This window comes from Limnohabitans sp. 2KL-27, assembly GCF_001269345.1.
Classification (GTDB): Bacteria; Pseudomonadota; Gammaproteobacteria; order Burkholderiales; family Burkholderiaceae_C; genus Limnohabitans_A.
Genome location: NZ_CXOP01000002.1, coordinates 1906672 through 2129317 on the forward strand (window position 1 = coordinate 1906672; position 222646 = coordinate 2129317).

Here is a 222646-nt window from a genome sequence, read left to right on the forward strand (position 1 = left end):
GCAAAAAGGCCCCAGACACCTGCCCCGTGGGTCGGTCCTTGCGGGCAAACAACCAGAGCAACACAAACAGCAGCAAGCCTTCCAGCGCGATCTGGTAAAGCTGCGAGGGGTGACGCGGCAAATCGCCCGCCCCCCGAAAGACCATGCCCCAAGGCAACGAAGGATCGGCCACGCGGCCCCAAAGCTCGCCATTGAGGAAATTGCCCACCCGACCGGCGGCCAGCCCCGTGGGCACACAGGGCGCCACAAAATCCATGACCTGCAAAAACGGCCGCTGGCGGGTGCGGGCAAACCAGACCATGGCCAACATCACCCCCAGCAAACCGCCATGAAAACTCATGCCGCCTTGCCAGATGGCGAAGATTTCGAGCGGGTTAGACAGGTAATAAGCCGGTTTGTAAAACAGGCAGTAACCCACACGCCCGCCCAAGATGACGCCGAGCACGCCCAAAAACAGGATGTCCTCGACGTCGCGCTGTTGCCATTGCGGCAGGTTTTTGAAGGGCAAATGACCCAGACGCCGCATGCCCAGCCAGAAAAAAAGACCAAAAGCGGCCAGATAGGTCAGGCCATACCAATGGATGGCCAAGGGGCCCAACTGCAGGGCGACGGGGTCAATTTGAGGATGGATCAGCATGACCGGATTGTGCACCGGAGATGCGCACCAACAGACTCAAAAGCCTGACCAGCGCCCGTTAGAATGTGGCGACCTTCTTTTGGGCTTCTACAGAGACACCACCATGAGCGACAAAATCATCAAAATCACCCCCATCAACAGCCGCAGCGCCAACATCACCGAGGGCAAATCCCGAGCCCCCAACCGTTCGATGTACTACGCCATGGGCTACGAAGAAGGCGATTTCGTCAAACCCATGGTCGGTGTGGCCAACGGCCACAGCACCATCACCCCCTGCAACAGCGGTTTGCAAAAGCTGGCCGATGCCGCCATTGAGGGCATCGAAGCCGCCGGTGGCAACGCCCAAGTGTTCGGTACCCCCACCATCTCGGACGGCATGGCCATGGGCACCGAGGGCATGAAGTACTCGCTGGTGTCCCGCGAGGTGATTGCTGACTGCGTGGAGACTTGCGTGCAAGGCCAGTGGATGGACGGCGTCTTGGTCGTTGGCGGTTGCGACAAGAACATGCCCGGGGGCCTGATGGGCATGTTGCGCGCCAACGTCCCTGCCATTTACGTTTATGGCGGCACCATTTTGCCGGGCCGCTACCAAGGCAAAGACCTGAACATCGTGAGCGTGTTTGAAGCCGTGGGCGAAAACGCCGCGGGCAAGATGAGCGACTTTGACCTGAAAGAAATCGAAAAACGCGCCATCCCCGGCACAGGTTCTTGCGGCGGCATGTACACCGCCAACACCATGTCCTCGGCTTTTGAGGCGCTGGGCATTTCCTTGCCCTACTCCTCCACCATGGCCAACGTGCATGACGAAAAAGTCGAGTCGGCCAAGGAGTCAGCCCGCGTTCTGGTGGAGGCCATCCGCAAAGGCATCAAGCCGCGCGACATCGTGACCCGCAAGTCCATTGAAAATGCTGTGGCCGTGATCATGGCCACCGGCGGTTCGACCAATGCGGTGCTGCACTTTTTGGCGATTGCTCACTGCGCAGGCGTGGAATGGACCATCGACGACTTCGAGCGCATCCGCCAACGCACGCCTGTTTTGTGCGACCTGAAACCCAGCGGCAAAGCTTTGGCTGTGGACCTGCATGTGGCCGGTGGCATTCCGCAAGTCATGAAGATTTTGCTCAATGCGGGCTTGTTGCACGGCGACTGCATCACCATCACCGGCCAGACCATTGCCGAGGTGCTCAAGGATGTGCCCGACTCCCCACCCGAGCAAAGCGTCATCCACACCATCGACAACGCCATGTACAAGCAAGGCCACCTGGCCATCTTGAAGGGCAACCTGTCGCCCGAAGGTGCCGTGGCCAAGATCACCGGCCTGAAAAACCCGGTCATCACCGGCCCGGCTCGCGTGTTCGACGACGAACAATCGGCCCTGGAAGCCATTTTGGCCGGCAAGATCAAGGCCGGTGACGTGATGGTTTTGCGCTACCTCGGCCCCAAAGGCGGCCCTGGCATGCCCGAGATGCTGGCGCCCACGGGTGCGCTGATTGGCGCGGGTCTGGGTGAAAGCGTTGGCTTGATCACCGACGGCCGTTTCTCGGGGGGCACCTGGGGCATGGTGGTAGGACACGTTGCCCCTGAAGCTGCAGCCGGCGGCACCATTGCGTTTGTGAATGAAGGTGACAGCATCACCATCGATGCACACAAGCTGATTTTGGAGTTGAACGTGCCCGAAGCCGAACTGGCCAAACGCCGCGAAGGCTGGAAAGCCCCAGAGCCCCGCTACACCCGTGGCGTGCAAGCCAAGTTTGCCTTCAACGCTTCGAGCGCCAGCAAAGGCGCGGTGCTCGACTTGTATTGACAGCACGCTATCGACAGAAAAAAAGCCCGCTGAATTCAGCGGGCTTTTTTTTCGTCCCGGCGGCTGCCAAGCAGCCACGGGTCGGGGGGGGTTAAAGGCCGATGGCTGCGATACCCGCTTTGGCGATCTGCGCGTCTTCGATCGACTTGACGCCGCTCACGCCCACGGCTCCGAGGCAAAAGCCGTCTTTCATGATCGGGACGCCACCTTCGAGCATGCCCTGGACGGTGGGGGCCGACAAAAACGAGGTGCGACCGCCGTTGATGATGTCTTCGTAGGCCTTTGTTTCCCTGCGACCCAGCGCAGCCGTGTGCGCCTTGGCAGGCGCGATGTGGGCTGACAGGGGGGCTGCACCATCCAGGCGTGCAAAGTGGAGCAAATGGCCACCGGCATCCACAATGGCGATGCTCACCACCCAGTTGTTTTTGAGGGCTTCGGCTTCGGCCGCAGCGGCAATGGCTTTGACATCGGACAGTTCAAGGCTGGCTTGTGTTTTCATGGTGGTTAGAAAGCAGTTGGAAAATGTCAAGGATACACGGGCCGACTGGCACGATTGCACACCCCTGCGCAAAACTGATTCACCCAGATAACCCCATGGCAGAGCGGATATTGACTGAGGCACCCAGCCTCACCCTACAATGCAAATGCCCTGAAATCAGGGTTTGAACAGGAGACCCACATGAGCGACCTTCGCACACTGAACACCACGGACTGGGGCCATGGCACCGACCTGGCCACACGCAACCGCGTTTTGCGCAACACCTATTGGCTGCTGGCCCTGAGCCTGCTGCCCACCGTTTTGGGCGCCTGGCTGGGCGTGACCACCGGCATTACCCGTTCTTTGTCAGGCGGCGTCGGTTTGATGGTGTTTTTCGCCGGCGCTTTCGGCTTCATGTTTGCCATTGAGAAAACCAAAAATTCTGCTGCCGGTGTGCCTGTGCTGCTGGCCTTCACTTTTTTCATGGGCCTGATGCTCTCTCGCATGATCGCCATGGTGCTGGGTTTCAAAAACGGCGCTGACCTGATCATGACCGCCTTTGCCGGCACTGCTGGCGTGTTCTTTGTCATGGCCAGCCTGGCCAGCACCATCAAGCGTGACCTGTCGGGCATGTCCAAGTGGTTGTTTGTGGGGGCCTTGGCCATCATGATTGGCGGCGTCATCAACGTCTTTGTCGGCTCGACCGTCGGCATGATGGTGATCTCGGTCATGGCCATCGGCATTTTCAGCGCTTACATGCTGTATGACCTCAAGCAGATCATCGACGGCGGTGAAACCAACTACATCAGCGCCACCCTGGCCTTGTACATGGACATCTTCAATGTGTTCCAAAGTTTGCTGGCCTTGCTGGGCATCATGGGTGGTGAACGCGACTGATTCAGTCCTTTGTCCTCTGAAAAAAGGCTCCCTCGGGAGTCTTTTTTTTGTGGGTACAGCTTCGGTTCTGCGGCCTGTTCAGTGGGCTCAGGCCAGCTCAAAGACGGCCATGCTCTCCACATGGGCCGTGTGCGCGAACATGTTGATCACGCCAGCGGCCACGCAGCGGTAGCCCGCGCGGTGCACCAAAATGCCCGCGTCCCGGGCCAAAGTGGCGGGGTTGCAGCTCACATACACAATGCGCTGAGGCGGAGTCCAACCCTGGCGCAGGTCTTGGTTTTCATGCAACTCGGCCAAAGCCTTGCTCAGGGCAAAGGCGCCTTCGCGGGGCGGGTCGACCAGCCATTTGTCGGCCGTGCCGTCGGCCACCAGCATCTCGGGTGTCATCTCGAACAAATTGCGGGCCACAAACTGGGTCGGGGCCAATGCCTGCCCTTCGGACCTTGTGGCCTGGTTGCGGGCAAGGTTGTCGCGTGAACGGGCCACCAAGGTCTCAGCCCCCTCGATGCCCAGCACATCGCCAGCTTGGGTCGCCAGTGGCAAGGTGAAATTGCCCAAGCCGCAAAACCAGTCGATCACCCGCTCGGTCTTTTGCGCTTGCAGCAAGCGCAGCGCTCGGGCCACCAGCACCCGGTTGATGAAAGGGTTGACCTGGGTGAAATCGGTGGGCCTGAAGGGCATGTTGATGCCAAAGTCAGGCAGACCGTAACTGAGCTGCGCCCCACCCTCGTCCAGCAAATGCACCGTGTCCGGACCTTTGGGCTGCAGCCACCATTGCACCAGGTGTTCGGCCGCGAAAGCCCGCAACAAGGCTTTGTCTCCCTCGCTCAAGGGTTCCAGGTGGCGCAGCACCAAAGCCGTGACTTCGTCGCCACAGGCCAGCTCGAGCTGGGGCAAGGTTTCGCGGGCCTCCATCTGACCAATCAGCGCACGCAAAGGCATCAACATGCGGCTGACGTGGGGAGGCAGGACCGGACACACCTTCATGTCCGCGATGTAGCGGCTCTTGCGTTCGTGAAAGCCGATCAGCACTTCGCCTTTTTTGATCACATAGCGCACCGACAGCCGGGCGCGGTAGCGGTAGCCCCATGTCGGTCCTTCGATGGGGCGCAGCATGGTTTCGGCTTTGACTTTGCCCAGGTGCCAAAGGTTGTCTTCGAGCACGCGTTGCTTGACGGCCACTTGGGCCGAAGCCTCCAAGTGCTGCATTTTGCAGCCGCCGCAAGCGCCGGCATGCAAGCCAAAATGAGGGCAGCCTGGCCGCACACGCTGGGACGACTGGTGGTGAATTTGGGTGACGGTGCCCTGCTCCCAGTTGTTCTTTTTGCGGTGCACATTGACCGACACCAGCTCGAAAGGCAATGCGCCTTCGATGAACACGACTTTGCCGTCAGGGCGTCGGGCGATGCCTTGGGCATCCATGTCCAAGGAGCCGACACGCAGCCAGCCCTCGGGCAGGTCGGCGCTGGAGTGGCTGGGTTCGTCGGCGTGGGCTTGGGATAAGGAAATGTCTGGATCGCTCATGCCCCGATTGTCTCAGGATGTGAGCCCTGCCTTGAGGGGGCAGCGCACAGTTTCACAGGGAAACATCAGGTCCAAGCTTGCAGGTATTCCTGCCAGTGAGGCTCTTGCGGGGCCAAATTGCCCAGCTGCTCTTGGACAAAGGCAATTTCCTGCGCATATTCGGCCTCGGTGAAGCCGCCGCGCATTTTCTGAAAGCGGCAGTACAGCAAATAGGTGTTCATCACATCGGTTTCGCAGTAGCGCCGGATGTCTTCGGTCTGCCCAGCCTGAAACTGCGCATAAACCTGCGAGCCGTCCATGCCCAGCTTGCCCGGAAAGCCGCACAGCTTGGCCAGGGCATCCATGGGGGCGTTGTTTTTTGGGGTGTATTTCGCCAGCAGGTCCATCAGGTCCAAGTGGCGCATGTGGTAGCGCGAGATGTAGTTGTTCCACTTGAACTCGCGGTCATCGTCGCCCAGGTCCCAGTATTTGTCGGCCACCACACCGTGCATCAAGCCCCGGTAATGCAACACAGGCAAATCGAAGCCGCTGCCGTTCCAGCTGACCAACTGCGGTGCGTGCTTTTCAATGGCCTGAAAAAAAGTCTGAACGACCTTGGCTTCGCTTTGGCCATCGCGATCCACGAAGGAGTGCACGCGCAAACCCTCGGCATTGCGAAACACGCAGCTGATGCACAGGATGCGCTGCAGGTACAAAGGCATGAAGTCGCTTTTGCCTTCTGCGGCCCGCTCGGCCTGCCACTGCGCATGCACTTGTGCGTCTGTTAACTGGGGGTCCGTTGGGTTGAGCCGACGCCAGCCCGCCATGTCCGGGATGGTTTCGATGTCAAAAACCAGGACGGGCCACGCCATGGACAAGTCGCTCAGCGCGCAGGCAAGAGCTTGGCCGGGTCCACTGGCTTGCCTTGTCGGCGCACTTCAAAGTGCAGTTTCACCCGATCGGTATCGGACTTGCCCATCTCGGCAATTTTCTGACCCTTGCGCACTTTTTGGTCTTCTTTCACAAGCAAGGCCTGGTTGTGTGCGTAGGCTGTCAGAAAAGTGTTGTTGTGCTTGAGGATGATCAGATTGCCGTAACCGCGCAAACCGGAGCCGGCGTACACAACTTGGCCATCGGCGGCGGCCATGACGGGATCACCCGCTTTGCCACCGATGTCCAAACCTTTGTTTTTGGCTTCGTCAAATCCGGCAATCAGCACCCCATTGGCGGGCCAAATGAACCCCAAGCCTTCGTCGTTGAGCGCGTTGTTTGGGGGAGCAGCAGCTGGCTCGGGCTTGGGAGGAGCGGCAGTGGCCGAAGCGTTGCCCGAAGGCGAGATCGGGCGGACCACCACCCCCGAGGTTTCAACCGAGGCACCTGGCGGCGTCACGCGCAAGACTTGCCCGACTTCGATCACATTGGGGTTGGTCAAATTGTTCCAGCGGGCCAAATCTCGCCAGCCTTGGCCGTTGTCCAGACCGATGCGGGTCAGGGTGTCACCTCGCTGGACGGTGTGATAGCCGGGCTTGCCCGCATTTTCGCTGCCGGGCAGGGGCTTGGCCACCTCCGCTGAAGTCGTTGTGACAGGGGCAGACGTTGTTTGGGGCGCACGGACCATCCCCGATCTGTCTTCCACAGGCGCAGGCACCCGAACCGACGACGTGCAGGCGCTGAGCAAAGCCACGGCCAAAGTGGTCACAACCAGGGGACGAAAAGGGAGGAGTGAAGTCATCGGGTTTGAAGTGATCAGGCGATGCCCGATTTTAGAGGGACAAAATGCACCGGCTCGAGCACCTGGCGTTCATAGCCTTGCGCTGTTTTAGAGATCACCACCAGCGCCTGATGGCCTGCCGGTGTGATGGTCGGCGCGATCAAGCGCCCCCCCGGTGCCAACTGATCGAGCCAAGCATCGGGGACCGTTTCGCCGCCTGCGGCCGAAATGATGCCGGCATAAGGTGCACCTTTGGGATAACCCAGCATCCCGTCACCAAAAATCAGATGCACATTGTGCAAGCTGAAAGGTCGCAAGTTCGTTCGGGCTTTTTCGTGCAGGCCGCGCAAGCGCTCAATGCTGTAAACCTCTGAGGCCACATGGCTGAGCACCGCAGCCTGATAACCACAGCCCGTGCCAATTTCCAGAATTCGGCCCAATTTGCCTGTCAAGCCCTGACACAGCAATTCGACCATGCGGGCGACCACATTGGGTTTGGAGATGGTCTGCCCCAGTCCAATGGGCAAACTGGTGTCTTCGTAGGCCTGATTGACCAGCGCGCTTTCCACAAAGCGGTGCCGCTCCACCCGGCCCATGGCCTCCAGGACCCGGGCGTCTTGCACACCTTGTTCGGCCAGTTTGCGCACCATCCGTGCCCGCACGGCACCAGAATCCAAGCCCAGCCCCGAGACTTGTGAAGCCGTGCGTGACCTTGCGCCGCTCGCGCCTTGACTTGCAGCCACAACCGGATTCGACTTTGCGGCTGGACGGGCAGGCACAGCTGCAGGGACTTTGCGAGCAGGCCCCGTAGCCCCTGTTTGCGACAGCTTGACCGGAAAACCTGGACGCTGACTCATGCACGGCCCTGAGGAAACAGGTGGCCCAAGGTCTGGGACCAATGGTCCAGGTGGTCATGTTCGGTCAAGTCCACTTTGAGCGGGGTCACCACCACATGACCCAGGCCAGCCGCATGGAAGTCGGTGCCCTCGCTGTCGTCCATGGCCGGTCCGGCATTGCCAATCCAGTACATGGTCTGGCCACGGGGATCCACTTGGGTGATGACCGGTTCAGCCGCGTGGCGACGCCCCAGGCGGCACAGTTTCGGCGGTTTGATCTGTGCCAAGGGCAGGTTGGGAATGTTCACATTCAGCAGCCAGGGCTGGGCGCCCATCAAATGACCAGATCGCATGTGCTGAACCATTAACTTGACTTGCTCGGCCGCGGCATCCAGGTGCGCCCAGCCTTTGTCGATTTGTGACACCGCCATAGCTGGGATGCCAAAAAGATAGCCTTCCATGGCTGCCCCGACGGTGCCTGAATACAGCGTGTCGTCGCCCATATTGGCCCCATTGTTGATGCCAGAAATCACCAGATCGGGGCGATAACCCAGCAATCCCGTGAGCGCAATGTGCACGCAATCGGCAGGCGTGCCATTGACGTAGCGAAAACCGTTGTCGGCGCGGTGCACATACAGGGGCGTGTGCAAAGTCAGCGCATTGGATTTGGCACTGTTGTTGTGCTCGGGAGCGACCACTTCCACCGCCACATCGGCGATGCTCAGGAGTGCCTTGTGCAGGGCCACGAGGCCCTCGGCGCGAAAGCCATCGTCGTTGGAAATGAGAATTTTCATGCAGCGTCCTGTGAGTGGGTCCATTGTAGGCGGCAGCCTCGGCCGACCCGCCGCTTTGAAGAGGCATGAATTGGTCGCTAGGGGGACATGAATTGCCCACCTGGCCTGCCTAAGATGCAGCCCACTCATCACCTGCACCCAATAAGGAGAACCAGATGCACGCATGGCTTTGCGAGAACCCCACCGGGGTGGACGCACTCACCTGGAAAGAACTGCCCACGCCCACGCCCGGCCCAGGCCAGGTGCTCATTGAGATACAGGCGGCCAGCCTGAACTTCCCCGACCTGCTGATCGTTCAGAACAAATACCAGATGAAGCCCGAACTGCCCTTCGTCCCAGGCTCTGAATATGCAGGGCTGGTTCAAGCCGTGGGCGAAGGCGTCACGCACCTGAAAGTGGGACAAACCGTGGCCTGCCTGTCAGGCACCGGGGGATTTGGCACGCACACCTTGGCACCTGCCAAACTGTGTATGCCTTTGCCAGCCGGTTTTTCGGCCATCGATGGCGCGGCATTCATCATGACTTATGCCACCTCGCACCATGCGTTGGTGGACCGTGCGGCCTTGAAATCCGGAGAGACCGTGCTGGTTTTAGGTGCTGCGGGTGGCGTAGGCACAGCGGCCATTCAAATTGCCAAGGCCATGGGGGCCAAGGTGATCGCGGCCGCGTCCACCGATGAAAAATGCGCCTTGTGCACCGCATTGGGCGCCGATGCCACCCTCAATTACAGCCGCGAGAACCTGCGCGAAGCCCTGAAAACGCTGACCGAAGGCCGAGGCCCGGATGTGGTTTACGACCCCGTGGGGGGCGATTTGGCCGAACCCGCTTTCCGATCCATCGCCTGGCGCGGACGTTATTTGGTGGTCGGTTTTGCAGGCGGGCCCATTCCTGCCCTGCCTTTGAATCTGCCTTTGCTCAAGGGCGCATCCTTGGTGGGCGTGTTTTGGGGCGACTTTGCCAAACGGGAACCCCAAGCCAATGCCGCCATGATGGGCGAATTGGCCCAGTGGTACAGCCAAGGCAAGATCAAACCGGTGATTGACCGAACGCTGCCCATGAACGAGTTGAAGGCGGCTTACACATTGATGGGCTCGCGCAGCGTCAAAGGCAAACTGGTCATGGTGAACTGAGCCTGCCAAAAAGTCGCTGATTTTCACGCATCACAAAAAAAGGAGGCCAGAACAGGCCTCCTTTTTTCATGGGTCAAAGCCAAAGCCTCAGCTGGCTGTAGCTTCTTCGGGCTCGGCAGGCTCCGAACGCGAAGCGCGACTTTCTTTCTTCGGATTGGGTGTGATGTCCAACTGCACTTCGTCCTTGTCGTCGATGTCCACCGTGAGACGACCCCCTTCGGTCAGGCGACCAAACAGCAATTCGTCGGCCAATGCCTTTCGGATGGTGTCCTGGATCAGGCGCTGCATCGGGCGAGCGCCCATGAGCGGATCGAACCCTTTTTTGCCCAAGAATGTGCGCAAGGCGTCGGTGAAGGTGACATCGACCTTTTTCTCGCCCAGCTGGGTTTCCAGTTGCAGCAGGAACTTGTCGACGACCCGCAGGATGATCTGCTCATCCAGCGGCTTGAAGCTGACCATGGCATCGAGGCGGTTGCGGAACTCGGGCGTGAACAAGCGCTTGATGTCGCCCATTTCGTCCCCAGCTTGACGCGGGTTGGTGAAACCAATCGTGGCTTTGTTCATGGTCTCGGCCCCCGCGTTGGTGGTCATGATGATGATCACGTTGCGGAAATCGGCCTTGCGCCCGTTGTTATCGGTGAGCGTGCCGTGGTCCATCACCTGCAACAGCACATTGAAGATGTCAGGGTGGGCTTTTTCGATCTCGTCGAGCAAGAGGACGCAGTGCGGCTTTTTGGTCACGGCTTCGGTCAACAGACCGCCTTGGTCAAAGCCCACATAGCCCGGCGGTGCACCGATCAGACGGCTGACCGCGTGGCGCTCCATGTACTCGGACATGTCAAAACGGATCAAGTCGATGCCCAAAATATAGGCCAACTGTTTGGCTGCCTCGGTCTTGCCCACACCTGTAGGACCGGAGAACAGGAATGAACCAATCGGCTTGTCGGTCTTGCCCAGGCCCGAGCGCGCCATCTTGACGGCCGAGGCCAACACTTCGAGCGCTTTGTCTTGGCCAAACACCACAGATTTCAGGTCACGCTCAATGGTCTGCAGTTTGCTGCGGTCGTCGTTGGAGACGTTGGCAGGCGGGATGCGCGCAATCTTGGCCACGATGTCTTCGATCTCGGTCTTGCCAATCGTTTTCTTGCGTTTGGATGCCACTTGGATGCGCTGGGCCGCACCGGCTTCGTCGATCACGTCAATCGCCTTGTCAGGCAACTGGCGGTCATTGATGAACTTGGCCGACAACTCGGCCGCAGCTTGCAGCGCAGCGATGGTGTACTTGACGCTGTGGTGGTCCTCAAAGCGGCTCTTGAGGCCTTTGAGGATGTCCACAGTCTCTGACACGGTCGGCTCGACCACGTCCACTTTCTGGAAGCGCCGGCTCAAAGCCGCGTCTTTTTCAAAAATGCCCCGGTACTCGGTGAAGGTGGTGGCGCCGATGCACTTGAGCTGACCACTGGACAGCGCAGGCTTGAGCAGGTTGGAGGCATCCAAAGTACCGCCCGAAGCCGCTCCGGCACCGATCAGGGTGTGGATTTCGTCAATGAACAAAATGCCATGGGGTTTGTCTTTGAGCGACTTGAGCACGCCTTTGAGTCGTTGCTCGAAATCACCCCGGTACTTGGTGCCTGCGAGCAGAGCGCCCATGTCCAGCGAGTAGACCGTGGCTTCGGCCAGGATGTCGGGGACAGTGCCTTGTGTGATGCGCCAGGCCAGACCCTCGGCAATCGCCGTCTTGCCCACGCCCGCCTCACCCACCAGCAGCGGATTGTTCTTGCGGCGTCGGCACAGAATCTGGATCGTGCGCTCAACCTCGTACTCGCGGCCGATCAGCGGATCGATCTTGCCTTCTTTGGCCGCCTGGTTCAGGTTGTTGGTGTACTGCTCCAGTGGCGAGGCTTTTTCGTTGCGTTCTCCGCCACTGCCGCCCTCCTCGCCCTCGGAACTCGAAGGGTTTTCGGCTGATTTTGCGGCTTCCGGCGGATCACTTTTGCGGATGCCGTGGGCGATGAAATTCACCACGTCCAGACGGGTGATGCCTTGCTGGTGAAGGTAGTACACGGCATGCGAGTCTTTTTCGCCAAAGATGGCCACGAGCACGTTGGCGCCGGTCACCTCTTTTTTTCCACTGCCGGTGGACTGCACGTGCATGATGGCGCGCTGAATGACTCGCTGAAAACCCAAGGTAGGTTGGGTGTCCACTTCTTCGGTACCAGCCACTTGAGGGGTGTTGTCCTTGATGAAGTTGCTCAGGGCTTTGCGCAGGTCATCGATGTTGGCTGCGCAAGCGCGCAACACTTCGGCAGCGCTGGGATTGTCCAGCAATGCCAAAAGCAAATGCTCAACCGTGATGAACTCGTGGCGCTGCTGGCGGGCCTCAACAAAGGCCATGTGCAAACTGACTTCCAATTCCTGGGCAATCATGTGATTTCCTTTTTGCCTTGCTGAGAGAGATAAAGTAGATGTGGGGGGGAAACCACACTATTCAATGGGTTCGCTGACACATTGCAGTGGGTGGCCGGCCTGCTTGGCAGCATCGAGCACCTGGTCCACCTTGGTGGCGGCGACATCGCGGGAATAAACCCCGCACACACCTTTGCCGTCCAGATGGATCTTGAGCATGATTTGTGTAGCTGCCTCGCGGTCCTTGCTGAAAAACTCCTGGATCACCATGACCACGAATTCCATGGGAGTGTAGTCATCGTTCAGCATGGCCACCTGGTACATCTGGGGCGGTTCGATTTTTTGGGCTAGGCGTTCCAGAACCACCGAATCACCGCCATCGGGCACTCGGGGGGTCACGGTCGGCAGCGTGGGATTTGCAGGTTTTTTCGTTGCCATGAATTCATTCTATAGACGCTTTGGGCCAACTTGAGACGCAGCATCACAAAAGTCTTGGATGGAAATGGTCATCGAGACAGACATCGGGGAAAACCTCACATTGACAAAATTGATAATCGCGAATCACACTGAGCGGAACAATATGGAGACATCCCATGCCCAGTGGTACGGTCAAATGGTTCAACGATGCCAAAGGCTTTGGGTTCATTCAGCCCGATGGCGGTGGTCCTGACGCTTTTGCCCACTTTTCGGCCATTCAGTCCGAGGGTTACAAAAGCCTCAAGGAAGGCGCCCGTGTCAGCTTTGAGCTGAGCGAAGGCAGCAAAGGGCTGATGGCCGGTAACATCCGGACCGAATCGGACGCTCCTGGGGCCGCCCAGCCCGATACAACACCGAGCCCGGTCCCCATCAATTGAGAATTGTGGTCATGCGAGACCGAACAGCCCTTGAAAGCCTTGGACCGGCTTTATCCTATGGCTTTTAGCCTTGGCTCTATGGCCTCAGACCATGAACTTTTACGCATCCTTGCACCGACCGATGACCCGCAAATGGCGACTTTGGAGCGCTTTGGCCCTCATGTGGCTGAGCTTCAATGCCCTTTCCCAAACCGGGCCGCAGCTCAATTTAGCCAGAACCCAGTTGCAAGCGGGCATGCACAGACTGGATGTGCAACTGGCCCAGACCCCCGAGCAAAGACAAATCGGTCTGATGTGGCGCAAGGACATGCCGCAACATGAGGGCATGCTGTTCGTGTTCGAACAAGCGACGACCCAGTGCTTTTGGATGCGCAACACCCTGATTCCTTTGACCGCCGCTTTCGTCGAGGACGATGGCACCATCGTCAACTTGGCAGACATGCAGCCGCAAAAGGACGATTCGCACTGCTCCAGCAAACCCGTGCGCTTTGTGCTGGAGATGAACCAAGGCTGGTTTGCCAAGCGTCAAATCAAGGCCGGCTACAAACTCAGTGGCGCTGTGTTCATCCAACGGCCTGTTTGAAGCTCAAACACCCCAGACCAGGTCAGACGGATCGGCCACGCAGTGCTTGAGCAACTTGAGCATGGGGCTGGCCCGTTGGGCCAGACGTACCGGATCCAAGGCCTCGCCCATGGCATCCTGCGGTGGATCTGATGGCATTGGCACTTTTTGCGCATCTTGGCTGCGCTTCAAACGAGCAGCCTCGTCTTGCGCCACAGCCGACTCCAGCTTGGCAATGGCCGATGGCAGGTCGTTCACCAAAATGATGCCTTTGTCAGAGTCATGACCCAACATGATCTGAAGCAGCCTGCGGGCATCGGCCTCCAGCATGATCAGGTCGCTGGTGACTTGGGATTTGAACTTGAACAACATGGGCACTCCAATCAGGATTGATTCAGCGGCCCACCGTCTCCACACCTTCGTCGTCCACGGCATCACCCTGAATCAAGGCCTTGAGTTTATGGCTGGCATGAAAGGTCGCGACACGACGTGCATCAATAGGGATCAATTCTCCGGTGCGCGGGTTACGCCCGGGACGCGCGGCCTTGGTTCGAATCTGGAAATTGCCGAAACCGGAAATTTTCACATCGTCACCTGCAATCAGGCTGTCCACCACCAGGTCAAAGAACGCATCGACCATGTCCTTGGACTCGCGCTTGTTCAAGCCGATCTGCTCGAACAGCAAATCGGCCAAGTGCGCCTTGGTCAGGGCTGGGGTTTCCAGGGATTCAAAGCTGATTTGCATGGCACGCTCTCAACCGCGCAGCCTGGCAGCCACTTGCGCTGACAGGCTGGCCATGATGGCGCTCATGGCGGATTCGATCTGGGCATCGGTCAAAGTGGCATCGTCGCTGTGCAAACTCAAACGCACCGCCAGGCTTTTTTCACCGACCGCCAAACCGCCAGCGGCTTCGGCTTTTGGTCGATAAACATCGAACAGCACCGCATGGCGCAACAAACCCTGGGTAGGGGCACTGTGGATGGCTTGCATCAACTGGGCGTGCGTGACCTGCTCGCGCACGATGACGGCGATGTCGCGCTCCACCGCTTGCAACTTGGCCACAGGCTGGGCCACAGGCACGCTGCGCTGGGTGACCGCATTCAAGTCCAGCTCGAACACGACTGGCGCGTGCGGCAAGTCCCAGATCTGCCGCCAGCGTGGGTGCAACTCCCCCACATGCCCGATCACCTGACCATGGAGCAACACTTGGGCCGAGCGACCAGGGTGCAAAGCGGGGTGCTCGGCAGCCACGAATTCGGCCTGAGCCGGCGCCAGCAAGCGCTCGACATCGGCTTTGACATCGAAGAAATCCACCATGCGCGACTTGCCGGTCCAATTCAATGGCTCCAAGGGCCCCCAGGCGATGCCGGAGACTTTCATAGGCTGATCGAAACCTTGCACCGTGGCGTCGCTGTCAGCCACACTTGCATCGCGCAGAAACACCCGCCCCAGCTCGAACACACGGACCCGATCGGCCTTGCGATCGGCATTGAATTTGACGACTTGCAGCAGCGAGCCGATCAGGCTCGAGCGCATCACGCTCATCTGGCTGGCGATCGGGTTGAGCAGGCGGATCGGTTGGGCGTTGCCTGCCAGATCACGCTCCCAGCTGTCTTCGACAAAGCTGTAGTTGATGGTTTCTTGGTAACCCAAGGCCGCGATGGCGCGGCGCACGGCAGAGGGGCTGCGCTCGGTTTCACGGCGCACCTTGGCGGTGATCGGGGCCAAAGGTGGGTTGGTGGGTAAATTGTTGTAGCCCACCATGCGGGCCACTTCCTCGATCAGATCTTCCTGGATCTGCAGGTCAAAACGGAAGCTGGGCGGCGTGACCGTGATGGTGCCCTCGCCCTCCGACACTTGCAATCCCAAGCCGCGCAACGCATCAGCGCATTGCTGCTGGCTCAAGGGCATGCCAATCACTTTGACAGCACGCGCCACGCGCAACGTCACCGGCCGGATGGCAGGCACGTTCACGGTCTGGTCGTCGATGGGGCCGACCTTCGTTTCGGGTGTGCCGCAAATGTCGAGCACCAACTGGGTGATGCGCTCGATGTGCTCCACGGTCAATTGCGGGTCAACACCGCGCTCAAAACGGTGTCCGGCATCGGTTGAGAAGTTGTAACGGCGCGAACGGCCAGCGATGGCTGTGGGCCACCAAAACGCCGCTTCGATGTAGATGTTTTGGGTCTCATCCGACACGGCGGTGGCATCGCCCCCCATGATGCCCGCGAGCGACTCGACTTGGCTGTCGTCGGCAATCACGCCCACTTGCCCGTCGACCGTCACGGTGTTGCCGTTGAGCAGCTTGAGCGTTTCACCGGGCTGGCCCCAGCGCACCTGCAGGCCGCCATGGATCTTGTCGAGGTCAAAAATGTGCGAGGGGCGACCGAACTCGAACATCACGTAGTTGGAGATGTCCACCAGCGGACTGACACTGCGCTGGCCGCAACGGGCCAGGCGGTCAACCATCCATTGCGGGGTTTGGGCTTTGGTGTTCACGCCCTTGACCACACGGCCGCTGAAGCGACCACACAGCTCGGGGGCCAATACCTTCACGGCCAACTTGTCGCTGACTTGCGTGGCCACGGCCGGGAAAGACGGGGCCTTCAAAGGCGCGCCCGTCAGGGCCGACACCTCGCGGGCGATGCCATAGACACTCAAGCAATGCGCCAGATTGGGCGTGAGCTTGAGCGTCATCAGGGTATCGTCCAGATTCAGAAACTGGCGAATGTCTTGACCCAGTGGGGCGTCAGCGGGCAACTCCAGCAAACCGCCGTGGTCATCGGCGACCTGCAACTCTTTGGCCGAACACAACATGCCCTGGCTTTCAACGCCGCGCAATTTGCCGACCTTGATGACGAAAGGCTTGCCGTCTTCACCCGGGGGCAATTGAGCCCCCACCATGGCGCACGGCACACGGATGCCAACACGGGCGTTGGGCGCGCCACAAACAATATTGAGCAAACTGCCCTGCCCCACGTCCACCTGGCACACGCGCAGGCGGTCGGCATTGGGGTGTTGCACGGCCTCCTTGATTTCACCGACCACGATGTGGGTGAATGGTGGGGCCACAGGCTCGAGTTCTTCCACTTCGAGGCCGGCCATGGTCAGGGTGTCGGCCAGTTGCTGGGTTGTCAGGGGCGGGTTGCAGAACTCGCGCAACCAGGATTCGGGAAATTGCATGGCTCGTGTCTCGGGTATCGGACTTGGGATGGAATTACTGGAATTGACTCAGAAAGCGCACATCGCCGTCAAAGAACAAGCGCAGGTCGTTCACACCGTAGCGCAGCATGGTGAAACGGTCCATGCCCATGCCAAAGGCAAAGCCGATGAAGTGTTCAGGGTCCAGACCCATGTTGCGCACCACGTTGGGGTGCACTTGGCCGGAGCCGCCCACTTCGAGCCAACGACCGGCCAACGGGCCGCTTTGGAACTGGATGTCGATCTCGGCGCTGGGTTCGGTGAACGGGAAAAAGCTGGGACGGAAACGCAGCACCAAGTCGTCGCTTTCAAAGAAAGTGCGGCAAAAATCAGTGACCACGACCTTGAGGTCCTTGAAACTCACGTTCTCACCAATCCACAAGCCTTCGCACTGGTGGAACATGGGGGAATGGGTGGCATCGGAGTCGACGCGGTAGGTGCGACCAGGCGCAATGACACGGATTTCGGGCATGCCCTGACCCGCTTCGAGTTGGTTTTTGTAGCGTTTGACGTGCTGCACCGCATGGCGGATCTGCATCGGGCTGGTGTGCGTGCGCAGCAAATGACCGCCTTCGACATAAAAGGTGTCGTGCATGGATCGCGCGGGATGGTCTTCGGGCGTGTTGAGCGCGGTGAAGTTGAACCAGTCGGTCTCGATCTCGGGACCCTGGGCCACTTCAAAACCCATGGAGCCAAAAATGTTCTCAACCCGCTCCAGCGTGAGCGAGACGGGGTGCAAACCACCTGTGTTGGTGCTGCGTCCAGGCAGCGTCACGTCCAGCGCTTCGGCTTTGAGTTGCGCTTGCAACTCGGCGTCGGCCAAAGCCCGGCGACGGTCATTCAGGGCAGCCTCGATCGCCTGCTTGGCGGTATTGATGGCTGCGCCTTGGTTTTTCTTGTCTTCCACGCTCAGAGCGGCCATGCCCTTCATCAACTCGGTGATGCGACCGGCTTTGCCCAGAAACTGGGCTTTGGCGTTTTCGAGGTCGGCAGGTGTCAGTGCCTGCACAAAACTCTGGCGGGCGGATTCAACCAGGGTGTCCAACTCGTTCATGGTGTGGGAGATCGTGCGTTGATCTGTGAGTGAGGGAATAAAAAAGGGATTGAAGCTTTTGCGAGCCCCAATCCCTTTGATCGAGTGCGTGGCACAGGCCCGAGAGCCCGTGTCACTCATGGACTCAAGCTGCGGCCAGTTTGGCTTTGACTTGGTTCACGATGCCAGCAAAAGCGGCCTTGTCGTGCACGGCGATGTCCGCCAGCATCTTACGGTCGATTTCAATGGCAGCCTTCTTCAGGCCGTTGGCGAACTGGCTGTAGGTCAGACCGCATTCACGCGCAGCGGCGTTGATACGGGCAATCCACAACTGACGGAACACACGCTTTTTGGTGCGGCGGTCACGGTAGGCGTATTGGCCAGCCTTCATCACCGCCTGTTTGGCGATACGGAAGACATTGCCGCGGCGACCGCGGAAACCTTTTGCAAGGGCCAGGACTTTCTTGTGACGGGCGCGTGCCGTTACACCACGTTTAACGCGAGGCATAGTTTTTCTCCTTGTTCGTCAGTGATTACAGGCCAGCCATGGGCAGCATTTGCGCGATGTGACCCATATTGGTCTCATGCACAGCCACTGCACCGCGAAGGTGACGCTTGTTTTTGGTGGTCTTCTTGGTCAGGATGTGACGTTTGAAGGCTTGGCCGCGTTTAACGGTTCCACCGGGACGAACACGGAAGCGCTTTTTAGCACTGCTTTTGGTCTTCATCTTGGGCATGTCAATGCTCCTTTAATTGTGCTCGTGAGGCGTCTGCAAAATCTTTGCAGCCTTGTTGGCCCCGAGCCACTTTTAACAAAAGCTACCCGAGGGCAGCTTTTGATTCAACCAGCCCGAAAGCCGGTCAAATTCTTTCTCAAGCCGGTTCAGCAGGTGCAGACGCGTCTGCACCTTTGCCGCCACTGGCAGGTTTTTTGCGACCTGGCGCGATCATCATGATCATCTGACGGCCTTCCAGTTTTGGAAATTGCTCGACGATGATGGAATCGGCCAATTCGTCACGAATCCGGTTCAGCAAGGCCATACCCAATTCTTGGTGGGTGATCTCGCGGCCCCGGAATCGCAAAGTGATCTTGCATTTGTCGCCATCGGCCAAAAAGCGGCGGATGTTGCGCATCTTGATGTTGTAGTCACCATCGTCGGTACCCGGACGGAACTTGACTTCCTTGATGTCAATGACCGTTTGCTTGGCTTTGGCTTCTGCCGCACGCTTTTGCTCCTGGTATTTGAACTTGCCGTAGTCCATCAAACGGCAAACCGGAGGGGTGGCGGTGGCGGCAATTTCAACCAAGTCCACATCCATCTCACCCGCCAAGCGCAAAGCTTCGGCGAGAGACAAGATGCCCATAGGCTCATTGTCAGGACCGGACACCCTGACTTCAGGGGCCATGATTTCACGGTTCAAACGGTGTTTACGTTCTTCGCGGTGGCGACGATCACGAAATTCGGTAGCGATGACTCAATCCTTTACGGAACAAAACTGCAACATGCAGCCTATCCATCTTTGTGCCCGCGGGCCAAAGCTTGTGGCGAAACTCACCTTCAGGCTTTAGAAGCGATGTCGGCAGCAATGAGTTCAATGAACGCATCGATCGACATCACACCGAGGTCTTTGTTGCCTCGGGCGCGCACTGCGACGGTACCTGCCGCCTTTTCCTTGTCGCCAGCGACGAGGATATAAGGCAGCTTTTGCAACGAATGCTCACGTATTTTATACGTGATTTTCTCGTTGCGCAGATCAAGGTCGACCCTAAGGCCTTGATTTGACATCGATTTTTGCAGTTTTGCGGCGATTTCGCGACAGTAATCGGACTGTGCGTCGGTGATGTTGAGCACAGACACTTGCAAAGGGGCCAACCATGTGGGCAATGCACCCGCATGCTGCTCGATCAAAATACCGATGAAGCGCTCCATGCTGCCCACGATGGCGCGGTGCAAGATCACAGGGCGCTGGCGGCTGCCGTCTTCGGCGGTGTATTCCGCGTCCAAACGCTCGGACAGGTTGAAATCGACCTGAATGGTGCCGCACTGCCATTCACGGCCAATGGCGTCTTTCAGGGTGTATTCGATCTTGGGTCCGTAAAAAGCACCGTCGCCTTCCGAAATCACGAAATCACAGCCTGAGGCACGAAGGCTGTCCATCAAGGCTTTTTCAGCCTTGTCCCACAGTTCATCCGAGCCAATGCGGGCGGCCGGACGGGTCGATACCTTGTACAGGATGTCGCTGAAGCCGAAGTCGGCGTAAACCTTTTTAAGTACTTTGGTGAAGGTGCCGCACTCGGGCAGGATCTGGTCCTCGGTGCAAAAGATGTGACCATCGTCTTGGGTGAAACCGCGCACCCGCATGATGCCGTGTAAACCACCCGAAGGCTCGTTGCGGTGGCACTGGCCGAATTCGCCGTAGCGCAGTGGCAGGTCGCGGTAGCTCTTGATGCCCTGCTTGAAAATCAGGATGTGCCCCGGGCAATTCATCGGTTTGAGGGCGTAATCGCGCTTTTCTGACTCGGTCGTGAACATGTTGTCACGGTACTTGTCCCAGTGACCCGTCTTTTCCCACAGGCTCTTGTCGATGATCTGCGGACCTTTGACCTCTTGATAACCATTGTCGCGGTAGACCTGACGCATGTACTGCTCGATGGTTTGCCAGACGGTCCAGCCTTTGGGGTGCCAAAACACCAAACCCGGAGCGTGTTCGTCAATGTGGAACAAATCCAACTCGCGCCCGAGTTTGCGGTGGTCGCGTTTCTCGGCTTCTTCCAGGCGCACCAAGTACTGCTGCAAGTCTTCCTTGCTGGCCCAAGCCGTACCGTACACACGCTGCAACATCTCGTTTTTACTGTCGCCACGCCAATAAGCGCCAGCCACTTTCATCAGTTTGAAATGCTTGAGCTTGCCCGTAGTGGGGACGTGGGGACCTCGGCAAAGGTCTTCAAAGTTGCCTTCACGGTAAAGGCTAACCTCTTGATCGGCCGGGATGCTGCCAATGATTTCAGCCTTGTAGTGCTCGCCCAAACCCTTGAAATAGGCCACGGCTTCATCACGTGGCAGGACACGGCGCACCACAGGCTCATCCTTGTTGGCCAGCTCGGTCATGCGTTTTTCAATGGTGGCCAGATCGTCTGGCGTGAAGGGACGCGAATAAGAGAAGTCGTAATAGAAACCGTTGTCGATCACGGGACCGATGGTGACTTGTGCCTCTGGGAACAAATCCTTGACGGCATAAGCCAGCAGGTGGGCCGTTGAGTGGCGGATCAACTCCAACCCTTCAGGATCCTTGGCGGTGACGATGGCCAGTTGCGAATTGCTCGCCATGCTGAAGCTGGTGTCCACCAATTGACCGTTGACCTTGCCCCCCAAAGCGGCCTTGGCCAAGCCTGCGCCAATCGAAGCGGCCACCTCGGCGACCGTGACCGGGCCTGGAAACTCGCGCAATGAACCGTCGGGAAGAGTGATCTGAACCATGTGTGTACAAGTAAAAAAGCGCGGCAAAGGCCGTGCTTGAAAGAAATGCCTAAACGCTGAAGGCAGATTTTAGCCGCCCTCGCCTTCGGCCTCTTGGCAAGTCGATCAGTGGAACTGCTCTTCTTCGGTCGAACCGGTCAGGGCTTTCACAGACGACGAACCGCCTTGGATCACGGTGGTCACGTCGTCGAAGTAGCCTGCGCCGACTTCTTGCTGGTGCGACACGAAGGTGTAACCCTTGTCGCGGGCTGCGAATTCAGGCTCTCGCACCATCTCGGAGTAGTGCTTCATGCCTTCGCCGCGAGCTTAAGCGTGGGCGAACTGGAAGGAGTTGAATCTGTGAATCCTCTGGAAAAACATAAAGTTTTATCAGGTTAGTGTTGGAAAAGTCCATCCACTTCTGCACAACCCACCGACCTTCCAAACACTATTGCGGAGAGAAAATTCAGTCAAGCAAGTGAAAAATCAGTCGTCAATTCCGTAACGTCTACGCAAATAGCCGACATGATCTAAATCAGTCTGATCGGTGATTGCAAGACGCGCCGTTTCAAGTCGGCCAACACAAAACTGCAGGCGATTGATCGTCATAACTTCTTCACTGTAGCTGCGAAGGTGATCAAGCATTTCCGCGACACTGAACACGCCAGTTGGTTTGACCGTCTTAAACTCGGCCTCGCCAGCGAAGACCACCAAAGGGTGAAACGCATCTGAGGGTAAAAAATCGAGAAGCTCTTCCACAGCCTTCAAATGAAGCCTGTTCTGAACAAGAGGATTTTGAAATTTAAACTTTGCTTTGAAGAGCACTTGTGTCCACTGTGCGTGTTGAGAATTTGCAAAGATCCATCCTTTGTAATCCTTTGTCTCAATCACAAAGACACCAAACCGCGAAATCAAGATGTGATCAACCTGCGTAGTCCCATCCCTCAATTTGAGCGTGATGTGATTCAACAGGTGGTAATCTGACGATCCGAATTTCGCTTGTATTGCATGAGAAACAAGTGACTCCCCAAGATTCTGAAATGAATGCGATCGGTAACGGGCAAACCCATATCCAAGCAAACATCCAATTGCCAGCGAACCAAGAATGAATGAGTAGTTGATCACAGTTGAAACATTTTACCGATCTGCTGAAGAGTCGAATCACGCTTCGCCACCCCACCCGGATCCGACCACACTTCAAGAAAAAAAGCCACCTTACGCTCTCGCATCTGATGGCTTTTCTACCCATCGGACACCCATAAAAGGGTACCCAATGACAGTCTATAAATGGAATTGCTCTTCTTCAGTGGAACCGGTCAGGGCTTTCACAGACGACGAACCGCCTTGGATCACGGTGGTCACGTCGTCGAAGTAGCCTGCGCCGACTTCTTGCTGGTGCGACACGAAGGTGTAACCCTTGTCGCGGGCTGCGAATTCAGGCTCTCGCACCATCTCGGAGTAGTGCTTCATGCCTTCGCCGCGGGCGTCAGCATGGGCGAACTGGAAGGTGTTGAATCTTCGGAAGCTTTTGAGAAGTTGATTGGTAACAACGAGTTAGTGGTGTTTTAAGGCAGCATCATTGTGGCCACCCACCGCCTTCCCAACTGCAGTAACAAGTTGAAGTGAAGTCACCACTTTACAAATCACCCATTCCAGCCCCACGAAATTTCATTGAGCAGCTATCGAATCAACCCAGGAAACAATTTGTTCAAGTCCATCAATTGGTGTCCGGAAGTGGTTACTACCAATCTCGACATACTTACTTTTAGGGTTCTGCGGCAACGAATCAAATACATACCCTTTACCAAGCTTGACCAATGAGTCATTGAGTCCAATGATCCACAGCACGGCCGTATGTGGCGGTAGTTTCTTAGCAACAACCGACATTTCTGCATCCCCCGTTGGATCGAAGTAGCTCATGAACTCGTTAGCAGTTGCAAAGTTAGCGACTCTCGAACCTTGGTTGATATCTGTAAAACGGCCCTTTTCGTCTCCCTTGCCTGCCGCGATCATTGATCTAGCCTCACCTAGCGAGTCTTTGACAGCACACAGTGAAATTGGTGCAATCCGCGTCAAACATTCACTGTAAAGAAGAGGTACATGGCCTGGTGCCATCATGGCAACACCGTCAACATCTTTATTTTGGGCTGCATACGACAATGCTGCTGGACTACCGATGCTGTGCCCAGCAATCACAATTTTCTTAGCCCCCTTAGCTCTCAACTGATCAACGGCAGTCTTAATCTCTGTCATGGCTTGCTGCCAGTTACCTTCCAGATACCTTTTGCGAGACCATGGCATCTCAGGTCTGCTCACCAAATACCCCCTAGACGTTAATGCATCAAAGAGCTTATTTATCGGGCTGAACGACCCTTCCGGCGTACCTTGCTTTCCATGCAGTATCAAGACCCCAACTTCTGGCGGGGAAGCGCACGCCGCTGAAAAAGACCCAAGCAAAGTAAAAAATGCAATGACAAACATTAGGATTTTTTTCATGCGTCAAGGGACTCCAGTTGAAATCAAATTATCAAAACAAATACATTTTACAAAGTAAGTGCACAAACCAATAGGGGTAAATGAGCCCCTCCCAGCCGCCAAGCTAGGAGGGAATCCCAGTAGATCCCCAGAGCTTGTGCAGCCATCTCTGCAGCATCCAACAAAGTCTCCTGGTTTGGTGGAATGCCAGTAAGCGACTGTCTTCCCAACGGCTTCCTAGTCAAACCCCGACAAAAAAGCCACCTGACACCGAAGCATCAGATGGCTGGTATTGAAAGCACCTCTTCAGGCGCTCTCAAAAAAGATCAGTGGAACTGCTCTTCTTCGGTCGAACCTGTCAGGGCTTTCACAGAAGACGAACCGCCTTGGATCACGGTGGTCACGTCGTCGAAGTAGCCTGCGCCGACTTCTTGCTGGTGCGACACGAAGGTGTAACCCTTGTCGCGGGCAGCAAATTCAGGCTCTTGCACCATCTCGGTGTAGTGCTTCATGCCTTCGCCGCGGGCGTAAGCGTGGGCAAATTGGAAGGTGTTGAACCAGTTGATGTGAATACCGGCCAAAGTGATGAATTGGTACTTGTAACCCAATGCCGACAGATCGTCTTGGAACGAAGCGATCTGGCTGTCGTTGAGGTTTTTCTTCCAGTTGAACGATGGCGAGCAGTTGTAGGACAGAAGCTTGCCAGGGCATGCAGCATGCACAGCTTGGGCGAATTCACGGGCAAAACCGATGTCTGGCACGCCAGTTTCGCACCACACCAAGTCGGCGTAAGGGGCATAAGCCACGCCACGGCTGATGGCTTGTTCCAGACCGTTTTTGACGCGGTAAAAACCTTCTTGTGTGCGCTCGCCCGTCAGGAAAGGCTTGTCGTTGGCGTCGTGGTCAGAGGTGATCAGGTTGGCAGCTTCTGCGTCGGTGCGGGCCAACACGATGGTGGATACGCCCATGACGTCAGCAGCAAAACGTGCAGAGATCAACTTCTCGCATGCTTCTTGTGTGGGGACCAAGACTTTGCCGCCCATGTGACCGCATTTCTTGACAGCCGCCAATTGGTCTTCAAAGTGCACACCAGCAGCGCCGGATGCAATCATGTTCTTCATCAACTCAAATGCGTTCAACACGCCACCGAAACCAGCTTCTGCATCGGCGACGACGGGGAGGAAGTAATCGATGAAGTCTTTGGAGCCTGGCTCGATGCCGCGGCCCCACTGAATTTCGTCCGCGCGTTTGAAGGTGTTGTTGATGCGGCGAACCATGGTCGGCACCGAGTCGTACGCGTAAAGGGACTGGTCGGGGTACATGGTCTCGGAGGTGTTGCCGTCGGCAGCCACTTGCCAGCCCGACAGGTAAACGGCTTCCAAGCCTGCTTTGGCTTGTTGCATGGCTTGACCAGCAGAGATCGCGCCGAATGCGTTGACGTAGCCTTTCTTGGCGCCGCCGTTGACCTTTTCCCAGAGCTTTTCTGCGCCGCGCTTGGCCAGGGTGTGCTCGATGGGCATGCTGCCGCGCAGACGAACCACATCGGCTGCAGAGTAGCCGCGCTTAACGCCTTTCCAGCGTGGGTTCGTAGCCCAGTCTTTTTCGAGGGCGGCGATTTGCTGTTCACGGCTCAATTGTTGAATGAGGTTGGCTGGCATGATGGACTCCTAAAGTCAAGTTGAAATCGGGCGATGTGGGCAGCGGATTCTGCTTTGTCGGTGCTGTGATCTTAACTCTTATAGAAGACCAGTTAATATTCTTATGTCTTATACAAGACATATATTTATTTGTTTAAAATCAATGCCTTACCAAATTTATTTCGCAATGTGATTTTAATTTTTCCATATTGAGAAATATTGCGGCACTGCAACAACAGAATTTCTCATATTATGAAAATCTCAGACGATCTATGAAATGTGCAGAGGATCACGACTGAGCACCATGCCGTCGGCATCGGCATAAAGCCAATCACCGGTGTGAACGCGGGTGCCTTGAACCATGACGGCCACGCCCGTTTGACCCTGCTTGGCACGGATGGTGGGCATGGGGTTCAAGGCCAAAGCACGAATACCAATGGGCACAAGGGCTATCTCAGAAACATCGCGCACGCAACCATTGACCACCACGCCCGCCCAACCCTGCCGAGCGGCAACAGCAGCCAAGTTCCCCCCCAGCAAGGCTCGCTGCAAACAAGCAGTGCCATCCACCACCAAAACACGACCTCGGCCCTCTGACTCCACAGCACTTTTGACATGGCTGTTGTCTTGGTAGCACTTCACAGTCAGCACCTGGCCATAAAAAGAGGTGAGACCACCAAAGTCTTTGAAAACAGGCAAGAGAACCCGGAAGTCGCCCGAGTCGACTGCTTTGTGCGCATCACAAAAATCACAGGTCGAAAAGGAAATCGCAGTGCCCATCGTTGCCTCCATCAGGTAAAACTCCAGTGGAATGGATGTGTCTTACACGGTGCATACGCACTGTGGCGGTGCGTATGGCGCATCGACATGGGAAAAAGCGTGAATCTGCCTGCAAATCAGGAACAACCCCTATAGAAAAATCTGAATTCGACTTGGAAAGTCGCTGTTTCTCCAGTAGCATGCAGTCAGCTGGAAACAAACTGTTACTCAGCTTCGAACCAACTTCCGTTCAAAGGAATTCAATCATGGCAACTGCGAAGAAAACTCCGGCAAAAGCTGCTCCCGCTAAAAAAGCAGCACCGGCCAAGAAAGCTGCTCCAGCGAAAAAAGCTGCAGCCCCCGCTAAAAAAGTAGCGGCCAAAGCACCCGCTAAAAAAGCGGCCCCTGCAAAAAAGCGCACACCCAATCCTGCTTTCATGAAAGCCTTGACGCCTAGCGCTGCTCTGGCTGCTGTGGTGGGTGCAACCCCACTGCCGCGCACCGAAGTGGTCAGCAAGATGTGGGTTTACATCAAGAAGCACAACCTGCAAGACAGCGTGAACCGCCGTGCGATCAATGCCGACGACAAGCTCAAGGCTGTGTTTGGCAAGGCACAAGTCACCATGTTCGAAATGGCTGGCTTGATTGGCAAGCACCTGAAGTAATTCAGTCGCTCTTGCGAGCTCTCCTATTGAAAAAACCCGCCAAGGCGGGTTTTTTTATGGGCCAAAGAACTTCATCCTTGGCCTTGGCACCATGGCTGGTGCGCCTTGTCCAAAACGCGTTCGATCAATCGGATGATTGGCGGGCCAAAGCAGCACGGGTGATGGCGCTCAGAGTACCGCGTGTGGTGATCACCTCTGGGTCCAGCATGACCTCGATCAGCGTGCCTTGTGGACGGGCCAGCGCCTCCAGCAAGGCCGGTTCAAAGGCTTGGGTGTGCTCAATGCGAACGCCGACATAACCATAAGCCGCAGCCAAAGCAGCAAAGTCTGGGTTTTGCAGTTTGGAGCCCGTCACGTGTTCGGGATACTCGCGTTCTTGGTGCATGCGGATGGTGCCGTACATGCCGTTGTTCAGCAGCACGATGATGCTCTTGCCACCATGCTGCACTGCTGTGGCCAGTTCCTGGCCGTTCATCAAAAAATCGCCATCCCCTGCGATGGTGAAGGCCACACGCCCCGTCAGCAAATTGGCCGCAATGCCGGCAGGCACGCCGTAACCCATGGCACCCACAGTAGGGGCCAGTTGGGTTTTGTGGCCTTTGACCAAGCCGTGGTGCTTGTAAAAACGGTGCATCCAGCTGGCGAAATTGCCAGCGCCATTGGTCAGCACAGCATCGGCAGGCAAATGCTTTTGCAGCGTGGCCACGATGGCGGGCATGTCGATGTCGCCCGGCAAGGCCTGTGGCGTGAGGTTGTTCAGGTAGTCGGCGTGCGCTGCTTGCGTCCAATCGGCCCAGGGCAGCTCGGTGGGTGCGCTCAAGACCTCTAGGCTGCGGGCGGCTGCGTTCATGGTGGCGTGGATGGCCAAATCGGCTTGGTAAACACGGTTGAGCTCTTCGGCGCTGGCATGGATGTGCACCAGCTTCTGTCGGGTTTTGGGCGCTTGCAGCAAGGTGTAGCCCCCGGTGGTCATTTCCCCCAGGCGCGGGCCGATGGCCACAATCAGATCGGCATCGCGCACGCGCTGGGCCAGTGCTGGTCCGATCCCGATGCCCACATCCCCGGCGTACAAGGGGTGGTGGTTGTCGAAAGTGTCCTGAAAACGGAATGCATTGGTGACGGGCAGCTGCCAGTTTTCGGCAAAACGCTGCAAAGCTTGGGCGGCTTGAGGCGTCCATCCGCCGCCGCCGGCAATCACCAAGGGCTGGCGTGCCGCCAAGAGCATGTCGCGCAGCGTGCGCAAGGCACCCGGATCGCTCCAGGCCTGAACCGGCTCCACGCGCCCCAGGGCCTGGGCGTTGACGGGGCGGGTCAGCATGTCTTCGGGCAACACCAACACCACTGGGCCGGGGCGGCCGTTCATGGCGGTGGCAAAAGCGCGGGCCACATACTCTGGCAAACGCTCGGGATCGTCCACCCGCTCCACGCGTTTGGCCATGCCTTTGGTAGAGGGGCCAAAAAAGTGGGTGTAATCCATTTCCTGGAAGGCCTCGCGGTCGCGGGTGTCGCTGGCCACATCGCCGACAAACAGCACCATGGGTGTGGAGTCCTGAAATGCGGTGTGCACGCCAATCGAGGCGTTGGTGGCCCCTGGGCCACGGGTGACAAAGCAAACGCCGGGGCGACCCGTGAGCTTGCCTTGGGCCTCGGCCATGAAGGCGGCCCCACCCTCTTGTCGACAGGTCACAAAAGTGAGTTGATCGCGGTAGAGGTGAAAGCCATCGAGCACGGCCAGATAACTCTCCCCCGGTACCCCAAAAGCATGGGTGACACCTTGGGCCAGAAGGCATTCAACAAGCAGATGGCCAGCAATTTTTGAAGTCATGCGCCATTGTGCCCAAGGCGCCTGAAGCCGTCTGTCACAGCCGTGCAAACAGCGCTTGCCAGCCTGCTGCGTCAGGACACGTGTTCGACCACCTGAAAATCAAACAGGCCCGGGGCACGCACCGGGTCGACCGAAACCTCGATGCTGCACTTGGGCGGAAAACGACCTTCCAGCAGCAATTTGGACAGCGGGTTTTCCAGCCTTTGCTGAATCGCTCTTTTCAAAGGCCTTGCACCGAACACCGGGTCAAAACCCACTTTGGCCAATTCGGACAGTGCCGCTGGGCTGACCTTCAAAGTCAGGTCCATGCGGGCCAGGCGGGCTTGCAAAACCTGCAACTGGATCTGCGCAATCGAGGCGATGTGCTGGGCATCCAGGCCGTGGAAAACCACGGTCTCATCGATGCGGTTCAAAAACTCGGGGCGGAAGTGGGTCTTGAGTTCGTCCCAAACCGCGTCCTTGATGTCTTCAGCAGGCTGGCCCACCATGGCTTGTATCAGGTGCGAGCCCAAATTGGAGGTCATCACGATCACGGTGTTTTTGAAGTCCACGGTACGGCCCTGACCATCGGTCAAGCGGCCATCGTCCAGCACCTGCAGCAAGATGTTGAAGACATCCGGGTGGGCTTTTTCCACCTCATCGAGCAGCAGCACGCTGTAAGGCTTGCGCCGCACAGCCTCGGTCAGGTAACCGCCCTCTTCGTAGCCCACATAGCCGGGCGGCGCACCGATCAGGCGGGCCACAGAGTGCTTTTCCATGAACTCGCTCATGTCCATGCGGATCAGGTGGTCTTCGCTGTCGAACAAAAAACCTGCCAAGGCCTTGCACAACTCGGTTTTGCCCACGCCTGTAGGACCCAAAAAGAGGAATGAGCCCGTGGGGCGGTTCGGATCGGACAGGCCCGAGCGCGAGCGGCGAATGGCGTTGGCCACGGCCGCAATGGCTTCGTCCTGGCCGACCACGCGCTGGTGCAGTTTGTCTTCCATTTGCAGCAGCTTTTCACGCTCGCCCTGCATCATCTTGGACACCGGAATGCCGGTGGCGCGAGAGACCACCTCGGCAATCTCTTCGGCACCCACCTGAGTGCGCAGCAAGCGGTGGACCGGTTTTTCGCCGGGAGCGGCTTCCTTGGCCTGCACTTCCTTGAGGGTTTTTTCAAGCGCAGGCAACTTGCCGTACTGCAACTCGGCCACCTTGTTGAAATCACCCTTGCGCGTCAGCTCCTCGATTTGCTGCTTGAGTTGGTCGATTTGCTCACGCACCTGCTGGCCGCCTTGGGCTTGGGCCTTCTCAGCCCGCCAGATTTCTTCCAGATCGGCCGCCTCTTTTTTGAGCTTGACAATCTCTTCCTCGATCAGGGCAAACCGTTTTTGCGAGGCTTCGTCATGTTCTTTGCGCACGGCCTCTCGCTCGATCTGCAGCTGGATCAAACGGCGGTCGAGTTTGTCCATCACCTCGGGCTTGGAGTCGATCTCGATTTTGATCTTGGCCGCCGCCTCATCGATCAGGTCAATCGCCTTGTCGGGCAGGAAACGGTCGGTGATGTAGCGGTGGCTGAGCTCGGCCGCAGCCACAATGGCCGGGTCGGTGATGTCCACGCCGTGGTGAATTTCGTATTTTTCCTGCAAACCTCGCAAGATGGCGATGGTGGCCTCGACCGTGGGTTCGTTGACCAGGATTTTCTGGAATCGGCGCTCCAAGGCCGCATCTTTTTCGATGTATTTGCGGTACTCGTCCAAGGTGGTCGCGCCCACGCAATGCAATTCACCCCGTGCCAGTGCGGGCTTGAGCATGTTGCCGGCGTCCATGGCCCCTTCGGCCTTGCCGGCACCCACCATGGTGTGCAGCTCATCAATGAACACAATGGTCTGGCCTTCGTCCTTGGCCAATTCGCTGAGCACGGTTTTCAGGCGTTCTTCAAACTCGCCACGGAACTTGGCCCCGGCCAGCAAAGCGGCCATGTCGAGCGACAGCACGCGCTTGCCCTTGAGCGAATCGGGTACCTCACCGGCCACAATGCGCTGCGCCAAGCCTTCCACAATCGCTGTTTTGCCCACACCCGGCTCACCGATCAACACGGGGTTGTTTTTGGTGCGGCGCTGCAAGACCTGGATGGCGCGGCGGATTTCATCGTCCCGGCCAATCACCGGGTCCAGCTTGCCGATGCGGGCACGCTCTGTCAGGTCGATGCAATACTTTTTGAGCGCCTCGCGCTGGCCTTCGGCATCGGCATTGCCCACACTTTGGCCGCCGCGCACCGCCTCGATGGCGGTTTCCAGGCTCTTGCGGTTCAAGCCATGCTCTTTGGCAAGGCGACCGATCTCGGACTTGCTCTCGGTCAACGCCAGCAAAAACAATTCGCCTGCGACGAAAGCATCGCCGCGCTTGATGGCTTCTTTTTCCGCCGCCTGCAAGAGCTTGACCAGATCTGGCCCCACCGTCACCTGGTCTTGCCCGCTGACCTGGGGCAAACGCGAGACGGCCGCTTCGGTGGCCTGCAGCAAAGCGGGCACCTGAACGCCTGCTCGCAACAAAATGGCTTTGGGACCGTCGTCCTGCTTGAGCATGGTCACCAGCACATGCTGGGGTTCGATGTAAGCATGGTCTTTGCCAAGGGCCAAGGACTGGGCGTCCGACAAGGCTTCCTGAAACTTGGTGGTCAGTTTGTCAATTCGCATGTATGGATCTCCAATGCCTGTCAATTTGTGCTGAAAGTGGCATTTTCAAGGGTCACGTCGGTTCACGCTATTGCCTAAAATCAAAACATGAACATTCATCAACTGTCTGTGCACCACGATGAGCGGCAAGACCGCTTGTTATTGCGTCTGAACACCCAAGACCAGCAAGAATTTCGTTTCTGGTTGACACGGCGCATGACGCTGCGCCTAATGCCAGCCATCCAACAATCGGCCGTGCGCTTGGAGGCAGCGCAACCTGGCGTGGCGGCCACCGATGCACCAGCGCAACACCTGCTGAGCGAACTCAAGCGCGATGCATTTTTGAAAAAGGCCGACTTTGCCACCCCTTTCGACAACCACGCCACCCAATGGCCGCTGGGGGCTGAACCCCTGCTCATCACCGATGCCCATCTGAGCATTCAAACCAACGGGTCTTTGGAAATCTCTTTTGAGGACAAGTCAGACCCGGCCCAAGCCCGTGCTTGCCAGTTGCACCTGCAAGTCAGCTTGGTGCACGGCATGGTGCATCTGATCGAGCAAGCCAGCGAAAAAGCCGAATGGGGAACTGTGGGCAGTGCCAATAAAGTGACCGACAAGAGCCCAGTGGCCCCCTCCGAGCCGCCTCGCTACGCCCACTGAGGCTGTCCCGCGCCCAGGGCGGGCCAAAACTCAAGCGTTGTGGGCCTGTATGCCCCATCGCGCCAAAGCCGCATCGTCAGACACGCGGGCATCCACCCAATGCGCCCCCTCTCGGGTTTGCTCTTTTTTCCAGAACGGGGCTTGTGTTTTCAGGTAATCCATCAAAAATTCGCAGGCTTTGAAGCTCTCGCCCCGGTGAGCAGAAGTCACAGCCACCAGCACGATCTGGTCTGCAGGCAGCAAGCGCCCCACGCGGTGCACCACACGCGCCGCATAAAAATCAAAACGCCGGTGGGCTTCATCGATCATGGCTTCGATCGATTTTTCGGTCATGCCTGGGTAGTGCTCCAACTCCATTGCCTGCACCTCATCACTGGCCTGACCGGTCAGCGCTCGGGTGTCGCGCACCGTGCCGACAAAGCTGCACACTGCACCGACCCGCAAGTCCTGGCCCTGAAGGGCGGCCAATTCGGTGGACACGTCAAAGTTGTCAGTCTGGATGCTGACTCGCGGCATCATGGCATCAACCTCCGGTCACGGGTGGGAAAAAGCCGACTTCGCAGCCCTCGGTCAGGGCAGCGTTGCCCTGCACCATGAGCTGATTCAAGGCCATGCGCACTGGACGCTCCGGCGATAGACAAGCTCGGTAGTGCTCGCCCCGCGCCATCAATTCACTGCGCAAGGCGGCCACATCGGCTGTCTGTGTCTCCACGGTCTCATGCGACAAACCAATGCTCTCACGCAAAGAGGCGAAATAGCGAACTTGCACTTTCATGCCAGGCACTCCGAAAAAGGCCAAAAATCAAGCAACTGACCCGGCTCGATCGTTTGTCCACCGGGGTTGTCGACCACCCCGTCGGCCCACACCACCGAATTCAAAACCCCCGAACTTTGATTGGGAAACAGGTCCAACCCACCTTGCGCATTGCGGCGCACGCGCAAGAATTCGCGGCGCTTGTCGGCCTTGGGCCACGCAAAATGCGCAGGCAAACGCTGACTGGGGGGCGCAGTCGTGGCCATGCCTTGAAGCTGACGCAGCAAGGGTCTGACCAAAAGCAAAAAAGTCATGAAACTGGACACAGGGTTGCCCGGTAAGCCCACAAAGTGGGCCACGCCAGCGGCGGTCTGACGGCGCACCTGGCCGTAAGCAAAGGGTTTGCCCGGCTTCATGGCGATTTGCCACAGGTTCAACTCACCCAAAGATTGCACAGCGGGTTTGACATGGTCTTCTTCGCCCACCGACACCCCGCCGCTGGTCAGGATCAGGTCGTGGTGGTCGGCCGCTGTTTTGAGTGCGGCCACGGTGGCCTCGCGCCGGTCGGGCACGATGCCCAGGTCGCTCACCTCGCAACCCATGCGGTGCAACAAGGTGCGAAGAAAAAAGCGGTTGGAGTTGTAAATGCTGCCTGGGGACATGTCCTGAGGGGCCACATCACCGGGCATGACCAGCTCGTCGCCCGTTGAAAACAAGGCCACTCGGGGGCGACGCAAAACAGGCAGGTGTGCCCGACCCAGGCTCGCGGCCAAACCCAGCTCAGCAGGCCCCAGTTTTTGACCACGGTGCAAAGCCGTCTGGCCTTGCCGGATGTCTTCACCGCTGCGGCGAATCCACTGCCCGGGTTCAGGCACCACCGAAAAGCGCACGGCATCTGGCTCTCCAGGCACAGGCTCGGCTTGTTCCTGCATGACGATGGCGTCAGCACCTTCGGGCACGGGGGCCCCAGTGAAGATGCGAGCAGCTTGCCCGGCTTGCAAGGGCTGCCCGGTGTGACCAGCCGCAATGCGCTGGGTCACCCGCAGTGCGACGCCAGGCTGCAACAAGTCGGCGCGGCGAACCGCATAGCCATCCATCGAGGAATTGTCAAAGGCCGGCACCTGCAAGGCGGAAACCAGGTCTTCGGCCAGCACACGCCCATCGGCATCGAAGGTGGCCACCGACTCAGCGTCGGTCAAGGGGCTGATGCGCGCAAGCAGCGCCTGCAGCGCATCGTCCAAAGACATCAAAGGGGCGCGTGGGGCTGTGCTCATGGGCTGTCAGTCGCAGTGCTGCTGAATATAGGCCTTGAGCAAATTCACATCGGCTTTCATGACCTGCACACGTTTAGGCAAGGCTTCGATGCCTTCAAACTGCGGCGGGCGCTCGGGCTGGCGACCCAAAGCCTCCACGATGGTGGCCGCGAACTTGATGGGCAAAGCGGTTTCGAGCACGATCATGGGCACATGCGGGTTCAGGTGCTCTTTGGCCACCTTCACCCCGTCGGCGGTGTGGGTGTCGATCATCACGGCATAAGTGGCAAAGACCTGCTGGATGGTCTTCAAGCGGTCCACGTGGGTGCTGCGGCCGCTGTCAAAACCGTAGGTGGTGGCAGCTTGCGCAAAACAGGGGTCGCCCGACAAATCGAAGAAGCCCGCACGGCTCAAACCTTCGCCAAAAATGGCTTTGGTTTTGGCGGCATCACGGCCGAGCAGGTCAAACACAAAGCGCTCGAAGTTACTGGCTTTGGAGATGTCCATCGAGGGGCTGGACGTTTCGTGCGTGTCTGCCGTGCCACGCACACGGTAAATGCCGGTGCGGAAAAATTCATCCAGCACATCGTTTTCGTTGGTGGCCACGACCAAGCGGTCAATCGGCAAGCCCATCATGCGGGCCACATGGCCTGCGCAAACATTGCCAAAGTTGCCACTGGGCACCGTGAAGCTGACCTTTTGATCGTTGCTCTGCGTTGCCTGGAAGTAACCGGCAAAGTAGTACACCACCTGGGCCAGCAAACGCGCCCAGTTGATGGAATTGACGGTCCCTATTTTGTATTGGCGCTTGAACTCCAAATCGTTGGAGACCGCCTTGACAATGTCCTGGCAGTCGTCGAACACGCCTTCGATGGCGATGTTGTGGATGTTCTCATCGAGCAAGCTGAACATCTGCGCTTGCTGAAACGGGCTCATGCGGCCGTTCGGGCTGGTCATGAAAACACGCACACCCTTTTTGCCTCGCATGGCGTATTCGGCCGCACTGCCCGTGTCGCCCGAGGTGGCGCCAAAAATGTTCAGGGATTCACCGCGCCGCGCCAACTCGTACTCAAACAAGTTGCCCAACAACTGCATGGCCATGTCTTTGAAGGCCAAAGTGGGGCCGTTCGACAAGGCTTCAAGGAACATCTCGGGCTGGGCATGGCCAGCGGCCAGCAAGGGCTTGAGCGGCACGATGTCTTGCGTACCGAAGACTTCAGCCGTGTAGGTCTTGCGGCACAGGGCCAGCAAGTCATCACTTGGAATGTCGTCGATGTAGAGCGACAGCACTTCAAAAGCCAAAGCCGCATAGCCTTGACTTTGCCAGACTGCGCGCAAGCGTGTCAGCGCCGCTGCGTCAAGCTTCGGATAGCTTTCGGGCAGGTACAAGCCGCCGTCGGGCGCCAAGCCTTCGAGCAAGATCTCACAAAATTGTTTGCGGTCAGCGTGACCGCGGGTGGACAGGTAGCGCATCAGTTCAACTCTTCCTTGCGAATGCGCACGATGGGGGCCATCACCGTGGGCAGGGCCTGCATTTGGGCCAGCACTTCGTTCAAAGTGCCTTCGCGGGTGTCGTGGGTCAAGATGATCACGTCGGTCTGGTTTTCTCCTGCTTGGCTGACCTGGTCGGCCTCGCGCTGCAAAACCGCATCGATGCTGATGTCGGCCTGGGCCAACAAGCCGGTCAGTTTGGCGAGCACGCCCGCTTGGTCGGCCACGCGCAAACGCAGGTAATAGCTGGTCACCACCTCGGACATGGGCAAGACGCTCAAATCGCTCATGGCGCCTGGCTGGAAGGCCAAATGCGGCACCCGGTTGAGGGGGTCCGCGGTGTGCAGACGGGTGATGTCCACCAAATCGGCGATCACCGCGCTGGCGGTGGGCTCGGAGCCTGCACCCTTGCCGTAATACAAAGTGGTGCCGACGGCGTCGCCCTGCACCATCACGGCGTTCATGGCGCCTTCGACATTGGCAATCAGGCGCTGGGTCGGCACCAGGCTGGGGTGCACGCGCAACTCAATGCCCTGCGCGGTGCGCTTGGTGATGCCAAGCAGCTTGATGCGGTAGCCCAGTTGCTCGGCGTACTTGATGTCGGCTGCGCCCAGTTTGGTGATGCCTTCGACATAAGCCTTGTCAAACTGCACGGGAATGCCAAACGCGATCGCGCTCATCAAGGTCACTTTGTGTGCGGCGTCCACGCCCTCGATGTCAAACGTCGGATCGGCTTCGGCATAACCCAGGCGCTGGGCTTCCTTGAGGACCACGTCAAAGTCCAGACCCTTGTCGCGCATCTCGGAGAGGATAAAGTTGGTCGTGCCATTGATGATGCCCGCCACCCACTGGATGCTGTTGGCGGTGAGGCCCTCGCGCAAAGCCTTGATGATGGGGATGCCCCCGGCCACGGCGGCTTCGAAGGCCACCATCACACCTTGGGCCTGTGCAGCGGCAAAAATCTCGGTGCCGTGAACCGCGAGCAAAGCCTTGTTGGCCGTGACCACATGCTTGCCAGCGGCAATGGCTTCCATCACCAGCGCTTTGGCAATGCCGTAGCCACCGATCAACTCGATCACGATGTCGATTTCGGGATTGGCAATCACGGCACGTGCATCGGCCACCACCTGAACGCCCTCACCCACCAGGCCCTGGGCGCGAGCCACGTCCAGATCGGCCACCATGGCGATTTCAATACCACGGCCTGCACGTCGCTGGATTTCTTGCTGGTTGCGCTGGAGCACGTTGAACGTGCCGCTGCCCACAGTCCCAATGCCCAACAGGCCCACTTTGATCGGTTTCATTCACTTCTCTTAAACGTTGCGCCCGGCCACACCGGGCATTTCTTGAAAAAATCAGGCCACGAGCCTGTCGGTGCCAAAGCGCTTGCGGGCCCCTTCTAGGAAGCGCGCCACGCGGCCAATCGCCTCGCGCAAATCGTCCTCGTGCGGCAAAAACACAATCCTGAAATGGTCGGATTCAGGCCAATTGAAACCCGTACCCTGCACCAGCATGACTTTGGTTTCTTCCAGCAACTGCAAGAAAAACTCTTGGTCGTCCTGCACCGGATAGATCTTCTGATCGAGTTTGGGGAACATGTACAAAGCTGCGCGGGGTTTGACGCAGCTGACGCCGGGGATGGCCGTGATCAGTTGGTGCGCAAGGTCGCGCTGCTTGCGCAGACGTCCGCCCTCGCCGACCAGTTCGTTGATGCTTTGGTGGCCCCCCAGAGCGGTCTGAATGGCCCATTGGCCGGGCACATTGGCACACAACCGCATGTTGGAAAGCATGTTCAAACCTTCGATGTAGTCGCGGGCTATTTTTTTGTCGCCCGAAATCACCATCCAGCCCGCACGGTAACCGCATGAGCGGTAGCTTTTGGACAAGGAGTTGAAGGTCAAGGTCAGCACATCCTGCGACAAACTGGCCAGGGGCGTGTGTTTGGCGCCGTCGTACAAGACCTTGTCGTACACCTCATCGGCAAAGATCACCAAGCCATGCTCGCGGGCGATGGCCACGATACCTGTGAGCAACTCGTCCGAATACAAAGCACCCGTGGGGTTGTTGGGGTTGATGACCACAATACCCTTGGTGCGTGGCGTGACTTTTGCACGGATATCGTCCAAATCGGGCATCCAACCATTGGCCTCGTCACAGCGGTAATGCACGGGCGTTCCACCCGACAAACTGGCCGCAGCCGTCCACAGCGGGTAATCGGGTGAGGGCAACAGCAACTCATCACCATCGTCCAGCAAGCCATTGGTGGCCATCACGATCAATTCGCTGGCGCCATTGCCCAAATAAATATCGTCCAGCGTGACACCCAAAATGCCTTGTTTTTGGGTCTCGTGCATCACGGCTTTGCGTGCTGCAAAAATACCTTTGCTGTCCGAATAACCCGCCGAATTGGGCAGGTTGCGGATCATGTCCTGCTGGATCTCTTCGGGCGCATCAAAACCAAAAACCGCCAGGTTGCCGATGTTGAGTTTGATGATCTTGTGGCCATCCTCTTCCATCTGACGCGCTCGGTCCATGATGGGCCCCCGGATGTCATAACAAACGTTGGCGAGCTTGGCAGATTTATGAATGGTCTTCAAAGTGCCTCCAAAGGCAGTGTGGATGAGGGAAAACCTATAATTTGACCACATTTCAAGGGCATTTCTGCCCTGCAACCCCGAGCGATCTCTCTAATGACGTTGGGAGGCTCTTCGCCTGGCCCACAAGACCCCATGAAACTACAACCCGACAAATCCAGCAGCCTCACCATCCATGCTTACGGCCCGGGCTGGATTGAAGTCAACGGTGAAAAATTTTCGCACTCCTTGACCGTCAGCAGTTTGGCGGGCGCTGTGCCCGAAAAATGGGCGGTGAGCCAGTTTGGCGCACTGAAAGCCGAGGATTTCGAGCCATTGGCCAACAGCGGTGCCGAGCTGGTCATCTTCGGCAGCGGCCAGCGCCTTCGCTTTCCTCAACCGATCTGGCTCGCACCCTTGATAGCGCGCGGCATTGGCTTGGAAACCATGGACACAGCTGCGGCTTGCCGCACTTACAACATCCTGGCCAGTGAAGGGCGAAAAGTCGTGGTCGCTTTGTTGCTGGAAACTTAAAGCATGCATTTGCATGCCGCCCTTGTAACAAGTACCTGCTCGCTTGCAGTCATGTATTCGGAGTAAAATATAAGGTTGCCGAGGCCATTGGCCTATAGCGAATCTGCCGCCATCCGATGGCGGCAAGCGCTCAACCTGTCAAGCGAGATCAAAGTTTTATGGCGATCGTTCTTAACAAGCCCCTCCCCGAATTTGAAGCGAACGCTACCAGCGGCCTGAAAGTTTCCAACATCTCCCACCTCGGCCAGCCCGTGGTTTTGTTTTTTTACCCCAAAGACAATACCCCAGGCTGCACAACCGAGGCCATGCAGTTTCGCGATAAATACAAAGATTTCGTCAAGGCTGGTGCCTTGGTCCTGGGTGTTTCGCGTGACAACATGAAATCGCACGATGACTTCAAATCCAAATTGGAGTTGCCATTTGAACTGATCGCCGACACCGAAGAAAAAATGTGCCACATGTTTGGCGTGGTCAAAAACAAGATCATGTACGGCAAAAAAGTCAAAGGCATCGAGCGCAGCACCTTCCTGATCGGTGCAGACGGCACACTCAAGCAAGAGTGGCGCGGACTGAAAGTGCCAGGCCATGTAGAAGAAGTGCTCAAGGCGGTCAAGGACCTGAAAAAAGCCGCTACGGTGGCTTGATGCCCTTGGGCTGGTTTTGTCATTTGGCTCATGCATAATGAATTCATGCCGCTGACATTCAGCCCCCCTTTTCCCCCCAACCAAAGCCGCCTTGGCCTCCAGGCGGCTTTTTCTTTTTCAGCGTTCGAATTTTTCACCCCTCAAGAGGCCTTCGTTCATGCCACTGCCACCCGCCCCTTCCCAACGCGCCAGCCGCTTGACCCACAACGCATTCGAGTCCTCTGCCATTGAAGACGATGCCCCCAGTGGCTTGATCCAAGTCGAAACCAAGGTCCAGGCAGCACCTGCCGAGCAAGTACCGGTCATGGAAACCAAGCGCGGCCTCCGTGGACGCAAGAGCGCCACCGCGACGACCAGACCAGCGCCGTCCGTGGTAGAGGCCACCGCCCCAGCGACCGCCACAAACCGCGCAACCACCCCGGCCCGGCCCAAACGCAAGACGGGCCCCAGCAAACTCTTTGTGCTCGATACCAATGTGTTGATGCACGACCCAATGAGCCTGTTCCGTTTTGAGGAGCACGATGTCTTTTTGCCCATGATCGTGCTGGAAGAGCTCGACGGCCACAAAAAAGGCATGACGGAGGTCGCCCGCAATGCACGCCAGGCCAGCCGTTCTCTCGACACCCTGGCTTCCGCCCAAGGTGCCGATCTGGGCAAAGGCTCACCCCTGAACGCCACAGGCCACACCGATGCAATGGGGCAATTGTTTTTCCAGACCCAGGCACTGGACCTGAGCCTGCCTCTGGCGCTGCCCCAAGGCAAGGCTGACAACCAGATCTTGGGCGTGGTCAAGGCGCTGGGCCAGTTGCATGCGCCACGTGATGTGGTGCTGGTCTCCAAAGACATCAACATGCGTGTCAAGGCCCGCGCACTGGGGCTGCAGGCCGAGGATTACCAAAACGACAAGACCCTGGAAGACGGAGACCTGTTGTACCCAGGCTCCATGGCATTGCCCCCGGACTTTTGGCTCAAGAATGGCAAAACGGTGGAAAGCTGGCAGCAAGGCACCCACACCTTCTACCGCATCAGTGGCCCCATCGTGCCCAGCTTGTTCATGAACCAGTTTGTGTATTTCGAGGCCCCCGGGGAACCCAGCCTGTATGCCCGCGTGACCGAAATCCGAGGCAAAACAGCGGTGCTTCGCACCCTCAAGGACTTCAACCACCAAAAAAATGCGGTTTGGGGCGTCACCACACGCAACCGGGAGCAAAACTTCGCGATGAACTTGCTGACCGATCCGGATGTCGACTTTGTGACCCTGGCCGGCACGGCGGGCACAGGCAAAACGCTGATGGCACTGGCCGCTGGCCTGACGCAGGTGCTGGATGACCGCCGCTACACCGAGATCATCATGACCCGCGCCACCGTCAGCGTGGGCGAAGACATTGGCTTTTTGCCAGGCACCGAAGAAGAAAAAATGGGCCCCTGGATGGGCGCTCTGGACGACAACCTGGAGTTTTTGGCCAAGGGCGATGGGGGCAACGCCGGTGAATGGGGCCGCGCTGCCACCAACGAGTTGATCAAGAGCCGCATCAAGATCAAAAGCATGAATTTCATGCGCGGGCGCACCTTCATGAACAAGTACGTGATCATCGACGAAGCGCAAAACCTGACGCCCAAGCAGATGAAAACGCTGATCACCCGCGCAGGCCCGGGCACCAAGATCATTTGCATGGGCAACCTGGCCCAGATCGACACCCCCTATCTGACCGAAGGCTCTTCCGGCCTGACCTACGCGGTCGACCGCTTCAAAGGCTGGGCCCATGGGGGCCACATCACGCTGGCACGCGGTGAGCGTTCGCGACTGGCCGACTTTGCCAGCGAAGCGCTCTAAGCACTCACCAATTCCCCCCCCGGGCCTCAGTAATCGTCACTGAGGCCGGAGGCGAGGCTTTCAAAGCGGGTCAGGTTCTTGAGGAAAGTGAGGCGGACCGTGCCTGTCGGGCCGTTGCGCTGCTTGCCGATGATGATTTCGGCCACGCCCGGATCTTTGGAATCCTTGTTGTAATAGTCATCGCGGTAAATGAACATGATGATGTCGGCATCTTGCTCAATCGCGCCCGACTCTCGCAAATCACTCATCATGGGGCGTTTGTCAGTGCGTTGCTCGACGCTTCGGTTGAGCTGCGACAAGGCAATCACCGGGCATTGCAATTCCTTGGCCAGCATTTTGAGGCCGCGCGAAATTTCGCCCAACTCGGTGGCCCGGTTGTCGCCGCCAGAGCCGCCCGAACCACTCATCAGCTGCAAATAGTCCACCACAATCAAGCCCAGCTTGCCACACTGGCGTGCCAAGCGGCGGGCATTGGCGCGCAATTCAGAAGGTGTGAGGCCTGGTGTTTCATCGATGTGCAAGGACACCGTGCGCAACTTTTCGATGGCCTCGGTCAGGCGTGGCCATTCGTCGTCACTGAGCTTGCCGGTGCGCAAATGGCCCTGGTCGATGCGGCCAATCGAGCCCACCACGCGCACTGCCAACTGGGATGCGCCCATTTCCATCGAAAATACAGCCACCGGCAAGCCCTCGTTCAGAGCCACATGCTCCGCGATGTTGATGGCAAAAGCGGTTTTACCCATGGAAGGACGCGCCGCCAAAACCACCAGGTCGCCCGACTGCAGGCCAGAGGTCATGCGATCCAGGTCATAAAAGCCTGTGGGCACACCCGTGATGTCGTTCGGGTTGTCGGCCATCTCCTGCACCCGGTCGAGCAGCGCCACCACCAGCGTGTCCATCGACTGAAAGCCCTGCTTCATGCGCGAGCCTTCTTCACCGATGTTGAAAATCTTTTGCTCGGCTTCGTCCAGGATGCGGTCAATGGCCTTGCCCTGGGGGTTGAAGGCATTGGTTGCAATTTCGTCGCTGGCAGACACCAGTTTGCGCAGGATGGAGCGCTCTCGCACGATCTCGGCATACCGGCGAATGTTGCTGGCGCTGGGCACGTATTGGGCCAAAGAATTGAGGTAAGCCAGACCGCCCATTTCTGCGGTTTTGCCCTGGTTTTGCAACTGCTCACTGACGGTGATGACGTCAGCCGGCTTGGACGCATTGATCAAGGCGCCAATCGCGGCGTAAATCAACTTGTGTTCATGCCGATAGAAATCCGAATCCACCAACAAATCGCCCACCCGGTCCCAGGCCCCGTTGTCCAGCAACAGGCCACCGAGCACGCTCGACTCGGCCTCAATCGAATGAGGAGGAACACGCAACTTGGCAATTTGGCTGTCTGAGGACAGGTCTGAGGGAAATTCACTCAGGTGGGGAGAAAAAACAGCAGACATGGCGTACCGGTAAATCAAATAACAATGGTAGCCCTCGAAGGGGCTGACGTCACGGGATAACCCTGTGGATAAACATGGGGTATCCCGTGTTCAAACGGGGACAACTCAGGGGCACAAACAAAGTGATGCACAAATGAAAAGGCCCTTTCGTTGCCGAAAGGGCCTTGGAGACTTTGGGGTGGCTGATGGGGCTCGAACCCACGACAACAGGAATCACAATCCTGGACTCTACCAACTGAGCTACAGCCACCGTAGAGCACTATTATAGCCGGAAGCTCAGCGTTTTTCTGGCTCTGAACCGTCCGACTTTTTGGGTTTTTCAGCCACCATTTCAACCTTGAATTGCGACTTCAGACTAGACAGGTAGGCTTGAGACTCAGCCTGCCCCCAAAGACGGGCAAATTGTTGACGACTCTGCTCAGATTGTTGAGCTGTAGCCTCAGGCCGCTGCACAATTTTGTTCACCCTCACAACGGCAAAACCCTGCAGGCCCAAATCCACACCGATCAAAGCTGGCATTTTGGAAGGATCGGCGCGCAAAGCGGCATCGATCACGGCTTGGGGTAACGCGGGGGCTTGATCACGCGAAATGGTCACAGCAGGACCCAATGCGGTCTGGGCAGCTTCGCTGGTCCAACCGGCCAAACGGGCTTGCCCCTCTGCCTTGGCCAGTTCCGCCGATTTGGCTTGAATCAAGCGTTGACGAACATCCGCCTTGACCTCTTCGAAAGGACGCGCGGCCGCTGGGCGGTGATTGACCACACGGGCTGAAACCAGGGTGTTGGGCGCCACCTCGACTGCCGCTGTGTTGCGGCGCTTGGCAATGGCATCTTCCGAGAAAATGGCTTGCAGCAATTTGGGGTTGCTCAAAACACCTTGCACCCCTGGCATGGGTGTTCGGCTCAAGCCCTGCGCTTTTTGCACCGACAATTTCAAACGCTCTGCCACGGGCGTCAAACTGTCCGACTGCTCGTACACGCTGTTGCTGAAGGTTTCGGCCAACTCAGCAAACTGGCGCTGTGCCTGTTGTTTGCGCAAATCCGCTTCCAATTGGGGGCGCATCGACTCGAAGGATGGCGCGCTGGCCTTCTTCACGTCGGTCAAAAAAATGATGTGATACCCGAAATCGGACTCCACAATCTCACTGATGTCACCCTTTTGAAGGGCAAAGGCCGCATCCTCAAAAGGCTTGACCATGGCACCTCGTGCGAAAAAGTCCAAGTCGCCACCGCGCTCGGCCGAGCCTGTATCGTCCGAATTTTGGCGCGCCACTTGGGCAAAAGTCTTGGGTGACTTGCGAACGGTGGCCAACAGGTTTTCGGCCTTGGCACGGGCTTTTTGTTTGTCTGCAGCAGGCAGGTCTTTCGCTGCATTGACCAAGATGTGGCTGGCGCGGCGTTGTTCTTGTCCAGCGATTCGCTGCAGGTTTTGTTCGTAGTAGGTTTTCAGGTCCTGCTCAGGCAATTCAATCCGGCTTTGCAAGGCCGCCACGTCCAAGACGAGGTATTCCACATCCACATTTTCGACCGAGCGAAAGCGCTCCGAATTGTCCTTGTAGAAACGCGCCAAATCGGCATCCGACACATCCACCTTGGCGGCAAAGTCCGCCGGAGTCCAGCGCTTGACCTGAATTTCGCGGCGCTGCAAATACGCATCTAATGCCGCGTCCGTTTGGCGTTGGGTCGCAAAAATCGAGGCCTGCAAACCCGCCAGCACTTGCTGGTTGGACAGGTCACGGCGCACACTGGCTTCGAGCATCTCGGGCGTCATGCCTTGGCTGGCCGCCAATTGGCGATAACGCGCCATGTCCAGCTTACCGTCTGCACCGCGCAAGCCCGCAATGGAGGGGTCTTGCTGTAAATAACGTGCCAGGCGCTGGTCACTGGTGACCAGCAATTGTTTTTCAGAAGCACGGGCAATCAGTCGGTCATTGACCATTTTGTCGAGGGTGGCGTAACGCGCTTCTGCCGAATCGAGCAGTTTCGGATCCAGGTTGGGCACCGACGCGCGAATCCGGTCCACCTCTTGCTGGTGCGCAGCATCCCACTCAGACTGGGTGATTTTTTGTCCGTCGACCCGGGCGACTATGGCCCCTTTGTCTTCAAACTGGCTGTAGCCCTCCATGCCAAACAGCACAAAGGACGGAATCACCAACAAAAACAACAACCCCATCAAGATTTTTGAATTGTTGCGAATGGAATCAAACATGTCTGAAGTCTCGGGTTGTCCAGAAAAAAGGCGAACACCGGGTTCGCCTTTACTTTGAGGGGTGGTGGGCGCTGACGGTCTCGAACCGCCGACCTACTCCGTGTAAAGGAGCCGCTCTACCAACTGAGCTAAGCGCCCCACCTGAAAAGAGATGTCAGTTCAAAGCGTCCTTCAAGGCCTTGCCCGGACGGAACTTTGGAACTTTGGCTGATTTGATTCTAATCGCTGCGCCTGTGCGTGGATTGCGGCCTGTACGCGCGGCGCGTTTGCCCACGGCAAACGTGCCAAAACCCACCAAGGACACGGTCCCGCCTTTTTTGAGGGTGGTGCGCACAGCGCCCATGGTCGCTTCCAGTGCGCGGCCTGCAGCAGCCTTGGACAAGTCTGCTTGTTTTGCAATGTGTTCGATCAGCTCTGTTTTGTTCACAAGAAACCTCTTGAAATGACAGACCGGTGCAACCGGCAGTGGACTGAAAAATGGGGCCACAGACACCGCTGTGAGCTTTGAATTTTAGCCGTTAAAAGTTCAAAAGAATGCCATGAAAGGCCCTTTTTCAATGCCAGACCGAACGCCTGTGCTCGGTTGCAGGGCACTCAAAGTGCATCGACAATGGCTCGGCCCACATCGGCCGTCTTGGCTGTGCCACCCAAATCCGGGGTTCGCGGTGCATCGGCACCCGCCGCCAGCACCTTTTCAATGGCCCCCAAAACCGCATCGTGGGCGTCTTTGTGGCCCAAAAACTCCAGCATCATCGCGCCGCACCAAATTTGACCGATGGGGTTGGCAATGCCTTGGCCCGCGATGTCGGGAGCGCTGCCGTGCACAGGTTCAAACAGCGATGGGAACTTGCGATCCGGGTTCAGGTTGGCACTGGGCGCAATGCCGATGGTGCCCGTGCAAGCAGGCCCAAGATCACTCAGGATGTCACCGAACAAATTGCTGGCCACCACCACGTCAAAAAAATCAGGGCGCTGCACAAAGTGGGCCGTCAGGATGTCGATGTGGAACTTGTCCACATTGAGGCCCGGATAACCCTTGGCCATCTCGGCCACGCGCTCATCCCAATACGGCATGGTGATGGCAATGCCGTTCGATTTGGTGGCGCTGGTCAGGTGTTTTTTGGGACGCGACTGCGCCAACTCAAAGGCAAATTTCAGCACCCGGTCAACGCCGATCCGGGTCATGATGGACTCCTGCATGACGATTTCCCGATCGGTACCGGGGAACATACGCCCTCCCACGCTGGAGTACTCGCCCTCGGTGTTTTCACGCACGATGTACATGTCGATCTCACCGGGCTGTCTCGCGCTACCGTCGCGCCGAACCACGGGGGCGATGATACCGGGCATCAGGCGCGCGGGGCGCAGGTTGATGTACTGGTCGAACTCTCGGCGGAACAGCAGCAAGGAACCCCACAGCGACACATGGTCGGCAATTTTTTCGGGCCAGCCCACCGCACCAAAATACAAGGCATCGTGGCCACCGATCTGGTCTTTCCAGTTGTCGGGCAACATCTGGCCGTGTTTTTCGCAGTAGTCCCAGCTGGAAAAATCAAAGTGATCAAAGTGCAGATCAATGCCAAATTTGCGGGCTGCGGCGTCCATCACGCGCAAGCCCTCGGGCATCACTTCTTTGCCAATGCCGTCTCCTGGAATCACGGCTATCCGGTGCTGGGTCATGGGAATCACTTTCTGCTTCAAAAATTAACGGCTGGCATCGCCAAAACGGTGCGCAGCCTTGCACGGGTGTGCAGCTTAACCAAAAAGGAGTGGGAGTGCTTTCACCAACGTGACGTCCGCACCACAAGGCTCACGCCCAAGGCCGTGAGCGCCGTCCCGACCAAAGTGGCGGCCGTGATGCTTTCACCAAACAACATCCAAGCCAAGATCGCCGTGGTTGGCGGCACCATGTACATGAGGCTGGTCACTGCCGCGGCAGCGCCGCGCTGAATCAGCACATAAAACAACGAACTGCCCCCGACCGTGAGGCCCAGCACCGACCACGCCAAGGCGCCAGCCAGCTCCACGTTCCAATCCATGGGCTGCGTTTCGACCAAAGCCAGGGGCACCGTGATGGCCAGGGCCGCCATGATCTGCACCGTGTTGGCCGAGCGCACATCACAAGGCTTTACAAAACGCTTTTGGTAAAGGGTGCCGATGGTGATACTCAACAAGGCCCCCACGGCAAAGGCCATGTTGAAGGAGGACACATGGTCCATGGGTGAATCCAGCGTGAGTTTTCGCCAAACCACCATCAACAAGCCCGCAAAGCCAAGCAATAGACCCAGCCACTGTTGGCGCGTCACCCCGGGTTGGTCCGATCCTCTGAGGCTGTAGGAAAGCCAGATGGCCGTCAGCACAGGTTGAAAGCCCACGATCAGTGATGTCAGGCCCGAACCCATCCCCGCCTTGACCGCCACCCACACGCCCCCCAGATAGCCGCCGTGCATGAGCATGCCCGAGACCGACAAATGGAGCCACTGTGGGGTGGTTTTGGGCCAAGGCACCTTGGCCCAAAAAATCCAGGGCAAAAAGCAAGCGATCGACAGCAGGTACCGCAGCACCAAAAAGGAAAAAGGCGGTGAATGGGGCATGCCGTAGCGGGCGACAATGAAACCGGTGCTCCAAATCAGCACAAACACGGCAGGTGTCGCCCGGACCCAGGCGTCGGAAGCACGCCCACTGCTCATTTCACGTGGGCTCGGATTTCAGGCAAGGCCTTTTGCATGTAGTACACCATGGACCAGACCGTCAAAACGGCGGCCACCACGATCAGCACAGCGCCCCAGGCCCGGGTGTCGATCACGCCGAACAAGTTGCCGTTGTAGAGCAAGAAAGGAATGGCCACCATTTGCACCGTGGTCTTGAGCTTGCCCACCATGTGCACCGCCACGCTTTTGCTGGCCCCGATCTGGGCCATCCACTCGCGCAAGGAAGAGATGGCGATCTCACGGCCAATGATGATGAGCGCCACCAACACATTGACACGGTCCATTTGCACCAGCATCAGCAAAGCCGCACACACCAGGAATTTATCCGCCACGGGGTCCAGGAAAGCCCCAAACGCCGAGGTCTGGTTGAGCTTGCGGGCCAAAAAGCCGTCCAGCCAATCGGTGAAAGCGAACAACACGAACATGACCGTGGCGATCAGGTTTTGCATCTCGACCTTCAGGCTGTCGAGGTAGTAAACGCCAATGATCAACGGGATCGCGACGATGCGCGTCCAGGTCATGAGGGTGGGGATCGTGAAAAACATGCTGCTGATTGTGGCACGCCCAGCCAACAGCGCGATGACAGACGGGACCGGGCTCAGTGCAAGGCGTTGTAAATCGTCTCGGCCAGCTCCCGCGAGATGCCCTCCACCCCCAGCAAGTCCTCCACACTGGCACTTTCCACACCGCGCACGCCGCCAAAACGCTGCAACAGCTTGGCACGTTTGCGTGGCCCAATGCCAGGAATTTCCTCGATCTTGCTGCCGCCCATGCGCACCTTGGCCCGCTGCGCCCGCATGCCGGTGATGGCAAAGCGGTGCGCCTCGTCGCGGATTTGCGCCACCAGCATGAGCGCAGCCGAGTCCTTGCCCAGGTAGACCTTCTCGCGGCCATCGGCAAAGACCAACTCTTCCAGGCCCACCTTGCGGCCCTCGCCTTTTTCGACGCCCACGATGCGCGACAGGTCCAGCCCCAAATCCGTGAATACCTCACGCGCCATGCTCACTTGGCCTTTGCCACCATCGATCAGCACCAGATCGGGCAGCCGGGCCGTGCCTTCGCCTGAGCGCAAGGCTTCTGCCAGCTTGCCGTAACGGCGCATCAGCACCTGGCGCATGGCGGCGTAATCGTCACCCGGCGTAATGCCTTCTATGTTGTAGCGGCGGTAGTCGCCGCTTTGCATCTTGTGCTGACGGAACACCACGCACGAGGCTTGTGTGTTCTCGCCCGCTGTGTGCGAAATGTCAAAGCATTCGATGTGCAACTGGTCCAGATCGTCGGGGGCCAGTTCAAGCGACTCGGCCAATGCACGGGTGCGGGCCTGCTGCGAGCCTTCTTCGGCCAGCAGGCGGGCCAACTGCAATTCGGCGTTTTTTTCGGCCATCTCCAGCCACACGCGGCGGTGCTCCCGCGGCTGAGTCACGGTGCTGATCTTCACGCCAGACTGGGCCGACAAAGCCGAGATCAGCGCCTTGTCGACCGCCGCGCTCAAAATCAACAGCGGCGGCACAGGCACGCCGATGTAGTGCTGCGCCAAAAAGGCTTCGAGCACCTGCACCTCGACGGGCCGCGGAGCATCGCCCTCCTCCAGTCCCAACAGGTCCTGCGCGTCCTGGACATGGACCGGAAAGTAAGGCCGATCGCCCAAATGCCGCCCCCCGCGCACCATGGCCAGGTTCACACAGGCGCGGCCTCCTTGCACCTTGACCACCAGGATGTCGGCATCGGTGTCTACCGCCGTGTCCACCGACTGCTGGTGCAAGACCCGCGACAGCGCCGTCAACTGGTTGCGCACCTCGGCGGCCTGCTCAAATGCCAGGCGCTCGGCGTGCGCCATCATCCTCGCCTCCATCTCGTGCATCAGTGCCTGGGTCTCACCGCGCAGAAACTGCTCGGCATGCTGCACATCGGCCTGGTAGTCCTCGGGGCTGATCAGGTTCACGCAAGGGCCCGAGCAACGCTTGATCTGGTAAAGCAGACAAGGCCGCGTGCGGTTGGCAAACACGGTGTCCTCGCAGGTGCGCAGCCTGAACACCTTCTGAATCAGCTGGATCGACTCCTTGACCGCCCAAGCACTGGGGAAGGGCCCGAAGTAGCGGTGCTTCTTTTCTACAGCACCCCGGTAATACGCCACACGTGGGTAATGCTGCGCCTCGGGCGTCTTGACCACAGCGGGCAGCGCCACGCGGCCATTGCCTGTGAGCTTGAGGTAGGGGTAACTTTTGTCGTCCCGAAACAGGATGTTGAAGCGCGGGTGGAGCGTCTTGATGAGGTTGTTTTCCAGCAACAGCGCCTCGGCCTCGGATCGCACCACGGTGGTCTCCATGCGGGTGATCTTGCTGACCATGTGGCCAATGCGGGTGCCGCCATGGTCCTTCTGGAAATAGCTTGACACCCGGCGCTTGAGGTTCAGCGCCTTGCCCACATACAGCAGCTGCTCCTGCGCATCAAAGTAGCGGTACACCCCCGGCAAGGCGGGCAGCGCGGCAACTTGCGCGAGCAGGGCTTCATCATGGGTGTTCGACATGGCGGCTATTGTCTGTGAAAAGATGTGTGTGAATTCTCCAGCGACAATCGCCGCATGCAATCTGGCCACCTCTGGGACATCTTCTGCACCGTCATCGACAACCACGGCGACCTGGGCGTGTGCTGGCGCCTGACACGCCAGTTGCGCGACGCGGGCCAGCGCGTGCGCCTGTGGGTGGATGACGCCTCAGCCCTGAGCTGGATGGCGCCCACCGCACACCAAGAGCCGGGCATCGAGGTGCGCCCGTGGTCCGATGCCAGCCAAATCAGCACCCTGCAAGCGCTGCCCCCGGCGGATGTCTGGGTCGAAGCCTTTGGCTGCGACATCCCTGAAGCCTTTGTGGCGCACGGTGTAGCCACCCGAGCGCAACAACCCAAATGGATCAACCTCGAATACCTGAGCGCCGAAGACTGGGTGCCCCGCATGCACGGGCTGCCTTCACCCGTGATGAGCGGCCCGGCAAAGGGTTGGACCAAGGCCTTCTTTTACCCCGGCTTCACGCTTGGCACGGGTGGCCTGCTGCGCGAAACCGACCTGCTGGAGCGCCAGCAAAACTTTGACCTTGTCAAACGTTCGGCCTGGCGAGAACAACATGCCCCCAACCTGGCCCCGAATGGCCTGCTGATCAGCCTGTTCTGCTACGAGCCCGCTGCCCTGCCCCAACTGCTGGCCCAACTGGTGGGCACACCCCACCACCTGCTCGTGCCCCCCGGCCGCCCTCTGGCGGCGGTGCAGCAAGCACTGGCGGGCATGGCCGTGCAACCGAACTGGAGCGCCCTGCCCTACACCGACCAAAACGGCTTTGACGAGATGCTCTGGGCCTGTGACTTGAATTTTGTGCGCGGCGAAGACTCCTTGGTGCGCGCCTTGTGGACCGGCCAGCCCTTTGTCTGGCACATCTATCCACAAGACGACAACGCCCACCATACCAAGCTGGAGGCATTTTTGGTGTGGATGCACGCACCACAAAGCCTGCAGCGATTTCATCGGGTGTGGAACGGCCTTCATGAGGGTGAATTGCCTGCACCCGATCCCCAGCAATTGGCCGATTGGCGAGCCTGTGCGCTCAGGGCGAAGCAAGCGTTGGTGAACCAGCAGGATTTACTGCAACAATTACTGATGCACACCGAGTCCGCCACCCGAGCAACTTGACCCTGTTCATGGCCAACAACACGACGCCCTCACAACGTGGACTGCTTCTGCCCTCACAACAAGCCATCATCCACTATCGGATAATCACCCACCATGAATTTGATTGACACCCTCTTCCCCCTCGGCTGGCAGCAGTACCTGCTGGGCGGCCTGACCATTGGCGCGGGCGTTGCGCTGCTTTATTTGTTCAACGGCTGGGTCGGCGGCATGAGCTCCGTCTTTTCCAGCAGTTGGTCCTTTGTGTCCAAACGGGCGTTTTTTCAGCAAGCCCGCTTTGTCAGCACCCGCAACTGGCGGCTGGTTTACGCGCTGGGCGTGGTGCTGGGGGCGCTGGTTTGGCGGTTCACGCTGGCGGGCGGTGAAGCGCAGCACACCAGCGTGCCCGCCTGGCAGCTGCTGGTGGGCGGCTTTTTGGTCGGCTACGGTGCGCGCTTGGGCAATGGCTGCACATCCGGTCACGGCATTTGTGGCCTCGGCTCATTGCAACTGCCTTCGCTGGGCGCGGTGCTCACCTTCATGGCCACCGCCTTCATGACCGCCAACCTGATGGCCTGGAGCCTCGCATGAATAATCTGAATCCTCACACACTGTCCCTGCCCAAAGCGTTGGTCACCCTGTTCGCCGGGGCCTTGTTTGGCTTTGGCCTGTCGCTGGCCACCATGGTTAAGCCCGACGTCGTTTTGAGCTTTTTGCGCTTTCAGGACTGGGGTCTGATGCTGGTCATGGGCGGTGCCGCAGGCCTGGCCATGCTGGCTTACAAAGGTTTTCCGCGCTGGCTGAGCCGCCCCTTGCTGGGCGGGCAGTTCCTGACGCAACCGGCCAGCTGGAACCGCCAAACCGTCATCGGCTCGGCCATTTTTGGCGTGGGCTGGGGTTTGAGTGGCGTCTGTCCGGGTCCGGCCATTGCGGCCTTGGGCACCGGGAACACCGACATCCTGTGGGCCTTGGGTGGCATTGTGCTGGGCGCTTTGGCGCATGGCCTGACGGCGCAGGACTGAGCGACTGCAGCCCTCATCGGCCGAAAAGCCAACCCCACAGGTTAGAATGATGGGCTTGGCTTCAAGCCACCCTCTTTCATTTCAGACTCAATTCCTATGAAAACCGCTCAAGAAATCCGCGTCGGCAACGTCATCATGCACGGCAAAGACCCCATGGTCGTCCTGCGCACCGAATACCAACGCGGTGGCCGTGGTTCGTCCACCGTGCGCATGAAGCTCAAAAGCCTGATCGCCAACTTTGGCACCGAAGTCGTGTTCCGCGCCGACGACAAGATGGATCAGGTCATTCTGGACAAAAAAGACTGCACCTACTCTTACTTCGCTGACCCCATGTACGTCTGTATGGACACCGATTTCAACCAGTACGAAGTCGAAGCCACCAACATGGGCGACGCCCTGAACTACCTCGAAGACGGCATGGAACTCGAAGTGGTGTTCTACAACGAGAAAGCCATCTCGGTCGAATTGCCCACCAGCGTGGTGCGCGAGATCACCTGGACCGAGCCTGCCGTCAAGGGCGACACCTCCGGCAAAGTGCTCAAGCCCGCCAAGATCGCCACCGGCATGGAAGTGCCCGTGCCTTTGTTCGTGAGCCAAGGCGACAAGATCGAAATCGACACCCGCACGGGCGAATACCGCAAGCGCGTCTGATCTTTTATCAAGTCTCCCAGGAAAGCCCCGCAAGGGGCTTTTTTCATGCTCCAAACGGTTTTCTGGAACTTTTTTGCCTTGCCTGCAGGTCTCACGCATGCACAATGCCGCCATGCAATCCCGACAAGACCTCCTGACGCCCTCTCTGCCCCATGCTTGGGCCGATCTGCAAGCCGAACCCAACACCGCCGACTGGCTGGAGCCAGAAGCCCATCGCCTGGCCTTTGCCGACCCCGAATTTCTGCTGCGCCGCGAGACCCGGGGCATCCGTTTCCAGTTGGAGATGCTGAAACCCGACCTGGCGCAAACCGAGGCCAAGATCGAACACACCGTGGTGGTCTTTGGCAGTGCACGGTTCATGGACATGGCCAGCGCCCAAGCGCGGCTCAAGGCAGCATTGAAAAGTGGACAGTCACAAGACATCGCCCTTGCCGAGACCGCTGTGCGCAATACCCAGCATTACGAAAATGCCCGCGTTTTTGCGCAGCTGGTGGGCAGGTCTTGCTCATGCCTGCCGGACGAAGAAAAGCTGTTCATTTGCACGGGTGGCGGGCCCGGCATCATGGAGGCGGCCAACCGGGGCGCGCAAGAAGCGGGGGCACCTTCGGTCGCCCTGAACATCGCCTTGCCCCATGAGCAAAAGCCCAACCCTTACGTCACGCCCGAGTTGAGTTTCAAGTTCCACTACTTCGCGCTGCGCAAAATGCACTTCATGATGCGGGCCAAGGCATTGGTCGCATTTCCGGGTGGTTTTGGCACATTGGACGAGTTGTTCGAAGTGATGACGCTGGTGCAAACGCGAAAATCACGCGCCGTGCCGATTTTGTTATTCGGGACGGAATTTTGGAAACGACTGATCAATATGGACATGCTGGTTCAAGAGGGCACCGTTTCCAGAGAAGACCTGAAACTGTTCCGATATGTAGACACACCCGAGGATGCTTGGAAGACGATCTGCGAGTTCTACCAACTGAAGGTGGCTTAAGCGGCCCGCAAGCGCCATGCTGCGCGAGCTCCCAAGCCCACAGCAGTGCCCACCACCCAAAAAACCGGGGCCACCCCGGCAACGGCACCCGCAGCGCCAAACACCATCGGCATCAGCACGCTTGAAGCATTGATGCTCATCAGGCGCAAACCCAGCGCCTCCCCCTGACGGTGCTGGGGGGTGATCTGGTGCAAAGTGCTCATGATCATGGGCTGCACCGTGCCCAGCACAAGTCCCAACAACACCGAGCACAAGCCCATGCTCCAGGCCGTGGGCATGAATGGATACAGACCAAACAGCAGCGCGGTGCACACCATGGCCCCGGTGATGATCTGGTGCTCCTGGACATGCCGCGAAATAAAGGGCAAACACACCCGGATGAACGCCGCTGCAACGGCAAACGCACCCAAAATGGTGCCCACCACCGAAGCACTGAAACCCCGCTCGTGCCCCAGCACCGGTACCACAAAAGTGTGGACATCCCAGCACGAAGACAGCAGCCAGTTGACCCCCAGCAAACGCCGCATCATGGGCTCGGCCAACAAATCCATGGCGCGACGCGGTGCAGCGCTTTCAAGCGATGGCGGGCTGTGACGCTCGGGCACCTTGCGCACCCAAAACCAGGTGCTCAGGGGCAACACTGCCATCAGCAAAAAGGCCCAGCGAAAACCGGTGACATCGGCCGGCTCGGGACCGGCGTAATCGATCAGCAAACCGGCCAGGACCGGACCCAAAAAGTTAGAAATCGCCGGGCCAATGGACAACCAGCTGAAAGCGACCTTGAGCTCTTGCGGGTCTTTCGCCAGTCGGCCCACGTGCCGCTGCAAGGCGATCACCGCCATGCCGGTGGCGCCTCCCGTGGCCAAGGCGCTCAGGCACATCACGGGAAAAATGGGCCATAACACCGACAACCCTGCCCCCACCGACGACATGGCCACGCTGATCAGCAGCGGTTTTTTGAGGCCTTTGCGGTCGGCATAACGCCCTGCGGGGAGTGCCAAAAAAACCTGGGTCAGGGCAAACAAAGCCAACAGTGCCCCGACGGCCATGGCGCTGAAGCCCTGTTTGAGTGCGAGCAAGGGAATGGCCATGCGCATGCCCGCCATGCACGCATGCAAAAAAATCTGGCCTGCGATCAAACGGGGCAGTGTGGTCATCCCAATGCCAGCCCGGGCCGATGGGCCATCACGGGTCTACACCGGGCAGCAGCGCTTGCGCCTCAGTCTCTGGCAAGGCATCGACTTGACGCAGCGCCCGGTTCATGACGTTGCTGCGCGTCTGGGCCTGGTCCAGCGTGTTGAGCACGGTTTGCGTCTGGTTGCGAACTTTGTCCAGCACATCGCCAAACTTGCCAAACTCGGTTTTGACCGCACCCAGCACCTGCCAGACTTCGCTGGAGCGCTTTTCCAGCGCCAAGGTTCTGAAACCCATTTGCAAGGCATTGAGCATGGCCATCAGGTTGGTCGGGCCCGCCAGCGTCACGCGGTGGTCGCGCTGCAGCGTTTCCATCAAACCCGGGCGGCGCAAGACCTCGGCGTACAGCCCTTCTGTGGGCAAAAACATCACTGCAAAGTCGGTGGTGTGCGGCGGCTCCAGGTATTTTTCGGCAATGGACTTGGCTTCGAGCTTGATGCGTGTCTCCAGGGCCTTGGCACACAACTCGGCTTGCACCGGGTCGGCTCGGCCTTGGGCCTCGAGCAGGCGCTCGTAGTCTTCGTTGGGAAACTTCGCGTCGATCGGCAGCCACACGGGTTGGCCGCTGTCGGAGCGGCCCGGCAGGCGAATCGCAAAGTCCACCCGGTTTTTGTCACCGGGGCGCGTGGCCACTTGCACCGCATATTGCTCTGGCGTGAGCACTTGTTCGAGCAGCGAGGCCAGTTGCGCCTCGCCGAACATGCCGCGGGTTTTGACGTTGGTCAGCAGGTGCTTGAGGTCGCCCACGCCTTGCGCCAGGTTGTGCATTTCGCCCAGGCCTTTGTGCACCTGCTCCAGGCGCTCGGCCACTTGTTTGAAGCTCTCGCCCAAGCGGGCTTGCAAAGTGGCTTGCAACTTTTCGTCCACTGTCTGGCGCATCTCGTCCAGTTTGGCGGCATTGCTTTGCTGCAGCTGCGACAACTGGGTTTCCATGGTGCCGCGCATCTCGGTCAGGCGACGGGCATTGGCCTCAGACAGCGCATTGACTTGCTGCGCCAGGCTGTCGGTCAGGCTTTTTTGCAGCAAGGCCAGTTGCTGGGCCAGGGCGTCAATTTGCTGGTTTTGGGTACGGGTGGCCTCGGCACTTTGCTGCAGCAACGACTGCTGAAAGAGCGTGAGGGTCTGCATCGCCTCTTGTCGGCCTTGCACGCCGGACTGGGCGATCTCGGTGCGCAGCTCGCGCTCAAGGCGCTCGGTCTGGGCTTGCAGGGCTGCAAACTGCTGTTGCAGCCAGGCCGCTTGCTCGGCCAACTTATCTTCTTGAGCCAGCGGTGCAGCTTTGGCGCGAAACAACAGGACCAAAAGCCCGAGCAGGTTCAACCCACCCAGCGCCAGCCACACCCATTCACTCATAGGGCGTTGCCCGGCACGGTGTTCAGCGGCGTGAGGGCCTGGCCACGGGTCAGGTAAGCCACCAAGTTGTCCGCAGCGAGTTGCGCCATGGCCATCCGAGTTTTGACCGTGCTGCTGGCGATGTGGGGCGTGAGCACCACGTTCGGTACTTTCAGCAAGTCGGGGTGCACAGAGGGCTCGCCCTCGAAGACATCGATACCCGCTGCAGCAATTTGTTGTGCTGCCAGCGCTTTGGCCAAGGCCGCGTCGTCCACAATGCCGCCGCGCGCAATATTGACCAAAGTGGCCGTGGGCTTCATCTGCGCCAACTCGGCCGCGCCGATGGTGTGGTGAGATTCTGCGCTGTACGGCACCACCAGCATCACATGGTCAGCGGTCTGCAGCAGCTCCAGCTTGCCCACATAAGTGGCCTTGCACTCCGCTTCCAACTCGGCGCTCAGGCGACTGCGGTTGTGATAGATGACATTCATGCCAAAACCATGCGCGGCACGGCGGGCAATGCCCTGTCCGATCCGCCCCATGCCGATGATGCCGATGGTCGATCCATGCACCTCGGCTCCGGCAAACATGTCGTAGCTCCACTTGGTCCACAAACCAGCACGCAGGTAATGCTCGCTCTCGGTCACGCGGCGGGCCGTGGCCATGAGCAAGGCAAAGCCAAAATCGGCCGTGGTTTCGGTCAGCACATCGGGCGTGTTGCTGGCCTGTACACCTGCGGCGGTCATGGCGGGCACATCGAAGTTGTTGTAACCCACCGCCATGTTGGCCACGATGCGCAGCTGGGGGTTGGCCTGCAGGAGCGCTGCGTCGATGCGCTCACTGCCTGTGGTCAGGGCTCCCACTTTGCCTTGCATGCGGCGCGTGAGTTCGGCGGCAGACCAGACCTCGTCGGCCTGGTTGCTCTCAACGTCAAACACCTGCGCCAATGACTGCAGGACCTCGGGGAAGATGGCGCGGGCCACCAAAATAGAAGGTTTGGACATCACTTGAACCAGATAAAACTCATGACCACGAACAAAGGAATCAGGACAGCGCCTGACCACAACATGTAACCAAAGAAGCTGGGCATTTTCACGCCACGGTCTTCCGCGATGGCCTTGACCATCAAATTGGGCGCATTGCCAATGTAGGTGTTGGCGCCCATGAACACGGCACCGGCCGAAATCGCGGCCAGCGTTGGGGCCAAAGTGGTCATCAGAACCTGGGGGTCCCCGCCAGCCGTGTTGAAGAACACCAAATAGGTGGGCGCGTTGTCAAGGAATGAACTCAAGGCGCCCGTGATCCAGAAGTACATCATCACATTGGGGCTGCCATCGGGCTGGGTCACCGCTTGAACCACTGCGCCGAAAGGGCCATTGACACCCGCCTTGAGCATGGCGATGACCGGAATGATGGTCAGGAAAATACCTGCAAACAACTTGGCCACTTCGGCCATGGGGGCCCAACCGAATTGGTTGTCGGCGTGCACCTTGGCGGGGGTGATTTTGAGCGACAAGAACGTCACGGCGATCAAACCCAGATCCCGCACAACGCCGGGAAGCCCCACTTCGGTGCCGTAGATGTTGAAAGACACGGGCGACTTCCAGAAACCGCTCATCAGCACCAAGCCCACCACCGCACCGAGCAGCCAGAAGTTGATGGCCCCATCAAAACCAATCGCTTTGGAGTCGGGGGTCGGGTCTTGCGGCAACAACGCTTCACGGCGGTAAAACCAGGAATCCAGGACAAAAAAGATGGTGAGCAAACTGCCCACCAAGAACAAGGTCTCGGGGAAGATGGTTTTGATGGTCCAGAAGAAGTCAACGCCCTTCAAGAAACCCAAAAACAAGGGCGGATCGCCCAATGGCGTCAAGGAGCCGCCCGCGTTGGAGACAATGAAGATGAAAAACACCACCACATGCGCCACATGCTTGCGGTTGTCGTTGGCGCGGATGAGCGGACGAATCAGCAGCATGGAGGCACCCGTGGTGCCCATGAAGCTGGCCAAAAACGCACCAATCGCCAAAATGGCTGTGTTCAAACCCGGGCTGCCGTGCAAATTGCCACGGATGAAAATGCCGCCCGACACGGTGAACAAAGCCGTGAGCAAAATGATGAAAGGGATGTATTCGGCAAACAGGGCGTGCACCATGTTCGCGCCAGCCGCTGCAGGACCAAACATCAGGGCAAAAGGCACGAGGAACGCCAAGCCCCAGGCAGCCGCCACTTTGCCGTAATGGTGGTGCCAGAAATGGGGTACCAGCAAAGGCATCAAGGCAATCGACAACAAAATGCCGGCAAACGGCACCCCCCAGAGGACAGACAGCTGAGCGCCATCAAAATCGGCGGCCCAAGCCCCCCCTGACAAAGCCATCAACACCGGCAAAGCCAGCCAAGCGGTCCATCGTGTCCCTAATAACTTCATGGTGCACATCTCCAATTGAATGATTCTGATAGTAGCGGTGAATGGTCCCGATTCAGGTGCCGGGTGAAACTTCAAACACTTGGCGCAGATAAGCCAGATATTTTTCGTCATCGCACATGCCCTTGCCCGGCGAGTCCGACAACTTGGCCACTGGCTGGCCGTTGCAACGGGTCATCTTGATGACGATTTGCAGCGGCTCGTAACCCAGGTCGTTGGTCAGGTTGGTGCCCACGCCAAAGGCCAGCTGGCAGCGGTCGTGGAACTGTTGGTAAAGCTCAATCGTGCGCGGGATCGTCAGGCCGTCACTGAAAATCAGCGTCTTGGTTTTGGGGTCGACCCGGTTGTGCTGGTAGTGCGCGATCATGCGCTCGCCCCAGCTGAACGGGTCGCCACTGTCGTGGCGGGCACCATCAAACAGTTTGCAGAAATACAGGTCAAAGTCGCGCAAAAAAGCGTTGAAGCCATAAACATCGCTCAGCGCAATGCCCAGGTCGCCCCGGTACTCCTTGGCCCACGACTCAAAGGCAAACACCTGGCTGTCGCGCAAACGCGGGCCCAAGGCCTGACAGGCCTGCAGGTATTCGTGCGCCATGGTGCCCAAGGGCGTCAGGCCCAGCAGATAGGCGTAGTACACATTGCTGGTGCCTGCAAACTGGCCACTGGGGCCAGTGCCCAGACGGGCCGACAGCACGCGCAGCACCTCTTCGTGCCAAGCGCGGGAAAAACGGCGGCGCGTGCCGTAGTCGGCGATTTTGAGGGTTTCGAGGCCAGGCGCCTGCAGCTGGGCGATTTTGGTGTCCAGGCGTCGGCGGCCCTCCAAGAGATCAGGCACTTTTTGGGTGTTGCGGAAGTACACCTCATTGACGATGGCCAGCACCGGAATCTCGAACAAAATCGTGTGCAGCCAAGGTCCCTGGATGGTGATGTCGATCTCACCGGAGGGCAACGCTGTGACCGCAACGGACTTTTCATTGAGCTTGAAAAGCCCCAGGAAATCGACAAAGTCACTCTTGATGAACCTCATGGAACGCAGGTACTGCAACTCGCCCTCCTTGAAGGTCAAGCTGCACAAAGAGCGAATTTCTTCCCGAATTTCTTTGACAAACGGTGCCAAAGGCACGCCAGGGTTGCGGCACTTGAATTTGTATTCAACCTGCGCCCCCGGAAACTGGTGCAGCACGACCTGCATCATGGTGAATTTGTACAGGTCGGTGTCGAGCAGGCTGGTGATGATCATGGTGTTTTGTCTCTGGCGGCTGGTGCCGCTCGTTGTTGGGGGGCAGTGTAAGGGATGCCCACCCTCGTCGAGCAGGGATCATGCTGTCGACTCAAGGCGCCCGCTGGTCAGCACCAGCACCCGCTGGGCGTGCCGGGACAGGATGTTGTTTTGCTCGGCCACCAGCATGGCCACGCCTTCTCGGGCCAGTTGCAGCAGCGCGTCGCGCATGGCTGCCACCAACAAGGGGGCAATGCCCTCGCAAGGCTCGTCCAGCAGCAGCAGGCGCGGGCCGGTCATGAGGGTGCGGGCCAGGGCCAGCATTTGCTGCTCGCCACCGCTCATTTGGCTGGCTGGGCGGTTGAGCATGGTTTGCAGCTGGGGAAACAAGGCCATCACCTGGTCAAAGCGCTGCGCGGGGGTGGCCTGTCCACGGCGTGCGGCACCGGAGGCTGCGATCCACAGGTTTTCTTGGACCGACAAAGCCGTGAACAAACGCCGGTCTTCGGCAACAAAGCCCAAGCCCGCTTGGGCACGGCGGTGGGCAGGCCATGTGTGCAGGGGTTCGCCTTGCCAAAGGATTTGGCCCTGCGCCCGGGGGCCGATGCCGATCAGGCTTTGCAGCAGTGTGGATTTCCCCGCGCCGTTCAGCCCCTGGATGACGACCAACTCGCCCTCGCCCACGGACAGGCTGACATCGAACAAGGCCTGGGCTTGGCCATACCAGGCGTTCAGGCGTTCAACTTTGAGCATCGCGCAAGCCTTTCATGTCGAAGTCCAGGCCCAGGTAGCGCTCGCGCACCTGAGGGTCTTGCGCCACCACTTCGGGCAGCCCGTCGGCCACCAAGCGGCCTTGCATCAGCACCAACACCCGGTCGGCCACGCCGAACACGGCGTCCATGTTGTGCTCGGTGTAGAGCACCGTCACGCCTTGCAAGGCCACCTGGCGCACCAGCGCCATCATGTCGGCCCGCTCTGCAAGAGCCAGCCCAGCGGCGGGTTCATCCAGCAAGAGCAATGACGGCACCCCTTGGTCAGTCTTGTCGGCTTTGGCATCAGGCAATCCTGCCAGCGCCATGGCCAACTCCAGACGTTTTTTGGCGCCGTAAGGCAAATCGGCCACCGTGGCATGCGCTTGGCCTTGCAAACCCGCTTGTGCAGCCAGCCGCATCGCCCGCTCAGGCTGGCGACGGTCCAGCCGGTCCCACCAGGCCAGCGGCTGGGCATCGCGCAGCACCAGCTGGATGTTTTGCAGCACGCTCAGCGCATCAAAGGTTTGCGCCACCTGAAAGGTACGGGCGACGCCCAAGCGCTGGCGCTCGGCTGGCGGTTTGCCCAAGAGCGACTGGCCTTGCCACTGCACCTTGCCCGCCGTGGGCACCTGCTGGCCGGCCAAGCAGGCAAAACAGGTCGTCTTGCCCGCGCCGTTGGGACCGATCAGGGCCACGCACTGGCCAGAGGGCACACAGAAGTCCACGCCGTCCAGCGCCCGCACACCGCCAAAATGCTTGGCCAAACCGCTGACCTGCAAGACTGCGCCCAGGCTCATGCGCGGCTCCCTTTGGACGAAGCGAAATGGGGCATCCACATCTGCAGCCCACCCAGCACGCCACTGGGCGTCAAAACCATCACGAGCATGATCACCAAGCCCAAAACACCACGCCAATAATCCAGACCCTGCCCCAATTCAGCCCCACCCCACACCAGCAAGGCACTGCCCACGGCCGAACCCCACAGTTGGTGCACCCCGCCCAACAAAATCACCAACAAGGCGTCCACCGACATGGCGACCGAGGCCACCGAGGGGAACACCGCGCCTTTGAATGCAGCCCACAAGCCCCCGGCCAGCCCTGCCAAGGTGGCGCTGCCCACAAACACCTGGTAGCGCAAGGCCTGCACCGGCAAACCGCTGGCCTCCGCGCGCAGCGGCGCATCGCGCACCGCCTGCAAAGCCGCGCCCCGACTCGAGCGGGCCACGCGGGCCATGCCCACCAAGGCGAAAAGCATGAAAACGGCCAGCGCGGCGTCCCACAGCGCACGCGACTCGGGTGCGATCAAACGCAGACCGATCAGCCCGTTGTCGCCCCCCGTGAGCCCCACCCACTGCGTAGCCCCCGCCCAAATCATTTGCGCCAGCGCCAGCGACAGCATGGCCAGGTACACCCCGCTGCTGCGCACCACCAAAGCACCAAACGCCACAGCCACGGCCAGCGCCAGCGCCATGCCCGCGGCCAATGCCGCTGGCAAACCCGCACCCCAGTGCAGGTGCGACAGCGCCGCGCCATAAGCGCCCAGCGCAAAAAACGCCGCATGGCCAAAGCTGACCAAGCCACCCAAAGCCATCATCCACTGCAAGCTTAGACCAAACAGCATCATCACCATCACGTCTTCTGCCAGGCTTCGGCCGTAATCGCCCTGCCCCCAGGCCAGCAGCGTCAAGCCCACAAAGACGGATACAAACAGCGCACGGCCCAAGCCTGCCACCGGCCACAGGGCAAAAACCGGCACGCTTTCGCGTTGCTCGGCATGTGCGGCCGACCCGGCCAGGCCCTGCGGCCGCCAGACCAGCACCACAGCCATGGTCAAAAACACCAGAACCAAAGTCGCTTGCGGGAAAAAGCTCAGACCCAAGGCGTGGATCACGCCAATCAGCACCGCCGCCACAAAAGCCCCGCCAATGCTGCCCAGCCCGCCCGTGACCACCACCACAAAGGTCTCGACCACCACGTTCACGTCCATCTGCAAGTGCGCAGGCTCGCGTGGCAACTGCAGCGCCCCGGCCAGTCCCGCCAAGCCGCAGCCCAGCATGACCACCCCGAGCATGAGGGGCTTAGGATTCACACCCAGCGCATCGAGCATTTCGCGGTCTTGTGTGGCGGCTTTCACACGCTGGCCCCACAGCGTGCGCGTGAGCAAGAGGTGCAGGCCCAGCCAGACCAAGGGGCCCAGCACCAAGGTGAACAATTGCCAGGTCGGAAAATACGACTCTCCCAGTGGGATGGCGCCTTTGAGGCCTGGAAAGCGCGGTGCGAACACCTCTTCAGGGCCAAAAAACCAGCGCATCGCGTCATGCAGCGCCAGCGTCAGGCCAAAGGTGGCCACCAGTTGGTAGAGCTGCGGCGCGTGGCGCATGCGCTTGAGCAGCAAGACTTCGGTCACGGCCCCCAGCAAGGCAGCCACACCCGCGCCCATCAAGATCACCGTGCCATAGCCCCAAGCGGTGTCCGCCATGCCGGGCCACCAGTTTGTCACCGCGTGCGCCGACCACAGCGCGCCCAACATAAAGAAGCTGCCATGCGCGAAGTTGACGATCCGGGTGACGCCAAAAATCAGCGTCAGCCCAGAGGCCATCAAAAACAAGGTGGTGGCGTGGCTCAGGCCATTGAGCAATTGCAGCGCCAGTGCTTCGAATCCCAAACCAGGCCCTTGTCTTTAAAAAAAAGCGCGTTGAGATAAAAGGTCAGTCCACCCAGTGGGTGAAGTCTTGCGCTGGCACGCGGGTGGTCTGGAAGGTGTTGACCAAGGCCGACTCGTCGGCATAGCCCAGCGACATGCCGCAGACCACCATTTCGTTGTCACCCGCACCGACCAGCGGCAAGATGATTTTGGAAAAGCCGTTCCACGCCGCTTGCGGGCAGGTGTGCAGGCCCCGCGAGCGAGCGGCCACCATGATGCTTTGCAAGAACATGCCGTAGTCCAGCAAGCTGCCCCGGCCCATGACTTTGTCGATGGTGAAGATCAGCCCCACGGGCGCGTCAAAAAAGCGGAAATTCTTTTGGTGCTGCGCGTGCATCATGGCCTTGTCGCCCTTGCCAATGCCCAGCACGCCGTAGAGGCCAAAGCCGCACTCACGGCGGCGGTCGATGTAGGGGCTGACCCATTTTTCGGGGTAATAGTCGTAGGCCTCGGCGTATTCAGAAGCCAGGGCCGGGTTGGCGCTGATGGCATCGTGCGCGGCGCAGGTCTTGGCCACCAGCTCGTCGCGCTTGGCGCCTTGGAGCACATAGACCTTCCAGGGCTGGGTGTTCGTGCCGCTGGGCGAGCGTGCCGCAACGCTCAGCACCTCTTGCAAAATGCTGCGCTCCACCGCTTGGGGCAGGTAGGCGCGAGCCGAAAAGCGGCTCAGAATGGCGGCATCCACACTCGCGGGATCGTTCACGCGGGTGCTGACTTGGGGGCCAATGGGGGAAATGCTCATGTCAATGTCTCCAAAAATGCTTTGAGTGCCGTGGGCAGGGGCACGGGGCGGCGGGTCTCGCGGTCCACGTACACATGGACAAAATGGCCCCGAGCGGCGGTGAGGTCTTCGCCTTGCGCGAACAGGCCCACTTCGTAGCGCACGCTGGAGGTGCCCAACTTGGCCACGCGTATGCCTGCGTCAACGGTTTGCGGAAAGGCCAGTGGCGCGAAATAAAAACACTGGGTTTCCACCACCAAGCCGATGGTGGTGCCAGCGTGAATGTCCAGCACGCCCTGCTCGATCAGGGTGGCGTTCACGGCGGTGTCGAACCAGCTGTAATACACCACGTTGTTCACATGGCCGTAGACGTCGTTGTCCATCCAGCGCGTGCTGATGGGGCGAAACGCCTTGTAGCTGCTGCGGGCGTCGGCTTGAGGTTTGGCAGGCGTGTTCATCGCCCGAGATTGTGCCAGCGTTGCCAATAGCCCAAAGCCACAGACCAGGTCTGCATTTGCACCTCTACCGTGGTCTCGATGTCATGGCCATAGCCCCCGCCCATGCACAGCACCACCGGCAGTCGGCGCTGCCAGGCCCAGTCCATCACCGCCCGGTCGCGGGCCTGCATGCCGTCGGCTGACAATTTGAGCCGCCCGAGCCGGTCGCCCTCATGCGGATCGGCTCCGGCCAGGTAAATCACCAGTTGTGGGTCAAAACGGTCCTGCAGGGTCTGCAGCGCTTGGTGCAGGGCCGCCAAATAGGGCTCGTCGGTGCAGCCGTCCGGCAGGCCCACATCCAGATCGCTCGGCTCCTTGCGGAAGGGGAAGTTTTTCTCACCGTGCAAAGACAGCGTGAACACGCTAGGGTCGTTCGCAAAAATGTGCGCCGTGCCATTGCCCTGGTGCACGTCCAGATCGATCACCGCCACCTTCAATGTTCGCCTGTGGTGGCGCCAGGCCTCGGCCTGCATCAGGCGGGCTGTCACGGCGATGTCATTGAACACACAAAAGCCTGCGCCCTTGTGGGCATAGGCGTGGTGCGTGCCGCCAGCCAGATTGCCCGCGACCCCTTGCGCCAATGCATCGCGGGCAGCCGCCACCGTGGCCCCGACCGAGCGACGCGCCCGCTCGGCCATGGCCTCGCTCCAAGGAAAACCGATTTCTCGTTGCAAAGCCGCCTCCAAGCTGCCCGCGGCCACGCCCTGGATGTAATCGGGTGTGTGCACCAAGGCCAGTTCCCCGTTGCTCGCAGCCGGGGCCTCGCACATGAGCACGCCGGGCAACTCCTGTGTCAGGCGGTCGCGCAGACGGCTGTATTTGCGCATCGGAAAGCGGTGGCCTTCGGGCAGGGGCAGGACAAAGTGGTCGGCGTAATAAGCGTGCATGGATTGATTCAGAGCAAGGCGATTCTAGAAAACCCTCTCTAAACTGAGCCAGGACCGGGCCCATCCCCTTGTAATACACAGTAGAAACCCTAAAATTCAAAACATGCTGCACTGCAACAAAGTTGTACGGCCCCGGCCAGTTACGGCGCAGTCTTCTTGAAACCAAACTTATCTCTGGAGCCCCTCATGATGACACCCGAACAAATCGTCGCATCGCACAAAGCCAATGTGGAAACCCTGTTTGGTTTGACCGCCAAAGCCTTTGAAGGCGTGGAAAAAATGGTTGAACTGAACCTGAGCGTGGCCAAGGCCGCATTGGACGAATCGGCCAACAACACCCAAGCCGCTCTGAGCGTGAAAGACGCCCAAGAGTTGCTGGCCATGCAAGCCAACCTGTTCCAGCCCTTGGCTGAAAAAACCGCCGCTTACAGCCGCCACTTGTACGACATCGCTTCGGGTACCCAAAGTGAGTTTTCCAAGGCCTTGGAAGCCCAAACCGCCGCCGCGCAAAAGCAATTCGCCAATCTGGTCGACAGCGCCGCTCAAAACGCCCCTGCCGGTTCCGAGCAGGCTGTGGCCATGATGAAGGGTGCCGTCACGGCCGCCAACACCGCTTTCGAGTCCGTGCAAAAAGCCGTCAAGCAAGCCACCGACCTGGCCGAGACCAACCTGGCTGCCGTGACCCAAACCGCTGCCCCCAAGGCCGCCAAGAAGAAGTGATTTTTCAGGCAGGTCGGTTGTGCAAATGCCGGCCTGTCGTTTTGCAAGTTGTCTCCTCGGATCTCTTTGAATTTCATCTGGGAAACAGGGATCCCTTCCAGGGCTGATCGCAAGATCAGCCCTTTTTTTTTGGGTACGCACCGTGATCGCTGGGTCTTTTTACGGGTGTTGATCGGGGGCAAGGGGCCCATCAACGACCCTCTTGAAACTGGGCCATGCGCGCTTTCAGAGCAGGCAAAGCCGCCCGCATTGCCATCCGCCCGGCTTCAATCGCGCGCAGACGGGCGCTGAAATCGGCACTTTTGACACCTGACAAAGCTGGACGGATCACCACATCGGCCTCTTTAAGTGCCAAGGAGTTGATGCTTTTGCCCATGATGGCGAAGGTCTGCATCAAGATCTGGAAGGTGTCGCCATACGGGTTGCCCTCCGGATCGCTGGAAATGTCCACCGCAATCACAAAGTTGGCCCCCATCTCACGCGTCTGACGCACCGGCACTGGAGAGACCAAGCCCCCGTCCACATACTCACGGTCGCCCAGACGCACCGGCTGGAACACCGCAGGCACCGCGCTCGAAGCCCGCACTGCTGCGCCCGTGTTGCCGCGCCGGAAAGTGATGGCCTGGCCGCTGCCCAAATCGGTGGCGACGATGCCCAAGGCGATAGGCATCTGCTCCATCGTTTTACCGCCGACCTGGGTGTTCACGTACTTGGCCAAGGCCTCGCCTCGCAAAGCGCCACGGTTCAAAATCGGCAGCATCCAGTCGGTGATCTCGGCCTCCTGCATGGACTCGGCCACGCGCACCAACTCCGCCGGGTTTTTGCCACTGGCGTACAAGGCCGCCACCAAACTCCCCGCCGACGTTCCTGCGACATGGCTGGGCCGCAGTCCGGCCTCTTCCAGCACCTGGATCACGCCCACATGGGCAAAACCGCGCGCCGCCCCGCCACCGAGCGCCAGCCCCAAGCGGACTTCACGCCGCTCGGCCATGGGCAGCGGGCCAGGTTCTGCAGGCTTGGTGGACTGCAAGCTGCCGCAGGCCGTCAAGACCAACCCCATCAGCAGGCCAAGCAAGCACTGACCTGCTCGCTTGAGCCCGCCACCCGCCATGGCTCGTCCTGCCGACTGACTCCCCACCTGATGACCAATCCCTTGCACTTTAGGCATGTACTCCTCAAATCTTATTGATAACCATTCTCATTTAGTTTAAACTTGGCTTCACACATCGCACCCAACAACCTAAGCATGACACCAAACCAAACCCTGTTGAGCATCGTCTGCCTCCTGAGCGCCGCATCGGCCATGGCACAAGACAAAGTGCTGAACATCTACTCAGCCCGCCACTACCCGACCGACGAAGTCATGTACAGCGACTTCAGCAAAGCCACCGGCATCAAGATCAACCGGGTCGATGCCGACGATGCCGGTATTCTCGCCCGTCTCAAGGCCGAAGGTGCAGCCTCCCCTGCCGATGTGATTTTGTTGGTGGACGCGGCCCGACTGTGGCGTGCCGAAGTCGATGGCCTGTTCTTGCCGATCAAATCGGCCAAACTTGAAGATGCCATCCCAGCCAACCTGCGGGCCAAACCCGCCGACAACGGCGGCACGGCCTGGTTTGGTCTGTCCACAAGAGCACGTGTGATCGTGTACGACAAGCTCAAATTCAGCAAAACCGATGTGGACAGCTACGAAAAGCTGGCCGATTCGAAACTCAAAGGCAGCCTGTGCATCCGCAGTGGTTCGCACCCCTACAACCTGAGCCTGTTTGGGGCCATGTCCGAGCACCTGGGCCCGCAAAAAACCGAAGTTTGGCTCAAAGGTCTGGTCGACAACATGGCCCGCAGCCCCAAAGGCGGTGACACCGACCAGATCAAAGGCGTGGCCTCCGGTGAATGCGGCGTGGCCGTCACCAACACCTACTACCTGGCCCGCTTGATGCGGTCCAGCAACCCAGCCGACAAAGCCGTGACTGAAAAAATCGGCGTGGTCTTCCCTAACCAAAGCAGCTGGGGCACCCACATGAACGTGGCCGGCGGCGCCATCGCCCGCCATGCCAAAAACACCGACAACGCGGTCAAATTCTTGGAATACCTGGCCAGCCCGTCTGCACAAAACCATTTTGCCAATGGCAACAACGAGTGGCCAGCAGCCAAAGGGGTGAGCTTTGACAACCCGGCCTTGAAAGCCATGACCGGCGGCAGCTTCAAAAGCGAATGGATCCCGATCAGCGCCGTGGGCATGAACCAAATCAAGGTGCAGCAAATGCTGGACCGCGTGGGCTTCAAGTAAGCCGACACGGTAGACGGGTCAAGACAAAAACTTGACCCGCCCCTGCAAGGCTTGCAGCGTGACTTTTGGGGAAGACTCCCCAACCCCCACCACCACGCCCATGCCCGCCACCGGGGCCAGGCTGTCGAGTTGAAAACGGCCCATGCCCGGGGTCTGGCGGATGAAGCATTTTTCGTCGAAAAACAAACGGTCACCACTTGCATCGATTTCGTCGCTGTCGATGGTTTCAAAACCGATCAGCTGCCGGATCTCATCCAGACCACCGTCCCAAGGAAGGGAGGTGATGGTTTTGGCGTTGGGGTCGATCACAAAACACGTCATCACAGGACTCCTGTCAGTTTAAAAAACGGCCAGCTCAAACCGCTTCGGCGTGCGCGGGTGTGGGGGCTTCATTCACCGACAAGGCAGGCATGCGGATCAGGTGGTCAAAAGCGCTCAAGGCGGCTTTGGCACCCTCGCCTGCGGCGATCACGATCTGTTTGTAAGGCACGGTGGTGCAGTCACCGGCAGCAAATACGCCGGGCACATTGGTGTGGCCTTTGGCGTCCACCACGATCTCGCCGAATTTGCTCAGCTCCAGAGTGCCTTTGAGGAACTCGGTGTTGGGCACCAAGCCTATTTGCACGAACACCCCTTCCAGCTCAATCCAGTGGTCTTCGCTGGTGGTGCGGTCCTTGTAGCGGATGCCGTTGACTTTGCCGTCCGCGCCGGTGATTTCAGTGGTCTGCGCGTGGGTGTGGATGGTGACGTTGGGCAAGCTCTTGAGCTTGCTGACCAAGACCGCGTCGGCCTTGAGCTGGTCGGCAAATTCAAACACCGTGACGTGGGCCACGATGCCGGCCAGGTCAATCGCCGCTTCGATGCCGGAGTTGCCCCCGCCAATCACGGCGGTGCGCTTTCCCTTGAACAAGGGACCGTCGCAGTGCGGGCAGTAAGCCACGCCTTTGTTCTTGTACTCGGCTTCGCCGGGCACGTTGACATTGCGCCAGCGGGCGCCGGTCGACAAAATCACCGAGCGGGCCTTGAGGCTGGCACCATTGGCCATCTGCACTTCGATCAGCCCACCGGGCTGGCTGGCAGGGATGATTTTGTCGGCGCGTTGCAGGTTCATGATGTCCACCTCGTAGTGGCGCACTTGCGCTTCCAGAGCTGCCGCAAACTTGGGGCCATCGGTCTCGAGCACCGAGATGTAGTTCTCGATGGCCATGGTGTCGTTGGTCTGGCCACCAAAACGCTCGGCGGCCACGCCCACGCGAATGCCTTTGCGCGCGGCGTAAACGGCAGCGGCTGCACCGGCCGGGCCACCCCCCACAATCAACACATCAAACGGATCTTTCGCGCTGAGCTTGGCCGCGTCGCGCTCACCCGCGTTGGAGTCCAGCTTGGCCACGATTTCTTCCACCGACATGCGGCCCGAACCGAACACCTGACCGTTCAAAAAGACCATGGGCACGGCCATGATCTGGCGCGCTTCGACTTCGGCCTGGAAGGCACCGCCTTCAATGACCACGGTCTTCACATTCGGGTTCACGATGGACATGAGCGACAGGGCCTGCACCACGTCGGGGCAGTTGTGGCAGCTCAGCGACATGTAGACCTCGAAATTGAAGTTGCCTTCCAGCGCTTTGATGCTGTCGATCACGTCTGGTTCGACCTTCGGGGGATGGCCACCGGTCCAGAGCAAGGCCAACACCAACGAAGTGAACTCGTGGCCCAGCGGCAAACCGGCAAAACGCACACCGGTGCTTTGGCCATCACGTGCCACCACAAAACTGGGCTTGCGGGCATCGTCACCCGTGGTGTCCAGAGTCACCTTGTCGGACAGGCCCACAATGGTTTCGAGCAGGTTTTTCATGTCGACACCGGTCTCGCTGTCGTCGAGCGAAGCGATCAAACGAATGGGTTGGCGCAACAGGGCCAGGTATTGCTGCAATTGGGCTTTGAGGGTGTCGTCGAGCATGGTGTTCTCCTTGGGGGCTGCACACATTCCTGACCCTCGCTTGTGGCGAGGACCGGAACAAAAGGTTGGGGGAAAGTCTTTGGGCGCAGCACACGCCAGCTTGTGGCCGGCATGCGCTGAACCCAAAGCCCTGCATGGCAGGGCATGGGGGATTTAGATCTTGCCGACCAGATCGATGGAAGGCGCCAAAGTCTTGGCGCCCTCTTTCCACTTGGCAGGGCACACTTGGCCGGGGTTGGCAGCGGTGTACTGAGCGGCTTTGAGCTTGCGCAGGGTCTCGGACACGTCGCGGGCGATCTCGTTGGAGTGCACTTCGGCGGTCTTGATCATGCCTTCGGGGTTGATGATGAAGGTGCCGCGCAGCGCCAGGCCTTCTTCTTCAATGTGCACGCCAAATGCGCGTGTCAGGGTATGTGTAGGGTCGCCGACCAATGGGAACTTGGCCTTGCCCACAGCAGGCGAAGTCTCGTGCCAGACCTTGTGCGAGAAGTGGGTGTCGGTGGTCACGATGTAAACCTCGGCACCGGCTTTCTGGAACTCGGCATAGTTGTCAGCCGCGTCTTCGATTTCGGTGGGGCAGTTGAAGGTGAAGGCCGCGGGCATGAAGATCAGCACGGACCACTCGCCCTTGAGGGTTTCGTTGGACACTTGCACGAACTTGCCGTTGTGGAAAGCCTGGGTCTTGAAAGGCTGGACTTGGGTATTGATCAAAGAGGACATGGTGTTTCCTGATGGTGGTTTAAAAAAACTATTAAATGAGATAACTCATTGGTCGCAATCATAATGCAACCTAGGGTTTCTACTGATTAGTTGTTTCTATCAACCTCATAGGAAAAAGCTTTCACCTCAAGCCTGCCGATTGGTTCTTCCGCTGCCTTGTAGCAAACCCACAAGCAAAACCAGCCAAGCCAATATCCAAGCCGCGCCGCCCCACGGCACCAGAGCGCGCAAGGCGTCCCAAGCCAGCACATGGCGGGCATAAAGGTTGAAGCTGAACAAGAACAAGCCCACCAGCATGAGCCAGCCCGCCGCCTGCAACCCACGCGATGCCCCGCAAACCCTGAGCGCCAAGCCCGTGAACAACAAACCCAGCGAATGAAATTGCTGCTGGGTCAAAGCAGTTTGCACCGCCGTGGGCACGCCCCCGGCAAACACAGGCAAATGCGCAAAGGCGGCGCTGAACACTACGCTGGTGCAGGCGCTGATCGCCCCCAAGGCCAAAAACCAGCGGGCCGACAGGGGCCAGATTGGGGATGTAGAAAAAGACGCGTGATCGGAAGAATCGGTGGACATTTGGGCTGGGCGCAAGGCGAACAATGGAACCAGCGCATTGGAGCACGACTTTGTGAGGTCCCTCAAAGCAAAGGCCTGCGGTAGCCCCCCGCCTGCCCGCTGGGCGACAGCACCACCTGCCACAACTGGTTGTCACGGGCCCTGAAAGTGCCTGCGCAGCACAACAGGTAATAGCGCCACATCCGGTAAAAGCGCTCGCTGTAGCGGTCTTTCAGCTCGGGCCAGGCCGCCTCGAAACGCTCGTGCCAAGCCATCAGGGTCTTGTCGTAGTCCAGGCCCAAGTTGTGCCAGTCCTCCATGACGAATTGGTCCTCGCTGTAAAACGCGATCTCCGAAGCCGAGGGCAGCGCACCGTTGGGAAAAATGTATTTTTCGATCCACGGATCGATCCCCGCCCCTGACCTGTTTTTGCCGATGGTGTGCAAAAAAAAACAGGCCATCCTCGCGCAGGCAACGACGGGCCATGTCGAAATAAGCGCGGTAGTTTTTGTGTCCCACATGCTCGAACATGCCGATCGAGGCGATGCGGTCAAAGCGCTGCTCGCCCTGAAGGTTGAACTGCCGGTAATCGGCCAGCTCGAATCGCACAGGCAAATCCCGCGCCTTGTCAGCGCCCAGAAGAGCCTGCGCTTTGGACACGGTCAGTCCCACACACTTCACGCGGTAATGCTGGGCCGCAAACAGCATCAAGCTGCCCCAGCCGCAACCGATGTCCAGCAGCGTCATGCCCGGCTGCAGTTGCAGTTTTTGGCAAATCAGATCCAGCTTGGCCTCTTGCGCCTGCGCCAAGTTTTGGGCCATTGGCCAGTAGCCGCAGCTGTAGGCCATGGACGGGTCCAGCATGGCCTCGTACAAGTCGTTGCCCAAGTCGTAATGCATCTCCCCCACCTGCCAGGCCCGGTGCGGTGACTGCATATTGGTCAGACGTGCCTTGAGCGATGCCCACAGCCACCCGGCTCGGCCCACCTGCTCATCCAGCCGTGCCCGCAGGATGCGGGCGATCAATTCGTCCACTTGGTCGCAATCCCACCAGCCGTCCATGTAGCTCTCACCCAAACCCAGACTGCCTCGTGTCAGGATGCGGTCAAACGTGGCCGGGTGGTGCACCCGCATGTCCCAAGGCCTGCCGCCCCCAACCCGGATATCGGCCGTGGCCAACAAGGCGCACGCCCGGCGCCAGTTGTCGTCGGTGCGAACCAAAGCCGTTTCCTTCGTGTCCCATGAGAGCTCTGAAGCCATGCGGTTCTCCTGTTCAGATGCCAGCCGGGCCCTGCACCCGTGACCCTGTCCATGCTAGGAAAACAGGCGCTGTTTGCCCATCCGACCAAACCGGTACCCGCTTACCCTGTTTGCGGTAACGCGCGGTGTGGGGCGCAGGCCAAGCTTCATCGCTGCGCCCGTTTTGAGGACGTGTGTCCTTAGGCCGCCCATGACCAAAGGGCATAATTGACGTTGACGTAACGTCAATCAAATTCAGGAGCAACTCATGGACATTCAAGGCAAGGTTTTCATCGTCACCGGTGGCGCATCGGGCTTGGGCGAAGGCACGGCGCGCATGCTGGAGGCCAAGGGCGGCAAGGTCGTGATCGCCGACATGCAGGCCGAAAAAGGCGAAGCGATCGCCGAGGAACTGGGTGGCGCGTTTGTCAAATGCGACGTGAGCAACGAGGCCGACGGCCAAGCCGTGGTGGCGCAGGCCGTGTCCATGGGCAAATTGATGGGCCTGATCAACTGCGCAGGCATCGCCCCTGCCGAAAAGACGGTGGGCAAGAACGGCGCGCACAGCCTGGCCGTTTACACCAAGACCATCATGGTCAACTTGGTGGGCACTTTCAACATGATCCGCCTGGCGTCCGAAGCCATGTGTCAAAACGAGCCCGAAGCCACAGGCGAGCGTGGCGTGCTGATTTCCACCGCCAGCGTGGCGGCCTATGACGGCCAGATTGGCCAAGCCGCTTATGCCGCGTCCAAAGGCGGCGTGGTGGGCATGACGCTGCCCATTGCCCGCGACCTGGCGCGCAACGGCATTCGAAACATGACGATTGCCCCCGGCATCTTTGGCACCCCCATGCTGTTTGGCATGCCCCAAGAGGTGCAAGACGCCCTGGCCGCAGGCGTGCCCTTCCCCAGCCGCTTGGGCACACCGCAGGACTACGCCAAATTGGCCCAACACATCATCGAAAACGACATGCTCAACGGCGAGGTGATTCGCTTGGATGGGGCGATCCGTTTGGCACCCAAATAAACTGTCGCTTTCGGTCCGCTCAAAACAACAGACCGCGAGGGGCCTGTTGTGGCAACTGCTGCAAGCCCCTCATGCCATCGCCCGCGCAGCAGTTTTCCGTTCACCGCTTTGCCCGACCTCGTCAGTCCATCATTTGGAGAGACCATGAACAAAACCCTGACAATGAGCGTGTTGAGTTTGACGCTTTTGAGCGCCTGCACCACGCTCCCCCAAGGCCCGGCACTGCGCTACGCGGTTCCCGAACAACCCGAAGCGGCCAGTGGCAACACGGCCAAACCCGGCTGGGCCTACACGCGCCAAGCGGTGGCCGCCGCCAACCCGCTGGCCACCGACGCGGGCCACCAGGTCTTGCGTGCAGGCGGCTCGGCACTCGATGCCGCCATTGCCGTGCAGATGGTGCTGGGCCTGGTGGAGCCGCAGTCCAGCGGCATTGGCGGCGGCGCGTTTTTATTGCACTCTGATGGCCAAAAGGTCACGGCGCATGACGGGCGAGAAACCGCCCCCGCGGGCGCCCGCGCAGACATGTTCATGGACCAAGGCAAAGCGCTGCCCTTTGGCGAGGCGGTGCATAGTGGGCACTCGGTGGGCGTGCCCGGCGCGGTGCGCATGCTCGAGGCAGCGCACCGCCAACATGGCCGCCTGCCTTGGGCGCAGTTGCTGCAGCCGGCCATCACGCTGGCCGAGCAAGGCTTTCGGGTCAGCCCCCGTTTGCACGCCTTGCTGAACGCCGACGCATTGCTCAAGAAAGACCCGCTGGCCCTGCGCTTTTTCTACCAAGCCGATGGGCAGGCTTGGCCCGTGGGCCATGTGCTGCGCAACCCTGAATACGCCCATGTGCTGCGCCTCATTGCGGCCCAGGGCAGCCAAGCCTTGCACGAAGGGCCAGTGGCCCAGGCCATGGTGGATCGCACCGCACAGGCGCCACGCCCCGGCACCCTGAGCCTGAAAGACTTGGCCGGCTACCAACCCCGCATGCGCGACGCCCTGTGTTTTGACCACACGGCCGCAGCGCGGGCTTACCGAATCTGTGGCTTTCCCCCACCGTCTTCGGGCCAGATCGCCATCGGCCAGATTTTGGGCCTGCTGGACCACACCCCAGCCCAAGGCCCTGAGCTGGCTGGTGGCCTGCCCTCGCCCGACTTTTTGCACCGTTACACCGAAGCCTCACGCTTGGCCTTTGCCGACCGGGCGCAGTTTGTCGCCGACCCCGATTTTGTCCGTGCCCCCGCAGGCGACTGGCGCAGTCTGCTGGACCCTGCTTACCTGCGCGAACGCAGCCAGCTGATCGGTACACAGGCCATGAAAACGGCCCCAGCAGGCCAGCCCGGTGGAAAAACCACCAGCTTCGCGCCCATGCCCACACAAACCGAATACGGCACCAGCCACATCAGCGTGGTCGATGCCCAAGGCCGCGCGGTGGCCATGACCACCACCATCGAAGCCGCCTTTGGCTCGCGTCGCATGGTCACCACCGACCCGTCTCGCCCCGGCGGTTTTTTGCTCAACAACGAATTGACCGATTTCAGCCTGAACCCTGCCGATGCGCAGGGCCGCCCCATCGCCAACCGGGTCGAGCCCGGCAAACGGCCGCGCTCGTCCATGTCGCCTACCTTGGTGTTTGACAAAGCCTCAGGCCAACTCCTCATGAGTGGCGGCAGCCCCGGCGGCGCACTCATCATTCACTACACGGCCAAACTGCTCAAGGGCACTTTGCACTGGGGGCTGAACGCGCAGCAAGCGATTGACCTGCCCAATTTCGGCTCGCTGGGTGGCCCGTCGCTGCTGGAAGCCCAGCGCTTTGACCGCGCCACCGTCCCGGCACTGCAAGCCCGCGGCCATGAGGTGCGCGAGATGGAGATGACCAGCGGCTTGCAAGCCATCGAACGCACACCCAAGGGTTGGTTTGGCGGCGCCGACCCCCGGCGTGAAGGCCTGGTGCTGGGCGACTGAGCGCCCATGCAAAACGGCAGCCGAGGCTGCCGTTTTGCAGAGTCGCCGGGTCCAGCCCGGCAGGCCCCCACAGATCAGTAGGCCTGACCCAGCTGCCCCAGGATGGCGGGGTTCTCGAGTGTGGAGATGTCTTGCGTGATCTCCTCGCCCTTGGCCAGTGAACGCAGCAGGCGGCGCATGATCTTGCCGGAGCGGGTCTTGGGCAAGTTCTCACCGAAGCGGATGTCCTTGGGCTTGGCGATCGGGCCGATTTCCTTGGCAATGTGGTCGCGCAGTTGCTTGGCAATCGCCTTGCCTTCGTCGGTGTTGGGCAGCGAGCGCTTGAGCACGACAAAGGCACAAATTGCCTCGCCTGTGGTGTCGTCAGGCCGGCCCACCACCGCGGCTTCGGCCACCAACTCGGTGCAGCTGACCAGCGCCGATTCAATTTCCATGGTGCCCATGCGGTGACCCGAGACGTTCAACACGTCGTCGATGCGGCCGGTGATGGTGAAGTAACCGGTTTTCTCGTCGCGGATCGAACCGTCGCCTGCCAGGTAGTACTTGCCCTTGAAGTCCTCAGGGTAGTAACTCTTCTTGAAGCGCTCGGGATCGCCCCAGATGTTGCGGATCATGGAGGGCCATGGCTTTTTCACGACCAAAATGCCGCCTTGGCCATTGGGCATGTCTTTGCCGGTCTCGTCCACGATGGCGGCTTGGATGCCGGGGAAGGGCAAGGTGCAAGAGCCAGGCACCATGGGGGTCACACCCGGCAGAGGGGTGATCATGTGGCCACCGGTTTCGGTTTGCCAGAAGGTGTCAACGATGGGGCAATTGCCGCCGCCCACATGCTGGTGGTACCACTCCCAAGCGGCAGGGTTGATCGGCTCGCCAACCGAACCCAACAAGCGCAAGCTGCTCAAGTTGTAGCTCTTGGGATGCACGGCGTCATTGGCTTCCGCGGCCTTGATGAGCGAGCGGATGGCGGTGGGTGCGGTGTAGAAGATCGAGACTTTGTGGTCCTGGATCATTTTCCAGAAACGGCCCGCGTCGGGGTAAGTGGGCACGCCCTCGAAGACGATTTCGGTGCCGCCCAAGGCCAATGGGCCATAGGTGATGTAGGTGTGACCGGTGACCCAGCCGATGTCGGCGGTGCACCAGAACACGTCGTCCGCCTTCAGATCGAAGGTCCACTTGGTGGTCAGCGCGGCGTGCAGCAAATAGCCGCCGGTGCTGTGCTGAACGCCTTTGGGTTTGCCGGTGGAGCCAGAGGTGTACAGCAAGAACAGAGGGTGCTCTGCGCCAACCCACTCGGGCTCGCAGGTGGTGGCTTGCTGGTCGGCCAACTCGGCCATCCACTGGTCGCGGCCTGCGGTCATGGCGATGTCGGCGCCAGAGCGCTTGACGACCAAGACATTCTTGATGGAGCCGCAACCGCCCAAGTTGATGGCTTCGTCCACAATGGATTTGAGGGGCAGCAGTTTGCCGCCGCGCACTTGGTTGTCGGCCGTGATCACGGCAACTGCGCCGGTGTCTTCGATGCGGTCGCGCAGTGACTGGGCCGAGAAACCACCGAACACGACCGAGTGGGTCGCGCCAATGCGGGCGCAGGCCTGCATGGCGGCCACGCCTTCGATGGACATGGAGATGTAGATGACCACGCGGTCACCCTTTTTGATGCCCAAGCTCTTCAAAGCATTGGCGTACTGGCAAGTCTTGGCCAGCAACTGGCTGTAGGTGACCTTGGTGACTTCGCCGCCGTCGGCTTCAAAAATGATGGCGGTCTTGTCGCCCAAGCCTTTTTCGACGTTGCGGTCCAGGCAGTTGTAAGAGGCGTTCAGCGTGCCATCTTCGAACCACTTGAAGAAAGGCGCGTTCGACTCGTCGAGCACCTTGGTGAAGGGGGTCTTCCAGGTGATCAGCTCTTTGGCCAAACGGCCCCAGTAGCCCTGGTAGTCGGTTTCGGCTTCTTTGCACAGCGCTTCGTAGGCCGGCATGCCCGAGACGTTGGCGTTTTTGACGAAATCGGCGCTGGGTTGGTAAATGGTGGAACTCATCAGATTTGTCTCCTCAATGACATGACGTTTTTTAAACTGCCGCAAATGTCTGCTTTCGCTCTTACAAAGCACTGACTGACACCAGTCTTGCACAAGTTTCGCATGGAAGCACCCATCTAAGCCCTAAAATTCGGGTTTGCCCGAAGTCTCGGACGTCCCACTCTGGAAAACCATGTCCAAACCCACGCCATCGAAAAACAGCCCACTGAGCCCGCTGAACAATTTCATCTTCGCCAGCCGTTGGCTGCAACTGCCCTTGTATTTGGGCCTGATCGCCGCGCAAGCGGTGTACGTTTTCCATTTCTGGGTCGAACTGGTGCACTTGCTGGAAGCGGCCTTTGGCAACCAGCAAGCCTTGCAAGCCCTGATCAACAGCATTGGCTACAAAGCCGATGCGCCCATCACCGCGCTCAATGAGACCGTGATCATGCTGGTCGTGTTGGCCCTGATCGACGTGGTCATGATCTCCAACTTGCTGATCATGGTCATCGTGGGTGGTTATGAAACCTTTGTTTCACGCCTGAATTTGGAAGACCACCCCGACCAGCCCGAATGGCTGGACCATGTGAATGCCTCCGTGCTCAAGGTCAAACTCGGCACGGCCATCATCGGCATCAGCTCGATCCATCTGCTCAAAACCTTCATCAACGCAGCCAACTACGACGAAAAAGTGCTGATGTGGCAAACCCTGATCCACATGGCATTCTTGCTCAGCGCGATTGCGATTGCCTATGCCGACCGCCTGATGTCGCACCACGACAAATCCCACTGAGCCACTGACAACGACCGTTTTTTGATTTCCTCGGGATCACATCACCATGACCACACTGATCAAACAAGACGACCTGATCGAATCCGTCGCCGCCGCCCTGCAATACATCAGCTACTACCACCCGGCCGACTTCATTTCCCATCTGGCCAGCGCCTACGAGCGAGAACAAAGCCCTGCGGCCAAAGACGCCATTGCCCAGATCCTGACCAACAGCAAGATGAGCGCGATCGGTCACCGCCCGATTTGCCAAGACACTGGCATCGTGAACGTGTTCCTTGAAGTGGGCATGGACGTGAAATTTGACGGCTTCACCGGCAGCTTGGAAGACGCTGTGAACGAAGGCGTGCGCCGCGGCTACAACTATGCAGACAACATGTTGCGCGCCTCCGTCGTGTCCGACCCGCACTTCAACCGCAAGAACACCAAGGACAACACGCCTGCCGTGATCTTCACCAAGATCGTGCCCGGCCACCATGTGCACGTGACCGTGGCGGCCAAAGGCGGCGGCAGCGAAAACAAGTCCAAGATGATCATGCTCAACCCCGGCGACAGCATCGTCGACTGGGTTTTGAAGACCGTTCCCACCATGGGCGCCGGCTGGTGCCCGCCTGGCATGCTGGGCATCGGCATTGGCGGTACCGCTGAAAAAGCCGTGCTCATGGCCAAGGAAAGCCTGATGGACGACCTCAACATGTACCAGTTGCTCGACAAATCGAGCCAAGGCGCCAAGCTCGACCCCGTCGAAGAAATGCGCCTGGAGCTCTATCACAAAGTCAACGCCCTGGGCATTGGTGCGCAAGGCCTTGGCGGCCTGACCACCGTGCTCGACATCAAGATCAAGATGTACCCCACCCACGCGGCCTCCAAGCCCGTGGCCATGATCCCCAATTGCGCGGCCACCCGCCATGCCCACTTTGTGCTCGACGGCTCCGGCCCGAGCTACCTTGAAGCCCCGTCTTTGGACCTGTGGCCCAACGTGGGCTGGACGGCCGATACTGAAAAAAGCCAGCGCGTGGACCTCAACACCCTGACGCCCGAACAAGTGGCTGCCTGGAAACCCGGCCAAACCTTGCTGCTGAACGGCAAGATGCTCACGGGCCGAGACGCGGCGCACAAGCGCATCCAGGACATGCTGGCCAAAGGCGAGCCCCTGCCTGTGAGTTTCAAGAACCGCGTGATTTACTATGTCGGCCCCGTGGACCCGGTCGGCGACGAGGCCGTAGGCCCGGCAGGCCCCACCACCGCCACCCGCATGGACGGCTTCACCGAGATGATGCTGGCCAACACCGGCCTGATCGCCATGATCGGCAAGGCCGAGCGCGGCCCGGTCGCGATCGAAGCCATCAAAAAGCACAAAAGCGCTTACCTGATGGCTGTGGGCGGCGCCGCTTACCTGGTGTCCAAAGCCATCAAGCATGCCCAGGTGGTGGGCTTTGGCGACATGGGCATGGAAGCCATTTACGAATTCGACGTGGTCGACATGCCCGTCACTGTGGCGGTCGATGCAGGCGGCACCAGCGCCCACATCACCGGCCCAGCCGAATGGCAAAAGCGCATCGCCACCGGCGAATTCAAGGGCATTGGCGTCACAGCAGGTTGATGGACCACTTGTTGACCAGGCCGCGAAAGCGGCCTTTTTTCAAACCGCCCGCACCATGACTTCTGACCAGCGCCCCATCGGCGTTTTTGACAGCGGCATTGGCGGCCTGAGTGTGTTGCAGGCCTTGAAAAAAGAACTGCCAAACGAACGGTTTGTCTACTTGGCCGACAACGCACACGCGCCCTATGGTGAAAAAAATGAAACCTTCATCAGCGAGCGCACTCATGCGATTACCGATTACCTGCTGACCCAGCACCACATCAAAGCCCTGGTCGTGGCCTGCAACACCGCCACCGCAGCGGCCATCCATGAATTGCGTGCACGCTACCTTGCACTGCCGATGGTGGGGCTGGAGCCTGCGCTCAAACCGGCCTTGGCCCTGAGCCACACCCGCCGCATTGGCGTGATGGCCACCCGTGGCACGGTGAACAGCGAGAAATTCGCCCGCCTGCTGGCCAGCGTGCAAACCGAAGCACATTTTGAGGTGCAAGCCTGCAACGGACTGGCCTTGGCCATCGAACAAAGCACCCTGCCCGCTCAGGCCGCGGCTGCGCAAGTACAGATCTCGCACTTGCTGCAAACCTACACCCAGGCCTTAGGCCGTTTTGGCAAGGCCCCTGGTCAGATGGACACCCTGGTCCTGGGCTGCACCCACTATGTGTTTGTCGAAAAAGATTTGCGCCAACTGTTAGGACCCGATGTTCAACTGATCTCGACAGGCGAACCTGTGGCGCGGCAAACGCACCGCTTGCTGGCTGCGGCCGAGTTGCTGAACCATGAGACCACCGATGGGGCAGCGCAACCCATGCGTTTGTTGACCACGGGCGATTTGCAAGGCCTGCAAGCCGCCGCCCAGCGCTGGTTGGACTTGCCTGCCAACTGCTGCGAGGCCGTGCCAGCCTCCCTGCAAGCCGAGTGATCAGGCGGGCGATTGCGCCGCCAAGCGGCCACGCTCCACGTCCACCGGCATCAACAACACCAGGCCCAGAACAAACAACAAAGAGGTCGAGCCAATCGCCAAGCGCTGGTTGCCGTCACTGAGCCAAGTGATCAGTCCATAGGTCAGAGGCCCCAGAATGCTGGCCAGACGGATGGCAAAAGTCCACAGGCCAAAAAACTCACCCAGGCGCTGTGAAGGCACCATCAAGCCCGCCATGGCCCGGCCCGAAGACTGGCTCGAGCCCATGCAAAAACCGGCAATCCCCGCCGCCCACCAAAACGTGGCCTTGTCGGTGGACAGCGCCGCGATGAAGCAGGTTGCCACCCAGCCCACCAGCGTCAATGACAGCGTCAGCTTGTGGCCGATGCGGTCTTGCACATGCCCCAGCAAAAAGGCCCCGGCAAAAGCGGCCAAGTTGAGCACAAAGATCAGCACCATGGTTTCTTGCGGCTGAAAACCGATGACTTGCTCGGCATAAATGGCCGCCAGCGTGATGGCCACGGCCACACCGCCCTGATAAGCCACCGCGCATGCCAACAAACGGGTGAAATCTCGGTAAGGCATGGCCTCGCGCAGCGTCTGACGCAACCGGCGCAGGCTTTGCAACACGGTCACCACCGGGGCATTCGCTTGCGGCGGCGAGTGCTCGCGCAGCAAGGCAAAGGTCACCAAGGCCGCCCCACCATACAGGGCTGCCGTGATCCACATGGTCACCGGCACAAACTGCCCCCCTGTCTCGCCACGCGCTTGGGCCGCCAGCACATAAGCCAAGCAGATGCCCAGGGTCAGCATGCCGCCGATGTAACCCAAAGACCAACCCCAGCCACTGACACGGCCCATGGCCTGCGGCTTGGCCAGTTCAGGTAAAAACGAGGCCGTCAGCGACTCGCCGTAAGAAAAGAAAGTGTTCGACAGCACCAGAATGAACAAGCCCAGCGCCACCTGGCCCGGCCCCACCAGTGACAAAGCCGCCGTGCTGATCACACAACCCGCCGTGACCCACATCAGCATGCGCTTTTTACCTGCCACCCGGTCGGCCCAGGCACCCAGCCCAGGCATGGTGAGCATCACGATCAAATACGAGAGGCTCAGGCCCGATGTCCAAGCCAAGGTCGCCCAATCGGCCCCATCGGCCACACCGCCCACAAAATAGGCGGCAAACACGGCCGTGATGACCACCGTGGAATAACCCGAATTGGCGAAGTCGTACATGGCCCAGCCAAAGACCTCGCGCAAGCGCACACCTGGGTTCAGTGCAGAACGAATGCCTTGGGCGTTCATGCTGTGGACCGATCAGTGCAGGTGGCGCGGGCGGCGTCCACCGCCACCATGGCCATTGCCGCCGCCCGGGCCACGAGGCGGTTTGCCAATGTCCAAAGAACTGACCAGACTGTCAAAGCGCTGGCTGAAGAGTTTGTCGATCTCGGTCACCACGCCTGACAGCTCCGCACCGTCAAAATGGCGCTCCATCATGTTGACCACGTCGTGCACCAGCAAATCGCGCTGGGCCTGCATGATCGCCCCCGGATCAGGCCCCACGAACAGCATCACGAAATCGTCGCGCGACTCGCCCCCGCTGGCCTCATCCTCGTCGTCGAATTCGGTGTCGTAAAAGGTGACCTCGATCTGGGTGCCTGCAGAGGACAAGTCATTGAGGTTCATGCACAGGTCATCCATCACCATGCGGAAATCGTCGTCGCCGCGCACCGTCCAGCACAGGTTCAGGCGCTGGGTGGTGCTGTCAAAACGGATGCCAGGCTCTTCTTCGTAAAGGCTCACAGCGCCTTCTTGCAAAGAGCGCGCCCCAGCGTAATGCCATAGCGGCTTGAGCGCCTCCTGAATTGCCTTGATCTCCGTGCCGGGTTTGATCGGCACATCACCATGCACGTGAATTTCAAGCGGTGCGTTATCGTGGTTCATGATGATGTTTTCCTCTGATGGTGCCCCGAGCCGGAATCGAACCGGCACGCCCCTTTTCAGGAAGCAACGGATTTTAAGTCCGGTGTGTCTACCAGTTTCACCACCGGGGCAGAGCGCTTATTGTGCCTTGTTAACGCGCGGTTTCTGCTTCAGTGGATCTGCAAATTCAGCATGGCCAATGCAAACAAGCCCACCACCGTGAGGTACGCCGCCGACCAGACCATGGTGCGCCATTTGGCTTTGTTGGTGACATAGAAAAAAACATAAGCCACCCGCGCAGCAATGAAGAACAAGGCCAGAGCGTCCACTGTGACCGGATCGACCCCGGTGAGCAAGGCCAGGACCACACCGACGGCAAAAAACGGAAAAGCCTCGAAACAATTGGCCTGGGCGGCATTGGCCCGCGCCCTGAACCCGGTTTGGCTGGCCAGCCAAGCACGGGGGTCGCTGTTGTCGTAACCCTTGAAGCCCGATTTGGCAATGCCTGCACACACCACGGGCATGATGCCCGCCACCAACACGGCGCCATAAGAAATGAACATTCAGCTCTCCTGGATGAGCGGCACGACCTGAAAAGGCCCCGCAAAGATCGAAAAAAAAGCCACTGAGTTCATCAGTGGCTCGGCACTGGCCCGGCAAACGCCGGACGCACCGGGTTCAACCGCCCTTTTTGGAGCGCTTACCGGGGTTTTTCTTGGTGCGAGTGGCGACACCGCGCTCCAAGCTCACGCGCTGGCCACGGCCGCCTGTGCGCAAGGTCACGCCTGGCAAAGCGGGCAATGGGGGGGTGAATTTACGATCTGCTTCGGTGACGATTTTGTTGCCCATCTGTGGCTCCGGATAAAAAAATGCAAAACGGTATTAAGCCACAAGAATGCGCCTTTTTTGCCGTCAGCCCCTTTGAAGTTGCGCCCTGCATGCGCAGATTCAGCGGTTTCGACTGGCGATAAACTGCCCGCATGGACTACACCCTGCTCCTGATCGTCGCTTATTTCGCCTTGCTGGCGATCAACCTGCGCAAACGCTGGGGCGTCATTGAAGGCCCGTGGCTTTTCTTCTTTCGGGCATTTTTCCCGAATTGGAAGTTTTACCACGGCATCAACCCCGCGCCGCGCTTGTATGTGCGCGGCCAATCCGAATCCGGCGACTGGACCGACTGGCGGCTGCTTTACCCCCGGATCCCCAGACAAGCGTGGCACCTTTTTCACAATGCTGCCGTCAATTTGGCCTTGACGCATCAAAACCTGGTTGACCATCTGGCCAACGACATCAACGATTTACCCGATGGGGCAGACATCCGTGAACGCGTCACTTACCAACTGGTCAGCCGACTTGCGAGGGAAGCCATCGAGGGTGGTTCTTGGGGCCACGCCCCCATGATGCAGGCATCACCCGTCGCCAGGCTTTGTGCCTATCAGTTTGAATTGAGGGTCGAACTGCCCGATGGCGCCAGCAGTGAACGCATGCTGCAATCCCCCGTGGTGCCAACATGGAACTGACGCTGGCCATCCGCATTTTTGAAGTGCTGCTGGGCCTGAGCTTGGTCATCCAAACTCTGGAATACCTGCGACTGCCAGTGCTGGACCGGGTGACCCTCTGGTCCATGCTGTCGCAGGAAATTCCGACCCAGCCCATGTGGCTCAAGAGCAGCGTGAGCCGACTTCTGCAGCCCGGCCCCTACCGCGCCATGCTGGGTTTGCGACTGGTGCTGGCCATTGCCTTGATGCTGGGCCTGGTCGGTTTGACCGGTGCTGCAGTGTTGTTTCTGATGGCTTTGCTCCTGCTTTTGCGCTGGCGCGGGGCATTCAATGGGGGCAGCGATTTCATGACCTTGGTCTGCCTGTCGGGCTTGCTCCTGGCGCATCTGGTGGGCGCCTTCGCGGGCGAGTCCCTGGGGTGGCAAGCGGGTTTTTGGTACGTCAGCCTGCACACGATCAGCTCGTACTTCGTCTCGGGATGGGTGAAGCTGCTGCGCCCGGAATGGCGCTCAGGGCGCGCCCTCACGCTTTTTCTGGACACTGGCGTGTACGGCCCACTGCCGCAGAGCAGCGTTTTCAGGAACCCCCAAGTCGCCTGGCTTTGCTCTTGGTCCTTCACCCTGTGGGAAGGCTGCTTTCCTCTGGCATTGTTGGACATCCGGTTGGCACTGGTTTTGTGCGCTGTGGCCGCCCTTTTCCATTTCCTGGTGTTCTGGTTTTTTGGCCTGAACCGCTTTTTCTGGGCTTGGCTCAGCACATTTCCGGCCATTGTCTACTGTTCGGGCACCGCCTGGTAAGGCCTTTTTTTCCGCCCCGGGCCATGACGAATTGGCGACTGCGTGGTCCAACCATGCCGCGTACGATGGTGTTTTCAACTGCAAGGTCAACCATGAACTCCCCCACATTGGAATCGTTCACAGCCCAATCCCTTGAAGAAGGCTTCGACGAAATCATCGTCCGCGAGTGGGATGCCAACCTCCAACTCGATACCCACACCCATGCTTTCGATGTCAGCGCCTATGTCTTGCGGGGCGAGTATTGGCTCACGGTGGGTCAAGAGGTCAAACACCTGAAGGCCGGCGACTACTTTCGCCTCGCGCGAGATGTTCCTCATGCCGAGCTTTACGGTGCGCAAGGCGCGACCGTGTGGGTGGCCCGGGCCAATTGAAAAGTCAATAAAAAATGCCTCAGCGGTGTTGACCACTGAGGCATGATTGTTTGGAGGCGCGACCCAGAGTCGAACTGGGCTAGACGGATTTGCAATCCGTTGCATAACCGCTTTGCTATCGCGCCAGAATCAAAAACACGGTGACAAAAATGGGAAGCTGGTGCTTCCCATGTTGCGAAAGATGTTGGCACTTCTTTCTTGTGTTTGGAGCGGGAAACGAGGCTCGAACTCGCGACCTCAACCTTGGCAAGGTTGCGCTCTACCAACTGAGCTATTCCCGCATTCTGAGCATCAAATTATACAACGAGAAAATGGGTGGCAGATCTGCATGCACTGCAAAATTCCGGATCAGAGAACTCGTTGATCTTTCTCGCTGGACCCATTTAAATGGCACAAGATAAAAGGCACAAGACCAACGAAAAAGGGAAGCATCAGCTTCCCTTTGAGGTTGAAAGAAGTTGGCACTTCTTTCGGTGTTTGGAGCGGGAAACGAGGCTCGAACTCGCGACCTCAACCTTGGCAAGGTTGCGCTCTACCAACTGAGCTATTCCCGCGTATTTCAGAAAACTCGGCATTGTAGGCCTTGTTCGCTGCAATGGTCAAATTGTAATGCAATTTCAGGCCAACTTGGAGGCTGATCTGAAAATTTTGCATCAATGTTTCACCGCCTCGGGTTTCACCGTGGCTGTGACAGCAGACAAATCCGCAGCAGCCACCTCTTCATCGCTCAGTGGCGTCGGCTTGGCTTCCAAAGCCACATCCAGCACCTGGTCAATCCACTTGACGGGCACAATTTCCAGACCGTTTTTGACATTACCGGGAATGTCCTGAAGGTCTTTGACGTTGTCCTCTGGGATCAACACGGTCTTGATACCACCGCGCAAAGCCGCCAGCAACTTTTCCTTCAGACCACCGATGGCCGTGACTTCACCGCGCAGGGTGATTTCACCCGTCATGGCCACATCGGCGCGCACAGGGATGCCCGTCATGGCCGACACCATGGCCGTGGTCATGGCCGCACCAGCACTCGGGCCATCCTTGGGGGTGGCGCCATCGGGCACGTGGATGTGCAAGTCTTTCTTCTCGAAAATCTCGTCCTTGATGCCCAAGAGGCGCGAGCGGCTGCGCACCACCGTGCGAGCAGCCTCCACCGACTCTTTCATCACGTCGCCGAGCGAACCCGTGCGGGTGATGACGCCTTTGCCGGGCATCAGGGCCGCTTCGATCGTCAGCAAATCGCCGCCCACCTCGGTCCAGGCCAATCCGACGACCTGACCGACCTGGTTCTTTTGCTCAGCGCGGCCATAGGAGTACTTGCGCACCCCTAAAAAGTCGTTCAGGTTGTCGGCGTTCACCACCACCTGTGGCGTCATTTGCTTGAGCAGCAAAGCCTTGACCACCTTGCGGCAGATCTTGCCCAGCTCGCGCTCAAGGGACCGCACACCCGCTTCGCGGGTGTAGTAACGCACCACATCGCGCACGGCCTCTTCGGTCACCTGCAGCTCGGAATCCTTCACACCGTTGTTGGTCATTTGCTTGGGCAGCAAATACTTCATGGCGATGCTGGTTTTTTCGTCTTCGGTGTAACCCGACAAACGGATCACTTCCATCCTGTCCAACAGGGCCGATGGGATGTTCATCGAGTTGGAGGTGGCCACGAACATGACATCGCTCAGGTCAAAGTCGACTTCAACGTAATGATCTCCGAAAGTGTGGTTTTGCTCAGGGTCCAGCACCTCCAGCAAAGCACTCGAGGGATCCCCCCGAAAGTCGGTGCCCAGCTTGTCGATTTCGTCCAGCAGGAACAGCGGATTCTTGGTGCCCACCTTGTTCAGGTTTTGCAGCACCTTGCCGGGCAAAGCACCGATGTAGGTGCGGCGGTGCCCACGAATCTCGGCCTCGTCGCGCATGCCGCCCAGCGCCATGCGCACGTATTTGCGTCCCGTGGCCTTGGCAATCGACTGGCCCAGCGACGTCTTGCCCACGCCGGGTGGCCCGACCAAGCACAGGATGGGGGCCTTGACCTTGTCCACGCGCTGCTGCACCGCGAGGTATTCCAGGATGCGGTCTTTGACCTTGTCCAGGCCGAAGTGGTCCTGATTGAGAACGTCTTCGGCATTGGCCAGGTCGTGTTTGAGCTTGGTTTTTTTACCCCAAGGCAAGCCAATGAGCACATCCAGGTAGTTGCGCACGACCGACGCTTCTGCCGACATGGGCGACATGAGTTTGAGCTTTTTGAGCTCGCCATCGGCTTTTTTGCGGGCCTCGGCCGACATTTTGGCGGCCTTGATCTTCTTTTCGATTTCCTCGATGTCCGCGCCCTCTTCGCCATCGCCCAGTTCTTTCTGGATGGCCTTGACCTGCTCGTTCAGGTAAAAGTCGCGTTGGTTCTTTTCCATCTGCCGCTTGACGCGGCCACGGATGCGCTTGTCCACGTTCAGGATGTCCACCTCATGCTCCAACTGAGCAAACAGGTTTTCCAAACGCGACTTGATGTTGGCCAGGTCCAGGACCTGTTGCTTGTTTTCCAACTTGAGCGGCAGATGCGCTGCGATGGTGTCAGCCAAGCGACCTGGATCGTCGATGCTGGAGATCGAAGTCAGGATCTCAGGGGGAATTTTCTTGTTCAGTTTGACGTACTGGTCAAACTGCTGCATCACGGCACGGCGCAGGGCCTCGATTTCGCTGCTGTCATCGGACTGCTCGGAAATGGGGTCCACCGGGGTCACAGAAGCCACAAAGTGGGCTTCGCCATCCACGATCGACTTGACCAGGGCCCGTTGCTGACCTTCGACCAGGACCTTCACGGTGCCATCGGGCAATTTGAGCATCTGCAAAATGGTGGACACGCAACCCACGTCGAACATGTCTTCGACGCCCGGTTCGTCTTTGGCCGCCGTCTTCTGGGCCACCAGCATGATGCGGCGCTCGGCAGCCATGGCCGACTCCAGCGCCTTGATGCTTTTGGGGCGACCCACAAACAGCGGAATCACCATGTGAGGGAAGACCACCACGTCGCGCAGGGGCAACATGGGCAGTTCAATCAGGGTGGATGGCAAAGGTGTGTGTCCAGACATGGTATGTCCCTCAGGTCAATTCAAAGCACGTGGATGCTGCAACTGCGATTTCAACCCATCGAGACGAAGGGGTATTCATGGGGTGCAGCAACAGTGGTTCAGGCCTGCTTGGCCGACTCGCGGTAAACCAGCAGCGGGGGCTTGTTGTCGTCGATGACGGACTCGTCCACCACAACTTTTTCGACGTTCGCTTGGTTGGGCAGTTCAAACATGGTGTCGATCAGGGCCTGCTCCATGATGGAGCGCAAACCACGGGCGCCCGTTTTGCGCGCCAAGGCCTTGCGGGCCATGGCCGTGAGTGCGTTGGGTCGCACTTCGAGCTCGACGCCTTCCATGGCCAGCAATTTGGTGAACTGTTTGACGACCGCGTTTTTCGGCTCGGTCAGGATTTGCACCAGCGCCTCTTCACTCAACTCGGCCAAAGTGGCCACCACCGGCAAACGGCCCACCAGCTCGGGGATCAAGCCAAACTTGATCAGGTCTTCAGGTTCGACTTCGTTGAACACGTCGGTGAGCGAACGCTGCTTCTTGCTTTTGACCGTGGCGCCAAAACCAATGCCACCGGATTCGGTGCGGTTTTCGATGACTTTTTCCAGCCCGGCAAATGCGCCACCGCAGATGAACAAGATGTTGGTCGTGTCGATCTGCAAAAAGTCTTGATTGGGGTGCTTGCGACCACCTTGCGGAGGGACGCTGGCCATGGTGCCTTCGACCAATTTGAGCAGCGCTTGTTGCACGCCCTCCCCCGACACGTCGCGGGTGATCGAGGGATTGTCAGATTTGCGGGTGATCTTGTCGATTTCGTCGATATAAACGATGCCGCGCTGGGCGCGCTCGACGTCGTAGTTGCAGGTTTGCAGCAACTTGGCCACGATGTTTTCAACGTCCTCGCCCACATAACCGGCTTCGGTCAACGTGGTGGCATCGGCCATGACAAAGGGCACATCCAGCATGCGCGCCATGGTCTGGGCCAGCAAGGTCTTGCCCGAACCCGTGGGGCCAATCAGCAAGATGTTGCTCTTGGCCAGCTCCACATCGTCTTTTTTGGCGCCTTCTTTGTGTTTGAGGCGCTTGTAATGGTTGTACACCGCGACCGCGAGACTGCGTTTGGCCTTTTCCTGGCCAATCACATAGTTGTCGAGGTTGGTCTTGATGTCGAGTGGCGTGGGCAAGCCTTCTTTGGCACCTTCGCTCACCGTCGAAGTGGCCAATTCATCGCGCACGATGTCATTGCACAAATCGATGCATTCGTCACAAATGAACACCGACGGACCTGCGATCAACTTCTTGACCTCGTGCTGGCTTTTGCCGCAAAAGGAGCAGAACAGGTTTTTCTCAGTGCTTGAGCCTTTTTTATCGGCCATAAATGTCGCCTCGGTATCCGTAATTCGTCAATGATAACGAAAGAAAAACGGCGTTCACCCTTTGGGGGTCAACGCCGTCAGCCAGGGCGCCGGAAAGCCGGCAACCCTCAAGCACGTTTGGAAATCACTTCGTCAATCAAACCGTAGTCTTTGGACTCGGCCGCTGACAGGTAATAGTCACGCTCGGTATCGAATTCAATTTTCGACAGCGGCTGTCCGGTGTTCTCGGACAGGATGCGGTTCAACTGGGCACGGGTCTTGACGATCTCGCGGGCCGCGATTTCGATTTCGGTGGCCTGACCACGCGCACCGCCCAAAGGCTGGTGGATCATGATCTTGGAGTTGGGCAGCGCAAAGCGCTTGCCCTTGGCCCCCGAAGACAGCAAGAACGCGCCCATGCTGGCGGCCATGCCGTTGCAAAGTGTGGACACATCGGGCTTGATGAAATTCATGGTGTCGTAAATCGCCATGCCGGCGCTGACCGAACCACCAGGAGAGTTGATGTAGAGCGAAATGTCCTTTTCGGGGTTTTCACTCTCCAAAAACAGCAACTGGGCCACGATCAAATTGGCCATGTGGTCATTGACCTCACCCACCAAAAAGATCACGCGCTCCTTGAGCAAACGCGAATAGATGTCATAAGCACGTTCGCCACGGCCCGATTGCTCGATGACCATGGGCACCATGCCCAAATTTGTGATGTCCAGTGCGCTCATCTTTTCTCCAGAAAATTCATGGATTACTTTAACCGGGTTTTCAACCCCACCAAAGAGATGGGGCTTGTGAGCCAGACTGCAAGCCCGGCACAAGCCCCATGCATCAAGGTTTCAATGGACCGATCAGGCCTGCTGACCCATCAACTCTTCAAAAGAGATGGCTTTTTCGACCACTTTGGCCTGGGCCAATACGAAGTCGGAGACGTTGCTTTCGATCACCACGGCTTCGACTTCGGCCATGCGCTGGTTGTCGCTGTTGTACCACCGCACCACATCATCGGGACGCTCGTAGCTGGAAGCGAGCTCCTGGATGTGAGCCTGGATCTGTTCGGCCTTGGCATGCAGGGTGTTGCCACGCACGACTTCGGCCACCACCAGGCCCAGGCGCACGCGCTGCTCGGCTTGGGGGCGGAAAATATCGTCGGGAATCGGGGCCTTGTCGGCGTCCTTGACACCACGCTGCTTCAGGTCGGCGCGAGCACCTTCCTTGAGGCGTTCGATTTCGTTTTGCACGATCGACTGGGGCAGATCCAACTCGGCCTTGGCCACCAAAGCGTCCATGGCCGCTTGCTTGTTGCGGGCCAGCAAGCGGAACTTCACTTCGCGCTCGAGGTTCTTGCGGATGTCGGCGCGCAGGCCTTCGACGGTCGCGTCGGCGATGCCCAAGGACTTGGCCAGAGCTTCGTTGACTTCGGGCAAGTTGGCGGCTTCGATTTTCTTGACGGTGACCATGAAGTCAGCGGTTTTGCCCGCCACATCCTGGCCGTGGTAATCCGCAGGGAAGGCCAAGGGGAAGGTCTTGCTTTCGCCCGACTTCATGCCGCTCACAGCCTCTTCGAACTCCTTGAGCATCTGGCCGTCGCCCAAGATGAACTGGAAGTCTTCGGCTTTGCCGCCAGCGAACACTTCACCGTCGATCTTGCCTTCAAAGTCAATCGTGGCGCGGTCACCTTCTTGGGCTGCGGCGTCCTGGGCACGCTGAGCAAAGGTGCGGCGCTGCTTGCGCAGGATGTCCACAGTCTTGTCGATGGCGGCGTCAGAGACCTCGGCGGTCAATTTTTCGACTTCGGTGTCGGCCAGGTTGCCCAGTTTGACTTCGGGGTAAACCTCAAAAATGGCTTCGAAATTCAGCTCGCCTTCGGGTGCGCCTTCTTTTTCGGAAATGCGGGGTTGACCGGCCACGCGCACTTGGGCTTCATTGGCGGCCACAGAAAATGCCTCGCCCACTTTGTCGTTCAACACTTCGTACTGAACCGAGTAGCCATAGCGCTGGGCGACCACATTCATGGGCACTTTGCCAGGACGAAAACCGTCCATCTTGACCGTGCGGGCCATTTTCTTCAGGCGTGCATCCACTTCGGACTGAATGGCCGTCACGGGCACAGTCAGGGTGATCTTGCGTTCCAGCTTTTCAAGGGTTTCAACAGTCACAGTCATCGTCGTTCTCGGTTAATTGAATGTCTCTCAGGCCAATGGGTCAACACCGTTGGCCAAAAGTCGGTTGGTGCGCGGGGCGGGACTCGAACCCGCACAGTGTTGCCACCGTCAGGACCTAAACCTGGTGCGTCTACCAATTTCGCCACCCGCGCAGGTCCAAACAAAAAGGGCGACAGGCCCGTCGCACGACCCGAAAGCCCCACGACGCACCTGACCGCCCGGTTGAAATCGGTCAACTTTCTATTTTAGCCGCTTCATTTGTCCAAATTCAGGCGCGGGCTTGATTTGGGCGCTCAATTCTGAACCAGGCCGCGTACATGGCCGGCAGCGCCAGCAGGGTCAAGGCCGTGGCCACGATCAGGCCCCCCATGATGGCCACCGCCATCGGCCCCCAGAAAATACTGCGGGACAATGGAATCATGGCCAGCACCGCAGCAGCGGCGGTGAGCACGATGGGGCGCAAACGCCGCACCGCCGACTCCACAATCGCCTGCCACGGGGCCATGCCCGCGGCCCGGTCTTGCTCAATCTGGTCGATCAAGATGACCGAATTGCGCTGGATCATGCCCATGAGCGCGATCACGCCGAGCAGGGCCACAAAGCCAAAGGGGCGGTCCAGCACCAGCAATGCGCCGGCCACACCCGCCATGCCCAGGGGTCCGGTCAAAAACACCAACATGGCCCGGCTGAAGCTTTGCAGCTGCAGCATCAGCAAGGTGAAGGTGATGAACAGCATGACCGGCACACCCGCTGCGATGGACGCCGAGCCTTTGGCACTTTCCTCCACCGCGCCCGCCACCTCAATGCGATAACCGTTCAGGCCCTGGCCTTGCCAGGTGGCCTCGGTCTTTTTGAGGTCAGGCAGCAGCTGCGCCGTGACCGTGGCCCCTTGCAGGCCCTCGGCAATGTCGGCCTGCACGGTGATGGCAAACTGCCGACCCTCGCGCCACATCACGCCCGGCTCCCAGGCCAATACCGGCGTGGCAATTTGCAGCAAGGGGATGAAACGCCCCGAGGCCGTGGGCACATAAGCCTGGCCCAAGTCCGACAAGGCATCGCGCTCGGCCAAAGGCTGGCGCAGCACGATCTCGATCAGCTTGTCGCCGTCACGGTACTGACCCACCGCGCTGCCCGACAGCAAGGTGCGCGAAGCCTGCGCGATGGACTGGCTGCTCACGCCCAAAGCGCGGGCTTTGGCTTGGTCCACCTCCAGACGCACCGACTTGACCGACTCGTTCCAGTTGTCGTTCACGCCGCGCGTGTTGGGGTTCTGGCGCATTTGGGCCTTGATCTCGTCGGCCTTCTGGCGCAGGACCTTGGGGTCCGAGCCCACCACCCGGAACTGCACCGGGTAAGGCACAGGCGGGCCATTGGGCAGCAATTTCACACGCCCACGCACTTCGGGGAACTCCTGGGCCAGCAAGGCGGGCAGCTTTGCACGCAGCACTTCGCGGGTTTTCAAGTCGGTCGGCTGCACGATCAACTGCGACACGTTGGTTTGCGGAAACACCTGGTCCAGCGGCAGGTAAAAGCGCGGCACGCCAGAGCCGACCCAGGCAGTGACCGATTTGACGCCCTGCTCCTGGGCCAAGCGCTGCTCCACGAGGCGCGTGATGTCCTCACTGGCCTGAACAGGAGAGCCCTCCGGCAGCCACAGGTCCACCATGATCTCTGGACGGCTGGAGTCCGGGAAGAACTGCTGCTGTACCTTGCCCATGCCCACCATGCCCAGGGCAAACAAAGCGATGGTGATGGCAATCGTTTTCCAGCGGTGGGTCACGCACCAAGTCACCCAAGCGCGAAAGTGCCGGTAAAACGGCGTGTCATACATCTCGGCCGAATCCAGGTGCTGCGCCGACACGGCGTGCGCGGGCGGCTTGAGCAGCCAAGCCCCCAAATAAGGCACAAAGTAAACCGAAGCCACCCAGCTCACCAACAGCGCCACCACCGTGACCGCAAAAATCGCAAAGGTGTACTCGCCCGTCATGGACTTGGCCATGCCGATTGGCAAGAAACCGGCGGCGGTGATCAAGGTGCCCGTGAGCATGGGCATGGCGGTCAGTTCGTAGGCAAAGGTCGCCGCACGCACCTTGTCATAGCCCTCTTCCATTTTGCGCACCATCATTTCCACCGCAATGATGGCGTCGTCCACCAGCAAACCCAAAGCGATGATGAGCGAGCCCAGTGAGATTTTGTGCAGGCCAATGCCAAAGTAATGCATGGCCAAAAAGGTCACCGCCAACACCAGCGGGATGGTGATGCCCACCACCAGGCCGGGGCGGATGTCCAGCGTCCAGCGCCGCCAAAAGGGGTGTTGACCTGGCCGCTGGTGCAGGCCCAGCGCCAAGAAGCTCACCGCCAACACAATCACCACCGCCTCGATCAGCACCTTGATGAACTCGTTGACCGAACTCGACACCGCGCTGGGCTGGTCCTGCACCTGGGTCAGGCTCATGCCCGCAGGCAGGCTGGCCTGCGTGGCCGCGATCGCGACCCGCAAGGACTTGCCCAGGGCGATGATGTCGCCGCCTTTGGCCATGGACACCCCCAGCGCGATCACCTCCTGGCCCTCATGGCGAACCTTCACACTGGCCGGGTCCGCATAACCCCGGGTCACCGTGGCGATGTCGGACAGGCGAATTTGCGCACCCGAGGCCCCGCGAATGGGCAAGGCCTTCAAATCTTCCAGGCTCTGGAACTGGCCGCCCACGCGCACCTGCACCACATCGGCCGGCGACTGGATGCTGCCCGCCGATTCGACCGCGTTTTGCTGATTCAGCTGGGCCAAGACCGAGCTCATGTCCAGACCCATTTGCGAAAGCCGCTTTTGCGAGACTTCCACAAAGACCTTTTCATCTTGCACGCCAAACAACTCGACCTTGGCCACATCGGGCACGCGCAGCAACTCCTGGCGCAAGCTGTCGGCCTGGGTTTTGACCTCGGCCGAGGAGAAGCCCTGGCCGCCCAGCGCGTAAATCACGCCGTAGACATCGCCAAACTCATCGTTGAAAAACGGTCCGATCACGCCCGGCGGGAGGCTGCCGCGCATGTCACCGATCTTTTTGCGCACGGTGTACCAAATTTGCGGCACATCGCCGGGCTTGGAGTTGTCCTTGATCTGGAAAATGATTTGCGCCTCGCCCGGCTTGGAATAACTGCGGATCTTGTCGGCAAAGGGCACTTCCTGCAGCGTGCGCTCGATCTTGTCGGTCACTTGCTCAGCCACTTGCTCTGCCGTGGCACCCGGCCAATAGGCCCGAACGACCATGGCGCGGAAGGTGAAGGGCGGGTCTTCGTCCTGCCCCAACTGGAAATAAGAAGCCATGCCCAGAACCATCAGCACCACCATCAGGTAGCGGGTCAGGGCCGGATGCTCAAGCGCCCAGCGCGAGAGGTTGAATCGGGTGTTGTCGTTGCGGCTCATGCGTTCACCGTGGGCTCACCGCAGGGGCGGATGCAGGAGCCAAAGCGGGTGTCGGCGTTGATCCTTTGCCACCTGGGTGGTACACCGTCACCTTCTGACCAGGCGACAACACATGGACTCCGGCGCTCACCACCTTCTGTCCGGGTTGGAGCCCGGCACTGACCACGACCTCATTGCCATCGACCGGACCCAGCTGCACCGCTTGGCTGTTGACCGTCATCGTGGCCTCATCCAGCACCCAAACGGCCGTGCCCTGCCCCTCCTGACGCAAAGCGCTGGTGGGCAGTTTGATGACCGAGGCCAAAGCAACCGGCGTCCCTGGTGCTCGCACATTCAAAGTAGCCCCCAAAGGCAAAGCACTCCCCACTCCCGGGGCCAACGCCAGTTTGACCCCATAGGTGCGCGTGACCGGGTCGGCACTGGCCGCCAGCTCACGCACCGTGCCCTGCACCTTCTGCCCGGTGCTCAGCACCGTGGCCTGCATGCTCTGGCCAAGCCGGATCGCCATGATGGCCGACTCGGACACCGCAAACACCGCATCGCGCGGCCCGTCGTGTGCCAGACGCAACACCGGCTGACCCGCCGACAGCACTTGTCCCACTTCGGCCTCCACGGCGGTGATCACACCCGCGTGACTGGCTGTTAAACGGGCATAGCCCACTTGGTTGCCTTGTGCTTGAGCCTGCGCTTTAGCCTGACTCAAAGCTGCATCAGCCGCCTTCAGGCTGGCCTCGCGCCGCTCCAATTCGGCACCGCTGATGAAGTTTTGCGCCTTGAGTGCCTCGAAACGCTTGAATTCGGCAGCTGCCAGATCGCGCTGACTTTGTGCGGCAGTCACCTGGGCCTGGGCGGCTTGCGCGGCCAACTGAAAGTCTTGGGCATCCACCAGTGCCAGCAATTGGCCAGCGGACACGCGCTGACCCGGTTCGGCGGGCCGCTGGACCAGTTTGCCCCCCACCCGAAAGCCCAAGCGCGACTCCACACGCGCCCGCACCTCGGCCGAGTACTCGCCGCCCAGGTTCAGATCTCCACCCGCCACCGTGATCAACTTGACCGATCGCAGGGGTTCTTGGGGGGCATCGACCTTGGAACATGCCACCAAAGTCAACACCGAAGCGGCGAGCGCGCACACACAAGAAACCCGCCGGGTGGCGAGAGGCAACAAAGAGGGCATGGGAGATCCAAGAAAAATAATGACCGATTGGTTAGTAATCTATTCAAACCGCCCCCAACTGTCAAGCGACAATAGGAATTGACCATGATCACGCCCCCCCCATTCCAGGAGCACCAACCGGCAAGCCGCACGCCTTCGGGCATGAGCGCCGCGCAGCGGCAACTGCTGCGCCATGTGTCGCGCTCCTTCGACCTGTCCATCCGCCTGTTGCCCAAGGCGCTTCAAGCCCCGGTGGCCATCGGCTACCTGCTGGCCCGCGCCACCGACACAGTGGCCGACACCACCGCCCTGCCCCTGAACGAACGGCAGGTTTTGCTGGACCTTATGACGCAGGCCATCGCCGACCCGAACAGCTCGGCCGAAGAAAGACGCGACCTGAGCCGTTTGACCCAAGCCTTTGCCACGCAACAAACCGACCCGCACGAACGCGCCTTGATGCAGGCCCTGCCCCAATGCCTGCCACTTTTAGTCAGCCTGTCGGATGTCGACCAGGCCAGCGTGCGCCAGGTGCTGGGCCACATCACCCGGGGCCAACACCTGGACATGGCCCGCTTTGGCCCCGGCCTTCAAGCATTGCAAACCGAGGCCGAACTGAGCGAGTACACCTGGCTGGTGGCCGGGTGCGTGGGCGAGTTTTGGACCGAGCTGTGTGGCCGCCATTTGCCCGGCTACAGCCTGCTGCCGCAGGACGAGATGGTGCGCATCGGCCGCGCCTACGGCATGGGCTTGCAGCGCCTGAACATCATCCGTGACGCCGGGGCCGACCTGGCCGCCGGACGTTGTTATTGGCCTGTGGACACCCTGGCACAGGCCGGCATGACCCCGGCCATGCTCGCCCAAGCGGCCCAAACTGACGCGGCAGACACCCTGAATGCATGGGCCCCGCTTTACAGCCAGTGGCTGGACCAGACGCAAGTCCAACTGGCCGATGGCATGCGCTACGCCTTGGCGCTCAAGCCCCTGCGCCTGCGCCTGGCCAGCGCCCTGCCCGCATTGATCGGTGCGCGCACCGTGGCGCTGCTGCGCAAGACCGGTCCCGCGGCCTTGAGCCAGCGCGTCAAAATGCCACGCCACGAGGTCCGCGCCCTGCTGTGGCGCGTCACTTGGGGTCTGGGGTCTGCGGCCGTTCTGGAAAAAGAATTCCGCCAATTGTCCGAGGTGCCCCGGCCTTGAGCCTGTGTTTGAATGCGAGAATCTCAGCCCATGAGCCCGCAAGACTATGTCCAACAAAAAGCCGCCGCATCGGGCAGCAGTTTCTATTACGCCTTTTTGTTTTTGCCCCCCGAACGGCGTGCAGCCATCACCGCCTTCTATGCTTTTTGCCGCGAAGTGGACGACGTGGTCGACGACATCTTGGACCCCGGTGTGGCCGCCACCAAACTTGCCTGGTGGCAAAAAGAGGTGCTGCAAGCCTATGCGGGCCAGCCCAGTCACCCCGTCATGCACGCCCTCATGCCACTGGCCCCCACCTTCGGCATCGAAAGCCGTCACCTGATGGCCGTGATCGACGGCTGCCAAATGGACCTGAACCAAACCCGCTACCTGGATTTTGCGGGCCTCAAGACCTATTGCCACTTGGTGGCAGGCGTGGTGGGCGAAGTCGCCGCCCGCATCTTTGGCCAGACCGACGAAGCCACAACGGCCTATGCACACAAGTTGGGCCTGGCTTTTCAGATGACCAACATCATCCGCGACGTGGGCGAAGACGCCATGCGTGGGCGCATCTACCTGCCGCTGGACGAGCAGCAACGCTTTGGGGTCAAGGCCAACGAACTGATCCAGCGCAGTTATTCAGACAACTTCACTGCACTCATGAAGTTCCAGACCGAGCGCGCCCACGCCCTGTACGACGAAGCCCTGGCACTCTTGCCCGGCGCCGACCGCCGCGCCCAAAAACCCGGCCTCATGATGGCCAGCATCTACCGCACCTTGCTTAGCGAGATCGAAGCCTCAGGCTTTCAGGTGCTGCACCAGCGCATCGCGCTCACGCCGCTGCGCAAACTGTGGCTGGCGTGGAAGATGCAGGCGCTGGGGCGGTTTTGAGGCGCGAGCCAAAAGTCTCGTCCGTCATGGCAGCGCCCGCACACGCTTTTGTGCCTCGCGCTCCATGCACGCCTGCAACCAGCCTGAAACAGCCGGGTATTGCGCCAACAAGCCCGGGGCCGGGCGAATCCAGTTGGCCACGCTGGCCACACACACATCGGCCACGGTGAAACGATCGGCCGCCAAATGGGCCTGGCCTTGGGCGTGCTGGGCTTGCAGATGCGCCTCCAGCACAGACAGCGGCACCTTCAAGCGGTTTTCGGCTTGTTCGGCCAGCTCGGGCTTGCGCTGGTCGGCAGGCATGGCCATGCGGTGCATGAGCACGGCGAGCGCGTCTTTTTCGAGCTCGGTCACCGTCCAAAAGCTCCAGCGCAGGGCCTCGGCTTCTTCGCGGGGCGTGGCGGGGGTGATCGACCGGCCATCGGCTTGGCCGTGCACGCGGGCGATGTAAAGCGCGCAGGCCATGCTTTCCCACACGGTGACCGGGCCTTCGGGCCGCTCGTCCACCACCACCGGAATGTGGCCGTTGGGGTTGAGCGCCAAAAACTCGGGCGTGCGTGTCGCGCCCGCTTTGTAGGTCATGGCGATGTGCTCAAAGGGCACGCCCAATTCGATTGCGGCCCACAAGGGCCGCGCGGCGCGGGATGCGCTGATGCCGTAAATTTTCAAAGTCATGGGGTCTTTCGGGCTGGTTCGTAATCAGGCCAACTGGCGCACAGCGCGTGCAAGTCCCGCACCTCCAGATGTGGGCGCATGTCGCCATGGGCCCAATCGTGGCCTTCGCGGTTGAGCCAGGCCACCTGCATGCCCGCGGCCAAAGCGCCCACGCAGTCGGCGTGCGCGTCGTCGCCAATGTGCAGCACCTCATGCGGCTGCACGCCCGCCGCTGCGGCGCCCGCCACAAAAATGCGCAAGTCCGGCTTGGCCACGCCCAGCGACTGGGCACTCACGCTGGCGTGAAAGTGCTGGCCAATGCCCACGCGGTGCACATCGGCGTTGCCGTTGGACAAGGCCACCACCGGCATGCGCTGGCTCCAGAACGCCAGCGCAGGCAGCGCATCGTCAAACAAATCCACCCGTTGGCGCTCGGAAAAAAACACCTCAAAAGCCGCCTCCGCCAGGTGCATGGGCTCCCCGGCTTGCTGCAGCAAAGCCCGGATCGACTCCCGGCGCAGAAACGACAAGTCGTGCGCCCGGTCGGCGTGGCGGGCATTGATCTCAGCGCGCACGGCTTTTTTGAGTTCGGCATCGGCCGACAAGGCTGCAGCGCCAGGGGCGTGGGTGCTCAGCCAAGTCTGTAAAACCACCTCGGCACGCCCAATCGTGGGCCAAACGGGCCACAATGTGTCGTCCAGATCGAGGGTAATGGCTTTGATTCGGGAAATGTCAATCATGGTGGTGGGAGAATACCGCATGGCATTTCAAAAAGAACCCTCCTTCCAGCATGGTCAGGCCGCCCGCACCGCGGTGCTGTATTGCAACCTGGGCACGCCCAGCGCCCCCACGGCCCCTGCCCTGCGCAAGTACTTGGCCGAGTTTCTGGGTGACAGCCGCGTGGTCGAGATCCCCAAACCCATCTGGTGGCTGATCCTGCACGGCATCATCTTGCGCGTGCGCCCGGCCAAATCGGCCGCCAAGTACGCCAGCATCTGGACCGAGCAGGGCTCGCCCCTCAAAGCGTTCACTGAACAACAAGCCCAATCGCTGGGTACCGAACTGCAAGAACGCGGCCACCACGTGACCGTGCGTTATGCCATGCGCTATGGCCAGCCGTCGATCCCCGAACAGCTCAGCGCCCTCAAAGCCGAGGGGGTGCAGCGCGTCTTGATCGTGCCCGCCTACCCGCAATACAGCGGCACCACCACGGCCAGCGTGTTCGACGCGGTGTACCGCTGGGGCCTGAAAACGCGCCTCATCCCTGAAATGCGCTTTGTCAACCGTTACCACGACGACCCGCGCTACATCGCCGCACTGGCCCAAACCGTGCGCGAACACTGGGCCGCCCATGGTCAAGCCGAGCAACTGGTCATGAGTTTTCACGGTGTGCCCGAGCGCACCCTCCAACTCGGCGACCCCTACCACTGCGAATGCATGAAAACCGGCCGCCTGCTGGCCGAAGCCCTGGGCTTGTCCAAAGACCAGTACAAACTCACCTTCCAGTCGCGTTTTGGCAAAGCCAAGTGGCTGGAGCCCTACACCGAGCCCACCCTGGTGGCCATGGCCGGGCAAGGCGTGAAAAAAGTCGACGTCATCTGCCCAGGTTTCACCAGCGACTGCCTGGAAACGCTGGAAGAAATCCAGCAAGAAGCCCAAGAAGCGTTTTTGCATGCCGGCGGCGAAAGCTTCAACTACATCCCCTGCCTGAACAACAACGCCCAATGGATCGAAGCGCTTGCCGACATCAGCCTCAGCCACATGCAGGCTTGGGACTTGTCAGCGCCGGACGAAAAGGCGTTGGCTGCGAGTCGGGCGCGCGCTTTGGCGCATGGTGCAAAGGCCTGAGGTTTGGGGTTTGGGGTTTGGGCTTGCAGCCCTTCAATGGCTGTCGATAAAGCCTGTCACCCACTCGAGATGCTGAAGCACATTGAGCGCCGGTGCATGCCCGCAACCGGGTACTTCGATGGTTTTGAGCAAGCCCAGCGCACCCGGCCCACGCCGCCGCATATTTTGAACCGTCTCGGGTAACACCAAATCCGATTCGACGCCACGCAGCAGCAACACCGGCAACTTCAGGGCGTCGTAATGGTCCCAAATCAGGTAATCGTTGGGGTGCGCGGTGAACTGCGTCACCATGGCCGGATCGTAGTGTGGCGTCACGCGCCCGTCCGGCAAGCGGCGGGTGGACGTTTCAGCCAGGCGCCGCCACTGGGCGTCGCTGAGCCAACCATAGGGTTTGTAGACCTGACGGAAAAAGGCTTCGAGTTCGGTCACCGTGGCAAATGCGGGCGGGGTGCCCGCATAGGCCTTGATGCGGTCGATGGCCGCCTGGGCCAGTTCTGGCGCGTTGTCGTTGAGCGTGAGGCTCAACAGGCGGTGCTTCAACGTGGGCTCGACCAAGCCCGCTGCACACAGTGTGCCAATGGCCCCGCCCATGGAGGTGCCCACCCAATGCACGGCGCGCAGCTGCAGGCCGTCCATCAGTTCGCGCGCGATGCGGGCATAAAAAGCCAGGCAGTATTCCTGCTGCGGGTCAGAGCTCCACTGCGACAGGCCCCGCCCCACCGTATCGGGACAAATCACCCGGTAGCCTTGCGCGCTCAGGTGCGCGGCGAGTTCGTCCATGTCGCGCCCGGTGCGGGCCAAACCGTGCCAAGCGATCACGGTGCCTTTTTCGGCTTTGCCCCAATCGGTGTAATGGATTTCCAGACCCGCGCAGCGGAGGTAATTCGATGTGAAAGCCATGGGACCTCAACTCTTGGATGCAAGGGGTTTCTCAGACGCCAGCGCCCGCAACGCCGCCCGGCTGCGCAAGCGGCCCACCACGCCCGTCGGAAAGTAATACACCGACAGCACAAACAACAAGCCCAGCCAGAGCAACCAGCGGTCGGGTGAGAGCAAGGACGACAGCAAGGGCAATGCGGCCGTGGCCTCGCTGGCCAAGCGCAGCAGGTCTTGCAAGTAACTCTGAGCCAACAAAAACAGCACCGAGCCAATGGCCGCGCCATAGATGGTGCCCATGCCGCCAATGACCACAATCAGCAACACGTCCATCATGATTTCAAAGCTGAGCGATGTGTCCGGCCCGTTGTAACGCAACCAAAGCGCCAGCATGGCCCCCGCCATGCAGGCATAGAGCGCCGACAACACACTCGACAGGGTGCGGTACACCACCACCCGGTAACCGATGGCTTCGGCACGGAACTCGTTTTCGCGGATGGCTTGCAGCACCCGGCCAAAGGGCGAATTGACGATGCGCAGCATCGACAGCAGCAAAGCCACCGCCAGCACAAACAAAAGGTAATAGCAGAGCAAACGCCCGTCCAGCGATACCCCCAAGAACGGCTCATCGCTGAACTCGGTGCTGGGCAGCAGCAGCTCAGGCAACTTGAAGCTCAGCCCATCTTCGCCGCCCGTGAAGTCGGACAGTTGCGAGGCGAGTGTCTGGAATGCGGCCGCCACGGCCAGTGTGATCATGGCGAAAAAGATGGCCCGCACTCTGAGCGAGAACAGACCAATTGCCAGCGACAGCAACAGCGTCAGGGCCAGCGACAGCGCAAAACCCGCCGCCAAGGCCCCCCAGGTCGGTCCCCAGGTGTTGGACGAGATGGCGATGCCATAGGCCCCAATGCCAAAGAACATGGTGTGCGCAAAACTCACGATGCCGGTGTAGCCCAAGAGCAGGTCAAAGCCCGCCACCAGCACCACAAAGATCAGCACCTTGGCCGCGACCGACAAGGCCTTGACCCCCGGAAACAAAAACGGGGCCAAGGCCAGGCCCAGCAAGGTCAGCGCCAGCAAAACGGCCAACAGGCGGCTGCGCGGGTGGTCGTTGGAAATCAATCGGTTGAGCATGGAGATTTCCTCAGCGGTTCGCCACGGGGTACACGCCCTGCGGACGCCACAGCAGCACAGCCGCCATCAGCGCAATGTTGGAAAACAGCGCCAGTTTGGGGGCCAGAAAGCCGGTGTAGTTGGCCATCAGGCCGACCAGCAAGGCCCCAATCAGCGCCCCGCCCGTGGAACCGAGCCCGCCAATGATGATGACGATGAAGATCAGCACATTGACCTGCGCGCCCATCTGTGGCACCACATTTTGTTGGTACAGGCCCCACATGACACCGCCCAAGCCCGCCAGCGCGCTGCCCACCACGAACACGCCCACAAACAGGCGGCGGATGCGGTAACCCAGTGACTCGACCATCTCGCGGTCCTGCACGCCGGCACGAATGAGCAGGCCGATCTTGGTGCGGCCCAGCACCCACATCTGCGCGGCAAACACGGCCAGGCCTACGGCTACGGCCAGCACACGGTATTTTTCGATGGCCGCTTCGCCCCAGAACACCGAGCCGCGCATGGCCTCGGGCAAAGGCAAGGCGATCTGCAGCGGGCCCCAGATGACCTTGATGAGCTCTTCGCCAATGATCATGCCGCCCATGGTGATCAGGATCTGTTTGAGGTGCTGGCCATACACCGGCCGCACGATGAAGCGCTCAAACGCCAGGCCCACGGCCGCGGACACCGCCATGGCGATCCCCATGGCCGGCAACACCGCCAGCATGTTGCGCCACCACTCGCCCGAGCCTGTCCAGTCGCCCATGGCGCCCAGCACACTGGTCGCAACAAAAGCGCCCAGCGCAATGAACAGGCCGTGGCCAAAGTTCAGCACGTCCATCAGGCCAAACACCAGCGTGAGGCCTGAGGCCATGATGAAGATGATCATGCCCATGGCCAGGCCCGCCACGGTGAGCGTGAGCCAGGTCGAGCCTGAACCGATCAAGGGCCAGGCCAACAAGGCCAGCACGGGCACCAGCAGCAATGGCCGGGTATCGATGTCTTGCAGGAATTTCATAAGGCCAGTCCCAACAAGGATTGCTGCAAGGCGGGGTCTTCGGCCAGTGCTTGCATGCGGCCCGCGTGCACCACGCGGCCGTTGTCCATGACCGCCACGGTGTCGCCCAACTGCTGCGCAAAATGGATGTTTTGCTCCACCAACAAAATCGTCACCCCGCTGGCCTTGAGCTGCTTGAAGGCGTCGATCATGTTCTCAATGATGGCCGGGGCCAAGCCCTTGCTGGGCTCGTCAATGATGAGCAAATCACGCGGCTCCACCATCGCCCGCGAAACGGCCAGCATCTGCTTTTGCCCGCCGGACAATTTGCCCGCCGGGTGGCTCCAGAACTTTTCCACGGCCGGGAAGAGTTTGAAAATCCACTGCAGCCGCGCCTCGTCCATCTGCGCCGCGTGGCGGGCGCCGCGGGCGGCGAGCAACATGTTTTCCTTGACCGTCAGGTCCGAAAAAATACCCATGTTTTCCGGCACATAGGCGATGTTCATTTGCGCAATCGCTGGCGTGTTGAGTGCCGTGATGTCTTCACCACCGAAGCGGATGCGCCCTTGCGAGGCCTGCCACAGGCCCATGATGGTGCGCAGCATGGTGGTCTTGCCCGCGCCGTTGCGGCCCAACAGCAAGGTGAGCTCGCCACGCGGCACAACCAGATCCACCCCGTGCAGGATGTGGTAAGCCCCGATGTGCGTGTGCACGCCCTCAAGGCTGAGCAAATGGGGGTTCATGGCGACGGGCCTCATGCGGCCACCTTGGCTTTGCCCAAATAGGCTTCTTGCACGATGGGCGATGCGATCACGGCATGGGGCTCGCCATCGGCCACCAAAGAGCCGTTGTGCAGCACGATGATGCGGTCGGCCAGCTCGCGCACCACGTCCATCTTGTGCTCCACCAGCAAGATGGTCTTGCTTTTGTCTTGTTTGAGCTGGCGGATCAGATCCAGAATCACCGGCGCTTCGTCGTGGCTCATGCCGGCCGTGGGTTCGTCGAACATGTAAACCGAGGGCTCCAGCGCCATGAGCAGGGCCACTTCGAGTTTGCGCTGGTCGCCATGCGGCAGGCTGGCCACAGGGGCGTCCTGCTGCAGGGTCATAGAGACGGATTGCAAAATCTCCAAGGCGCGACTCGTCAAGGCCGCGTGGTCGCTCCAGATGCTCCACAGGTTCAAGCCTCGGCGGTGCGCCCCCTCTTTCGTGGCCTGGACCGCCAGGCGCACGTTTTCCAGCACCGACAGGTTCGGAAACAGGTTGGTCAACTGGAAGGCCCGCCCCAGGCCTGCACGGGTGCGGGCCGAGGCGCTCAGGCCGGTCAACTCGCGCCCGTTCAGGTGCACCGCCCCCGCCGAGGCGGGCAACTGCCCTGAGATCAGATTGAAGTAAGTGGTTTTGCCCGCCCCGTTGGGGCCGACGATGGCCGTGAGCGTGCCGGGTTCAAAGCGGCACGACACCGCATTCACCGCCACATGCCCGCCAAACCGCACCGTGAGGTTTTGCGTTTCCAGCATCAGCGTTTGTTGCGGATGGGCACGTTCATTTCTTCGGGCTTGATCTCACGGATCAGCTCGGGCACACCCCAAGCGAAGGCCGGGTCGATCTTGATCTTGAAGTGGTACATGCTTTGCATGGCCTGGTGGTCTTCCTTACGGAAGGTCATCTTGCCCTTGGGCGTGTCAAAGCTCATGCCTTCCATGGTGCTGATGAGCTTGTTGGTGTTGGTATCGCCATTGGTCTTTTTCAGGGCGGTGACCAAAGCCATAGCAGCCGAGAAACCACCGGCCGTGAAGAAGTCCGGAGGCGTTTTGAACTGTTGGTAATGCGAGGCCACCATGGCGTCGTTGACCGGGTTCTTGGGCATGCCGAAGTAATAGTAGGCCGCACCCTCCATGCCGGGGAACTGCTTGTAGGCCACCATGGCGGGCAGGATGTTGCCGCCCGTGGCGATCTCGATGCCGTAGCGCTTGAGGTCCATGTCGGCGATCTTGAACGGGTTGCCACCGGCCCAGATGATGAAGATGATCTTGCGGCCCGGCAAAGCCTTGAGCTTGTCGATCATGCGCTGTGCGCCTGCGGTGAAGTCGGTGGTCGCGGGCGGCAGGTATTCTTCATGCACCAGCTTGGCTTTTTTGACAGAGTCCCTGAATGCCTTGACGCCATCGCGGCCGAAAGCCGAGTCTTGCGCCATGGTGACGATGCTCACGCCGTCTTTGTCCACTGCCACGGCGTTGGCAATCGCGTCTTGGCTGCTGTTGCGGCCGGTGCGGAAGATGTATTTGTTCCACTTGTCACCGGTGATGGAGTCGGCCACAGCAGGCTCCACCAACAGGATTTTTTTGTACTCTTCGGCCACCGGCAGCATGGCCAGCGCCACGGGCGAGGCGGTCGGGCCCACCGCCAGATCCACCTTGTCGTCACCATAGGCGGCGGCCAGCAGGTTCTTGCCCAGGTCAGGCTTGCCCTGATCGTCTTTCTCGATCACTACAATCTTGCGGCCGTTGATGGCCATGCTGCCGCCGGTGGCGTAACTCAAGCCCATCATCAGCCCGGTCTGGGTCTGTTTGCCATAGGCTTCGAGCGGACCGGTTTTGCTGTAAATGTGGGCGATTTTGATGTCTTGGCCCTGGGCCATGACCGCCGGGGCCATAGAAGATGCCAGAGCCAAAGCGGCCAAAGAAATGAGGTGTCGACGGAACATGGGGGTCTCCTGTAGGAATGAGCGTGCGGTTGTCACACAAGCGTATGAGCACAACTTGTGCCAGAAAGTGGCCGGCACGTCCCCATCCTAAACCCTTGTCAGGCTTGGAATTTTGACCGTTATCGAATGAAGTCGCGTCAATTTGACTAAAAATCAGACATTCAATATGTCTATTTAAAAGACATATGTATTATTTTCAGGCAATTCAAGGCAGCCGCAAATAGAGCTTGGCGCGAGACACGCCCAGCAGCTTGGCCGCAGCCACTTTGTTGCCTTGGGTGGCTTCCAGGGCTTTGGCCACGGCCAAACGCTCCAGCGCCTCCACCTGCTCAGACAAGGGTGCCAACCAATCGTCTGCGTCCTGCGGCCGTGTTGGCAACAACGGCAGCCGCGCTGTGGGCACCGGCGAGATCTGGCTCAGGCCAGACTCGCGCAACACCAGCGCCACTTCGGCCGCATCCACCACCCCGGTATCGCTGCGCAACAACAATTGTTCAAGGACATTGCGCAATTCGCGCACATTCCCGCGCCAGTGCTGGGCCGACAACAAGGCCACGGCTTGGGGGCTGAATTCGGGGTGCGGCAAATCGCTGCGCAAAGCCAGCTCCTCGGCGAGCACCTCGATGAGGGCGGGAATGTCCGAGGCCCTGTCGCGCAAGGGCGGCACCCGCAAGGGCAAGACATTCAGGCGGTAAAACAAATCCTCCCTGAACTGCCCGGACTGCACAAGTTGGACCAGGTCACGCGAGGTGGCGGCCATGATGCGTGCATCGAAAGGCACCAGGCGGTTGGAGCCCAAGGGCTCGATCTCGCCTTCTTGCAAGGCACGCAACAACTTGGCCTGCAACCCCAAGGGCATGTCGCCGATTTCGTCAAGGAACAAGGTGCCGCCGTCCGCCAACTTGAACTTGCCGTCCCGACCCTTTCGGTCTGCACCGGTGTAGGCGCCCGGCGCCACGCCAAAAAATTCTGCTTCCAGCAAAGTTTCGGGCACCGCCGCAATGTTGACACTGACCAGCGGCCCTTTGGCTCGGGGCGATGAGGCGTGAATGGCATGGGCCAACAACTCCTTGCCCGTTCCCGTTTCGCCCAACAAAAGCACCGGACTGCTCGACTGCGCGGCCCTGCGCGCTTGACGCTTGAGATCGACCACAAGCGCGCTGGAGCCGATGAAACTGGCAAAGCTGTGCCGGGCCTGGCGCAGGCCCATCCCCGAGCGGCGTTGCACGGCCAAGGCGTCACGCGCTTCGTCCAGCTCCCGTTGCATCAAAGAAAATTTAGTGAGAAAAGGCTGCAAATTCGATTGGGGTTGATCGAACAACACCACCCCCAAAGCGCCAATGACCTGGCCGGCATCGTCGTGCAAAGGAAAGCGGCTCACCACAAAGGTGCCGGCCTTGTTGGTCAACAAATCGATCAGGATGGGCTTGCCCGTTTCAAGCACCTGCAGCATCTGCGTGTTCTGCACCACCGCCGACACGGGCTTGCCGACAAACTCCTGCTCACTGGCAAAACCCAGGGCGGGCAAAAACCGCCGGTACTGGTCATTGATCCACACCACACTGCCCGAGCGGTCCACCAGCAGCATGCCCTCGCTGGCATGGGCAAAGACGTCAAACAGCGACTTGGCCGCCAAATTCAGGATGCTCTGTGCATCCTTGGGCAAACCGGTCAGGTCAGATGATGAAGTTAATGGCATCTCTTGATCTTACCGATGCCCATCGGCCAAGGTTCGGAACGTCTCAATCGACAGCTTCGGTCGGCAGCGGTGTGCTGTGGGCGAGGGACATGCAGGGGGAAGGGGGAAAAGAAAAAACCCGTGTGATGAATCACACGGGTTTCAACTTGGCGGAAACGGAGGGATTCGAACCCTCGATGAGGCTCTACACCCCATACTCCCTTAGCAGGGGAGCACCTTCGGCCACTCGGTCACGTTTCCAGTGGGTCAAATTATAACTTAGGCTTGGTCCAGATCGAAGGCCTTGTGCAATGCTCGAACGGCCAATTCCATGTATTTTTCGTCAATCACGACCGAGGTCTTGATTTCTGAGGTGGAGATCATTTGGATGTTGATGCCCTCTTCGCTCAAGCTGCGGAACATCTTGCTGGCCACGCCCACATGGCTGCGCATGCCAATGCCCACAATGGACACTTTGCAGATCTTGGCGTCGCCAGACACTTCGGCTGCACCCAGCGCCGGCAGCACTTTTTCCTTGAGCAGGTCAAGGGTTTTGGCGTAGTCGTTGCGGTGCACGGTGAAGCTGAAGTCGGTCTTGCCGTCTTTGCTCAGGTTCTGAATGATCACATCGACTTCGATGTTGGCATCGGCCACAGCGCCCAAGATTTGGTAGGCAATGCCGGGTTTGTCGGGCACGCCCAACACAGAAATTTTGGCTTCGTCGCGGTTGAATGCGATGCCGGAAACGACGGCTTGTTCCATTTGTTCGTCTTCCTCAAAAGTGATCAGGGTGCCCGACTGGGCTTCTTCGTTGATGTCGATGTCCCAAGGCGTGAAGCTGGAGAGCACGCGCATGGGCACTTTGTATTTGCCGGCGAATTCAACCGAGCGGATTTGCAGCACTTTCGAGCCCAAAGAGGCCATCTCCAGCATCTCTTCAAAGCTGACCGTGTGCAGGCGGCGCGCTTCGGGCACCACACGGGGGTCGGTGGTGTAGACACCGTCCACATCGGTGTAGATCAGGCATTCATCGGCTTTGAGGGCCGCAGCCACCGCCACAGCCGAGGTGTCAGAGCCGCCCCGCCCGAGGGTGGTGATGTTGCCGTTGTCGTCCACGCCCTGAAAACCCGTGATGATGACCACCTTGCCAGCGTTCAGATCACCCCGCACGCGCACATCGTCAATCGATTCAATGCGGGCTTTGGTGAAAGCGCTGTTGGTCTTGATGGGCACCTGCCAGCCCGCATAGCTGACCGAAGGCTGGCCTTCGGCTTGCAGGGCAATGGCCAGCAAGGCCGACGATGCCTGCTCGCCCGTGGAGGCCAGCTGGTCGAGTTCGCGGTTGTAATCTTGGCCAGGTTTGGCGGGGGCCAGCTCTTTGGCCAGGCCCAGCAATCGGTTGGTCTCGCCGCTCATGGCGCTGGGAACCACCACGATTTGGTGACCAGCACGGGTCCATTTGGCCACGCGCTTGGCGACGTTGCGAATGCGCTCGGTCGAGCCCATCGAGGTGCCGCCGTATTTGTGAACGATCAAAGCCATGTGCAGTTCTGAAAAGAAAGAGAAAGCAGGCACGGGTTTCAAGAAATTAAGTGAAGCCAGCACTGCCCAATAAAAAAGGGGTTTTGGCCCCAGCAAAGCCTGTCGATTGTACCAACCGGGCTGACGCCTAAATGACCCGACAAACCGCCCCTGCCCTGCCGGCCAACGGGAACCTGCATGCCCCCCAGGGCGCCCTCTATGAAGCCAGGTAGGACAAACAGCCGCCATCCCGGGTGACAAAACCACGCCCCACCTTGAGCTGCAATTGATGGCCGCGCGTCGTGCACGCGGCCACTTGGTCCAGCAGTTCATGCAGCTGCGCGGTGCTGGGCGTGGTGGCATGGTGAAGCCTCAACCAGTGGCGCAACACCAGCACTTGGCGAGCGCGGCTGAGCTGCTGCAAAGCCTGGATGCGTGGCGGCACACCCACATGCGCCAAGTCTTGCGCCGCCACTTCGTTCAAAACCTCTTGTGCCTGGGCAGCGTGCTCGGCGCTGCGGGCAAAGGTTTCGCGAAAAGCGGGCAACGCCTCGGCCAGTGCAGGCAAGACGCGGGCGCGGATGCGGTTGCGGGTGAACGTCTCGAGGGTGTTGCTGGGGTCTTCGACCCAGCTTTGGCCTTGGCTTTGCAGCCATTGACGCAAGGCTGTGCCGGGCACGGCCAAGCATGGGCGATGCCAGTTCAAGCCCAGCCGCTGCCAATGCGCCGGCATGCTGGCCAGACCGGGCAAACCGGCGCCGCGCGACAAGGCGATCAGCAAGGTTTCAACTTGGTCATCGGCGTGCTGGGCCAAGGCCACATCACGCACCTCGGGCCATTCGTTTTTCACCGCTTCGGCCAGCGCTTGGTAACGGGCTTTGCGGGCGGCGTCTTCCGGGCTTTGGCCGGGCGCATGTCCGGCCTGCACGCGACGCAGGGCCAGCGGGATACCCCACTGCGCACAGACAGCGCGGCAGTACGCCTCAAAACCATCGGCGGCCGCTTGCAAGCCGTGGTGGATGTGCACCGCCCTCACCTGCCCGGGCCAACGCCGGGCGCAGGCCACAAGGAGCGCGGTCGAGTCGGCGCCGCCACTGAAGGCCACAGCAAAAGGAAGGCCCGGACTGAAATCAGCCAGGGCCTGTTCAAGGGTTTGCGCCATCTGGGAAGCCTGACGGCTCAACGCGGGGATTACTTGCCCACTTTGGTGTCGGTGAAGCGGCCGTAGCTGTTCAGGCGCTCGTAGCGACGCTCCTGCAGCTCTTTGGGCTTGAGGTCGGCCAGCTGACGCCAGGCATCGCCCAAGGCGCGCTTGAGGAAAGCCACCATTTGCTCGGGGTCCCGGTGGGCCCCACCCACGGGCTCGTTGACGATCTTGTCCACCAAGTTCAAGGCCTTGAGGCGGTGCGCGGTGATGCCCAGGGCATCGGCAGCCACCTCGGCTTTGTCGCTGGTTTTCCACAAAATCGAGGCACAGCCTTCGGGGCTGATGACCGAGTAGACCGAGTACTGCAGCATCAGCACTTGGTCTGCCACCGAAATCGCCAATGCGCCGCCGGAGCCACCTTCACCAATGATGGTGGTGATGATCGGCACTTCCAGCTGCGCCATCTCGAAGATGTTGCGGCCAATGGCTTCGGACTGTCCGCGCTCTTCGGCGTCGATGCCGGGGTAGGCGCCGGGTGTGTCCACAAAAGTGAACACCGGCAGCTTGAACTTTTCCGCCGTTTTCATGAGGCGCAGCGCTTTGCGGTAGCCCTCAGGTTTGCTCATGCCAAAGTTGCGCAAGGTGCGCTCTTTGGTATCGCGCCCTTTTTGCTGACCCAGCACCATGCAGGCCTGGCCATTGAAGCGGGCCAAGCCCCCCACAATCGACAAATCGTCGGCAAAGTGGCGATCGCCGTGCATCTCGACAAAATCGGTGAAGATGCCGTGGATGTAGTCCAGGGTGTAAGGCCGCTCAGGGTGACGGGCGATTTTGGTGATCTGCCAGGGGGTCAGATCGCTGTAAATGTCTTTGGTCAGTTGCTGGCTTTTTTTGCTCAGCTGGTCGATCTCGAGGGTGATGTCCACCGCCGACTCGGTCTGCACATAGCGCAACTCTTCGATCTTGGCTTCGAGTTCGGCAACGGGTTGCTCAAAGTCGAGAAATGTTTTTTTGGCCAAGTTTGACTCCTCTGTTCATGAACGGGTGGACGCCTCGTCCTGCCCTCAATACGCCACCGGCACGGGGTCCAGCGAGCGCCAAATATACCAAGTTGCCACGGTCGAATAAGGGCTCCAGGCTTGGGCCACCTCACGGGCGTCACTGCGGCTGACCGGCTCACCGGAAAAGTAGTTGCGGCTGATGCCGTTGATCAGGCCCACATCATCGAGCGGCAGCACATTGGGCCGCATCAGGTGAAAAATCAGGAACATCTCGGCCGTCCAGCGGCCGATGCCGCGGATGGCCACCAGCTCGTCGATGATGGCGTCGTCGTCCATCTCTTGCCAGGCTTTGACGTGCACCGTGCCGGAGCTGAAATGCATGGCCAAGTCGACCAGGTATTCCACCTTGCGGGCCGACAAACCGGCCGCACGCATGTCGTCCACCTTGAGTTTGAGCACACCAGCCGGCGTCAGGCGTTTGGTCAACACAGAAAAACGGTCCCAGACCGATTGCGCCGCCTTGACCGAGATTTGCTGCCCCACGATGGAACGCGCCAAAGTGACGAAAGCATCCCCCCGGGTTTCCAAAATGGCGTTGCCGAACTGGGGAATGAGCTTTTTCATGACCCGGTCTTTTTTGGCCAGGTGTGCACACGCCTCGGCCCAATACGCGGGCGTGACGGGCATCACCGCAGGCGTCACGGCAGTCACTGAGCCGCCTCCCAGGTGGTGCCAGCGGCCGAGTCTTTCAGCACGATGCCTTGCGCCAGCAAATCGTTGCGGATGCGATCGGCCTCGGCGAAATTCTTCGCCTTTTTGGCGTCGGCCCGGGCCTGGATCTGGGCCTGAATGGCCGCTTCATCCAGCCCAGCACCCGATTGCAGGTAGGCCGTCGGATCGGTTTGCAGCAAGCCCAACAAGCCGCCCAAATTTTTGAGCAAGCCCGAACGCTCGGCCGAGCCCGTGCGGTTGACTTCGCTGGCCAGCTCAAACAGCACGGCCACGGCTTCGGGTGTGCCGAAGTCCTCGTCCATGGCCGCTTTGAAGCGGGCCGCCATGGGGTCGGCCCAGTCGATCGCCCCCGTGACGGGCGGCACGGCTTGGAGCGCGGTGTACAGGCGTTTCAAGGCGCCTTTGGCGTCGTTCAGGTGCACATCGCTGTAATTGAGCGAGCTGCGGTAGTGGCTGCGCACGATGAAAAAGCGCACCGTCTCGGCGTCAAACGCTTGCAGCACATCGCGGATGGTGAAGAAGTTGCCCAGGCTCTTGGACATCTTCTCGTTGTCGACGTTGATGAAGCCGTTGTGCATCCAAAAACGCGCCAGAGGCTGGCCGTTGGCGCCTTCACTTTGGGCGATTTCGTTTTCGTGGTGCGGGAACTGCAGATCGGCCCCGCCGCCATGGATGTCAAACGTCTGGCCCAGCAGCTCACAGGCCATGGCCGAGCACTCGATGTGCCAGCCCGGGCGGCCCGAACCAAAGGGGCTGGCCCATTTCACATCTTCGGGCTCGGTGGGCTTGGCGCTCTTCCAAAGCACAAAATCGAGCGGGTCTTGCTTGTCCGTCTCCACGGCCACGCGTTCACCGGCATTCAATTCGTCCAGTGACTTGCCGGACAACTTGCCGTAACCCGCGAACTTGCGCACCGAATAGTTCACATCGCCATTGCCAGCGCGGTAGGCCAGGCCTTTTTGCTCCAACGTACCGATCATGCTGAGCATCTGGGGGACGTAATCGGTGGCCCGGGGTTCGTGCTGGGGGCGCTCGATGCCCAAGGCGTCGGCGTCCTGATGCAGGGCGTCGATCATCCGGTCGGTGAGGCTGCGGATCGTTTCACCGTTGTCCAGGGCGCGCTTGATGATCTTGTCATCGATGTCGGTCACATTGCGCACATAGGTCACTTGGTAACCGCTGGCCCTGAGCCAGCGCTGCACCACATCGAAGGCGATCATGGAGCGGGCATGGCCGAGATGGCACAAGTCGTACACGGTCATGCCGCAGACGTACATGCGCACATGGCCTGGCTCGGCCGGCAAAAATTCGGAGACAGCACGGCTCAGCGTGTTGAAGATGCGCAGACTCATGTCAGATCAAAGATTCTTTTTAGTACAACCACCCACACGACAGTGTCCGGCATCGGCATCTGATCGGCTCAGGAAAATTCAAAAACTCAAGGCCATGAAGCGGATTCCAAACCCAATTTTCGGGTGGGCATCTCCCCCTGCCAACGGCCTGCTGGCCGCCTGCCCTCCGCTACAATGGATGTTCAGTATATCCCCGACGGGACTCCTGCTCCCAATTCCTGGCAGCCCGAATTCAACCCTTTTGGCGCGCATGCAAGCTCTACTTTCGTTCGTATTGACCGGTCTTTTGCTGCTCTCCTGTGTGGGTGCCCAGGCGGACGTTTACCAGGACGTGAACCGGCTGGTCGGGGCAGCAGAGTGGTCCAAAGCGCAAACGCAAGCCCAAGAACACCTCAAGACCCGTCCAACCGATCCGCAAATGCGCCTGTTGCTCAGCCGCATTCAGGATGGCCTGGGCCAGACCGCATTGGCCATGGACACCCTGCAGGCCTTGACCCAGTCGTACCCAGAGTTGCCCGAACCGCACAACAACTTGGCCGTCCTGCTGGCCCGTCAAAACCGCTATGCCGAGGCCTTGGTCCAGTTGCAAGACGCTGTGCGTGCTCGGCCCGATTACGGCACCGCCCTGGAAAACCTGGGTGATGTTTACATTGCACTGGCCATTGAGGCTTACCAAAACGCCAGCCGATCAGCAGCCCAGCAAAGCCGGGTGACCAGCAAGCGTCTGGCCGCTGAACAGCTGCTGAAGTCATCGGCCCCTTAAGGCGGCACCACAACTGAGCGCCTCATCCAGCTCACCCCTGCCCTGACCCCTCTGACCCGTTGGAAGAACACGATGCGCCGCAACCGATTTTTGAGAACTTTGGCCCTGACGCTGGCCCTGCCTTTGGCATTGGCGATGCCCCTGGCCAGCCAGGCTCAGACGGGCGGCGTGAGCAAAGTGCGCATCAGCACGTCCATGGGTGACATCGAAGCCGAGCTCTACGCGGACAAAGCCCCCAAAACCGTCGCCAACTTTTTGCAGTACGTGAATGACAAGCACTACGACGGCACGATCTTTCATCGGGTGATTGCGGGCTTCATGGTGCAAGGTGGCGGCTTCGATGCCCAATACAAAGAAAAGAAAACCCGGGCCCCGGTGCAACACGAGGGACGCCAAGCGCTCGCTGGTGGCCTGAAAAACACCACCGGCACGCTGGCCATGGCCCGCACCAACGACCCCCAATCGGCCACCGCACAGTTCTTCATCAATGTGGTGGACAACGCATTTTTAGACCCCACCCCGATCCCGGACGGTGACCCGGTCGCCAAATTCCAATACCAGGGCCGTGTTTACGAAAACGTGGCCCGTGCCCAATTGCTGAACGCCCCCCAACTGTTTGGCTACACCGTTTTTGGCAAAGTCACGTCCGGCATGGACGTGGTCCAAAAAATCCGCAACACGCCCACGGGCGCTGGCGGCCCCTTCCCGACCGATGTTCCACGGACGCCGGTTGTCATCCAATCCATCACTTTGTTGAAGTAACACCATGAGCAACCCACAAGTCGAACTGCACATCACCGGCTACGGCGTCATCACCCTCGAACTGGATGCTGAAAAAGCCCCCAAGTCGACCGAAAACTTTCTGGCCTATGTGAACAAGGGCCACTACAACAACACGATTTTTCACCGCGTGATCCCGGGCTTCATGGTCCAAGGCGGCGGCTTTGAGCCCGGCATGGGCCAAAAGCCCACCGACGCCACCATCGAGAACGAGGCCAACAACGGCCTCAAAAACGACGAGTACACCGTGGCCATGGCCCGCACTTCAGCCCCCCACTCTGCCTCCTCGCAGTTTTTCATCAACGTCGCCAAAAACGACTTTTTGAACCACACCGCCCCCTCCATGCAAGGCTGGGGCTATGCGGTGTTCGGCAAAGTGGTCAAGGGCACTGAAGTGGTCGACCAGATCAAGGGCGTTAAAACCGGCAACCGCGGCGGCCACGGTGACGTGCCCAAAGAGGACGTCGTGATCGAAAAAGCCGTCGCCATCTGAGCGTGACCCGCCATGTCTGACCCGCGCACCACCCGGCCGAGCATCGGCTTGTTGTCTGCGCCTGAGACATGGCACACCGTGGATCTGATTTCGGACCTGCACCTGCAGGCCTCTGAGACCGCCACGTTTGAAGCCTGGCGGGACTACATGGCGAGCACCCCCGCCGACGCGGTGCTGATCTTGGGTGACCTGTTTGAGGTCTGGGTCGGCGACGATGCCGCCGCCCTGGACCCTTTCTTGCAAAGTTGTGCCGAGGTCTTGCGCCAAACGACGCAAGGCAAGCACGTCGCCTTCATGCCTGGTAACCGCGATTTTTTGGTAGGCCCGGAGTACTTGGGCCGATGTGGCGTTGAGCCCTTGACCGACCCCACCTTGCTGACCCTGGGACAGCAACGCATTTTGCTCACCCACGGCGACGCCCTGTGCCTGGACGACAAGCCTTACCAGGCCTTCAGACTGCAGGCGCGCAGCCCCGAATGGCAGCAAGCGTTTTTGGCCAAGCCTTTGGCCGAACGCCAGGAATTTGCCCGGAGTTTGCGGGCGCTGAGCGAGTCACAAAAGCACGAGGGCATGAGCTTTGCCGATGCCGACTTGGACATGGGCCTTTTCTGGCTGGCACAGGCCCAGGCCGATCTCTTGGTGCATGGCCACACCCACCGCCCCGCAGACCATGCCTTGGGCCCGGCTCTGCGCCATGTGCTGAGCGATTGGTCACTGGACCACGCCCCTTTGCGTGCTCAGGTGTTCAGGCTGCAGCGCGATGGCGGTTCACAGCGCATCGATTGGCTTTAAAACGGCTCTCTTTTCAATACCCGCACCTCGAAAAAAAACGGCCGCTCGAGAGCGGCCGTTTTGCATGCAAGGGGCTGATCAGCCGCGCAGCAGGTTCTTCAAAACATTTTGCAAACGGCGCGCAGCGGCCTCTTCATGCGGGCCGGACAGAACCTGGGCCACATCCTGACCCCAGGTTTCGCGGGGGCCGGGCTGGTTGCGTTGGGTCAGCAGTTGCAATTGCAGCATGCGGCGCTCGCTCAAACTGTCGGCTGGTGTGGGCACTTCGGCGGCCATTTCCAAGCGCAACAACGCCGTGGCAGCCGCCGCTTTGGCGGGGGTGCTGACCGCTTGTGCCCAAGCCTGGCGGGTCGCAGCGTTGATGGCACGACCCAACTCTTGTGCGCTCGGCAAGGCATCGGCCTGACGCTCTTGCCAGGCGCCCATCAAACGGGTCAGTGTTTCGCCGTGGGCTTGCGCGGCCAGTTTGCGCAGCGACATTTCGGCGCGCTCCAACGCTTCGCGCTGGGCGCGGAAAGCCGCATCACCCAAGCGTGGCCCACGGTCTTCGCGCAGATCACGGCCTTCACCGCGTGCGCCGCGGTCACCAAAACGGTCGCCACCACGCTCACCCGGGCGGCCAGGACCCCGATCACCACCGGGGCGCGCACCGCGCTCACCGGGACGGCCGTCACGCCGGCCATCGCGACCTGCAGCAGCTTCTGTTTTCTTTTGGCCGGGACGGTCATCACCACGCACGGCCACAACAGGCTTGGCCGGTTTCGGTGGGGCCACGGGGGTGACTGGCGCCTCGACTTCGGCAGCAACCGTGCTGTCGCCCGCCACGTCGGACGCCGGAGCCCCTTCGCCCGGCTCGGCAGCGGTTGGGGCCTCATCGGCGAGAACGTCTGCCGCTTGAGCCGCAGCAGACAGAGGGGCCACGGTCACGGTGGGTGCCGGATTTTGTGCAGTTTGCGCTTGCAGGGCTTGGCCACGCAAGGCGGCATCCAGGGCGGCCATGGCTGCGCGGATTTGGCTGGCATCGCCACCCGCATTGGCCTCGTCGAGGGCTTTGGACGCGTCGATCACGGCGCGGTCGCGGGCCGTCAAAGGGGCCGCCGAGGTGTGGCGCTCGGTGCCTTTGCGTTGGAAGGCTTCGTCCAGCGGCGCGCGGAACACTTCCCAGAGTTTTTGTTCGGTCTTGCGGTCCAGCGGCACGGCTTGGGCTTCCACTTGCCAGCGTTGCTGCAAGGCCTTGACGGCGTCCACACGCAAAGCAGGGGCAGCGCCCAACTCACGCGCTTCGTTGATCAGGGCCTGACGGCGTTCAACGCTGGCTTTCTGGGCGGCTTCAAGACGGGCAGCAGCGACTTTGAAAATCGCCTTCCACTGGGTCTGCATCTCGCCAAAGGCTTTTTCACTCAGGTGGCCCGCATTGCGCCAGCGGTCGGCAAACTGGTGCAGCGCACGCAACTGGGCACGCCAGTCCTCGCTCTCGGCGTTGGCCGCCGTCCAAGCTTTGACCTCGTCCATCAGGGCCACGCGTTGGGCGCGGTGGTCAGCGGACTCTTTTTTCATCTGCTCGAGCCAAGACAGCACCGCTTTGTAGGCTTCGTTGCATGCGGCATCGAAGCGCTTCCACAGGGCGTGATTGGGCAAACCGCCTTGATCGGTTTGCTTCCAGCTGTCGCGCAATTGGCGCAACTTGTCCTGCATTTTGCGACCGCCCATGGTGGGCACCTTTTCGGCGTCCAGCAGGCCTTCGGCCTGGGCCACCAGGGTCTGACGCACCTGGTCGGCCAGCCAGCGTTGCCAGCCCTCGGCGTCGCCCCCTGCGGTCAAGGCCTTGTGCAATCGCTCGTCCAACGTGGTGTCCAAGTTCTTGCCGTGGGTTTTGAGAGCCACGCGCAAAGCCTGGGTCCCCTCGGTCAATGCAGCGCCCTCACTCTCGGTGATCTGCTTTTCGAGGGCTTCAAGCACCGGTGTCACGGCCTTGAGCGCTTGCTCGCGCAGGGCCTGGCGTTGGGCCGCATCCATCTTGGGCTTGGCAGGCTTGGCCTCCTTGGCCACATCACTGGAAACAGTCCCTGCGGGGGCAGGCTGCTCGGCCACAGCCTCTCCGCGCAAACGTCGAATTTCATCGGCCCACACAGGCACAGAGGGCAAAGCGGCAGTCGCATCGGTCTGGGCTTGCAGTGCCAGTTCCAAAGCGGCCGAAAAACCCTGCCAGACGGCCTGCAGCTGGCTTTGCGCGGCATCAAGCTGGGCCGGAAATTTCAAGTCTACGCTGGGCCAGACGGGGTTGGTGCTGAGCTGCCCGGCTTGGGCTTGCCACTGGGCCACATCGGCCTTCACGCCGTACAAGCCGGCTTGGGCCTCGGCCATGGGCTTGGTCGAGAGCACTTCGATGCGCTGCGCCAGCAAGACAGCGGCTTCGCGCTGCACCATCACCTGGTGTTGCAGGTCTTCCACACCTTTGACCACTTCAGCCAAGCGCAGCTTCAAGCTGGCCAAGGGTTCCCGCGAGAGGGGTGCGCCCGCTTTGGCTGCGTCGCGCTGCCAAGCCATGGCGTCACCCATGTTCAGGCGCGGGGCTTGCAACATCTGCTGAGCTTTTTGTGCCCAGTCGCTGGCCAAAGCGTCTTGTCCGTGCAAGCGCTTGAGCTCGTCGAGCTTCTCCTTCAGGAGCTTGGCTGCGCCTTTATCCCGCAAGGCCATCTCGCGGTAGACCTCGGCCAAGGCGTCAGCAGTGGGTTCGGTCGTGAGCCATTCGCGCAAACGGGCACTGCGCTCGCCTGAGGTGATGGCATGGAAGGCCCCACCGGTCAAGGAGTCAAGCGCGGCGAGGTCTAGAGGCTTTGAAGATGAAGTCACGGTAAAAACTTTAAAACACAGTCCATGCCAAATACGGCATCAGCGTCAGGCCGGTCACGCCCACACAGTGGGCAGCGCAACACAGGCGACAAGGTCGTATTTTCGCCGGTATTTGGGCCGAGCCGATCCCTTTTGAGGAATACGGGCCAATCTCTTGTGAATTCGATCGCGCTCGGAATTCCATATATCAATATCGAATAACTTACTATTTTGATAGTATTGACTCGTTATTAAATGTTCCTAGAATTCGCCCATCCCAAGATCAGGGATAACCCGACACCTCTGCCACTTTGAACGGGTGCCTTTGCGTCAGACCGATGCGCTGCAAGCCCCGCTCCCCACCCCAACCACCCGCGCTGGCTGATGTCCAACACCATCGCGAGCCAAGAAAGGAAGTGCCATGACGGCGCCACTGAGCATGTCACGCCTGAGCCTGTGCCTAGAGACTTGGGCCTCCGATGTCCGTGCAGGTTTTGTGGAAGTCACCCGCCACGGCCTGGCCCTGTTCGGCTTGGTGGTGGTGATCGTGAGCCTGGGCTTTTTGGCTCGCCCCAGCCTGCAAACAGCCGCCAGCGACATGCTTTTGGGTTGGCTCGAAATCCGCCAGAGCGTCGCCTTGGAGCCACCTGTCGTGGGACACGCGGCCAACCGCTCAACCACACAAAGTTTGGACAATTTGACGCCAGACCAGGCGGCTGTGACCCTTTGGCTCAGCCGCAAATACCGCGTCTCCACCGAGCCCATGGGGGCCATGGTGGCCGAGGCCTGGCGCTTGGGCGAGCGCAGCCAACTGCCCCCCAGCCTGATCCTGGCCATCGTGGCGATTGAGTCCCGATTCAACCCGTTTGCCTCGGGCAGCCAAGGCACCGTGGGCCTGATGCAACTGGAAATCAAGGCCCATGCGGAAGTGCTGGGCCAGTTTGGCGGCCCCTTGTCGGCTTTCGATCCCCTGACCAATGTGCGCGTGGGGGTTCGGCATTTGCAAAGCCTGCTGCAGCAAAGCAGCACACTGGAAGAAGCTTTGGCGCTCTATGGCACGTCTTCAGGCCAAGCCCTGGAGAGCCAGTACGTGGACCGTGTCCGGGCAGAGCAAAGATTGCTGGAACAAGTCACTCAAGCACAAGGTAGCGCCGCTGTGCTCACCCAGAACGGACTGGCACGGCTTTGAGTGATCTGGGACCGAAAGGCCGCAGCGCTCGGCTACACTAGCAAGGTGCGCGACTGGCGATAGGAGCCCCTTCTTTTCCAAGACAAGGTGGGATCACTCTGACGTGGAGCGCGGTGGCCGCCTGGCCACCCCAGAACCACTGGGAAGCGCACAGCCCGGAGCTGGCCTTAGAGGCCCGCCACGGGTTTTCAGCCGTTCGCCTGGGCAGCCCTTGTTGGGAACTTTTCACAAGTTGCCCGGCGAGGTTCCATCATCTGAAGGACTGCCGTGTACCACCGCCAAATTCTGATTGAACAAACCGATCCCGAGCTGTTTGCCGCCATCCAGGCCGAGAACGCCCGCCAAGAACACCACATCGAGCTGATCGCGAGCGAAAATTACGCCTCGCCCGCCGTCATGGCCGCCCAAGGCAGCCAGCTGACCAACAAATACGCCGAAGGCTATCCGGGCAAGCGCTACTACGGTGGTTGCGAGCACGTGGACGTGGCCGAGCAACTGGCCATTGACCGCATCAAGCAAATCTTTGGCGCAGAAGCAGCCAACGTGCAGCCGCACTGCGGCGCGTCCGCCAACGAAGCCGTGTTCCTGGCTTTCCTGAAACCCGGAGACACCATCATGGGCATGAGCCTGGCCGAAGGCGGCCACCTGACCCACGGCATGCCCCTGAACATGTCGGGCAAGTGGTTCAACGTGGTCTCCTACGGCTTGGACAAGAACGAAGCCATCGACTACGACGCGATGGAAGCCAAAGCCCGCGAAACCAAACCCAAGTTGATCATCGCCGGCGCATCGGCCTATTCGCTGCACATCGACTTTGCCCGCTTTGCCAAAGTGGCCAAAGAAGTCGGTGCCATCTTTTTGGTGGACATGGCCCACTACGCGGGTCTGATTGCTGCTGGCGTCTACCCCAACCCCGTGCCCCACGCGGATGTGGTGACCTCGACCACCCACAAGAGCCTGCGCGGCCCCCGTGGCGGCATCATCTTGATGAAGGCCGAGCACGAAAAAGCCATCAACAGCGCCATCTTCCCCGGCCTGCAAGGCGGCCCGCTGATGCATGTGATTGCGGCCAAGGCCGTGGCTTTCAAAGAAGCGCTGCAGCCCGAATTCAAGGCCTACCAAGCCCAAGTGATCAAGAATGCTCAAATCATCGCCGAGACCTTGACCGCTCGCGGCCTGCGCATCGTGAGTGGCGGCACCCAGAGCCACGTCATGTTGGTGGACCTGCGTGCCAAGGGCATCACCGGCAAGGTGGCCGAAGCCGCGTTGGGCAATGCCCACATGACCATCAACAAGAACGCGATCCCGAACGACCCTGAAAAGCCATTCGTCACCAGCGGCGTGCGCATCGGCACCCCGGCAATGACGACACGGGGCTTTAAGGACGAAGAAGCCCGCGCCACGGCGCACCTGATTGCGGATGTGCTGGACAACCCGCTGGACGAAGCCAACCTGGCCACTGTGCGCGCCAAGGTGCATGCGCTGACCAGTCGCTTCCCGGTCTACGGCTGATCGGCGCGCGCGATGAAATGCCCGTTTTGCGGCCACCTCGAAACCCAGGTGGTCGAGACACGTCTGGCCGAGGACGGGGATTTCATCCGGCGACGCCGCCAATGTGGGGCCTGTGAAAAGCGCTTCACCACTTACGAAAAGCCTGAAGTCAATTTCCCGGCCATCGTCAAAAAGGATGGCCGGCGCATCGATTACCAGCGCGACAAACTGCGCGGCAGCCTGAATCTGGCCTTGCGCAAACGGCCCGTCAGCACCGAACAGGTGGACAGCGCCATCGAGCGCATCGAAGAAAAACTTTTGAACCTGGGCATCCGCGAGGTGGCTTCTCACCGCATCGGCGAATTGGTCATGCGCGAGCTCAAAAAGCTCGACAAAGTGGCGTATGTGCGCTTTGCCAGCGTGTACCGCAACTTTGAAGACATCGACGAATTCAAGACCTTGGTGGACGAGGTCCAAAGCTGAGGGTGCTCGGGGCGATGGGCCCGAGCCTGGACTTCAAGGGCATTCCTGCGGTGTGTAGCTGGCCATCCTAGGCTTGCCCAAAGCGTTGCTGACCACCTGCCAGCCGACCGAAGATGAAGCCCGGCAAAAGCGCCAGGTCCCGGCCATGAACGCACCATTGGCGGTCGCACTGCGCCCCTCTGGCCCATAGGAAAAGTAAGTTTTCAAAGTGCTGGTCGCGGTCAGTCTCAGGCCCGGCGGCAAGGCGGCGTGCGTCTCGATCAGCGCCTCACCGGCATCTTGCAGGCCGTTGTCGTTTCCATCTACAAACACCAGCCAGCCTTGTTGCCATTGGCCGTTGGCGTCACAGCCACCCCCACTGGCCTGAGCGCACAAGCTGATGCGCTGCTGGCGGCGCAAGGCCTCCGAGCGCGCGAGCACCAGGCTGTTCAGCAATCCCTCGGCTTGGGCTTGCAGTTGGTGCCTGGCCCGCAAATCCGACATGGCGGGCGCGCCCATGCCCACCAAAATGCCCAGCAAAACCAACACCACCAAGGCCTCGATCAAGGTAAAGCCTTGGGCGTGGGCGCTTGGCTGTGCCTTGACGGGGTTTGAAGAGGGATGACGCATGGTGGGTTGCACTGTACAAGATGAATACATAAGGCCACAATAAAAACAAACAACAGGAGAGCATTCATGCCCGTGGCCCTCAGGGGTATGGCCCCGCCCCAACGCCACCCCCTCCCAAACAGCCGAGGTTGGACTTTGGCCGAACTGCTGGCCGTGGTGGCCTTGATGGGGCTGCTCGGGGCCCTGGCCCTGCCCACTTACCAACAGCAGCAGCGCCAGGCCCGCCGCAGCGATGGGCAAGCGGCGCTGCTGCAACTGCAAATGGACCAAGCCCGCTGGCGCAGCCAGCACGACAGCCACGCCGACAACCTGAGTGACCTCGGCTGGGCCAGCGATCGCTCACCCTTGGGGCACTACCAGATCACCTTGACCGAAGCCAGCGCCGAAGGCTATGCGGCCCAAGCCATCCCCTTGAACAGCCAGGCCTCAGACCGGGACTGCACGCCTTTGCGCCTGAGCTGGCAAGGCAGCGCCACCGCGCTGTTGGGCGCTGGCGAACACCTGGACAGCGATCCCCACCGCTGCTGGCGGCGGTGACCACATGGCAGACGAGCACATGACAGGCGCGCATGAACGGGGGGAAACCTTGATGGGCCTGCTGGTGGGCTTGTCGGTCGGGTGGGTCGTGCTGGCGGCTGGCAGCGCCTTGCTCTCCACCCACCTGCGTGGCCACCGCATGGCCTTGCACGACAGCCATCTGCACCACGACCTGCGCTCGGCCATGGACTGGATGGCCCGGGAGCTGCGCAAAGCCCATTACAGCGCCGGCGCCTGGGCAAGCCGTTCACCTGCGGCCTGCAAAGACGCGTTTTGCGATGGCCCGGAAGACTTCAGCATCAAGGGCAAGCAGATCGAGTTCAGCCACGACCGCAACCACAACGGCGAGCAAGACAAGAACGAATGCATGGGGTTTCGGCTGAGTGGCAAGGCGCTGCAAACCAAAAGGTCCTGCAGCGCCAGCGGTGATTGGCTGGCCATCACCGACAACGCCAACCTGCAGATCACCGATTTGCGCTGGCAACTGCGCTGTGAGCAGCGCCAAGGCTGGCTGCACCGCAGCGTTGAAATGGCCTTGACGGCGCAATGGCCCAACGACCCCTCGCGGCAGGTCAGCCTGACGCACACCGTGCATTTGCGCAACGACTTGCCGGCCAGCCAACAGGCGCTGTTTTGCCCATGACACGCCATCGCGCCTTCAAACAAAGCGGCGCCATCACTTTGCTGGTGGCCATCGCTTTGGTGATCCTGGCCAGCTTGACCAGCTTTTACAGCATACGCAGCGTGTTGGTGGACCAATTGGCCAGCCAGAACCACGCCCGCGCCAAGCAAGCGCAGTTGGCGGCTGAAGCGGCTTTGGCCCATGCACAGGCCATGCTGCTGACCACGCCCATCCAGGATCTGTTGAATCACCCAACCCCCTGCCCCAAAGGCTTGATCGGCCTGCAGTGGCAATGCAGTGCATTGGGGCTGATGCCACACCCGGCCCTGCCGCAAGCGCAGCTGAGCGCCATCGCCGCGCGCGACCTGCTCACGTCGCCGCATGTGCTCACACTGCACGCCAGCGCCAACATGGCCGGACAGCACAGCCAGGCCTTGGTGCGAGAGAGCCTGTTCGCGCCCACCGTGGCCCCAGCGCCCACCCTGGCAGCGCCCGCGGCGCTCGTGCTCAATGGCTGCGTCAGCGAAAGCGCAGCCGCCAAGCTGCGGGTCTGTCCGCTAAACAGCCAAGGCCCTGCCTGCGCCAACAGCGTCAAAGGCCCTGCGGTGCTCAGTCATTGGGCAGCGGACACCGACGGCAATGGCAGCCTCTCCAGCGCCGAAAAAAATGCCTGCCTGGCCCTGAGCGCCGCCAGCTTGCCCGGTGGAGGCAGCCAAAACGGACCTGACACCGCCAGTCCCCGCAGCCCCTGCACACGCGCCGCTTGGCGCAGTGTGTTGGGTGACATCACCGACGCACAACTGCAAGCCTGGTCCTCAGCCCAAGAACGCAATGGCCTGACCGCGCGCAGCACCCCTGCGCGCACCATTTACTGGATTGACAGTCCCGCCGACTGGCAAGACAACGTGGGCTCGGTGGACAACCCGGCTCTGCTGGTGTTTTCAGCCCAGGCCTGTGCCCAGCGCTGTCCGCGCATCGGCGTGGGTGTGCGCATTCACGGCAGTGTCCTGATCGATTCGGGCTGCAACGACGACAAAATGCGCGGCTGGCAGGCCGGGACCATCGAAGGCCAGCTGGTGGTGGAGTCGGGCCTGCCCGAATGGCGATCGGGCACCGTGCTGGCGCGGCCCGAAGGGCGCAACGCCTACATCCTCAACTGGCCGCAGGGCATCGATGCCACACGCCTGCAGCGCATTCAAGGCAGCTGGAGCGAGGGCGCGCCATGACCCGCACCGCATCAGCCCAGCAAGGTGTGGCCCTGATCGAAGCCCTGATCGCTTCGGCCGTTCTGGGCATTGGCCTGGTGGGAGCCACGCAGTTGACCCTCAGAACGCTGAACACCGCCAGCGAAAACCGCCAACACACGGTGGCCCAACACCTGGCGCAAGAAGCGATGGACTGCCTGCAGGTCCAAGCCAGAACGGCCCTCGCTGTGTGCCCGCCACAGACCCTTGTGCAGGTGCAGGGTGTGCGCTACCAGAGGGAAGCAAGCAGCAAACCCCGTGGTGATGGGGCGCTGACCGACTTGCATGTGCGTGTGCAATGGGCCGCCCCAGGCCGACGCTCGGCCGCAGCCGCTGACCTCCAATCGCAGGCCAGCTCAGACAAAAGCATCGACTGGCACAGCAGCACGTCGGCATTGCCCGGCTGGCTTGGCGTATCCTCGCCCTAGTCCGTGTACGCTTTGCCCTACACCTTCTGACCCTCTGAACTCTTGACTGCTGTGCCGCATTTGACCGATCACCCCAGCCCTCTGTCCCCAGCTCTGGACAAGGCCCTGAGCCTCGCCCGCGAGGCCCTGTGGCTGACCTCACCGAACCCGCGAGTGGGCTGTGTCATCACCGCAGCCGACGGCACCGTGCTGGGCCAAGGCCACACCCAACGGGCAGGTGGCCCGCACGCCGAAATCATGGCCCTGCGCAATGCTGCCGAACATGGACACAGCGTGCAAGGCGCCACCGCCTGGGTGACGCTGGAGCCCTGCGCCCACCAAGGCAGAACGGGGCCTTGCTGCGACGCGCTGGCGGCAGCGGGCATCGGCCGTGTGGTGGCGGCATCGACCGATCCCAACCCCCAAGTGGCGGGTCAGGGCATGGCGCGGCTGGCGGCTGCGGGCGTCCAGACCGAAACACTGCATCCAAACGACACCCTTGCTGTGCAGGCACGTGAGCTGAACATCGGCTTTTTCAGCCGCATGGAAAGGGGTCTGCCCTGGGTGCGGATGAAAATAGCCACCTCTTTAGACGGGCAAAGCGCCCTGCAAAACGGTCAAAGCCAATGGATCACCGGGCCTGAGGCTCGCGCCGACGGCCACGCCTGGCGCGCTCGCGCCTGCGCCATCCTGACCGGGATCGGCACCGTGCTCGAAGACGATCCGCAACTGAACGTGCGCGGTCTGAATGCACCTCGCCAACCGCACCTGGTGGTGGTGGACAGCCGCCTCGACATGCCCTTGAACGCCCAACTGCTGGACACCCAAGGCGCAGGCGATCAGGCCCGCCAGATCTGGGTTTACACCGCGGTCGATCCGGCCCATCCAGAGCAAGCCGACAAACGAGCCGCGCTGATCGCACGCGGTGTCACCGTGGTCGACATGCCCGGCCCCGGGGGCAAGGTCGATCTGGCCGGCATGCTGCGCGATCTGGCCCGGCGAGAGATCAACGAGCTGCATGTGGAAGCCGGACACAAGCTCAACGGGTCATTCATCCGCGAAGGTCTGGTGGACGAGTATTTGGTCTACCTGGCCCCCCAGCTGATCGGGCCTGGACAAGGCATGGCCCATTTACCAGTGCTGTCTGCGCTGAGCGACACACTGAAGCTGCGCTTTCATTCGGTGGACCCGATAGGCCCTGATTTGCGGCTGCTGCTGCGGCGGGCCTGAAGCTCGCCCGAACAAAAAGTTGCGCCTTCTGTTTATCCTGTGGCAGCGAGCACCTGCTCGCGAATGGATGTTGAGCCGCTGAAAACATTCGGCTACAGGGGCAGCCTCCTTCAGAGTCAGCAGGCATCTGGCCGCAGAGGCGGCCTGCACGAAAACTCCGCCCCCATCAAAAGTTCAGCGTCTTGACCCCAGCTGAAGTCCCCAGCAAGCACACCTGGGCTTTTTGCAGCGCAAACACCCCTACCGTCACCACACCCGGCCACTGGCTGACGGTGTTCTCAAAAGCCACCGGGTCGGTGATCTTCAGGCCCTTCACATCGACGATGTGCTGACCGTTGTCGGTGACCAGCGGCTGGCCGTCCTGGAGGCGCACGGCGGCTGTCCCGCCCATGGCCGCAAACTGGCGCATGACGCGGGTCGTGGCCATCGGGATCACTTCCACCGGCAATGGGAAGGCGCCCAGCGCATCCACCAGCTTGCTCTCGTCGGCGATGCAAACAAACTGCTTGCTCAGCGCCGCCACGATTTTTTCTCGGGTGAGCGCTGCGCCACCGCCCTTGACCATGTGGCCCTGGTGGTCGATCTCGTCGGCACCATCGATGTAGACCGACAGGCTCTCGACCTCGTTGCTGTCAAACACCGGAATGCCCAGGGCTTTCAGCCGCACAGTCGAGGCCTCGGAGCTCGACACTGCGCCTTTGATGGAGTCTTTCATGCTGGCCAGGGCATCGATGAATTTGTTCACCGTGGAGCCGGTGCCCACGCCGACGATCTCGCCAGGGACAACGTATTTCAGGGCGGCTTGGCCCACCAGGGCTTTGAGTTCGTCTTGGGTCATGAAAGGGGCTCTGTTGGAAAGATAAAGAGGCGGGCCAGGGTTTGCGACAATCGGGTCAAGCGATCCCCGCGCAACACCCCATGCACCAGCCCGGAATTATCCAATGTCCCTGATCCCTTATTGCCTGACCCGCCCAGTTTTGTTCAGAATGGACCCCGAAGAGGCCCACGATCTGACCATCGAAGGTCTCGCCCGCACCCAGAACACCCCGCTCGACCGCCTTTACCGTCAGCCTTTTGTGGCCCAACCCCTCACCCTGGCGGGTTTGCAGTTCCCCAACCGCGTGGGTTTGGCCGCGGGTCTGGACAAAAATGCGCGGTGCATCGACGGCCTGGGCGCCATGGGTTTTGGCTTTGTCGAAGTGGGCACCGTCACCCCCAAGGCCCAACCGGGCAACCCCAAGCCGCGCATGTTCCGCCTGCCCCAAGCCCAAGCGCTGATCAACCGCTTGGGCTTCAACAACGACGGACTGGACGCCTTCATCGCCAACGTCAAGCGCTCCAAATTTCGCCAACAAGGCCGGCTGCTGGGCCTGAACATCGGCAAAAACGCGACCACCCCGATTGAAAACGCCACCGATGATTATTTGATCGCCCTGGCCGGCGTCTACCCGCATGCCGACTATGTGACGGTGAACATTTCCAGCCCCAACACCAAGAACCTGCGGGCCCTGCAAAGCGACGAGGCCCTGGACGGCCTGCTGGGGGCCCTGGTGTCACGGCGTGAGGAACTGGCCAACGAACATGGCCGCCGCGTGCCCATGTTCCTGAAAATCGCCCCCGATCTGGACGAAACCCAGGTCGGCGTGATCGCCGCCACCTTGCAAAAGCACGGCATGGACGGCGTGATTGCGACCAACACCACACTGGCGCGTGATGCGGTGAGCGGCCTGGCCCATGCAGAGGAAATGGGAGGCCTGTCCGGCGCGCCCGTGCTCGAAGGCAGCAACCGCGTGATCCGCCAACTGCGTGCGGCTTTGGGCCGGGACTTCCCCATCATCGGCGTGGGCGGCATCCTGAGCGGGCACGACGCGATATCCAAAATAGAAGCCGGGGCCGATGTGGTGCAGATCTACACCGGCCTGATCTACAAAGGCCCGGCACTGGTCACCGAAGTGGCCAGTGCGCTGCAGCAGATGAAACGCTGATCACAGCGAGCCCTGGCTCAGTCTTCAAGACTGCGTCGGGTGTTCAGCCAGATAGCGCCTCAAAGCCTGGTTGATGCGCGTTTGCCACCCCTGACCCTGGGCGCGAAACGCTTCCAGAATGTCCTTGTCCAAGCGGATCGCCACCTGTTCCTTGATACCGCTGCCCGATGGCCTGCCGCGTTTGCGGGCCAAAGCCAAACCGTGCACCAACTCCTCAGGCGTCGCCGGTCGTTCGTCCTCATCCTGGCCGTCCCACACATAAGGGGCCTCGCGCTCTTTGACCTTCAAAGCTGTGATCACGTCTTTACGGCTCATCGCATTCGTTTTCAATCCAGACAAGGTACGCCTCTCTTTCTTCACGGCTGGCACGTCGGAAACTGATGATTCTGCAAGACCCATCACGCCCGACATGGACCACCGACAGGACTGCCAGAAAACCCATCGCATACGACATGGACAAAGTTCGGGTTTCTGAGCCTCGGACCACTGGAATGTCCAGCCGGTAACGGGAATCCAGAACAGCCCCCGCCAAAGCAAAGTCCAGCCCGTGCTTGCGCAGGTTGATTTGCCTCTTTTTTTCATCCCAACTCAGCTTGGCATGCATCAAATTAATGTAGATGCAAATAATCCAGCCGTCAAGACCATTGAACAGGCAGAAGCCACGAGCCCAAAAGGCTCAATCCTTGAAATACACCAGTTGGTGCGTGCTGGCCAGCAGCTGGCCCTCGGGGCTCCAGAGTTCGCCCGTCTGGTCAAAGTAGCCGTGGCGGTAATTGAGGGCCTTGGCCACGCCCAGCACGTGGCGCTTGCCCAGCTGCGCCAGCAAGGCGCTGTCGGCGTGGAAATAAGTGGTCAGTGACACCGTGCCGATCATGGCCCGGCGGCGGCGGCGGACATAGATGCGTGGGAAAAAGCTGTCGCTCATGGCCGCCAGCGAGGCAAAGTCCATCGCCCGCTCGGGTTCGTCGCGCACCCACAGGGTCGAGCGCGAGTGGGTTTGTTCTTGTTCGTCAAAGGCCGTCGGGAAAGCGCCTTCGACAAAACGCATGTCGTAGCGCTGGGGCCAAGCGGGCATGCCCTTCACGGGCATGCGGGGCACGGCATAGGGCGCGGGCACATTGGCGGGCATGACCGCTTCCACATTGGACCAGGTCTCGCGCCGGACTGCGAACACGGCGGTGGCGGTGGCCACCACGCCTTCGCTTTGATTGTCGGTCTGGTGGGCTTCGATGATCCAGTGCTGTGTGGAGCGGTTGGTGCGCACGGGCCGCGCGACAAAGCGGATCTCGCCATCGGCCACTGGCGCCGCAAAGTTCACCGTGAGCGCCACCGGCTCGCCCAAGCGATCGGGGTGCAACAAGGCGGCCTGCAACAACTGTGCAGCGGTGGTCCCCCCAAAGGGGCCGACCATGTTGGCGTAGGCCGGGTGGGTGGAACCCGTGAATTCGTGGGGCGCGTTCTGAAGTGCACAGGCGCGCAGGTCAATGGCTTCGTCAAAAGGGTGCATGCGCGCCATGATAGGTGCGCCCTCGCCGCCTGCGCTGTCCCGAAAGCGATCAAGCCAGGCGGGCACAGACCTCGTCAGCCATCGCCAGCGAACTGGTCAGGCCTGGCGACTCGATGCCCAACAAATTCACCAGCCCTGGCACACCGTGCTCGGCCGGGCCCTGGACCATGAAGTCGGCCGCCGTTTCGTGCGGGGCGTTGATCTTCGGACGCATGCCGGCATAGCCCGGTTGCAGTGCACCATCTTGCAAAGCGGGCCAGTATTTGCGCACCTCGGCATAAAAGGCGTCGCCCCGGCGCGGGTCCACCTGCAGGTCGGCAGGGTCATCGACCCATTGCACATCCGGGCCGAACTTGGCCTGCCCACCCAGATCCAGCGTGAGGTGCACGCCCAGCCCCGCCGCTTCGGGCACGGGGTAGATCAAACGGGAAAACGGCGCCTTGCCTGCCAAGGTGAAGTAGTTGCCTTTGGCGTAATGGGCTTGCGGCAGCAGGGAGGGATCCAGTCCAGCCATGCCGCGCGCCAGCGCCACCGCGCTCAGACCCGCAGCATTGACCAGCACTTGGCAGGCCAGCTCGGTGCCGTCTTTCGTGGTCACGCGGATGGGGTGCGTGGGCGTGCCGTGTTGCAGCCCGATGTGCTGCACGGGCGAGACCAGCGCCAGCAGACCGCCTGCGTTTTCCATATCCCCTTGCAAGGCGAGCATGTAGCCGTGACTGTCAATCACGCCAGTGCTGGGCGACAGCAGCGCCGCTTCGCAAGCCAGCGCAGGCTCCAACGCTTGGGCCTGGGCAGCCGTGAGTTTTTGCAGGTCATGCACGCCGTTGGCGGCGGCTTTGGCCCTGATGCCTTCGAGCGCCAGCACTTGCTCCGGGCTGGTGGCCACGATCAGCTTGCCCAGGCGCTGGTGCGCCACGCCGCGTTCGGCGCAATAGGCGTAAAGCATCTGCTTGCCCTGCACACACAAGCGCGCCTTGAGGGAGCCAGCCGGGTAATAAATGCCCGCGTGGATGACCTCGCTGTTGCGCGAGCTGGTGCCCGTGCCAATGGCGTTTTCCGATTCGAGCACCAACACCTCGCGGCCCGACAGCGCCAGCGCCCGCCCCACAGCCAGGCCGACCACGCCGGCCCCGATCACGACAGCATCCACTTGTTCCATGGACAGCATTGTGGCTCAGGCCAATCAAGGTGGGTCGGCGCGGTGACACCCGCAAGACAGACACCTGGTGCGCACACGGGCAGACTGCCCAGCATTCAACAAGGAGACCGTTTCATGTCGCTGTTCAATCTCACAGGGAAAGTCGCCGTCGTCACGGGCTCCAGCCGGGGCATTGGCCGATCGATCGCGCACCAATTGGCCCGCCAAGGCGCCAAGGTGGTCGTGTCCAGCCGCAAGCTGGACGCCTGCGAAGTGGTGGTCCAGGAAATCCAGGCCGCTGGCGGCGAGGCCATGGCAATAGCGGCCAGCATCTCCAGCAAAGAGCAGTTGCAAAACCTGATCGAGCAGACCCGTGCCGCGTGGGGGCCCATCGACATCCTGGTGTGCAACGCGGCCACCAACCCGTATTACGGCCCCACCACAGGCATGAGCGACGAGGTGTTCGACAAGGTCATGCGCAACAACGTGTTGTCCAACACTTGGCTGTGCACCATGGTTTATCCGGACATGAAGGCCAAGAAGGACGGTGCGATCGTGATCGTGTCTTCCATTGGCGGCCTGCACGGCTCGGCCATCATCGGCGCGTACAACATCTCCAAAGCCGCCGACATGCAGCTCGCGCGCAACCTGGCGGTGGAATGGGGCCCAGACAATATCCGCGTGAACTGCATCGCCCCAGGCCTGATCAAAACGGACTTTGCCAAGGCGCTGCACGAGGACCCGGTGCTGAGCGCCAAGTACAACAACGAGACCCCGCTGCGCCGCATGGGCGAGCCGGACGACATTGGCGGTGTGGCGGTGTTTTTGGCCAGTCGGGCTGGGCAGTATGTGACGGGTCAGACCATCGTTGCGGATGGCGGGATGATGATTCGCTGATTCGCTGATTCGCTGATTCGCTGATTCGCTGATTCGCTGATTCGTTGATTCGCTGATTCGTTGTCAGGTGCGTTGTGCTGTGGGCGCCGCTGAGCACAGGCTGGAGCCGGGCACCTCATGAGGGGGTACCCAAAATCGGCGCCCGGCCCCAGCCCATGCTCAGCTCAGAGGTTGATCGATGGTCTTTCCAGACAGCGGGCTGTTGGCTCTGGGCAATCCGGTCCACCCAGTGTCACATTCACCTTCTTCCCATGAAGCAAAAAGCCCGCATCCGCGGGCTTTTTGACTTGGAGAAAACGTCGATCAGGCGAAGTTTTTCTCGGCGAAAGACCAGTTCACCAGCTTGTCGAGGAAAGTCTCAACGAACTTGGGACGCATGTTGCGGTAGTCGATGTAATAAGCGTGTTCCCACACGTCCACGGTCAGCAAGGCGGTGTCACCGGTGGTCAGGGGGGTGCCGGCAGCGCCCATGTTGACGATGTCGACCGAGCCGTCGGCTTTCTTGACCAGCCAAGTCCAGCCGGAGCCAAAATTGCCCACGGCGCTCTTGACGAAGGCTTCCTTGAAAGCGGCGTAGCTGCCGAACTTGGCGTTGATGGCTGTGGCCAAAGCGCCTGTGGGCTCGCCGCCGCCGTTGGGCTTCATGCAGTTCCAGAAGAAGGTGTGGTTCCAGATCTGGGCCGAGTTGTTGTACACACCACCGCTGGATTTTTTGATGATCTCTTCGAGGGACATGCTCTCGAATTCAGTGCCTTTTTGCAGGTTGTTCAGGTTCACCACATAGGCGTTGTGGTGCTTGCCATGGTGGAATTCCAGGGTTTCCTGGCTGTAATGGGGGGCCAATGCGTCGATGGCATAAGGCAGAGCGGGCAAGGTGTGTTCCATGAGGGTGTCCTTTTGTTGTTGCGGGTTGAGGGTAGACCCATGCATTTTAGGGGTTGCCTGATCGCCCTTTGGAGCGGCAGGTCACTGGCGCGCATTCCTGCGATGGTGATCTGAACGACATCGCCTTGGCGGGGTGGGGCCAGGGCTCCTCATGAGGGAGTACCCAAAATCGTCGCCCTGGCCCCACCCCGCCAAGGCTTACCCCAAAAGCTCCATCAACCAGACACCGTCAAAGGCACCACACCGTCAGACAAGGTCGCCTGAACGCTCTGCCCGGGCTCAAACTGCCCGGCATGGGTCAAAGCCTGGCCCTTGTCGTCGCTCAGCCAGGCATAGCCGCGCTCCAGCACCCGGCGCGGATCCACTGACGACAAACGCAAAGCGGCCCGCTCCAGGCGCTGGGCACTTTGCTGCACTTGCTGGCCCCGATTGAATTTCAAGCGGTCATCGAGCCGCGTCAGCTGGTGGCCACTGGCCACCAACCGGGTTTGAGCACCCGCTTGCAAGCGGTGCGCCAACTGCGCCAGCCACTGGCCGTGCTGGCCCAGCAGCGCTTGCGGGCGGCTCAAGCGGACGGCGATGGCACTGAGCCGTTGGGCTTGGCGGTCTTGCTGCCGGGCCAGGCCTGCGCCCCATCGGGCGGCCACACCGTCCAGTTGCTGGGCCTGCCGGTCTTGCTGGCGCAGCAGGCCTCGGGTCAATCGGTGCTCCAACACGCTCAAAGCCTCAAGACCCACACCCCGATCGGTCGCAGCCATCTCGGCAGCGGCCGTGGGCGTTGGGGCTCGCACATCGGCCACAAAGTCAGCGATGGTGAAATCGGTCTCATGGCCCACGCCGCAAATGAGCGGCACAGGGCTTTGGGCGATCACGCGGGCCAGGTTTTCATCGTTGAATGACCACAGGTCTTCCATCGAGCCGCCCCCACGCACCAACAAAATCACGTCCACCGGGGGCGACAGCGGGTTGTCTTCGGCCGTGAGGGCATAGATGTTTTGCAAGGCCTGCACCAGCGTGGCGGCAGCGCCTGCGCCCTGCACCAAGGCCGGGGCCATCAACACGGGAATGTGCGGCACGCGCCGCTGTAAAGCGGTCACCACATCGTGCCAAGCGGCAGCGCCCAGCGAGGTCACGACCCCAATGGCTCGGGGCTGGGCGGGCAAGTCGCGTTTGTGGGCGGGGTCAAACAGGCCCTCGGCTTCGAGCTGGGCCTTGAGGCGCAAAAACTGCTCGAACAAAGCCCCCTGCCCGGCCCGCTCCATGGACTCGACGATCAACTGCAGATCGCCACGGGCCTCGTACACCCCCAAACGCCCCCGCACCTCGACCAGTTCACCGTCGAGCGGCGCAAAGTCCATCAAACTTGCGGCGCGCCGAAACATGGCGCAGCGGATCTGCCCGGTGTCGTCCTTGATCGAGAAATAACAATGCCCGCTGGCAGCGCGCGAGAAGCCCGACATCTCGCCGCGCACCGTGACCGGGTTGAACTGGGCGTCCAGCGTGTCAGCCATGGCGCGGCACAGCGCAGAAACTGTCCACGCACGCGGCTTCAAATCGTCATTCAAGGGCATGGCATTGAGGATTGATCAGCGTTGCAAAAGGGTTTCAGGCGGCAAACCCAGCACGGTTGCGGTCAAGTACTCCACAAACCAGGCGTGAGGCGGATTCGGGCGAAGGTCCGGCGCGCCGAAGAAGCAAAATTTTGCAAGTCATTGATTTCATGGGATATTTTAAAAATCACCGGTCAAATTTTGAAAAAATTCTATGTACCGGAGTATGCTGAAAATCAACAAGGTCAAAGTTCTTCACAAAGTTATCCACAGAAATGGAAGCCCGCCCACAGGACACGGGCATTGACCGATAATCAGGCGCTTTGATCACGAAAAACCGGGAAGGACTTTTCTTGCTGTCCATCATACAAGCCGCCGGCTGGCCCATCTGGCCCCTGATTTTGTGTTCCATTTTGGCCTTGGCGCTGATCCTGGAGCGCAGCTTGCAGCTGCAGGACGCCAAGGTCATGCCTGCCAACATCCTGAGCCAAACCATCGAGGCCACACAACGCGGTGTGCCCCTGCCCGAGATGATCCAGACCTTGGACCAAGCCGGGGCCATGGGCCCGGTGTTGGCCAGCGGGCTCCGCTGCTTGCAAGCGAACCCCAAAGCCACGTACGAAGACATCCAGGCCCATATGCAAATGGCGGGGCGCTTGGCAGCCCAAGGGCTGGAGCGCTTCTTGCCCGCGCTGGCCACCATCGCCTCGGCAGCACCGCTGCTGGGCTTGCTGGGTACGGTGGTGGGCATGATCGAGATTTTTGGGGCCCACACAGCCGCCAACAACCAGCCTGCCTTGTTGGCCCACGGCATTTCGGTCGCGCTGTACAACACGGCTTTTGGTTTGATCGTGGCGATTCCAGCCTTGATGTTTTGGCGCTACTTTCGCGCTGTGGTGGACCGCCATGTGCTGGCCATGGAAGTGGCGGCCGAGCGCTTTGCCCGCCACCTCAGCCGCACCAGCACCTGAAGGTTGCCTGTGAACTTCAAAACGCCACGTGCCGCCCCAGAGCCCGAGATCAACCTGGTCCCGTTCATTGACGTGCTCTTGGTGGTGCTGATCTTTTTGATGCTCACCACCACATGGTCGCGCCTGACCGAAATCCAACTGAACTTGCCCACGGCCGATGCCATCGCCTCCAGCCCAAAACCCCGCCAAATTGTGCTCACCATCACCTCTCAAGGGCATTACGCCATCAACAAATCCCCTGTCGGTGCCAGCTCGGTGGGCGCATTGGTGGCGGTACTCACCCCCCTGGCCGACAAAGACGCGATGCTGATCATCAGTGCAGATGCCTCCGCCTCGCACCAAAGCGTCATCCATGCCATGGAGGCGGCACGCCGCAGCGGATTGTCCAAAATCACCTTCGCCGCCCAGACGGCCGAAGTGCCAGGCTCTTGATCGGCATGGGCCTGTCCAAGTTCTTGCACCAAGCGCTGCCCCGACTATGGCAAGGGCGCGGCCCGGTGGCCTGGTCCTTGCGCCCAGTGGCGGCCATTTATGGCGCCTTGATAGCGATGCGACGCATGGCCTACGCCCGAGGCCTTTTCAACACCCGACGGGTTCCCGCCTTGGTCATCGTGGTGGGCAATGTGGTGGCAGGCGGTGCAGGCAAAACCCCCGTCACGATCGCCTTGGCCCAGCACTTGCAGGCCAGGGGCCTGCGGGTCGGGGTGATTTCTCGCGGACACGGACGCCAAACCCGTGACGCCCGTGCGGTGACTCACGACAGCCACCCGATGGATGTGGGCGACGAACCTTTGCTGATTCACCAAGCCACTGGGGTGCCCGTTTGGGTCGCCCGAGCCCGGGCCGATGCGGCACTGGGCTTGTTGCAAGCTCACCCGCAAGTGCAAGTGTTGCTTTGCGACGATGGCTTGCAGCACTTGGCCTTGGCCCGTGACCTCGAAATTTGTGTGATGGACGAACGCGGCGTAGGCAACGGCTGGTTGTTGCCGGCAGGTCCTCTGCGCGAAGCCTGGCCACGCAGGGTCGATTGGGTGCTGCACACAGGCCCAAGCCCCTCGGTCAGTGGGGCCGGGGACGAACAGGTACCGCATTTCCTGGCCACACGGCAGCTGGCGGACCACGCCATCACAGCCACGGGCCAGCGCATTGCCCTGAGCGAACTGATCAACCGTCCATTGCATGGGGTGGCCGGGCTGGCTCGGCCAGAGGCTTTTTTCCAGATGCTGCGCGAATCGGGTCTGAGCCTGAGCTCCACCACCGCCTTGCCCGATCACCACAGCTACCAAGACTGGCCAGCCCAACCGGAGCGCACCTGGCTGTGCACCGAAAAGGACGCCGCCAAACTCTGGCCCCATGAACCCAGTGCGCTGGCCGTGCCCTTGGTGGTCACGCCCGAAGAGGGTTTCTGGTCAGCGCTGGATGCGCGGCTGGACGCCCTCTTGCAACGCTGACCTGGCCCACCTGCGCCTCGCGGGCCTGCGGGCACAACTGATGCAGCAGCCAACGCATGATGCGCACGCACCCGCCCAGACCGGGGTCCCGTTATCATTGGCGGCATGGACACCAAATTGCTCGAACTGCTGGTTTGCCCGGTCACCAAAGGCCCACTCAACTTTGACCGCGAACGTCAAGAACTGCTCTCGCGCAGCGCACGCTTGGCTTATCCGGTGCGCAAAGGCATCCCCATCCTGCTGGAAAACGAAGCCCGCCCTTTGAGTGACGAAGAAATTGACCAACTGGCCGCCCTGCGGCCGGCGCTCTGAGTCCAGACCATGAACGTTGTTCCTGCGCCACAGGGCTTCACCGTGGTGATTCCTGCCCGCATGGCGTCCAGCCGTCTGCCCGACAAACCCCTGGCCGACATTGGCGGATTGCCCATGGTGGTGCGCGTGGCGCAGCGGGCGCTGCAGTCGCAGGCCAGCCAAGTTGTGGTGGCCGCCGATGACGAACGCATCGTGGCCGCTTGTGCGGCACACGGCGTGCAGGCGCTGTTGACGCGCCAAGACCATCTCAGTGGCAGCGACCGGCTGGCTCAAGCCTGCCAATTGCTGGGCCTGCCCAACGATGCGGTGGTGGTCAATGTGCAAGGCGATGAACCACTGATCCCGCCCGCGCTCATCAACGACGTGGCCCGCGTGCTGCGCGAGCGGCCCGACGCCAGCATGAGCACAGCTGCTCATGCGATCGCATCACTCGAAGAGTTCACCAATCCCAATGTGGTCAAAGTGGTCATGGACGCACGCCAGATGGCGCTTTATTTCAGCCGGGCCCCCATCGCCTGGTGGCGAGATGGCCAGTCGGACTCGGGTTTCAAGGCCCTGCCCAACCCAGCGCCCTTGCGCCACATTGGCATTTACGGTTACCGGGCTGGTTTTCTGGCGCTCTTTCCGACCTTGACGCCCGCACCCATTGAAACCATGGAATCACTGGAACAACTGCGTGCCCTGTGGCATGGCCACCGGATCGCGGTCCATGTGACCCGCGAGGCACCCGGCCCAGGCGTTGACACCCCCGAGGACCTGGCGCGTGTGCGCCAGCTGATCCCCTGAACGGCAAACCAGGGCTGACGCCGTAAGCCAACTTTGAGGCTGGCGTGATATTCTCAATAACAATCCGGCATCGGTCATGGAGCCCGACAAGCCGAAAAAATTTCAAACGATAAGGACATTCCCATGAGACTAATTCTGTTGGGCGCCCCCGGTGCTGGCAAAGGCACGCAAGCCACTTTCATCTGCCAGAAATACAACATTCCCCAAATCTCTACCGGCGACATGCTGCGCGCTGCCGTCAAGGCCGGCACCCCACTGGGTCTGCAAGCCAAAGCCGTCATGGAGTCAGGTGGTCTGGTCAGCGACGACCTGATCATCAACCTGGTCAAGGAGCGCATCGCCCAGGCCGACTGCGCCAACGGTTTCCTATTTGACGGCTTCCCCCGCACCATCCCCCAAGCCGATGCGATGAAGGCTGCCGGCGTCAAGCTCGACTACGTTCTTGAAATCGACGTCCCCTTTGACGCCATCATCGACCGCATGAGCGGCCGCCGCTCACACCCCGCCTCTGGCCGCACCTACCACGTCAAGTTCAATCCCCCCAAAGTAGCTGGCATGGACGACGTGACCGGCGAGCCCCTGGTGCAACGCGCTGATGACCAGGAAGAAACCGTCAAGAAGCGCCTGGATGTTTACAGCGCGCAAACCCGCCCACTGGTGGACTACTACTCCGGCTGGGCCCAGCAAGATCCCGCCGCCGCACCCCGCTACCGCGCCATCAGCGGCACGGGCAGCGTGGAAGACATCACCGCCCGTGCTTTCGAGGCGCTGGCGAGCTGATCCTTCACTCACGACACCAGCACAAAGCCCCGTCATGCGGGGCTTTGTGCTTTGCGGGGCCGATCAGCCCTGGCCCATCAAATCCAGCATCAAGCTCACCCGGGCCTTGAACGCATTGAGCCCTCTGGGCGACATTTGCAAATCGGGTTGCCCCACAACTTGACCTTCGGCGCAGCGGGAGGTCAGGCGCACACCGACGCCTTGATCCTGAGCTTCGACCAGCGCGGACATGAGACTTTGGTGCACCGTGCCATTGCCGGTGCCCGCCACCACCAGGCCCTTCACGCCAGCGGCCACCAGGGCACGCACCTGGCGGGCATCGGCTCCGGCATGGCTGAACAACACCTCGACCCAGGGCCAACCGGCAGCGGGCAGCTGCAAAGCCAAGTGGGCATGGGCATGCGCCACCGGCCAAGCGCCCGGGTCGGACCAACGCACATGGCCTTGCTCCACCCAGCCACGCGGGCCAGCCTCGCCTGAGCTGAAAGCGTCCAACCGGTAAGGATGGACTTTTTGCACGTCTCGGGCACTGTGGATCCGGCCGGCACAAACGGCCAGGACACCCCGTGCCATCGGGTCGCAGACCACGGCCATCGCGTCCAGCAGGTTTTGCGGGCCATCGGGCGCAAGGGCTGTGGCCGGCCGCATGGCACACGTGAGCACCACCGGTTTATGGGCGTGCAGCAGCATTTGCAAAAGCCACGCGGTTTCTTCGAGCGTGTCGGTGCCATGCGCGATGACGATGCCACCCACGTCAGCCTGCTCGAGCCAGTGGACACAACGCAGCGCGAGTGCCTGCCAAGTGGCGTGGTCCATGTCCTTGCTGTCCAACTGCGCCACTTGCTCGCACACCAACAAACCGCCCTGCAAAACCGCGTCCAACCCTGGCACCGCGTCCATCAATTGCTGCACCCCCAACTGCCCGGCGCTGTAAGACGTGTGGTCAGCAGCGCTGGCAGCCGTGCCGGCGATGGTGCCGCCTGTGCCCAAAACCACGACTTTCTGAATTTTTTTTGCGTCAACCACTTGCACAGCCTCAAAAACTGGTTAAAAATACAGTCACTGGATAGAACAACAGTTCCACCAGTCCCCCAAGGAGACCGCAATGACCGACAGCCCCAAACTCACCGCCCGGCAGCAGGAAATTCTGGAATTGATCCAGAACACCATCGCCAACACCGGTGCCCCCCCCACGCGTGCCGAAATCGCCAGCGTGCTGGGCTTCAAGTCGGCCAATGCGGCAGAAGAACACCTCAAGGCCTTGGCCCGCAAAGGCGCCATCGAGCTGGTCAGCGGCACTTCACGGGGCATTCGCCTCAAAGGCAGCAACCGCCACCCACTCCGGGCACCGTCCGATTTGTTCAGCCTCACCCTGCCCGGCTTGGGTCAATTGAGTTTGCCTCTGGTCGGTCGTGTCGCAGCAGGTTCACCCATTTTGGCTCAAGAGCACGTGGACAGAACCTACCAGATCGAAAGCAGCTTGTTTGCTGAGCAGCCCGACTACTTGTTGCGCGTTCGCGGCATGTCCATGCGAGACGCGGGCATCATGGACGGTGACCTGCTGGCCGTGAAATCCACCAAGGAAGTGCGCAACGGCCAGATCGTGGTGGCCCGACTCGGCGATGAAGTCACCGTCAAGCGGCTGCGCAAAACCAGCGGTGGCATCGAGCTCTTGCCCGAAAACCCCGACTACCCCACCATCGTGGTCAACCCCGAGGAGCCATTCGACATCGAAGGCTTGGCCGTGGGCCTGATCCGAAACACCCTTTTGATGTAACCCACCTGCTTGTTGCAGCAGGTGGCGGGCGCTGACGGCATGGTTCTGTCGGCCCTGATGCAACAAGCTCCTTCAGCAATCCTGCCTGTGTCCAACCTCCATGCTTTTGAAAGGTTTCACATGGGAATCGCTCTGCTTGCTTTTTCGGGTCTTTTTCAAGGCCTCTCCCGTCTCCACCGTGCGGCCCCCGCTGCGGCCAAATCCCAGCGCGGCAATGCCTATTTGCGGCCTGTCTGGGCCACCCGCCAGCCCGTCTGCGGACCGCTGGCATCAAGGACCACACCTCAGCCGCTGCGCGTTCAGCCTCTGACCACGCCCGCACTGCGTGTATTGCGGGTGGCCGAAAGCGATCAACGCGTCAAGGGTGCCGGTCGCATGGTGATTTCGGGACGCATGGCCGATGTCTGCGCCGAACTGGACCGCTTGGCGGCTCTCGAGGCCGCACAAGCCCGAATTTGAGCCGAAAAGCCACCCCGCTGACCTGAACAGGTCACCTCGTCAGGGCACAATGGAGGGATGAACATTGTGATCCTTGACGACTACCAAGATGCAGTGCGCAAACTCGACTGCGCAGTCAAACTCGAAAATTTCCCTGCCAAGGTCTATACCAACACCGTCAAAGGCATCGGGCAGTTGTCTGTGCGCTTGAAAGACGCAGACATCATTGTGCTGATTCGTGAACGCACCCATCTGACCCGGGCCTTGATCGAAAAACTGCCGCGCTTGAAGCTGATTGTCCAGACAGGCCGTGTCGGCGGACACATTGATTTGGCCGCCTGCACAGAGCGCGGGGTGGCCGTGGCCGAAGGTGTCGGCTCTCCGGTCGCGCCAGCCGAGCTGACCTGGGCCTTGATCATGGCTGCGACGCGTCGCCTGCCGCAGTACATCGGCAACCTCAAACACGGGGCCTGGCAGCAGTCAGGCTTGAAAGCGGGCTCCATGCCCGCCAACTTCGGACTGGGCACGGTGTTGCGCGGCAAGACGCTGGGCATCTGGGGTTACGGCCAGATTGGTCAGTTGGTGGCCGGCTACGGCAAAGCATTTGGCATGGATGTCATGGTTTGGGGCAGCGACGAGTCGCGCACCCTGGCCGTTCAGCATGGCCACCGTGCTGCCAGTAGCAGAGTGGCTTTTTTTGAAGCGTCCGATGTCGTCTCGATCCATTTGCGCTTCAACGAAGCCACCCAAGGCGTGGTCACCGGTGAGGACTTGGGTCGCATGAAACCCACAGCCTTGTTTGTGAACACCTCACGCGCCGAGTTGATCGAGCCCAACGCCCTGATCAGCGCCTTGAACCGGGGTCGGCCCGGCTTGGCCGCCATCGACGTCTTCGAATCCGAGCCGATTTTGCAAGGCTCGGCCTTGTTGCGTTTGGAAAACTGCATTTGTACGCCGCACATCGGCTATGTTGAAAAAAGCAGCTATGAACACTATTTCGGTGCCGCTTTCGACAACGTGGTGAATTTCATCAAGGGCACCCCCACCAACATCGTCAACCCGGGTGCACTGCAAGTGCGCCGCTGAGTCGCACCGTCCACCCGTGTTTAGCCTCTGAACTGAGGCGATAATCTTCGGTGTTTTGCTGTGCGCTGGGCCACAAGCCATGGGCCTTGGCCTTGGGTGCAACGGCTGTTTGTCGAGAAACCTCTCCTCCTGAAGACCTCATTTCATTTATGACTCTTGCATTTTCCAAAGTGGCCATCATCGGCGCCGGCGCCATGGGCCGCGGCATAGCCCAGATCGCAGCACAAGCGGGCAGCCAGGTCTGGCTGTACGACACCCAGCCCGAAGCGGTGGCCAAAGCGCGTGAGGCCGTGTTCCAACAATGGAACAAGCTCCAAGAAAAAGGCCGCCTGACCGCCGAAGCCGTGACCAGCCACAAAAGCCGCTTGCTCGGCGCTGCCAGCCTGCAAGAATTGGCCGATTGCGAACTGGTGGTCGAAGCCATCGTCGAAAAGCTGGAGGTCAAAAAAAGCCTGTTCACCGATCTGGAGAAAGTACTGGCCCCCACGGCTGTGCTGGTGACCAACACCTCATCGCTGTCGGTCACGGCCATTGCCGCCGCCTTGCAGCGTCCTGCCCAGTTTGCCGGCTACCACTTCTTCAATCCCGTGCCACTCATGAAAGTGGTCGAGGTGATCGCGGGCCTGAAAACCGACCCCGCCGTCTGCCAGCGCCTGTCCGAATTTGCGCGCCAAATGGGCCACACGCCCGTACAAGCGCAAGACACCCCCGGCTTCATCGTCAACCACGCAGGCCGCGGCTACAGCACCGAAGCGCTTCGCATCGTGAGCGAGGGCGTGGCCGATTTCGCCACGATTGACCGCATTCTGCGCGACCAGGTCGGCTTCAAACTCGGGCCTTTCGAGTTGTTTGACCTGACCGCGCTCGATGTCTCGCACCACGTCATTGAAGCCATTTACCACCAGTATTACGAAGAGCCACGCTACCGGCCCAATGTGATCACCGCCCAAAGGCTGGCCGGTGGTGTGGTCGGCAAAAAAGTGGGCGAAGGTTTTTACAAATACGTCGAGGGCGCAGCGCAAGTGCCCGCCGAGCCCCCCGTGCCTGTGGTGGAGCGCATTCCACCTGTTTGGGTCTCGCCCCGGGCCACCCGCCGCATGGAACTGCTGCAGCTGCTCAAGGACCTGGGCGCCCAAATCGAAACCGGCGCCTCGCCATCGCCAGAGGCGCTCACCTTGGTGGCACCGCTGGGCTTTGACATCACCACCGTGGCCGTGGTCGAACGCCTGGACCCGGCCCGCACCGTGGGCATCGACATGCTCTTTGTGGATGCGTCGACCCGACGCCGAGTGCTGGCCACCAACCCGGCCACCCGAGCCGACATGCGTGACGCGGCCCACGCCCTGTTTGCCCGCGACGGCAAAGCCGTCTCGGTCATCCGCGACAGTGGGGGTTTTGTCACGCAACGGGTGGTCGCGACCATCGTCAACATCGCGTCCGACATTTGCCAGCAGCGCATCTGCAGCCCACAAGACCTGGAAACCGCCGTCACGCTGGGCCTGGCTTACCCCATGGGTCCTTTGGCCATGGGCAACCGCCTGGGGCCTGACAGCATCCTCGAAGTGCTGTTCAACCTGCAAACCGTCTATGGCGATCCCCGTTATCGCCCCAGCCCTTGGTTGCGCCGCCGGGGTGCGATTGGTCTGTCATTGATGCACACGGAAGACTGAAGATGACCGCCCAACTGCTCAGCACCAGCGAAGGCCGAACCTTGGTCCTGACCCTCAGCAACCCGGAGTTCCGCAACGCCCTCGGGCCCGAGATGTACGCCGCAGGCGTCGAAGCCCTGAGCGTGGCCGAATCCAGCGACGATGTGCGCAGTGTGTTGATCACAGGCGCGAATGGCATCTTCAGTGCAGGCGGCAATTTGCAGCGCCTGCAAAACAACCGCCAGCTGCCCCCTGAACACCAAGCGCAAAGCATTGAAGGCCTGCACAACTGGATCGAAGCCATCCGCACCTTCCCCAAACCCGTGATCGCCGCCGTCGAAGGCCCAGCAGCCGGTGCCGGTTTTTCGCTGGCCCTGGCTTGCGACATGATCGTGGCGGCCCGCAACAGCGTCTTCGTGATGGCCTACAGCGGCATTGCCTTGTCACCCGACGGCGGTGGCAGCTGGAGTCTGTCGCGCGCCGTGCCGCGCCAACTGGCCACCGAGCTGCTGATGTGCGGTGAGCGCATCGGTGCAGAGCGCCTGCAACAATTGGGCGTGGTGAACCGACTTGTGGATGCAGGGCAAGCCTTGCAGCAAGCCTTGGAGCTGTGCGAGACCATCAACGGTCGGGCCCCCAACGCGCTGGCCAGCATCAAGGAACTGCTGGGCGAAGCCGACGGCAGCAGCCTCCATGCGCAGCTGGCGAGAGAACGCGATCACTTTGTCAAAAATCTGCACCACCGCAATGCAGGCATTGGCATTGCTGCATTTTTGAACAAGCAAAAACCCGAATACGACTAAAGCGACTGGTCCCCCAGGCGACAAAAAAACGATTCCCAGTCACTCAAAGGACAGAGCATGGACGAACCGATTCTGACAATGGAGGAACGAGAGGCGATCAATGGTGGTCGCTGGTTCTCAACCCTTTCTCCTTCACTTCGTCACGACATACTTCGATGCGCTTACGTCAAACGGTTCAAGGACGGCGACATGCTTGCGGCACGGGGAGACCCGCCCGAGCAGTGGATCGCCTGTGCCAAGGGCGCGGTGCGCGTGAGCTCGACCTCGGTGTCGGGCAAGCAGATCACCTTGACCTATGTGGAGCCCGGCATTTGGTTTGGCGATGTGTCGATCTTCGACGGGGATCGGCGCACACACGACTGCTACGCACACGGCGAAACGACCACGCTCAACGTCGCCAAGGCGGATTTCAAAAAAATCCTGACGCAGCACGTCGAGTTTTACGAGGCCATGCTGCGCCTTCAGTCGCGCCGCATTCGCCAGCTTTACGGCTTGGTGGAAGACCTCAACACCCTGCCCTTGCGGGCCCGGTTGGCCAAACAGCTCAACCACCTGCTGCGCAGCTACGGCGTGCCCAGTTTGTCCGACGCCAAAGCCATTCGCATCAGTTTGCAACTGGCGCAGGAAGAGCTGGCCCAGCTGCTGGGTGCATCGCGCCAGCGGGTCAACCAGGAACTCAAGCAGATGGAGCGCGAGCAAATCATCCGCATCGAGCCGGGTGGCTTGGTGGTGCTGGACCGCGATGCCTTGCTGCTGATCGTGAACGCGGACCACTGACGCGCACCAGGATCTTCCTTTCACCGCTGAGTGCAGCGGCCACTGATTCTCGACGGGTGAACCCATGAGTGCTTTCGACCATTTCGTGGGGACTCGGCCTGTCACAGGCACCCACGCCTTCGACGTCCCTGCGCTGGAAGATTGGCTCGGCACCCGACTGCCCGGCTTTGCAGGCCCCTTGAGCGTGGAAATGTTCAAGGGCGGGCAATCCAACCCCACTTACAAACTCATCACCCCATCGCGCCAATACGTGATGCGGGCCAAGCCCGGACCCGTGGCCAAACTGCTGCCGTCCGCGCACGCGATCGAACGGGAATTTGCCGTGATGCAGGGCCTGCACGGCACCGATGTGCCTGTGGCCGAAATGCATGTGCTGTGCGACGACGAGTCGGTCATTGGCCGCGCGTTCTACGTGATGGAGTTTGTGCAAGGCCGCGTGCTGTGGGACCAGTCACTGCCTGGCATGACGCCTGCCGAGCGCGGCGCGATCTACGACGAAATGAACCGCGTGCTGGCTGCCCTGCACAAAGTCGATGTCGCCAAGCAAGGCTTGGCCAGCTACGGCAAACCCGGCAACTACATCGAGCGCCAAATCGGCCGCTGGAGCAAGCAATACGCGGCCTCCATCACCCAGCCCATCCCCGAGATGGACCAACTGATCGAGTGGTTGCCAAAAAACATCCCGGACAGCGCCCGAGACGAGTCCCTGGTCGGCATCGTGCATGGCGACTACCGCCTGGACAACCTGATGTTCCACCCCAACGAAGCCCAGGTGCTGGCGGTGCTGGACTGGGAGCTGTCCACCTTGGGTCATCCGCTGGCCGATTTCAGCTACCACTGCATGGCCTGGCACATCAGCCCGGGCACCTTCAGGGGCATCGGCGGGCTGGACCTGGCCGCGTTGGGCATTCCCTCGGAGGCCGAATACATCCGCCGCTACTGCGAGCGCACCGGCTTCACCACCCCCGAGGCTTTGGCCAAGGACTGGAACTTTTACCTGGCCTACAACATGTTCCGCATCGCGGCCATTTTGCAAGGCATTGCCAAGCGCGTCGAAGACGGCACGGCGTCCAGCGAACAGGCCAAAACATCGGGCGCAGGCGCCCGCCCCATGGCCGAGCTGGCCTGGCGTTTTGCCTGCCAAGCCTGATCATTTTCAACCCGAACCACAACCCCAGGAGAGAGACCATGGATTTTGAATACACCCCCAAGGTCAAAGACATGCAGGCCCGTTTGCTGGCCTTCATGGACGAGCACATTTACCCCAATGAGGCGCGGTTCTTTGAAGAAATCGCCGAAAACCGCGCCAAGGGCAATGCCTGGGTGCCCACCCAAATCGTGGAGGAACTCAAGCCCAAAGCCTTGGCCGCCGGTTTGTGGAACCTGTTTTTGCCCAAGTCCACCCGCGCACCACAAGGCCTGTCCAACCTGGAATACGCCCCTTTGTGCGAAATCATGGGCCGCGTGCCCTTTGCCGCCGAAATCTTCAACTGCTCGGCGCCTGACACCGGCAACATGGAGACCCTGGAGCGCTACGCCAGCGAGAGCCTGAAAGACGAATGGCTGGAGCCCCTGCTGCGCGGCGAAATCCGCTCGGCCTTCTTGATGACCGAGCCCGATGTGGCGTCGTCGGACGCCACCAACATCGAATGCGAGATCCGCCGCGAAGGCAACGAATACGTGATCAATGGCCGCAAGTGGTGGTCGTCCGGCGCGGGAGACCCACGCTGCGCGGTCTACATCGTGATGGGCAAGACCAACCCCGACGCGGGCCGCCATGAGCAGCAGTCCATGATCGTGGTGCCCGCCAACTCACCTGGCATCACCGTGGTGCGCGCTTTGTCGGTGTTTGGTTACGACGACGCCCCACACGGGCACATGGAGGTCGTGCTCAAAAACGTGCGCGTGCCGGCCGAAAACATCTTGCTGGGCGAAGGCCGTGGCTTTGAAATCGCCCAAGGCCGCTTGGGCCCTGGCCGCATCCACCACTGCATGCGCACCATCGGCATTGCCGAGCGCGCTTTGGAGTTGATGTGCAAGCGCCTGAACGAACGCGTGGCCTTTGGCCGCGAAGTGGCCCGACAAACTGTGTGGCAAGAGCGCATCGCAGAGTCCCGCTGCATGATCGAGCAAGCGCGCTTGCTCACGCTCAAGGCCGCTTACATGATGGACACCGTGGGCAACAAAGTCGCCAAGGCCGAGATCGCCATGATCAAGATCGTGGCCCCCAACATGGCCTGCCAGATCATCGACTGGGCCATTCAGGCCCACGGCGGCGGCGGTGTGTCACAAGACTTCCCGCTGGCCTATGCCTACGCCCACCAGCGCACCCTGCGCCTGGCCGACGGCCCGGACGAGGTGCACCGCAACTCGCTGGCCAAGTTGGAGTTGGCCAAGCAACTGGCCTTGCCGGGTGATGTCCGCATGCCCGTGACACGCGGCAGCTGATCTGCAAGGGTCCACCTTGCCAACGGCCTGCACCCGCAGGCCGTTTTTTTTGGGCACGCAAAGCCTGTGCACGTGCACGCGCCAGGCTGCCCTCTGGCTTGGCCGGGTGTTGCCCTGGCAAGGACTTTTTTCACCACAGGCACTTTAAAGGCCCGAATTGAAGGTTAGAATACCGATCAGTCGGAGCGTAGCGCAGCCTGGTAGCGCATCTGCTTTGGGAGCAGAGGGTCGCGAGTTCGAATCCCGCCGCTCCGACCACCACCCTCTGAATTTTCTTCGGGGTGTTTCCAACCAAAGCGTTCATCCGAACGCCACCATCCAAAAAGGCCCTGACGGGCCTTTTGTGTTTCGAGTTTCTGCCCGTAGCTCAGTTGGATAGAGCAACAGCCTTCTAAGCTGTGGGTCACAGGTTCGATCCCTGTCGGGCAGACCAGTTGGCCATACCCGACCCATCCCGAATCAGTTGGCGTAGTGCGCTTTGCGGCCTGTCTCTGCCAGCAAACTGGGCAACGATTGCCAAGCCTGTGAAATGTCCGTGATCAGCGTTTTGACTTCTTGCAAAGCGGCCAAGTCGTTGTACGCATTGATGTGGAAAAGTCGACGCGTGATGTAGGCGTACAGCTCGTTCAGATTTTGAGCCAGCTCGCCGCCGCGCTCGAAGTCGAGTGCACCTTGCAACCCCACCACGATGCGACCTGCACGCGCCAAGGCTTTGGATTTTTCCTCAATGGCCTTGTTCTGGATATGACCCGAAGCCGTCGCCAGACTTTCCAGCAAACCATCAAACAACATTTGGATCAGCTGAATGTTGTCGGCCGTCGCCACACCCGTTGTGACTTGAACAGAACCATAACTCTCAGCAAACTTGGAATAAGCGCGCATGGAAAAAACCCCTTTACTACTTCAGTAACAGAGGAATCGGCGGGATCACGGAAAACTTGAGTCGGAGCCCGGACCATGGGCCCAATTTCTTTCAGCGCGCCGCAGGGCCTGACATGGCCACAGGCTCGGCCGCTGGCGCCAAAAGAGGCTGAGGGCTTGGCTCGGCAACGGGCGAAACGTCAGGATGGGCAACAGGCATCAGCCAGTCAGACAAGGGGATGCTCGCATCCAGCAGGGTTTTGCCCATCAGGAACTGCCCGGCTTCATCCATGGAGGCCCGAATGGGGCCCCACTGTGCCTCTGGGGTTTGCGCTGCGTTCAGGCCACATTGGTACAGGGCATTGGCCTGCGCCGAGGGAATCCAGGACTCCACCAAACCTTGGGACGTGGCGATTTGTTTGGTGTTTTTGGGCTCGCCCGAGAAGCCCCGCTGCCCGTCCTTGAAGCCCTCTTGGTAGAGCGCTTCGATGTGTTTGGACAACACCACCTGATAGTGGCTGCGCAGATCGGTGAGGGCTTCGGCATCCAGCCCCTCCGTGGCCCTGCCGGTCATGGCATCCCAGAGCTTTTTGGAGGACAGGCCCATCAAAGGTGCCGCCGCACGTGCCGACTTGTCGTTGATCGATGTGATCACCTTGCGGGTCTCTTTTTCAATCGCATTGACCCGGTCAATCAGGTAGATGACCAAAATCAGGATCAACAACAAAGCGATCGCCATCAGTGCATTGAGCAAAGCGTCCATGACGATCAAAGGCCGGTGGGACCACCTGGAGATGTTGCGGCCCCATCAGCCGACCCGGGCGACAAGCCCTCAGCGGCTTCTTGCAAGGCGGCTTGCTCGGCCAACTCGTCGCGCAAAAAAGACAGCACCAGAAACGGCTCTTCTAGCCGCAATTCGTAACGGCTGATCTGGGTGGCCAAGGCCTGCATGGCCTCGATGGCTTTGGGCGCCGACAGTTCCGTTTTTTGGTAGCGCACACCCAAAGCGAAAGCCTCGGCGACGAACTCCTCCGGCAAATAGGCATAAATATCAGATTCGCCTGCACGGATTTTTTGGAATTTGGAAGGTGTCGGCATCTCGGGCACCGGTTTGCCCGCCACCAAGGCCATCCGCGCCAGCTCTTGCCATGCGGCGATTTGCTCAGCACCAGCCACAAAAGTTTTGTCCAAATGGGCTCGGCAAATCATGCCCATGCGCATGCGCGCACTGCGTGCATCGCGCGAGTCGGACTCCAAGGAGACCACCTTTTCATAGGCGGCGACTGCGCGCTTCATCTCGTCGGCAGGGCTGTTGCGGTTGAAAATGCTGAGCATCAAGAATTAAATAAATTTAGGATATTTGAAGATTTTGCCGCAATTTTTTCACCACCGCCGAAAGAATTTGACTCACCCTGGACTCGCTGACACCCAAAACTTCGCCGATTTCCTTCAGGTTGAGTTCTTCGACGTAATACAGCGACATGACCATCCGCTCACGCTCAGGCAATTCTTCGATGGCCTGCACCACCGCTTCCATGAACTCGGCTTCCTCGACGATGACCTCGGGCTGCATCGCACTGTCGCCAGGCATGCTCATCACCTCGTCGTTGACGACCTCCATGGACAAGGTTTCAAAACGCTTGGCTTGACCCCGCTCCTTGTGGAATTCCTCGATGTCCTTGCCCATGTACAGGGCCAATTCGGCTTGGGTCGGCGCACGGCCGAGCTCGGCGGCCAGGACATGCACGGCTTCGTTCTCATTTTTGTTGAAAGCCACGGCCGAGCGTGGCAAGAAAGACTGCCTGCGCACTTCGTCCAGAATGGCCCCGCGCACACGACTGAGCGCAAAATGTTCGAACTCAAAGCCTTTGGTCGGGTCAAATGAGCGTGCGGCCTCGATCAGGCCCACCATGCCCACCTGAACCAGTTCGTCCAGTTCCATGAAGGGCGGCAAGCGGGCCTTCAGGTGCACGGCGACCCGCTTGACCATGGGCATGTGCGCCAAGATCAGCGACTCGTGCTGGTTACCGACCTCTTCGTAAAGGGAGACGTTGCTGTTCATCCGCTCACTCGCCCATGGGGACATGGAGCATCCGCTCCATGAAAAATTGCATGCGGCCCGAAGCCGACTGAACCGGAGGCAATTGGGTCACGGCCTCGGCCAGCGCTCTGAAATCCCTGGCTGCGGCGCTGCCGGGGGCGTAATCGAGCACCGACTGGTATTTGCGCAAGGCCTGAAGCACCAACTCATCGCCCTCGATGGCGTTCAAGTACCGGATCGACACCCCCAGAAAACGGGTGCACACATCGTTCAGGCGTCTGTACAACTGGCGGCCTTCGTGGGCATTGCCGACCATGTTCGGAATCAGGTAAATCTCGTCCAGTGATTGCTCGGTGGACATGACCTTGATCAGGCCGTAGGCGTCGGCAATCGATGAGGGCTGGTCGCACACCACCACAAAGCGGCGCTGACAAGCGGCCATGAACTCGAGCACGGCAGGAGCAATGCCCGCGGCCACATCCACCACCAGGTAATCCACGGGCTCGTCGAGGGTGTCAAACGCATGGATCATGCTGGCGATTTGCGCCGAATCCAGCGCAGCAATGTCGCGCAAACCCGAGGCACCGGGCACCAACCTGACGCCCTGAGCGGTGGTGATCAACACCTCTTGCAGGGTTTTGCTGCCATTGAGCACATGGCTGATGTTGAAAGGGGCATGGGCCCCCAACGCAATTTGCGCATTGGCCATGCCCAAGTCGGCGTCCAACAGCATGACCTTGTGGCCCCGCATGGCCAAAGCCACGGCCAAATTGATGGAGACGGTGGTTTTACCGGCCCCGCCTTTGCCGCTGGCCACACCGATGACTTGGGGAAAACTTTTCTTATCCATGAACAGCCTTGGCAGACGACTTGGCCGTCACAGCCCGCGGCCTGACGGCACGGGTCTTGGGTTGAAGTTCAGGGGCCAATGCCAATTCTTTTTGGGCACGGGGCTTGCGGACCGCCTTGGCGGGCTTCGCAGCGGCATGCAGCTGTGCAATCTCTGGCAGCAGCACCTGCAAGGGCGTCATGGCCAGGCCGACCAAGCGCTCGGCACCAAAACGCAGCGGGGGCACATGGATTTGGCTGTCATCGGCCATGCACGACACGGCCAATGGCTGGTCGCACAGGGCCTTGATCAAAGGCCATGGGTAGGCGGCTTCATCCACTTTGGTCAGCATCAAGGAAGACCATTGAGTCTCTGAATTTTGGAGGATTTTTTGCACACTGGTCACTGTAGCATCAACCGGCAACACCGCATGAATGCCCAGCCCTGAAAAGGACTGTTTCAACTGCTGCGCATGGGCCGTGAAATCGGTGCCCGGGGTGTCAATCCAGATCGTTTTGCCCTGCAACTCGTCGAGCAAGGTTTGCAGCATGGCCAGATCGGCAGCGCGAAAGCACGATGCGCCTGCTTGCGACGCCAACAACTGGATTTGTGACCAAGCACCTGGCCGCTGGTCGCCATAACTGATCATGACCTGCTTTTCAGCGCCGTACGACTGGGCTGCAGCGTGGGCCAAGCGCCCCAACATCGAGGTTTTGCCCGCACCGGAAGGCCCACACAAAGCATGCATCCCTGAATCGGGCACCTGGGTCGCCGGGCGGCTGATGGCATCGGTCAACAAGCGCTCGAGCACAGGCCAAGCCTCGCCCAGCGTGTCCAGGCCCTGGATGCTGTCGGTCAGCAAACTGCGCAAAGCCAATGGCATGCCCACTTCCTGCATGGCCAGGGTCAGCTTCTGGACATCGGGCGACAAGCCTTGTGTGGTCTGCCAAGGCTGCATTTGACGGGACAGTGCAAACTCCTGGCGCAAAGCCGACATTTCCTGGCGCAGCATCTCAACGATTTCCTGGCTGCGTTGCTTTTCGTAGTGAGCCGCCTGGATGGCAGCCTCTTGCAAGGCGGTGTCGCTGGGAGACCGGGTTGACATCAGAGACGGGGCTGCGACCATGGCCTGGGGCTGCACCGGCAGGCTGCGCGCACGCAAACTGGCCTCAGCCGTCTGGAAATCCAGTGTGGCGGCTTCGTCTTCTTGCAGGTCTGCTGCGGCTTGGACATTCGCGTTTTGAAACACCTGGGCAAAAGGCAAAGACGCATCTTTGTCGGCCAAGAAAGCGGCATCGTGTGCAGCGATCGTTGCGTTCACCTTGGACGGCGCGGGCGCTGGGGCCTGCACCGGCTCGCTGCCCACATCGACCGCCACAATCAGTTCGGTCTGCTGGTCCACCCTTTGGCTTGAAATGATCAGGACATCGGGGCCATACATCTGGATGGCTTTTTCGTTGGCCGAGCGGCTGTCACGGGCGATGATGCGTTTGAGTTCCATGATTTATCAGGCTTTGGTCACAGGGGGGTTGTTGCGTGGGTCGGCTTGCACGGTGTTGATCACCTTGACAGCCTGGTCGTCCGGAATTTCGCTGTAAGACAGGACCGTGAGGTCATTGACGCGGTAACGCACGGCTCTGGACATCCAGGGCCGAATGGCAGGCGAGACCACCAGCACGGCAGGCAGGCCTTGCTCTTCGGTGGCACGGGCGCTCTCGCGCAGGGCGGCAAACAGGCTTTCGGCCAAACCTGGCTCCAGCACCATGCCGGCCGAATTGGTGTTTTGTTGCAAGACGTTGTGCAGCAGCTGTTCCAGCTGGGGATCAAGGGTCAACACAGACAAGGTCTCGCGGTTCTCGGTCAGGCTTTGCACAATCATGCGGCCCAGCTTGGGGCGAACCAGTTGGGTCAATTGGTCTGGGTCTTGCGTGCGGCCACAAACCTCAGTCAAGGCTTCGACGACGGTGCGCATGTCGCGGATCGGCACCGACTCCTGCAGCAGGTTTTGCAAGGTGCGGGTGACCACGCCCAAAGACAACTTGCCAGGCACCAGCTCTTCGACGAGCTTGGGCGATTTGGCGGCCAGCTTGTCCAGCAACTTCTGCGCTTCATCGTGGCTCATCAATTCCGAGGCGTTGTCGCGCAAAACCTTGTTCATGTGGGTCGCAATGGCGGTGCTGGGGTCCACCACGGTGTAGCCCAGCGCCCTGGCTTGGTCGCGCCAGGCGGGCTCGATCCAGACGGCCTCCAGACCGAAGGCGGGCTCTTTGGTGGCCTGACCTTCGACTTTGCCGTACACCTTGCCCGGGTTGATGGCCAACTCGCGACCGACCTTGACCTCGCCACGACCACGCACCACGCCATTCAAAACGATGTGGTAAACGTCAGGCTCCAGATTGAGGGCATCGCGAATGCGCACCGGCTGCACCAGAAAACCCAATTCGGCCGAGAGTTTCTTGCGCACGCCCTTGACACGGGTCATCAGCTGCCCACCCGACTCGACGTTGACCAAAGGGATCAGGCCGTAGCCGATTTCCAGACCGATCAAGTCCACCTGCTCCACATCGTCCCAATCGAGCTCCTTGGGGGCTTCATTGACGGGCAAAGCGGGCGCAGCCAGGCCTTGCTCGAGCAACATTTGTTTGCGCATGACCATGAATGCCACGCCGGCCGTGGCCGCCGCCAAGGTCAGAAAGACCAGGTGCGGCATGCCCGGCACCAGGCCGAGGATGGTCAAAATACCGGCCGCAATGAACAGGGCCGGCACGTTCGACAACTGGGTGGTGGCCTGCTCGGTCATCGACTCGGATGTGGTCACCCGGGTCACGATGATGGCGGTGGCCAAGGACAGGAACAAGGATGGGATCTGGGCCACCAAACCGTCACCGATGGTCAACAACACGTAAATGCGGCTGGCATCGCCCACCGAGAGGTTGTGCTGGCCAATCCCAATGGCCAGGCCGCCCACGATGTTGATGATCAAAATCAAGAGACCCGCCATGGCGTCGCCGCTGACGAATTTGGAAGCACCGTCCATGGAACCAAAGAAATCCGATTCCTGCGCCAACTCTTCACGGCGCTTTTTGGCAGTTTCCTGGTCGATCACGCCGGCGTTCAAGTCGGCATCGATCGACATTTGCTTGCCCGGCATCGCGTCCAGGGTGAAACGGGCGTTGACCTCAGAGACACGCCCAGCGCCCTTGGTCACCACAAAGAAGTTCACGATCATCAAAATCACGAAGATGATGAAACCGACCACATAGTTGCCACCGATCACGAACTCGCCAAACGCCGCAATCACTTTGCCAGCGGCCTCTGGGCCCTCGTGACCGTTGACCAGCACCACGCGGGTCGAGGCCACGTTCAAGGCCAGGCGCAGCATGGTGGCAAACAGCAGGACCGAGGGAAAAGATGAAAATTCCAGCGGTTTGCGTGTGCCAATGGCGATCATGATGACCACCAAGCCAATCATGATGTTGAAGGTGAACAGGATGTCCAAAAGCAGCGGTGGCAAAGGCACCACCAACATGGCCATGATCAGCAAGACCAAAGCGGGCAAACCCAAACCCGCCAAATCGAAGCGGGCGAAGTTCTGTCGGATCGCTGACAGGGTCAATGTGTTCATGGGGCGTGAGGGGCTGACAGAGTGAACAGGAGGTCTGGGTGTGAATGTTTCAACACCTTCAAGCAAGGTGCATGCCACACCTTCCGACACCCCGGACCTTGGATCTTCGGCCCGCCCCCTTCAAAGTTGGTGCGCAACTTGCTAAATCAGGTGATCACAGGCGCAAGCGGCAAGAAATGGCCGCTGCGGCTGACCCGTTTGACCTCATCCTCACCTCTCAGAAGACGCCACACCGATGACCATCGCACTGATTGAAACACCCAGCCGTGCCGCGAGCAGCCCAAAAAACCAGGCCTCGGAGCAAAAAAGTGAGTCTGGCACGCGTCAAGACACCGCCGAATTCGGTCAGGTGATGTCGGATGTCATGGGTTCGCCGCAAGAAACGGGACCGTCTTCTTCAGGGCAAGCCTTGGCCGGTGGGCCGGCGACGCTGACCGGCTTCGCCACCGTCCTTGGGAGCGACGCGCTCAAAGCCGTCCACCTGGGGCCCCACCTCAATGTCATCACCGCTGAAATCAACGCGCCCGATGAGCACAGTCTTGAAGCGTTCGCCCGTTCGCAAGGCCTCGACGAAACCGCTGTTCAGTGGCTCATGGGCACGGCCCCTGGCATGGCCCCTGCACTGCCTGCCCAGGTTAGCGCCCTGACGCCAGCAGACGGCCAGACAGGCCTGGTCGCTGGGATCGGTTCCCTGACGCCATTAGACGGCCAGACAGGTCAGGTCGCTGGGGTCGGCTACCTGGCTTCGATTGCCCCTGAGACCACTTCAGTAGTCTTGTCTGAATCTCTTGGTACCGCTTCTGTCACCAGCGCTGACCCCATCAAAACAGGCGCAGCACCCAAGCCCGACATGCCTGTTCTCCAAAATGGTTTGAACGGTGCCGCCCTGTGGGCGATGAGCCTGTCCACAGAGCAGGCCCGCATCGCCGCCCCGGCAGCGCAAGCACCATCAGACACCGCCTCCATTCAAATCCACATGATGCCCCCGCCAGCCCCTGCCGCAGTCTGGATGCTGCGCAACACCCTGAGCGCGACCGCCACCAAGGAGGCCGCAGCCGCCAAGACAGGCATGGCTTTGAGCGAACTGGACCTGACCGAGTCGGCCAGCCCTGAACTGCTGGAAAGCCTCAGCCAAGCCATGGCCGAAGGGGCAGCTTCGGGCCCCTCGGGCACTGCCCACCCGCCAGGCCATGGCGCACACCGCCACGACCTTGCGGCCGCAAGCCGCCAAGAGGCCCAAAACGCAGATGGCAGCGGCGCAGGACCCGATGCGGCTTTGGCCCAACGCAGTGAAAACGTGCAGAACCTGGCTGAAAAAATGGGCCAAGCGGTGGGCCAGCGCATACTGTCAGAAATTGAAAAAGGCCAATGGCACCTCAAACTCTCCCTTCGACCGGCCACCCTGGGCCACATCGAGGTGGAAATGCGGATGCGCAGCGGTGAGCTCGATGCCGTTTTCACGGCACCCCAGGCCCTGACCCGGGAACTTCTCCAGGACGGCATGGCCAAACTCAAAGACACCCTGAGTCAAATGGGCATGGATGTTGCTTCCATGCTGGTAGGTGATGGGCAAACCCGACAACGTGGCGGAGAGTCGACACCCGGTCAAATGTCAAAATCGACAAATACTGGGGAGAACGCTTCAGAATCCGCCCCCGAATCCACCTTGGCCGCCCGACCCATGAAAATGGGCGAAGACGGCTGGGATGTGCTGGTTTGACACGCAATCAATCAAGGAATCAACATGGCAGACGAAGAAATCGAAGTTGAAGGCAAGAAAAAATCGCCTCTGATCAAAATTGTGGTGATCGCCCTTGTGGCCATTTTGTTGCTGGTCGGTACGGCCGTGGGCACGATGTTCGTGACCGGTTTCTTTGACAAGAAAGACACCGCTGCTGCCGAACTGGCCCTGAAGAACTTGGAAGAAGGCGCAGCCGACAGCAAGGCGGGCGCCAGCGATGCCGCACCTCAAAAGAAAGCCAAGGAATCGCCCGAGCTCCAGCGCTTTGAAAACAGCTACATGGAGCTGGAAAAGCCCTTGGTCTCCAACCTGACCAACACCCGCAAGGTGATCCAGTTGAACCTGGCCATCATGACGCACTACGACGAACGCGTGTTCAAAAATGCCAAAAAGCATGAATTTGCGCTGCGCTCGGTCGCCCTCGATGTGATGCGCCAGATGACCGAAGCCGACTTGGTCAAGCCCGAGTTCCGCAAGGAATTGGCCGCCAAGATCCGGGAAGAAATGAACGCGGTCTTGCAGAAATACGAAGACTTCGGTGGCATTGAAGAGGTTTTCTTCACCAGCTTTGTGGTGCAGTGAGTCGGCAAGACCTTGAAAAGAAACCCTGACCATGGCTGAAAACCAACCCTTGTTGTCCCCGGATGAACTGGCCGCCCTGTCGGCCGGCATCAGCGATGGCAGTCTGGATGTCGACACGGGCTACAACCTGGACGCCCAAGTGCGCAAACACGATTTGGCAGCCGAAGACAGCAGCCTCGGGGTGAACGTCTCCTCTTTGGACATGATCAACGAGCGCTTCATCCGCATGTTCCGCTTGGGCATGCTGGAGGTGCTGCGCACCAGCCCCCGGATCAACCCCAGCCGCGCCCAGATCGTTCGCTTCAGCGACTACCTCAAAGACCTCAAAGCCCCCTTGTCGGTGAACATCATCCGCATGGCGCCCTTGCGCGGCTATGCCATGGTGGTGATTGAGCCCACCGTGGTCTTCAGCTCACTGGACAGCTTCTTTGGTGGTTTTGGCCGAGGTGTTGGCCAGTTGCCCTCGGGCCGGCTGTTCACGCCGACCGAAACACGGATCATCAAGATCATCCTGCAGGTTTTCTTTCGCTCATTCAAAGAAGCCTGGGCACCGGTTGCCCCCATTGATTTCGAGCACGTGAGCTCGGAGATCAACCCCCAATTCGCCCAGATCGCCGACGAGAACGACCTCGTGGTGCTCAGCCGCTTCGAGTCCGATGCCAACACACAGGGGTCTGGCTTCATCGACATGGTGATTCCTTACGTGGCCCTCAAGCCCGTGCGGGACTTGCTGCGCAGCCGCGTGCAAACCGGCGACGGCAACGAAGAGTCCGACAAAGTCTGGCGCAGCCAATTGAACGATGCCGTCAACGACGCCGATCTGGAAATCCAGATCCTGCTGGGCAAGCTCCAGCTGTCGCTCCAGCAGCTGCAAACCATGCAAGCGGGCGACGTCTTGCCTTTCAAAAAACCCGAGTCGGCCAGAGCACTGATTGAAGACATGCCTGTCTACGATGTTGAAGTGGGTGCCATGGGCAGCCAGGTGGCGGTCAAGATCATCCAAGCCATCAGCCCCAACGTCCAAGCCTGACCCCCTAATGAGGAGCACCCATGAGTGAACTGACCCCCACCGCCGAATCCAGCCCCGAAGCTGCCGAAAAAGGCCAAATCCACTCGGATGTGTTGCAAAACATTCCCGTCACCTTGTCCATCGAAGTGGGCCGTGCCGTGATCAAGATCCGTGACCTGATGCGCCTGACCCAAGGCAGCGTGGTCGAGCTCGACCGCATCGCGGGCGAACCCTTGAACCTGCTGGTGAACAACACCGTGGTGGCCCAAGGCGAAGTGGTGCTGGTCAACGACCGTTATGGCATCCGCCTGACGCGTGTGGTGCCCGCCTCCGATCGACTCGACAACCTCTGACCCGGAGTGACCTGGGCATGAACTCGGTATGGACTTTGGGAGACTGGCTGCAATACCTGTTCAGCTTTGTGTTGGTCATCGGTTTGTTGTTGGCGCTGTTGTGGACGCTGCGCAAGCTGCAAAGCGGCGGCTCGCTGATTCGCAAAAACACACAACGCCTGCAAACACTGGAAACCCTGTCGGTCGGTACGCGTCAAAAAATCATGCTGATCCGGGTCGACGATCGTGAAATTTTGGTGGGCGTCACGGCCCAGCAAATGACGGTGCTGAGCCCATGGCCCAAGACCCCACAGGCCAACGGCCACAGCCTTGAAACCAACACCCCATGAAGCGCTCTTTTCACATTGGCCTGATCCTCACGATTTTGCTGGGGCTGCTGCCCATTTTGGCGCAGGCTGCACCCGACATGCCGGCCATCACCAGCACCAACACCGGCAAAGGCACGCAGTACAGCATCACGCTGCAACTGCTGGCCTTGATGACCACCTTGTCGGTGCTGCCATCCTTGCTGCTCATGATGACCGCTTTCGTGCGCATTGTGATCGTCATGTCGCTGCTGCGCCAAGCCCTGGGCACCGGCCAGACCCCCCCCAACATGGTCATCGTCGGCTTGTCCTTGTTCCTGACCCTGTTTGTCATGTCCCCGGTGCTCAACGACGTCTACCAAAACGCCCTGCTGCCTTACATGAACCAAGGGATGTCGTTTGACAAAGCCTTGGCCGCTGCCGAAAAACCGATCCGGGCGTTCATGCTCTTGCAAACCCGCGAGGACGACATCGCCATGTTCATGGAAATCGCCCGCAACAAAGGCGTCGCCAGCTCGCAGGACGTGCCTTTCATGACCTTGGTGCCGGCCTTTCTGACCTCGGAGTTGAAAAGCGCCTTCACCATCGGTTTCCTGATTTACATCCCGTTTGTGGTCATCGACTTGATCGTGGCCAGCGTCTTGATGTCCATGGGCATGATGATGCTGTCCCCCATGATGATTTCGATGCCCTTCAAACTGATGCTGTTTGTGCTGGTCGATGGCTGGAGCCTGATCATGGGCTCACTGGCCGCCAGCTTTGCGATGCCCTGAAGGAGACAAAGATGGATACCGCCATGGTGATTGATCTGGCACGACAAGCCTTGTGGACGTCGATGCTGGTGTGCGCCCCCCTCTTGGTTGTCGCACTGGCCGTGGGCCTGATCATCGGCATCATTCAAGCCGCCACCTCGATCAACGAGTCAACCCTCAGTTTCATCCCCAAATTGTTTGCGCTGGCCCTGGCCCTGCTGATTTTTGGCAGCTGGCAGTTGGTGACGCTGATCGACTTCACGCGCAGCATCTTCCAGCGCATCCCGACCCTGTTCTCCTGAGCACAGGCCCACCGCCATGAATTTTCTTGCAGCTGACATCGTCGAAAGGTTCTACACCTTTCTGTGGCCGATGCTGCGCATCTCGGCCTTAATGATCACGGCCCCGATTTTTTCGCTCAACGCATTCAACCTGCGCTTGCGCGTTCTGATGGCCCTGGTTTTGGCTTGGCTGGTCTACCCTTTGCACACCTGGCCGGTGCTCGACCCTTCCACCGCCCCCGGGCTGCTGGAAGTCTTCAACCAAATCATGATCGGCGCCGTGATGGGCCTCATCTTGCAAGTGGTGGTGGCCGCCATGGTCGTGGGCGGCCAAAGCATTGCTGCGGCCATGGGCCTGTCCATGGCCAACATGTTGGACCCCAATATGGGCAGTGTGCCGGTGATCTCGCAACTGATGATCGTCATGTCAACGCTGATCTTCGTGGGCTTTGGCGGGCACGCCATCATGCTGGGCCTGATTTCCGAGTCCTTCCACTCCCTGCCGATTGGCACCTCCATCCTGAACCAGACCGTCTACGGGCGCGTGTTGCAATGGAGCTCGATGGTGTTTCTCGGGGCAGTCCTGATGGCCTTGCCCGTGATGGTCTCGCTCCTTTTCATCAACATCGGGCTGGGCGTGGTCACCCGTGCAGCGCCGAGTCTGAACATTTTTGCCGTCGGCTTTCCCGCCATGATCATTGCGGGCTTTCTGATCCTGATCATCTCCATGGAGAGCATTGGGGCCCGCATCGAGTGGTTGTGGGTTCAGGGCTTTAACGTGGTTCGCGACGTCTTGGGGGTGCCCAATGTCTGAAGCCACGGGACAGGACAAAACCGAAGAACCGACGGCCAGAAAACTGGGCAAGGCGCGTGAAGACGGCCAGGTGGCCCGTTCTTCCGAATTGCCTGCCGCCGTCATCGTGATCGGTGCGCTCATGATGCTGTTGATGACCGGCGGCTGGCTGGTCAGCCGTCTGGCCACAGTTTTTGCCAATGGTTTTGTATTCGACCGGACCACCCTCAACAAACCCCTTCTGCTGCCCGCGCACTTTGGCGACCAGTTGCTCTCCTCCTTTGTCACCGTCATGCCCATCATGGTCTTCACCGTGATTGCGGCCATCGTGGCCTCGGGCGTGACGGGCGGTTACCTGTTTTCGCTGCAAGCGGTCGCACCCAAGGGCTCCAAGCTCAGCCTGATCAGCGGGCTCAAGCGCATTTTTGGAACCCATGCAGCCGTCGAGTTGGGCAAAGCCCTCCTCAAGTTCAGCCTGGTTGCGACCGTGCTGTGGTGGTCGCTCATGGCCAATATGGATGACCTGATCCGCATGGGCCAAATGGGGCTGGAGCCGGCCCTGTCGGCCGCGGGCCTGATGATCATGCAATCGGCCCTGTGGGTCGCCTTGAGCCTGGCGGTCATCGCCCTGATCGATGTCCCTTATCAGAAGTATTCGTTCAACAAAAGCATGCGCATGACCAAACAAGAGGTCAAGGACGAATACAAGCAAATGGAAGGCAGTCCGGAGGTCAAGGCCCAGATCCGCAGGCGTCAACGCGAGATGGCCAATTCGCGGATGATGCAGCGCATCAAGGATGCCGACGTGGTCATCACCAACCCCGAACACTTTGCCGTCGCCCTCGAGTACGACCCCACGGGGGATGGTGCGCCCATCATGGTGGCCAAGGGCTCGGACCACATGGCCGCCCTGATCCGCGAAGAGGCCAAGGCCCATGGCATCCACCTGTTCGAAGCGGCCCCCCTGGCACGTGCCATTTACTTCACCACCGAAGTCGAACAACAGGTGCCTGAAGACCTCTACCACGCCGTGGCCCAGGTCATTGCCTACGTCTTCAGCCTGGAGGCGGCCTCGCCCATGAATCCACCGCAAGCCAAACCCCGAGTCAAAGTCCCGCCCAGCATGCTGTTCAACCCGGACGGCAGTCGACTTGAGAAAGCGGGAGCCCGCGCATGAATATCCAAATCAACCCCGAAAACGCCGCCCTGAACCCTTGCGTCTTTCGCGCTGCCGACCGCATGCGGATCGACGGCTGCGCCAACGCCGTGGCCCACGAAGGCTTGAGCCTGGCGCTTTACTGCCCGTTCGAAGCTTTGCTCGACCACTATGTGAACTTGCTGCTGGCCCGTTTGCGCCAACAAGCGCCGGATCACCGCATCGAGGTTTATTTCCCGGCCAACACCGACTCCTTGCTCGGCCGCTTCAACGAGGTGCTGGCCAGCCAGTCGCTGAACCAGGCGGTCAAGGCCTCGACCACTGTCAACCAGGCACAAATCTGGTTGGTGCACGATGCCCAAACCCTGCCGGAGAGCGAAATCCAGTTGCTCGCTCGCCTGATCCAGAATTTCCCAGGCGCCAACATTCGGGCCATTTTGCTGATGTCGGGCCACCCCAACGCCGCCAAATCACCGCTGTCGGCCTTTGGCCGAAAAATCCTGCGCTGGGACATCGAAGCGCCCAGCGAAGACCAGGCCCAAGCAGCACTCGACTTGGCTCGCCATGAGGGGCACTTCAATGCCGTCCAGCAGTTGGTCCAACGCATTCAGCGCCAGCAGCGCCCCCCAGAACTGGACAGATCCGCGGAGGCCCCCGCTCTGGGTGTCGGTGTGCTCAGCGCCGAGGCGCCCAAGGTCTCAGGGTCACCCCTGAAAAACAAGGTCAACGCTTTGCAGCAGCGGGGCGCGTCGGCCATCGGGTCGCTGCAACAAGCGGGAGTGCGCCTGCGCAACACCCCCAACTGGCTGCGACACAACAGCAAGCTGGCCTTGGGCATCACTTTCGCGCTGGTCATGTCGACCTTGATGATGCTGTGGATTCAACCCGAAGCTTTTGGCATCAAATCGGCCCAACCTGTCACAGCAGCCCCGCTCAGCAGCCCGCAATTGGCGGCCACTTTGCCCGCTGCCGAGCCCTCGGCCACGGCCCAAGATGCGCCTCGGCCGCAAGCCCTCATGGCCGTTACCCCGCCCGAGCCCGTCACCGAAGCCCCCGAAGCCACCCTATCAGGACAGGCCTGGCTCCAACAGCTCGATGCCAGCAGCTTCTTGCTCCAACACGGCACGGCCAGCAGCTATCAAAAAGTCCTCGACATCCAGCGCAAACACCCTGCCCTCAAGGACGCACAGATCATCGCGGCCTACCGCCCTGGTGAAAAATTGGCCCATTTTGTGATTGTCTCCGGCCCCTTCAGTGGATTGAACCAAGGCTACGAGGCCTCCAAGCGTCCCGGCATTCCCAGGAGCTGGGTGCGACCCACGCGCGGCTTGCAAGAGCAGCTCAAAAGCCCGACCTGAGCGAAGGAAGCGAACCGATGAAAAAGAACACTGTCCTGCGCAACGAATCACCACACGCCGTCAAGATGGAGGCGGGCTCCAATGTGGCTGAACGCAAAAGCCGCAAGCCCGCGGGCGCCAATGAGCCTGTGGTCAATGTCCCGGTGAATGCCCAAGCGATCGCCCCGCCCGCGGCCACGCCTGCGCCGGCGCCGGCCAAAACCACCCCTCGCCCTGCGGCCAAACCCCGGGCCAAAGCCCGATTGAACCCCAGCCCCCAAGAGGCCATCCCGCAAGTGCTTCAGGCGCTGTCAGCGCAAAAGCCACCTGCTGCGCCGCCCCCCCCAGTGCTCGACGAAGCCGCCCTGTGGGAGCAAGACAGCCCGGTGAAGAACCGTTTGGCCCAACTCAGAACACGCAACGCACTTTTGGGTGAACAACTCCAAAGACTGAAGTCACCCTCACCAGCACGAGGAAAGAAACCATGAGCGAGAACACTTTCACGCCCGCCGCCGAACCGCAAGCCACGGCCTCAGATGAGGCCACGCAGGCCGCTGCAACTGCGACCAGCGCCGCGCCACTGACCGCGACCGAAGCAAGCACGCCCAAAGCCGAGTCCGTTGCAGCGCCTGCTGCTGCACCCGCGGCGCCACACGTGCTGCCTACCCCCCCCCAGCATGCGGGCATCACCCTGGACCAACGCGCCTACCAGCAGTACCAGTCACTGGCGCAGGTGGTTCTGGATTCGGCGGATCTGGCCACCCAATCGGCCGAGGCGGCCGCCAGCGTCAGCAGCCAGCTGCGTCAAACCACGGCCGACTTCAAAGAACTCACCGAAGCCGGACACAAAAAAGCCCGTATTCTGCTGGCCATCACCGCAGGCGTGTTGGTCATCAGCCTGATTTTCTTTCTGATCATGGGCGTGCGGCTGGTCAGCCGCATCAACCAGCTCGACGCCATGCTGACCGCGGTCGGCAAACGCGTGATTGAACTCAACACGGGCATGGAGTCGCTCGAAGGGGTCAACCAGAGCGTGAAGGAATTGGCCTCACAGCAATTGGCTTTGACCAAATCACAAGGCCAGATCGAGGGCCGCATTGACGCCTCGCTCAAGCAATCCGAAAGCCTGGTCCAGAAAGTGCCCAGCGAAACCGCCAAGCAAGTCGCGGCCAGCAACGACACCGTCACGCGTCAGGTCCAGGGGATCAACGCCAAACTGCAGTCCCAGGCCAATGCGGTTCAGTCCCTCGGCAACGAGGTCAAGTCGCTCAAATCGGCCGTGGGCAATGTCGACGGCCTCAAGCGCGATGTCGAAGCCTTGGTGACGCTGCAAAAAGAGCGTTATCTGGAAACCGTGCAAAAGAACAATGCCAGCGCCTCACGCGAGCGGGCCGTGCAGTTCCCACGCTACACGGCACCCAAACCCGGGGAAAGCAGTCCCAACGCCACACCGGGCAATGCGGCCACACCAGGCAACGCAGCCCCGCCGGCGGCCAAACCCTGATACACCGCTTGGAAATGGCGCTTTGGCTTGGGACTTACTCGATGCACACGGCAATGTAGGTGAGCACGAAAACCCCATTGGGTGGGATTTTTCGCCAGTACCCCATCTCGTTGACGGTGGCGACTTTGCTGCCCGTCATTTTGGGGCCGGAAAAACTGGTCATCTGCCCCATGCGGTGCATTTTGTAAGTGCAGTCGTACTCGTTGAGGTAGCGCCTGGAGCGGACACCGTCGGAATCGGGGGCCTTGAGGTCCTGCATTTCCCAAACCCGGCGAATGTTGTCGTCTCGCTCGATGCTGTTGCGGTTCACATAAAGCGTCACTTCAGCGGTTTCACCAATGCGGGTCCAGGCCCAAGAAGACACCGGGGCCAAACTGCCCAACACAGCCACACAGCAGCAACCCAAACGAAGCAAGGCACGCATTGAAACCCCTGACAAAGTCATGTTTGTTCTCAAAAGTAAGTCCCCGCGAGGGTCACGGCACGACCGCCCGTGCCCAATTTGAAGCGCGAGATGCCGGGCAAATCGTGGGTGTTGACGCCCCCCAGATCGAGCACCTGCATGCCCTCACCCTGCAAATAAGCCATGGCTTGCCACAACAAGGCGTTGTGGGCATTGAGCTGCCGGCCCTCGTTGTCAGCCCATCCCATATGGTAACTGGCCACTCGGCCATGGATCAAAAACAGCATCCCGGCCACGGAGTTCTTGCCCAGCTCGGCATAGGCCACCACAAAGGCCTGCCGGGGGTCTGCCGAAGCGGCGATGTAGGCCTGCACAAAATCGGTGGGCAGGCCATGGAATTTTTTGGCCTCCCGCTGGGCTTGCTCCTGAGCCAGAAGCCATTGACAGCGCTTGAGACTGGGCGTCACATGGACCCGGAGCTTTTCATTCGAGAGCACCTTGTTCAGGCGGTTGCGCCATTTGCCCTCCAGCTGGGCCTTCAAAGTGGCCAGCGGCATCGTCAAGTCCAGCAGCACAGTGGCGTAACCGGTCATCACCCGCGACATGCCCTGCGTTTCAACCGGGTCCAGCTCTTGGGCTGTGCGATCGGGCGAAAACAAGGTCACCCTCAGGCGCGGCAAAGGCATCGACTGCCGCAGGCGCTTGTAAATTTCAGCGCGTTGAGCGGGGCCCACGTCGGGCAGAAAAACGGGACCCCGCGTGCAAGAGGCCAAGGAGATGTAACCCAGCATGCGCTTGCACATGAACTGGGCGATGGCCACCAGTCGGCCCTCCTCCCAGACCATGGCGCGCTGCAGGGTCACACCCAATGTCTTCAGCGCCTCTGCATACGCCCAAGATTGCTGCAACGCACCCTGATGGGCCGAATGAAATTCTTCCCATTCGGCCTGCGGCAAGAGGTCCCATCTCACATCCATATCGTCATAATAGGCAAATTTTTCAAATTCACTCAAGATACCCCATTTGCGTCCGATGAATACAGGTGTCAATGGAAAAAATGAGCGAATCATCCACCAAAGACCACACCATCCTGGGCCATGACATCCCGAAAGCCCGTCTGACGTTTTCGGGTTGGGCCTGGGGGGCGCTGTATGTGGGTTTGCCCATCCTCTTGCTGGGCAATTTGATGGATTTCTTTTTCCAATGGACATTGGGTTGGTGCATCGGCATTTGGTGCATTGTCTAGCTTTAAAGGGCCAGCATGTTTTTCTTCATCGGTTTAGCGGTTGTGTTTGGTGCGGTGTTTGGCGGCTACGTCATCGCGGGCGGCAAAATGGCGCCCATCATCAAGGCCGCGCCTTTCGAATTTTTGATCATCGGTGGGTCCGCCATTGGGGCCTCGCTGGTGGCCAACAGTTTTCCGGTCTTCAAAGCGGCATTTGCCGGCATTGGCAAATGCATCAAAGGACCCAGCTTTCACCAAGCCGACTACTTGGCACTGATGCTGCTGGTGGGCAAGCTGCAAACCGTGATGAAAAAAGAAGGCGTGGTTGCGCTCGAATCCCACGTTGAAAACCCAGACTCCAGCCCTATTTTTGGCGAATTTCCCAAATTGGCAAAAGACCATTCGATCGTTCAGATGATCTGCGATCCTTTGCGCCTGATGGTCATTTCGCAGGGCAATCTGGATGCCGACGCGCTGGACGACCTGATGAAAAAAGCCATCAAAGTGCACCACCACGAGGCTTTGCTGGCCCCTGGCGCACTGGCTGGCATTGCCGGTGGTTTGCCGGCTCTGGGTATCGTGGCCTGCGTGCTGGGTGTGGTGAAAACCATGGGCTCGATCGACCAACCCCCGCCCGTGCTGGGCGCGCTGATTGGCTCGGCCCTGGTGGGCACGCTGATGGGCGTGTTTTTGGCCTACGGCATGTTCGAGCCCTTCTCGGGCCGACTGACCCAAATCATCAACGAAGACGCACAAGCCTTCGATGTGATTCGGGAAATGATCGTCGGCAACCTCAAGGGTTACCCACAACCCCTGGTCATCGAGTCGGCCAGAGCCTGTATTGCCCACCACAACCAACCGAGCTTCTCTGAAGTCTTTGACGGCATGCGAGGATCCTGATGGCCGAACCCGACAAAGCCGCCGCAGGAACACCCGAAGAAGTCGCTGCAGCAGAAGCTGCGGCAGCGGCGGAGGCCTTGCGGCCGATCATCATCGTCAAAAAAATCATTGCAGACGACGGCCATGCGGGTGCGCACGGCGGTGCCTGGAAGATTGCCCTGGCCGACATGATGACGGCCATGATGGCCTTTTTCTTGTTGATGTGGCTTTTGGGTGCCAGCAACGAAGACAAACGCAAAAGCGTGGCCGACTATTTCAGGCCCGCGTCCCACAGCCAAATCGCCTTCGGTGAATTGGCGGGCTCCAACGGTTTGTTTGGGGGCAAATCCATCATCGACACCGACGGCTTTCCGTTCACGGCCAAACAAACCGCCATGCTCGAGCGCTTGACGCCGCAGGCCCAAGGTGGCCCGGCTGAGAGTTTTGGCTCGTCCAAAGAAGAGAACAACAAGGACGGCCCCTCCGAGCAGGACCCCGGCAAGGAAAGTGGCACGGGCACGCCCAGCCAAAAGCAGGACAAGGAAAATTTCGACAAACTCGAAAAAGAGATCAAGCAAAAACTGTCCGAGAGCAAGCAGTTTGAAAAGATCAAAGACCAGGTCAGCATCACACGTGAGAAGGAAGGCCTGCGCATCGAGGTGATCGACAAGGCCGACTTCGCCATGTATGGCTCGGGTGGTGCAGAAATGGGGGCCAAAGCTGCTGCCCTCATGGCCGAAGTGGCCAAATCGCTCAAGCCACTGCCCAACAAATTGGCCATTCGTGGACACACCGACAGCACCGGCTTCCCGCCCGAAAGCATGCGCAACAATTGGTCCTTATCGACCGAACGGGCCGATGCCACGCGCCAGTTCATGCAGTCGCAGGGCATCAGTGCCAACCGGTTCACGCGCATTGAAGGGGTGGCAGACACCAACCCCAACGTGCCCGGCAACCCGGCCGACCCGAGAAACCGCCGCGTCAGCATCACCGTGCTCAACCAGTGACCGTGTCTGAGCAGACGCGGCAAGGCTTCCCCTATGATGTGTGGTCACCCTAGCCCGAATCACCCCCTGCAAGAGGTTCATCCATGTTGAAAAATATTGCCATCGGCATCGCCATCGGCCTTTTGGTGATGGGCGGTATCTGGGGCCTTGTGCACCTCATGGGTGACAACGGCACGCCGCCAGCACTGAGCAGCGAAAGCATGCCGGGGGGCAACAAAGGGGTGGTCGATCTGATTTGCGAACTGGAGCTGGACCTCGACGGTCAACTGGCCCTGGGCATCAAGGAGAACGAACCCTCCAGAATCACCATGGCCCAGATCGATTTCGAGAAAAATTCAGGCTGGTACCAAGGCAGGATTGCCATCTCCGAAAGCCGCGCGGGCACCCTCAGCCTGATGGGCTCGCGCATGAAAATTTATCGACCCGCCATGTTCCAGCGCTTTGGCGTCATGATCACGGGCGAAGAATTTGTGGTGGACCGCAAAACAGGCAGTTTTGTGCAATCCCTGAGTCTGCAGGATGGCCGAAACGTCAAACTGATCAAAGGTACCTGCGCCAAAGTGATCAAGCCGCCCTTCTGATCGGCGTGCAAGGAGGGCTCAGGTCCCGCACCTGAACCCTGTGCCCGGCCACCTCAAGCGACGCCGCGCAGTTCGTATTTGTTGATCTTCTCGATCAATGTGGTCCTTTGCAGCTGCAGCAGTTTGGCAGTTTGGGACACATTGCCTTGGGTGCGGGCCAGCGCCTGCTCAATCAAACTGCGCTCGACCTCCACCAGATGCTGCTTGAGCGACATGCCCTCGGGCGGCAGCGTCTGAATGCCTTGCGCCAGCAAGATGGCCTGTTCCACATCGTTGATTTCATCGTTGGATGCCGACAGCGGCGCGGGACTGAAGAACTTGACCGGCAAGCTCGACGAGCTCGCTGGGCTGGCCAACAAATGCGACATCGGATCGTCCTCGTCCTCGAAAGGCGAGCTCGCTTGGTCCTGCGCTGGGCTGGGCCCCACCTGCGACACGCCCGCGGACGCGCTGAGTGTTGGCGGGAAGGTCGCGGCAGCGGTCAATCCGTTCTGAGCCAGCCATTGGGCCTGCAAGGCCGCCAAACCCAGAGGCATCATGCACGCGGCCACGGTCTGGACCTGCAACAACTGCGCCGGATACAAGGTGGAAAAACGGTCCACCAAATTGGACAACTCGCGCACATTGCCAGGCCAAGCATAGGCCTGCAGCAGCGCCATCATCTCGGGTGAAAAGCGAACGCCTTTCCCCTTGGGCAAAGCGTGCTTGTCGGCGTAAAAATTCAGCAAGGCGGCCACGTCAGCCGGACGCTCGCGCAGCGGTGTGGTGACGACCGGCAAGACATTGATGCGGTAGTACAAATCCTCCCTGAAACGCCCGGCCTCGACTTCGGTTTCCAGCTTCTTGTGGGTCGCAGCCACCACACGCACATCGATGGGCACCTCTTTGGACGCGCCCACAGGCAAGATGCAACGCTCTTGCAAGACCCGCAGCAACTTGACCTGCATGTCCATGGGCAAGTCACCGATTTCATCCAGAAACAGCGTGCCGCCATGCGCCAACTCGAAACGACCCAAGCGGTCAGAGACCGCGCCGGTGAAACTGCCCTTGCGGTGACCAAACAATTCGCTCTCGATCAAATCACGGGGAATGGCGCCGCAGTTGATCGGCACAAAAGGGCCGCTGGCGCGAGGCCCTTGCATGTGCAGGGCCTGCGCCACCAACTCCTTGCCCGTGCCACTTTCACCCGTGATGAGCGCTGTCGATGACGAGGCCGACAAGGTCTGGATCAACTCCCGCAGGAACAAGGTGGCCTGGCTGTCACCGATGATGAGGGGTTTGGCGTTGGATTTCATCTGCAAATGACTCGGTTTTTGTCGCGGGCGTTGGGACGCACGTTTCTCACAGCAGGCTGAAAAATCGACGTATCAAAATTGATTTAAACGTAAATACCGAGTTTATAAATCAGTAATGATGATTTAAGCAAGAAATAACAATAAGTATATTAAACAAGGAATCAATACAGCGCGTATTGAATATTTTTGCCGTACACCCATGCCTTCGACGTGCGGTGTGGTCTGGTCCATGCGCTCAAGATGTGGCCCCTGCTGCCGATACTTCAGTCAAGATAAACCAACCGGGCCCACCACTTCGGAAAGCGCCGGGCTTGCCTCTGGAGTTTTAAGATGACCTTCACCCGACCTCTGGCCCTCGCGATGCTGTCCTTGGTGGCACTGACAGGCTGTCAATCGATACCGCTTCAAGCCCCCACCTCGGGTGCTGCCGCGCCGGCTTCCATGATCACGCCCATGGTCGAAAAACGCGAAACCCTGGTGGCCACCGGCTACGCCGTGGTCAGCGTGCAAAACCACAAAAACGCCGCCCAACAGCGCCTGTTGGCCATTCGGGCGTCCAAACTCGACGCTTACCGCTCACTCACCGAACAGGTCTACGGCCAGCAACTCGATGCCACCACCACCGTGGCCGACATGACCGTCATGAGCGACACCTTCCGGGCCAAGGTCGAGGGGGTGATTTATGGCGCTGTGCTGGTCAGCATTGCCCCGGTGGGTGAAGACACCTACGAAACCACCCTGTCGCTTGACCAACACGTGGTGCGAGACCTGCGCAGCCTGTACCTGAGCCAAATGGCGGCGCGCCGCCGCTGAAACCATGTTCACGCAACTGGCACCCTCCAAGCCCATGCGCTCGGCCACCCACCTCCTCACACGCCCGCTGGCCGCCACCCTGCGCCTGAGCCATGGTGTGGCCGTGGCGCTTTTGTGCACGGCCGCTGCAGGGGTCCAAGCGCAAAACACCGCGACCGCCCCGACCGATTCGCGCCAGCTGGAAAGACCCCAGACGTCCATGCCCAGCCGAGCCGGCCGCTCGCCGTCGGCCAAACAACACGAAGCCCAGCTCGAAGCGATTCGGCAGGCGATTTTGCAAGCCACCATGGAGCGCCCCACGCGCGTGCTCAGCAACGCCTGGATCGACGACAAAGGCGCACTCCACGAAAGCGCCCACTTCCAATCCGAGGCCCAAGTGCGCGGTGTGCGCGTGCTCGCCTATTTGCAAGACGAACACGATGCCGCCCCCCAAGTGAGCGCCGAAGTGCTGCCATGGGGCTGGCGCGAGGCCCGCACCCAGGCCACCGAATGCAAAGCCCCGCCGCGGCCCTGGCGCTTGCCCTTGGTGCTGCAAACCCAGGTTGAGCAGGGTTTTGCCGGCACACAACAATTCGCCAGCCAATCCTTGATGCACATCGCCAGCCAGTCCTGGGCGCAACAGATGCAGGCCTCGCAGCGCTGGCGTGTCCAGCACAAGGCCACGCCACCCGAGAACGCTTACATGCGCGCACTCACGGGCCCCAGCGACAGCCCGACCGGCTGGACCGCCGAGCTCTCGCTCAAGCCCCATGCGCCTGCCCCAGGCTTCAGCATGCGCCAAGCTTGGCACGACCTGAACCAGAACGAAAATGACTGGCGCTGGACCTTGAGCTTCACACTGGGCGAGCGCCACGCCAGCCACGGGCCCATCGAGCCACGCTGGCAGATCCAACAGGTCATCACGGTCAATCCTCAGGCCGTCGGTCAAAACCCAAGCGCCTGGGTCCATCGCCTCAAGGAACAAGTGCAGCAACACATGCAAGCCTGGGTCAAGCAGCTGGACAAGCGCTCGGAGTGCGAACCTGTCCAATTCCATGTGCGCCGCAGCGGCCAGGAAGGTCTGCAACTGCAAGCCGGCTTCGACAGTGGTTTGCGTGCGGGCGACCGTGTCCTGCTCGTCAACCCCAGCCACATTCCCAGCCAGATGCTGGAGCCTGGCGCCACCCAGCACCTGGCCCTGGCCCAAGTGGTCAAGGTGGGCCCAGAGCGCACCGAGCTGCAGCAACTGGCCGGTCCGGCTTTGGCCGCACAAGGGCACTGGATGGCCCTGCCCCTTTAAACTGGTTTGCCTGAACTGAACCCTTGAACTGCCGCCATGCGCCACCACCCTATGCCACCACCTGCCATGACCGCCCTGTCCAGCCCCTTTGCCCAGCACAGCCCCCACGCGCTGGCCAGCTGGCTGCTGATCGGCGCTGTGGCCGTCTTCGGCGCCTACCCGGCCCAAGCCGCAGAGACCTCGGCCGCCGCCGCCTCTGCGCTCAAGGTTCTGAGCACGCCGCTGAGCGATGCAGGCAGCGCAAGCAGTGGCTCGCAGGCGAGCCCGACCGCCACAGCGGGCAAACACCCGGCTGCCAGCATCACGGTACAAAAAGGCGAAAGCATCGATGCCGCCATCCGCCGTGGCCTGCCAGGCCTGGCCCTCAACGAAGAGTTCATGCGCCAAGCCTTGGCCAAGGCCAACCCTCGGATCTTCCCGAAAGGACGAACCTACCCCGTGCGGCCGGGCACCGTGTTGTTGATGCCCACGCACGAGGCCCTGCGCCAGCAAGTTCTGTTGCAATACCCGCAAACGGCGGCCTTGTTCCAAACCGCCCACGAGCCCGCCGAGTCGTCGCCAGCTGCTGCCGGCCCCGACAAACGCCGCTGGGTGCGTTTTCCTTGACCCCCTGAGCACGGGTTTCGCATGATCACAGGGGCTGAAACCGCCCACCTCAACCCCAAAACGCCCACCATTTACCTCGAGGGCAAGCTGCCGCTGGTCATCGAAAAAACCGCCGCCGAACTGGGTTTGCGCGATGGTCAGGTGGTGCAAGGCACCATCGAATCGAAAATCCACGCCCTGCGCTTGATCTTGAAAGGCCCTCAACCAGGTCAAGCAGGGGCCCACATTGACCTGCCCAAAGACCTGCCCGCAGGTCTGCGTCTGGCCGCAGGCGACACCGCCTTGTTCCGGGTGCAGGTCCTGGCCGATGGCAACTTGCTGCTGCGTTTCCTGCAGGCCGCGCCCGCCACTGCGGCGCCCGCCCCCCCTGCCCCGACCTCCTGGCCTGGAAGAACCGAACAACTGGGCTTCAGACCCCCGGACATGCAGGCCTTGACGCAATTGCTGCGCCCGGGTGTGCTCGACAGCATGCTCCAAGGCCTGAGCGCATCGGCGCCCGAGCTGGGCGCCCTGCAGCAATGGCTCAAACAGCGCACCAGCATGGCCCAGCTCAGCCCCGAAAAACTGCAGCAAGCCATGCAGCGCAGCGGCTTCATGACGGAAAACTTGCTCACGCAAGGCCTGGGCGCGGGGCTGACCGATCTCAAAAGTGTTTTGCGGCAACTGCTGCGCAGCGGCGCCGCCATGGACAAAGACGGCCTGATCGGCGACAGCTTGGACGACATCGAATCGCGGCAACTGCTGGCCAGCGAAACCCTGAGCGGGCGCGAATGGGTGTTTTCGATGATGCTGCCCTTCGCCGATGCCGAGCCCGTGGCGCTGCGCCTGGTGCGCGGCAGGCGACAGCCCGGACAGGACAAACCGCCTTTGGTGATCCACCTGCACACCCGCAACCGCGATTTGGGCGAAATCTGGCTGCAAACCCGCATCAGCGCGCAAACCGAGGTGGACATGGTCATGTGGGCCGCACGCGAAGACGTGGCGCAAAGGGCCCAGGCCATGGCCGCCAATCTGGCGCAGGAACTCGACAGTGCGGGGCTGAACATGACCCGGCTGCAAATCATCCATGGCCAAGGTCCACAAGCGCCCATGCCCTATGCCCCCCCCGACACGGGCAGCTTGGTGGACGTGCACACATGAAAGCCCCCCTCAAGGAAGCCCTCGCACTGGAATACGGGGCCCGCAAAACCCCGGTCATCAGCGCCAAAGGGCAGGACGACCTGGCCCAAAAAATCATCGAAGAAGCGTTGAAACACGGGGTCTATGTGGCGCAAGACCCGCAATTGCTGGCCCTGCTCAGCCGTGTGGACCTGGACGCCGAAATTCCGCCCGAGATGTACACGGCGGTGGCGGTCATTTTGTCGTGGGTGTATTGGCTCAAGGGCATGCGCCCTGGCGATGAGAAAAAGGCCCCTTGAAAGGCGGTTTCGCAGCACCATCGTCGAAATCGGCTTGGGCGCTGTGTGCACCCCGCTCGGCTCAGGCCTCAGGCCAGCTGATAACCCCAGACACCCGGGCGACGGGCGATCTGGCCCATGCGGTCGTACAGATCCACAGCGGGGGCGGCCGATTCGCCCTGCAAGGCCTGCAAAGTGCCTTTGACCGCCTGCAACTGGCGCTGCAAAAGCTGGATGTTGCGCAGATGGTCTTGTTTGCTTTGCTGCAAACTGTCCTGAATCTGTTGCCACAGGGCCGGCACAGGCGCTTGCATTGCGGCCCATTCGGCCAGAGCCGCCAAGCGTTGCAACAACAGAGTTTTGTCGACTTGAATCGCCTCAAAAGCCGCCAAGTCACGGATTTTCAGGGCTTCAAACTCCAGACCCAGAAGTTCCCCCAGACGGGCTGCGTCCTGCGGCGCATCCAGCAAGGCCGCCTGCATGGCGGCTTGGGACGCATCGGTTCGGGTCATCTCGGTCATGGTGCGCTCAGCCTTTGATCATTTTCTCGATCGCGATGAAATTTTCAGCAATACGTCGCGAATCCAGCGGGTACTGCCCTTGCTGGATGGCCGTCTTGATGGCATCGACCTTGGCGCGGTCAAATTCGGGCTCTTGCATGGCTTGTTGGGCGATGTTGCTCAATCGCAACTCGTCCGTCGCGGGAGGAGCCGATCGCCCGACTTCCGACGGAGCTGACGCCAAAGCGCGCGGCTCACCCTTGGCCGCCGTCTGGCGGTTGGCTGAATCTATTTGGGCCTTGCGGCCGAAATGAGAGATGGGATCGGTCATGGTGTTTCTCTTTTCTGGTCTCTGGTCACGAATCTGAGACCCTTGTCGAATAGTGAATCGGCATGAGATTCTAGAACTTGAGCCCCAAAAAGAAATTTTTTGAATGTCACCCGGCAACGCCTTGGCGCCATCGACTTCACAAGCCCATCACCTGGTTGGGGCCTTGCACCCGGCCGCTCAATTCACGGCCAGAATCGCGATTTTTGAGCTTGATCTGCTCGCCAAATCGCCCATCTTGCATGGCCTCCACCCGGGCGGAGATCTGAAAACCCTGGGGCTGGCCCACCGACATCAAGACCATTTGCCCCCTTTTGACCAGCACCGTGGGCCGAATGTCTTGGCTGCGCAAGGGCACACCCGGCCTCACGTCCCGCACCACCTCGGCATGCAGCACCTCGGTGGTCTGTTCCAGCACATTCACGGGCATGACTGAAGCATCGACCTGGGCACGCTGAACATGAGTCTCATTGAGCACCATGCCGCGCTGCAAGGGCACGCTGGCCACCAAAACCCAGCGCTTGGCCGACTCGGGCGGGGTGTCGACTTTGGCTTGCGCTTGAATTGCGGGGGCTTTGCTCGCCACGCTGACGCGCACAAATTGCTGCCAAGCCGGACGCGCGCAGCGCACGCGAACCGTCTCGGCGCTGGAAAAAGGCACATCCATGGCCAGGGGCTTGTCACATGCCAGCACCTTGACCCGGGCATCCAAGGGCGCCAGCAAGACCTCGTCGGCCGACACTTTTCTCGATTGGGCCACCCAGTTTTTCACCGACGACTGCAGCACCTCCTGGGGCGAACCCGAAGGGCTGGCAGGTTTGGCCGGGTTGGCTGCAAAGGACGGGACACTGAACAGCCACACCACCAAGCCCAGCAAAAGACCCCGGGCGATCAAGAGATCCAGCAGGCGGCACAGCATTTGCAAAGCGTGATTCATATCGGTGTAGAAGTTTTGACAGTCGGGGGGGTTGCCTTGAGCTAAGCAAAAACAGGACCAACTTGGGCAAGCGGTCAAAACTGTCCCACCGGCAAGCCTTTGCCGCCCACGACCCCAGATTGCCGCTTCCTTGGCAAAAGGCCGGCATTTGCCCAGCGCAGACCCCTCAAAAGGTGACAGAAAAACTTGGCACAACTTTTGCAGCACTCGACACGAACCCGCTCAACTTGAGTGGACAACGTCAAAAGACCGACGGACCGAGATCATCGCAACCGAGTCAGTAGCTCAGGAGTCGAAATGAATTTGTTGAACCAAGCATTTGGCGTGCACGAACAGGCGTTGCAAGTCAAAAGCCGCCGCCTCGAAGTGTTGTCGCAAAACATCGCCAACGCCGACACCCCTTTTTACAAGGCCCGCGACATCGATTTCAAGGCCGTGATGAGCGCCGCCCAACAACAAGACACCGCCATGGCGGCCACCAACGCCGGGCACTTTGCGGCGGGAGATGAGCTGGGCCACGATGGCATGCGCTACCGCACCCCGTTCAACACCTCGTTTGACGGCAACACGGTCGAAATGAGCGTGGAACAAGCCCATTACGGCAAAGCGGCAGCCGATTACCAGGCCACCCTGCAATTTTTGGAAAACCGGGTCAGCAGCGTGCGCAAAGCCCTGCGAGGAGATTGATTATGAGCATGGACAACATTTTTGGCATCGCCGGCACTGCGCTGAACGCGCAGCTCACCCGCATGAACGCCACCGCCTCCAACCTGGCCAACGCAGGCACTGTGGCCAGCGAAGAAAAAGACGCCTTCCGGGCCAAACGACCTGTCTTCAAGGCGCTCGTGGACGAACAGATGACCAACGCGGGTGCGGCCTACGTGGGCGGCGTGAAGATTGACCGCATGGCCGATGACTCGGCACCGCCTCGCCGTGTGTCCGACCCCAAGAACCCCTTGGCCGACAAAGACGGTTATGTCTACCAGTCCAACGTCAGCGAAGTCACTGAAATGGTGGAAATGATGGCCGCCGCTCGCTCTTACCAGAACAACGTGGAAGTGATCAACACGGCACGTCAATTGATGATGCGCACCCTGGACCTCACCAAAGCCTGATTCGAAAGCACACCATGGCCACCGATACCGTCACCTCCTCCAGCCTGCTCAAGAACGTCTCTCGTTACGAAGACGTGAAAGACGCGGCCAAAAAAACCAGCGAAGACATGGGCAAGCAGGACTTCCTGACCCTGTTCACCGCCCAACTGCAAAACCAGAACCCCCTCGAGCCCGTCAAAAACGAGGCTTTCGTGGCCCAGTTGGCGCAGTTTTCCCAGCTCGAAGCCCTCACCAACATGCAAACCTCGCTGGACACATTCGTGACCTCCATGTCGGGTGAACGCATGCTCAACAGCGCCTCTCTCATCGGCAAAAAAGTGGCCGTCAGCGACGCTGCCACCTTGCTCACTTCGGGCAACACGATGGACGCCAGCATCGACCTGCCCATGGGGGCCAGTGGCGTGCAGATCAACGTCCATGACAGCCAGGGCCGTCTGGTGCAAGAGCTGATCGCAGGACCTCAACTGCCAGGCACCACCGCCGTGACATGGAACGGCAAAGACGCCTCCGAAAACCCCGTACCCACCGGCTTGTACCGCCTCAGCGCCGTGGCCGTCGTCAATGGCAAGACCACACCCGTACCGGTCAGCACCCTGTCGACCGTTCGCGCCATCTCGTCCAACCCAGGCGACGGCAGCGTCAGCGTCGAGCTCGATGGTGGCAAAACCTTGCTGCTCAGCGACGTCAAGCGCGTCGGCCTGTAAACCTCACATCCACACACCCCGAATTTCAGGAGCCCTCCAGCATGTCGTTCTACACCTCGCTCACCGGACTGAACTCTGCCACCGCGCAGTTGGCTGTCACTTCCAACAACATCGCCAACGTGGGCACCTCGGGCTTCAAGCGCTCACGGGCCGACTTTGGCGACATCTTCTCGACCTCGCCCCTGCAAAAGTCATCGAGCAACATTGGCCAGGGCGTCTCGCTCAAGCAAGTGAGCCAGGAGTTCAGCCAGGGCAACATCTCCACCTCGGGCAACTCGCTGGACCTGGCCATCACGGGTGACGGCTTCTTTCCATTGAAAACACCCGACGGCCTGCAAGACACCTACACCCGTAACGGCTCGTTCACCTTGAACGATCAAAACAACGTGGTCAACTCCACAGGACAGCGTCTGATGGCTGCCTCAGTGGACTCGTCCGGCAAAGCCGACTTGACCAACCTAAACGCCTTGACCATCCCATCCAAAACATCGGGCGAAGCCGTTGAAACCACCAAGATCCAGCTCGGCCTGAACTTACCCGCTGACTCGGCGGTGATCACCGCTGACTTTGACCGCACCAACCCCAGCACTTACAACAAAAGCACTGCGCTGACGGTGTACGACAGCGGCGGTAACGGTTACTTGGCCACGGTCTACTACGTCAAAACCCAAAACGCCACGCTGGACAGCCCCTACTCGAAATGGCAAACCTACTTCTTTGTGGGAGAGAGCGAAGTCAAGCCCGCCCTGCAACAGGCCACCGACAACCTGGGCAGCAATTATTTTGTGAACAAGTACGGCGATGTGTTACCTAAAAGCGACTCACGCGTCGTGCCCAGTTCTGGCACCACCGAGATGTACTCACTGGACCAACTGACCGACTTGCGTGCATCATCGCCAGCGAAAGCGGTGGGCTCAGCTCTGACCGAAGACGTTTACACCTCAGGCGCATATGTCACAGTACCTTCCGGTTCGGTGAGTTTCTCCATCACGGTCGATGGCCAGGAAACGGCAACTGCCATCACTTATACGCTGCAAGACATGGACGTCGACCCACAAGTGCTGGCTCGCAACCTTGAAATCAAAATCAACAACGTCTTGGGCGCCTTAGAAGATACAGAAGCCACCGATGACGCAGACGCGGTTGTCAACGCCCGCTATGGCATCACGGTCGAATTTGACACAGACACTGCGAAATTTTCCATTGCCTCCGGCACAACGGGTGACGATTCCAGCATCACGATCAGCGGAGCCGATACACAAGCCGAAACCCTTTTGGGGCTGGCAGAGTCAGACAACTTGACCGTGGCGGCTTCGACGACAGATGCATTGCGCGGCAAAGCCAGTGAGCCTGCCGTCTTGCGTGGTGAGATCATGACCATCAACACCGCCAAAAGCATCCAGGTCACCTCCTCCAACAAAGATTTCTTTGTGTCAGTGGACGGCATCGTCCAACAGATCGAACTGCCTTATCCCACCACCTACACCAGCATCGACAGCTTTACCGCCGCCTTGCAAGACCTGATCAACTCGATCGAGGATGAGGAAAATAACATGCCTGTGAATGTGTCGGGCGTGACAGTGGCTTTCGACACCCAAACCAAACAACTGGTCTTCACCACCGGCACCACCGGCAGTGATTCCGCCATCCAAGTCACCGGGTCCGCTGATTGGGGTTTGGAAGACACCGAAATGCAATTCGGTACCACCACCGAATGGGTCAAGCTGGCGCAATTCACGGAAAACGGCGCTTTGCAATACGTGAACAACGGTGTTCAAACCGAAGATGCCACCGGATTGTCCGACAAAACCGAGTGGTGGCCGGTGTACCTCGATCGCGGTGAGTTGAGCTTCGATCTGACAGGTAAACCCGTTTCGCCTTTAACGGACATGCCATTTGAAACCGCCTTCTTGCAAGGTGGTAAAGGTGCGCTGACCATGTCAATCGACTTCACCAAGTCGACCCAATACTCCAGCGCGTTCGCGGTGCTCTCGCAATCGCAAGACGGCGCCCCTGAAGGCGAGCTGATGGGCTTGAACATTGGCCCCGACGGATTGGTCAATGCCACCTACTCGAACGGCTCGCAGGTGTCACTGGGCAAGATCGTTTTAGCCAACTTCTCCAGCCCCTCCGGTTTGCGGCAGGTGGGTGATGCGAGTTACCTGGCCTCTGCTTCCTCTGGCGCAGCCAAGATTGGCGAAGCCGGTTCGGCTGGTTTCGGCTCGATCCGCGCGGGTGCCACCGAGCGCGCCAACGTGGATCTGACACAAGAGCTGGTGGACCTGATCACCGCCCAGCGGAACTTCCAGGCCAACGCCAAAGCGATCGAGACCAGCAGCACGATGACCAGCGCCATCATCAACATCCGTTCTTGATCGCCTGAAAACAACCCGCCCCATTGCCTGAGAACACACCATGGACCGTCTTGTCTTCACCTCCAACGCCACCATCAAGGAGCAGGCAACTGCACGCCAGGTGCTGGTCAACGACCTGGCCAACGTGTCCACTGTGGGCTTCAAAAGCAGCTACGACGTGGCGCTGCAGTCGGTCAAAGTAGAAGGCGCAGGCTTTGACTCCCGCTATCAGGCACAAGCCGTCGCTCGCGATCAAATCCGCCTGACACCGGGCCCGGTCATGGCCACGGGGCGCCCCTTGGACATCGCCATGGCCGACAGAGCCGTGCTCACCGTTCAAGCCCCCAACGGTGATCTGGCTTTTACCCGCCGGGGTGACTTGAAGATCAACCCCCAAGGGCAATTGGAAAATGGCTCCGGCCACTTGGTCATGGGCAATGCCGGTCCCATTGCCGTGCCGCCAGGCATGATGGTGACCATCAACCCCGATGGCTCCATCTACGCCAAAGACCCCGCACAACCGTCCACGGCCCCCTCGGTGTTCATCGATCAATTGCGATTGCGCGATGGCACCGACGCCAAGCTCGGTCGTCGGCAAGATGGCCTGTTCAAAGTGGATGGTCAACCTGACGGCACCGACATCCCGGCAGGCAACGCGCCCTCCCGGTTGATTCCGCAAGCCCTGGAGGGCAGCAACGTCAGCGCTATCGAAGCCATGACGCGGCTGATCGACCAATCGCGCAGCTTCGAAACCCAAATTCGCATCATCAAGGAAACCAAGTCGCTCGACGAGTCGGGCGCTTCCATGATGAAAACCGCCTAAAAACTGACAGGAGCCCCCCATGGATGCATCAATGTGGATTGCCAAAACCGGCTTGGATGCGCAGCAAACGCGCATGTCGGTCATCTCCAACAACTTGGCCAACGTCAACACGACCGGTTTCAAGCGCGACCGTGCCACGTTCGAAGACATGCTCTACCAAAACCTGCGCCAACCAGGCGCCCAGGTCGGCGCCGACGCACAATCGCCCACCGGGCTGATGCTGGGCACCGGTGTGCGCATTGTGTCGACCGAAAAGACACACGCCCAAGGCAGCTTGGTGACCACCAAGAACGCCCTCGATCTGGCCGTTCAAGGCGAAGGATTTTTCCAGATTGCCCAGCCCGATGGCACCACCGCATACACCCGCGACGGTGGATTCAAACTCTCGGCCACCGGCCAACTGGTGACCACCAACGGCATGCCTTTGCAACCGGCCATCACCATTCCGCCCAACGTGGCCAGCATCACCGTGGGCCAAGACGGCACCGTGTCGGTGGAAGTCGCTGCAGGCGGCGGCAGCCAGGTCCTTGGCCAGATCCAGATTGCCCGCTTTGCCAACCCGGCAGGCCTGCAATCGATGGGGCAAAACCTGATGAAAGAAACCACGGCCAGTGGTGCGCCCCAGGTGGGTCAGCCCGGTTTGGCCGGTGCGGGTCAACTCATGCAGGGGGCCCTGGAAGCGTCCAACGTGAACGTGGTGGAAGAAATGGTCAACATGATCGAAACCCAGCGCGCCTACGAGATCAACTCCAAAGCCATCTCGGCCGTGGACGGCATGCTGCGCTTCCTGAACAACAACATGTAAGCAGCGCACCATGAACAAAACACTGTCACTGCCTTGCGCCATCGGCATCGTTCTGGTGCTCGGCTTGAGCGGCTGCGCTTCGCCCAGTGCGCCCATGGCCCATTCCCCGCAATTCGCACCGGTGCTGCCAGTCGCTGTCGAAAAACCCAAAATGGCCACTGGCGCCATTTACAACGGCCGCCAAAGCGACAACTGGTTTGGCAGGGTTCGCTCCTACAACGTGGGCGATGTCATCACCGTTCTGCTCAATGAGTCCACCCAAGCCGGCCGCACCCAAAGCGGCAGCATCAAACGCGCCGCCTCCAACGACGTGATTCCCTCGGTGACCAGTGCCCCCAATGGGCTCAACGCACGGGTGCAAGGCATGCGCTTGCCCACCCAGGTTTTGGGGACACGCCTGCAGGGCATCATGGGCGGCGTCGACCTGAGCCGGGCCAACATCGAAAGCGTGGGAAGCGGTGAAGCCGGCCAGCAAGCCAGCCTGATTGGCGACGTGTCTGTCACCGTGATCGAGGTGCTGGCCAACGGCAACCTGATGGTGCGTGGCGAAAAACAACTGGCCCTGACCGAAGGCGCCGAAATCATCCAGGTCAACGGCATCATCCGTCCCGAAGACATCTCGCCCAACAACACCGTGCAGTCACGCCGCTTGGCCAATGCCCAGATTGCCTACCGTGGCACGGGTGACATGGCCAACGCCGCCAAAGCCGGCTGGGGCACCAACGCCCTCATGAAGTTCTGGCCCTTCTAATCCCCCGGCACTCTGAAAACCCCATGAAATCCACCCTCTTCACCCTCGTTCTGTTGCTCGGCCTGTCGGGCTCGGCCTGGGCTGACCGCGTCAAAGACCTGGCCTCGGTGGCTGCTGGCCGCAGCAACCAACTCATTGGCTACGGCCTGGTGGTGGGCTTGCAAGGCACGGGCGACGGTGCCGACGTGTCCTTCACCGCCCAAAGCATGAAAGCCATGTTGGCCCGCTTGGGCGTGGGCATCGATGGGCCCTTGTCTGACTTTGAACAAAGTGCGACCAGCGGCAAGATCGACATCAAAAACGTGGCCGCCGTGATGGTCACGGCCGAGTTGCCGGGTTTTGCCAAACCCGGTCAAAAGATTGACATCAAAGTGTCGGCCATCGGCAAAGCCACCAGCCTGCGCGGGGGTAGTTTGCTGCTCACCAGCCTGCGTGGCGTCGACGGCGAAATCTATAGCTTGGCCCAGGGTGCCCTCACCGCCACCGGCGTGGAAACCAGCGCGGCCGGCTCCAAGGTCAGCATTGGTGTGCCCACATCTGCCCGCATCCCGGGCGGCGCCACCGTGGAGCGCATCGTCGACACCCCTTTTGACAGGGCCGACCATGTGGTCATGAATGTGCGCGAATCGGACTTCACCACCACCACCGCCATCGTCAACGCCATCAACAAGAACTTTGGTCAGGGCACGGCCCAGGCCCTGGACGGCATGTCGTTTGCCATCAAGGCCCCCAGCGACATGTCGCAACGGGTGGCCTTCATGAGCATGGTAGAAAACCTCGACGTGGTCCCCGGCGAGCCACCTGCCCGCGTGGTGGTCAACTCGCGCACCGGCACCGTGGTGATCAGCCGCAATGTGCGTGTCACAGCCGCAGCCGTGGCCCACGGGACGATCTCGGTCGCCATTGCTGCCACCAACGAGGTGTCCCAACCAGGTGCCTTCTCGCAAGGCCAGACGACACCGGTTCAAAACGCCGACATCGCCGTGTCCGAACCCAAAAACCCGATGTTCCTGTTCCAACCCGGGGTAGATTTGCGCCAGGTGGTCGATGCAGTCAACCAAGTGGGCGCGACACCGTCGGCCTTGATCGCGATCCTCGAAGCCCTCAAAAGCTCGGGCAGCTTGCGCGCCGAACTGATCGTGATCTAAAGCGAGACCCCATGAGCGACCTGTCCACCACCTCCTCCAGCACCTACCTGGACTTCAACGCCCTCACGCGCCTGAAGGGTGAGGCGGCGCAAGATCCTTCCAAAGCCATCCGCCAGACCTCTGAGCAGTTCGAGGCCTATTTCATCCAGCAAATGATGAAGACCATGCGCGAGTCGATTGAAAAAAGCGACCTCGTCGATGGCGGCAACATGGACATGTACCAGGACCTGATGGACAAGGAAATTTCGCTGCAGATGGTCAAGCGGGGCGGCATGGGCCTGGCCGACATGATGGAGCGCCAGATGAAGCAAGCCCAAGGCCTTAGCACACAAGACGCCTTGCAACTGCACAAAAACCAAGCCATGCCAATGACCCCTGCGCGTGAAGCCATGTCCCTCAAACCGGAAGCCATCAAGGCTTACGAACTCGAGCGCATATCCGGCTACAAACTCGACCGGGTCACCCCAGGAGATCAGCCATGAGTGACTTGCTCAGCATCGGCAGCTCGGGTGTGACCGCTTACCAGCGTGCCTTGGCCACGGTCTCCAACAACATCGCCAACGTCAACACCGACGGCTACACACGCCAGGATGTATCGCTGACAGCGAACCAGCCACGACAAATCGGCAACAGCTACCTGGGAACGGGTGCGCGCTTTGACGCCGTCCAGCGCCAGTACGACGCCTTTGTGGAATCGAATTTGCGCAACAGCAACAGCGACCTGGCCAGTCAAAAGCCCCTGCTGTCCTACGTCAATCGCTTGATCGATGTCATGGGCGATGAGAGCATCGGACTGACGACCGCGATGAACCTGTTCTTCGAATCCGCCAGAGACTTGTCCAGCGACCCGGCGTCGATCGTTTCACGCAGCACATTCTTACGCGACGCCGATGGCTTGGCCTCCCGCTTTCAGCAACTGGCAGGTCAGTTCGATCTGCTGGACAACGAAACCCGCCAATCGGTTGAAACCGATGTGGGGCAGATCAATTCGTTGACGCAGCAACTGGGTTTGCTGAACAAGCAAATGGTCAAACACAGCAGCGCTGCCAGTCAGCCCTCGGAGTTGCTCGACCAACGCGACCGCTTGTTGCGGGAATTGTCGGGATTGATATCCGTCAAAACACGCTTTGAAACCAATGGCGCTGTCGTGGTCAGTGTGGGCGACACTCTGGACCAAGGCATCCTGGTTCAAAAAACGAGCACGCGGTCCATCAGCGTTTCCCAATCCAGCATCGACAAAAACAAGCTGGAATTTCTCATCGACGCTTACGGCAAACCAGAAACCATGCCCGGCATCAGCAGTGGCAAAATCGGTGGTGTCATGAATTTTCGTGACCAAGTGCTCAATCCCGCCTTCAACTCCTTGAATGATCTGGCCGAAGTGATGGCCCGTGAGATCAATGCGGTGCACAGCGAGGGTGTGGACGCCGAAGGCCTGTTGGGTGGCGACTTGTTTGGCTTCAGTGCCGACAAACCCTTTCAAGCGGCGGGCATGAAAATTCTTGTTCAAGACGTCAATCGGGTTGCAGCAGCCGGACAATTCAGGGTCATTGACGACCCCCTCAACAGCGGATCAGCCCAGGCCCGCGTGAGCTATGAAGCGTCCACCTTCGCGGGGCCAACGGCTTTGGCCGGTGACTTGGCGCTGGCGCAAGTTCCGCAAATCGGCACCATCACCGTCGAGACCAGCTTGAGCGAGCCCTTTGCCAGTCTGGGTGTGGTGAGCGTGGGCACCCAAAATCTGTCCCTGACACTCGAAAATCCAACGGTTTACCAATCTTTTCAGGTTCTGACCCGGGACGGCCGCCATGTTTTAGGTCAGACCTTGAGCGCCGACGAACAGGCCTTGCTGATCAAACCGGGCAACGGCATGGAAACTGGCGCCACCTACAGCGCAGACCACCTCAACGCCAGTGGTGCATCGACCTATCTGGACATGGACATTTTCATGGGCGCGAAAGCCGAAGTCGGTGTGGTGCAGCAGTTCAACACCGCCACCGGTGACTTGTTGGATCCACAAAAGACACCGGCCGTACTGACGGGCAACACCTTCGTGCCCTCCTCTGCAGATATTGCTGCAGGCGCCCTGACGCTCAATGGCCGAGATCTGCCCGCCCTGGCGGGACCGCTGACCTTGAGCGCCGTCGTCAATTGGCTCAACACTGAAACCGCCAACACCGGCATCACAGCAAGTGAATCAAGTGGTCGACTGGTCCTGTCACGCGCCAGCGACAACACGACCGATGACATTCGGCTGGGCATGGGCAGCAGCGGCGTGGCAACAGATTTGAGCCGTCTGGGCTTTGACACCCGAATTTCGATCCAGGGTGTAGCCAAAGACGACCTGTTGATTTTCGTGACCGACCGCAGCGGCGCTACCAGCAACGCGACAGTCAGCGGCCAATTCACAGGCATGGAAGGGGGCATGAAGCAAACTTTGCGGGCTTCCACGCTGCAAGTGACCTTCAGCTCCGCCACCGATTACCAAATTGTGGACACCACCACGGATACGGTGGTGGCCGAACGCAGCTTGCAAGACAACCTCAACTCCACTGTTCCCAGTCTTTCCTACCGTGGCTTGAAGCTGGAATTCTCGACCACGCCAAAGGCTGGCGATGTCTTCACCATCGATGGCAATGCCGATGGCATCGGCAACAACGAAGCCATGCTGCAGCTGGTCGCACTCGAAGATGAAGCCATCATGCCCGGCGGGCTGACCATGACCGAGGCCTACATTGAACGCGTCAATCAAGTCGGCAGCGTGGCCAGGCAAGCGGCCATTGCGGAGCAAGCGCTGAGTGTGGTCTATCAACAAGCCCAAGAGGCACGCGACGGCATCTCGGGCGTCAGTTTGGACGAAGAGGCTTCCGCTTTGGTGCGTTTTCAGCAAGCCTACCAAGCCAACGCCAAAGTCATGCAAACAGCCATGTCCCTGTTTGATGCCATCTTGCAAGTGCGCTGAACGGAGCCCCTATGAAAATTTCCACCATGTTTCTGTTTGACCGCGCCACCGAGCGGATGAGCACGACCCAAAACAAACTGGCGACCACGCAGGCCCAGCTGGCTGTGGGCAAGCAGATTCTCTCGCCCAGTGACGCCCCAGACCAAGCCGCCGCCATCCAGCGCCTCAAGGGAGAGATTCAGCGCCAGGACAGCCACATGCGCACACTTGGGGTGGCGATTGGCCGGTACACCTCTGAAGAAATCGCCCTGTCGTCGTCCAATGACATTTTGATTCGGATGAAAGAGCTGGGCTTGCAGGCCGCCAATGACACCCTGGCCCCCGATGACCGCAAAGCCATCGGGATGGAAATGAAAGCCCTGCGTGACCAACTGCTGAGCCTGGGCAACACCCGCGACAACAGCGGCAATTATTTGTTTTCCGGTACACGCGTCAACACACCGGCCTTTGCAGAAGACGTCAGCGGCGAGGTCATTTACCAAGGTGACCAAACGCAAACCCGTATTCCTGCAGGCATGGAGCGCACCGTGCAGTTCACCCGCGCGGGCACCGACGTGTTCAGCCGTGTGGTGCGCGAAAACTCCGACCAAACCAGCACAAGCGTCGGCTTTTTTGACGCGCTGGACCAGATGATCGAGGGCATCGACAACAGCGAAACCCTCCAGATTCAACAAGGTGTGGCCGACATCACCCAAATGCACAACAACCTGACGCTCGCACAAGCCCAAAATGGTTCTGACCAGTCGGTTGTGCAAGCACAAATCGATGTGCTGGACGAGACCACGCTGCGCCTCAAATCCACCCTGTCGGAGATTGAAGACTTGGACTATGCCGAGGCCGTGACCCGCATGAACAAAGAGATGATGTCCCTCGAGGCGGCCATGGGCAGCTTTCAAAAGATATCGAGCTTGTCTCTTTTTGATTACATCCGGGGTTAAAACCATACCCATACCCATACCCATACCCATACCCATACCCATACCCATACACATCACGCACAGCACCTAGCGCGAGTTCGCCCTTTCTTCAACGCGATTACCCCCCAAACCATGGCTTCCACCAACCTTGTTTCTGCTTTAGGCGCCGGCTCTGGCGTCGATGTCAAAGCGCTGGCCGAAAGTCTGGTTGAAGCCGAACGGGCGCCCAGAAAAGAGCGCATTGACGCCAAGATCACCCAAACAGAAGCCAAGATATCAGGCTATGGCGCCCTTAAATTTTCTCTGTCAGAGCTGCAAACGGCATTCATGGCGCTCAACGATGCCAAAGATTTTTCGACACTCACAGCCACCAACAGCCAACCCAGCGCCCTAGGGATCGCGACCACGTCGAGCGCGACCGCCGGTGTGTACAACATCGAGGTCACCCAATTGGCACAAGCCACGCGCAGGGCCAGCAACGCCATCGCCTCTGGGACCACCTTCAATTCGGGGGCGGCATTTGATCTGACAGTGACCGTGGGCACCACCTCCACCGCCATTTCTGTCAGTACGGCCACCCCAGAGGGGGTCGTCAGTGCTGTGAATGCCCAAACGGCCACCACAGGCGTCAGTGCCCAGTTGATCAATACCGGAAGTGCCTACACACTGGTTTTCACCGGCACCGAAGGTGATGGCAATGACTTCACCATCAGCAGTGCCAGCAGTGATTTGACTTTTCAATCCACGACCCTGCAAGATGCACAAGATGCCCTCTTGAACATCAACGGCATCGACATCACCTCATCGAGCAACACCGTTGACGAAGCGCTGGCAGGCGTGACCCTCAATCTGTACACCACGACGACAGGTACCGCCCGCATCGGTCTCAACCCCGAAATCAGCACCGTCAAAGCCAATATCCAGGCCCTGGTCGCGGCCTACAACAATTTTTCAGACAGTGTGAAGGTTCTCAGCGACCGCAGCAGCGAAGTTGAGGAGTTTGGTGGCGCCTTGGCGGGCGACAGCCTGCTTCAAAGCATCAAATCTCAAGTGCGAAGCATGATCACGGGCGATTTCACCCTTTACACCGACACCGTCAACCTGACCGATCCACAGAACGCCAACATCAATGCCGCGTGGCAAGTGGGTTTGAGTTTTGACCGCAATGGCAAGCTCCAACTCGATGAAACCAAGCTGGACACCGCTTTTAGCGACTACGCCACCGAAGTGGTGACGCTTTTCACGGCCAACACCAATGACCTGAGCGTTTACAGCACCAGCTCGGCCGGTTTGGCCGGAACGGCCGTGCGAGACATCGACGAGATGCTGCGATCCACCAGTTTACTGACCGAGCAAACGAGCAATGCCACCCAAAAAGTCGAGCTCTACAAAGCCGACCTCTTGAAACTGGAAGAGCGCATGACTGCGCTGCTTGAACGCTATATGAAGCAGTTTGCCCTGATGGACAGCATCGTCGGCAGCAGCAACAGCATGCGTGAAAGCATGAAGAGCAGCTTTGAAGGCATGATGGCCTCTTATTCAAACAAGTAAGTTAAAACTAATTTTTTCCGTTTTTTATTTATTTTTCATTCTTATGGGATGAATGAAAAATGCTGCCTGAAAATTTCTCTCAAGTTTGATCGGCTCGGTCCGATACCTTCAATGTACCTCTGCGCGAACCACCCAGATCTTGGGTGATTTGGCGTTTTCGCAAGAAGAGAGTGTCTTGAAAGGATCTCAATATGAGCACCGACATCACAAAACCAGCAGCGCCGCAGCCGTTCAGGCCTGCGCCTGCTGCGCCCCCAGCAGCCGCACAAGGCAAGCCAGAAACCGCTGCGCCGGCAGAGGTGAAACTGGCCTTGCCAGAGAAGACCGACCTCCAGTTTGACCCCAAGGAAATGCAGAAAAACCTGCAAGAGGCCATCGAACGGTTGAACGACCAAATGAAAAGCAACGGGCGGCAACTGAACTTTTCAATTGACAAGGCGATTGACCGCACGGTCATCCAAGTCAAAAACGCCGAGACCGGTGAAGTCATTCGTCAAATCCCGAATGAAACCATGCTGCGTGTGGCGCACAGCATCGAGGATGTCAAGGGCATGCTGCTCGATGAAAAGTCCTGATCCGCAAATTATTTGCGGCTGTTCTTAAAGTTTTGAAATGACTGGTCGATTCATCAACCATGCAAGAGGAATATTTCACCTTGCCCTGGAATGTCTTCCATAAACATTTTGTGTCATCAGGAGTCCAACCATGACCGCCATCAACACCAACGTTAAATCGCTGATTGCCCAACAATCCTTGACAGTGAACAACCGTGCTCTGTCCAAGACCATGGAGCAACTGTCGACGGGCAAGCGCATCAACAGCGCCTCCGATGACGCCGCAGGCTTGTCGATCAGCAACAAAATGACGGCACAAATTCGCGGTTTGAACCAGGCCGTGCGCAATGGCAACGACGCGATCTCGATGATTCAAACCGCCGAAGGCGCTTTGAACGAAGTCACCAACATGCTGCAGCGCATGCGTGAACTGGCGGTCCAGTCCGTGAACGGCACCAACAGCACCGCCGACCGTACCTCGCTGGATGCCGAATACGATCAGTTGTTTGCCGAAATTTCACGAATTTCTGACAAAACAACATGGAACGGCATGGACATCATGGGCAACGGTGCTTCCGCGACCTCCGGCATCACCACTTTCCAGGTGGGTCCTGCTGCTTCAGACTCCGTCATTGTGACCTTTGCAGACGTCTCGCAATTGGGCGGTATGACCAACATTTCCGCCGGTGGCATTGGTTTAGTCGCCAGTGCGACGGCCGCCATCACTGACCTGGACCAAGCCATCTCCACCGTAGACGCTTACCGCTCTACCCTAGGTGCAGTAGTCAACCGGCTGAACTATGCCGCTGACAATTTGACAAATATCTCTACCAACACCGCAGCCTCTCGCAGTCGCATTCTGGACACCGACTATGCGGCCGCGACCACCGAGTTGGCGCGCACCCAGATCATCCAACAGGCCGCCACAGCGATGCTGGCGCAGGCCAACCAGTCGTCGTCCTCGGTTCTTTCACTTCTGCAACAGTGATTTGAAATTGACACCGCCCTCAACACCGATTTAATTCATTGATATTTGGAGCCCATCATGACCGCCATCAACACCAACGTCAAATCTCTCATTGCCCAGCAGTCTTTGACGGTGAACAACCGTGCTCTTTCCAAGACCATGGAGCAACTGTCCACCGGCAAGCGCATCAACAGCGCAGCAGATGACGCCGCGGGCTTGTCCATCAGCAACAAAATGACCGCGCAGATCCGTGGTTTGAACCAGGCTGTGCGCAACGCCAATGATGCGATCTCCATGATTCAAACCGCCGAAGGCGCCTTGAACGAAGTCACCAACATGATGCAACGCATGCGTGAACTGGCGGTCCAGTCGGTGAACGGCACCAACAGCACGGCTGACCGGACATCGCTGGATGCCGAATACGATCAGCTCGCTGCAGAAATCACCCGCATTTCTGACAAAACCACCTGGAACGGCATGGCCATTGGCGGCGCTAGCGCCGGCAGCTATGCGTTTCAAGTGGGTCCTACCGGCACAGACACCGTGACCCTTAGTTTTGTTGACATCGCTGTGACAGGCAGCACTGTCACCTCTGCTGGTGCCATTGGTGTTGCAGACGTCAGCGCAGCAACGAGCGCCATCACCAACTTGGACAACGCGATTTCCACCATCGATTCTTACCGCTCCACTTTGGGTGCCATGGTGAACCGTCTGAACTATGCAGCAGACAACTTGACGAACGTGTCCACCAACACTGCAGCCTCGCGTAGCCGCATTCTGGACACCGATTACGCTGCAGCGACGACTGAACTGGCTCGCACACAGATCATTCAACAGGCCGCTACAGCGATGCTGGCGCAAGCCAACCAATCGCCGTCGTCGGTGCTTTCGCTGCTCCAGCAGTGATCAAATTTACCTGACCGTTTGATCCGCTATCCGTCCGTCTAATTTTTGGAGCATTCCATGACCGCCATCAACACCAACGTCAAATCGCTGATTGCCCAGCAATCCTTGACAGTGAACAACCGTAGTCTGTCCAAGACCATGGAGCAACTGTCGACGGGCAAGCGCATCAACAGCGCAGCGGACGACGCAGCAGGCTTGTCCATCAGCAACAAGATGACGGCACAAATCCGCGGTTTGAACCAAGCCGTTCGCAACGCCAATGACGCGATTTCGATGATTCAAACTGCCGAAGGCTCTTTGAACGAAGTCACCAACATGCTCCAGCGCATGCGCGAACTGGCAGTGCAGTCTGTCAACGGCACCAACTCAAGCTCAGATCGGACCTCTTTGGATGCCGAATTCGACCAACTGAACGCCGAAATCTCCCGTATTTCCAACAAAACGACTTGGAACGGCATGGAAATCATGGGATCTGCCGCTGCATCAACAGCTTTTCAAGTCGGTCCAGCTGGAAGTGACTCAGTCACAGTGAGTTTTGTAAACGCTTCTTCCTTGGGCGGCATCGTTTCTGCCGCTTCCGAGGGTATTGAAACGGCCGTCAGCGCCACCAGTGCCATCACGGAACTGGATCAAGCCATCTCCACAGTAGACGCCTACCGCTCTACCTTGGGTGCAATGGTCAACCGCCTGAATTACGCGGCAGACAACTTGACGAACGTGTCCACGAACACTGCTGCCTCTCGCAGCCGCATACTGGACACCGACTACGCGGCAGCGACCACCGAACTGGCCCGCACCCAGATCATTCAACAGGCCGCCACGGCGATGCTGGCGCAGGCCAACCAGTCGCCCTCTTCGGTCCTGTCGCTGCTCCAGCAGTGATCTGAATCCACTGAGATTTCAGCTGAATTTATCGTTATCTAAAAACCGGAGTCTCCCATGAGCGCCATCAACACCAACGTCAAGTCCCTCGTCGCACAACAAGCTTTGACGGTGAACAACCGCAGCTTGAGCAAGGCCATGGCGCAGCTGTCGACGGGCAAGCGCATCAACAGTGCAGCCGACGATGCAGCGGGTCTGTCCATCAGCAACAAGATGACGGCTCAGGTGCGCGGTATGCAGCAAGCTGTTCGCAATACCAACGATGCCATTTCAATGGTGCAGACCGTTGAGGGCGCTCTGAACGAAGTGACCGGCATGCTCCAACGCATGCGCGAGCTGGCGGTGCAGTCTGTCAACGGCACCAATTCGAGTGCAGACCGCGTTTCACTGGACACAGAATTTGACCAATTGGCCACAGAAATCGCACGTATTTCTGACAAAACCACCTGGAACGGCATGACCGTGAGCGCCAGTGCAACAACTTACACATTCCAAGCCGGCGCCGACTCTGCAGATGTCGTCAGTGTCGATTTCAAAGATGTGAATTCGTCGCTGAACGGAATGTCTGACGTCAGCGGTGGGAGTGTGTCAACCGCTGCCGCTGCGACCAGTTCTATCGCGCACGTTGACAACGCCATCTCGGCCGTGGACGCCTACCGCTCGTCCTTGGGAGCGATGGTCAACCGCCTGAACTACGCCGCAGACAATCTGACCAACGTATCCACCAACACAGCTGCATCTCGCAGCCGTATTCTGGACACCGACTACGCGGCCACCACCACCGAATTGGCGCGCACCCAGATCATTCAGCAGGCCGCCACGGCGATGCTGGCCCAGGCCAACCAGTCGCCGTCGTCGGTTCTCTCCCTTTTGCAATAAGCGGTTCGCTAGGTTCTTGAGCCCTCAAACGCCATGACCTCGCCTTCAGCATGATCCGTTTTTGCAATCTAGGAGAAAAAGATGTCTGTGGTTAACAGCAACATCAAAGCGCTCGTGGCCAGCCAGGCCCTGAAAACCAGCGAAAAAAACCTTGGCACGGCCATGGAGCGTCTGTCTACAGGCAAGCGCATCAACAGTGCCGCGGACGACGCGGCGGGCTTGGCCATTGGCAACAAAATGGCCACACAAATTCGCAGCCTGAACCAGTCTGTGCGCAATGCCAACGATGCAATCAGCATGATCCAGACGGCCGATGGCGCGGCCGGTGGCATCACCCATTTATTGATTCGCATGCGTGAGCTGGCGGTTCAAGCCACCAACGGCACCAACTCGACCAGCGATAAAACCGCGCTGCAAACCGAGTTTGCGAGCCTGCAAACAGAAATCACGCGGATCTCTGACAAAACCACATGGAACGGCGTGGCCTTGATTGGGGCCGATGCCGGCTCTGTCGCCTACCAGATCGGCATCGACGGCAGTGCAGACTCCCAGGTCACCGTCACCTTCAAAGACCTCAACTCAGGCACCAGTTTTGCCACAGCGGTGGCATCCTCGACCAGCGCCACGTCAACGACCAGCATCACGCACATCGACGACGCGATATCCGCCTTGGACGCCTTCAGATCGGACCTGGGTGCCAAGATCAATCGGCTCAACTTTGCAGCCGACAACTTGACCAACATCGCCACCAACACGGCCGCGTCCCGCAGCAGAATTGTTGACACGGACTACGCCCAAACCACTTCCGAGCTGGCCCGAGCGCAGATCGTCCGGCAGGCGGGCACAGCCATGCTGGCCCAAGCCAACCAGCAGCCTGCCTTTGTGCTGGCGCTGCTCAGATAAGGCCCCTGGCCGTCAGGCTGGTCGACGGATGGCCATGCATTGGCTCAATCCGTGACGCAAAAAACCTGGATCGTTTCTTGCTTTAGATGTTTTGCCGCACTCAGGCGGCAATGTTCTGCCGGCTTATCCGGCAGTGAAACATCCCAGCGAGGACGCTATGCATTCAGAAGTCATCAAGGTATTCATCGGCTACGACGAAGTAGAAAGCGTGGCCTGGCACACCATGGCGGCATCCATTTACCGCCACAGCAGCCGGCCTGTGGCCATCGTGCCCATCAAACTGGCCAACCTCAAGGGCATTTACACCCGTCCTCGTGACCCTCGACAGTCGAACGAATTCTCTTTCTCGCGCTTTTTGGTGCCCTACCTCTGCAACTATGAGGGCACGGGCATCTTTTTCGACTGCGACATGCTGCTTCGCACCGACATTGCTGACATGCTCAAAGTGATGGAGGAGCAGCCGGGCAAGGCGGCTTACGTGGTCAAGCACAGCTACGAACCACGGGACGGCTTGAAATACCTCAACACCGTTCAGTACAAATACCCCCGCAAGAACTGGTCATCGGTGGTGCTGTGGAACTGCGCCCACCCTGCCAACCGCATGGTCACGCCGGCATTCATCAACACCACCGAGCCCCTGAACCTGCACCGATTCACCTGGCTGAAAGACGAGGACATCGGCGAGTTGGATATCCGCTGGAACTGGCTGGTCGGGGAATACGACGATCCGCCTTCCGATGTCAAAAACGTGCACTGGACCGTGGGCGGGCCTTACTTCCACGAATACCAAAACTCGGATTTTTCACAGGAATGGTTTGAAGCGCGAGACAGGATGCAATATTGCCTGCAGCGCCAGCCATTGAAGGCCAGTGCTTGATCTTCAAATCGTTTACTTACGGCAATAAATAGGTACATTAAAAAATTTAAATTCGATTGATAAAAATTATGAATACAAAAATCATCAATGAGTATGCCGATAAAAATAACCTCAGTCAAATAAAACTAAATCTGGGGTCCGGTGGTCGACCAATGAAAGGTTGGATAAATATAGATAATTACGACTATGAAAAGAATGACTCATCCCGCTCTGGATCAATATACGATATAAAGATGGACATAAGAGATTTGGATGCAGATGATTCTACAGTTGATGAAATATTACTTTCCCACGTGATCGAACATTTTGTTCGCTGGGAAACAATAAAAATGCTGAAGCATTATTTTAACAAATTAAAATATGGCGGAAAACTCATAGTCGAAATGCCTGATTTGGACAGATGCATTGCGTGGTATATCCGACAAAAGCACACACCATCCATTAAAACGCCTAATGGGATCATGAACATGGGACTAACTCAATTTTATGGAAATCAATGGGATGAATTAGATTATGAAACACACAGATATGTGTGGCGACTCGATGAATTCACACAGGTACTACAAGAGATAGGTTTTACTATAGAGTCCGCTTCTCATCAAGCCGTATTCCATCAAAAAGAGCGAGATATGTTTGTTATTGGGGTAAAATTATGAAAACCATGATTACATCAATGAATCAGAAATTGTATGCCAATTATGGTAAAAGGTTTATTAACAGTTGGTCTGAAAACTCTGCAAATGATACCCGACTTATCGTCTCATTTGAAGGCGACATATCCGAAGAAGTAAATTCACACGCATCGGAAAAAATAATCATAATCCCGATCGATTCTGATGTTTGCAATCTTTTTCATCGAAAATTTGGAGCTTTTTCAGAGGCGAATGGCCTCATGTACTCCAAAAATAAAAAAATGCCTGGCGTGGCATCATTTTCCTACAATTTTAGATACGATGCAATCCGATTTTCATTCAAAATTTTTTCTCTCTACAAATGTCTACAATTGGGATTGATAAAAAATGATTTTGCCTGGATTGACTCTGATATTGTTTGCCTCAAGAATTTTTCATCCTCCGATTTAGATCAATTCTTCCCTGAACCAAACCAGCTGGCATCATACCTAGGACGTGAGAGTTTCCCCAAGCCCAATGCTTACAGTGAATGTGGTTTCGTCGGCTTTAATTTTGGACACCCAGAAGTTTTTAATTTTATTGAAGAGATGCTTCGAAATTACCTCAATGGTGACATTTTCTTGCTCAAGGAATGGCATGATTGCTATCTGTTCGACACTTGCCGGAAAAGCTTTGAAAAGAATAATCATTCATTTAAAAATCTTTCGATTAATTTCATGAATGAAGAACATCCATTTATGAAAACTAACCTTGGTATTTTCTTCGATCATCTGAAAGGCCCCGAAAGAAAAATCATTGGGCACAGTTAACCAAAATTTAAAAAATTAATTATTTTTGCATTCGATAATTCAATAACGAAAAAGCCACTCAACCGAGTGGCCAATCACCATAAAAATATAGCGATTCAAAAGTTAAAAATAAAAAGATAGTTCATCCGAAGAGTGGGACAACAAGTCATCCTGAGACAACTGGGACGCAAAATCGTGATTGATACCCTGGTTGATGTCAGCAACAAAGTCCTTGATGTCAGACAATTACACGGCGTTTGCCAATCACCACGAGGTAGGTAGGCACCAAACGCAGTGCGCGTAAATTGTCACAGTTCCGCCTTCGCTACGTTCAAAATGAGGTGAATCACAGGCGAAGGAAACGGCTCAGCTCAAGACGCTCTGTCACGTGTTGGACGCCTCGTTAAACCGTGTTTACCTTCGCACTTGCATCCAACACATTGCTGGTGCCATCCGCATTCCACCGATTGAACCCATACTTCTGCAAAAGTTGGTGGTCCATTCGCTGCCCCAGCACCATGTCGTCGCACAGCTGAATCAAACGGCTCAGCAAATCTTGGCCCTTCTGGGCACCATGCAAAGCCGATTTGTAAACTGATTGGTAGCCGCCATACACCCCTTTGATGTTGGCGCTGATCGCATCGTCCATCAGGACTTTTTGCTCGGTGGCCACCACGGCGGACTGGCCCATCATTTCGACCACAGTCTTGACCTGCCAGCTGCCGCCCACCAGCAGATGATTGATCTGCTCAATCTGGCGAACGACCGTTTTCTTGGGTGTTTTCTTAATGCCATTGACCAGCTTGATGCCCTTGTTCAGTTCAGTGACCAGTTGCTCGATCTGGCTGTTCAGTCCCCGCAAGCGATCCGCCAGTTGGGTCAAATAGGCCATGTCCGGCGCCCAGGCACGCGCGGGGTCTCCCTGCATCTCACCCAAGTGGCTGGCCTGGATTTCCCGGCACACACTCTCGAAGGGCACATGCGCAGCACCTTCAATGCGTGCACCGCCCTCTGTGGCATTCACAATCAAGCGATCAGGCATGTGCGCAATGCGCTGCTCGAACCAGGTCTTGTAATAGAGCAACTGGCGTTCGGTGCGCACGGGTTTGCCGTCATAGCCTTCAATTTCAAAACCCTTGGCATGCCGGGCTTCAAGCTGCTCTCGGGTGTACTGGCTGACATAACCGTCCGCATGGTCCTTGCCATCGGTCCAGGCCAAGTCCTGACCAATCAAGATGATCGGATTGGCACCCAATTGTTCGGCCAGACTGAATGCCGTGGTCGTGACCGACCCACCCGTCAACAAATACGAGGGCGCTGCGCCCAGATCTGTCAAAAGTCTGAACACATCCTTGTGGCAGCTCGTCACCAGGTATTTGTGGTTGCTGGACCAAGCCACATCGGGGCAGCAGCCAATCTCGATGACAAAGGTGGTGGCCGGATCGAGTTCATTGTGCTGCCAATAGGGTCGCTTTTTGGGATCGATGGAGACCACGAACTCAGGCACGATGCCGTGCTTCTTGAGGATGGGCACCGCTGGATCGGCTGCAATGATGACAAAAAGATCCTGGTACTTCTGCAGCAATGGCAGCTGCTTGTTCAAGGAGGGGCCCGTGGCCACGATCAGGACGGGCTTGTTTTTGTAAAGGTCTTTGTATTCGGTCAACGCGTTCAAGGGGTTGGCAAACACCGAATTGACCAAGGCATTGGCCAAGAAAAGATGGGACGAGCTCACACGCGTCATGCGCCCGACCGCCTTTTGATTCAGATGGTTGGTCAACTCCCGGTACAGGACGCGCAAATGTTCCACCGCTTGCGCCTCCAAGCTTTGCCCAAGCACTGGCTTCCAGCCCACAAAGCTTTCCGTGTCAATCAGCAGACTGACCCGCTCTGCTTGCGCTTTGGGCGTGTCCAGCGTGACGGAGTACAAGCGCTCGTCGGCGAGCACAGCCTCCACGGCCCGGGTGTTGTGGAGCGCCAGAAAGTCCGGCTGTGCATCGCACAACACATTGATCAAGCGTGAACACGGGCTGACCGCGTGCAAGATTTTTTGCAAATGGTCGATCCGCAGGCAGTTGTTCAGCAGCCAGATGGTGCGTTTCTTGGTCTTGTCGACTTGCTTGAGCAAATGGGCCAGCGCCAAGTCACCCTCCACTCCCAGGTCAAAGTCTACGGGCAAACGGAATGACGCAGACGCCATCAGCAGCGGTCTGAGCGCTTCCCCTTCCAGGATTCGCCCTGCAGCGGGCTCATGAAAAGCCATGGCCCCGAAAAAATGGCCATCTGCCTGGGTTGGCGCCTGATTCATCTGCATGTGAGTACTCCTGTGGTCTGTCGGTGCTGTGGCAAAGCTTCGCCGTTGAGATCAGCACAAGCAAGACCGATACCAGCTTTTTGAAGACGGCTTCAATGGGTTCGGCTACACCGAATGGCCGCTTTGGGTCCCCAAAGCCCAGCAACGACCTGGCATGCACCTTGCTTGAAAGCTCTGCCTGCTGGCCATGTGGCAAATTTCCGCCGCTCAGACAGGTTGCGCGCTCGACTCCGCGTTTTCGCTCATGAGTCCATCAAGGAATTCGCATGCAAAGCAAGGCACGACACTCTGAAGCACGGCAAAGCCAGCCTGATCTGGTGGTGCAAGCACCCGAGAAACCGTTGGACCCGGAGACCATCCGTGAAACGGTTTCCGTTCTGATCGCCCAAGGGGAACTGGCCATGGCCAGCGAAATGACCGATTTGGCCCGCGTCATCCATCCGAACAACGAATCCGTTCTGGTCATGAGTGCCCTGGTCGCCGAGGTCGCACAGGACTGGTACAAGGCCCATGCACTGCTCACCCGCTTGCATCATTTGCAAGGCGCGTCGATCACGGCAGAAACCTACCGACACGAAATTCGCGTTTTACGTTGCCTGGGGTCCCACGCCAAGGCCCTGAATCTGGCGCAAGACGCTTTGATCAAGTTTCCGACAGATGAAGTCCTGATCGAAGAGCATGCAGCGCTGGCGCCGCTTGTCCGCACACCGATTGCTTCTTTGGGCTAATGAGCCCCGCCCTCGCACCTAGATACCCCCTGGAGAAAACCATGTCACTCGCACTGAAACAACATGCGCCCGAATTGACCGGCCACTTATCTGCCCCTTTGGAATTGACCGTCGGAGAAGTCCATCGGCTGTCCCCCGCGCAGGTGCGTGAAGCCGTCTCGACCATGGTCTCACAAGGGCGCATGCCTTTGGCGACCGCCATTTGTGAAGCCGCTTTGGCCTTGAATCCGGACAGCGAAGACTTGCTCGTCATAAGCTGTTTGCTCGCAGAGGTGTTGCAAGACTGGGCCCGCGCCGAAGAATTGCTGATTCAACTGGTGGAAGTCCAAAGCCCCAACACCACCGCCCAAACCTGGCTGCACCTGGCCCGCGTGGCCCGTTGCCAGAACAAGCTGGACGATGCTTGGGTTGTGCTGGATTTCGCAGCCACACAGTTCCCCGACCATCCGATGATCCAAGAAGAATTGAACTCGGTGAATCAACTCATCCAGCCTTGAGCAAACGCTCTCTTGGGCTGAGGTGTCCGCGTGATCCACGCACCCCCCTGGGCGATGCCTCAGGGTTGAACAGCAGCCTTGCATCCAGTTCGTCAGACTTTGGCCAGCCACTCATGGGCCTCCAGTGGGCCTCTAGTGGGCCTCTCATCAGCCCCTGCCCGTCATCAGCACCGGGCACCGCTCAGCTGCCGGTGAACGCCAAGACGGCAGTTTTTTGCCGCCCACGACGCACGGCAACGGCCAACACATTCCCAAAATCACGATCGCCACGTTGAAGCCATACCGGCTTGGGCGTGGCATGGGCCGTTGACCCAAAAACTCATAAAAAAGCTGGCACAGGGCTTGCTGTGCAGATGGGAATGGACCTCAGACCCTCAACCCGTCGTCGTTATTCCGACAGCCACACCATCCGCCAGGAGATTTACCCATGACAGTCATCAACACCAACATCAAGTCTTTGGTGTCTCAAACGGCCCTGAACGCGAACAGCAAATCTGTGGCGGCAGCCATGGAACAATTGTCCACAGGCAAACGGATAAACAGTGCTGCCGATGATGCGGCAGGCCTGGCCATTTCCTCTCGCATGACGGCCCAGGTCCAAGGACTGGATCAAGCCGTGCGCAATGCCAACGATGGCATTTCCCTTTTGCAAACGGCTGAAGGCGCACTGATCGAAGTGACCAATATGCTGCAACGCATGCGCGAATTGGCGGTGCAAGCCGGCAACGACACCTACACCAGCTCCGACCGCACATCGCTCAATCTGGAATACAGCCAATTGATGCAAGAGATCAACCGGATTTCCCAGAATGCCCAGTGGAACGGCATGACGGTCCTCAACAACACCACCACCGGCGCGGCAGCGATCGGCACTGGCGGCACCGTGGCAGCACCCGCCACCGCAGGAACCGAGCTTCGCAATGTCCAGTTCCAGGTCGGCGCCAACTCCAGCCAAACCATCAGTGCCCAATTCAAGGACTTCTCCATCCCCATGACGACCACCGGAGAAGCGGATACGGCAGCTGCTGACGTTAGCACCAAAATTTTCAGCGGCGACGGGAAACTGCACGACACCAGCATCACTTCGGCGGCCACTGCCAGCATCGCCATCGCCCGCATTGATGTGGCCATGAATCGGATCAACGACGAACGCGCCACATATGGTGCTGTGATCAATCGCTTGAATTACGCAGGCGACAATTTGACCAATGTCTCCTTGAACACCTCTGAATCACGCAGCAGGATTTTGGATGCCGATTACGCCCAAGCCAGCAGCGAATTGGCCAGAACCCAGATCATCCAACAAGCCGCGACCGCTGTTTTGGCCCAAGCCAACATGGACCAGCAGTCGGTCCTCAAACTGCTGCAAGGTTAATTCGCCACCCTGACCCATCGGATGGCTCACCCTGTGAGCCGAACGATTCGTCCAAGTCGATCGATGACGCCACCACACACCCCTGCGGAACGGGGCCCCAACTGCTGGCAATGCCGGCATTTCGCCATCACCCACATCCCGACGGCTCCTTATGCCTGCCGGGCCATGGGCTTTCAGTCGCGGCTGCTGCCTGCGATGGAAGTGCTGCGTGTGGATGGCCAGTTCTGCATGCTCTTTCAAGCCAAAGACAAACCCGTTGCCTGACCTCGCGCGATGTGGCCCCCCGCATGCGCAGGCACGACCACTTGGCGTCTGCAGATGTGCCACAAGCCCGCTGTCAATCTTCCGTCAAGCGCAGTGTCAAATTCGCCCGGAAAATCAAGTTATTAAAGTGCTCATTTTTGGACAATTCGGTGCTTTTTAGACACATTTAAATCTGGCACAAGTGTTGCTTCATAGGTTTCATCATGACCATGAGACCCACACCGTGAAGTCACCCACCGTTTCCACCCCTCTGGCGCTTTGGCTAGACCCCGAAGCCGCCCTGAGCCCCGAGCACAGCCATGCCTTGCAAGCGAGTGGCTGGGCTGTGATGCCCGTGACCACTTTGGACAACCTGCTGTCCCATGCCGCGGATGCCGCCATGGTGGTGTTGCACCTGACGCTGGACGCAACGCGGCTCAAAGCGGTTCAACAACTCTTGCAAGACGCTGGCCTGAGCACCCCCGTGGTGTGCCGCGTGGAGCGCCACGAACTGGACCTGGCCGTGGAAGCCACCCAAGCTGGCGCATTGACGGTCTTGGCCGCGCAAGACGTGCGCACATCCTCATGGCAGCGGCTGCACACCCAGATCAACCCCCACACCCCCCGCTTGTCGCCGCAGCCTGTGCGCAATGTGGTGTTTGTCGACCCCGCCAGCCAGCACCTGCTGGCCCTGGCCCAAAAAGTGGCCCAGGCCGATGTGACCGCCTTGCTGGTAGGCCCCACAGGCTCAGGCAAGGAAGTCTTGGCCCGCGTGCTGCACGAGGCATCGGCTCGGGCAAACGGTCCCTTTGTGGCGCTCAACTGCGCCGCCATGCCGGAAAACCTGATCGAGGACATGCTGTTCGGTCACGAAAAAGGCGCTTTCACCGGGGCCCACCGCGATCAAAAAGGCTTGTTCGAGCAAGCCCAGGGCGGCACCTTGTTTCTCGACGAAATCGGCGAGATGCCCATGCACCTGCAAAGCAAGCTGCTGCGCGTGCTGCAAGAGCGCCAACTCACCCGCCTGGGCGGCCAAAACGTGATCCCCTTGAACGTGCGCATTGTGGCCGCTACCAACAAAGACCTGAAGAAAGCCATCACCGAGCGCGAGTTCCGCGAGGACCTGTACTACCGCATTGCCACCTTCCGCATGCGCTTGCTGCCACTGGCCGAGCGCCCAGGCGACATCATGCCTTTGGCCATGCAATGCTTGCTGCAGCACGACAAGAAGCCTTGGCAATTGAACCCACAGGCGCAGTTGCAACTGCTGCAATACCCCTGGCCCGGCAATGTGCGCGAACTGGAAAACGTGATGCGCCGCGCCATGGTGCTGTGCACCGACCACGTGGTCACACCGGCACACCTGATGTTTGACGATTGGCTGACGGCCAGCGCAGCGGCTCCCGCCCCATTGGCCGCATCGGTGGGCCATGCGCCTGCGGACTTGTCCGTGCCCGTCAAGCCAGCAGCCTTTTTCGATGAATTCATGAGCGCCGCCCAAAGCAATTTTGGCCTGAAAGAGCCCGTCGTCGCGGACGAAGCCAACAGCTTGCCCACCGACCTGCACAGCGCGGCCCGCATGAACGAACACCAAGTGATCATGGCCACTTTGGCCAGCACCCCGAGCAAAACAGAAGCCGCCAAGCGCCTGGGCATCAGCCCACGCACCCTGCGCTACAAACTGGCCCAGCTGCGTGAGCATGGTCTGGGCATGGCCAGCGCGGCTTATTGAAGGAGACACGCATGATCGACAAAGCCATCTCTCCTGCCAGCATCCAGTCGATGCTGCAAACCTTGCGCAGCCACCAGGCTGAAGCCTCGGGCAAAACCGCGGTCATGCCCGGCGCGACCGAACTCAACGGCAGCGCCGGCGGTGTCCAGAAAACAGGTTTCTCCGATCTGGTCTCGGGTGCGCTCGGTCAAGTCAACAACTTGCAAGTCCAATCCTCGGACATGCGCGCCGCCTTTGACCGTGGCGAAAACATCGCGCTGACCGACGTGGTGCTGGGCATGCAGAAATCTTCGCTGGCCTTTGAGGCCACCTTGCAAGTGCGCAACAAGGTGCTCAAGGCTTACGAAGAAATTCTGAACATGCCGGTCTGACCCTCTCAACTGAAGAAGAACAAACATGGCCACAGCAACCGCATCGATGAACACTGGCGTGATGACCGCGCCAAACCCGTCCAGCAACACCCCCACCAACGTCTCTGGCGGCACGGCTTTGGCCGCTGCAGCGGATGCCAATGGCGCCGCCAATGCCCAAGCCTCAGGCGGCATGCTCAGCCCTTGGCGCACACAAGGCATGGCCGACACCTTCAAAGAGGTGATCAACCAACCGGCGGTGCGCCGTGTGCTGCCGCTGATCGTCATGCTGGCGGTCTTGGTGGTGTTCGGTCTGGTTTATGCTTGGATGCAAGCCACCCCCTACCGGCCCGTGATGCCCGGCCTGCAGGAAGCCGACCAGCAAAAGGCTTTTGAATCGCTCAAGACCGCCGACTTCAGTCCCAAGATTGACCCAGCCACTGGCCAGCTCACCGTGCCCAGCCAGCGCTTTCACGAAGCCCGGATTTTTCTGGCCTCGCAAGGCTTGCCCAAAGCCGGTGCGACCGGTCTGGATGGCCTCAAAGAGCAGTCGTCCATGACCACCAGCCAGTTCATGGAACAGGTCAAGGTGAACGCCGCCATGGAGCAGGAACTGGCCCGCAGCATCATGCAAATTGGCAGTGTGCAAAGCGCCCGCGTGCACCTGGCCACGCCCAAACAAAGCGTTTTCGTGCGGGATCGCACGCCACCCAAAGCTTCTGTGGTGCTGGCCCCCTACCCCGGCCGCGCCGTGTCCGCCTCGCAAGTGCAAGCCATCGTGCACCTGGTGTCCTCGAGCGTGCCCTATCTGGCACCCGACCATGTCACGGTGGTGGACAACGTGGGCAAGCTCATGACCGAGTCGGCCACCGAGCAAAAACTCGGCTTGACCTCGGCCCAAGAGCAGCACAAGCAGCAACTCGAAGAGGTGTACCGCAACCGCATCATGCAAATCTTGGCCCCCATGGTGGGCGAAGCCAATGTGCGCTCGCAAGTGAACCTGTCGCTGGATTTCACCCAGATCGAGAGCACGACCGAAGACTTTGACAACCGCGACAAAGGCCCCCGCACCCGCTCCGAGGTGATGGCCGAAGACCGCGCTGCCACCCGGTCCGCAGAAGGCGTTCCGGGTGCTTTGGCCAACACGCCCCCCGCAGACCCGACCACCTCCAACGCCACCCAGGTGGACGGCAACAAAGGCCAAGCCGAAGCCGGCAGCAAACTCAGCAGCCGATCCACCCGCAACTTTGAACTGGACCGCACGGTGCGCCATGTGCGCAACGCCACCGGCGGCATCATGAAAGTCAGCGTGGCCGTGGTCGTGAACGAACGCCCCGTTCCGCCGCCCGCCAAGGACGCCCCGGTGGTGCCCAACGCCCCCACCACCCAGGCCTACACCCCACAAGAGCTGGAACAGATGCTCCAAGTGGTGCGCGGCGTGGTGGGTTTCGACCAGCAGCGCGGCGACAATGTCTCGGTGGTGCCCGCCAAATTCGAGCCGGCCACGGCCCTGGAGACCATCCCTTGGTACCTGGAAGATGCGGTGCAAACCGGCATCAAGGGCGGCTTGCTGGCCATCAGTTTCATTGTCTTCATGCTGATCGTGGTGCGCCCCATCATGCGCAACATGTACGAGACCAACGCCGCCGCAGACGAAGATCAGGCCAAAGCTGCCCTCAGCGATGGCGAGTTGAGCGCAGACGACATGCGCATGATCCAGATTGGCGAAGGTGAAAGCCTGGAAGAGATCAAGGCCAAACTCAAGCCTAAGAAGTCGAGCATCTCCATGGACATGCTGGACACCGCCAACACCTACGACGACAAAGTGGCCCTCATCCGCATGCTGGTGGCCGAAGACTCAGGCCGCGTGGCCAACGTGCTCAAGGGCATGATCAAGGCCAACTGAAGCCCATCAAGGAACAACGACCATGGCGACCAAAAAACCCGACGACAAAGAAGCCAAAGGCGACAAGGCCAAAGACGGCAAGACCAAAGACGGCAAAGAAGCCGCGCCCGCCCCGCTGGGCGATGGCACCATCGCCATGACCGACGAGTTGGTCAAGGAATTGGCCGAACTGACCAGCACGCAACGCGCTGCCGTTCTGATGCTGCTGCTGGGCGAGCAACAAGCCTCCGAGATCATCCGCTTCATGAACCCCAAGGAAGTGCAGTCCCTGGGCGCCGCCATGGTTTCGGTGTCGGATTTGTCGCAAGAGGCGGTGAACATCGTTCTGGACGAGTTCGTCACCATGCTCAAAAAACAAACCAGCTTGGGATTGGGCACCGGCGACTATGTCGAAAAGGTGCTCAAACGCGCTTTGGGCGAGGACAAGGCCGCCTCGGTGCTCAGCCGCATCATGCCGGGCCAAGGCAGCAAGGGCCTGGAAATCCTGAAATGGATGGACGCCCGCTCGATTGCCGAGATGATCCGCGGCGAACACCCCCAGGTGGTGGCCATCATCTTGTCGGTGCTCGAATACACCGTGGCCGCCGATGTGCTCAACTTCCTGCCCGGCGAATCGCGCCCTGAAATCATCCAGCGCATTGCCAGCCTGGAGACGGTGCAGCCGTCGGCCATGGAAGAGCTGGAGCAGATCATGATGAAACAGTTCGCCACGAACTCCTCATCCAAGTCGTCCAGCTTTGGCGGTGTCAAGGCAGCCGCCCAGATCATGAACTCGGTCAAGGTCGAGCTCGAATCCTCCATCATGTCTGGCCTGTCGCAGATCGACGGCGAATTGATGCAGAAGATCCAAGACAACATGTTCACCTTCGAAAACCTGGTGGGCGTGGACAACCGCGGCATCCAGGCCATCATGCGCACGGCCGAACCCGACCTGCTGATGGTCGCCCTCAAAGGTGCACCCGACTTCGTCAAGGACAAGTTCCTCGACAACATGTCGGCCCGTGCCCGCGTCATGTTCGTCGACGACATGGAAAGCAAAGGTCCGCTGCGCATCACCGAAGTGGAAGAAGCGCAAAAGAACGTCATGCGCCTGGCACGCAAGCTGTCCGATGCGGGCGAGCTGGTGCTGGCGGGAGGCGGCGATGGCTTTGTCTGACCTCAACGAAAAGCCTGCGCCCTGGAGCCCCAACCCCTTGCTCAACAGCAAGGCCGAAGCCCCCCGCTTTTTGCGCACCCAATGGGACGAGGCCTCTGCCCGTTCCTTTGGCCCGTGGCGAGTGGCCGACAAAGCCGAACCCACCGAAGGCCTGATGACCGAAGCGGTTGCGCTGGCCGCCAGCGAAGCCGCCACAGAGGCACAGGGCGTTGTGCCGGTGACCGAAGAACCTGCGGCACTGGCCGAGTCCGAGTCGCCCTGGACAGAAGCGGCGCTGGACCAATTGCGCGACGAGGCCTATCAGAAGGGGCTGCTCGAAGGGCAAGCCCAGGTGCGCGCCGATTTTGAGGCCGAGCGCAACAAAGAACGTGAACTGATGCGCCACCTCGGCATCGAGTTGCGCAGCATCAGCCAAGACCCGCAGCGGTTTTTTGAACCCCTCAAACGCCTGTCCCTGCACCTGGCCGAACAGCTGGTGCGTGCCGAGCTGCAGCTCTCGGGCCAAGCCGTTCACAACCTGATCCAAGAATGCATCCAACAACTCGATCATGTGGTCGAGCCCGTTCATGTCAGCGTCAACCCCGAAGACCTGCAGCGCCTCAATGCGATGGGCGAGTCGGTCACCAAACACATGCAGCTCGAAGCCGATGCCCTGCTGCGCCCGGGCAGCGTGCGGGTGCGGGTGCAAGACAGCGTGATGCAAGACCTGATTGAAACACGCCTCGAACCCTTGGCCCGACGCTTGCTGTCTCAGCCAGACGCATGGATGCAGCAGTCTTCCCTGGTCAAGGACCGGGCCGAAGCCTTGCCTGCCAACACCCCGGTGCGTGACTGGCAGCGGCAGGTGGTGGATGTGCAAGACACCGAACTCAAACCCACAGCCAACCCGAACGACGACACCCCATGATGGATTTTGACGCCGAGGTCAAGCAGCTGATCGGTGAGCTGCACGCCCCCGAGCCTCAGCGCAACGGGACGCTGGTGCGGCTGGTGGGCATGCGGCTGGAAACGCGGGGCCTGATGGCACCGCTGGGCGCCTGCTGCGAAGTCGTGGGCCAATTCGGCCACCGGGTCGAGGCCGAGGTGGTCGGCTTCAACGACGACACGCTGTACCTCATGCCCTTCACCGAGCCCAACGGCATCGGCCCTGGCGCTCGGGTCACCGTGCTCAGCCATTCCTCAAGCGTCAACCTGGGCCCCGATCTGCTGGGCCGGGTCATTGACGGGCGCGGCCAGCCGCTGGACGGCAAACCCGCCCCCCATTGCACCGACGTGCTCAGCCTGTTGGGCCGCCCGCTCAACCCCATGGAGCGGGGCCCCATCCATCAGATCCTCGACGTGGGCGTCAAGGCCATCAACGGCGTGCTGACCATCGGACGCGGCCAGCGCCTGGGCCTGGTGGCCGGCTCGGGTGTGGGCAAAAGCGTCTTGCTGGGCATGATGACGCGCTACACCGAAGCCGACGTGGTGGTGATCGGTCTGATCGGCGAGCGCGGCCGCGAAGTGCAGGCCTTCATCGAAGAAACCCTCGGCGCAGAAGGCCTGGCCAAGTCGGTGCTGGTGGCCGCACCCGCCAACGTCTCGCCTGTGCTGCGCCTGAAGGCCACCCACATGACCCATGTGATCGCCGAATACTTTCGCGACCAGGGCAAAAATGTGTTGATGCTGGTCGACAGCCTCACCCGCGTGGCGCATGCGCAGCGCGAAATCGGCCTGGCCGTGGGCGAGCCGCCAACCGCCAAGGGCTACCCGCCCTCGGTGTTTGCGCTGCTGCCCAACCTGATCGAACGTGCCGGTGTCGGCCGCCACGGTTTTGGCTCGATCACGGCCATCTACACCGTGCTGGCCGAAGGCGATGACGCCAACGACCCGATCGTGGACATCGCCCGCGCCTCGCTCGACGGGCAAGTCATGCTCTCTCGCAAACTCGCTGATGCCGCCCACTACCCGGCCATTGACCTGAACGGCTCGATTTCGCGGGTGATGCAAAACCTGCTGAGCCCGGAAGACCTCAAGCAATCGAACCGCTTCAGGCGCTTGTGGTCGCTTTACCAACAAAACCAAGACCTGATCCAGGTGGGGGCCTACGAGGCCGGCAGCAACCCCGAACTCGACCAAGCCATCCGCTTGCGGCAAAGCATGGAAAAGTTTTTGCAGCAAGACATGCACACCAACATGGATGTGAACGCCACCCGCCATGAACTCCAGTCCCTGATGGCTGGCTGACCCAAAGGACCCCCCTGTGCGACAAGCCCGAAACTGCTGGCCGGCCTTGGTCAAAAAGGCCAACGACGAAGTCACCCAAACCCAAAGCGATCTGGTGGCAGCGCTCGCCCGTGTGGACCAGCTCAACGCCAGTCACCAACGCTTGTGCCGTCTGTACGACGAATACCGGCTCAAAGAGCAACAGCCCCAGAGCGAGGTCATGGGCATGCAAGCCAGCATGAACCAGCGCCAGTTCATGGCCCAACTGCTGAACCTGCAGCAACGTGTGGTGCTCGACATCAGCAAAGCCGATGCGCAGGTGGCCAACTTGCGCAAAAAACGCGTGCTGGCCGACATGGAACTCCAAAAAATGCGGGCACTGCAAGAACAAGACCTTTTGGCCGTGCAGCGTGAACAGCAAATGCACGAACAGCGGCACATGGACGAGCTGGGGCTGCGGCAGTTCAATTTGCGCATGCAAGGCTGAACGCCGAGCACAAAACCAAGGGCCGCTCGCCACGGCGGGCCAAACGCTGGGGCTCAGGACTTTCCCCTAGGAAATGCCCTGTCTGGGTGCCACATAATGGTTCGGTCAGCCCGTTGCACAGTGCGGCCGGCTGGTTTGCACCATTGGAGACACACATGACATCCCGACGTTCCGTATTGACACAAGGCGCTGCTTTGCTTGGCGCCACCTCCACCAGCTTGTTGGTGCCCCAAAGCGCGCAAGCCCAAAGCGGCAAAATCCGCGTGGGCCTGATGCTGCCCTACACCGGCACCTTTGCGCAGCTGGGCGTGGCCATCGAGAACGGTGTGCGCATGGCCATCAACGAGCAAGGCGGCAAACTGGGCGGTCGCGAGATCGAATGGTTCAAGGTCGACGACGAATCCGAGCCATCCAAAGCCATTGAAAACGCCAACAAACTGGTGCAGCGCGACAAGGTCGATGTGCTGATCGGCACCGTCCACTCGGGCGTGCAAATGGGCATCCACCGCGTGGCCCGCGAAAGCGGCGTGATCAACCTGATCCCCAACGCCGGCGTGCACATCGCCACCCGCGCCCAGTGCGCCCCCAACGTGTTCCGCACCAGTTTCTCTAACAGCCAGCCCACCATGGCGCTGGGCGAGGCCATGGTCAAGCGCGGCCACAAAAAGGCGGTGTGGATCACCTGGAAATACGCCGCGGGCGACGAAGCCTTCGAGGGCTTCAAAGAAAGCTACACCAAAGCAGGTGGCACCATCGTCAAGGAATTGGGCCTGCCCTTCCCCAACGTCGAGTTCCAGGCCCTGCTGACCGAAATCGCTGCACTCAAACCCGACGCCGTGGCCTGCTTCTTTGCCGGTGGCGGCGCGGCCAAGTTCTTGCGCGACTACGCTGCGGCCGGCCTCAAAGGCAAGATTCCGCTGTACGGCTCGGGCTTCCTGACCGAAGGCGTGCTGGACGCCGCAGGCCCTGCGGCCGACGGCGTGCTCACAGCCCTGCACTACGGTGACGGCATCGAGACCAAGCGCAACAAAGACTTCCGCCTGAACTACGCCAAGACCTTCAAGATGCAACCCGACGTGTACGCCGTGCAAGGCTACGACACAGGTTTGTTGCTGGTGCAAGGCGCCAACGCCGTCAAGGGCGATGTGAGCCAAAAGGCGGCCATGATCAAGGCCATGGAAGTGGCCGTGATCGACAGCCCACGCGGCAAGTGGACCATGAGCAAGTCGCACAACCCGGTGCAAGACATCTACCTGCGCGAAGTCTCCAACAAAGAGAACAAAGTCATTGGCATCGCGGCCAAGGCCTTGGCCGATTCCGGCGCGGGTTGCCGCATGTAAACTGCAAGCGCCTGCGGGTGGGGCATGCCCCACTGCTAGGCGCTGTCAGCCGTGACACGGCGGATTTCGGTCCGCCGTTTTCAATGGCGCTCGGCCTTGGGGCCTGCGGCGGCCCTCCTCCATTCCAAGTGTGATCCCCGATGGACTTTGTGAATTTTTTGATCCAGTTGCTCAACAGCGTCCAGTACGGGCTGCTGCTGTTCATGCTGGCCGCGGGCCTGACGCTGATCTTCGGCATCATGGGCGTGGTGAATTTGGCGCACGGCAGCTTTTACATGCTGGGCGCCTACCTGGCTTGGTCACTGGCCGCGCAATTGGGCAGCTTCACCTTGGCCATCTTGGTGGGGACCGCCTTGTCGGTGGCCTTTGGCTTGCTGATTGAGCGCTTGCTGTTTCGCCACTTCTACCACCGGGACCACCTCGACCAAGTGCTGCTGACGTTTGGCCTGATCTATGTGTTCGAAGAGCTGCGCTCCATGATTTGGGGCGACGACGTGCACGGCCTGCCCGTGCCCGAGTTGCTGGCCGCGTCCATCCCCCTGACCGACAACCTGTCGTACCCGGTGTACCGCTTGTTCATGTCGGGTGTGTGCCTGGTGCTGGCTTTGGGCCTGTATTTGCTGATTTCCAAAACCCGCTTGGGGATGAAGATCCGCGCGGGGGCCTTCAACCGCGAGATGACCGAATCGCTGGGCATCAACATCCAGCTCATCCACTCCGTGGTGTTCGCTTTGGGCATTGGGCTGGCCTCGATCGCGGGCATGATCGCCGCGCCCGTCTCCAGCGTCTACCCCAATATGGGCAGTCAGGTCTTGATCATGTGCTTTGTGGTGGTCGTCATTGGCGGCATCGGCTCGGTGCGCGGCGCCTTGATCGCCGCCTTGCTGGTGGGCCTGGTCGACACCTTTGGCAAGGTGCTGCTGCCCCAGGCCTCCGGCATGCTGGTGTATGTGCTGATGGCCGCCGTGCTGCTGTACAAACCCGAAGGCCTGTTCAAGCAATGAAGACGAAAAGAAGCCCATGAGCACGCCCCAAATTCACCTCGAAACCCTGCCGCGCAGCATCCAGCTGGTGATGGTGCTGGGCTTTTTGGCGCTCGCCGCCTTTCCCTTTGTGGGCTCCGACTTTTACACGGCCATGGTCGTGCGCATGATGATCCTGGCCATCCTGGCCATGAGCCTCGATTTGCTGCAAGGCGTCACCGGCCTCGTGTCGCTGGGCCATGCGGCTTACTTTGGCCTGGCCGGTTATGTGCTGGCTTTTGTCATGCCGCAAAACGAACCCATCAGCCTCTTGGCCAGCTTGCCACTGGCCGTGGGTGGAGCCGCACTGGCGGCTTTGGTGATTGGCTTTTTGGTGGTGCGCACCCACGGCATCTACTTCATCATGGTGACCATGGCCTTTGCGCAGATGATTTTTTACATCTTCTTTGACAACAAGGCACTCGGGGGCTCGGACGGTTTGTTCCTGAACTTCCGCCCCGATGCGGGCATCATCGATCTGGAAAACAAGCGGGTGTTTTATTACTTCACGCTGGGCTGCTTGCTGGCGGTGTATGTGTTTTTGCGCCGCCTGCTGTGGAGCCCCTTTGGCCGCGCGCTGTCGGGCATCCGCGTGAACGAGCACCGCATGCGGGCACTGGGTTTCAACACCTTCAGCCACAAATTGGCGGCCTTCACGCTGGCCGGGGCCTTGGCTGGCCTGGCGGGTTATTTGTTTGCGGCGCAAACCGGCTTTGTCAACCCCGAACTCATGGGCTTTCACCTGAGTGCGCACGCCATCATGATGGTGATTTTGGGCGGCATGGGCAATTTTGCGGGGGCCATTGTGGGCGCCTTCAGCTTTGAGTATTTGCTGCACCTCTTCAAGGACCTGCCCGATGTGGGCGGCTTCAAAACCGGCAAGCACTGGCAAATGTGGATGGGCCTGTTCATTGTGGCGCTGATCATCTTTGCGCCCAAAGGCATTTTGGGTCTGCTCAACCGGGCTTTCGGTGGCCCAGCGGCCAAGGGGACAGGCCATGACTGATCGCCCAGTTTTGATGTCCGCACGCGCCTTGACCAAGCGCTTTGGTGGCTTGGCGGCCGTCAACGAGGTCTCTCTGGATTTGTGGCTCGGCCAGATCCACGCGGTGATCGGGCCCAATGGCGCGGGCAAATCCACGCTGACCAACCTCCTCTCGGGCGACCTGCCACCCACCAGTGGCAGCATCACCTTGGGCGAGCAGCCCATCACCGGCTGGACCCCCGAAAAAATTTCTCGCCACGGCCTGGGCCGCAGCTACCAAAAGACCAACATCTTCAGCACCTTCAGCGTGTGGGACAACGTGCGCCTGGCCGCGCAGTCGCGGGTGCAGCCCTCGCCCTTCAACCCCTTAGGTTGGGTGCGGACCGCAGCCCGCATGCAGGCCGTCAACGATCGGGCCGAACGCGCCATCGAACTGGCCGGCCTGCAAGAGCGCCGCCATGCCCAAGCCGGTGCCACCAGCCACGGCGAGCAACGCCAGCTCGAAATCGCCATGACCCTGGCCACTGAGCCCCGGGTGCTGCTGCTCGACGAGCCCTTGGCCGGCATGGGCCAGGCCGAAGCCGAGCGCATGGTGCAGCTTCTGCTGCGCCTCAAAAATGAACACGCGATTTTGCTGGTCGAACACGACATGGACGCCGTGTTCACCCTGGCCGACCACCTCACGGTGATGGTCAACGGGCAAGTCATTGCCAGCGACACGCCTCAGGCAGTGCGGGCCGATGCGGGTGTGCAGGCGGCCTACTTGGGCGAAGAAGTGGGTGAGGGACACTGAGATGAGCGACTTGTTGATCCAGGCCCAAGACCTGAACACCTATTACGGGGCCAGCCACATCCTGCGCGGCGTGAACTTTTCTGTGGGCCGGGGCGAGACGATCGGCCTCATGGGCCGCAACGGCATGGGCAAGAGCACCCTGCTGAAATCCATCATGGGCATCGTGCCACCGCGTTCGGGCACGGTGGACATCATGGGCCAACGCATGAACGGCCGCCCCACGTTTGAAGTGGCGCAAATGGGCATCGCCTATGTGCCCGAGGGCCGCGGCATTTTTGGCAACCTGAGCGTGGTGGAGAACCTGCAAATGGCCGCCCGCCCCGGAACAAACGGTCAGCGCGACTGGACCTACGAGCGGGTGCTGGAGACCTTCCCGCGCCTGAAAGAGCGCCTGGGCCATGGCGGCCAGCAACTGTCGGGCGGCGAGCAGCAAATGCTCACCATCGGCCGTGCGCTCATGACCAACCCCGACGTGCTGATACTGGACGAAGCCACCGAGGGCTTGGCCCCGCTGATCGCCCGCGACATCTGGCGCATCTGCAGCCTGATCAAGGCCAGCGGCATCAGCTCGATCATCGTCGACAAGAACTGGAAACACGTCACCCAGATCACCGACCGGAACATCATCCTGGTCAAGGGCCAAGTGGTGTTCGAAGGCGCCACGCAGGACCTGCTCGACGACCCCAGCGTGCTGGAGCAGCATCTGGGGGTTTGATCCCCTCACAACAAAGGCCGCAACTCCCGAGCGGCTTCCAGCAGCAAGGGCAGCCACTTGCGCTGCACCGCAGCGTCGCTCAACTGCTCGGCCGTGCCCACCACGTTCAGCGCGGCCAAGGTCTGCCCCTGCATGTTGCGCAGTGGCACCGCCAGCGCGTGGATGCCCAGCTCGTGGCCAGCGCGCGCCAGGCAGTGGTCGGCCTGACGCACCTGCTCGATCAGTGCCTTGAATCGGACGGCATTCACCTCGGTTTGCGGCGTGATGCGGGCCAGCTCGCGGCCCTTGAGCCAAGCGGCGAAATCGGCCTTGGGCAGGCTGGCCAGCAGCACGCGCCCGGTGGACGTGGCGTGCGCCGGCAAACGTGCGCCCAAGTGCAGGCCATAGGCCAGGTGCCGCACCGGCTCGGCCACGCCAGCGCTGCGGGCCACAATGACGCATTCATCGCCATCGCGCACCACCGCGCTGAAGGCCGCTTGCGTTTGCGCGGCCAAGCGGTTGAGCGTGGGCTGCAAGGTGCGCGGCAGGCGCGAAGTGGCCATGTAACTGCCCGCCAAACGCAGCACCCGCGCCGAGAGCCAGTAGTGCGAGCCATCGGTCTCCAGATAGCCCAACTCGGCCAAGGTGAGCAAATGCCGCCGCGCCGCCGCCCGCGTGATGCCCGTGCGCTGCGCCGCCAGCGTGGCGTTCAGTCGCTGGCGCTCGGTGTCAAAGGCTTCGAGCACGGCCAGCCCCTTGGCCAGGCCTTCGATGTAGTCTGCTTTGGCAATCGTCATGTGCACCTTCATGAAGTGGGCGCGAGCCCTTGCGGCCGAATGAATTGCGCGATCATCGCACAACTTATCGTGCCATCGCACAAACTCCAACGCCATCACCGCCCGCCATGGGGCCTGTCCCCTAAGCTGGCCGGCATTGCAAAACCGATTTCAGGAGACACCCATGAGCACCACCCGCACCCAAGTGGCCATCGTTGGCGCAGGCCCTTCCGGCTTGCTGCTGGGCCAGCTGCTTTTCAAGGCCGGTATTGACGCGGTCATTGTGGAACGCCAAAGCGGGGACTACGTGCTCTCGCGCATCCGTGCGGGCGTGCTGGAGCAAGTGACCATGGACCTGCTCGACGAAGCCGGCGTGGGCCAGCGCATGCACAAAGAAGGCCTGGTGCACAGGGGCTTTGACCTGCTGTTCAAAGGCGCTCGCCACCGCATCGACATGGACCACCTGACCGGCGGCAAAAAAGTCATGGTGTACGGCCAAACCGAAGTCACCCGCGACCTGATGGACATGCGCCAAGCGCAAGCTTTGCCCACGGTCTACGAGGCAGAAAACGTGCAGGTGCACGATTTCGACAGCTCAAAGCCCCGCGTGACGTATGTAAAAAATGGCCAGTTGCACACCATCGAATGCGACTTCATCGCAGGTTGCGACGGCTTCCACGGCGTGTGCCGCGCCAGTGCCCCCCAAAGCGCGATCAAGGAATACGAAAAGGTCTACCCCTTCGGCTGGTTGGGCGTGCTGTCCGACACCCCGCCTGTGCACCATGAGCTGATTTACGCCAACAGCACCCGTGGCTTTGCCTTGTGTTCGCAGCGCAGCGCCACGCGCAGCCGCTACTACCTGCAAGTGCCCTTGACCGACAAGGTCGAGCAATGGTCGGACGACGCCTTCTGGGCCGAGTTGCGCAAGCGCCTTGACCCTGAGGCCCGCGAGCACCTGGTGACCGGCCCCAGCATTGAAAAAAGCATTGCCCCGCTGCGCAGCTTTGTGACCGAGCCCATGCGCTTTGGCCGCATGTTTTTAGCAGGCGATGCCGCGCACATCGTGCCCCCCACAGGCGCCAAGGGCCTGAACCTGGCCGCCACCGACGTGAAGTATCTGTCCACCGCCCTGATCGAGTTTTATGCCGAGCGCTCCGATGCGGGCATCGACACGTATTCCGAGCGCTGCTTGCGACGCATCTGGCGTGCCGAGCGTTTCAGCTGGTGGTTCACCAGCCTGATGCACCACTTTCCTGAAAACGGCGACATCGGCCAAAAATTCCAGGATGCGGAGCTGGACTACCTGGTCCATAGCGAAGCCGGCTCGCGCACCATGGCCGAAAACTATGTGGGCTTGCCGCTCAATTTCGGGGCCTAAGCCTCCTGTGTGAGGCCGCCCCTGCGGCCGAATGCGTGCTGAGCCACGGCCACCCTTCGCGAGCAGGGGCTCGCGCTCACAGGCAATGGCGCCTGCCTGTTCTGGCCGGGGCGGGCTTTTACAATAAGCGCCACCATGAGCACCTCCAAACCCCTGCGCGGCACGCGCGTCCTGAGTCTTGCCCTCAACCTGCCCGGCCCCGCCGCCCTGATGCGACTGGCCCAGATGGGTGCAAGCTGCACCAAAGTCAACCCACCTGCAGGTGACCCGATGCAGCACTACACGCCCAGCGGCTACGACCTGATGCACAAAGGGGTCAAGCACCTGACGCTCGACCTCAAAACAGCGGCGGGCCAAGCCGCGCTGCACAAAGTCTTGCCCCAAACCGATGTCCTGCTCACCTCGTTTCGGCCCTCGGCCCTGACCAAGCTCGGCCTGGGCTGGAAGACGCTGCACAAGCAATACCCGGCCCTGAGCCTGATCGAGGTGGTCGGTGCGCCTGGCCCCTTGGCCGAGATCCCTGGCCACGATTTGACTTACCAGGCCGAAGTCGGTTTGGTCAACGGCATGGACTTGCCGCCCAGTTTGTTTGCCGACATGGGGGGCGCCCTCATGGCCAGCGAAGCTGCGCTCAAAGCTGTGCTGACACTCAAAACCACAGGCCAAGGCACTCGCTACGAAGTGGCCCTGTCCGATGCCGCCGCTTGGCTGGCCCTGCCCCGCCAGCTGCGCATGACCACGCCCGAAGGGGCGGTGGGTGGTGCGCACGCGGGCTACCGCATCTATGCCTGCAAGAATGGGCGCGTGGCCGTGGCCGCGCTCGAGCCCCACTTTGCCATCCGCCTGTGCGAGGCCGCAGGTGTGGCGCTGGCCCATCCGGTCAAGGACTTGTTCAAACCCGCCACGCGCCAAGCCATCGAAACCTTTTTGGCGGGTCAGACCCGTGCGCAGCTCGACAAACTGGCCGCTGCCCAAGACATTCCGCTGATGACGCTGCCACGCTGACGCCCGCCTCAGAGCGTGGGGCAGCGCACAGTCGCGCTGCCCTGGGCGGCCTACCCTTGCAAAACACCCACCTTTGCAAGGCACGCCATGACCGCTTCTTTTCCCCGATGGCTTTGGCTTCTTTGGCTCAGCACCACCTTCGCCCTCTCGGGCTGCGGCTACAACCAGTTTCAAATTGGCAATGAACAAGTCAAGGCCAGCTGGTCCGAGGTGCTCAGCCAATACCAGCGCCGGGCCGATCTGATTCCCAACCTGGTCAGCGTCGTCCAAGGGCAGGCCAATTTTGAACAAAGCACCTTGCAATCGGTGGTGCAAGCGCGGGCCAAGGCCACGGCCATTCAGGCTTCGCCCGAACTCGTGAACGACCCGCAAGCGTTCCAGAAATTCCAGCAAGCCCAAAAGGACCTCTCGGGCGCCTTGTCTCGGCTGCTGGTGGTGTCAGAGAACTACCCGACACTGCAAGCCAACCAAGGCTTCTTGGACCTGCAAGCCCAGCTCGAGGGCACCGAAAACCGCATCACCGTGGCCCGCAACCGCTACATCAAAGCCGTGCAGGACTACAACGTCACCGTACACACCTTCCCCTCCAACCTGACCGCCTGGCTGCTGGGTTACAAAGAAAAGCCCAACTTTTCGGTGGACAACGCGCAAGAAATTGCCCGGCCACCCACCGTCGATTTCCGGCCGGATGCCCCTGCGCCCACCACACCAACGCCCGCTGTTCCGGGACAGGCCCAGTGAACCGGTGGCGCAGGCGCAGCCAGGGCTGGCTGCTCGGGGCTTTGCTGGGCGCGTCGGTGTGCAGCGCCCAGCTGCCTGTGCCGCCCCTGACGGGCCACGTGGTAGACCAAACCCGCACGCTCACCCCGGCGCAACAAGCCGCCATCGAACAAACGCTGAGCGCCTTTGAAGCACGCCAAGGCAGCCAGTTGGCCGTCTTGCTGGTGCCCACCACCGAACCGGAAACCATCGAGCAATACGCCCTGCGCGTGGCCGAGCAATGGAAGCTGGGCCGCACCAAGATCGACGATGGGGCCCTGCTGGTGGTGGCCAAAAACGAACGCGCCGTGCGCATTGAAGTGGGTTATGGGCTCGAGGGCGCCCTGAACGACGTCACCAGCAAACGGATCATCGAAGAAACCATCACCCCCGCATTCCGGCAGCAAAACTTCGCGGGCGGCATCACTGACGGGCTGCAGCGAATGGTGCGTGTCATCGACGGCGAGCCCTTGCCCGCCCCTGTCGTGGGCCCAACAGCAGAGCCGTTTCAAAACATCACCTGGATCATTGCCGCAGGCGCCCTGCTGGGCTTTGTGCTGCGGGCGGTGCTGGGCCGATTCTCAGGCGCGATCATGACCGCGGCCATCGTCGGGGCTGTCTCGTGGTTTTTGCTCGGCGTGTTGTCCTTGTCGCTGATCGCGAGCTGCATCACCGCGCTGACCACCTGGGTCGGGCTGGCCGGATTGCTGCGGGCCCGTCTGGGCCACCATGGGGGCCGCGGCGGCCCGGGTGGCGGCTTCAAAGGCGGGGGCGGTGGATTTGGCGGCGGCGGTGGATCTGGGCGCTGGTGATTGCCGCCATCGACCCTGCTGAGTTCGCTTGCGCACTGAACACAAGGGGGCAGGCGTGTGCTAATGGGTTCTGTCCATCACCTCAAAGAGAAACCTCCATGCCAAAACTCAAGACCTTCGCCGCCATGCTGGTGTGCGCCAGCCTGCTGCCCATCTCGGCCGCTTATGCCCAGACGATCAGCAAAGCCGAGTACCAGACCAGCAAAACACGCATCAGCACCGACTACAAGGCAGACAAAGCCGCCTGCAGCGCGCTGGCAGGCAACGCCAAAGACATTTGCCAGGAAGAAGCCAAGGGCAAGGAAAAGATGGCACGCGCAGAGCTGGAGTACAACTACACCGGCAAAGACGCCGACCGCATCAATGTGCTGGTGGCCAAGGCCAAGGCCGCCTACGAAGTCGCCAAAGAGCGCTGTGACGACCTCGCGGGCAACGCCAAGGACGTGTGCCGCCAGGAAGCCAAAGCGGTCGAGAAAAAAGCCTTGGCCGATGCCAAGATGAAGAAGGAAATCGGTGACGCCAAAAAAGGTGCTGCCACCGAAAAAGTCGATGCCGACTACAAAGTGGCCATCGAAAAATGCGATGCCTTGGCCGGCGATGCCAAAGCCAGCTGCATCGCGACGGCCAAGGCCAAATTTGGCAAGAACTGAGGCGCCAAGCGGGTCCAAATTTGTGCCCCTAAAAATGGCGCAGGGCGACCGATGTCGTACCGATCCATGATTCAGCTGCCACCAAGCCTTCAGGCTAGGGCATCACATGCCCTGCGGGCAGATGTGAGCCCACACCGAAAAGCCTGCGTCAATAAGTCAGTTGCGACCAGGCTTTTTCCAGCCGCTTGATGCTCACCGGCTGGGGGGTGCGCAGCTCTTGCGCGAAGAAGCTCACACGCAGCTCCTCGAGCAGCCAGCGGAACTCCAGCATGCGGGCGTCTTGCGCGCCTTTGCGTTCGGCCACCAGACGCCAATAGCGTTGCTCTTGCGGTTTCAGCTCGGTCAGGCGCTGGGCGTCGCGAGCGGGGTCTGCGCGGTATTTATCGAGGCGCAGGGTGATGGCTTTCAGGTAGCGGGCGTAATGCTGCAGTTGTGGCCATGGGGTGGCCGCCATGAAGTTTTTGGGCATCAGGCGTTGCAGTTGCGCTGTGCAGTCAGCGGTCGCATCCGGTGCGTTTTTGGTGTCCTTGATCTTGCGGGTGGCCACGCCAAACTCCAGCAAGATGGTGCCCGCCAGCCGGGCCACTTCGTTGGCAATCAGGGTCAGGCGCCCGCGGCCTTCTTCGATGCGGCGCTTGAAGCTGAGCTCGTCATTGGGCAACGGATCCAGCAAGAAGGCGCGGTCGAGCGCCACGTCGATGATTTGGGCTTTCAACTCGTCCGCCGACCCCAGTGGCATATACGCCACCGCCATTTTTTGCAGATCGGGGATGTTTTTTTCCAGGTACTTGAGCGCGTCTTTGATCTGCAAGCCAAACAAGCGGCGCAGGCCCGCCCGGTTTTTGGCGGCGGCCACGTCGGGCTCGTCAAATACCTCGATGGTCACGGCGTCTTGCATGTCCACCAGCGCAGGAAAGCCAATCAAGGTCTGACCGCCTTTGCAGATTTCCATCAGCTCGGGCAGTTCGCCAAAGGTCCAGGCGGTGTAGCGCTGGGGGGTTGCAGGGGTGCGTTGACTCGATTGCCGCGCTTCGCTCGCGATGACGGAATTTCCGGGTTTGGCCGTTGCGAGTGCGGGTGCGCGTGG

At 59.8% G+C, this 222646-nt stretch carries 224 protein-coding genes, 10 tRNA genes, 3 pseudogenes and 1 riboswitch (2 of these 238 running past the window's edge); of the genes and pseudogenes, 122 read left to right on the top strand and 115 right to left on the bottom strand.

Annotation, left to right across the window (positions count from 1 at the left end; all coding sequences use genetic code 11):
• A protein-coding gene (lgt, locus tag LHAB_RS11935) for a prolipoprotein diacylglyceryl transferase (RefSeq protein WP_090047936.1) crosses the window boundary here: on the bottom strand, positions 1-637 show its 5' portion. 161 nt of this gene lie to the left of the window's left edge; 637 of the gene's 798 nt are visible here — the first part of the coding sequence; it begins with the start codon at positions 635-637; its stop codon lies beyond the left edge, outside the window.
• A gap of 103 nt (positions 638-740) precedes the next feature.
• Between lgt and ilvD the strand changes: the two genes are divergently transcribed.
• Complete coding sequence (gene ilvD / locus LHAB_RS11940; protein ID WP_090046626.1) at positions 741-2441, top strand: dihydroxy-acid dehydratase; 1701 nt, start codon at positions 741-743, stop codon at positions 2439-2441.
• A 91-nt stretch (positions 2442-2532) separates the two neighbouring features.
• On the opposite strand, the gene LHAB_RS11945 is transcribed toward ilvD, so the two are convergent.
• Complete coding sequence (locus LHAB_RS11945) at positions 2533-2940, bottom strand: GlcG/HbpS family heme-binding protein (protein ID WP_090046628.1); 408 nt, start codon at positions 2938-2940, stop codon at positions 2533-2535.
• Between the two features lie 180 nt (positions 2941-3120).
• Here LHAB_RS11945 and LHAB_RS11950 point away from each other — a divergent pair, with 180 nt between their 5' ends.
• Entirely contained in the window at positions 3121-3816 is a 696-nt protein-coding gene (locus tag LHAB_RS11950; RefSeq protein WP_090046630.1) for a Bax inhibitor-1 family protein, read from the top strand.
• An 87-nt stretch (positions 3817-3903) separates the two neighbouring features.
• On the opposite strand, the gene rlmD is transcribed toward LHAB_RS11950, so the two are convergent.
• The 5 genes from rlmD to surE all read right to left on the bottom strand — a co-directional run bounded on the left by rlmD (position 3904) and on the right by surE (position 8660).
• Complete coding sequence (gene rlmD, locus LHAB_RS11955) at positions 3904-5340, bottom strand: 23S rRNA (uracil(1939)-C(5))-methyltransferase RlmD (RefSeq protein WP_090046633.1); 1437 nt, start codon at positions 5338-5340, stop codon at positions 3904-3906.
• A 65-nt stretch (positions 5341-5405) separates the two neighbouring features.
• Positions 5406-6191, bottom strand: coding sequence for a 3'-5' exonuclease (locus tag LHAB_RS11960; RefSeq protein WP_090046635.1), 786 nt, complete (start codon positions 6189-6191; stop codon positions 5406-5408).
• Positions 6192-6202: 11 nt separating this feature from the next.
• A complete protein-coding gene (locus LHAB_RS11965; protein ID WP_090046637.1) occupies positions 6203-7051 on the bottom strand; it encodes a peptidoglycan DD-metalloendopeptidase family protein in 849 nt (282 codons plus the stop codon).
• Positions 7052-7065: 14 nt separating this feature from the next.
• Positions 7066-7887, bottom strand: a complete 822-nt coding sequence (locus tag LHAB_RS11970; protein ID WP_090046639.1) for a protein-L-isoaspartate(D-aspartate) O-methyltransferase — start codon at positions 7885-7887, stop codon at positions 7066-7068.
• Positions 7884-8660, bottom strand: a complete 777-nt coding sequence (gene surE, locus LHAB_RS11975; RefSeq protein ID WP_090047937.1) for a 5'/3'-nucleotidase SurE — start codon at positions 8658-8660, stop codon at positions 7884-7886. The genes LHAB_RS11970 and surE overlap by 4 nt, the downstream gene beginning before the upstream one ends.
• 155 nt (positions 8661-8815) lie before the next feature.
• On the opposite strand from surE, the gene LHAB_RS11980 reads away from it, so the two are divergent.
• Positions 8816-9790 carry an NADPH:quinone oxidoreductase family protein gene (locus LHAB_RS11980; RefSeq protein WP_090046641.1) on the top strand — a complete coding sequence of 325 codons (975 nt, stop codon included), beginning with the start codon at positions 8816-8818 and terminating at the stop codon, positions 9788-9790.
• An 87-nt stretch (positions 9791-9877) separates the two neighbouring features.
• Here LHAB_RS11980 and clpA read toward each other — a convergent pair whose 3' ends face one another.
• Positions 9878-12217, bottom strand: a complete 2340-nt coding sequence (gene clpA / locus LHAB_RS11985) for an ATP-dependent Clp protease ATP-binding subunit ClpA (protein ID WP_090046643.1) — start codon at positions 12215-12217, stop codon at positions 9878-9880.
• Between the two features lie 57 nt (positions 12218-12274).
• Entirely contained in the window at positions 12275-12634 is a 360-nt protein-coding gene (clpS, locus tag LHAB_RS11990; RefSeq protein WP_090046645.1) for an ATP-dependent Clp protease adapter ClpS, read from the bottom strand.
• A gap of 155 nt (positions 12635-12789) precedes the next feature.
• Here clpS and LHAB_RS11995 point away from each other — a divergent pair, with 155 nt between their 5' ends.
• Positions 12790-13050, top strand: a complete 261-nt coding sequence (locus tag LHAB_RS11995) for a cold-shock protein (RefSeq protein WP_090046647.1) — start codon at positions 12790-12792, stop codon at positions 13048-13050.
• Between the two features lie 160 nt (positions 13051-13210).
• The gene (locus tag LHAB_RS12000; RefSeq protein ID WP_228763469.1) at positions 13211-13633 is read left to right on the top strand and encodes a DUF192 domain-containing protein; all 423 of its coding nucleotides are present in this window, start codon (positions 13211-13213) and stop codon (positions 13631-13633) included.
• 3 nt (positions 13634-13636) lie between these two features.
• On the opposite strand, the gene LHAB_RS12005 is transcribed toward LHAB_RS12000, so the two are convergent.
• The 14 genes and pseudogenes from LHAB_RS12005 to rraA all read right to left on the bottom strand — a co-directional run bounded on the left by LHAB_RS12005 (position 13637) and on the right by rraA (position 26197).
• Complete coding sequence (locus LHAB_RS12005; RefSeq protein ID WP_090046651.1) at positions 13637-13984, bottom strand: DUF1840 domain-containing protein; 348 nt, start codon at positions 13982-13984, stop codon at positions 13637-13639.
• Positions 13985-14006: 22 nt separating this feature from the next.
• Positions 14007-14357 (bottom strand): integration host factor subunit alpha, encoded by a 351-nt coding sequence (locus LHAB_RS12010; protein WP_090046653.1) that lies wholly within the window; start codon positions 14355-14357, stop codon positions 14007-14009.
• A 9-nt stretch (positions 14358-14366) separates the two neighbouring features.
• Positions 14367-16796 (bottom strand): phenylalanine--tRNA ligase subunit beta, encoded by a 2430-nt coding sequence (gene pheT, locus LHAB_RS12015; RefSeq protein WP_090046655.1) that lies wholly within the window; start codon positions 16794-16796, stop codon positions 14367-14369.
• Positions 16797-16830: 34 nt separating this feature from the next.
• On the bottom strand, positions 16831-17868 hold the full coding sequence (gene pheS / locus LHAB_RS12020; RefSeq protein WP_090046657.1) for a phenylalanine--tRNA ligase subunit alpha: 1038 nt from the start codon (positions 17866-17868) through the stop codon (positions 16831-16833).
• Positions 17869-17992: 124 nt separating this feature from the next.
• Positions 17993-18355, bottom strand: a complete 363-nt coding sequence (rplT, locus tag LHAB_RS12025) for a 50S ribosomal protein L20 (protein ID WP_026036460.1) — start codon at positions 18353-18355, stop codon at positions 17993-17995.
• A 25-nt stretch (positions 18356-18380) separates the two neighbouring features.
• Positions 18381-18584: a 50S ribosomal protein L35 gene (gene rpmI / locus LHAB_RS12030; protein ID WP_019428895.1), complete on the bottom strand. Its 204-nt coding sequence runs from the start codon at positions 18582-18584 to the stop codon at positions 18381-18383.
• A 136-nt stretch (positions 18585-18720) separates the two neighbouring features.
• Positions 18721-19320 carry a translation initiation factor IF-3 gene (infC, locus tag LHAB_RS12035; RefSeq protein ID WP_090046659.1) on the bottom strand — a complete coding sequence of 200 codons (600 nt, stop codon included), beginning with the start codon at positions 19318-19320 and terminating at the stop codon, positions 18721-18723.
• Between the two features lie 86 nt (positions 19321-19406).
• A complete protein-coding gene (gene thrS / locus LHAB_RS12040; protein WP_090046661.1) occupies positions 19407-21326 on the bottom strand; it encodes a threonine--tRNA ligase in 1920 nt (639 codons plus the stop codon).
• A gap of 105 nt (positions 21327-21431) precedes the next feature.
• A pseudogene (locus tag LHAB_RS12045) lies at positions 21432-21662 on the bottom strand (isocitrate lyase); the annotation flags it as partial.
• A 129-nt stretch (positions 21663-21791) separates the two neighbouring features.
• Positions 21792-22430, bottom strand: a complete 639-nt coding sequence (locus LHAB_RS12050) for a nuclease-related domain-containing protein (protein ID WP_090046663.1) — start codon at positions 22428-22430, stop codon at positions 21792-21794.
• Positions 22431-22586: 156 nt separating this feature from the next.
• Positions 22587-22820 (bottom strand): annotated as a pseudogene (locus LHAB_RS12055) (isocitrate lyase); the annotation flags it as partial.
• 153 nt (positions 22821-22973) lie between these two features.
• Positions 22974-23801 (bottom strand): alpha/beta hydrolase, encoded by an 828-nt coding sequence (locus tag LHAB_RS12060; RefSeq protein WP_090046665.1) that lies wholly within the window; start codon positions 23799-23801, stop codon positions 22974-22976.
• A 305-nt stretch (positions 23802-24106) separates the two neighbouring features.
• Positions 24107-25438 carry an isocitrate lyase gene (gene aceA / locus LHAB_RS12065; RefSeq protein WP_090046667.1) on the bottom strand — a complete coding sequence of 444 codons (1332 nt, stop codon included), beginning with the start codon at positions 25436-25438 and terminating at the stop codon, positions 24107-24109.
• Positions 25439-25687: 249 nt separating this feature from the next.
• The gene (gene rraA / locus LHAB_RS12070) at positions 25688-26197 is read right to left on the bottom strand and encodes a ribonuclease E activity regulator RraA (RefSeq protein ID WP_090046669.1); all 510 of its coding nucleotides are present in this window, start codon (positions 26195-26197) and stop codon (positions 25688-25690) included.
• Positions 26198-26442: 245 nt separating this feature from the next.
• Between rraA and LHAB_RS12075 the strand changes: the two genes are divergently transcribed.
• Positions 26443-26841, top strand: coding sequence for an SWIB/MDM2 domain-containing protein (locus LHAB_RS12075; protein ID WP_090046671.1), 399 nt, complete (start codon positions 26443-26445; stop codon positions 26839-26841).
• 124 nt (positions 26842-26965) lie between these two features.
• Here LHAB_RS12075 and LHAB_RS12080 read toward each other — a convergent pair whose 3' ends face one another.
• Together LHAB_RS12080 and clpB are read right to left on the bottom strand one after the other, a co-directional pair.
• Positions 26966-28666 (bottom strand): thiamine pyrophosphate-binding protein, encoded by a 1701-nt coding sequence (locus tag LHAB_RS12080; protein WP_090046673.1) that lies wholly within the window; start codon positions 28664-28666, stop codon positions 26966-26968.
• Positions 28667-28737: 71 nt separating this feature from the next.
• Entirely contained in the window at positions 28738-31344 is a 2607-nt protein-coding gene (gene clpB, locus LHAB_RS12085; RefSeq protein ID WP_090046675.1) for an ATP-dependent chaperone ClpB, read from the bottom strand.
• A gap of 87 nt (positions 31345-31431) precedes the next feature.
• On the opposite strand from clpB, the gene LHAB_RS12090 reads away from it, so the two are divergent.
• Positions 31432-31983 carry a hypothetical protein gene (locus LHAB_RS12090; protein WP_090046677.1) on the top strand — a complete coding sequence of 184 codons (552 nt, stop codon included), beginning with the start codon at positions 31432-31434 and terminating at the stop codon, positions 31981-31983.
• A 30-nt stretch (positions 31984-32013) separates the two neighbouring features.
• On the opposite strand, the gene LHAB_RS12095 is transcribed toward LHAB_RS12090, so the two are convergent.
• Genes LHAB_RS12095 through LHAB_RS12120 form a run of 6 tightly spaced genes read right to left on the bottom strand, consistent with a single transcriptional unit; the run spans position 32014 to position 38078 of the window.
• Positions 32014-32499, bottom strand: a complete 486-nt coding sequence (locus tag LHAB_RS12095) for a molybdenum cofactor biosynthesis protein MoaE (RefSeq protein WP_090047939.1) — start codon at positions 32497-32499, stop codon at positions 32014-32016.
• Positions 32500-32506: 7 nt separating this feature from the next.
• Positions 32507-32758, bottom strand: coding sequence for a molybdopterin converting factor subunit 1 (gene moaD, locus LHAB_RS12100; protein ID WP_090046679.1), 252 nt, complete (start codon positions 32756-32758; stop codon positions 32507-32509).
• Positions 32755-34011, bottom strand: coding sequence for a molybdopterin molybdotransferase MoeA (gene glp, locus LHAB_RS12105; protein WP_090046680.1), 1257 nt, complete (start codon positions 34009-34011; stop codon positions 32755-32757). The genes moaD and glp overlap by 4 nt, the downstream gene beginning before the upstream one ends.
• Before the next feature lie 6 nt (positions 34012-34017).
• Positions 34018-35463 (bottom strand): threonine synthase, encoded by a 1446-nt coding sequence (gene thrC / locus LHAB_RS12110; protein WP_090046682.1) that lies wholly within the window; start codon positions 35461-35463, stop codon positions 34018-34020.
• Positions 35463-36785 (bottom strand): homoserine dehydrogenase, encoded by a 1323-nt coding sequence (locus tag LHAB_RS12115; protein ID WP_090046684.1) that lies wholly within the window; start codon positions 36783-36785, stop codon positions 35463-35465. The genes thrC and LHAB_RS12115 overlap by 1 nt, the downstream gene beginning before the upstream one ends.
• A 51-nt stretch (positions 36786-36836) precedes the next feature.
• The gene (locus LHAB_RS12120) at positions 36837-38078 is read right to left on the bottom strand and encodes a pyridoxal phosphate-dependent aminotransferase (RefSeq protein ID WP_090046685.1); all 1242 of its coding nucleotides are present in this window, start codon (positions 38076-38078) and stop codon (positions 36837-36839) included.
• 132 nt (positions 38079-38210) lie between these two features.
• On the opposite strand from LHAB_RS12120, the gene LHAB_RS12125 reads away from it, so the two are divergent.
• The 3 genes from LHAB_RS12125 to LHAB_RS12135 all read left to right on the top strand — a co-directional run bounded on the left by LHAB_RS12125 (position 38211) and on the right by LHAB_RS12135 (position 41066).
• Entirely contained in the window at positions 38211-38588 is a 378-nt protein-coding gene (locus LHAB_RS12125; RefSeq protein ID WP_090047940.1) for an Mth938-like domain-containing protein, read from the top strand.
• Positions 38589-38746: 158 nt separating this feature from the next.
• The gene (locus LHAB_RS12130) at positions 38747-39232 is read left to right on the top strand and encodes a peroxiredoxin (protein WP_090046687.1); all 486 of its coding nucleotides are present in this window, start codon (positions 38747-38749) and stop codon (positions 39230-39232) included.
• A 157-nt stretch (positions 39233-39389) separates the two neighbouring features.
• Positions 39390-41066 (top strand): PhoH family protein, encoded by a 1677-nt coding sequence (locus LHAB_RS12135; protein ID WP_090046689.1) that lies wholly within the window; start codon positions 39390-39392, stop codon positions 41064-41066.
• 26 nt (positions 41067-41092) lie between these two features.
• Here LHAB_RS12135 and dnaB read toward each other — a convergent pair whose 3' ends face one another.
• The 9 genes from dnaB to uvrC all read right to left on the bottom strand — a co-directional run bounded on the left by dnaB (position 41093) and on the right by uvrC (position 49957).
• Positions 41093-42511 carry a replicative DNA helicase gene (gene dnaB, locus LHAB_RS12140; protein WP_090046691.1) on the bottom strand — a complete coding sequence of 473 codons (1419 nt, stop codon included), beginning with the start codon at positions 42509-42511 and terminating at the stop codon, positions 41093-41095.
• A gap of 174 nt (positions 42512-42685) precedes the next feature.
• A tRNA-His gene (locus LHAB_RS12145) sits at positions 42686-42761 on the bottom strand.
• Between the two features lie 26 nt (positions 42762-42787).
• Entirely contained in the window at positions 42788-44719 is a 1932-nt protein-coding gene (locus tag LHAB_RS12150; RefSeq protein WP_090046693.1) for a SurA N-terminal domain-containing protein, read from the bottom strand.
• Between the two features lie 62 nt (positions 44720-44781).
• Positions 44782-44857 (bottom strand) — tRNA-Val (locus tag LHAB_RS12155).
• 16 nt (positions 44858-44873) lie between these two features.
• The gene (locus LHAB_RS12160) at positions 44874-45146 is read right to left on the bottom strand and encodes an HU family DNA-binding protein (protein WP_090046695.1); all 273 of its coding nucleotides are present in this window, start codon (positions 45144-45146) and stop codon (positions 44874-44876) included.
• 167 nt (positions 45147-45313) lie between these two features.
• Positions 45314-46399, bottom strand: coding sequence for a tartrate dehydrogenase (locus LHAB_RS12165; RefSeq protein ID WP_090046697.1), 1086 nt, complete (start codon positions 46397-46399; stop codon positions 45314-45316).
• 101 nt (positions 46400-46500) lie between these two features.
• Entirely contained in the window at positions 46501-47409 is a 909-nt protein-coding gene (locus LHAB_RS12170) for a DMT family transporter (protein WP_090046699.1), read from the bottom strand.
• Positions 47406-47975, bottom strand: coding sequence for a CDP-diacylglycerol--glycerol-3-phosphate 3-phosphatidyltransferase (gene pgsA / locus LHAB_RS12175; RefSeq protein WP_090046701.1), 570 nt, complete (start codon positions 47973-47975; stop codon positions 47406-47408). Before pgsA ends, LHAB_RS12170 begins: the two co-directional genes overlap by 4 nt.
• Positions 47976-48028: 53 nt before the next feature.
• The gene (gene uvrC, locus LHAB_RS12180) at positions 48029-49957 is read right to left on the bottom strand and encodes an excinuclease ABC subunit UvrC (RefSeq protein ID WP_090046703.1); all 1929 of its coding nucleotides are present in this window, start codon (positions 49955-49957) and stop codon (positions 48029-48031) included.
• A gap of 54 nt (positions 49958-50011) precedes the next feature.
• On the opposite strand from uvrC, the gene earP reads away from it, so the two are divergent.
• The 5 genes from earP to LHAB_RS12205 all read left to right on the top strand — a co-directional run bounded on the left by earP (position 50012) and on the right by LHAB_RS12205 (position 53743).
• The gene (earP, locus tag LHAB_RS12185) at positions 50012-51109 is read left to right on the top strand and encodes an elongation factor P maturation arginine rhamnosyltransferase EarP (RefSeq protein ID WP_090046704.1); all 1098 of its coding nucleotides are present in this window, start codon (positions 50012-50014) and stop codon (positions 51107-51109) included.
• 93 nt (positions 51110-51202) lie between these two features.
• Complete coding sequence (locus tag LHAB_RS12190; protein ID WP_090046706.1) at positions 51203-51676, top strand: YeeE/YedE family protein; 474 nt, start codon at positions 51203-51205, stop codon at positions 51674-51676.
• Positions 51673-52107, top strand: coding sequence for a DUF6691 family protein (locus tag LHAB_RS12195; RefSeq protein WP_090046708.1), 435 nt, complete (start codon positions 51673-51675; stop codon positions 52105-52107). Before LHAB_RS12190 ends, LHAB_RS12195 begins: the two co-directional genes overlap by 4 nt.
• Positions 52108-52203: 96 nt before the next feature.
• A complete protein-coding gene (gene efp, locus LHAB_RS12200) occupies positions 52204-52758 on the top strand; it encodes an elongation factor P (RefSeq protein WP_019428318.1) in 555 nt (184 codons plus the stop codon).
• 112 nt (positions 52759-52870) lie between these two features.
• A complete protein-coding gene (locus LHAB_RS12205; RefSeq protein WP_090047942.1) occupies positions 52871-53743 on the top strand; it encodes an LOG family protein in 873 nt (290 codons plus the stop codon).
• On the opposite strand, the gene LHAB_RS12210 is transcribed toward LHAB_RS12205, so the two are convergent.
• The 11 genes from LHAB_RS12210 to LHAB_RS12260 all read right to left on the bottom strand — a co-directional run bounded on the left by LHAB_RS12210 (position 53740) and on the right by LHAB_RS12260 (position 65471).
• Complete coding sequence (locus LHAB_RS12210) at positions 53740-54900, bottom strand: MFS transporter (protein WP_090046710.1); 1161 nt, start codon at positions 54898-54900, stop codon at positions 53740-53742. The genes LHAB_RS12205 and LHAB_RS12210 overlap by 4 nt on opposite strands.
• 28 nt (positions 54901-54928) lie before the next feature.
• On the bottom strand, positions 54929-56290 hold the full coding sequence (locus tag LHAB_RS12215; RefSeq protein WP_090046712.1) for a DNA recombination protein RmuC: 1362 nt from the start codon (positions 56288-56290) through the stop codon (positions 54929-54931).
• Positions 56287-57273 carry a 2-hydroxyacid dehydrogenase gene (locus LHAB_RS12220; RefSeq protein ID WP_090046714.1) on the bottom strand — a complete coding sequence of 329 codons (987 nt, stop codon included), beginning with the start codon at positions 57271-57273 and terminating at the stop codon, positions 56287-56289. Before LHAB_RS12220 ends, LHAB_RS12215 begins: the two co-directional genes overlap by 4 nt.
• Complete coding sequence (locus LHAB_RS12225; protein WP_090047943.1) at positions 57273-58694, bottom strand: sodium:proton antiporter; 1422 nt, start codon at positions 58692-58694, stop codon at positions 57273-57275. The genes LHAB_RS12220 and LHAB_RS12225 overlap by 1 nt, the downstream gene beginning before the upstream one ends.
• 52 nt (positions 58695-58746) lie before the next feature.
• Positions 58747-59931: a nicotinate phosphoribosyltransferase gene (gene pncB / locus LHAB_RS12230; protein WP_090046716.1), complete on the bottom strand. Its 1185-nt coding sequence runs from the start codon at positions 59929-59931 to the stop codon at positions 58747-58749.
• 78 nt (positions 59932-60009) lie between these two features.
• Positions 60010-60663, bottom strand: a complete 654-nt coding sequence (locus LHAB_RS12235; RefSeq protein WP_090046718.1) for an ABC transporter ATP-binding protein — start codon at positions 60661-60663, stop codon at positions 60010-60012.
• Positions 60650-61459: an ABC transporter ATP-binding protein gene (locus LHAB_RS12240; RefSeq protein ID WP_090046720.1), complete on the bottom strand. Its 810-nt coding sequence runs from the start codon at positions 61457-61459 to the stop codon at positions 60650-60652. Before LHAB_RS12240 ends, LHAB_RS12235 begins: the two co-directional genes overlap by 14 nt.
• Positions 61456-63327 (bottom strand): ABC transporter permease, encoded by a 1872-nt coding sequence (locus LHAB_RS12245; RefSeq protein WP_090046722.1) that lies wholly within the window; start codon positions 63325-63327, stop codon positions 61456-61458. The genes LHAB_RS12240 and LHAB_RS12245 overlap by 4 nt, the downstream gene beginning before the upstream one ends.
• A gap of 43 nt (positions 63328-63370) precedes the next feature.
• On the bottom strand, positions 63371-64108 hold the full coding sequence (locus LHAB_RS12250; RefSeq protein WP_090046724.1) for a nitroreductase: 738 nt from the start codon (positions 64106-64108) through the stop codon (positions 63371-63373).
• Positions 64105-64545 (bottom strand): acyl-CoA thioesterase, encoded by a 441-nt coding sequence (locus LHAB_RS12255; protein WP_090046726.1) that lies wholly within the window; start codon positions 64543-64545, stop codon positions 64105-64107. Before LHAB_RS12255 ends, LHAB_RS12250 begins: the two co-directional genes overlap by 4 nt.
• Entirely contained in the window at positions 64542-65471 is a 930-nt protein-coding gene (locus LHAB_RS12260; protein ID WP_090046728.1) for a histone deacetylase family protein, read from the bottom strand. Before LHAB_RS12260 ends, LHAB_RS12255 begins: the two co-directional genes overlap by 4 nt.
• A 186-nt stretch (positions 65472-65657) precedes the next feature.
• Between LHAB_RS12260 and LHAB_RS12265 the strand changes: the two genes are divergently transcribed.
• On the top strand, positions 65658-66191 hold the full coding sequence (locus LHAB_RS12265; RefSeq protein ID WP_090046730.1) for a phasin family protein: 534 nt from the start codon (positions 65658-65660) through the stop codon (positions 66189-66191).
• Positions 66192-66381: 190 nt separating this feature from the next.
• Here LHAB_RS12265 and LHAB_RS12270 read toward each other — a convergent pair whose 3' ends face one another.
• Positions 66382-67302: a patatin-like phospholipase family protein gene (locus LHAB_RS12270; protein ID WP_369814131.1), complete on the bottom strand. Its 921-nt coding sequence runs from the start codon at positions 67300-67302 to the stop codon at positions 66382-66384.
• Between the two features lie 135 nt (positions 67303-67437).
• Here LHAB_RS12270 and LHAB_RS12275 point away from each other — a divergent pair, with 135 nt between their 5' ends.
• Entirely contained in the window at positions 67438-68481 is a 1044-nt protein-coding gene (locus LHAB_RS12275) for an extracellular solute-binding protein (protein WP_090046733.1), read from the top strand.
• Between the two features lie 18 nt (positions 68482-68499).
• Here the strand turns inward: LHAB_RS12275 and LHAB_RS12280 are convergent, their stop codons facing one another.
• From LHAB_RS12280 to LHAB_RS14820, 6 genes and pseudogenes are all read right to left on the bottom strand, one after another.
• Positions 68500-68802, bottom strand: coding sequence for a hypothetical protein (locus LHAB_RS12280; protein WP_090046735.1), 303 nt, complete (start codon positions 68800-68802; stop codon positions 68500-68502).
• Between the two features lie 34 nt (positions 68803-68836).
• Positions 68837-70441, bottom strand: coding sequence for an alkyl hydroperoxide reductase subunit F (gene ahpF / locus LHAB_RS12285; protein ID WP_090047946.1), 1605 nt, complete (start codon positions 70439-70441; stop codon positions 68837-68839).
• A gap of 153 nt (positions 70442-70594) precedes the next feature.
• Positions 70595-71161: an alkyl hydroperoxide reductase subunit C gene (gene ahpC / locus LHAB_RS12290; RefSeq protein ID WP_089961842.1), complete on the bottom strand. Its 567-nt coding sequence runs from the start codon at positions 71159-71161 to the stop codon at positions 70595-70597.
• 126 nt (positions 71162-71287) lie between these two features.
• Positions 71288-71734 carry a DUF423 domain-containing protein gene (locus LHAB_RS12295; protein WP_090046736.1) on the bottom strand — a complete coding sequence of 149 codons (447 nt, stop codon included), beginning with the start codon at positions 71732-71734 and terminating at the stop codon, positions 71288-71290.
• A gap of 62 nt (positions 71735-71796) precedes the next feature.
• Entirely contained in the window at positions 71797-72234 is a 438-nt protein-coding gene (locus LHAB_RS14845) for a class I SAM-dependent methyltransferase (RefSeq protein WP_369814132.1), read from the bottom strand.
• Positions 72203-72973, bottom strand: a pseudogene (locus LHAB_RS14820) (class I SAM-dependent methyltransferase); the annotation flags it as partial. The gene LHAB_RS14845 and the pseudogene LHAB_RS14820, both read right to left, overlap by 32 nt.
• A 247-nt stretch (positions 72974-73220) precedes the next feature.
• Here LHAB_RS14820 and LHAB_RS12305 point away from each other — a divergent pair.
• Both LHAB_RS12305 and LHAB_RS12310 read left to right on the top strand, forming a co-directional pair.
• Positions 73221-73979, top strand: coding sequence for a 3-hydroxyacyl-CoA dehydrogenase (locus LHAB_RS12305; protein ID WP_090046738.1), 759 nt, complete (start codon positions 73221-73223; stop codon positions 73977-73979).
• Between the two features lie 144 nt (positions 73980-74123).
• Entirely contained in the window at positions 74124-75929 is a 1806-nt protein-coding gene (locus LHAB_RS12310; protein WP_090046740.1) for a gamma-glutamyltransferase family protein, read from the top strand.
• A 74-nt stretch (positions 75930-76003) separates the two neighbouring features.
• Here the strand turns inward: LHAB_RS12310 and acs are convergent, their stop codons facing one another.
• Complete coding sequence (gene acs / locus LHAB_RS12315; RefSeq protein WP_090046742.1) at positions 76004-77965, bottom strand: acetate--CoA ligase; 1962 nt, start codon at positions 77963-77965, stop codon at positions 76004-76006.
• 172 nt (positions 77966-78137) lie between these two features.
• On the opposite strand from acs, the gene LHAB_RS12320 reads away from it, so the two are divergent.
• From LHAB_RS12320 to murI, 3 genes are read left to right on the top strand one after another with little or no spacing between them, the layout of a single operon-like run.
• The gene (locus tag LHAB_RS12320) at positions 78138-78737 is read left to right on the top strand and encodes a TIGR00645 family protein (protein WP_090046744.1); all 600 of its coding nucleotides are present in this window, start codon (positions 78138-78140) and stop codon (positions 78735-78737) included.
• Between the two features lie 46 nt (positions 78738-78783).
• Complete coding sequence (locus LHAB_RS12325) at positions 78784-80337, top strand: fumarate hydratase (protein WP_090046745.1); 1554 nt, start codon at positions 78784-78786, stop codon at positions 80335-80337.
• Between the two features lie 55 nt (positions 80338-80392).
• Complete coding sequence (murI, locus tag LHAB_RS12330) at positions 80393-81256, top strand: glutamate racemase (protein ID WP_090047948.1); 864 nt, start codon at positions 80393-80395, stop codon at positions 81254-81256.
• On the opposite strand, the gene LHAB_RS12335 is transcribed toward murI, so the two are convergent.
• From LHAB_RS12335 to LHAB_RS14700, 5 genes are all read right to left on the bottom strand, one after another.
• Complete coding sequence (locus tag LHAB_RS12335; RefSeq protein ID WP_090046747.1) at positions 81257-82558, bottom strand: MFS transporter; 1302 nt, start codon at positions 82556-82558, stop codon at positions 81257-81259.
• Positions 82559-82570: 12 nt separating this feature from the next.
• On the bottom strand, positions 82571-83197 hold the full coding sequence (locus tag LHAB_RS12340) for a DUF6806 family protein (RefSeq protein ID WP_090046748.1): 627 nt from the start codon (positions 83195-83197) through the stop codon (positions 82571-82573).
• Positions 83198-83215: 18 nt separating this feature from the next.
• Positions 83216-83307, bottom strand: a tRNA-Leu gene (locus LHAB_RS12345).
• Positions 83308-83346: 39 nt separating this feature from the next.
• The gene (locus LHAB_RS12350) at positions 83347-83739 is read right to left on the bottom strand and encodes an MAPEG family protein (RefSeq protein WP_090046750.1); all 393 of its coding nucleotides are present in this window, start codon (positions 83737-83739) and stop codon (positions 83347-83349) included.
• A 115-nt stretch (positions 83740-83854) separates the two neighbouring features.
• Entirely contained in the window at positions 83855-84025 is a 171-nt protein-coding gene (locus LHAB_RS14700) for a hypothetical protein (RefSeq protein ID WP_194943172.1), read from the bottom strand.
• A gap of 131 nt (positions 84026-84156) precedes the next feature.
• On the opposite strand from LHAB_RS14700, the gene LHAB_RS12355 reads away from it, so the two are divergent.
• The 3 genes from LHAB_RS12355 (at position 84157) to LHAB_RS12365 (ending at position 85843) form a co-directional block, all read left to right on the top strand.
• On the top strand, positions 84157-84696 hold the full coding sequence (locus LHAB_RS12355; RefSeq protein ID WP_090046752.1) for a hypothetical protein: 540 nt from the start codon (positions 84157-84159) through the stop codon (positions 84694-84696).
• Positions 84687-85472: a hypothetical protein gene (locus LHAB_RS12360; RefSeq protein ID WP_090046754.1), complete on the top strand. Its 786-nt coding sequence runs from the start codon at positions 84687-84689 to the stop codon at positions 85470-85472. Before LHAB_RS12355 ends, LHAB_RS12360 begins: the two co-directional genes overlap by 10 nt.
• 92 nt (positions 85473-85564) lie before the next feature.
• Entirely contained in the window at positions 85565-85843 is a 279-nt protein-coding gene (locus LHAB_RS12365; RefSeq protein WP_090046756.1) for a cupin domain-containing protein, read from the top strand.
• Positions 85844-85894: 51 nt separating this feature from the next.
• Here the strand turns inward: LHAB_RS12365 and LHAB_RS12370 are convergent.
• The 10 genes from LHAB_RS12370 to LHAB_RS12415 all read right to left on the bottom strand — a co-directional run bounded on the left by LHAB_RS12370 (position 85895) and on the right by LHAB_RS12415 (position 97035).
• A tRNA-Cys gene (locus LHAB_RS12370) sits at positions 85895-85968 on the bottom strand.
• Between the two features lie 80 nt (positions 85969-86048).
• A tRNA-Gly gene (locus LHAB_RS12375) sits at positions 86049-86124 on the bottom strand.
• A gap of 197 nt (positions 86125-86321) precedes the next feature.
• Positions 86322-86397 (bottom strand) — tRNA-Gly (locus LHAB_RS12380).
• A gap of 99 nt (positions 86398-86496) precedes the next feature.
• Entirely contained in the window at positions 86497-88920 is a 2424-nt protein-coding gene (gene lon, locus LHAB_RS12385) for an endopeptidase La (RefSeq protein WP_090046757.1), read from the bottom strand.
• A 98-nt stretch (positions 88921-89018) separates the two neighbouring features.
• Positions 89019-90284 (bottom strand): ATP-dependent Clp protease ATP-binding subunit ClpX, encoded by a 1266-nt coding sequence (clpX, locus tag LHAB_RS12390; RefSeq protein WP_090046759.1) that lies wholly within the window; start codon positions 90282-90284, stop codon positions 89019-89021.
• A gap of 107 nt (positions 90285-90391) precedes the next feature.
• Complete coding sequence (gene clpP / locus LHAB_RS12395) at positions 90392-91000, bottom strand: ATP-dependent Clp endopeptidase proteolytic subunit ClpP (protein ID WP_090046761.1); 609 nt, start codon at positions 90998-91000, stop codon at positions 90392-90394.
• Between the two features lie 123 nt (positions 91001-91123).
• On the bottom strand, positions 91124-92437 hold the full coding sequence (gene tig / locus LHAB_RS12400) for a trigger factor (RefSeq protein ID WP_090046762.1): 1314 nt from the start codon (positions 92435-92437) through the stop codon (positions 91124-91126).
• 65 nt (positions 92438-92502) lie between these two features.
• Positions 92503-92589: transfer RNA gene (locus LHAB_RS12405), tRNA-Leu, on the bottom strand.
• A 116-nt stretch (positions 92590-92705) separates the two neighbouring features.
• Entirely contained in the window at positions 92706-95861 is a 3156-nt protein-coding gene (locus LHAB_RS12410) for an efflux RND transporter permease subunit (RefSeq protein WP_090046764.1), read from the bottom strand.
• A gap of 4 nt (positions 95862-95865) precedes the next feature.
• A complete protein-coding gene (locus tag LHAB_RS12415) occupies positions 95866-97035 on the bottom strand; it encodes an efflux RND transporter periplasmic adaptor subunit (RefSeq protein ID WP_090046766.1) in 1170 nt (389 codons plus the stop codon).
• 84 nt (positions 97036-97119) lie between these two features.
• Here LHAB_RS12415 and LHAB_RS12420 point away from each other — a divergent pair, with 84 nt between their 5' ends.
• Positions 97120-98208, top strand: coding sequence for a phytoene/squalene synthase family protein (locus LHAB_RS12420; RefSeq protein ID WP_090046767.1), 1089 nt, complete (start codon positions 97120-97122; stop codon positions 98206-98208).
• 30 nt (positions 98209-98238) lie between these two features.
• The gene (hpnD, locus tag LHAB_RS12425; RefSeq protein WP_090046769.1) at positions 98239-99078 is read left to right on the top strand and encodes a presqualene diphosphate synthase HpnD; all 840 of its coding nucleotides are present in this window, start codon (positions 98239-98241) and stop codon (positions 99076-99078) included.
• A gap of 24 nt (positions 99079-99102) precedes the next feature.
• Here the strand turns inward: hpnD and LHAB_RS12430 are convergent, their stop codons facing one another.
• Both LHAB_RS12430 and LHAB_RS12435 read right to left on the bottom strand, forming a co-directional pair.
• On the bottom strand, positions 99103-99753 hold the full coding sequence (locus LHAB_RS12430) for a glutathione S-transferase family protein (protein WP_090046771.1): 651 nt from the start codon (positions 99751-99753) through the stop codon (positions 99103-99105).
• Entirely contained in the window at positions 99750-100472 is a 723-nt protein-coding gene (locus LHAB_RS12435) for an HAD family hydrolase (protein ID WP_090046773.1), read from the bottom strand. Before LHAB_RS12435 ends, LHAB_RS12430 begins: the two co-directional genes overlap by 4 nt.
• 19 nt (positions 100473-100491) lie before the next feature.
• Between LHAB_RS12435 and hemH the strand changes: the two genes are divergently transcribed.
• Positions 100492-101580 carry a ferrochelatase gene (gene hemH / locus LHAB_RS12440; RefSeq protein ID WP_090047949.1) on the top strand — a complete coding sequence of 363 codons (1089 nt, stop codon included), beginning with the start codon at positions 100492-100494 and terminating at the stop codon, positions 101578-101580.
• Between the two features lie 33 nt (positions 101581-101613).
• Here hemH and LHAB_RS12445 read toward each other — a convergent pair whose 3' ends face one another.
• The 13 genes from LHAB_RS12445 to cysS form a co-directional block, all read right to left on the bottom strand.
• A complete protein-coding gene (locus LHAB_RS12445; protein ID WP_090046775.1) occupies positions 101614-102480 on the bottom strand; it encodes an alpha/beta fold hydrolase in 867 nt (288 codons plus the stop codon).
• A 6-nt stretch (positions 102481-102486) separates the two neighbouring features.
• Positions 102487-103590 (bottom strand): branched-chain amino acid ABC transporter permease, encoded by a 1104-nt coding sequence (locus LHAB_RS12450; RefSeq protein ID WP_090046778.1) that lies wholly within the window; start codon positions 103588-103590, stop codon positions 102487-102489.
• Between the two features lie 10 nt (positions 103591-103600).
• A complete protein-coding gene (locus LHAB_RS12455; RefSeq protein WP_090046780.1) occupies positions 103601-104587 on the bottom strand; it encodes a branched-chain amino acid ABC transporter permease in 987 nt (328 codons plus the stop codon).
• Positions 104584-105324 (bottom strand): ABC transporter ATP-binding protein, encoded by a 741-nt coding sequence (locus LHAB_RS12460; RefSeq protein WP_228763422.1) that lies wholly within the window; start codon positions 105322-105324, stop codon positions 104584-104586. The genes LHAB_RS12455 and LHAB_RS12460 overlap by 4 nt, the downstream gene beginning before the upstream one ends.
• Positions 105321-106085, bottom strand: a complete 765-nt coding sequence (locus tag LHAB_RS12465; RefSeq protein ID WP_090046784.1) for an ABC transporter ATP-binding protein — start codon at positions 106083-106085, stop codon at positions 105321-105323. Before LHAB_RS12465 ends, LHAB_RS12460 begins: the two co-directional genes overlap by 4 nt.
• Positions 106085-107272, bottom strand: a complete 1188-nt coding sequence (locus LHAB_RS12470; RefSeq protein WP_090046786.1) for a substrate-binding domain-containing protein — start codon at positions 107270-107272, stop codon at positions 106085-106087. The genes LHAB_RS12465 and LHAB_RS12470 overlap by 1 nt, the downstream gene beginning before the upstream one ends.
• A 205-nt stretch (positions 107273-107477) precedes the next feature.
• Positions 107478-108971: a sigma-54 interaction domain-containing protein gene (locus tag LHAB_RS12475; RefSeq protein WP_090046788.1), complete on the bottom strand. Its 1494-nt coding sequence runs from the start codon at positions 108969-108971 to the stop codon at positions 107478-107480.
• A 147-nt stretch (positions 108972-109118) separates the two neighbouring features.
• Positions 109119-109211, bottom strand: a tRNA-Ser gene (locus tag LHAB_RS12480).
• Between the two features lie 18 nt (positions 109212-109229).
• Complete coding sequence (locus LHAB_RS12485; protein WP_090047951.1) at positions 109230-110492, bottom strand: aspartate kinase; 1263 nt, start codon at positions 110490-110492, stop codon at positions 109230-109232.
• Between the two features lie 196 nt (positions 110493-110688).
• Complete coding sequence (tilS, locus tag LHAB_RS12490; RefSeq protein ID WP_090046792.1) at positions 110689-111633, bottom strand: tRNA lysidine(34) synthetase TilS; 945 nt, start codon at positions 111631-111633, stop codon at positions 110689-110691.
• A gap of 29 nt (positions 111634-111662) precedes the next feature.
• On the bottom strand, positions 111663-112637 hold the full coding sequence (locus LHAB_RS12495) for an acetyl-CoA carboxylase carboxyltransferase subunit alpha (RefSeq protein ID WP_090046795.1): 975 nt from the start codon (positions 112635-112637) through the stop codon (positions 111663-111665).
• A gap of 45 nt (positions 112638-112682) precedes the next feature.
• Entirely contained in the window at positions 112683-113306 is a 624-nt protein-coding gene (locus tag LHAB_RS12500) for a DNA-3-methyladenine glycosylase family protein (protein WP_090047953.1), read from the bottom strand.
• Positions 113307-113326: 20 nt separating this feature from the next.
• Positions 113327-114703, bottom strand: a complete 1377-nt coding sequence (cysS, locus tag LHAB_RS12505; protein ID WP_090046797.1) for a cysteine--tRNA ligase — start codon at positions 114701-114703, stop codon at positions 113327-113329.
• Between the two features lie 250 nt (positions 114704-114953).
• Between cysS and LHAB_RS12510 the strand changes: the two genes are divergently transcribed.
• The 4 genes from LHAB_RS12510 (at position 114954) to LHAB_RS12525 (ending at position 117531) form a co-directional block, all read left to right on the top strand.
• Entirely contained in the window at positions 114954-115466 is a 513-nt protein-coding gene (locus LHAB_RS12510) for a tetratricopeptide repeat protein (protein ID WP_090046799.1), read from the top strand.
• 72 nt (positions 115467-115538) lie between these two features.
• The gene (locus tag LHAB_RS12515) at positions 115539-116228 is read left to right on the top strand and encodes a peptidylprolyl isomerase (RefSeq protein ID WP_090046802.1); all 690 of its coding nucleotides are present in this window, start codon (positions 115539-115541) and stop codon (positions 116226-116228) included.
• 4 nt (positions 116229-116232) lie between these two features.
• The gene (locus LHAB_RS12520) at positions 116233-116739 is read left to right on the top strand and encodes a peptidylprolyl isomerase (protein WP_090046804.1); all 507 of its coding nucleotides are present in this window, start codon (positions 116233-116235) and stop codon (positions 116737-116739) included.
• 12 nt (positions 116740-116751) lie between these two features.
• Entirely contained in the window at positions 116752-117531 is a 780-nt protein-coding gene (locus LHAB_RS12525) for a UDP-2,3-diacylglucosamine diphosphatase (protein ID WP_090046807.1), read from the top strand.
• A 78-nt stretch (positions 117532-117609) separates the two neighbouring features.
• On the opposite strand, the gene LHAB_RS12530 is transcribed toward LHAB_RS12525, so the two are convergent.
• A complete protein-coding gene (locus tag LHAB_RS12530) occupies positions 117610-120384 on the bottom strand; it encodes a DUF349 domain-containing protein (protein ID WP_194943173.1) in 2775 nt (924 codons plus the stop codon).
• Between the two features lie 400 nt (positions 120385-120784).
• Here LHAB_RS12530 and LHAB_RS12535 point away from each other — a divergent pair, with 400 nt between their 5' ends.
• From LHAB_RS12535 to nrdR, 3 genes are all read left to right on the top strand, one after another.
• A complete protein-coding gene (locus LHAB_RS12535) occupies positions 120785-121552 on the top strand; it encodes a transglycosylase SLT domain-containing protein (protein WP_090046812.1) in 768 nt (255 codons plus the stop codon).
• Between the two features lie 39 nt (positions 121553-121591).
• Positions 121592-121765, top strand: a riboswitch (ZMP/ZTP riboswitch).
• A gap of 54 nt (positions 121766-121819) precedes the next feature.
• Positions 121820-123064, top strand: a complete 1245-nt coding sequence (gene glyA / locus LHAB_RS12540) for a serine hydroxymethyltransferase (protein ID WP_090046814.1) — start codon at positions 121820-121822, stop codon at positions 123062-123064.
• Positions 123065-123076: 12 nt separating this feature from the next.
• A complete protein-coding gene (nrdR, locus tag LHAB_RS12545; protein WP_090046816.1) occupies positions 123077-123526 on the top strand; it encodes a transcriptional regulator NrdR in 450 nt (149 codons plus the stop codon).
• Positions 123527-123559: 33 nt separating this feature from the next.
• On the opposite strand, the gene LHAB_RS12550 is transcribed toward nrdR, so the two are convergent.
• The gene (locus LHAB_RS12550; protein ID WP_228763423.1) at positions 123560-124135 is read right to left on the bottom strand and encodes a GspH/FimT family pseudopilin; all 576 of its coding nucleotides are present in this window, start codon (positions 124133-124135) and stop codon (positions 123560-123562) included.
• A 66-nt stretch (positions 124136-124201) separates the two neighbouring features.
• On the opposite strand from LHAB_RS12550, the gene LHAB_RS12555 reads away from it, so the two are divergent.
• From LHAB_RS12555 to ribD, 5 genes are read left to right on the top strand one after another with little or no spacing between them, the layout of a single operon-like run.
• Complete coding sequence (locus tag LHAB_RS12555) at positions 124202-124672, top strand: type IV pilin protein (RefSeq protein WP_090046821.1); 471 nt, start codon at positions 124202-124204, stop codon at positions 124670-124672.
• Between the two features lie 4 nt (positions 124673-124676).
• The gene (locus tag LHAB_RS12560) at positions 124677-125315 is read left to right on the top strand and encodes a hypothetical protein (RefSeq protein WP_228763424.1); all 639 of its coding nucleotides are present in this window, start codon (positions 124677-124679) and stop codon (positions 125313-125315) included.
• Complete coding sequence (locus tag LHAB_RS12565; protein WP_090046823.1) at positions 125312-126520, top strand: hypothetical protein; 1209 nt, start codon at positions 125312-125314, stop codon at positions 126518-126520. The genes LHAB_RS12560 and LHAB_RS12565 overlap by 4 nt, the downstream gene beginning before the upstream one ends.
• Positions 126517-126966: a type IV pilus modification PilV family protein gene (locus LHAB_RS12570; RefSeq protein ID WP_090046825.1), complete on the top strand. Its 450-nt coding sequence runs from the start codon at positions 126517-126519 to the stop codon at positions 126964-126966. The genes LHAB_RS12565 and LHAB_RS12570 overlap by 4 nt, the downstream gene beginning before the upstream one ends.
• A gap of 42 nt (positions 126967-127008) precedes the next feature.
• Positions 127009-128175, top strand: a complete 1167-nt coding sequence (gene ribD, locus LHAB_RS12575; protein WP_228763425.1) for a bifunctional diaminohydroxyphosphoribosylaminopyrimidine deaminase/5-amino-6-(5-phosphoribosylamino)uracil reductase RibD — start codon at positions 127009-127011, stop codon at positions 128173-128175.
• 166 nt (positions 128176-128341) lie between these two features.
• Here ribD and rpiA read toward each other — a convergent pair whose 3' ends face one another.
• Positions 128342-129013 carry a ribose-5-phosphate isomerase RpiA gene (gene rpiA / locus LHAB_RS12580; RefSeq protein ID WP_090046826.1) on the bottom strand — a complete coding sequence of 224 codons (672 nt, stop codon included), beginning with the start codon at positions 129011-129013 and terminating at the stop codon, positions 128342-128344.
• A 103-nt stretch (positions 129014-129116) separates the two neighbouring features.
• On the opposite strand from rpiA, the gene LHAB_RS12585 reads away from it, so the two are divergent.
• Positions 129117-130160: a quinone-dependent dihydroorotate dehydrogenase gene (locus LHAB_RS12585; protein WP_090046828.1), complete on the top strand. Its 1044-nt coding sequence runs from the start codon at positions 129117-129119 to the stop codon at positions 130158-130160.
• 24 nt (positions 130161-130184) lie between these two features.
• Here the strand turns inward: LHAB_RS12585 and LHAB_RS12590 are convergent, their stop codons facing one another.
• The 4 genes from LHAB_RS12590 to LHAB_RS12605 all read right to left on the bottom strand — a co-directional run bounded on the left by LHAB_RS12590 (position 130185) and on the right by LHAB_RS12605 (position 132826).
• Positions 130185-130475: a BrnA antitoxin family protein gene (locus LHAB_RS12590; protein WP_090046830.1), complete on the bottom strand. Its 291-nt coding sequence runs from the start codon at positions 130473-130475 to the stop codon at positions 130185-130187.
• Positions 130465-130764: a BrnT family toxin gene (locus tag LHAB_RS12595; RefSeq protein ID WP_090046832.1), complete on the bottom strand. Its 300-nt coding sequence runs from the start codon at positions 130762-130764 to the stop codon at positions 130465-130467. Before LHAB_RS12595 ends, LHAB_RS12590 begins: the two co-directional genes overlap by 11 nt.
• Before the next feature lie 72 nt (positions 130765-130836).
• A complete protein-coding gene (locus tag LHAB_RS12600) occupies positions 130837-131676 on the bottom strand; it encodes an acyl-CoA thioesterase (RefSeq protein WP_090046834.1) in 840 nt (279 codons plus the stop codon).
• A gap of 40 nt (positions 131677-131716) precedes the next feature.
• Positions 131717-132826, bottom strand: a complete 1110-nt coding sequence (locus LHAB_RS12605) for an NAD(P)/FAD-dependent oxidoreductase (RefSeq protein WP_090047957.1) — start codon at positions 132824-132826, stop codon at positions 131717-131719.
• A gap of 114 nt (positions 132827-132940) precedes the next feature.
• Between LHAB_RS12605 and LHAB_RS12610 the strand changes: the two genes are divergently transcribed.
• Complete coding sequence (locus LHAB_RS12610; RefSeq protein WP_090046835.1) at positions 132941-133702, top strand: SDR family NAD(P)-dependent oxidoreductase; 762 nt, start codon at positions 132941-132943, stop codon at positions 133700-133702.
• Between the two features lie 303 nt (positions 133703-134005).
• Here LHAB_RS12610 and LHAB_RS12615 read toward each other — a convergent pair whose 3' ends face one another.
• Complete coding sequence (locus tag LHAB_RS12615; protein ID WP_090046837.1) at positions 134006-134587, bottom strand: superoxide dismutase; 582 nt, start codon at positions 134585-134587, stop codon at positions 134006-134008.
• Between the two features lie 215 nt (positions 134588-134802).
• Positions 134803-136158: an exodeoxyribonuclease VII large subunit gene (gene xseA, locus LHAB_RS12620; protein ID WP_090046840.1), complete on the bottom strand. Its 1356-nt coding sequence runs from the start codon at positions 136156-136158 to the stop codon at positions 134803-134805.
• A 21-nt stretch (positions 136159-136179) separates the two neighbouring features.
• On the opposite strand from xseA, the gene LHAB_RS14705 reads away from it, so the two are divergent.
• From LHAB_RS14705 to adk, 7 genes are all read left to right on the top strand, one after another.
• Complete coding sequence (locus LHAB_RS14705; protein WP_194943174.1) at positions 136180-136464, top strand: hypothetical protein; 285 nt, start codon at positions 136180-136182, stop codon at positions 136462-136464.
• A 26-nt stretch (positions 136465-136490) separates the two neighbouring features.
• Positions 136491-137108, top strand: coding sequence for a MotA/TolQ/ExbB proton channel family protein (locus LHAB_RS12625; RefSeq protein ID WP_090047958.1), 618 nt, complete (start codon positions 136491-136493; stop codon positions 137106-137108).
• 9 nt (positions 137109-137117) lie between these two features.
• A complete protein-coding gene (locus LHAB_RS12630) occupies positions 137118-137540 on the top strand; it encodes an ExbD/TolR family protein (protein ID WP_090047960.1) in 423 nt (140 codons plus the stop codon).
• Between the two features lie 5 nt (positions 137541-137545).
• Positions 137546-138559, top strand: a complete 1014-nt coding sequence (gene lpxK, locus LHAB_RS12635) for a tetraacyldisaccharide 4'-kinase (RefSeq protein ID WP_090046842.1) — start codon at positions 137546-137548, stop codon at positions 138557-138559.
• Between the two features lie 105 nt (positions 138560-138664).
• Positions 138665-138871, top strand: a complete 207-nt coding sequence (locus LHAB_RS12640) for a Trm112 family protein (protein WP_090046844.1) — start codon at positions 138665-138667, stop codon at positions 138869-138871.
• 9 nt (positions 138872-138880) lie between these two features.
• A complete protein-coding gene (gene kdsB / locus LHAB_RS12645; protein ID WP_090046846.1) occupies positions 138881-139657 on the top strand; it encodes a 3-deoxy-manno-octulosonate cytidylyltransferase in 777 nt (258 codons plus the stop codon).
• Between the two features lie 123 nt (positions 139658-139780).
• Positions 139781-140437, top strand: a complete 657-nt coding sequence (adk, locus tag LHAB_RS12650; protein ID WP_090046847.1) for an adenylate kinase — start codon at positions 139781-139783, stop codon at positions 140435-140437.
• Positions 140438-140500: 63 nt separating this feature from the next.
• Here adk and LHAB_RS12655 read toward each other — a convergent pair whose 3' ends face one another.
• The gene (locus LHAB_RS12655) at positions 140501-141469 is read right to left on the bottom strand and encodes an asparaginase (protein ID WP_090046849.1); all 969 of its coding nucleotides are present in this window, start codon (positions 141467-141469) and stop codon (positions 140501-140503) included.
• Between the two features lie 73 nt (positions 141470-141542).
• Between LHAB_RS12655 and lexA the strand changes: the two genes are divergently transcribed.
• The 10 genes from lexA to LHAB_RS12705 all read left to right on the top strand — a co-directional run bounded on the left by lexA (position 141543) and on the right by LHAB_RS12705 (position 149848).
• Positions 141543-142214 (top strand): transcriptional repressor LexA, encoded by a 672-nt coding sequence (lexA, locus tag LHAB_RS12660; RefSeq protein WP_090046851.1) that lies wholly within the window; start codon positions 141543-141545, stop codon positions 142212-142214.
• A gap of 120 nt (positions 142215-142334) precedes the next feature.
• Positions 142335-142673 (top strand): hypothetical protein, encoded by a 339-nt coding sequence (locus tag LHAB_RS12665; RefSeq protein WP_090047961.1) that lies wholly within the window; start codon positions 142335-142337, stop codon positions 142671-142673.
• Between the two features lie 57 nt (positions 142674-142730).
• Positions 142731-143738 (top strand): D-2-hydroxyacid dehydrogenase family protein, encoded by a 1008-nt coding sequence (locus tag LHAB_RS12670; protein ID WP_090046852.1) that lies wholly within the window; start codon positions 142731-142733, stop codon positions 143736-143738.
• A 149-nt stretch (positions 143739-143887) separates the two neighbouring features.
• Positions 143888-145408: a 3-hydroxyacyl-CoA dehydrogenase gene (locus LHAB_RS12675; protein WP_090046854.1), complete on the top strand. Its 1521-nt coding sequence runs from the start codon at positions 143888-143890 to the stop codon at positions 145406-145408.
• Between the two features lie 2 nt (positions 145409-145410).
• Positions 145411-146190: an oxepin-CoA hydrolase, alternative type gene (locus LHAB_RS12680; protein WP_090046856.1), complete on the top strand. Its 780-nt coding sequence runs from the start codon at positions 145411-145413 to the stop codon at positions 146188-146190.
• A 57-nt stretch (positions 146191-146247) separates the two neighbouring features.
• Entirely contained in the window at positions 146248-146967 is a 720-nt protein-coding gene (locus tag LHAB_RS12685) for a Crp/Fnr family transcriptional regulator (protein ID WP_090046858.1), read from the top strand.
• A gap of 64 nt (positions 146968-147031) precedes the next feature.
• A complete protein-coding gene (locus LHAB_RS12690; RefSeq protein WP_090046860.1) occupies positions 147032-148117 on the top strand; it encodes a phosphotransferase in 1086 nt (361 codons plus the stop codon).
• A 38-nt stretch (positions 148118-148155) separates the two neighbouring features.
• Positions 148156-149415 (top strand): acyl-CoA dehydrogenase family protein, encoded by a 1260-nt coding sequence (locus LHAB_RS12695; RefSeq protein ID WP_090046862.1) that lies wholly within the window; start codon positions 148156-148158, stop codon positions 149413-149415.
• Between the two features lie 181 nt (positions 149416-149596).
• Positions 149597-149673: transfer RNA gene (locus LHAB_RS12700), tRNA-Pro, on the top strand.
• 98 nt (positions 149674-149771) lie between these two features.
• A tRNA-Arg gene (locus LHAB_RS12705) sits at positions 149772-149848 on the top strand.
• A 26-nt stretch (positions 149849-149874) separates the two neighbouring features.
• Here the strand turns inward: LHAB_RS12705 and fliS are convergent.
• The 7 genes from fliS to flhA form a co-directional block, all read right to left on the bottom strand.
• Positions 149875-150297: a flagellar export chaperone FliS gene (gene fliS, locus LHAB_RS12710; RefSeq protein WP_090046864.1), complete on the bottom strand. Its 423-nt coding sequence runs from the start codon at positions 150295-150297 to the stop codon at positions 149875-149877.
• Between the two features lie 91 nt (positions 150298-150388).
• A complete protein-coding gene (locus LHAB_RS12715; protein ID WP_194943175.1) occupies positions 150389-151039 on the bottom strand; it encodes a hypothetical protein in 651 nt (216 codons plus the stop codon).
• 5 nt (positions 151040-151044) lie between these two features.
• Positions 151045-151611, bottom strand: coding sequence for a hypothetical protein (locus LHAB_RS12720; RefSeq protein WP_228763426.1), 567 nt, complete (start codon positions 151609-151611; stop codon positions 151045-151047).
• 16 nt (positions 151612-151627) lie between these two features.
• Complete coding sequence (gene fliA, locus LHAB_RS12725; protein ID WP_090047963.1) at positions 151628-152338, bottom strand: RNA polymerase sigma factor FliA; 711 nt, start codon at positions 152336-152338, stop codon at positions 151628-151630.
• Between the two features lie 4 nt (positions 152339-152342).
• On the bottom strand, positions 152343-153167 hold the full coding sequence (locus LHAB_RS12730) for a MinD/ParA family protein (protein ID WP_090046866.1): 825 nt from the start codon (positions 153165-153167) through the stop codon (positions 152343-152345).
• Entirely contained in the window at positions 153160-154647 is a 1488-nt protein-coding gene (locus LHAB_RS12735) for a hypothetical protein (RefSeq protein WP_090046868.1), read from the bottom strand. The genes LHAB_RS12730 and LHAB_RS12735 overlap by 8 nt, the downstream gene beginning before the upstream one ends.
• 6 nt (positions 154648-154653) lie before the next feature.
• Complete coding sequence (flhA, locus tag LHAB_RS12740; protein WP_090046870.1) at positions 154654-156771, bottom strand: flagellar biosynthesis protein FlhA; 2118 nt, start codon at positions 156769-156771, stop codon at positions 154654-154656.
• 235 nt (positions 156772-157006) lie between these two features.
• Here flhA and LHAB_RS12745 point away from each other — a divergent pair, with 235 nt between their 5' ends.
• From LHAB_RS12745 to LHAB_RS12800, 12 genes are read left to right on the top strand one after another with little or no spacing between them, the layout of a single operon-like run.
• Positions 157007-158491 carry a flagellar hook-length control protein FliK gene (locus LHAB_RS12745; RefSeq protein ID WP_090046874.1) on the top strand — a complete coding sequence of 495 codons (1485 nt, stop codon included), beginning with the start codon at positions 157007-157009 and terminating at the stop codon, positions 158489-158491.
• 24 nt (positions 158492-158515) lie between these two features.
• On the top strand, positions 158516-159094 hold the full coding sequence (fliL, locus tag LHAB_RS12750) for a flagellar basal body-associated FliL family protein (RefSeq protein WP_090046876.1): 579 nt from the start codon (positions 158516-158518) through the stop codon (positions 159092-159094).
• 31 nt (positions 159095-159125) lie between these two features.
• On the top strand, positions 159126-160124 hold the full coding sequence (gene fliM / locus LHAB_RS12755) for a flagellar motor switch protein FliM (protein ID WP_228763427.1): 999 nt from the start codon (positions 159126-159128) through the stop codon (positions 160122-160124).
• 20 nt (positions 160125-160144) lie between these two features.
• Entirely contained in the window at positions 160145-160456 is a 312-nt protein-coding gene (gene fliN / locus LHAB_RS12760) for a flagellar motor switch protein FliN (protein ID WP_090046880.1), read from the top strand.
• Positions 160457-160473: 17 nt separating this feature from the next.
• On the top strand, positions 160474-160785 hold the full coding sequence (fliO, locus tag LHAB_RS12765) for a flagellar biosynthetic protein FliO (protein WP_090046881.1): 312 nt from the start codon (positions 160474-160476) through the stop codon (positions 160783-160785).
• On the top strand, positions 160782-161534 hold the full coding sequence (gene fliP, locus LHAB_RS12770; RefSeq protein ID WP_090046885.1) for a flagellar type III secretion system pore protein FliP: 753 nt from the start codon (positions 160782-160784) through the stop codon (positions 161532-161534). Before fliO ends, fliP begins: the two co-directional genes overlap by 4 nt.
• Positions 161535-161545: 11 nt before the next feature.
• Positions 161546-161815 (top strand): flagellar biosynthesis protein FliQ, encoded by a 270-nt coding sequence (gene fliQ, locus LHAB_RS12775; protein WP_090046887.1) that lies wholly within the window; start codon positions 161546-161548, stop codon positions 161813-161815.
• A gap of 16 nt (positions 161816-161831) precedes the next feature.
• On the top strand, positions 161832-162608 hold the full coding sequence (fliR, locus tag LHAB_RS12780; protein ID WP_090046889.1) for a flagellar biosynthetic protein FliR: 777 nt from the start codon (positions 161832-161834) through the stop codon (positions 162606-162608).
• On the top strand, positions 162601-163764 hold the full coding sequence (gene flhB, locus LHAB_RS12785; RefSeq protein ID WP_090046891.1) for a flagellar biosynthesis protein FlhB: 1164 nt from the start codon (positions 162601-162603) through the stop codon (positions 163762-163764). Before fliR ends, flhB begins: the two co-directional genes overlap by 8 nt.
• Positions 163761-165101 carry a hypothetical protein gene (locus LHAB_RS12790; protein ID WP_090046893.1) on the top strand — a complete coding sequence of 447 codons (1341 nt, stop codon included), beginning with the start codon at positions 163761-163763 and terminating at the stop codon, positions 165099-165101. The genes flhB and LHAB_RS12790 overlap by 4 nt, the downstream gene beginning before the upstream one ends.
• Before the next feature lie 17 nt (positions 165102-165118).
• Positions 165119-165568 carry a hypothetical protein gene (locus LHAB_RS12795; RefSeq protein WP_090046895.1) on the top strand — a complete coding sequence of 150 codons (450 nt, stop codon included), beginning with the start codon at positions 165119-165121 and terminating at the stop codon, positions 165566-165568.
• Positions 165565-166584, top strand: coding sequence for a hypothetical protein (locus LHAB_RS12800; protein ID WP_090046897.1), 1020 nt, complete (start codon positions 165565-165567; stop codon positions 166582-166584). Before LHAB_RS12795 ends, LHAB_RS12800 begins: the two co-directional genes overlap by 4 nt.
• A 34-nt stretch (positions 166585-166618) precedes the next feature.
• On the opposite strand, the gene LHAB_RS12805 is transcribed toward LHAB_RS12800, so the two are convergent.
• On the bottom strand, positions 166619-167008 hold the full coding sequence (locus LHAB_RS12805; RefSeq protein WP_228763428.1) for a surface-adhesin E family protein: 390 nt from the start codon (positions 167006-167008) through the stop codon (positions 166619-166621).
• A 29-nt stretch (positions 167009-167037) separates the two neighbouring features.
• Complete coding sequence (locus LHAB_RS12810; protein WP_090047964.1) at positions 167038-167964, bottom strand: lipid II:glycine glycyltransferase FemX; 927 nt, start codon at positions 167962-167964, stop codon at positions 167038-167040.
• 80 nt (positions 167965-168044) lie between these two features.
• Between LHAB_RS12810 and LHAB_RS12815 the strand changes: the two genes are divergently transcribed.
• From LHAB_RS12815 to LHAB_RS12830, 4 genes are all read left to right on the top strand, one after another.
• On the top strand, positions 168045-168233 hold the full coding sequence (locus LHAB_RS12815) for a hypothetical protein (protein WP_090047966.1): 189 nt from the start codon (positions 168045-168047) through the stop codon (positions 168231-168233).
• A 15-nt stretch (positions 168234-168248) separates the two neighbouring features.
• On the top strand, positions 168249-169112 hold the full coding sequence (motA, locus tag LHAB_RS12820; protein WP_090046903.1) for a flagellar motor stator protein MotA: 864 nt from the start codon (positions 168249-168251) through the stop codon (positions 169110-169112).
• On the top strand, positions 169112-170098 hold the full coding sequence (locus tag LHAB_RS12825) for a flagellar motor protein MotB (protein WP_090046905.1): 987 nt from the start codon (positions 169112-169114) through the stop codon (positions 170096-170098). Before motA ends, LHAB_RS12825 begins: the two co-directional genes overlap by 1 nt.
• An 83-nt stretch (positions 170099-170181) precedes the next feature.
• A complete protein-coding gene (locus LHAB_RS12830; protein ID WP_090046907.1) occupies positions 170182-170679 on the top strand; it encodes a hypothetical protein in 498 nt (165 codons plus the stop codon).
• Between the two features lie 53 nt (positions 170680-170732).
• On the opposite strand, the gene LHAB_RS12835 is transcribed toward LHAB_RS12830, so the two are convergent.
• Entirely contained in the window at positions 170733-171974 is a 1242-nt protein-coding gene (locus tag LHAB_RS12835; RefSeq protein ID WP_090046908.1) for a sigma-54 interaction domain-containing protein, read from the bottom strand.
• Between the two features lie 330 nt (positions 171975-172304).
• Between LHAB_RS12835 and LHAB_RS12840 the strand changes: the two genes are divergently transcribed.
• From LHAB_RS12840 to LHAB_RS12860, 5 genes are read left to right on the top strand one after another with little or no spacing between them, the layout of a single operon-like run.
• Entirely contained in the window at positions 172305-172787 is a 483-nt protein-coding gene (locus LHAB_RS12840) for an LPP20 family lipoprotein (RefSeq protein ID WP_090046910.1), read from the top strand.
• Between the two features lie 4 nt (positions 172788-172791).
• The gene (locus LHAB_RS12845) at positions 172792-174066 is read left to right on the top strand and encodes a hypothetical protein (RefSeq protein WP_090046912.1); all 1275 of its coding nucleotides are present in this window, start codon (positions 172792-172794) and stop codon (positions 174064-174066) included.
• 36 nt (positions 174067-174102) lie between these two features.
• Positions 174103-174672, top strand: a complete 570-nt coding sequence (locus LHAB_RS12850; RefSeq protein ID WP_194943176.1) for a hypothetical protein — start codon at positions 174103-174105, stop codon at positions 174670-174672.
• A 21-nt stretch (positions 174673-174693) separates the two neighbouring features.
• The gene (locus LHAB_RS12855) at positions 174694-175812 is read left to right on the top strand and encodes a flagellar hook-length control protein FliK (RefSeq protein WP_090046916.1); all 1119 of its coding nucleotides are present in this window, start codon (positions 174694-174696) and stop codon (positions 175810-175812) included.
• The gene (locus LHAB_RS12860; RefSeq protein ID WP_090046918.1) at positions 175809-176090 is read left to right on the top strand and encodes an EscU/YscU/HrcU family type III secretion system export apparatus switch protein; all 282 of its coding nucleotides are present in this window, start codon (positions 175809-175811) and stop codon (positions 176088-176090) included. Before LHAB_RS12855 ends, LHAB_RS12860 begins: the two co-directional genes overlap by 4 nt.
• 68 nt (positions 176091-176158) lie before the next feature.
• On the opposite strand, the gene LHAB_RS12865 is transcribed toward LHAB_RS12860, so the two are convergent.
• The 3 genes from LHAB_RS12865 to flgA form a co-directional block, all read right to left on the bottom strand.
• Positions 176159-176590 carry a flagellar protein FlgN gene (locus LHAB_RS12865; RefSeq protein ID WP_090046920.1) on the bottom strand — a complete coding sequence of 144 codons (432 nt, stop codon included), beginning with the start codon at positions 176588-176590 and terminating at the stop codon, positions 176159-176161.
• Positions 176591-176597: 7 nt separating this feature from the next.
• A complete protein-coding gene (gene flgM / locus LHAB_RS12870) occupies positions 176598-176900 on the bottom strand; it encodes a flagellar biosynthesis anti-sigma factor FlgM (protein ID WP_090046922.1) in 303 nt (100 codons plus the stop codon).
• 136 nt (positions 176901-177036) lie between these two features.
• Positions 177037-177834 (bottom strand): flagellar basal body P-ring formation chaperone FlgA, encoded by a 798-nt coding sequence (gene flgA / locus LHAB_RS12875; RefSeq protein ID WP_090046924.1) that lies wholly within the window; start codon positions 177832-177834, stop codon positions 177037-177039.
• A gap of 297 nt (positions 177835-178131) precedes the next feature.
• Between flgA and flgB the strand changes: the two genes are divergently transcribed.
• The 21 genes from flgB to LHAB_RS14710 all read left to right on the top strand — a co-directional run bounded on the left by flgB (position 178132) and on the right by LHAB_RS14710 (position 198373).
• Positions 178132-178521, top strand: coding sequence for a flagellar basal body rod protein FlgB (flgB, locus tag LHAB_RS12880; protein WP_090046926.1), 390 nt, complete (start codon positions 178132-178134; stop codon positions 178519-178521).
• A gap of 2 nt (positions 178522-178523) precedes the next feature.
• Positions 178524-178949: a flagellar basal body rod protein FlgC gene (gene flgC / locus LHAB_RS12885; RefSeq protein WP_090046927.1), complete on the top strand. Its 426-nt coding sequence runs from the start codon at positions 178524-178526 to the stop codon at positions 178947-178949.
• A 14-nt stretch (positions 178950-178963) separates the two neighbouring features.
• Positions 178964-179653 carry a flagellar hook assembly protein FlgD gene (locus LHAB_RS12890; protein ID WP_090046930.1) on the top strand — a complete coding sequence of 230 codons (690 nt, stop codon included), beginning with the start codon at positions 178964-178966 and terminating at the stop codon, positions 179651-179653.
• Between the two features lie 41 nt (positions 179654-179694).
• Positions 179695-182028: a flagellar hook-basal body complex protein gene (locus LHAB_RS12895; protein WP_090046931.1), complete on the top strand. Its 2334-nt coding sequence runs from the start codon at positions 179695-179697 to the stop codon at positions 182026-182028.
• 40 nt (positions 182029-182068) lie between these two features.
• On the top strand, positions 182069-182830 hold the full coding sequence (locus LHAB_RS12900) for a flagellar basal body rod protein FlgF (RefSeq protein WP_090046933.1): 762 nt from the start codon (positions 182069-182071) through the stop codon (positions 182828-182830).
• 19 nt (positions 182831-182849) lie between these two features.
• Entirely contained in the window at positions 182850-183635 is a 786-nt protein-coding gene (gene flgG, locus LHAB_RS12905) for a flagellar basal-body rod protein FlgG (RefSeq protein WP_194943177.1), read from the top strand.
• 10 nt (positions 183636-183645) lie between these two features.
• Positions 183646-184386, top strand: a complete 741-nt coding sequence (locus LHAB_RS12910) for a flagellar basal body L-ring protein FlgH (protein WP_090046937.1) — start codon at positions 183646-183648, stop codon at positions 184384-184386.
• A 23-nt stretch (positions 184387-184409) separates the two neighbouring features.
• A complete protein-coding gene (locus LHAB_RS12915) occupies positions 184410-185534 on the top strand; it encodes a flagellar basal body P-ring protein FlgI (protein WP_090046939.1) in 1125 nt (374 codons plus the stop codon).
• Between the two features lie 11 nt (positions 185535-185545).
• Positions 185546-186016 (top strand): rod-binding protein, encoded by a 471-nt coding sequence (locus LHAB_RS12920; RefSeq protein WP_090046941.1) that lies wholly within the window; start codon positions 185546-185548, stop codon positions 186014-186016.
• Positions 186013-188496 (top strand): flagellar hook-associated protein FlgK, encoded by a 2484-nt coding sequence (gene flgK / locus LHAB_RS12925; RefSeq protein ID WP_090046943.1) that lies wholly within the window; start codon positions 186013-186015, stop codon positions 188494-188496. Before LHAB_RS12920 ends, flgK begins: the two co-directional genes overlap by 4 nt.
• A gap of 11 nt (positions 188497-188507) precedes the next feature.
• Positions 188508-189434: a flagellar hook-associated protein FlgL gene (flgL, locus tag LHAB_RS12930; RefSeq protein ID WP_090046945.1), complete on the top strand. Its 927-nt coding sequence runs from the start codon at positions 188508-188510 to the stop codon at positions 189432-189434.
• A gap of 111 nt (positions 189435-189545) precedes the next feature.
• Entirely contained in the window at positions 189546-190964 is a 1419-nt protein-coding gene (gene fliD / locus LHAB_RS12935; protein WP_090046946.1) for a flagellar filament capping protein FliD, read from the top strand.
• A 191-nt stretch (positions 190965-191155) separates the two neighbouring features.
• Positions 191156-191539: a flagellar protein FlaG gene (locus tag LHAB_RS12940; protein ID WP_090046948.1), complete on the top strand. Its 384-nt coding sequence runs from the start codon at positions 191156-191158 to the stop codon at positions 191537-191539.
• Positions 191540-191669: 130 nt separating this feature from the next.
• The gene (locus tag LHAB_RS12945) at positions 191670-192506 is read left to right on the top strand and encodes a flagellin N-terminal helical domain-containing protein (RefSeq protein WP_090046950.1); all 837 of its coding nucleotides are present in this window, start codon (positions 191670-191672) and stop codon (positions 192504-192506) included.
• 57 nt (positions 192507-192563) lie between these two features.
• Positions 192564-193391, top strand: coding sequence for a flagellin N-terminal helical domain-containing protein (locus LHAB_RS12950; protein WP_304438218.1), 828 nt, complete (start codon positions 192564-192566; stop codon positions 193389-193391).
• A 57-nt stretch (positions 193392-193448) separates the two neighbouring features.
• Positions 193449-194273, top strand: a complete 825-nt coding sequence (locus LHAB_RS12955) for a flagellin N-terminal helical domain-containing protein (protein ID WP_090046952.1) — start codon at positions 193449-193451, stop codon at positions 194271-194273.
• Between the two features lie 57 nt (positions 194274-194330).
• Positions 194331-195152, top strand: coding sequence for a flagellin N-terminal helical domain-containing protein (locus LHAB_RS12960; RefSeq protein WP_090046954.1), 822 nt, complete (start codon positions 194331-194333; stop codon positions 195150-195152).
• Positions 195153-195233: 81 nt separating this feature from the next.
• Positions 195234-196055, top strand: coding sequence for a flagellin N-terminal helical domain-containing protein (locus tag LHAB_RS12965; RefSeq protein WP_090046955.1), 822 nt, complete (start codon positions 195234-195236; stop codon positions 196053-196055).
• A 157-nt stretch (positions 196056-196212) separates the two neighbouring features.
• A complete protein-coding gene (locus LHAB_RS12970) occupies positions 196213-196932 on the top strand; it encodes a hypothetical protein (RefSeq protein ID WP_090046956.1) in 720 nt (239 codons plus the stop codon).
• Positions 196933-197000: 68 nt separating this feature from the next.
• Positions 197001-197588, top strand: coding sequence for a class I SAM-dependent methyltransferase (locus tag LHAB_RS12975; protein ID WP_090046958.1), 588 nt, complete (start codon positions 197001-197003; stop codon positions 197586-197588).
• Positions 197585-198373 carry a hypothetical protein gene (locus LHAB_RS14710; protein ID WP_194943178.1) on the top strand — a complete coding sequence of 263 codons (789 nt, stop codon included), beginning with the start codon at positions 197585-197587 and terminating at the stop codon, positions 198371-198373. The genes LHAB_RS12975 and LHAB_RS14710 overlap by 4 nt, the downstream gene beginning before the upstream one ends.
• 382 nt (positions 198374-198755) lie before the next feature.
• Here LHAB_RS14710 and LHAB_RS12985 read toward each other — a convergent pair whose 3' ends face one another.
• Positions 198756-200666: a motility associated factor glycosyltransferase family protein gene (locus LHAB_RS12985; RefSeq protein WP_090046964.1), complete on the bottom strand. Its 1911-nt coding sequence runs from the start codon at positions 200664-200666 to the stop codon at positions 198756-198758.
• A 266-nt stretch (positions 200667-200932) separates the two neighbouring features.
• Between LHAB_RS12985 and LHAB_RS12990 the strand changes: the two genes are divergently transcribed.
• The 16 genes from LHAB_RS12990 to LHAB_RS13065 all read left to right on the top strand — a co-directional run bounded on the left by LHAB_RS12990 (position 200933) and on the right by LHAB_RS13065 (position 216200).
• Positions 200933-201394, top strand: a complete 462-nt coding sequence (locus tag LHAB_RS12990) for a hypothetical protein (protein WP_090046966.1) — start codon at positions 200933-200935, stop codon at positions 201392-201394.
• Between the two features lie 41 nt (positions 201395-201435).
• On the top strand, positions 201436-201891 hold the full coding sequence (locus LHAB_RS12995) for a tetratricopeptide repeat protein (protein ID WP_194943179.1): 456 nt from the start codon (positions 201436-201438) through the stop codon (positions 201889-201891).
• Positions 201892-202318: 427 nt separating this feature from the next.
• The gene (locus LHAB_RS13000; RefSeq protein ID WP_090046970.1) at positions 202319-203266 is read left to right on the top strand and encodes a flagellin N-terminal helical domain-containing protein; all 948 of its coding nucleotides are present in this window, start codon (positions 202319-202321) and stop codon (positions 203264-203266) included.
• A 63-nt stretch (positions 203267-203329) separates the two neighbouring features.
• Positions 203330-203530, top strand: a complete 201-nt coding sequence (locus LHAB_RS13005) for a hypothetical protein (RefSeq protein WP_090046972.1) — start codon at positions 203330-203332, stop codon at positions 203528-203530.
• Between the two features lie 223 nt (positions 203531-203753).
• Positions 203754-205241 (top strand): sigma-54 interaction domain-containing protein, encoded by a 1488-nt coding sequence (locus tag LHAB_RS13010; RefSeq protein ID WP_090046974.1) that lies wholly within the window; start codon positions 203754-203756, stop codon positions 205239-205241.
• An 11-nt stretch (positions 205242-205252) separates the two neighbouring features.
• A complete protein-coding gene (gene fliE, locus LHAB_RS13015) occupies positions 205253-205612 on the top strand; it encodes a flagellar hook-basal body complex protein FliE (protein ID WP_090046976.1) in 360 nt (119 codons plus the stop codon).
• Between the two features lie 25 nt (positions 205613-205637).
• Positions 205638-207497 (top strand): flagellar basal-body MS-ring/collar protein FliF, encoded by a 1860-nt coding sequence (fliF, locus tag LHAB_RS13020; RefSeq protein WP_228763429.1) that lies wholly within the window; start codon positions 205638-205640, stop codon positions 207495-207497.
• 22 nt (positions 207498-207519) lie between these two features.
• Positions 207520-208653 (top strand): flagellar motor switch protein FliG, encoded by a 1134-nt coding sequence (gene fliG / locus LHAB_RS13025; RefSeq protein ID WP_090046984.1) that lies wholly within the window; start codon positions 207520-207522, stop codon positions 208651-208653.
• On the top strand, positions 208640-209560 hold the full coding sequence (locus LHAB_RS13030) for a FliH/SctL family protein (RefSeq protein ID WP_194943180.1): 921 nt from the start codon (positions 208640-208642) through the stop codon (positions 209558-209560). The genes fliG and LHAB_RS13030 overlap by 14 nt, the downstream gene beginning before the upstream one ends.
• The gene (locus tag LHAB_RS13035) at positions 209560-210879 is read left to right on the top strand and encodes a FliI/YscN family ATPase (RefSeq protein WP_090047969.1); all 1320 of its coding nucleotides are present in this window, start codon (positions 209560-209562) and stop codon (positions 210877-210879) included. Before LHAB_RS13030 ends, LHAB_RS13035 begins: the two co-directional genes overlap by 1 nt.
• Positions 210880-210895: 16 nt before the next feature.
• Positions 210896-211345 carry a flagellar FliJ family protein gene (locus LHAB_RS13040; RefSeq protein ID WP_090046989.1) on the top strand — a complete coding sequence of 150 codons (450 nt, stop codon included), beginning with the start codon at positions 210896-210898 and terminating at the stop codon, positions 211343-211345.
• A 155-nt stretch (positions 211346-211500) separates the two neighbouring features.
• Positions 211501-212685 (top strand): ABC transporter substrate-binding protein, encoded by a 1185-nt coding sequence (locus LHAB_RS13045; RefSeq protein ID WP_090046992.1) that lies wholly within the window; start codon positions 211501-211503, stop codon positions 212683-212685.
• 140 nt (positions 212686-212825) lie between these two features.
• A complete protein-coding gene (locus LHAB_RS13050; protein WP_090046995.1) occupies positions 212826-213689 on the top strand; it encodes a branched-chain amino acid ABC transporter permease in 864 nt (287 codons plus the stop codon).
• Between the two features lie 16 nt (positions 213690-213705).
• Positions 213706-214713, top strand: a complete 1008-nt coding sequence (locus tag LHAB_RS13055; protein WP_090046999.1) for a branched-chain amino acid ABC transporter permease — start codon at positions 213706-213708, stop codon at positions 214711-214713.
• Positions 214706-215485: an ABC transporter ATP-binding protein gene (locus LHAB_RS13060; RefSeq protein ID WP_090047001.1), complete on the top strand. Its 780-nt coding sequence runs from the start codon at positions 214706-214708 to the stop codon at positions 215483-215485. Before LHAB_RS13055 ends, LHAB_RS13060 begins: the two co-directional genes overlap by 8 nt.
• A 1-nt stretch (position 215486) precedes the next feature.
• Positions 215487-216200 (top strand): ABC transporter ATP-binding protein, encoded by a 714-nt coding sequence (locus LHAB_RS13065; protein ID WP_090047004.1) that lies wholly within the window; start codon positions 215487-215489, stop codon positions 216198-216200.
• A gap of 5 nt (positions 216201-216205) precedes the next feature.
• On the opposite strand, the gene LHAB_RS13070 is transcribed toward LHAB_RS13065, so the two are convergent.
• Positions 216206-216976, bottom strand: a complete 771-nt coding sequence (locus tag LHAB_RS13070) for an IclR family transcriptional regulator domain-containing protein (RefSeq protein ID WP_090047970.1) — start codon at positions 216974-216976, stop codon at positions 216206-216208.
• Positions 216977-217139: 163 nt separating this feature from the next.
• On the opposite strand from LHAB_RS13070, the gene pobA reads away from it, so the two are divergent.
• The 5 genes from pobA (at position 217140) to LHAB_RS13095 (ending at position 221559) form a co-directional block, all read left to right on the top strand.
• A complete protein-coding gene (gene pobA / locus LHAB_RS13075; RefSeq protein WP_090047007.1) occupies positions 217140-218333 on the top strand; it encodes a 4-hydroxybenzoate 3-monooxygenase in 1194 nt (397 codons plus the stop codon).
• A gap of 135 nt (positions 218334-218468) precedes the next feature.
• Positions 218469-219338 (top strand): CoA transferase, encoded by an 870-nt coding sequence (locus LHAB_RS13080; protein ID WP_090047009.1) that lies wholly within the window; start codon positions 218469-218471, stop codon positions 219336-219338.
• Between the two features lie 87 nt (positions 219339-219425).
• Positions 219426-220079 carry a LemA family protein gene (locus LHAB_RS13085; RefSeq protein WP_090047012.1) on the top strand — a complete coding sequence of 218 codons (654 nt, stop codon included), beginning with the start codon at positions 219426-219428 and terminating at the stop codon, positions 220077-220079.
• Positions 220076-220909, top strand: coding sequence for a TPM domain-containing protein (locus tag LHAB_RS13090; protein ID WP_194943181.1), 834 nt, complete (start codon positions 220076-220078; stop codon positions 220907-220909). Before LHAB_RS13085 ends, LHAB_RS13090 begins: the two co-directional genes overlap by 4 nt.
• 98 nt (positions 220910-221007) lie before the next feature.
• A complete protein-coding gene (locus tag LHAB_RS13095) occupies positions 221008-221559 on the top strand; it encodes a hypothetical protein (protein ID WP_090047014.1) in 552 nt (183 codons plus the stop codon).
• 148 nt (positions 221560-221707) lie between these two features.
• Here LHAB_RS13095 and hrpA read toward each other — a convergent pair whose 3' ends face one another.
• Positions 221708-222646 carry the end of an ATP-dependent RNA helicase HrpA gene (gene hrpA, locus LHAB_RS13100; protein WP_228763474.1) on the bottom strand. The gene runs 2958 nt beyond the window's last position, so the window shows 939 of its 3897 coding nt (coding positions 2959-3897); its start codon lies beyond the right edge, outside the window — the gene reads right to left on this strand; it ends in the stop codon at positions 221708-221710.

What these genes read in the sequence shown, in the direction of transcription:
- ilvD (WP_090046626.1), top strand. Translation starts at nt 741, where the DNA reads ATGAGCGACAAAATCATCAAAATCACCCCCATCAACAGCCGCAGCGCC.
- LHAB_RS11945 (WP_090046628.1), bottom strand. Translation starts at nt 2,940, where the DNA reads ATGAAAACACAAGCCAGCCTTGAACTGTCCGATGTCAAAGCCATTGCC.
- LHAB_RS11950 (WP_090046630.1), top strand. Translation starts at nt 3,121, where the DNA reads ATGAGCGACCTTCGCACACTGAACACCACGGACTGGGGCCATGGCACC.
- rlmD (WP_090046633.1), bottom strand. Translation starts at nt 5,340, where the DNA reads ATGAGCGATCCAGACATTTCCTTATCCCAAGCCCACGCCGACGAACCC.
- LHAB_RS11960 (WP_090046635.1), bottom strand. Translation starts at nt 6,191, where the DNA reads ATGGCGTGGCCCGTCCTGGTTTTTGACATCGAAACCATCCCGGACATG.
- LHAB_RS11965 (WP_090046637.1), bottom strand. Translation starts at nt 7,051, where the DNA reads ATGACTTCACTCCTCCCTTTTCGTCCCCTGGTTGTGACCACTTTGGCC.
- LHAB_RS11970 (WP_090046639.1), bottom strand. Translation starts at nt 7,887, where the DNA reads ATGAGTCAGCGTCCAGGTTTTCCGGTCAAGCTGTCGCAAACAGGGGCT.
- surE (WP_090047937.1), bottom strand. Translation starts at nt 8,660, where the DNA reads ATGAAAATTCTCATTTCCAACGACGATGGCTTTCGCGCCGAGGGCCTC.
- LHAB_RS11980 (WP_090046641.1), top strand. Translation starts at nt 8,816, where the DNA reads ATGCACGCATGGCTTTGCGAGAACCCCACCGGGGTGGACGCACTCACC.
- clpA (WP_090046643.1), bottom strand. Translation starts at nt 12,217, where the DNA reads ATGATTGCCCAGGAATTGGAAGTCAGTTTGCACATGGCCTTTGTTGAG.
- clpS (WP_090046645.1), bottom strand. Translation starts at nt 12,634, where the DNA reads ATGGCAACGAAAAAACCTGCAAATCCCACGCTGCCGACCGTGACCCCC.
- LHAB_RS11995 (WP_090046647.1), top strand. Translation starts at nt 12,790, where the DNA reads ATGCCCAGTGGTACGGTCAAATGGTTCAACGATGCCAAAGGCTTTGGG.
- LHAB_RS12000 (WP_228763469.1), top strand. Translation starts at nt 13,211, where the DNA reads ATGTGGCTGAGCTTCAATGCCCTTTCCCAAACCGGGCCGCAGCTCAAT.
- LHAB_RS12005 (WP_090046651.1), bottom strand. Translation starts at nt 13,984, where the DNA reads ATGTTGTTCAAGTTCAAATCCCAAGTCACCAGCGACCTGATCATGCTG.
- LHAB_RS12010 (WP_090046653.1), bottom strand. Translation starts at nt 14,357, where the DNA reads ATGCAAATCAGCTTTGAATCCCTGGAAACCCCAGCCCTGACCAAGGCG.
- pheT (WP_090046655.1), bottom strand. Translation starts at nt 16,796, where the DNA reads ATGCAATTTCCCGAATCCTGGTTGCGCGAGTTCTGCAACCCGCCCCTG.
- pheS (WP_090046657.1), bottom strand. Translation starts at nt 17,868, where the DNA reads ATGAACGAGTTGGACACCCTGGTTGAATCCGCCCGCCAGAGTTTTGTG.
- rplT (WP_026036460.1), bottom strand. Translation starts at nt 18,355, where the DNA reads ATGCCTCGCGTTAAACGTGGTGTAACGGCACGCGCCCGTCACAAGAAA.
- rpmI (WP_019428895.1), bottom strand. Translation starts at nt 18,584, where the DNA reads ATGCCCAAGATGAAGACCAAAAGCAGTGCTAAAAAGCGCTTCCGTGTT.
- thrS (WP_090046661.1), bottom strand. Translation starts at nt 21,326, where the DNA reads ATGGTTCAGATCACTCTTCCCGACGGTTCATTGCGCGAGTTTCCAGGC.
- LHAB_RS12060 (WP_090046665.1), bottom strand. Translation starts at nt 23,801, where the DNA reads ATGAAAAAAATCCTAATGTTTGTCATTGCATTTTTTACTTTGCTTGGG.
- aceA (WP_090046667.1), bottom strand. Translation starts at nt 25,438, where the DNA reads ATGCCAGCCAACCTCATTCAACAATTGAGCCGTGAACAGCAAATCGCC.
- rraA (WP_090046669.1), bottom strand. Translation starts at nt 26,197, where the DNA reads ATGGGCACTGCGATTTCCTTTTCGACCTGTGATTTTTGTGATGCGCAC.
- LHAB_RS12075 (WP_090046671.1), top strand. Translation starts at nt 26,443, where the DNA reads ATGGCAACTGCGAAGAAAACTCCGGCAAAAGCTGCTCCCGCTAAAAAA.
- LHAB_RS12080 (WP_090046673.1), bottom strand. Translation starts at nt 28,666, where the DNA reads ATGACTTCAAAAATTGCTGGCCATCTGCTTGTTGAATGCCTTCTGGCC.
- clpB (WP_090046675.1), bottom strand. Translation starts at nt 31,344, where the DNA reads ATGCGAATTGACAAACTGACCACCAAGTTTCAGGAAGCCTTGTCGGAC.
- LHAB_RS12090 (WP_090046677.1), top strand. Translation starts at nt 31,432, where the DNA reads ATGAACATTCATCAACTGTCTGTGCACCACGATGAGCGGCAAGACCGC.
- LHAB_RS12095 (WP_090047939.1), bottom strand. Translation starts at nt 32,499, where the DNA reads ATGCCGCGAGTCAGCATCCAGACTGACAACTTTGACGTGTCCACCGAA.
- moaD (WP_090046679.1), bottom strand. Translation starts at nt 32,758, where the DNA reads ATGAAAGTGCAAGTTCGCTATTTCGCCTCTTTGCGTGAGAGCATTGGT.
- glp (WP_090046680.1), bottom strand. Translation starts at nt 34,011, where the DNA reads ATGAGCACAGCCCCACGCGCCCCTTTGATGTCTTTGGACGATGCGCTG.
- thrC (WP_090046682.1), bottom strand. Translation starts at nt 35,463, where the DNA reads ATGCGCTACCTGTCCACCCGCGGTCACGCTGACCGCAAACAATTTTGT.
- LHAB_RS12115 (WP_090046684.1), bottom strand. Translation starts at nt 36,785, where the DNA reads ATGAAACCGATCAAAGTGGGCCTGTTGGGCATTGGGACTGTGGGCAGC.
- LHAB_RS12125 (WP_090047940.1), top strand. Translation starts at nt 38,211, where the DNA reads ATGAAACTACAACCCGACAAATCCAGCAGCCTCACCATCCATGCTTAC.
- LHAB_RS12130 (WP_090046687.1), top strand. Translation starts at nt 38,747, where the DNA reads ATGGCGATCGTTCTTAACAAGCCCCTCCCCGAATTTGAAGCGAACGCT.
- LHAB_RS12135 (WP_090046689.1), top strand. Translation starts at nt 39,390, where the DNA reads ATGCCACTGCCACCCGCCCCTTCCCAACGCGCCAGCCGCTTGACCCAC.
- dnaB (WP_090046691.1), bottom strand. Translation starts at nt 42,511, where the DNA reads ATGTCTGCTGTTTTTTCTCCCCACCTGAGTGAATTTCCCTCAGACCTG.
- LHAB_RS12150 (WP_090046693.1), bottom strand. Translation starts at nt 44,719, where the DNA reads ATGTTTGATTCCATTCGCAACAATTCAAAAATCTTGATGGGGTTGTTG.
- LHAB_RS12165 (WP_090046697.1), bottom strand. Translation starts at nt 46,399, where the DNA reads ATGACCCAGCACCGGATAGCCGTGATTCCAGGAGACGGCATTGGCAAA.
- LHAB_RS12170 (WP_090046699.1), bottom strand. Translation starts at nt 47,409, where the DNA reads ATGAGCAGTGGGCGTGCTTCCGACGCCTGGGTCCGGGCGACACCTGCC.
- pgsA (WP_090046701.1), bottom strand. Translation starts at nt 47,975, where the DNA reads ATGTTTTTCACGATCCCCACCCTCATGACCTGGACGCGCATCGTCGCG.
- uvrC (WP_090046703.1), bottom strand. Translation starts at nt 49,957, where the DNA reads ATGTCGAACACCCATGATGAAGCCCTGCTCGCGCAAGTTGCCGCGCTG.
- earP (WP_090046704.1), top strand. Translation starts at nt 50,012, where the DNA reads ATGCAATCTGGCCACCTCTGGGACATCTTCTGCACCGTCATCGACAAC.
- LHAB_RS12190 (WP_090046706.1), top strand. Translation starts at nt 51,203, where the DNA reads ATGAATTTGATTGACACCCTCTTCCCCCTCGGCTGGCAGCAGTACCTG.
- LHAB_RS12195 (WP_090046708.1), top strand. Translation starts at nt 51,673, where the DNA reads ATGAATAATCTGAATCCTCACACACTGTCCCTGCCCAAAGCGTTGGTC.
- efp (WP_019428318.1), top strand. Translation starts at nt 52,204, where the DNA reads ATGAAAACCGCTCAAGAAATCCGCGTCGGCAACGTCATCATGCACGGC.
- LHAB_RS12205 (WP_090047942.1), top strand. Translation starts at nt 52,871, where the DNA reads ATGCAATCCCGACAAGACCTCCTGACGCCCTCTCTGCCCCATGCTTGG.
- LHAB_RS12210 (WP_090046710.1), bottom strand. Translation starts at nt 54,900, where the DNA reads ATGACCACACTGCCCCGTTTGATCGCAGGCCAGATTTTTTTGCATGCG.
- LHAB_RS12215 (WP_090046712.1), bottom strand. Translation starts at nt 56,290, where the DNA reads ATGAGTGAATGGGTGTGGCTGGCGCTGGGTGGGTTGAACCTGCTCGGG.
- LHAB_RS12220 (WP_090046714.1), bottom strand. Translation starts at nt 57,273, where the DNA reads ATGTCCAAACCTTCTATTTTGGTGGCCCGCGCCATCTTCCCCGAGGTC.
- LHAB_RS12225 (WP_090047943.1), bottom strand. Translation starts at nt 58,694, where the DNA reads ATGAAGTTATTAGGGACACGATGGACCGCTTGGCTGGCTTTGCCGGTG.
- pncB (WP_090046716.1), bottom strand. Translation starts at nt 59,931, where the DNA reads ATGATCATCACCAGCCTGCTCGACACCGACCTGTACAAATTCACCATG.
- LHAB_RS12235 (WP_090046718.1), bottom strand. Translation starts at nt 60,663, where the DNA reads ATGCTCAAAGTTGAACGCCTGAACGCCTGGTATGGCCAAGCCCAGGCC.
- LHAB_RS12240 (WP_090046720.1), bottom strand. Translation starts at nt 61,459, where the DNA reads ATGAGCCTGGGCGCAGTCTTGCAGGTCAGCGGTTTGGCCAAGCATTTT.
- LHAB_RS12250 (WP_090046724.1), bottom strand. Translation starts at nt 64,108, where the DNA reads ATGAGCATTTCCCCCATTGGCCCCCAAGTCAGCACCCGCGTGAACGAT.
- LHAB_RS12255 (WP_090046726.1), bottom strand. Translation starts at nt 64,545, where the DNA reads ATGAACACGCCTGCCAAACCTCAAGCCGACGCCCGCAGCAGCTACAAG.
- LHAB_RS12260 (WP_090046728.1), bottom strand. Translation starts at nt 65,471, where the DNA reads ATGCACGCTTATTACGCCGACCACTTTGTCCTGCCCCTGCCCGAAGGC.
- LHAB_RS12265 (WP_090046730.1), top strand. Translation starts at nt 65,658, where the DNA reads ATGATGACACCCGAACAAATCGTCGCATCGCACAAAGCCAATGTGGAA.
- LHAB_RS12270 (WP_369814131.1), bottom strand. Translation starts at nt 67,302, where the DNA reads ATGGCGGGTGGCGGGCTCAAGCGAGCAGGTCAGTGCTTGCTTGGCCTG.
- LHAB_RS12275 (WP_090046733.1), top strand. Translation starts at nt 67,438, where the DNA reads ATGACACCAAACCAAACCCTGTTGAGCATCGTCTGCCTCCTGAGCGCC.
- LHAB_RS12280 (WP_090046735.1), bottom strand. Translation starts at nt 68,802, where the DNA reads ATGACGTGTTTTGTGATCGACCCCAACGCCAAAACCATCACCTCCCTT.
- ahpF (WP_090047946.1), bottom strand. Translation starts at nt 70,441, where the DNA reads ATGCTCGACGACACCCTCAAAGCCCAATTGCAGCAATACCTGGCCCTG.
- ahpC (WP_089961842.1), bottom strand. Translation starts at nt 71,161, where the DNA reads ATGTCCTCTTTGATCAATACCCAAGTCCAGCCTTTCAAGACCCAGGCT.
- LHAB_RS12295 (WP_090046736.1), bottom strand. Translation starts at nt 71,734, where the DNA reads ATGTCCACCGATTCTTCCGATCACGCGTCTTTTTCTACATCCCCAATC.
- LHAB_RS14845 (WP_369814132.1), bottom strand. Translation starts at nt 72,234, where the DNA reads ATGTGGGACACAAAAACTACCGCGCTTATTTCGACATGGCCCGTCGTT.
- LHAB_RS12305 (WP_090046738.1), top strand. Translation starts at nt 73,221, where the DNA reads ATGGACATTCAAGGCAAGGTTTTCATCGTCACCGGTGGCGCATCGGGC.
- LHAB_RS12310 (WP_090046740.1), top strand. Translation starts at nt 74,124, where the DNA reads ATGAACAAAACCCTGACAATGAGCGTGTTGAGTTTGACGCTTTTGAGC.
- acs (WP_090046742.1), bottom strand. Translation starts at nt 77,965, where the DNA reads ATGAGTTCCACCATTTACCAACCCAGCGCCGATTTCGTCAAAAACGCC.
- LHAB_RS12320 (WP_090046744.1), top strand. Translation starts at nt 78,138, where the DNA reads ATGTCCAAACCCACGCCATCGAAAAACAGCCCACTGAGCCCGCTGAAC.
- LHAB_RS12325 (WP_090046745.1), top strand. Translation starts at nt 78,784, where the DNA reads ATGACCACACTGATCAAACAAGACGACCTGATCGAATCCGTCGCCGCC.
- murI (WP_090047948.1), top strand. Translation starts at nt 80,393, where the DNA reads ATGACTTCTGACCAGCGCCCCATCGGCGTTTTTGACAGCGGCATTGGC.
- LHAB_RS12335 (WP_090046747.1), bottom strand. Translation starts at nt 82,558, where the DNA reads ATGAACGCCCAAGGCATTCGTTCTGCACTGAACCCAGGTGTGCGCTTG.
- LHAB_RS12340 (WP_090046748.1), bottom strand. Translation starts at nt 83,197, where the DNA reads ATGAACCACGATAACGCACCGCTTGAAATTCACGTGCATGGTGATGTG.
- LHAB_RS12350 (WP_090046750.1), bottom strand. Translation starts at nt 83,739, where the DNA reads ATGTTCATTTCTTATGGCGCCGTGTTGGTGGCGGGCATCATGCCCGTG.
- LHAB_RS14700 (WP_194943172.1), bottom strand. Translation starts at nt 84,025, where the DNA reads ATGGGCAACAAAATCGTCACCGAAGCAGATCGTAAATTCACCCCCCCA.
- LHAB_RS12355 (WP_090046752.1), top strand. Translation starts at nt 84,157, where the DNA reads ATGGACTACACCCTGCTCCTGATCGTCGCTTATTTCGCCTTGCTGGCG.
- LHAB_RS12360 (WP_090046754.1), top strand. Translation starts at nt 84,687, where the DNA reads ATGGAACTGACGCTGGCCATCCGCATTTTTGAAGTGCTGCTGGGCCTG.
- LHAB_RS12365 (WP_090046756.1), top strand. Translation starts at nt 85,565, where the DNA reads ATGAACTCCCCCACATTGGAATCGTTCACAGCCCAATCCCTTGAAGAA.
- lon (WP_090046757.1), bottom strand. Translation starts at nt 88,920, where the DNA reads ATGTCTGGACACACACCTTTGCCATCCACCCTGATTGAACTGCCCATG.
- clpX (WP_090046759.1), bottom strand. Translation starts at nt 90,284, where the DNA reads ATGGCCGATAAAAAAGGCTCAAGCACTGAGAAAAACCTGTTCTGCTCC.
- clpP (WP_090046761.1), bottom strand. Translation starts at nt 91,000, where the DNA reads ATGAGCGCACTGGACATCACAAATTTGGGCATGGTGCCCATGGTCATC.
- tig (WP_090046762.1), bottom strand. Translation starts at nt 92,437, where the DNA reads ATGACTGTGACTGTTGAAACCCTTGAAAAGCTGGAACGCAAGATCACC.
- LHAB_RS12410 (WP_090046764.1), bottom strand. Translation starts at nt 95,861, where the DNA reads ATGAGCCGCAACGACAACACCCGATTCAACCTCTCGCGCTGGGCGCTT.
- LHAB_RS12415 (WP_090046766.1), bottom strand. Translation starts at nt 97,035, where the DNA reads ATGCCCTCTTTGTTGCCTCTCGCCACCCGGCGGGTTTCTTGTGTGTGC.
- LHAB_RS12420 (WP_090046767.1), top strand. Translation starts at nt 97,120, where the DNA reads ATGATCACGCCCCCCCCATTCCAGGAGCACCAACCGGCAAGCCGCACG.
- hpnD (WP_090046769.1), top strand. Translation starts at nt 98,239, where the DNA reads ATGAGCCCGCAAGACTATGTCCAACAAAAAGCCGCCGCATCGGGCAGC.
- LHAB_RS12430 (WP_090046771.1), bottom strand. Translation starts at nt 99,753, where the DNA reads ATGACTTTGAAAATTTACGGCATCAGCGCATCCCGCGCCGCGCGGCCC.
- LHAB_RS12435 (WP_090046773.1), bottom strand. Translation starts at nt 100,472, where the DNA reads ATGATTGACATTTCCCGAATCAAAGCCATTACCCTCGATCTGGACGAC.
- hemH (WP_090047949.1), top strand. Translation starts at nt 100,492, where the DNA reads ATGGCATTTCAAAAAGAACCCTCCTTCCAGCATGGTCAGGCCGCCCGC.
- LHAB_RS12445 (WP_090046775.1), bottom strand. Translation starts at nt 102,480, where the DNA reads ATGGCTTTCACATCGAATTACCTCCGCTGCGCGGGTCTGGAAATCCAT.
- LHAB_RS12450 (WP_090046778.1), bottom strand. Translation starts at nt 103,590, where the DNA reads ATGCTCAACCGATTGATTTCCAACGACCACCCGCGCAGCCGCCTGTTG.
- LHAB_RS12455 (WP_090046780.1), bottom strand. Translation starts at nt 104,587, where the DNA reads ATGAAATTCCTGCAAGACATCGATACCCGGCCATTGCTGCTGGTGCCC.
- LHAB_RS12460 (WP_228763422.1), bottom strand. Translation starts at nt 105,324, where the DNA reads ATGAGGCCCGTCGCCATGAACCCCCATTTGCTCAGCCTTGAGGGCGTG.
- LHAB_RS12465 (WP_090046784.1), bottom strand. Translation starts at nt 106,085, where the DNA reads ATGCTGGAAACGCAAAACCTCACGGTGCGGTTTGGCGGGCATGTGGCG.
- LHAB_RS12470 (WP_090046786.1), bottom strand. Translation starts at nt 107,272, where the DNA reads ATGTTCCGTCGACACCTCATTTCTTTGGCCGCTTTGGCTCTGGCATCT.
- LHAB_RS12475 (WP_090046788.1), bottom strand. Translation starts at nt 108,971, where the DNA reads ATGCCATTAACTTCATCATCTGACCTGACCGGTTTGCCCAAGGATGCA.
- LHAB_RS12485 (WP_090047951.1), bottom strand. Translation starts at nt 110,492, where the DNA reads ATGGCTTTGATCGTTCACAAATACGGCGGCACCTCGATGGGCTCGACC.
- tilS (WP_090046792.1), bottom strand. Translation starts at nt 111,633, where the DNA reads ATGGCGCAAACCCTTGAACAGGCCCTGGCTGATTTCAGTCCGGGCCTT.
- LHAB_RS12500 (WP_090047953.1), bottom strand. Translation starts at nt 113,306, where the DNA reads ATGCCCGTCACGCCCGCGTATTGGGCCGAGGCGTGTGCACACCTGGCC.
- cysS (WP_090046797.1), bottom strand. Translation starts at nt 114,703, where the DNA reads ATGAGTCTGCGCATCTTCAACACGCTGAGCCGTGCTGTCTCCGAATTT.
- LHAB_RS12510 (WP_090046799.1), top strand. Translation starts at nt 114,954, where the DNA reads ATGCAAGCTCTACTTTCGTTCGTATTGACCGGTCTTTTGCTGCTCTCC.
- LHAB_RS12515 (WP_090046802.1), top strand. Translation starts at nt 115,539, where the DNA reads ATGCGCCGCAACCGATTTTTGAGAACTTTGGCCCTGACGCTGGCCCTG.
- LHAB_RS12520 (WP_090046804.1), top strand. Translation starts at nt 116,233, where the DNA reads ATGAGCAACCCACAAGTCGAACTGCACATCACCGGCTACGGCGTCATC.
- LHAB_RS12525 (WP_090046807.1), top strand. Translation starts at nt 116,752, where the DNA reads ATGTCTGACCCGCGCACCACCCGGCCGAGCATCGGCTTGTTGTCTGCG.
- LHAB_RS12535 (WP_090046812.1), top strand. Translation starts at nt 120,785, where the DNA reads ATGACGGCGCCACTGAGCATGTCACGCCTGAGCCTGTGCCTAGAGACT.
- nrdR (WP_090046816.1), top strand. Translation starts at nt 123,077, where the DNA reads ATGAAATGCCCGTTTTGCGGCCACCTCGAAACCCAGGTGGTCGAGACA.
- LHAB_RS12550 (WP_228763423.1), bottom strand. Translation starts at nt 124,135, where the DNA reads ATGCGTCATCCCTCTTCAAACCCCGTCAAGGCACAGCCAAGCGCCCAC.
- LHAB_RS12555 (WP_090046821.1), top strand. Translation starts at nt 124,202, where the DNA reads ATGCCCGTGGCCCTCAGGGGTATGGCCCCGCCCCAACGCCACCCCCTC.
- LHAB_RS12560 (WP_228763424.1), top strand. Translation starts at nt 124,677, where the DNA reads ATGGCAGACGAGCACATGACAGGCGCGCATGAACGGGGGGAAACCTTG.
- LHAB_RS12565 (WP_090046823.1), top strand. Translation starts at nt 125,312, where the DNA reads ATGACACGCCATCGCGCCTTCAAACAAAGCGGCGCCATCACTTTGCTG.
- LHAB_RS12570 (WP_090046825.1), top strand. Translation starts at nt 126,517, where the DNA reads ATGACCCGCACCGCATCAGCCCAGCAAGGTGTGGCCCTGATCGAAGCC.
- rpiA (WP_090046826.1), bottom strand. Translation starts at nt 129,013, where the DNA reads ATGACCCAAGACGAACTCAAAGCCCTGGTGGGCCAAGCCGCCCTGAAA.
- LHAB_RS12585 (WP_090046828.1), top strand. Translation starts at nt 129,117, where the DNA reads ATGTCCCTGATCCCTTATTGCCTGACCCGCCCAGTTTTGTTCAGAATG.
- LHAB_RS12590 (WP_090046830.1), bottom strand. Translation starts at nt 130,475, where the DNA reads ATGAGCCGTAAAGACGTGATCACAGCTTTGAAGGTCAAAGAGCGCGAG.
- LHAB_RS12595 (WP_090046832.1), bottom strand. Translation starts at nt 130,764, where the DNA reads ATGCATGCCAAGCTGAGTTGGGATGAAAAAAAGAGGCAAATCAACCTG.
- LHAB_RS12600 (WP_090046834.1), bottom strand. Translation starts at nt 131,676, where the DNA reads ATGGCGCGCATGCACCCTTTTGACGAAGCCATTGACCTGCGCGCCTGT.
- LHAB_RS12605 (WP_090047957.1), bottom strand. Translation starts at nt 132,826, where the DNA reads ATGGAACAAGTGGATGCTGTCGTGATCGGGGCCGGCGTGGTCGGCCTG.
- LHAB_RS12610 (WP_090046835.1), top strand. Translation starts at nt 132,941, where the DNA reads ATGTCGCTGTTCAATCTCACAGGGAAAGTCGCCGTCGTCACGGGCTCC.
- LHAB_RS12615 (WP_090046837.1), bottom strand. Translation starts at nt 134,587, where the DNA reads ATGGAACACACCTTGCCCGCTCTGCCTTATGCCATCGACGCATTGGCC.
- xseA (WP_090046840.1), bottom strand. Translation starts at nt 136,158, where the DNA reads ATGCCCTTGAATGACGATTTGAAGCCGCGTGCGTGGACAGTTTCTGCG.
- lpxK (WP_090046842.1), top strand. Translation starts at nt 137,546, where the DNA reads ATGGGCCTGTCCAAGTTCTTGCACCAAGCGCTGCCCCGACTATGGCAA.
- LHAB_RS12640 (WP_090046844.1), top strand. Translation starts at nt 138,665, where the DNA reads ATGGACACCAAATTGCTCGAACTGCTGGTTTGCCCGGTCACCAAAGGC.
- kdsB (WP_090046846.1), top strand. Translation starts at nt 138,881, where the DNA reads ATGAACGTTGTTCCTGCGCCACAGGGCTTCACCGTGGTGATTCCTGCC.
- adk (WP_090046847.1), top strand. Translation starts at nt 139,781, where the DNA reads ATGAGACTAATTCTGTTGGGCGCCCCCGGTGCTGGCAAAGGCACGCAA.
- lexA (WP_090046851.1), top strand. Translation starts at nt 141,543, where the DNA reads ATGACCGACAGCCCCAAACTCACCGCCCGGCAGCAGGAAATTCTGGAA.
- LHAB_RS12665 (WP_090047961.1), top strand. Translation starts at nt 142,335, where the DNA reads ATGGGAATCGCTCTGCTTGCTTTTTCGGGTCTTTTTCAAGGCCTCTCC.
- LHAB_RS12670 (WP_090046852.1), top strand. Translation starts at nt 142,731, where the DNA reads ATGAACATTGTGATCCTTGACGACTACCAAGATGCAGTGCGCAAACTC.
- LHAB_RS12675 (WP_090046854.1), top strand. Translation starts at nt 143,888, where the DNA reads ATGACTCTTGCATTTTCCAAAGTGGCCATCATCGGCGCCGGCGCCATG.
- LHAB_RS12680 (WP_090046856.1), top strand. Translation starts at nt 145,411, where the DNA reads ATGACCGCCCAACTGCTCAGCACCAGCGAAGGCCGAACCTTGGTCCTG.
- LHAB_RS12685 (WP_090046858.1), top strand. Translation starts at nt 146,248, where the DNA reads ATGGACGAACCGATTCTGACAATGGAGGAACGAGAGGCGATCAATGGT.
- LHAB_RS12690 (WP_090046860.1), top strand. Translation starts at nt 147,032, where the DNA reads ATGAGTGCTTTCGACCATTTCGTGGGGACTCGGCCTGTCACAGGCACC.
- LHAB_RS12695 (WP_090046862.1), top strand. Translation starts at nt 148,156, where the DNA reads ATGGATTTTGAATACACCCCCAAGGTCAAAGACATGCAGGCCCGTTTG.
- fliS (WP_090046864.1), bottom strand. Translation starts at nt 150,297, where the DNA reads ATGCGCGCTTATTCCAAGTTTGCTGAGAGTTATGGTTCTGTTCAAGTC.
- LHAB_RS12715 (WP_194943175.1), bottom strand. Translation starts at nt 151,039, where the DNA reads ATGGACGCTTTGCTCAATGCACTGATGGCGATCGCTTTGTTGTTGATC.
- LHAB_RS12720 (WP_228763426.1), bottom strand. Translation starts at nt 151,611, where the DNA reads ATGCTCAGCATTTTCAACCGCAACAGCCCTGCCGACGAGATGAAGCGC.
- fliA (WP_090047963.1), bottom strand. Translation starts at nt 152,338, where the DNA reads ATGAACAGCAACGTCTCCCTTTACGAAGAGGTCGGTAACCAGCACGAG.
- LHAB_RS12730 (WP_090046866.1), bottom strand. Translation starts at nt 153,167, where the DNA reads ATGGATAAGAAAAGTTTTCCCCAAGTCATCGGTGTGGCCAGCGGCAAA.
- LHAB_RS12735 (WP_090046868.1), bottom strand. Translation starts at nt 154,647, where the DNA reads ATGGAACTCAAACGCATCATCGCCCGTGACAGCCGCTCGGCCAACGAA.
- flhA (WP_090046870.1), bottom strand. Translation starts at nt 156,771, where the DNA reads ATGAACACATTGACCCTGTCAGCGATCCGACAGAACTTCGCCCGCTTC.
- LHAB_RS12745 (WP_090046874.1), top strand. Translation starts at nt 157,007, where the DNA reads ATGACCATCGCACTGATTGAAACACCCAGCCGTGCCGCGAGCAGCCCA.
- fliL (WP_090046876.1), top strand. Translation starts at nt 158,516, where the DNA reads ATGGCAGACGAAGAAATCGAAGTTGAAGGCAAGAAAAAATCGCCTCTG.
- fliM (WP_228763427.1), top strand. Translation starts at nt 159,126, where the DNA reads ATGGCTGAAAACCAACCCTTGTTGTCCCCGGATGAACTGGCCGCCCTG.
- fliN (WP_090046880.1), top strand. Translation starts at nt 160,145, where the DNA reads ATGAGTGAACTGACCCCCACCGCCGAATCCAGCCCCGAAGCTGCCGAA.
- fliO (WP_090046881.1), top strand. Translation starts at nt 160,474, where the DNA reads ATGAACTCGGTATGGACTTTGGGAGACTGGCTGCAATACCTGTTCAGC.
- fliP (WP_090046885.1), top strand. Translation starts at nt 160,782, where the DNA reads ATGAAGCGCTCTTTTCACATTGGCCTGATCCTCACGATTTTGCTGGGG.
- fliQ (WP_090046887.1), top strand. Translation starts at nt 161,546, where the DNA reads ATGGATACCGCCATGGTGATTGATCTGGCACGACAAGCCTTGTGGACG.
- fliR (WP_090046889.1), top strand. Translation starts at nt 161,832, where the DNA reads ATGAATTTTCTTGCAGCTGACATCGTCGAAAGGTTCTACACCTTTCTG.
- flhB (WP_090046891.1), top strand. Translation starts at nt 162,601, where the DNA reads ATGTCTGAAGCCACGGGACAGGACAAAACCGAAGAACCGACGGCCAGA.
- LHAB_RS12790 (WP_090046893.1), top strand. Translation starts at nt 163,761, where the DNA reads ATGAATATCCAAATCAACCCCGAAAACGCCGCCCTGAACCCTTGCGTC.
- LHAB_RS12795 (WP_090046895.1), top strand. Translation starts at nt 165,119, where the DNA reads ATGAAAAAGAACACTGTCCTGCGCAACGAATCACCACACGCCGTCAAG.
- LHAB_RS12800 (WP_090046897.1), top strand. Translation starts at nt 165,565, where the DNA reads ATGAGCGAGAACACTTTCACGCCCGCCGCCGAACCGCAAGCCACGGCC.
- LHAB_RS12805 (WP_228763428.1), bottom strand. Translation starts at nt 167,008, where the DNA reads ATGCGTGCCTTGCTTCGTTTGGGTTGCTGCTGTGTGGCTGTGTTGGGC.
- LHAB_RS12810 (WP_090047964.1), bottom strand. Translation starts at nt 167,964, where the DNA reads ATGGATGTGAGATGGGACCTCTTGCCGCAGGCCGAATGGGAAGAATTT.
- LHAB_RS12815 (WP_090047966.1), top strand. Translation starts at nt 168,045, where the DNA reads ATGAGCGAATCATCCACCAAAGACCACACCATCCTGGGCCATGACATC.
- motA (WP_090046903.1), top strand. Translation starts at nt 168,249, where the DNA reads ATGTTTTTCTTCATCGGTTTAGCGGTTGTGTTTGGTGCGGTGTTTGGC.
- LHAB_RS12825 (WP_090046905.1), top strand. Translation starts at nt 169,112, where the DNA reads ATGGCCGAACCCGACAAAGCCGCCGCAGGAACACCCGAAGAAGTCGCT.
- LHAB_RS12830 (WP_090046907.1), top strand. Translation starts at nt 170,182, where the DNA reads ATGTTGAAAAATATTGCCATCGGCATCGCCATCGGCCTTTTGGTGATG.
- LHAB_RS12835 (WP_090046908.1), bottom strand. Translation starts at nt 171,974, where the DNA reads ATGAAATCCAACGCCAAACCCCTCATCATCGGTGACAGCCAGGCCACC.
- LHAB_RS12840 (WP_090046910.1), top strand. Translation starts at nt 172,305, where the DNA reads ATGACCTTCACCCGACCTCTGGCCCTCGCGATGCTGTCCTTGGTGGCA.
- LHAB_RS12845 (WP_090046912.1), top strand. Translation starts at nt 172,792, where the DNA reads ATGTTCACGCAACTGGCACCCTCCAAGCCCATGCGCTCGGCCACCCAC.
- LHAB_RS12850 (WP_194943176.1), top strand. Translation starts at nt 174,103, where the DNA reads ATGCGCCACCACCCTATGCCACCACCTGCCATGACCGCCCTGTCCAGC.
- LHAB_RS12855 (WP_090046916.1), top strand. Translation starts at nt 174,694, where the DNA reads ATGATCACAGGGGCTGAAACCGCCCACCTCAACCCCAAAACGCCCACC.
- LHAB_RS12860 (WP_090046918.1), top strand. Translation starts at nt 175,809, where the DNA reads ATGAAAGCCCCCCTCAAGGAAGCCCTCGCACTGGAATACGGGGCCCGC.
- LHAB_RS12865 (WP_090046920.1), bottom strand. Translation starts at nt 176,590, where the DNA reads ATGACCGAGATGACCCGAACCGATGCGTCCCAAGCCGCCATGCAGGCG.
- flgM (WP_090046922.1), bottom strand. Translation starts at nt 176,900, where the DNA reads ATGACCGATCCCATCTCTCATTTCGGCCGCAAGGCCCAAATAGATTCA.
- flgA (WP_090046924.1), bottom strand. Translation starts at nt 177,834, where the DNA reads ATGAATCACGCTTTGCAAATGCTGTGCCGCCTGCTGGATCTCTTGATC.
- flgB (WP_090046926.1), top strand. Translation starts at nt 178,132, where the DNA reads ATGAATTTGTTGAACCAAGCATTTGGCGTGCACGAACAGGCGTTGCAA.
- flgC (WP_090046927.1), top strand. Translation starts at nt 178,524, where the DNA reads ATGAGCATGGACAACATTTTTGGCATCGCCGGCACTGCGCTGAACGCG.
- LHAB_RS12890 (WP_090046930.1), top strand. Translation starts at nt 178,964, where the DNA reads ATGGCCACCGATACCGTCACCTCCTCCAGCCTGCTCAAGAACGTCTCT.
- LHAB_RS12895 (WP_090046931.1), top strand. Translation starts at nt 179,695, where the DNA reads ATGTCGTTCTACACCTCGCTCACCGGACTGAACTCTGCCACCGCGCAG.
- LHAB_RS12900 (WP_090046933.1), top strand. Translation starts at nt 182,069, where the DNA reads ATGGACCGTCTTGTCTTCACCTCCAACGCCACCATCAAGGAGCAGGCA.
- flgG (WP_194943177.1), top strand. Translation starts at nt 182,850, where the DNA reads ATGGATGCATCAATGTGGATTGCCAAAACCGGCTTGGATGCGCAGCAA.
- LHAB_RS12910 (WP_090046937.1), top strand. Translation starts at nt 183,646, where the DNA reads ATGAACAAAACACTGTCACTGCCTTGCGCCATCGGCATCGTTCTGGTG.
- LHAB_RS12915 (WP_090046939.1), top strand. Translation starts at nt 184,410, where the DNA reads ATGAAATCCACCCTCTTCACCCTCGTTCTGTTGCTCGGCCTGTCGGGC.
- LHAB_RS12920 (WP_090046941.1), top strand. Translation starts at nt 185,546, where the DNA reads ATGAGCGACCTGTCCACCACCTCCTCCAGCACCTACCTGGACTTCAAC.
- flgK (WP_090046943.1), top strand. Translation starts at nt 186,013, where the DNA reads ATGAGTGACTTGCTCAGCATCGGCAGCTCGGGTGTGACCGCTTACCAG.
- flgL (WP_090046945.1), top strand. Translation starts at nt 188,508, where the DNA reads ATGAAAATTTCCACCATGTTTCTGTTTGACCGCGCCACCGAGCGGATG.
- fliD (WP_090046946.1), top strand. Translation starts at nt 189,546, where the DNA reads ATGGCTTCCACCAACCTTGTTTCTGCTTTAGGCGCCGGCTCTGGCGTC.
- LHAB_RS12940 (WP_090046948.1), top strand. Translation starts at nt 191,156, where the DNA reads ATGAGCACCGACATCACAAAACCAGCAGCGCCGCAGCCGTTCAGGCCT.
- LHAB_RS12945 (WP_090046950.1), top strand. Translation starts at nt 191,670, where the DNA reads ATGACCGCCATCAACACCAACGTTAAATCGCTGATTGCCCAACAATCC.
- LHAB_RS12950 (WP_304438218.1), top strand. Translation starts at nt 192,564, where the DNA reads ATGACCGCCATCAACACCAACGTCAAATCTCTCATTGCCCAGCAGTCT.
- LHAB_RS12955 (WP_090046952.1), top strand. Translation starts at nt 193,449, where the DNA reads ATGACCGCCATCAACACCAACGTCAAATCGCTGATTGCCCAGCAATCC.
- LHAB_RS12960 (WP_090046954.1), top strand. Translation starts at nt 194,331, where the DNA reads ATGAGCGCCATCAACACCAACGTCAAGTCCCTCGTCGCACAACAAGCT.
- LHAB_RS12965 (WP_090046955.1), top strand. Translation starts at nt 195,234, where the DNA reads ATGTCTGTGGTTAACAGCAACATCAAAGCGCTCGTGGCCAGCCAGGCC.
- LHAB_RS12970 (WP_090046956.1), top strand. Translation starts at nt 196,213, where the DNA reads ATGCATTCAGAAGTCATCAAGGTATTCATCGGCTACGACGAAGTAGAA.
- LHAB_RS12975 (WP_090046958.1), top strand. Translation starts at nt 197,001, where the DNA reads ATGAATACAAAAATCATCAATGAGTATGCCGATAAAAATAACCTCAGT.
- LHAB_RS14710 (WP_194943178.1), top strand. Translation starts at nt 197,585, where the DNA reads ATGAAAACCATGATTACATCAATGAATCAGAAATTGTATGCCAATTAT.
- LHAB_RS12985 (WP_090046964.1), bottom strand. Translation starts at nt 200,666, where the DNA reads ATGCAGATGAATCAGGCGCCAACCCAGGCAGATGGCCATTTTTTCGGG.
- LHAB_RS12990 (WP_090046966.1), top strand. Translation starts at nt 200,933, where the DNA reads ATGCAAAGCAAGGCACGACACTCTGAAGCACGGCAAAGCCAGCCTGAT.
- LHAB_RS12995 (WP_194943179.1), top strand. Translation starts at nt 201,436, where the DNA reads ATGTCACTCGCACTGAAACAACATGCGCCCGAATTGACCGGCCACTTA.
- LHAB_RS13000 (WP_090046970.1), top strand. Translation starts at nt 202,319, where the DNA reads ATGACAGTCATCAACACCAACATCAAGTCTTTGGTGTCTCAAACGGCC.
- LHAB_RS13005 (WP_090046972.1), top strand. Translation starts at nt 203,330, where the DNA reads ATGACGCCACCACACACCCCTGCGGAACGGGGCCCCAACTGCTGGCAA.
- fliE (WP_090046976.1), top strand. Translation starts at nt 205,253, where the DNA reads ATGATCGACAAAGCCATCTCTCCTGCCAGCATCCAGTCGATGCTGCAA.
- fliF (WP_228763429.1), top strand. Translation starts at nt 205,638, where the DNA reads ATGGCCACAGCAACCGCATCGATGAACACTGGCGTGATGACCGCGCCA.
- fliG (WP_090046984.1), top strand. Translation starts at nt 207,520, where the DNA reads ATGGCGACCAAAAAACCCGACGACAAAGAAGCCAAAGGCGACAAGGCC.
- LHAB_RS13030 (WP_194943180.1), top strand. Translation starts at nt 208,640, where the DNA reads ATGGCTTTGTCTGACCTCAACGAAAAGCCTGCGCCCTGGAGCCCCAAC.
- LHAB_RS13035 (WP_090047969.1), top strand. Translation starts at nt 209,560, where the DNA reads ATGGATTTTGACGCCGAGGTCAAGCAGCTGATCGGTGAGCTGCACGCC.
- LHAB_RS13045 (WP_090046992.1), top strand. Translation starts at nt 211,501, where the DNA reads ATGACATCCCGACGTTCCGTATTGACACAAGGCGCTGCTTTGCTTGGC.
- LHAB_RS13050 (WP_090046995.1), top strand. Translation starts at nt 212,826, where the DNA reads ATGGACTTTGTGAATTTTTTGATCCAGTTGCTCAACAGCGTCCAGTAC.
- LHAB_RS13055 (WP_090046999.1), top strand. Translation starts at nt 213,706, where the DNA reads ATGAGCACGCCCCAAATTCACCTCGAAACCCTGCCGCGCAGCATCCAG.
- LHAB_RS13060 (WP_090047001.1), top strand. Translation starts at nt 214,706, where the DNA reads ATGACTGATCGCCCAGTTTTGATGTCCGCACGCGCCTTGACCAAGCGC.
- LHAB_RS13065 (WP_090047004.1), top strand. Translation starts at nt 215,487, where the DNA reads ATGAGCGACTTGTTGATCCAGGCCCAAGACCTGAACACCTATTACGGG.
- LHAB_RS13070 (WP_090047970.1), bottom strand. Translation starts at nt 216,976, where the DNA reads ATGACGATTGCCAAAGCAGACTACATCGAAGGCCTGGCCAAGGGGCTG.
- pobA (WP_090047007.1), top strand. Translation starts at nt 217,140, where the DNA reads ATGAGCACCACCCGCACCCAAGTGGCCATCGTTGGCGCAGGCCCTTCC.
- LHAB_RS13080 (WP_090047009.1), top strand. Translation starts at nt 218,469, where the DNA reads ATGAGCACCTCCAAACCCCTGCGCGGCACGCGCGTCCTGAGTCTTGCC.
- LHAB_RS13085 (WP_090047012.1), top strand. Translation starts at nt 219,426, where the DNA reads ATGACCGCTTCTTTTCCCCGATGGCTTTGGCTTCTTTGGCTCAGCACC.
- LHAB_RS13095 (WP_090047014.1), top strand. Translation starts at nt 221,008, where the DNA reads ATGCCAAAACTCAAGACCTTCGCCGCCATGCTGGTGTGCGCCAGCCTG.